This is a genomic window from Leptospira perdikensis (assembly GCF_004769575.1).
Lineage (GTDB): Bacteria > Spirochaetota > Leptospiria > Leptospirales > Leptospiraceae > Leptospira_A > Leptospira_A perdikensis.
This window is the reverse complement of sequence record NZ_RQGA01000003.1, coordinates 230687-461372: the sequence shown is the minus strand read 5'-3', so window position 1 is coordinate 461372 and position 230686 is coordinate 230687. Positions and strand designations below refer to the sequence as shown.

Sequence of the window (230686 nt, the reverse complement as noted above, 5' to 3'; positions counted from 1 at the left end):
TCTACTCACTCCCGATGGTTATAACAATGCAATTCTAACTCAGAAAATCATCAAAGAACCGAAGAAAATTACAGAAACAATTAATTTAAACAATTTCAATTTATTCAATTTTCTTCTGCAAACATCCGGTATGAATTCTGATGATAAAACTTTAAAAGTGGAAGAAATTTATTTGCTTAGTAAATATACAGGTGATCCAGCTTTGGATGATAGTTATATCAAAGCGATACTAAAAAAATATCCATTTACAAAAGACAGATTGGAATCTGGTAAATTTTCAGCGTTTAGTGCATCTGAAGAATTCATTTCGAGTATCACAGAACAAAGAAACTTTATTCTCAATTCATTCATTGCTGGATTCCCACTAAGATCGCCATCTTTCAAAGGTTTGGTTGGACAATTCAACAAACTGAAGTCATTTCCCTATATGACAGAAAAGTTATTTGAATATTTCTCAAAAGAGGGTTTATATGTTACCTCTGGATCTGAATATCAATATTTAGTAAATGCAAATTCAGGAATAGATGCATTAACTAAATTAAAGAAAGTAGAACCAACATTGGATCCATCAAAAACCATTGGATTAGTTTCTTTACAAAATCAATCAGAAACAAACTACCAAATTAAAATCGAAACTTTAGATATTTCAGGTAATGTTTTAAAAGAAGATATTCAATCAATCCTCTCCATAACCGCAGAGGAATCTGGAAACTCAATGGGTTTCAAAATCAAAACGGACAAATCAGAGTTGATTTTGTCACCTTTGGAAACAACACCTAATCTGCTGATTGCTGGTCAAGGATTCAGAGAATTTTTAAAAACAATACCAAATGACCACAAAGAAATCATTAAAAATAATGATTATAAAAAAGCGATCATGCTCATTGCATTAAAGTTTGGTGAGGGTGGTTTTGACGATCAACTGGGAAAAATGCAATATCGACTTTCTGCTCAAAATCGGTATTGGATCATGTTGGATATTTTCCGATTCAATCCTATAGTAAAACGCACAACAGATTATTCAGGAACACTTGATACTTCATTTTCCGAAAATGATCTTTGTTATAACATTACGAAATGGAGACAACCTAAGGGAGAATTGTATGTCACCGGGGTAGAAAGTAGTTGTTACTCAGATTCAGACGAATCCCCTGAGCCGACGGAATCTATGTGTTTCTCCGAAGGAAGTTCTGGATTTTTTCAAATCGAATTTTTACCATCTGATCTTCGATCAGACAAACCAAATGTAAATTTTTTATACAATGATACAGGTGTCTGCCAAGTCATACACCATATCATGCAATAGAAACAAACTGCAGGTATAATACCAACGATTCGTTGTTGGTATTATTTTTCCTTTTCTTCCTCTTCCCCACCAAACAGTGACTTAATTCCCTTCCAACTTTTTTGTACCCCACCGGCTACGTTATCCACAGCTCGATTTACATAGTCTGACATAGCCGATCCAGCAATCCCACCAACAGCGGCACCAGCAGGACTTGCAAGGAAAATCGTACCTGCATAAACGGAACCAAGCCAAATAGGATCAATGAAAGGTGCCGAAACTCCATAGGTTCCTCTGTAGATGATGGGAAGTTTTAAAGCTCTACCAGCAACTCCAGGAAAGGCAATGGTAAACCTCATATCGATATTTTTATTAAATCCGATTTTACCACCGCCAGAACCTGCAATTCCATCTGCTTTTAAAGCAAAATTCTTTACTTCAATTGTTTCTTTTGCATAAAGAAAATCAAACTTTAGCTCGTTATACGGTGTCGCGCGACTGAAATCGATTTTTTTAAGATTGATGACACTACCAATCGAACTGATTGGTTTTAAAATATTTGTATAACTTAACAACTCACCATTATTTGCACTGATGTTACCTAAAATTTGTAAATTAGAAATAAGTCCATCTTCCGTGTTCGCAGGAGAAGCCAAAATAAATTCAGAATCTAATTTTCCTGTGATCGGGGATATTTTGAAAAGATCAGAAAGGATTGGTGCTACACTTAAATTTTTTATATTCCCTTTGATTTCAAGCCCTGCATTTGGACCCCAAAGATAATGTCCCGTTCCTGTAACAATTCCTTCATACGCTTTTAATTCATACTTAGTAATATTCAGTTTTCGTTTGGCATAATGAAGACTTAACTTTAAAGAGTCTGCATGGAAATCGGTAACATTCAGGTTTCGTAAATGAAAATTTAGATAAACATTCATTCGATTCACATAACCAGTACTTGGTATATCTCTTGTAAGAATTGATTTTTCAAAGTCGGGATCTACCCAAATTTTAATGACTTTGATGATACTTGGGACATCTAAATAATCCGAAGTTCCTTCAAAAGATATAGTGGGTGATAACGGCGGTTTTAGAAAATTAACATATCCGGACCCGTTTAACTTTGATTTCCCTTTCCAATCAACAATTATATCAGCAAAGGATATTTTGTCTTCACGGATGTCATAATTGATAACAGTCGATACATAACCGTCAGCAAATGTTTTACCATCTTTTAGAGCCAAGTCCCGAATGTGCATCCGATCGACAATTGCATAAATTTTAGCTTCATCTCGTTTGTAAAATGGAACATTACCAGTGGTTCTTGCAAAACGCAAATCGCCATAGGTAAAAATGATAAGTATATCGTGAAGATCCGTCCCTTTTAAATTTTGAAATGTAAACTCACCTTCTAATCTTGAAGATTCATAGGTCATCTCATCAGTAACAAACAAAACATTGGTGCTAAGAGAAATAGGTTCGTCGTTTAACTTTCCATAAATGTAAATATCTAAATCTCGTAAGTCGCGATCTAAATGAAAAGTTGTTTCCCAAAGATATAATTTGATTTTCCGAGAATATAACTTATCTTCAAAAAGAATTGTAATATTTTTGATTTCGATTTGGTTTACAAAGTTTGCAAAAATCTTTGAAAAGTAATATTTTGTTTCCTGAGGTATGACCTCTTCTTTTTCTTTTTTAATTTCCTTTGTGGGATTTTCTGAATCAGAAAGTATCCTTTCAAAAATAGGGAAGGACTCATCTTTCTCTCGAGTGATCTCCACTGTGCCTGTGTTGAGATAAATCTTTCGAATTTCTAGAGCCTGGCCTACAAAAACCCCATAATAAACTTCAATGCGAAGTTTATGAACTTTGATGAGTTCATCTTCATTTTTTGAAACTGTTACTTCGGCAAGTTCTATACCTGGAAATGGGAAAAAAACAGGTTCCGAAGATTGATAATTCACCTGCAGTCCTGTTAGCTGGTTTGTCGTATCTAAGATTAGGTTTTTATAGTAGTCTGGATCTGCCAAAAGCGGATACAGAATAAAAAACATCGTCATAGAAACAACAAATATCAAAGTCAGTAAAATTTTACCGATCACTCCTTTGATTTTGTCTCTGATACTTAGTTTCATCGTAATTTTACTTTAAAGGGAAATGGCATTTTACTCTACGTGATTGTGTAGGAAAAGTTTCCACAGGTTCTTCCGTTTTACAAATATCTTGAACAATGGGACATCTTGTATGGAATCGGCAACCTTTAGGTTTGTTCATCAAACTAGGTATTTCTCCCGTCAAGGGTTTAGAAACCCTTGTACGATCCTTTAAATCAAAACTAGCAGAGAATAAAGCCTTTGTATAAGGATGTAGAGGTGAATTACTGATTTCATCTCGACTACCTTCTTCGACAATTTGTCCCAAATACATAACGGCAATTCGATCCGATACGTGTTTTACAATGTTCAAGTCATGAGATATAAACAAATAAGATAGACCATATTTCTCACGTAATAACAAAATATTATTAATAACTTGTGCTTGTGTTGAAATATCTAACGCAGAAACCGCTTCATCGCAAACTACAAGATTTGGCTCTAAAATCAAAGCCCGAGCGATGGCAATCCTTTGCCTTTGCCCACCACTAAACTCATGAGGATAACGATGTAGGATATCGGCAGGTAAATTCACCTCATGAAGTGCTTGAATCGCTTTTTCTTTTTTTTCAGATGAAGTTAAGTTTGGAAAATGAATTTGTAACCCTTCGGTGATGATCTCTTCTATCGTAAAACGTGGGTTAAGTGAAGAATATGGGTCTTGAAACACGACTTGGATCTTTCGTTTGAGAGCTTTTTTTTCTTCTTTTGGAATGTTTTTAATTTCCTTTTCTTCAAACTGAATAGAACCGGAATCAAATGGTAATAGAGATAATATCGCTCGTCCAATGGTGGACTTACCACATCCAGATTCACCCACAAGACCTAATATTTTTCCCTGAGGAATAGAAAAACTGACTCCCTCAACAGCAACAAGGCGTTTGGAAGTGAAAGAAAGAGTTTGCGATTGTTTATAAGAAACAACTAAGTCTTTGACATTAAGCACTTTCCTTTCCTCCGTATAAAAAACATTCTACTGATTGGTATTCAGACATGGATACCGCTTTCGGCACTGACTGATTGCAAACAGGAAGTTTTTCATTGCACCGTGTGTGGAACCGACAACCTCTTGGATAAGATTTAGGAGAAGGTACAATCCCGTCGATAGTTACTAATTTTTTACCAATATTTTCATGAGTGGGATAAGCCGAAATTAAGGCCCGCGTGTATGGATGTTTTGGGCTGTCAATGACCTCAGCCACACTCCCTTGTTCAATGATTTTTCCTGCATACATCACAGCAATCCGATCAGTAATATGACTCACAAGTCCAATATCATGGGATATAAAAAGAACTGACATGCCATTTTCTTTACGTAACTCTTTCAGAAGTTCGATCAATTGTAATTGAATGGTAACATCGATAGCACTTGTGGGTTCGTCTGCGATTAAAATTTTTGGGTCACACATCAGGGCCATAGCAATACAAACTCTTTGTAACATCCCACCAGAGAACTGATTTGGGTATTGCCCGAGTCTTAACTTTGCATCTGTGATCCCAACTCTCTCCAATAAATAAACGGCTTTCTCTTCTGCTTCTTGTTTAGAACCAAGTCCATGTAATAGAAATCCTTCAACCAATTGGGCTCCTATTCTATGGAGTGGGTTCAAAGCGGAAAATGGTTCTTGAAATACATAAGAAATTTCTTTTCCACGAACAGACCTTAGGTGTTCTGGAGAAGACTGAAGTAAGTCATTTCCTTCGAATAAAATCGATCCTGTTGGATATAAAGTGGTATTGGATGGTAATAACTTTGTGAGGGCCAAACTGGTGATCGACTTTCCACATCCGGACTCACCCACCAATGCCAATGTTTCACCCTTTACTAAATGAAAATTGAGACTGTCGACAATGGATAAAATTCCATCATCGGTCTTAATCTGTATGGATAGATCTTTGACTTGGATGGCTTTTGTATTCTGATTCATTCGTAAACCACCTTATCTTTGGGATCGAAGGCATCCCGAAGTCCTTCTCCCACAAATGCCGAAAATAAAATGGCAAGAAACAAAGCAACAGATGGAAAAGTAATCAACCACCAAGCCGTAAGCCTTTCTCTTCCTTGACCAATCAATTCCCCCCAAGAGGGATTGGGGGCCGGAATTCCATAACCAAGAAAATCAAGAGCTGACAGTACAGAGATCGCGGAGATTAGAATAAAAGGTAAAAAAGTAACAAGGGGTGTAATGGAATTCGGCAATAGATGCCTCATGATGATGGAAAAAGAAGAAGCTCCTAATGTTTTTGCAGCATCAACAAACTGTTGTTTGCGGAGTTTCAAAAACTCTCCGCGCATATAATAACTAAGGCTAATCCAACTAAGAGATCCATAGGTCACAATGAGAATCATAAACCCTCTTCCAAAAAAAGAACCCATAATCAAAATCAGATACAAAAACGGGATAGCAGAAAGGATTTCAATGATTCGCTGTAAAAACAAATCCAAACGCCCGACAAAATAACCTTGAACCCCACCAATGAAAGAGGCAAGAAGTATCTCTACCACAATAAGGATCAAACTAAAAGTCATTGCAAGTCTGTATCCATAAATGATACGAGTGAATACATCTCTGCCACGATCGTCCGTTCCCATCCAATGACGAAGTGTTGGTTTTGACGGTGGGTTTGTTCCTTCTTCTAAACTTTCTAAGTTGTCTTCATTCACACCAAATGGGATGGGTGGAAACAACATATAGTTGGATGAATCAATAAATCTGGATTCTTTACTGAGTTTTTTATAGTTGGGTTCAGTTAGATTGACCCCACCAAACTTTGTTTCTGGATAAAAACTGAAAATCGGAAAAGACACTGTCCCTTCATACAAAATAAACAATGGTTTGTTATTGATAAGAAGTGGGGAAAATAAAGATAAAATATAAGTGTAAAACAAAATTAACATCGAATAATAAGCACGTTTATTTTTTTTAAACTTTTCCCACTTACGAACGTTTGCCGGGTTTGAAATAAAATTCATTCGAAATCAATCCTCGGATCAATAAGTATATAACAGAAATCAGAGACAATTTTTCCTATGAGTCCTAAAAAACTTTGAGCAAGAAGTAAACCCATCATTAGATCGGTATCTCTTTCTCTAACTGCTTCAAAACTAAGAAGTCCCATCCCATCGATATTAAAAACCAACTCAATGAATAAGGAACCAGAAAAAATTAAAGTTAAGTTACTTCCAAAACCAGTAGCAATGGGAATGAGAGAGTTTCGAAAAGCATGACGAAAAATTGAATCAGGAAAACTAAGTCCTTTGGAAATAGCAGTGCGAACGTATTCTTTGGCAATTTGGTCTAACAAACTATTTTTCATTAGTAAAGTAAGGACTGCAAAACTACCAACAACATAACAAATCACAGGCAAAAACATATGAGTCAGACGATCGTTTACCTTTCCCCAAAAACTCAAATCTTCATAGAAGTCGGACACTTCATGTCCTAATGGAAAAAAGGAGAACACTTCCCCCGATGCAAACAAATACAAAAGTAACATAGCAAATGCAAAAACAGGAAGGGAGTACGTGAAAAAGATAATGAAACTAGAAATGAAATCAAACCGACTGCCTTCTTTTAGAGCCTTCTGAATTCCAAGAGGGATACAAATCAAATAAGTTAAAAAGAAACCAGACAAACCAAAAAAAAGAGAAACAGGAAGTTTCTCTACAATGAGTTCCGAAACTTTTCTAGAGTGTAATCTCGATTCTCCTAAATCAAACTGCACAATTTGTTTTAACCAAAGTAAATAAGCCACCGGTGCTGGTTTGTCCAAGTGGAGTCTTTGTTTGATGAGTTCAATTTCTTCCTGCGAAATTTGTTTGGTAGATGCCCCGGCTAAATTACCAGTACCTTTTAATTTTGCAATTTCACTATTGAGTGGTCCACCGGGCGCAAAATGGGAGATTAAAAAAACAAGGAAAGTGATTCCAAGTAGGGTAGGAAAGATGAGTAAAAACCGTTTTAGAAAATATTTCCACATATCTTAGAACTCCCACCACTCTTTCGGTTTTTTGTAACCTTTCAATTCTAAATATCCTTTGGATGACTTTTTTTGGATTGGATCGAAAGCTTCTACTCCACCTTCCCAATAGATTGTAGAAGTTGTTTTGGTTCCATCAAACTCTTGTTCATTGAAAAGTGGGGAAACAATCCATTCCCCTCCTGGATATTTGATTTTCCAGTGGAGTGGATATTCTATTTTTGTATTCGGACTTTTCCAAAAAGATCCTATAGTTTCCATTTTGACCTGGCCTGGCTCCTTCCAGTAAGTAGTTTTTCCTTCTGGATTTCGATAGGTTCCAAAAACCTCTGGAGTTACTATATGCGATTCTCTAAACCGAAAGAATACATAGTCACCACCTAAAGAATCCGACAAACAAATCCAATCCCAACCGGTTTCCCCTGTGGCAAGAGTAGGAAGGGACTTAGAATTTTTTTCGTTCCATTCATGATCCATCCAAGAATTTCCGGATAGAATGGTTTCTCTTTTCCCATTCATAAAAAGATTTCCTGTTGTTTTGAGTCTGGGATAACTATAATAATATGAAAATATATTTGGATTTCGATTGGATTTGATAGAAACCCCTTTATCACCATGTACCAAAATTTTTCCATTTCCTTCCAATTCCAAATCCAAACTCAAATCTTTCGATTTGGATTGAGCTTTGATATGAAATTTATCTTTGGAAATTATCTCCAAATGATAATCCCCACTATAAATTGTTTTTTCTGAATAACCCGCAAGATCACCTATCGTTCGTTTAATGGTTTGAGAATTTTTATATTTTTTAGAAGAAAAATCGGAGATAGCAAAATGAACAGGAAAAATCTCAGGATTCCAATCTTTATCATCAGAAAACTTTAGGCGAAAAAAAGACAATTCATACCCGTAATGGTTTCCTGATTTTGATTCAATATGTCCAACAAAGTAACACCATTCTAATCCAAAATCAGGATGAAAACTATGATCTACTGGAAAACTAAAATGAAAAAAACAAAGGGATAGAATTAAAAGTTTGATTCTATTCATCAGGTAAAGACTCCCACTTTTTTTCAAGTGGAAGGATGTGAATGTAAGATGGATCAATTCGTTTCATCTTTTCGATGACATCTTTCATTTTTTTCTTTTGGTTTAACTTTCTATATACTTGCGCTAAGTTATATAAGTTCGATAATTTGGAATCGTTAATCGAATGAGCTTTTTTCCATTCTATTTCCGCTTTTTCAAACATTTCCATTTGGTAATAACAATAACCAAGAACAGAATGTGACTTAAAATGATTAGTTTTGAATTTATTATAAGATTCTAACAAACGAATGGCTTTATCAAAATCCCTACTATGAGCAAGAGCTTTTCCATAAGAAAGTTGTGTGTCTAGTTCGCGAGGTAAAATCTGATGTGCCTTTTCATAAAAACTGACAGCATCTTGAAACTCTTTATTAAGATAAGCTTCCTCCCCTTTAGCTTTAATGAGATTGAATTCAGGAAGTCTTGGGGACAACTGAAGTCCAAGAAGAGTGATATCATCCATTGGATCTGTACCCATAGTAAATTCTTTATGGGTTGTTAGGATAGTTTCCACTGTATCTTGGATGGATTTTCCAGCACAAGTTTCTATGATTTGAATGAGTTTCGTTTCTCCAAACGCAAGACCTTTATCATTTTCTGCTTCAATCAAACCATCAGTGTACAAAAACAATTGGTCTCCAGGCTCTAATTGGAGTTGGAAATCTAAAAAGGTTTCACCTGCATCGGGAAACATTCCGAGAAAAGTTCCATCTCCCTCACAAATTTCTGCCCTACCAGTTTTAGCTCTAAATAAAATCGGGCGAGGATGGCCGGCAACAGAATATAAAACCTTGTAGTCATCATGGATTAAAACATAAACACAAGTTGTATATCCCTGTTGTTTAACCAAATCCAATAACTCCCGATTGATGAGTTTGAATATTTCGGAAGGTTTTGATTTTTTAAAATTGGAAAACAACAGCTTGGATAATGCGGTAATAAAAGCTGCCGGAACTCCGTGCCCAGAAACATCACAAACAGCCACTCCCAGCTTATTCATGTTATATGGAAAGTAATCATAATAATCCCCACTCACTTCTTGCATAGGAGTAAAACCAGTCCAAAACTGGATACCATTCCAATCGGGGATGATTTCTGGAATGAGCCCTTTTTGGATGTTTTTAGCAAGGCGTAGATCCTTCGCCATGGAGAGTTGTTTTTTTTCCAACTCCTGTTTGAAAGATTTTAACACTTCAACGGCCGCTTCTAAATCTCGGTTTTCAATAGCAAGTTCCCGAGACCTTCGAACCACATCCTTAACGTCTACAATGGATATTTCTTCCAATTGTGAATCCATTCGCGAAGTGACCATCACTCTATGTCTGTTAGTGATATCATCTTTTGTCAAACGAGAACGAGACAAAAACAATTTGTCTTCCAACCAATCCATCTCATATTCATTAGAATCTGTTCCAAATACAATATCCTCACCTAACTCCTTGTGAGACATGTGGATTCCAAAAAGTTTGGTTTTTGTCATTCGGATTTTAAATTCTTTAAGTTCAAAAAGTACGGCAAGACCATTGAGCATACCTTGAAAAAAAACGGCATCATACCATTTCTCTTGGTATTCAGGTAAATAATTAAATACAAAAATTACTTTTTGATCGGCAATGGGTTTTACGTTTAAATATACAGCACGCGTTAGTCGACCTATTAAAATAGGTAACCTTTGAATCATCTCCACCAAATCAATTCTTGAATCGTCCAAAGGAAGTAAATCATACGCATTGGTAATCAAACTTTCCGTTCCAAGATGGTATAAAATCCCAGAAATATCGAGTGATTGGGCTATGATTTGAATGATTTTATCTTCCAAATCTTGAGAGATCCAATAATTGGGATCTTTCAGAATTCGGGTGTAAACAGTATCTTCTAAAATTTCAGGAAATGGGTTGGTTTGTCGCGATAAACGGTTCTCTCGTTGGTAAACTTGAACCAGTCCGGAGACACGTTTTGATGATATTTCTCTTCCTGCGTGCAGTGGCAAAACCCTCACCGATGGTTTCCTTTCGGTAGGAGAAAAATAAATTTCAATCGATCCCTAGGCAATAGATTTTTCAATGGAGATATGATTTGGTATCTTCGTGTCTTCGGTGTTTTTGTTCTGGTTTTCGCGTTTGCCGTATTCCGACAAAGTAAAACTCAAGAGGAACGGACCTGGGATGTCACAATCAAACCAGAACAAGTACAAAAGATTCTTTACGATTCCTTCCAACCAAAATCCTTTCGCACACCAGCGGTAGGAGAAACCTGGGAATCTAAAGTAATGGGAGAAACGGTAAAATGTACGACAACCATTGCAAACAATCTGGGTAAATCGGAATTCCAAATTACTGCAGAAGGTTTTAAACACTACCAGAACCTAAAAGAATCCTACCGGTGGGAAACCATTCAGAACGGCGTTCGCATCTATGGAACCTGGGAACTGGAAACAAATCCAAACCTTCTTTCCAAACTTCTATTTCTATTTTTTAGCAATGCAGATTTAGACCACATTGCTTCTGGAAAACAAAAACTATTCTAAGATTTGGACTTTGTGCTTTCGAGTAGAACTGTTGCCATCACCATCACACCCTCACTACGACCAAGAGAACCCATTCCTTCGGAAGTAGTGGCTTTGATCGAAACACAATCTAACGGTAATTTGGTGATACTTGCCAAAGAAGCATTGAGTTCGGCACGAATAGGACTGATCTTCGGGTGATCTCCCACGTAAGTACAATCGACATTCACTAGTTTAAACTTTTTTTCAGCAATCAAATCTAAACATTTCTCTACAATACGAGAAGACTTCATGTTTTTATACTGCGGGTCTGTGTCAGGAAAGTGTACACCAATATCACCGAGAGCCAAAGCACCTAGAATAGCATCGGCGACTGCATGTAAAACCACATCTGCATCACTATGACCAAGAAGGGCAAATTCCGATTTTACCTCAACACCCGCAAGGACCAGTGGGCGAAAGGGTTCATGGATTAACTGATGAAAATCGATTCCGTTTCCAACTCTAAACATAAATCCTACTTTTTATAACTCAATTCTAACATACGATTCACAGACTTTTGCGCCAGTCGAATCACTTCTTCATCCAAAAAGATTTCAAACTGTTCTTTTAATAGAGCATCTCTCACTTTTTCTAAAGTGATTTTTTTCATATGAGGGCAAGTTTGACAAGTGGATACAAATTCTTTTTCAGGAAACTCAGCGCGAAGGTTATCACCCATCGAACACTCTGTCACTAACATAATTTTGTTGGTTTTACTTTGTCGAATGAAATCCACCATTTGCGAAGTAGAACCAGAAAAATCAGCTTCTTTTACTACATCTTCATGGCATTCTGGGTGAGTGATCACAGTTAGATCACCAGAAAACAGTCGTTTTGCGGATTTAATATCTTCAGGAGTATACATTTCATGTACCATACAACGGCCAGGATGAGAGATGATGGTTTTTGTGGTATGATTACGAACATTCCCAGCCAAATATTCGTCCGGCAAAAAAATTACAGTATCTCCTTCCACTGCATTGACTATTTGTAATGCATTAGCAGAAGTACAACAAACATCGGTTTCTGCTTTTACTTCCGCCGAACAGTTGACATACGTAACCACAGGTACACCAGGATATTTTGCTTTGAGTGCTTTCACATCCTCTCTAGTGATGGCTTCTGCCAAAGAACATCCAGCTTTCAAATCTGCAATGAGCACTCTTTTTTCTGGCGATAGGATTTTAGCAGTTTCTGCCATAAAATGAACCCCATTAAAAAGGATCATATCGGCTGTTGTTTCCTTTGCCATTTTGGAGAGATACAAAGAATCCCCAATAATATCGGACACACCCCAAAACACGTCAGGTGTCATATAATTATGTCCAAGGATCACCGCGTTTTTTTCTTTTTTGAGACGGTTAATTTCTTCCGTTAAAGGAATGATCCTTTCTTCAATTTCATGAGGAAGATAAACAGGATTTAATTTTTGGACCAATTGGTCTTTAGTTACCAGTGACATATAACACTCCTTAAGTGAATATTAAAACGGATCGGAACGAAGCATAGTATCTGTTTCTCTAAGTCCAGAATCCGTTGGTGGAACTTCATTTTCCAAAGATCCACATTTATTGAATGCCTCACGCCAAGATAGTTCCGCTTGAGAGGTCCCTGTTCTTTGGACTCTTCGGTAATCAGAATTAGAATTAAAAGAACTTTGGTTACAAGCCTTGGCAATATTATATGTTAGATTTGTTTTTGTAAAACAATCAAAGTATAAAATGGCAACGGCATCGGTATTCAATTCCTGTGGTAAGATTTCTCCTTTTAATTTAGAAATCAATCCAGAACAGACAGTCAAACTAGAGTCCGCAGTAGCCACACAATTTGATTCCGATAAAATAAATCTTTGACAAGCGGAATTGATAGCGTTCCCCTGCGATAGGATCGAACTGAGTAATTCTGTTTCAGAATCCTCTGCTGATTCTTGTTTACAACCATTTGCCCCAAAGACAATGCCCACAAACAAAAAGAAAATCACCACCTTCCTTCTCATCCTGATTCTACTTTCCCTCCTTTTGGGTGGTCTTGTCTATTTCCTTTTTCGGAAAAAAACGAACCCTGATCTTAAAGAATCTTCTTATGATTCCCGTTCTGAGGTCTATTGGCAGAGGTTACAAAATCGCCCCGAGGTTCTACAACGACCCGGATATCCATCTGACTTACGCGATTTTTTAGAAACCCTCCGAGGCAAAGAATCCTACCTTTGGAATGGAGAGCGAGACCAAGTTTATGCCTACCTACTAGAAACCTATCCGGATGAAAGGGGCCACGTGCTCTATGCGGTTTATGTTGCTTTTATGAATTGGAAGGAAAAAACTATAGAGTTGGAACAAAAAGAAGGACTTTCCTCCTACGAAAAACTAACAGCTGTGAATCGTATTTCAGAAGAAATTTTTCCTCTTGTCTTACGTAATCTTCTTTTTCCAAAACACCCCACCGCTCCACCCGTTTGGCTTCTTTCTTACCTAGAAGATTATGTTCAGAAAAATCCCTACAGTTATTCGAGAGAAAGGAAACGAATTTTTCTTAAGAAAAAAACAGAACTTTACCAAAAAGAAAAATGGGAAATCCAAGCCTGGGAAAGCCCTATGTTTTTTCGCCAGGTCGTCGACTTGGTTTACGCAAGAGAATTATTGGAAATGTCCGAAGAGGAAAGAACTTCTTATCGCAGTGCAAAAGTAGAGGAACTGAAAGTCGATTTTTGGAATTGACAAGTCACTTTGTATCCCCCCTTATAAATGGGGTTATGAAACAAATTCTTTTCTCGTTTCTCTTAGTAGGATTCTTATTCCAATGCAGTAGCAGTCCAAAACGACTCGACAACGCTGATGATTATATCTCCGACTCAGGTGGGCTCACAAGCCAGGAATTGGTGAAAGCGGCAGATAAACTGGCAGGCCAAATTGGGGATTACTTTAAAGAAAACCCACACGAAGAAGGAGTCTTCGTTGCCCACTTCCCTACTCGTAACGATACGTCAGAACAAATCCAAACGGAACTTTTTGACAACGCCTTTGTTTCCAAACTCATCAAAGGGAAAATTTATACAGTTCGTACAAAGACGAGAGAGCAGTCACTCAATGAAATCCAGTTCAGTTTGTCCGGGCTCACTTCCAACAGACTTTCCATTGGAAAATTGAAGTCTCCCAACTTCTTCGTCCGTTGCGAAATCAACGAAAACATGTTTACCTCTGATGGAGAAAAAATCGTAGAACAGTCCATCAACATCGAACTTGTGGAAGTGGAAACTACGATCGCTGTTTGGTCAGAAAAAGTTTCGTATCGCAAACTTGCCGTTCGCGGAAATAAAGGGGTTAGCTGGTAATCCCTGCCCATCATTCCATGAAAAAAACAATTCTCTTTCTTTCTCTTTTTATCCTCGGTTGTGCCAGTGATTACAACAAAATCATCAAAGCAACCGAGTCGGCATACTATGGGCAAGATTATGATTCTGCCATTCCTAAAATTAGAGAACTCTATGAAGGTTCTTCTAGTAAGGACAAACTTCTGTTTTTGATGGAAGCAGGTATGATCTTTCATACCAAGGGAGATTACGTAACCTCCAATAAAGTTTTCAAAGAAGCCGAAGATATGGCAGACAATATCAAAGTCAGTATGACGAGGTCAGGATTATCGTTTATTTTATCAGATAACGAATCCAATTACACTGGTGAAGACTTTGAAAGAGTAATGATTAAGTTTTACATTGCGAACAATTATCTCCTTCAAGGAGATACCAATAACGCAAAAATTTATTTCAGAAGACTCGATTTCGAATTAAAAGAAATGCGCTTTTTGGCTGCTGAGTATCGCCAAAATAACGCAGCAAGACTCATTGATGCCTATGTCTCCGAAAAACTAGGTCGTTATAATGATGCTCGTGTCCAATATAAAAACATGGAACAACTCATTGGAAAAAGCCAAAACCTAGTTGCCGACAGATATCTGTTAGCTGTTAGGGAAGGAGATTCCGGTGATCAAAATAAATATGCGGCAGGCCGTTCCAGTCTGCAGGCCTACAATAGTTCCATGCAAAGAACTTCCCCTGAAAATGAAAAACTTTCCGAGGTCATCATCATTCACGAAGCGGGCAAGTCAGCAATCAAAATGTCACGAGGAAAACTCATGGAAGATGAGTATTTTGCCGTGGCACTCCGTGGTGCAGTGGAAATTGGATTACGTTCGAAAGGTGCAGGTGCTTCTCTTGCAGGTGCTGTCGCTGCTTTGTCGGTTGCAGAAAACCCTATTCCCATTTATAAAGAAAGAGATCCCAAAGGTTCTCTTCCAAAAAAATATTACATCAACGGTGTGGATGTTGGTTATTCGGATATCATGAATAATTATTCAGAAACCGCGATGAATAACTTCAATGAAAGTTATAAAACTCTCATCACCAAGAACTTAACATCTTTATCATTAAAAATAGTCGCTGCTGTGATTGCTTCAGAAGCAATGGCTCGTGCTATTGAATCTGGTGGAAAAAACAAAAATAACGATTTGGTTTCTACCCTCATTCGGGTGGCGGCAGGTGCGGCTGCGGGACTTGCTGTTTCACAAACCATTGCCCCTGACCTCCGCTGTTGGAGGACCATTCCTGCCAATTTCCAAGTGAAACGGATTCTTCTCGCTCCAGGGGAATACGACTTTAAAGTAGAATCTCCAGGATCGGTTGTGACTGCGGCTCCGAAAAAACTCCTTGTCGAAGCCGACAAACCTTTGTTTGTTTCAGTGCGTTCTTATTCGAACTAACCTAACCAACTCATTGATTTGACTGAACAACTTTACAATGAAAGAACCAACCGACCACTGACTGGCATCTAGTTTGTCGATTGGTCGAAGCTTTTATTTAATCGTTCTTTCTTCTTAAAAAAGCAGGGATATCGTAGTCCTCTCCGTAGTTCTGAAAAGGGGAGGATTGTTTTTGCGAAGAAAATCCTCGATTCGATTGGCGGATGCTTCGAATGGAATCTTGTTCCTTGCCAAATCCAGAGTCTTTTTCCTCATTCTTTCGAATGTACACCATAGGAGAAATGGATTCTTCTGAACCCACAACCTTCTGCTCTCTTTGGTATTGTTTTCCTTTTTTAGCAAAACCTGTGGCAATCACGGTGACTCTAATTTGATCCGAAAGGGACCCGTCTTCATTCAGTCCAATGATGATATTGGCATCTGGATCTGCTTGTGCAGTGATGATTTGGGAAACTTCATTCCATTCATGAATGGTAAGATCCGTCCCACCGGTTACATTGATGAGGAGGGATTTGGCTCCTTGGATGCTAGAATCTTCAAGAAGAGTATTGTTGATGGCTTGTTCTACAGCTTCACTCACTCTGGTTTCCCCGCGGCCTTCACCAACACCTAAAATTGCATCTCCAGTGTCCTTCATAATGGTTTTTACATCAGCGAAATCTACATTGATGATTCCTGGATGGTTGATAATATCACTAATCCCACGAACACCATTTAACAAAATATCGTCGATCACTCGAAATGCCATATCCACTGGAGTGTTTTTATCCACTACCTGAAAAATAGAATCATTACGAATGGTAATGAGTGTGTCTACATTCGCACGGAGTTGATCGATTCCAAGTTTCGCAAGTTCGGCTCTTCTTTTTCCTTCAAAGGAAAAAGGAACAGTCACCACACCGACAACTAAACATTTCATTTCTTTGGCAATGGCAGCAATGATAGGAGCAGCCCCTGTTCCCGTTCCGCCACCCATACCTGCAGTAACAAAAACCATATCTGCACCTTTTAGGGCCGATACAATTCGTTCTTTGTCTTCAAGGGCTGCCTTTTCTCCAAGTTCTGGATCACCACCAGCACCCATCCCTCGAGTTACTTTGTTACCTAACTGAATTTTGACTTCTACTGGAGATTTTAATAATACTTGTTCGTCGGTATTCATCACGATAAAGTCAACACCTGTCATTTTAGCATGAACCATACGAGTGACGGCATTCATTCCACCGCCACCAACTCCAATGACTTTGATAATTGCAGGGCTTGTTTTTTCTTCTTCTAGGTACAACATCGACATATCCTTAGAGATTATTCTCCATCCAACGACGAACCTTCTTCATCCAACCGTCTGAATCAGATCCGGAATGCATGTTTCTTTGTTCTAAGTTTTGTATTTTTGAACTATATTTAATCAGACCAACAGCAGTGGCATATTCAGGTGATGAAATTTTATCCACAAGTCCACTAAGACCTGCTGGTTTTGCACGACCGACTGACAAACGTAATACTTCTTCAGCAGTGGCTTCAATTCCTTGTAAAAGAGAGGTTCCTCCCGTTAGGATGACTCCTCCCGCCAAACTAGATTTAAATCCTGATCGAACCAGTTCGTGATCAATCATTTCTAAGATTTCACGAACTCTTGGTTCTAAAATTTCTACAAGTTCCTGACGGAAAACCGAACGAGCAGGCCTACCCGAAATCGAAGGAATTTCGAATTTTTCAGTGGGATCCACCATATCAATCCGTGTATGACCATACCTTTTTTTAATGACTTCCGCTGTTTCGACTGTGGTTTTTAATCCAATGGAAATATCGCTTGTGATATGGAATCCACCAAAAGGAACTACTGATGAAAAAGCAATTCCCCCATCCACATAAATAATGATGTCACAGATTCCGGCACCGATATCAATGACAGCCGTTCCCAAATCCTTTTCACCTGATGTTAAGATCGCCTCGGAAGAGGCAAGACTAGATAACACCCGGTCCATTTGCAAAAGACCAGCTTGTTCTACACAACGATCAATATTATTGAGAGCCGTATTTCCACAAGATACAATATGTACTTCTGCTTCTAAACGAACCCCTGTCATTCCAATAGGGTCTTTGATATTCACTTGGTCATCAACTTTGAATTCTTTAGTAAGAACATGAATGACTTGTTGGTCGTTTGGAACGTGTACTGCTTGTGCGGCTTCCACTACACGCATAATATCAGTTTCAGAAACAATTCGTTCTCTGTTTGTCACAGCGATGATTCCTTTTTCATTGAATCCATACACTGACTTTCCAGAAACATTCACAACTACAGCATTCACTTCTTGACCGGCCATAAGCTCGGCATCACCAAACGCCTCTATGATGGACTTAGTTGTTGTTTCCACATTGACAATGGAACCATTTTTGATACCGGCAGAAGGGTATACTCCCGTACCGATAATTTCGATTTCGTGATCTCCCACTAGTCGTCCAATAACAACTTTAACAAGAGAGGATCCCAAATCCAAGGCCGTTATGATAGGTACGTCATCATAGCTCATACTAATGGTAAATTGCGTCCTCACCTCTTAAATCTATGGAAACTGCTTTTACAGATTCTGCTTCCATATAAGCTAAGGATGCATATAATTTGCGAAATACATTCAACTCTAACTTATCACCTAAGTATACTTTGATGGAGTTTGGTGATTTTAAATACACGGTATAATTGCCATCACGTTCAGCGACAAGTTCCGAAATTCTGGATTTAAGTGCGGGGTAAAGGGAAAGAGCATGTCGCATTTCTTTGGTGATATCAAAAATCTGTCTGCCTTCTAGTTTCTGCTCCCCTACTGTGAACTGCCCGCTAATCACAATGATATGGTTAGCCAACACCTGATCTCTGGAAAGTATCTCCAGATCTTCATCCACTTCATACAGGGAATTTCCTACATGTATGACAAATTCGGCGACTTTCTCCTGTATGTTGATAATCAAAAAACCATCGGGATCTCTAGTGATTCGCACCTTCCGAATTCTTGGATGGTTTGAAAGTCGTTTCTCCCAATCCTTCCAATCCCCGATCGTGGGTGATTCGGGATCCACTCCCAAATATCTAAGAACCAGAGGAGGAGAAAGAGCGACAAGCCCTTCCCATTCCAAACGATCCACCGGTTTCACGGGCCTGCCCCAACGAAAGATAAGTCCAAGAGCCACAAGGCCGACAAAGACCAAAAGGATAGGAACTACACGCCCAAATCGTTTTTCTTTGATTTCCTGGGGAGTGTCAACCATATATTGATTATGTCACATAGTTAGGTTGTTTGGAAAGCATTAATATCATTAGGAAATTGAGAGGGTACAAAAAAAGGCCAGGCGAACCTGACCTTTCTCACAAATCTCAAACTGGCGTTTGGGACTGATTAGTTTTGTGCTACCTGCATGGATGCTTGGCTTAGATCCATAGAGATAGTGCGGTATTTTTTAGCTTCTTTTTCAAGAGCCTCAGCACGACGAAGTAGTTCACTTCTTTCGTTCATTTGGCTAATTGCTTTACCGCCACGAGTAGATCCTGCTCTGTCACGAAGTGCCTGAGCCATCTCTACTTTTTCTTTTGCGACATTCGCTAGGTATTCCGAAACGGCAGATTTTTGCGCCGGAGTTGTTGCTTGGTCAATCATAGCAGACTCCAAAAGCTCCAATCTTTCGTTTGTATCTAAAGCTTGGAGATTTGCGGTTGCAAGTCCGAAAGCCAAGATCCCTGTTGCGATAATCTTTGTTGTTTTCATGTGATCCTCTCTAGAGTGGGAACCTCTTTTTCCGATTCCCTTTGTTTATTCTATGACTCTAGAAAACTTCTCGTTGCGATTAAATTCAATCGGAAATTATGAAGAATGTGCTCAGGATTTGCCAAAATCAGGAAAAAAAGACGAATTTAGATTAATATTAATCAATTGCCGATTAAATTTAATCAAATGGCCTCATAATCAAGGCCTAAACGAGAATCTCGGGACCCTTGGGGCATAAAAAAACCCTCGCGAAGGAGGGTCTTTTCCAAAAATCCAATACCTGGGGAGGTTTTGGATTAGTATTTTGTCTTGGTATAACTCAATTTTTTATTGAGGATGATGTCCACATTGGTCACTTCTCCCGGTTGTACGTGAATTTCCGAATTCTCCAGCTTCATTTCTTCCATGAAACTAGCTCGGATTTCGTATTTCCCTGGTTTTAGGTTGGTGAACCAAAAGTATCCATCTTTGTCAGTGGTAACTTTGAAGATTTGGTTTGTGGAAACCACTGTCGGCATATAAATCGGGTGTTTTTCGATCGGGTTGTCCAAGGTTTTGAAAAACACGCGGCCTCGAATGGCACCGAATCCATCCATAGAATTAATGGCATCTACAGTCACAGTCTGCTTCGGAAGCACTGCAGTGGCCGTTTTGTAGATTGGATACTTGTCTGCACGGATTTCAATTTGGTGTACTCCCGCAGGAAGGTTGTCTATTTTTACATTGTAGATATCTCCCTGAATGAGAGTTCCATTTTTGGTCACCGAACCCCAAATTTTTGATTTCTCTGTTGTCACTTGGGATGTGTATTCCTGATCATCCACAAGAACTTTGATGGATCTTACTTTATCCTCAGCAGGCGAAGATTTTAATTTCCCTTGTTTGTTGAGAAGGTCATAAGGCGACTTTGTAGCCGCTCCCCCGTAAGACTTGTCTTTGATGATGGAAGTTCGGATGAGGATACTCCCCGTTGTGACTGAAGGTGGGGCTGGTGGTTCCACTTCTGTAATGGGTGGGATGACCACTGTGGTTTCATTGGCCGGTGTTGGTTCTGGCTCTGGTGTTACAACCGGAGGTGTCGTTGTGTTGTTGTTTGGTGGTGTTGTGTTTTCCACCGGTGTGATCGGCACGTTAATGACTACGTTTGGTGGTTTTGGTGGAGGAGTTTGTGGTTTCGGAGAACCAGACAAAAAGATCCCGGCGGCATTCCCAGAAACTTGTGGAGTTTGTTCATGGTTGAATTGGCGGGCCATTTTCACCGTTTCTTCTTTGGCAACAAAGAAGGCTTCGAGGGCTGTGACCACACTGTCTTTGTTTAAATCCCCTTTTTCTAGAGCATTTCCAAAGTTGTAAGTAAAGATCCCATGGTTGATGGTCCCTCCTACTTCAATCGAGGTTTGGTCATCGTCGGAAGAAGAAATGACAGCTTTGTCTTGGAAAAAGTAATCTTCCGCGTTTTGGCGGACAACCCCATCATTTCCTTGGGCAATCGGGATCTCAGCTGCCCCGCGGGTATTTTTCCCTTTTTTGGCAATCCCTCCTGAATAACAGCAGTCCATCACAAGAACTGTCTTTTGGGATTTGATATCGGTTAAAAATTCGTTCAATTCCTCATCAGAAATATGAGGGCGGTCGTAACAGATAAGATAGTTACGCATTCCGTTTTTTGCTTTCGCATCTTTCATATACATTCCGTGGCCGGAGAAGTATAAAAAAACAGAATCCTCTTTTCCTACAACTTTACCCAATTGGGAGATCGCGTTTTTTACATTATCGCGAGTGACCATGGAACCTAACAAGACTTTGATATCCTTGAAGTTTCCTTTCTTTTGGATTTTTTCTTTTAAGAAAGTAGCGTCTGCTTCACAGAGATTCAACTCAGGGATTTTGGCTGTGTTCCCTTTGTAATTGGTTCCAATGAACAACGCATAACGGTTCTGCCCGAACACCGGTAAACCGATGAGATAGGCCGATAGAATACAAACTAATATGTTTCGAAACGAAAACATGATTGGGTTTCCTCTTATCCGGATGGAGTGCCTCATTCTCCAACATCGGAAATCGGAAATCAATTGGATTTTTATCTGGAATGCAAAAAACGGAACACTTGAGGAAGAACAAATTTGAGAAATTCTTCGTTTACCCGTTTTTCTCCCCGGCAATCGTAATGGATATTATCTACAAACCGATCATTTGGATAGGAGGAATCCGGAAAGAAAAAGAGTCCTGCATCTGGATTCTCTCTAAAAAAAGTTTTTAGATCCGCCAGTAAGTCTTGGGATTCCCTAGATTCTTGGCCATCCTTCATCCAAGGCATATAAATCATTCCAAATTGGATTCCTTGTGAACGAGTGTATTCAATCAGTTCTTTTAATACAATAAAGTCTGGTTTGTGATATACATAAGGTTTTGGGTTGGTTCGTTCTGCATCCAATTCCTTTTGAATCAACTCTTTTGAAAATAAAACAAGTTCTGGTTTCAAACGATTGGAGATATTGTATTTTCCAAAGTGACGATTGATTTGGTCTTCAATGGTAAAATTGTCTTCTAATTGGGAGGATGCAGGTTTACAAAGTCCTGCTTCCACATTTTCGCAGGATTCACAAAACAAAGATCGTTCTTTGTAATTTTTATCAACCTTCCAATTGGTTTGGCTGAGTGCGTTACGAATGGCACCGTGGAACCGATAGGATTCATAGAGCAGTGGTGTTGCTTTAGACAGAATAAACAAACGTTCCACACCAGAGTATTGTTCGGAGAGTTCTGAAAATGTAAATTGATGGAGGTATCTATGACCAAAAAATTCCCAAAGGATTTGGTTTGCGTCTTCTTGTTTGCCACTATAACTGATGATATTGGTAGGTGTGGGAGTACGAAAAAAGTTTTTTTGAATTCCTTCTTGCCATCTTCGGTTCAAATAAGTAGAGATGGATTCGTTTTCTTTTACTGATTTACCATCAGGATCATATAACGGTGGTCCATATCCCGTAGAATATAGTTTAGGTGAAGCAGCAAACAAAACCATTTTTGGTTTAGCATTTCCTTTCTTTAAATACTTATCCAAAAAGAAACGATAGTACTTTGGGCCCATGGCAGGCAAACTATGATTATAAACAGAATATTCAACACCAGATTCTTTCGAATAACCGGCGAGTGCCATTGATCTCGAGTCACCTAACACAATGATATCGGCTTCACCTTTGCCGGATTCTACAAAGTTTTTCTTTAGGTTGACAAAGAAAATTTCCGGTTGTTCCAAATAGTGGATTCCTGTGAATCGAACTACAAGTTCCAATACCAAAAACAATAAGAGGGTAATCCCAATTCCTAAAAATTTAGAACGCAAAGTAGATTACCTCCTTTCCAAAAACTCCACGAGTAAGAATGAGAAATCCCATAAAGAATAAAACAAAAACTTGAACCAGAGGATGGGATACAAAAACCCAATATCTTTCTTTTTTAAAGTATGTAATTCCATCAATGATGAGAAGTGGTAAAAAGATTTTAAAATACTCACCAAAAAGTCCCAACATATCTTTAACGTTATTGTTTGGATTTAAGTCCCAATTCCAAACCATTAAGAATTTTTTCATATAAAGAAACATCATATTGGCATCATAAGAACGAAATCCTACGGCACTAAAAACAACGAGAGTATAAATGAGTACTCGCGAAAAAGTTCCCGAAAGAATACTTTGGATTTTTTCCCATAAGGAAGGAGGGGCAATTTCCAAATCACTTGTTTTGTCTTCTTTCTTTTTGGCAAAGGCAACTAGGTAAATAATGGTATAAATCCCTTGTAAACAACCCCAAGTGATAAAAGTCCAATTGGCTCCGTGCCAAAGTCCGGATAAAAAGAAAATAATAAATAAGTTTCTGTACTGCGCAAACTTTCCATATTTACTCCCACCAAGGGAAATATAAATATAATCACGGAACCACCGATTCAGTGTTACATGCCAACGATTCCAAAACTCTGTAGGTGTTTTGGAAAATTCTGGAGTTTCAAAATTTACCGTGAGAGTGACACCAAGAAGCCTAGAAACTCCTAAAGCAATAAAAGAATAACCAGCAAAGTCACAATAAATTTGTGTTAAAAACAAAAATCCACCAGCAAACACTTGTGAGCCGTCCATAGCTTGAATGATGTCTGGATTTTGTGTATATAGAGATTTACCGGCAAGGAATACTTGGTCTACATATGTGGATAAGTTATCTGCCACATACACCTTCATAAAATAACCAAGTAGGATATCATACAATCCTTTCTGCACCCTGTCCCAAGTTGGAAATTTTGGTTTTTTCAATTGAGGAAGTAGGTCTTGAGCGCGTTCGATGGGACCTGCCACAAGTTGTGGGAAATAATTCACAAAAAGAGCAAAGTCAAAAAAGTCACGTTCCGCTTTGATTTGTCTGCGAAACACATCGATGGTATAAGACATGGTTTGGAAGGTATAAAAACTAATTCCCACCGGCAGAATGATATTTCTTAACAAGTATGTATTCGAATCGGTGGCAGCAGTGGAACCCATCCACAAAGCCAATTGGTTCCAAGAGTCAATGAGGTTCACTGCGAAAAAATCGTAATACTTCATTGTAAATAGTAGGCCCAAGTTGGCAACAATCGAAACCGATAGATATAGGCGACGACGGATTTGGTTTTCTGTACTTTCGATGAAGATGGCAGCACAGTAGTCGATGACTGTACTAATGAGGATGAGAGTTAGAAAAAACCACTCCCACCACCCATAAAAAAAATAGGATGCTAGAAGGAGCCAAAGATTTTGTGCGCGGTAGGCCCATTTCTGTTTTCCGGCAAACCATCCGAATCCCAAAAAGACCGAATACACGACCAGAAAGAATAACAAAAAGACAAAGGTATTAAAAAGCATCGGTCTTCGTTACAATTTCCGGATCACTCGATTCTGTAAAATTGAAAAAATGAGGGTAAAATGGGGAATCTTATCGTTGACCCTTTCGGATTTACGGAAATCTTGAGAGTTACCTTGGATCTACGTTCGGAACTCAAAACCAAATTCGGTTTTTCGGAATTTCGCCCAGGCCAAGAAGAGGCCATTCGTTCTGTACTGGATGGGCAAGATACCTTGGCCATTTTGCCAACTGGTGCGGGAAAATCTCTGATTTACCAACTCCCAGCCACCATTCAAAAAAACAAACTAACTCTAGTTATATCACCTCTCATTGCTTTAATGAAAGACCAAACAGAGAGTTTGCTTGCCAAAGGAATTCCTGCTGCCTTTTGTAATTCCACTCAAGATGAAGTGGAACAAATGACCATCCTTGCCAAGTCGGTAAAAGGAGAAATTCGAGTCCTACTCGTTTCCCCAGAGAGAGCATTGTCGAATGGTTTTTTAAGAATCTTTCGGGAACTAGATTTATTTGCCCTTGTTGTGGATGAAGCTCATTGTGTTTCGCAGTGGGGACATGACTTTCGTCCGGAATACCGCCAAATCCATATTTTGCGAGAACGCCATCCTCGTCCTAATTTTCCGATCCTCGCACTGACGGCCACAGCGACTCGGAAAGTTCAATCTGATGTCCAAGCTGCCCTTGGAATGAAATCACCGAAAGTGGTGCTTTCTACTTTTTATAGACCTAATTTAAAATTCAGCGTAGAATATCCGGCGGCCGAAAGGGACAAAGCGGATCGTTTGATTGAACTATTAGAACCTTGGAAAGATGGAAGAAAATTTCCAGGTCGTGCCATTGTTTATTGTGCCACTCGGAAAAAAACCGATGAAACATATGATCTTTTAAAAGACTTCGGATTCTCTGTGGGAAAATACCATGCGGGTCGCACTGATGGAATCCGAGAACGAACTCAAAATGCCTACTCCTCTGGAAAAGTTCCCATCCTTGTAGCCACCAATGCCTTTGGAATGGGAATGGATCAACCTGATGTTCGTTTGGTGGTGCATTATCAAGTTCCTGCCTCTCTCGAAGCTTATTACCAAGAAGCGGGTCGTGCCGGAAGGGACGGGCTTGGTTCGGAATGTGTTTTGTTTTTTAAAGCGGGTGACGTGGCCACACAAGCCTTTATGTTATCAAAGGAAACAAACTTCAAAGGTGGAGATACCCTCCTCAAATACATCAAAGAATATGCAGGCAAAGAAGAATGTCGGCAAGTCCAACTCTGTTCTTATTTTGGTGAATCCATTTCTCCTTGTGGAAGTTGTGATATTTGTACGGAAGTGGGAGCCAACCTCCACAGAACTCATTTTTTAAAATCAGAAGCCGCAAAAGTTCAAAAGAAAAACGAAAAAAGAGATTATCCTCTTTCCGAATGGGAAGAAGAAACCATACAAAATTTTTTAAAGGAACATCCAGCTGTATTTGGAAAAACCATCATCGCTAAAACTCTTGTGGGCAAACGTACTAAAGATGTACTTCGATACCGAATGGAAAGAAATCCATATCACGGAAAGTTAGATGGAATTCCCGAAGAAGCAGTGGTGGCAAAACTCGAAACTTGGGTGGAAGAAAAAAAAGTTTTGGTGGCCGGTGCCAAATACCCTAAACTGTATTTACCCAATTTTGCAAAAATAAAATCAAAATTATCATCATCTAACTCTGATGAAACGAATAGTTTAAAAACAAAACTAAAAAAACCACCCACTCTCAATTCACAAATTTTAAAAGAACTCATCAACTACCGAGATAGAAAAGCAAGACAACTCAAATGGAAAAAGTTTATGGTATTTCAAAATCCTGTTCTCAAACGAATTGCGGAAAGAAAACCAAAGAACCTTTCTGAATTAGAAGCCACAAAAGGTGTGGGCCCTGCCAAAGTAGAAAGATTTGGAAATGATATCATCGAGATCTTATCCAAATGGGACTAAGATTCTAAAGGTTTTTTTCCGTACCTTTGGAACTGGAAACAGGGTTCTAGACTCTCGAATCCAAAGTAAATTCCCTTGAAACTTTCCAAGTCTCTTAGAATCTGCAGATTCATAGGGGCAAAATGGGAAAAATTGCAGGGAAGATCGTAACTCACGAAAGGGAATTTGAAGGCACAATCGAATTTGATTCTAGTACGGGGCTCATCACGAATGTAAAAGACGGGATCGATGCCGATGCTCGCCAGTTTTCTGATGGTTCAGTGATTTTTCCTGGTTTCGGCGATATCCACATCCACGCAAGAGAAGATGTGAGTGGGAAACACACTTACAAAGAAGATTTTATCTCAGCTGGTAATGCTGCCATCAACGGTGGTGTGATCCATGTGGCAGATATGCCAAACAATCCAGTTCCGCCTATTGATGATGAAACCTATGCCGCAAAACTTGCGCTCACTAAAAAAGCACCCATCCATATCACTTTGTATGCCGGGATCGGCCCACATACAAAACCATTGGAAAAAAAAGTTCCCTATAAAGTCTTTATGGGCCCTTCCATTGGAGAATTATTTTTTCATGACAATGCTTCTTTAGAAGAAGTCATCAAACATTATGTGGGCCAAGACATTAGTTTCCACTGCGAAGATCCAGAGATTTTAATTGCCAACCAATCACAACCAACACATGAAGAAAGACGCCCCAAAGAAGCAGAAACAGTTGCTACTGATTTTGCTTTGTATTTGATCGAAAAATACAATCTCAAAGGCAAACTTTGCCATTATTCGACAAAAGATGGTCTTTCTAAAATCATCGCTGCTAAAAAACGAGGAGTGAATGTGACTTGCGAAGTGACACCCACTCATTTGATGTTTGATACGGATATGTTAACAGAAACCAATCATAAATGGTTTCAAATGAATCCACCACTTCGTGGTAAAGAAGACCGAGAAGCTATGGTAAAAGGGATTTTAGATGGACATATTGACTATTTGGCAACGGACCATGCCCCCCATTCCATAGAAGAAAAACAAAAAGGCACAAGTGGGATCTCTCAACTTGATACATATGGGTTGTTTGTTACGTATATGATACTCAAACTAAACATTCCTTTACAGACCATAGCAATAATATGTTCCAAAAACCCTGGAGAATTTGTGGCGCCCTACCTTCCTGACCAATTTGGAAGAGGGGTTGGCATTATTAACCAAGGTTATGCGGCTAATTTTTCTATCCTAAATTTAAAAAAACCAGTTGAATTTCAAAAATCAATGGTTAAAAGTAAGTCCGGATGGTCACCCTTTGAAGGGTTCAGTTTTCCTGGATCCATTGAAGCCGTCTACTTTTTAGGCAATGAAATACATGCAAAATGAGCCATTAGGCAGTAAAATTCTCTCTGGACTCACAGTTAAGTCACTCCTTGCCGAATATCCGAATAGTTTTCAAGTATTAGATTGGGAAGGAAATTTTGTTTCTGTTACCGAACGTTTTGCTCGGTTTTTAGAATTTGAACCCAAAGAAATTGTTGGTAAATCCATAGTCGACTTTGCTCATGAAGACGACAAAGAGAACACAAAATATACTTTTGATAGTCTGGGTGAAAATCCGAATATTTTAAACTTTGAAAACCGCCTGGTCACCAACTCTAAAGAAGAGGTGTGGATCATTTGGTTACTCATCCCTTTACGTGAGTCCAAAATCATTTTGGGTTTTGATCGCGATGTCACCATCCAAAAAGACATATCGTTTGAATTCCTACTCCAACAACAAAAGTACAAATCTATTTTTGATAACCTTCCGATGGGGATTGCCATCACGGATGAAAAAGGAAAAATTGTTGAGACCAATAAAACAGCAAGAACCTACTTTAACATCCAGGATGGGGAACTTCTAAATCGGACTTTAAACATTCGTAAATACACTCTCATCCAACCGAATGGAAATAAAATTTATCCAAGAAATTCCAGTCTGATGCGGGCCCTTCGTCACAAAGAAGTGATTCGTAATATGGAAATTGGTCTGATCAAAGAAGATAAAATTACTTGGTTCGATATTTTAGCTACTCCCATTCCTATGGAAAACTTTGGGCTCGCAGTTGCCTTTCTCGACATCACACAAAGAAGGCATGCTGAAGAAAAAATTGCCTACATGGCATTTTTTGACCAACTCACAAACCTTCCTAATCGTAACTCTCTTATTGATAAACTATTTCCTATCTTTGAAGAAGCAAGAAGACACGGAAACCTGGTTGGAGTTCTTGCAATTGATTTGGATAATTTCAAAATCATCAATGATTCCAGAGGCCATGACTTTGGAGATAAAATCATCAAACTAGTTGCTTATCGAATTCGAGAAAGTATACGCGTGTATGATTTGATTAGTAGACAAGGTGGAGATGAATTCACCGTTGTATTACCCGATCTTTCGAACGAACGTGATGCAGCCGTCATTTCAGAATCCATTTTGGATGCAATGACCCATCCTTTTGTCATCGATGGAGAAAGAATTTTTGTAAATATTTCCGTTGGGATCGCCTTATACCCAACAGACGGAAAAGATTCCAACACACTTCTAAAAAATGCAGACAGTGCCCTCAACTTGGCAAAATCCCAAGGCAAAAACTGTTATGTATTTTTTACAGAAGAACTCCAAACCGTAGTCGCAGAACGATTAGAAATCGAAAATCGGATGCGGATTGCCATCATTGAAAATCAATTTACTTTGATGTACCAACCCAAAATTGATCTTTATACAAAAAAACCAACAGGTGTAGAAGCTCTCATTCGTTGGCGTCATCCAGAACGTGGACTGATCTCTCCGAACGTTTTTATTCCTATCTCTGAAGAAACAGGAATGATTTTAGCAATTGGGGAATGGGTGATCAAATCAGCCATCCAAACCATGCGTTATTGGAAAGACGAAGGGGTCAGCGATGTTTCTATGGCGGTCAATATCTCCACCAAACAGTTCAAACATGAAAGACTCATCTCAACCATTGCAGAAAACTTAAAACTATTCAAAGTGGATCCACATGATTTAGAAGTAGAACTTACCGAAAGTTCTGTCATGGAAAATGCTGATGCTGCCGTTCGTACGATGCAAGAGATTCGAAAACTCGGGGCTAAAATCGCCATTGATGATTTTGGAACTGGGTATAGCAGTTTGGGGTATTTGAAAAAACTTCCGATTTCCTCTTTAAAAATTGACCGTTCCTTTGTATCGGAGATTACATCCGACAAAGATTCCAAGACCATCATCCATGCTGTTTCCAATCTAGCACATAACCTTGGTTTGAGTGTGGTTGCGGAAGGTGCGGAAACCGAGGAACAGGTGCAATTACTTGCAGAAAGTGGAGTTGACCTCATCCAAGGATTCTATTTTGCCAAACCGATGACTTCCGAGGATTGCCTTCATTTTCTGAAGACAGAACTTGGAATTTCGGATTGACCCGTTCGCTTTCCCACCGTTTTTATCAATTAAGGATTTCACTTGAAACTTTCAGTTGATTGGTTAAACGAATTTACCCCGCTCTCCCAGATTCCGTTCGAAAAGGTTCTGGAAAAAATTAATACATCCATTTGCGAAATTGATGATGTGGAAGAATTTAAAGTCCACCTATCGTCGGTTATCACTGTCAAAATCAAATCACTGGAAAAACATCCTAATGCGGAAAAACTGCAAACAACCATCGCCACAGATGGTTCCAAGGAATACCAAATTGTCACAGCCGCCACCAATGTAAAGGTAGGTGACATTGTTCCTTTGGCGCTTCCAGGAACCAAACTAGATGGAAAAGAAATTTTAGATTCGGAGCTTAGGGGTGTTCGTTCCCAAGGGATGTATTGTTCCGAAAAAGAATTGGGACTGGCATTAGAATCTTCCGGAGTTTTGATTTTTCCCGCTGACACCAGTCTTGGAATCTCCGTTCGCAAACTTTTTTTATGGGAAGATACCATTCTCACGATTGATAATAAATCCATCACACATAGGCCAGACCTTTGGAATCATTTTGGATTTGCACGTGAACTGGCATCCCAACTCCAATTGCCTTTGAATGATTTTCCTTTCCAAGCAGATACAAAATGGGAATCCGGAAATGAAGGACTAACCGTAGAAAAAACAGACAATGCACACGCATATTATGTTTGTTCCATCCAAAATGTAAACATCACTCCATCGAATACTAAAATCAAATCTAGACTCGAAAAATGTGGAATTCGTTCGATCAATAACGTTGTGGACGTTTCCAATTATCTTTTGTTAGAGCTTGGGCAACCCACACATTTTTTTGACCGCGAAAGATTAAAATCCACATCCTTTTCTGTTGTAAAATCAAAAGATGGTGACTCCTTCCCTTTGTTAGATGATACAACTCCAAAACTTCAAAAAGATCTACTTCTCATTCAAAATGGAAAAGACCCTGTTGCCCTCGCGGGTGTGATGGGAGGAAAGGATTCTGCAGTGATCGATTCTACCAAAAACATAGTGATGGAATCAGCCGTTTTCAAAAGAGAAGATGTTCGTTATACAATTCGTAAAACCAATATCCGTACAGAATCTGCAGTCCGTTATGAAAAAGGTTTAGATAGTTATACTTGTTTGCCAGTCATGAAACGTGCTGTGCAATTATTAAAAGAAAATGGAAATCCAAACATCAAAGTTTATGAACCGCAGGGTTTCAACCAAACAGAATCGAAATCGGTTACAATCCAAACCAATCTAACTTTTCTTCGCCATAAATTAGGTAAAAACATTTCGCAAACCGAAGTCACGGAAATCCTAAACAGACTTGGATTCAAAGTCACAAACAAAGAAGAAGAACTAACAGTTCTTGTTCCTAAATACAGACAAAACTACGATGTTACTATCCCTGAAGATCTTGTGGAAGAAATTGGAAGAACCATCGGTTATGCTTCGATCAAAACCGAAGCCCTTTCTATGGCAGTGGAAACACCAATTCGAAATCCATTACGAGAATTGGAAAGAAGGGTCAAAAACTTCCTCGCTTTAGAAGTGGGATTCAATGAAGTTTATAATTATTCTTTTGCCTCCCCTACTGATTCCAAATTCGAATTTAAAGAAGAAAGTTCGTCTTTAAAAATTGCGAACGAAATGCCCGAGGAATATTCGTTACTTAGAAATAGTTTGTTTCCTGGCCTTCTCAAACAAGCCAAACTCAACCAAGACCGATTCGAATCGGTTAATTTGTTTGAACTAGGTAGAACCTATCATAAAGAAGAAAAAGGACCAGAACTTGCAGAAGAAAGACGTTGGGTGTCGATCCTTTCTCTTTCCAAAAACAAACCTAATGACCTAACAGCGGTTGAATTAGAGTTCTTACAAATTAGAGAAACTATTTCCGAACTTTTCCAATATTTAAACCTACCGAAGTTCGAATGGGCAAAAACGAATCGAAACTACCTCCATCCTAACGCGGGACTTGTTCTTTCTTATGATGGAACAGAAATTGTCGAATTAGGAATCCTTCACACGCGTTATGCGGATGAATATGATTTAAAACGCAGAGCCATTCTTTCTAAAATCAATATGGAAAAGTTAGTGGAAGTTTGGGAAAAATACGGAAGAAATTCACATTTTGTTCCACCATCTAATTTTCCCCAAGGCCAATTGGATCTATCCTTACTCATGAATGCAAAAGACTCAACTGAGTCTTTTGCCAACTTAGTACAAACAATGAAGATTCCAGAGTTAGAATCAGTGTTTGTACAAACCATCTTTAAGGGTGAGACTGTTGGTGAAGGAAAAAAATCTGTTACCTATCGTTTTAAACTTATGTCCTATGACAAAACGTTTACCCAAGAAAGATTTAAAGAACTTTCGGATTCCCTCGTAGAAACAGCAAAAGCGAACGGATATAACTTAAGATAAATTTGCTTTGACAAGTCCCGATTTTTATCGGGAAATCATCCGAGTTTATGCGGGCAGTCCTAACAGTCATTTTGTCGGGTTTGGCATTGTCCTGTTCCCGATTGGAAATTCAAAAATCGATCACTGATGATAGTTTTGTTCCGCAAAAAATAGATTATGCGATCTCTTCCGCCATTGATGTTAATTTTCAAAAACTTCGTTGGACTCCGATATTTAAAAACAACTTAAGTTTGGGTTTCCAATCAGACCATGTATACCTTAGGATCAAAGCAACCAACCAAACTTCCGCAAACAAACTGATTCTCGATTTAGGAAATCCACATTTAGATTTTGTTCGAGTGTATGAAGATGGAAATCCCGAACCCGTGAAAGAAGGTGGTGATTTTATTGCCCATTCTCATTGGGATGCGTTTTCCAAATCCATTGCTTTCGAATTGGATTGGAAAGAAAATGAAACCAAAACACTTATTTTAGAAACAAAGTCTTCATCAAATGTAAGTTATTTGATTCGTTTTTATTCCAAAGATACTTTTTATTTAAAAGAAAATCTAGAAAATACAATTCTCGGATTCTTTTACGGAACCATATTCATTATGGTAATTTACAATTTATTCATTTATTTTATCTTAAAAGAAAAAGCATACATCACTTATTCCATATCCATTTTTTTTAATTTGGCCTTACAGATGTATTTGAATGGAATATTAAATCAAGTAATCACTCTTGATCATCCAGAAATTCACAATCGAATTGGTAGTATCATTGTCACCTGTTCAGCCGTATCTGGTTGGACTTTTGCTCAACAAACATTGAATCTACGAGAATTAAATCCCTGGTCTCACAGACTCATCCAATCTTTAAAAATTATTGTTTTATTTTATATTTTGATTCCTTATTCTTATTTGCCCATTGCCATCGCTGTTCGTTTAGGAAATTTCATAGCACAATTGTTTGTTGTTTCAGTTTTAATTGTTGCATTAGTAAATTATAGCACAGGAAACAAACAAGCTAGATTATTTCTTATTGGATGGGTTACATTATTATTTGGAATTTTGATGTATACCTTAATGCAAAACGGCATCCTACCTGTGAATGCATTTACAATTTATGGAAACCAAATTGGATCTACATTAGAAGCCGGAATTTTATCATTGGCTCTTGCAAATAAAATCAATGAACTCAAAGAAGAAAAAGCCAGTACACAAGCAGAGGCCCTTGTTACACTCGAAGAAAAAGTAAGAGAACGCACCAAAACTTTAGATGAGTCATTAAATCTGATCAAAAAGGATTTGAATGTTGCAAAAAAAATTCAAAAGACTCTGTTTTCAGATATCAAAACCAGTGATCCCAGAATCCATTTCCATTCCTATTACCAATCGATGTCAGAAGTGGGTGGTGATTTTTATGACCTAACACAGGTAAAACCAGACTACTACAGAATTTTTGTGGCCGATGCGACAGGACACGGAATCCAAGCAGCCCTAATCACAATGGCAATTAAAGCCGAATACGAATCACTCAAAATGATTTATGACCATCCTGATGATTTGGTATTTCATATGAACCAAATCTTTATCAATAAATATAGTAATATCCAAACCATATTTACTTGTTCAGTTTGCGATATTGACCTGAAAAACAAAATCCTGTTGTATGCTTCCGCTGGACATCCAGACCAAATTCACCAAAGAGTTTATGACATCAAACTCCTTCCAAGGACTGGAAAAATCATTGGTTTAATGGATCATACCCAATACCGAATCATTGAACACCAAATTGAAGAAGGAGATCGAATCTTTTTGTTCACTGATGGAATTTTTGAACAATTCAATGAAGAAAAAGAACTCTTTGGGGAAGACCGGTTGTATGAAATTTTAAAAGAGAACCTAAAGATGAGTTTGGATCACACAATGGCAAAAGTACTCAGTGAACTAGCTTCGTTTACGGAAGGGGATGTAAAACAAGACGACATTACATTTATCGGTTGCGAAATACAAAGTCTAGGCTGATTTTGATATCCATGTCTTATTCTGAAATTCCTATTTTTGAAAAACCATTCATCCATCCTTCCGCTACTGCTTTTGGTATGGTAGAATACGGAACTTCCGTCTCATTATGGCCGGGTGCAGTAGTGCGAGCCGATATGAACACAATCAAATTAGGAAATTACGTCAATATTCAAGACAACTCAACTCTCCACACAGATTCTTCAAGCCCTATATCAATCGGCGAATGGACATTAGTTGGTCATAACGTAATGATTCATGGATGTAAAATAGGGAAAGGTGTTCTTGTTGGGATTGGTTCCATCGTTCTTGACAATGCAGAAATTGGAGATGGTTCACAAATTGCAGCAGGATGTATGATCCGAGGTGGAAAAAAAATCCCGCCCCGATCCCTTGTGGTTCCCGACGGATCTGATATCAAAATTTTTCCAGGCAAAGCAAAACCAGAATTAACGGTAGCTGGTTGTATTGAATATGCTCATCTTTCCATTCGTTTTGAAAAAAATATTTTTGTGCCCTTTCAAAAAGAAGAAGAAGTTCATTTTGTTAACCAAGCAAAAGAAATCATCACAAAGTTAGGCATCTAAAAGATACAAATCTGCTTAGGGATTGTCTAACTGATATATTTTTTATGAAAAAAATTATAGATAAAATCAAAGTATTAGGAATTTTTTCCATTACCCAAACTGTTTTTCAAATTGGAACGGTTCTGATCATGTCCGTATCAGCCTTGGCCGGCCAAAGTATCGCACCCTCTCCGGAATCTGCATCTTTACCCATTTCCTTTGTTATTTTAGGAACCCTACTTGGACTTGTTCCTGCCTCAAGAATTATGAAATGGAAAGGAAGTAAGTTTGGGTTACTCACAGGAACTGTGATTGGAATTTTGGGTGCGACTCTTGTTGCTTACGCAATGTATGAAAGAAATTTTTTACTTTTCTCAATCGCACACTTGTTATATGGCTTTCATCAGTCTTTTGTTCAATACTTACGATTTGTTGCCATGGAATCAGTTCCCACTCATGACCGAGCCAGTGCACTGTCATGGATTTTAATTGCTGGAATTCCAGCAGCATTTCTTGGCCCATTAGCAGGACTTCACGGAATTCAATTAATCCCAAGTTCCTTATTTTTAGGATCTTATTTGATACTAATTCTGAGTTTGTCATTCCAATTTCTCTTTATTAGTTTTCTTCCAACACCTTCCAGACCAACAAACGAAGGTCATATAATAGAAACACAAACCTCACCAAGAGAATCTGTCAGGCCCCTCTCCTATCATATCAAAAACTTTGGACTTTGGGTTTCTGTTTTAGCAACTGCCTTTAGTTTTGGACTGATGGCGATGCTTATGTCAGCGTTACCTGTAGCCATGAAAACTCATGGTCATGAAATGCACGCCTCCGCTACTGTTTTGCAATGGCATGTATTAGGAATGTACATTCCTTCTTTTTTTTCCGGACAATTGGTACGAAAAATGACGGCTCCCTATTTGATTCTACTCGGTATTTTTGTAATGGGTTTAGAAAGTTTTGCAGCTCTCCAGGGAACAGATTTTATACCGTTCGCGGTGGCCCTCGTTCTATTAGGAGTCGGTTGGAATTTTATGTATGTGGGAGGGACAAACCTACTAGTGGAACAATACCATCCTCCAGAAAAAAATACCATTCAAGCCATTAACGATACAATTGTTTATTCCATGGCTATTCTCTCCACATATAGCGCAGGTTATTTGGAAAATAAAATAGGTTGGCTTCGTTTGAATCTAGTAAGTATTCCTTTTTTAGTTTTGATAACCATTTTAATTTTTGTTTATATAGAACGTAATCGACGAAAATCAAAAGTTTTTAGTTAAATAATCTTTCTTCCGGCTTTGATTTTGGCTGCAAATTCTTTCGCCATCTCAATCCGGAGTTTCCCTTCAGCAAATCTGCGTTTTTCCAAATCTGTTTCTAGTTTTAAGGGAGGAACAGGACAAGGTTTTTTATTTTGATCGAGAGCAACAAACGAAAGATAAGCGGTAGTTGCTCTCACCATTTCACCTGTATACGGATTTTCCCGATTCACTTGTACTCCTACTTCCATTGAAGTAGTCCCGACATAGTTCACCATTGCTTTCAAATTAACATGATCACCAATTTGAATCGGTGTAATAAAATTAATTCGATCAATACTGACGGTCACAGCTTCTCGACCAGAGTGCCTTTGTGCAGACATCGCACCAATCGAATCAATCCAACTCATAATGGCACCACCAAATGCTGTTCCGTAATGGTTGGCATCGTTGGGCAGTACAAGGTGTCTCGTTTCTACTGCGGAGTCCTGGGGTGACTTGGCTGGTAAATCATTAGTATTCGTCACAATGAGGATAAGTTAGTCTTGACCAATCGTCGAGGAAAGGCTTTTTTAAGGTTTCTTTGAGAAGTTCTAATCGTCAAATAAGAAGCAAATGGTAGTAGAGAAACGGCACTATGTCTATTGGACGAAGTTTAGAAAGGACACAAGTCCACTACTCCGTCGATTTTTACTGATAGCCTCTGCCTTATTTATTGTGGCTGCGATTTTACATATCCTACCATTTTTTACAAACCAAGGAGAAATCGATTATCTATTCTTTTTTGTAGATTTAGGAATCTCCGCTGTTTTATATCTAGAATATCTATTAAAAAACAAAGTCCCTCTAATCATTCGAGTTTTCAGCTTAATTAGTACTGCTGTTTTTATTTCCGTTCTGTCTTTTGTAAGAAGTGGGTTACTCGGAACAGGTGAAATATCTTTAGCATTTATTATCGTTTCTTTTTTTGTTTTTCTTCCACCTATCCTTAGTTTGGTTTCCTCTTTATTAATTTCCATTCTTCCTGCAATCGTCGGTGTAACCGTCTATTTCTCTTGGATTCAGTTTCCGGAAGTATTAGGAATCCGAAATAACAGCCCAAGAGAATGGTATTTTAAATCGATTAGCCTTATTATATTTTCCATTCTAAGTGGGTTTTTAATCCAAAGATTAAGAGCCAAATTAATTAAAAACATAGTTTATCTAAAAGAATCCCGAAGTAAAATTCTAAATACAAAAAAACATATTGATAAATTAGCATTTTACGATTCTTTAACTCACCTACCGAATCGATATCTATTCGAAAAACTTATTAAAAGTAGAATTGAATTAGCGAAACCAGAAACATTCCTTTTGTTAATCAACATTAAAGGCCTCAAAGTAATCAACGCTTTGCACGGAATCAGCTTTGGAGACCAGATACTTGCACTCATAGGAAGTGTCCTAAAACAATTTACCGAAGAAAGACCTGATACGTTGGTGGCAAGTTTAGGTGGTGATGAATTCATACTTTGGATTGAAAATTCCACAAAAACAAAAATCGAAAATGCTATTGTAAGGTTTGATTTAAATAACAATCAAATCCTAACACCTGAACGTCTGGGACATAGATTACAATACCGAGTTTCTGGTGTCCAGTTTCCGGAAGATGCAAATCATTTAGACGAAGTCATACGTAAACTTTCCATCGCCATGAATGTAGCAAGGGAAGAAACCCTAACAAAATTAGTTTGGTTTCAATCCGGAATGGAATCAAAAATTGAAAGGGAACAAAAATTAAAAATATATTTAGAAAAAGCAATCAACGAACAAAACTTTAAAATTGCTTATCAAGAAAAAGTAGATATCAGTAATAAAAAAACTATAGGACTCGAGGCACTTGCACGATGGAACGCCCCTGAATTTGGGAATGTACCCCCTGATGAATTCATTCCCATAATCACCAAATCAGAGTTAATCGTACCTTTCGGAAAATGTATTTTCGAAAAAGTAATTTCTCATATTCCGAAATTACTTGAATCTTATGGAAAACAGATCCAGGTCTCAATTAATATTTCACCTATTTTCTTTTTATATCCAAACTTTAATGAATACATCACTCATTGTTTGTCAGAAAATCTAATTGATCCCAAAAATATAATATTTGAAATCACCGAAGATGTATTTATAGATGAAATAGAAACGATACAAAGAATTGTATCCGAACTTAGATCTAAAGGAATTTCTGTTTCCTTAGACGATTTTGGAAAAGGTTATTCCTCCCTCCATTATATGCAAAAAATTCAGTTCGATGAATTAAAAATTGATAAATCTTTCTTAGATGATATTGCAAACTCCGATAGAAATTTTCTACTTCTAGAATCCATATGTCACCTGGCTGATTCCTTAGGTCTAAAAACCATAGCAGAAGGCATTGAAAATGAAGCACAACTCATTCGCCTAAAACAAACTTCTTGCCATGTTGTCCAGGGTTATCTATATTCAAGACCGGAAATTCTTTTTGATTAATAGCCTCTAAACCTAAATATCGATTCTATTTTTCATTCTTTCCGAGTTGCAGAGAAAAATCAAATCTCAAAATATATCCTCTATGGGACAAGGCCATAATCATTCCAATCACGATCATCACTCACACGATCATAGCCATCATCATACATCTTCATCTTCTAAAAATTTAGCCTGGGCCTTTGCACTTAACTTAAGTTTTTCTATCTTAGAATTGGCTGGGGGGATTTTTTCCAATAGTATTGCCATTATCTCAGATTCCTTCCATGACTTTGGTGATGCTTTGTCTTTAGCCCTTGTTTGGTATCTCCAAAAAATTTCAACAAAACCAAAAGATAATTATTTTGATTATGGATACAAAAGATTTTCAATATTAGGTGCACTCATTATATCGGTAATTCTTTCCGTTGGATCTATATTTATGATCATTGAGTCTGTTAAAAGATTCATCACACCAGAGGAAACTAAGGCAGATGTTATGTTTATCCTTGCGGTCATTGGAGTGATCGTAAATGGAGTTGCCATGCTTCGACTCAATCACGGTAAATCCTTATCTGAGAAAGCAGTATTCCTTCATTTTTTGGAAGATATCCTTGGTTGGATTGCCGTTCTAATCGGTAGTATTGTTATGATGTTTTTTACTCTACCTTGGTTTGATCCGTTACTTTCCATGGCCATTGCTCTCTGGATCCTATGGAACGCTTATGGAAATATAAAACAGGTAATGGGTGTTATGTTACAAGCAGTTCCGCATTCAATTGATCGAGATGAATTGATCCAAAATTGGGAAAAAATTACGGGAGTTCAATCCATCCATGATATCAAAATTTGGAGTTTGGATGGAAATCATCATGTAGCATCCCTACACGTCCTAATCAACAAATCAGTTAAACTAAACGAATTTTCAAAGATCAAAGAGAAAATTCGAAAGGTTGCATCAAAATTTGAAATCATACATACAACCATCGAACTAGAAACAGACGCTGAGCAATGTAAATTACATTCAGACTGAACACATAGACACAAATCTTTCCAATGATTGGATTCTTTTGATCCAGTCTAAAATTTTCGGATAAGAAGATAAATCAAAACCACCCTCATCTGCCACATGTGTATATGCAAACAAAGAGATATCTGCAGTTGTTACCTGATCTCCAGCCAAATACGATGTTTTCTTCAACTGAGTTTCCATAACTTTCAAAGCATTATGACCCCCCGCTTGTTTTGATTCGTATTCGGCACGTCTTTCTTCCGGAATTCCCAAATAATGTTTAATATACCTAGCAACCGCGATATACGGTTCATGACTATATTGTTCAAAAAACTGCCACTGGAATACCTTAGCTCTTTCAAAGGGATCTTTAGGAATCAGATCACTTCCTTCTGCTAAAAAATTTAGAATCGCATTGGACTCAGATAAAATCCTTCCATCGTCACAAATAAGAATTGGGATTTTTCCATTTGGATTCATCTGCAAAAAAGAATCTGTTTTAGTTTCTCCCTTCTTAGTATCAATTCCCTGCCATTCATAAGGTATTTGTAAGAAAGAAGTAACAAGAATAAGTTTGTAACTATTGCCTGATTGTTTATCACCGTAAATTTTCATTTTCCTTCCTATAAAGATTCGGTAAAAATCTTTCGAACTGTCCCACCTCTTCGATATTATGTTTGATCCAGTGAAAACCGTGTTGTTTGTCAAAAAACAAAAATTCAAAGATTGGTCGTATCAGTTTAAAACTAAATCCCTTCCATCCAACGATCAAACAATTTTCATAACTAGTTCCTTCGGCACTGTCCTTAAAACTATATTCCATTCTTGCTATGGGTAAAAAACCATACAGTTTTGGATTATGAATGAATCCTTCTTCATCTAATTTTTCAATGGGGCTTACCACATTCACTAAATAGTTCTTTTTCCTTCCTAAATACTCTACAATTCGAAGTTCTGCTCCGGGCCCAACACTTCCATCGATTTTTCGTTTTTCATAGCTGACATGCACATGGTCTTCTGGGTGCCAAACATGATATCGATTGTAAGTCTTTCCTTCATATTCAATATCACCTTCCAAATGTTGAAACCACCAAGCTAACATTTTCGGTCGAACTCCTTTGATCGTGTCATGTCGAATCCAATATTTGACTCGTCCATCCGCGAGCACCTCCCTTCCCGATTCAGCAGATTCCACAGATTTCCTGTTCCACTGAATTTCTAATTTTGGCAGTAATCCCAACTTAACCTTTTTCATACCGATTTCCTCAGTATAGTAAACGCTATACTTCGCAATTTCTATGTAAAGTAATTACTATACAAAAAATCAATCGAAAAATTTGACGGGTTATAAAAAATGAATCCAAACGGACAACTTTGACATAATGAAACTGACCTTAAAATTACTACAAAATGAATTGATTGCGTACAAAAATCCACAATCGGACAAAGAACGAGATATTATTCAAGCTGCAGAAGATGTTTTTGCCGAAGTAGGATTTACCGGGGCCACAACGGCGGAGTTAGCCAAAAGAGCAGGTGTTACAGAACGTACGCTCTTTAAATACTTTCCCTCCAAGTTTGATTTATACAAAAGAATTCTTGCAGGTTTACTTTTATCTACAATTATTCCCGGACATATGTCGGACCTAAAAGAAAGATTAGAATCTTTAAAACCGAACTTCAAGGATTGGTATATTTCTATTTTAAAGGCAAGATTTGAAGCAGTCTCCAAAGAACCAAAAAAATTAAAACTATTGCTTGGCGCTCTTCTTTTCTCCAAGGAGTTCTCTGAAATCTTTGGTAATCTTTGGAAGATCAATTTATTCGATACCTCAGTTGATGCCATCCGATACTTTCAAGAGATAGGAGAAATCAGAAAAGACATCGATGCCAACCAAATCGTAAGAGCATCCTTTAGTCTTGGCGCCAGTTTCTTAATTACAAAATTTGTCTTGGCGCCAAAATTACTAATGAATCCAAATGAGGAAATTGAAACACTATTTGAAATTTTTTATAATGGAATTACAAAAGACCAATCATGATCAAATGGATAACCTTGAACGAAACTAAACTTAAAGTTCTTTATTCAAAAAGTTCCATCAAATTTAATTCACTGATTGGTTTTAAATTTTAAATATGAATTACATTTTTCCATTTTGGTTCGTGTTTATTTTACTTTATTTCGCTTGTCTGTTTTTTGTTTTTTAGGTAATAACAAGGTTACTTTTCCCTTAGTTAATAAATGATTGGCTATCTCTTCAATGCCCATATCATTCCCTAAGAAATAATCCAGTCTTCCTTCTCCAGTAATTGCATTTCCTCTATCGTGAACAAATACCAAATGATTGTTTACTGATTCATGATTGGATTGAAAGGAAAGAAGGATAGGAAATCCTAATGGAATTTGTTTGTCCATTGCAACGGAACGAAAAGGAACCAACCGAATACCGCCACTCCCCAGTGGTCGAAGCCTATCTTCATTTGTCTTGAAATTTGATAGTGTTTCTTTCTCAAAGAATATATACCTTGGGTTTTTGAGTATTGCCTCAGTAACTTCTTTTGGTTTTAATAGGATACAATTTGATAAATGATAAGGTTTTAGACTAGGACAAATTCCCTGAAGAAAAATAGAAGGACTAATATAATTCTGACCGTTATCAGCAGCATAATTGATTCGGAAAGATTCGTTTGTATCTGTTTGAACAAGAGCAGATCCTTCCAGTTGTGCTAAATGTAAATCTGTCAAACGTAAGAACACAATAGGTTTAGAATATTTTTCCCAAATAGCTTTAAATTTCCATCTCTCTCTTGGAAAGTGCATTGGATTTTCTGTCGTTGTGTAATCTGACTTCAGTGTGGGAGGAGACAATGCTGGATATTGATATTCACCTTCTGGCTGATTTTTTCCATTAATTCGTACTTCATAATATCCTGTTATTGTAGGTGCACCATCATCTGGACTTAAATCAATTAGTTTAAATTTTTTTTGTATTTCATTCTGAAGTTGAAGATCCGAAGAGTCATGGACTATGTTTTGAAGCTCAACTAAAGACTTCAGTATTTCTCTGTTTGTATATTCCTCTTCTAAAAAGCGAATTTTTGTATCCTCAGACATTCGTTTAAAATACAAGATCGACTCCTGTATGGCCGCCTCAAGATTCGCAGATTGAGAAAAAAGTGGAATTTTTAGGTTTCTGGAGTGGGTTTGGTTCTCTACGGGTTGAGAAAATAAAGAGAATGTCGAAAGAAAGCCGATCACCAAAAACAATGAGTTTCTTTGGATCATCAGGTGAAAAGGAAAGTGCGTTTCTTTTTTCAACGGATCACTTTTACCCATCATAGAAGAATGTTTCGTTTACAGCTAAGATTCTGAAAACCAATAAAAAGATGGATAAGAAAAGGATGAAATCATCGAGAAAAGGGTAACTCGCTTTCGAACGAAAACGACAGGACAAAGTAATTCGCTTTCAAAAGAAAGGGAATGTAAAAGCTAACCCAGTTTCGAACGAAAACGACAGGACAAAGTAATTCGCTTTCAAAAGAAAGGGAATGTAAAAGGTAACCCAGTTTCGAACGAAAACAACGCGATAAAGTAATTCGCTTTCAAAAGAAGGATGATGTAAAAGCTAACTCAGTTTCCAATTTACGACAAAAGCAAACCCTATTCAGTTTCCCTATCCCGCTCGCCGAGCCAATCCCCAAAGAAAGGTATGCAAAAAAGTAAGTCTCTCACCCGAAAGTGAATGTTTTTGCCTTATGTCTCATAAGAAAGTCGGTGTCCAATCATTTTTCCCAATTCCCCTTGACTTCCATGGGGGTACCAAAAACCTTTCAAAAGACCTCATATTTTTGCGATCATATATAGATTAATTAGGTGTTTCATGAAACGTACATTCCAACCGAGTAAAATTAAACGCGTGAGAACTCACGGATTCCGAGCCAGAATGGCTACCCCAGGCGGAAGAAATGTGATTTCCGCAAGAAGAAGAAAAGGACGCGCTAAATTGACTGTTTCCGACGAAAAAATCGGGAGAAAGTTCTAATTTAGGAGCTTCCTTCGGAGACCCTTCACGACCAAACCAGGATCCAGGAACTCTTTCGACAGAATCGTAAAATGGGCAGGCCACCGATGCGATGGCTTGTTCGAAAAAACGGCCTTCCGTTTGCCAGTTTTTTATTTTGCCCCGATAAAACTCACAAAACAGCCGTTGAACGTAACCGTTCCAAACGAATTCTCCGAGAACTGGTTCGGAAACATCTTTCTTTGTTACCTGTGGGATACGACTGTGCACTACTGGTTCAAAAAGAATTTGCGAAGTTATCTAAGGAAGACCGCGAGGTTTTATTCCTTTCGGTTCTAAAACAATTTCCATGAATCGGCTGTTTTTAGTTCTTATTTATCTCTACAAAAAACTGCTGTCCCCCCTATTGCCTCCGGCTTGCCGGTTTACCCCCAGTTGTTCCGAATACGCCAAACAAGCGTTTGAAACCTATCCATGGTATAAAGCATTTGTTCTTAGTGTCATTCGAATTTCTAAATGCCATCCTTTTCACGAAGGTGGGCATGACCCATTACCGAAATCTTTTAACAAGAGTTAACTTATGCAAAATGATTCCACTAACAGACAAAGTCGTTTATTCCTAGCACTATTCCTTAGTTTAGCTGTATGGATGGGGATAAACTATTTCTTCTTTCCACCACAAACACCGAAACCCAAAACGGCTGATGAAGTTTCCAAGAAGGAAACCTCTGAAAAAGAAAAAGCTAACGGGACAACTACGGATCAAAAAGCAGAATTAAAAAAACCAACAACAGAAACAACGAAACTGAGTCCGGTGAAACAAGAAGATGTAAAAACTTTTTCTTTAAAAACTGATTCCTTTTTGGTTCGTTTTTCTAGTTTAGGTGGAAGAATCACTGAATATTATATTAAAGACCATAAAGAACCAGATGGTTCAGAATTTGCTGTTGCAAAAGACCCTAAGTTCGAAATCGAATTTGATGGGAAAAAAGAAAAGGCAGTAGAACTGACAAGAGGACAAGGTTTTGACTTCAATATCATCGAAGATAAAGATACAATTCCTTATTCTGCATATAACTTAGTAAACTTTAGTTCAAATTACAACCCCGAAACAAAAACTATTATCTTCGAAGCACCTTCGTTAGACGGGAAATTTACTATCCAAAAGAAATTTCAATTTTTCCCTTCAGAAAATTATTTCAAATTTCATTTAACACTAAAAAACAAAACAAACGAAACGATCAATATTTCATCTTCAAAGTCAGATGTATATTTTAGATCTTTTAGTTCTCTTGGACCAGTACTTAAGAAAAAAGAAGATTTTAATGACCGCGACAATGCTCATTACTTCCGTTATTATTATTTGGATGGAAGTTTTAAAGACCACGTAGATGGAACAACCACACAAGGATTCTTTGATAACTTCTTTGGTTCGAATGATGGGAAAGACACTCGTTACGAGATCAAAAAAGGTTCGAATGACAGAGTGGACTTTGTGGGAACAGGAAGTCGTTACTTCATTGGAGTCATCGATCCATTAAATGATAAACCCGCTGGAGTACTTCTCGATAATCGCAAAGGAAATGAAACGGGAGTTCTTTTAGTTTATGACAACTGGAAACTTGGTTCCGGGGAAGAAGTAAACTTGGATTATGCGGCCTATGTCGGTGTCAGAGAACTTGACGGAACTGCTTTCCGCGACAGTTCATTAGATCCAAAACTCAATAAAGATTCTACCTTTGTTGGACTAAGTGATTCTTTAGACAAATCTTTCAATCAAGGGATTACCACTCCTCTAAGAAACGGTATTGTCTGGATTCTAAAAAAGATCTATTTGGTTATTCCTAATTATGGTTGGGCGATCGTAATATTTGCAATTCTCTTCAAGTTAGCATTTTATCCGCTGAACAAAAAACAAGCGGAGTCGATGAAGAAGATGCAGGAGTTATCTCCGCAAATCAAACTCATTAATGAAAAATATGCAGACGATCCAAAACTCAAACAAGAAAAAACCATTGAGTTATACAAAAAGAATGGAACCAATCCAATGGCGGGTTGCCTTCCAATGCTCATCCAAATCCCGATCTTTATTGCACTTTATACTGCGTTTTCTGATACTGTAGATCTTTGGAATTCTCCATTCCTATGGATCAAAGATTTAAGTGAACCAGATACGGTTTATACAACTCCAAAACTAGCCTTTATTGGTGCCCTTGCTATCAATATCTTACCACTCATCATGGTAGCAACTCAAGTGGTTCAGTCGCGAATGACAACTGTATCTACCGACCCGAATCAAAAGATGATGATGTATATGATGCCAGTCATCATGTTATATTTCTTCTGGTCAATGCCTGCCGGTGTTACTATGTATTGGACAATGCAAAATATTCTGTCCATCGCACAACAAGTGTATACGAACAAGTTTGGAAAATCGGAAGATAAAAAACCAAAGAATAATGGACCAGAACCAGCAAACAACGCTTCAGCGGTTGCAAGACCTGGATTTAGAAACCAGAACAAAAAGAAAAAATGAAATCATTGTTTAACAAGGAAGATCACAGATGAATAATTACATTTTCGAAGCCGAAGGAAAAACTAAAAGTGAGGCGGAAGAATATTCTCTAGAAACTCTTCGCCTCCAACCAGGCGATTTACGATTCGAAGTAGTTGATTCCGGAAAATCCGGATTTTTAGGAATCACACAAAAAAAACCAGCCGTTGTACGAGCATTCGTTGCCAACAACGACATCCCATCCGAAAAAATCATTCATGGAGTGATCATTACTATTTTGAAAAAAATGGGGATCCCTGCTGAGGTTGTTGGAATGGGTGATGTAGATGGAAAAATCTATGTTGAACTCACTAGTAAAGAATCAGGACTCATTATTGGAAAAAGAGGGGGCACTTTAGATTCTCTTCAATTCCTTCTGAACCTAATGGTAGATCCAAAAATTCGCCATAACCGAAAAATTGTTTTGGATATTGAATCTTATCGCGATAAACGCGAGTTATCTCTCATTCGATTGGCAAAATCGGTTGCAGCATCGGTCATCAAATCTGGAAGATCAAAACTATTAGATCCAATGAACCCATTTGAACGAAGAATTGTTCATATGGCAATCCAAGAAGATGAAAGAGTGTTCACTAGATCCGAAGGAAATGGAACTTTCAAAAGAGTTCGTGTTATCTCTGCAAAAGAAAAACATAAATACAAAGATTTGGAAGATCCATCTAAAAAAGGCCTTCCTGTAGAAGACTTTGCAGATGGAGTAGATCAAGAAGATCTTGATTGATACCATTGCGGCATTGTCCACAGCCTCAGGGCCCGGAGCGATTGGCATCCTTCGGGTATCGGGCTCTGCCGTATTACCCATTGTCCTTGCCGTTCTCCAAAAGAACGGATCTCCTCTCACAGAAGAATTTATTTCAAACCAAAAACGCACTGCCATCTTCTGTGATTTTATAGATTCAGAAAAACCATTAGACCAAATTGTATTTTTTTACTTTCCGGCACCTAACTCATATACAGGCGAAGATTTAGCAGAGTTCCATTTACATGGAAATCCAATTCTTCTCAAACGTGCCTTACAAATTCTTTTTGAAAAAGGAGCAAGGCCTGCTCAGAAAGGTGAGTTTACCAAACGAGCCTACTTAAATGGAAAAATCAATTTATCCGGTGCAGAAGCTATTGGTAGGCTCATCGAAGCTCGCTCTCGATATGAATTAGAATTAGCACAAAAAAATGTTTTTGGTGAAATCACAAAGTTAAGTTCCAAAATCAGAAGTGATCTCATTTCGTTGAAAGCAGAATGTGAAGCGGAAATAGATTTTTCCACAGAAGACTTAACCTTTGAAAGTTTGGAAGAACGAAAAAATCGGATGGTCTCACTTAAGAGCCTTTGTTCTAAATTGATTCGAGATTCAGAGAGAGCGGAAACTTTGATTTTACAATCAACAGTTGTTTTATTTGGAGAGCCAAACACGGGCAAGTCGAGCTTAATGAACTTACTTATAGGAAAAGACCGATCCATTATATCGGATATTCCTGGTACCACCAGAGACTATATTGCTGAAGAATTGAGTTTGGATGGAATTCCTATTCGACTTGTGGATACGGCTGGGATTAGAGAAACATCAGATAATATTGAACAGATGGGAATTGAAAGAAGTAAACGAGAAGCAGACAGTGCTAATGTAAAATTACTTCTTATCGATACCTCCCTCCCATTCGACAGAAGTTCTTTTTTAGAAAAACATAAAGAAAGACTACATAGTTCCATCGTTGTTGCCAATAAAATCGATGAAAAAAATAAAGATTGGAATCCTAACGATTTCGAAAACCTACAAAAAGAATTTCAGTTAGAATTTATAGAAATCTCTTGTAAGACAAAACAAGGAATCCCTGGTTTATTGGAACTATTAAAATCTAAACTCACTTCCCAAGATAGTTCAGAAGATATTATTTTGTTAGAAGATAGACAAAGATATCATATTCAAAAAATAGAATCTAGTTTATCAGAAGCTATTCGGCTGATGGAAAACGAAGCTCCTGCCGAAATTTATATACAAGAAATCAATTCCTGCCTCAAAGAAATTGGTGAAGTTAACGGCCATGTGGAGAATGAAGAAATTCTCGGCAGAATTTTTAGTAAATTTTGTGTGGGTAAATAATTCACAAAAACCTCAAAATTTACGATTGTTTAATCATCCAAATAGTATCTAATTGGTGCACATTCCATACGAGGTAAAAAATGAAAAAATTTCTTGTGATTCTCTCTATTTTCTCTTTCAGCACTTTTGGTGTTTTTGCTCAAACAGAAGCAGACGAAGAACCTACTATGCAAGCTGATGAAGCTTCTGAAACCGTTAAACCTAAAAAAGAAAAAATCAATAATAAAGACGGCGAGAAAAAAGAGAAAAAGAATAACAAACATGGCGAGAAGAAGGCTAAAAAAGCTAAGAAAGCCAAAAAAGAGAAAAAAGCAAAAAAAGACGCAGAGTAATCTAAGTCTCATCTCAAACCAAAAACCCCTGGAAACAGGGGTTTTTTTATATCTAAAAACCCCAAATGAAACCAATCACTAAAACAACCACCTTCCTCACACTCATCCTCTTTTTATTTTTTGCCAATTCCTGCTCTAGTTCTAGTGGAAAAGAATCCGAAATTGTTAATCCAATTTCCATTCAGTTCCAATTCAAATTAAAATCCATTCCCAAAGAATTAATTGGGGAAACAATATCTTACTCACTTCAATTTTATCATTGTCCTAACTTAACAGCTAAAGACTGTTATACGCCTGTATCAATCCAATCACATAAAAACACAAAACCGATCCAATCGTCCACTGACCAAATGAACTTTCAAGGTTTGATTCCAAACCAGTGGACAAATCTTTCTATCCGCTTAGAAGGAATCCAAAAAGTTTACGGAAAATATTCACCAGGTCATAATCCATTTTGGATTCAAAATACAGATTCGTTTTCTAAAAATCCCAAGATAACACATGAGTTTACTTTTGTAAGCCAAGAGAACTTGATCCCAAATCGAAAACAAGAAGAGTTAGCATCTAAATTTGCTCCCATCCTTGTCTTTCACAAAGATAAAAAATACTTACCGACGAATATCGAAAAGTATGCAAATTATTTTCAGTCAAAAGAATACACTCTTCCAAATAAAGACATCCGCCGTAAAACAACAGGCCAAACTACTTGGAATTATGTGGAATTTCCTGACCTTAGAGAAACAGATAAACAAACACATTTGTACTATCATGTGCGTAATGCCAATGCCACCGTATCGGGAACACAAAAGGAAGCTCTGCCTGGATTTAGAGACAACGGTAACTATTGGTATGGAGTTGGGAATGGAGATATCGTCATCTCCTATTGGATTTGGTATGATTGGAACGAAGGGCCAACCAAGTTTGGTAATATCCACCAAGGTGACTTAGAATCGTATGCTCTACTGGTTTCAAAAGATGGAAAACCAAAACGAATTTTACTCACAGGTCATGATCATATCCTTCTCGATACTGATTTTCGAAATATCAACTCCTTAAAAAATCATCCGATCCTTTATGTGGCCAAAGGAAATATGGGCTCCGATGGTGGGAATCCAACATCAGCATATGGTGGTTATACGGTTAAACTTCATGCAGGGAATGCACTCTTTAATTATATTTCGGATCCTTGGGATGTATTTCCTAGTTTTGATCCAGAAAACTCGATTCTCATCATTCCCAAAGAACTTTCGGAAAAAGATTTAACCAATGTTAAAATTGGTTCAGGAATCACGGATACAACAGCCGCATTGGATGATTGTGAATGTAAGGACCTTCCCGAACCAACTCGTTATGTGGATGCACGCAAAATGATCAAAAGTAGAATCGAAAGGCTTGTGGCGTGGGAAGAACCAGGATGGATAGGCCAACCAGCAGACAAAGATCCTGACGGCCACCATAAGGTAGATCCAAAATTATCCTCCTTCTTTCGGTTTCAAGGAAGACTTGGAAAACATCCCAGATCCGATTTGAGGATTAGAGAGTTACACCAATACGGTGAATCTCCAGAAAATGCTCCTTTCAAAACCAATATAGAACAACACTATACGTTTGAAAGTCCCAAAACCGATCGGGCCTATTCCGATCGCGAAGGAAATTATGGACCTAAATTTTTGGGAGATGATTCCACTCCGCAAAAGTAAAAAACTTGATCTAATCAAAAGAGATAAAATCAGATCAGATCGACTAACTTCGCTTTGGTTAGCTCTTCTGGTTTGAATGGTTTTTCTTTTCGAAGAAATTCGATCATTTCTTCTCGGCGTAAATACCCCGCGCCGAGGATTGCTTTTTGGATCACAAAGTCTTTCCAAGTTTTAAACGAGTGACCAAATTTTTCACGATCCAGTAACCTTGTGATTGATTCCTCATTTTCTCCCCAAACAAAAGGATTGGCACCGGCATGGAGAAGGTCAGTCATACATTCAACGGCATCGGCAGAAGCAGATAAAAACAAAGCTGTATTACCCAAATTATCTTTTGTTTCCAAGGAAACATTCCCTTCTTCCAAAAGATAAGAACATAACTCATGTAAGTTTCTTTCGACAACTAAATGAAGAGCCGTTTTTCCTTCATGATCCATCTGTTGGATACAATTTGGGAACTTTGATAGAAGATTGGTGGTTATCTCCATTCGGTCTTCTATAGTTGCTTCTAAAAATATAGATCGTCCCTCTTCATTTCGTAAAAAAACAATCTCTTCTGATAATGAATTTTCCAAAACCTCCCAAAGAGGTTCTGCTGATTCAAGAACTGCCAAATGAAAGATTGTGTTCCCGTTTTTATCTCTTGTGAGAAGGTGATTTGAATTTTTCCAAACGGAAACTGTCTCCACTAAAATTTGCAGAAAGGATTCTTTGTTTTGGTTGATCACATCAAAGATGACATTGCCTGGAGTGCGATAAGGAGAAGAAGGATCGGCCCCTCTTTGGATGGCATGACGAAAGAGTTCCGCACTCTCCATCTTTAACATCCAGGAGAGAGCATTCGTTCCATAAGAATCTAATTCATTCGGATCGGCACCCGCACTGATCTCGGCATCCCATTCTTCAATACTGCCTGATTTGGCTATGTCTATCAAACTCATTTAGGTAATGATAAACGTTTCCTCACAGGAGTCGATTTTTTAACAGAAGGATTTTTCGGAATCGAACCAAGGATTTTATCAAAACCTTTTTTGGTTTCAAAAGATAAAAATTGGATCGCTGTTTTATCCTTGGTAGGAACAAAACTCATGGCTCGTTCCGAAAGAGCTGTGATGGTCAAACTAGGGTTCACACCTAAGTTCACAGTAAGCATTGATGCGTCACAAACACGTAAGTTCTCGTATCCAAACACTTTGTTTTCCATATCGATCACACCACGTTCAGTTGAGTCAGCAACAATACAACCGCCCATGATATGACCTGTCAAAGGGGCACTGAGAAGAGTGTCATTGAAAGAACTACGAGGAATCCCACCCACTATCTCTGCGAGTTTCCTTGTAAACGCATTGGCAATCGGGATATAAGTTGGTGTTGGTTCCCCCTTCGAAAGCGCGGATGTGATGGTTCTTTGGAAAGGCCAAATGATTCGCCTTTTACGAACAAGTCGTACGCTATTATCAACAGTTTGCATCACAAGTAAGATGATAGAGTTTTTTGCAAACCCAACGGGGTTATGTGCTTTTAAAAAATAAATTGGATGGCGAAACATTGTCCAAAAAAATTTAAGAGGTCTAGGAAACTTCCCTCCCCCATCGGTCATCACACTCGCAAGGAGAGCAAAAAAATCCGATCCTTTGGAATACCGAACCGGTTCAATATGAGTATTTTCATCGGGATGGACAGAAGATGTGATCGCAATCCCACGAGAATAATCAACACCCTTACTTGCAGGAACTGTAACCGGTAATACGGTTTCACTATTGGTACGAACAGTATCACCTAACTTTTCAGACAAACGAATCATTTTATTTTCAAATTGCATTTTGAGTAGAAGTCCAACCGTTCCCATCACACCGGCAGAAAGAACTACTTGTTTGGATCGAAACTTTTTTTTCGGATAACCAAACCAACCTGTTGTGCTGTTTGATTCTAATTCATATCCGAACTCACCACTGGCTTCTGGATCAGGAATTCCTTTTTCATTTAGAGGAATGAGAGAAGTGACTTTGGTTTCTGGAAGGATAACAGCTCCCAACTTTTCTGCTAAATACAAATAGTTTTTGTCGAGAGTGTTTTTCGCGTTATGACGACAACCCACCATACAACCACCACAAAAATTACAAGGATCACGATCAGGACCGTCCCCTCCAAAAAAAGGATCCTTAGAATCTTTTTTGTTACCAAAATAAATTCCCACGGGAGTTCTTCGGAAAGTATCTTCTTTACCAAAGGTTTTGGCAGTTTCTAACAAAATTTGATCCGGTTCCCAAAGTTGTGGGTTCTCTGTTACACCAAGCATATGCTTTGCAACATCATAATATGGTAATAATGATTTTTCTCCACCCATTTTGGAATACAAAGGAGAGTTTAATACTTTAGATGAAGGAACATATAACGTACAAGCATAAACTAACGAACCACCACCCACACCTGCCCCACTCACAAGTAAAAAATCATTGAGTAAGTTGATTCTTTGAATTCCATAAAAACCTAACTTTGGCATCCATAAGTACTTACGAAGACTCCAATTGGTTTTAGGGAAGTCGGTTGATTTCCATCTTTTTCCTGATTCAATCACTAAAACCTTATAACCTTTTTGTGATAACCGATAAGCGGAAACAGATCCTCCAAAACCAGACCCTACGATAATAAAGTCATAATCATAATTTTGTTCTTTTGGAATGGATTGACTCATGGTTCGTTTTTCCTTGTTTGCAGTGCGTAAGCGAAACCGAGTCTGCAATGGAATTCAATTCCTGTCAATTCGGTCTTAATGATTCTAACAAAAACTTCTCGCCGAAAGTGATTTATCCTTTTGAATCGGTTCATGCCTGAAATAAAAAAACAAATCCCTTTATTAAAAACTGATGGAACCCTTACGGAAGAAGGTTGGGCTAGGTCTCCTTTTTGGACTTATAACCGTGAAAGTATTGCTGCCTCTGCATTAAAAATCAAGGAATGGGATTATTACTCTATTTTATCACCTACAAAAGAATTTGGAATCACACTAACGGCATCTGATTTGGGTTATGCGGGATTATTTGCTATTTGTTTTTTAGATTTCAAACGAGGAACATTCAAACAAATTGACACTCTTTCTGTTTTGCCTCTTGGCAAAACAGGATTTCCACGAGTCAGTAGTAGCGGACTCGTTCAGTTTGAAGATAAAAAACTGAAACTCCGATTTGAAGTCATAAACGGAAAACGAATTTTAGAATTTGAATCCAAATCTTTTGAAGCACCTGATGGGACCAAAGGTATCAAAGGAAAAATTGAACTTACCGAACCTAAAATGGAATCGATGAATATCGCAACATCTTGGAAAGAGAACAGAAAAGCATTTTACTATAATACTAAAATCAATTGTATGCCTGCTTCCGGAAAAGTGTTCGTTGGAAATACTACGTATCAATTTGATTCCAAAAAAGACTTCGGGGCTTTGGATTGGGGTCGAGGAGTTTGGACTTATAAAAACAGATGGTATTGGAGTTCACTCTCGGCTTGGGTAGATGGGAAACCATTTGGTCTCAATTTAGGCTATGGATTTACAGACCGAAGTCCTGCTTCTGAAAACATCATTCTTTATGATGGTAAAATTCATAAACTAGAGGAAGTGGATTTTATCATTGATACCAAAAACTACATGGCTCCCTGGAAATTTATTTCGAATAACAATCGTTTGGAATTAGATTTCACACCGATAGTCGATAGAAATTCTTATATGAATTTTTTAATCATTAAAACGGTGCAACACCAAGTATTTGGAACTTTTAACGGAACTGTGGTTTTAGATAATGGAAAAAAATTGAAACTGGAGAACACCCTCGGTTTTGCCGAAGATGTTCTGAATCATTACTAACTACTTTCTTTTCTTTAATTTGTAATAAGCAGAGAAACTTGCAGGGATAAAGATAAGAGAACCAAAGGTTCCAAATCCAAGTCCCCAAGCCAAAGAAAGTGTCATAGGAATGAGAAGTGGATCTGATCCACCAATTGCATAGGCCGTAGGAATCATACCGGCCATCGTAGTGAGGGTTGTCACCAAAATGGGTCTGAATCTTTCTGAGGAAGCATGGATGAGAGAATCATATAACCCTTCCCCTCTCGCTTGGAATTCTTGAATGGTGTCCACAAGTACGATTGAGGCGTTTACAATAACTCCCGCAAGTCCAATGATACCAATCATAGCAAGAAAACTAAGAGCCTTACCCGAAATCAAAAATCCAAATACCACACCCACAAAACCTAAAGGAATCGATAACAAAATAAGGACTGGTTTTTTGATACTATTGAAGATGATCGCAAGGATGGCAAATATCCCAAAAAAAGCCAAAACACCAGCGGTAAGAAGAGAAACCATAGACTTGGCAGTTTCTTCTTGTTCCCCCCGGAATTTGATTTTATAACCAGGATACTTTTTACCAATATTTCCGAACTCTTCCACAATCTTCCCATTTACAATGGTTGAACTTGTTTTTGCCTCATCTACATCCGCAAGTACGGTAATGGCCTTTTCATAATCATTATGATACAAGGCTTCTATTCCTTGGACTCTTGTTTTTGTAGTAACAGCAGTAATCGGTGTTAGTAGACCAAATTTATTGGAAATTTGAATGGAATCCAAATCTTCCAATCCATCGCGAAACTGATCATCATTCTGAATGACTATCTTTACTTCATCTTTACCCTTACGAAAGTTAGATGCTTCTAGTCCCTCCATAGCTGTTCGAACATAATAAGCTGTAATTTCTGTGTCAATTCCCGTAATGGCTGAGGCAGTATCCTTTACTCGAATTTGTATTTCTTCTCTACCCGGTTTGTAATCATCATTGATGTTGATGACACCTTCTTGTTTTTTTAAGAAACCTTGCATCTCATTTGAAATTTGTTTCAAAGTTTTATAATCGCGACCTTCAATGGCCACAGTCACAGCCGCTCCAATTGGTGGACCGTTCACAACTAAATCTACCATTACAGATACAGCACCCGGAAGTTTTTTTAAATCCGGTTCCAATTCACCAAATATCTCTTGGGCCGTTCGTTTTCGTTCTGTTTCTGGAACCAAAATGATCTGAGCCATTCCTAATTGTTCACCAATCCGAGTGAGTGGATCTGTTGGATCTGTCTGTTGAATTCCAATTTTTAATATGATACTTTGAACTTCCGATTTAGGAATTCTATCTAAAATTGGTTGGAAGTATTGCAGTTGTTTTGTGGTTTCCTGCGAAGAAAAATCTGGAGGAAACTCAGCCCGAACCATAACATAATCAATTCCTTCCTTCGGAAACAAATTGAAATTCATGAGTCCCACAAGGCCACAAGAAGATAAAAATACTATGAGAATGGATCCAAGGGCGATGAATGGACGGTTCACTACCTTCGTAATAAAATTGGTGAAACCAGATTTTAAAGATTCAAATCCATTTTCTAAAACTGAACGAAATTTTTCGCGATGTTTCGAACGTTTTTTAACTTCGTGTGATGTGAACTGTGCATAACGAACAGGAAGTAACAAAAACGACTCAAACAATGATAAAGTCAAAGCTACAATTACCATGAACGGTATTTGCCAAATGAATTTACCCATAATACCTGACATAAATGCCATCGGTAAAAAAGCTGCTACTGTGGTTAAATAAGATCCAATGATAGGAACAAATAACTCGCTAGCACCAAGTACGGCAGCTTCCTTAGAATCCATTTTTTTAGATCTGTATTTATAGATGTTCTCTGATATGATAATACTGTTATCAACTAACATACCAAGAGAAATGATAATCCCAAGCATGGACACCAAGTTAAAGGAAACATCAAAAATAGGGAATGCAATCGTTGTCGCAAACAATGTCAATGGCAAAGAAAGACTGGTAAGTAGTGAATCCTTAAGACTGAAAAAGAGAATTAACACTAAAACAACTAAAAACAAACCTTGTAATGAGTTAGTGATCACCACATCCAATCGTTTGATCGCCCGAGCCCCTTCGTTGTTCAGTTCCGTAAACTGAATGTTTGCTGGTATTTGTTTTTTTAACTCAGCAATTCGTTCTTGAACTGCTTCTACAGTTCGAATGATGTCCGCACTGTCTTTTTTGATGATTTGTAAAACATAAGCAGGTTCTCCATTGACAACGGCTACAACCCTTGGTCTTTCATAGGTATCTTTTACATTGGCAACTTGTGATAAAAGAATCGTATTACCTGTTTCATTCGAACGAATGGGGATATTTTTAATATCGTTGATTTCACTAATTTCACCAGTGACACGAATGTCTTGGGTAATCGGTCTTAAAAAAGATCCCGCAGGAACACTAATATTTCTTTTTGAAATGGCGTTGATGATATCTGAAAAACCAAGTGTATAACGTTTCTTTAAATCAGGATCGACACGAATGCGCCATTCTTCCTTTCTTTTCCCAAAAGCATCGACACGAGATACTCCAGAAACTTTCCGCATTTCATCTTCAATGAAACGTCCCATTTCTTGAAGTTCCATCTCATTCATTGCACCATGAATCGCTATCTCTAATACAGGAAAGTTGGAGCTCTTTTGTTCAGTAACAATGGGACGATCCTTAACCTGTGTCGGTAAATTAGTCACACGATCTACAGCACGTCGGATATCGTTCACAACACCATCAGGGTTATTGTGTTCTAAATCAATTTTGATACTGATATCAGATTCGGAATTACGAGAGATGGATCGAACTGAGTCCAATCCTTCTACTTCCCGTAATTTCTCTTCAATGGGAATGGTAACTTTTTTCTCCACATCCACTGGACTAGCTCCAGGATATACGGTGAGAACACGTACTTGGCGAAAGTTTACCCGAGGGAATGCCTCTCGTTTCATAGAAAGAACAGAGATCATTCCAGCAAGGAAGAGAAAGATAAAAACCAAGTTGGCGACTAATGGTTTGTAGACGAAGAAATGTATAATTTTTTTCATAAATATAATTCGATTAGAATCAACCTAAAAATATTGAATGTTCGGTCAAGGTGAAATAGAAAGTTATTGACTTTGTTTTTCTGACTCGCGTTCTTTTAATACTGTCTCAATCACTTCCACAAAAACAGAAGGATCTTGTGCTCCACTGACAGCATACTTACCACCCACAATGAAATACGGAACACCGCTAATCCCATTTTGATGGTAATAAAGAATTTCTTGTCGGATATGTTCTTTGAGTTCTGGATCAGCAAATACGGAATCAAATTTTGTACGGTCTTTATAAACAGGCTCTGCTACTTTCCAAACAACTTCTTTATCAGTAAGATCTTTTCCTTCAGTAAAGTTAGCAGCAAAGAATAAATCGACTAACTTAGCTTGTTCTTCTAGAGTAGAAAGACCTGCAACCAGAGCGTGTAGTACAAGTGTATTGGTAGCTTTAGGAATTGCATCGAATTGAAAAGAAATCCCAATTCCTTTTCCAATTTCTGTCAGACGTTGCCATGCACCATCCAACCTGTCTAAACTTCCGAATTTTTGCGTTAGGTGTTCTTTGTAATCAATTCCAGATTCTGGAATTTCTGGGGACAATTGGAAAGGTCTCCATCGAACTTGTGGATCGATTTTGTCTCCGACTGTTTGGAGAGCCAACTCGAGTTTCTTTTTCCCTACATAACACCAAGGGCAAGCTACATCAGATACGATATCAATGGAAAAAGGTTCAGAGTTGGTTGACATTTTAGATTAGACTCCCATCCAATTGAGATCTAGAACCATAAAAGGGAAAATAATGAAGCTCACAAGAAAAAGATTTTTATGGAATAGTTTTGCCACTGGCGCCATGGTTTCCCTTTCTACATTACAAACCAAATTGTACGCCTATACCGCCAAGGATTCCCAGAACCACAGAAAAGACCCCTTGGAATACGCTGAGTCACTTGGATTTACCAAACCCTTGGACCAGATCCTCATAACAGCCCTGCTTGCTCCCAATTCCCACAATTCCCAACCTTGGAAAATCAGACGGGTTTCCGATTCAGAATTTTTACTTTTTGGTGACGCAGACAAACAACTTCCAGAAATCGATTCTCGCAATCGCCAGTTCTTTCATACCCAAGGTACTTTTTTGGAATTAGCTCATCTAACGGCCGATAAACTAATGTTTGATACCAAAATCACTTATTTCCCCAAAGGAAAACCAGGTCCAAAAACCTTTCACTTAAACCCAGTGGCAAAATTTGCAATTTTTCCTAAATCAAAATGTGTTCATGACTTTTTATTTTCCGGAATTCCAAACCGTCGTATGAATCGTTCCGTTTATTCGGGAGAGATCATTACTAACGAAGAAATTGATGACTTAAAAATGTTAATGGGTCCAAGCCGACACCAATTACTCTTTATCAATGATCCTAAACAATTAGAATCTATCCTTCCGATACTGGATGCAGCTTTTGCCATGGAAACCAATCGTACAGAATCAAATGAACTGAATCGAAAGTGGTTTCGTGTTTCCCAAGAAGACATCTATAACAAACGAGATGGACTCACTCTTGAAGGCAATGGACTTTCGGGAATCAAACTTTGGTTTGCCAAAACATTCTTTGTCGATTTATCAAAAGAAACTTGGCATTCCGAATCTTCTAAAGCTGCCGGAATCCAAATGTTCCAAAACCAAGTGTATTCTTCTAAGGCTCTCGTTTTTGTGATTACAAAAAAATCTGATGACGAAGGCACTTGGATTGAAACAGGACGAGATTTTATGCGCGTCAGTTTAGCCTGCGCAGTAAGAAATATTGCCTTCCACACAATGAACCAATCGGTAGAAGATTATCCAGAAAGTAGAGTCTTCACCGAACAATTAAAAACTCTACTCGGTTTAAAACAAAATGAACAAATCCAATTGATTGCGCGGATGGGAAGGAGTTCTTACGATTATGATTCTCCGAGACGAGAAATCAAAAGTTTTATGATTTAAGTATACTTCACTATCGTTGTATTTTTCTAACAAATTAGAATTTAGGAAGTTTTCCGATTACGTACCAAATCACTACTAAAAATTGGAAAACAGCTGTCACAAGTAAGATACTATAAGGTTTGGCATTCACTGCTTTTAGGGAGCCAATTCTCGCACCAAAGATCCCTCCGAAACTTCCAATGAGTGCAAGTTCCAAATGCAATTTACCTTGGAAAAAAAACATAATACTCGTTCCAAAGGATGTGAGAAAAATCCCTAGAAAGGAAGTGGCAACTGCTTCCACAGGGCTCATTCGAAAGTAATACACAAAAAGAGGAACAGCAAGGAATCCACCACCGATCCCAAAAAGAGAAGAAAACAAACCAAAAAAGATTCCTGTAATTAGAACAATCAAAACCGATTTGCGGGAATAAGAAAAGGTTTCTGTATGATTCTTTTGAGTTGATACTGACAGATTTGCGTTTGAACCAGGTTTGGAATTCGAATCAGATCTTTCGGATGCAACTATCGGAGTTGGATGCGAATTTTCAGACAACATTTCCAAAGATTGGTAGTATTTTTTCCTTCTCTTTAAAGCCGTAATCAAATTATAAATGGCAAGGATTCCCAAAAAAAATGTAAATACTATCAGGTAAATGAATTCTGATAATGGAATCCCATAGTACAACTGTTTGCCGAATTCTGTATCTTCAAATCTTCCGAACTTATAAGCGGTATACTGTGCGGAAGGAATCGATGTACATAACAATAAAAACCCTTGTTTCCATCTGATTTTATTGTTTTTGTGATACACAAAAAGGCCAGAAAGAGAAGAGACCGGCATCTGTGCCAAAGAAACGGCAACTGCTTGAACTGCCGTAAGGTGAAAGAAACTATGAAAGAAGGGAGTGTAGATAAACCCTCCCCCGAGTCCCAAAAAGGATGCTAAATAACCAACAAAGAACCCAACTCCAAATACAACAACCAGTCCAGGCCAAAATCCCCAGACAAAGTCATGATAAATTTGAAAGTTGAAATCCAATGGCTTTAGAAATGTTCCTTAGCATCCTCAAAAAACTTAAGTGTGGTTCTTTCGAACACTTCTCTTTCTGTTGCAGTTTCAAAATTGTACCAAGAAATCGGAACAAACAAAAGCCACTGCGCATAATTTCGAAAGATATGGTATTCGTAATTTCCGACTTTCTTCCCATCTTTATAGAGAAGGTATTGTACATCATAACCATCTTGTGTAGACCAAGCAGGGAGTAATGTAGCCGTAAGAGTAGAAATTCCTAAAAACACCGTTGCTTCCGGAGACGGCGATCGGTAATTTACTTTTACATTCACCAAATACCCAGTTTTCGGAACATCTACTCCTTCCACTGTGTTTTTAAAACGAGTTTTGTTTTGAAAGTAATTCTTGAGAGCTTCCCTGCCTCCTAAATTCACTTGGGGAAATGTAGGGAGAACATAAACAAAGTTAGCATCATTTGTTTTTTCTTCCGAAGGGAGGGGAAGAATTTTCGGATGATCCTTATAACTGATCAAACAATTTGTAAAACTAAAAGTAGCAACAATCAAAAGTCCTATCAATGAAATTTTAGTTTTGGCTATGGTCATGTAAACCTTCCTCGTCATGTCTTCTTTCTAATTCTTCGTACAATTCTTCTTGGTCTTCTGAAAAAAATAATTCGAATCCAATACGTAAACAAACAGGATCATCTTCAATCGAAACATTACTAGGTAAAATTAAATTCATTACGTAGAATGTATTAGATTCTGATTCTTCTAAAAAAACTTCAGTGGCATCCCATTCATCAAATTCTTCCACATCCGGTTTACGAAATTCTTTTAAAATTTCATCAAATGCTTCGGTGATGTAGTTAAATTCGCCAGATTCACTATCAATGATGAATTGAATGTGATGGCAACCAGGCCCTTCTTCTTCTAAAGGACTGAGTACGAGACTACCGCAGGCAGGGCAATGGATAACGGGATCGATGGCTCCGCTTGGCCAGTTGATATTGATGGTTTCGATCATAGGTTACAAACCTCAAGTCCCCATCATAACGAATCTCATTCTTAGGGAAACCGGAATTTCCCTTTCTTTTTCAAAAAACATTTCAAAACTTTATTAGAAAATTTGAGATAAAATTTGCCTTAAATCTGGGGTTCCATTTCTATCAAAAAAACAAATGGGGATCACAACCGAATACCAATCCGCTTTTACTTCCAGTTTTCAGGAATTTTTCGGAAATGCTAAGGATGTAGGTTGGGAACTTTACCACTTGAGTTCAGAACCAGAAAATGATTTTCCTTCTTGGCTCACCTTTACCATCAGAAATCCGTTAGGTGGAAGGGCTTTAGTTTTTCGTTATCATAGATTAGAAAATAAATTTTACGCCCACCTCAAAGTCCAAGTGATTCCAGGGGAAGAAAACTGGAGTCTTGACCAATTGTTTCATAAAAAAGGATACACCGACCTTGATGCCGATGATATCCTTTCTTCTGGCGGAGAATGGTTATTTCATTCCTTGGCACGCCACTATTTTGGAATCATTATCTCCTTTTGCCCAAGAATCTTAGAACCCGATTATTTTTTAGAATGAGATTTTTTATTTCGATCATCGGCAAGGACTTGGTTCCATAAAAATCCCCAAATAAAAAAAGTAGAGTTGATATAAGTATACAACATCAACACTACCATTTTAGAAATTAAATCATAAGCTAAGGAATAATTCACTCCAACGTTTTTCATTTTGAGATAACCTTGAAATCCAAAACTCATCCCAAGAACGAGTAACGACGCAAAAATCGCACCAGGTAAATTTTCTTTTAAGGTAGTTTTTGCTTTAGTAATATAAGCATAATAGAATGTAAATAGTCCTACACAATAAGGCAAAGAGATCAGTGATACCGATAAGTATGGATTGTATCTAAAAAACCCAAACCGAAATTTTTGAAACAAAAACCGTTCTGTAGCAACCAGTCCATAAGTCAGATAAAAATACAAAACCAGTAATAAGAGAGAAATCACAAGTAATCGAAAGTTGATCCACTGCGAAGCGATAAAACCAACCTTAGTTTCATCCCGAGAAATAAACCGAAGTGCTTTGGATATGGTTCCAAAGATGGTCAAACTCGAAAAAAACGAAATGGCAATACTAAGAGCGATCACATTATAACTTTTAACTTTTGTTAGATTCTCAACACTTTTGTCTATGGGTTGAAAAATAGGTGCAGGTAAAAATTTTCCGATTTGGTCCGTCATCAAATTGATGGTTTTTGGATCTTGTAAAAGCCCGAGCAAAGTCACAAAAACAACCAGGAGTGGAAACAAGGTCAAAAGGAAGGTAAACGAAAGTTCCGAAGCCAGGCCATGGACATCGTACAAGTACACTTCACTGAAAAATCGTCGGAGGCGTTTCATGCGGTCAGTTTGGAACTTGTCTGTATTTTTGTCTTATTTTTCTTGCAGTCTCATTTACCGAGGAAACCCTGGAAGAATCTCAGTGACGTACCTAAAAGGGGAAAACTTCCATGTCAGAAGAAAAAGAAAATAAGAACAAAAAAATCGCAAAGATGACTGTAGACGAAATTGACGCAGCCATCAAAAAGTCTGTTGAAACCATGAATGGTGAATCAAGCCTTTATGTAAGACACCTTCGTGAAAGAAAGGCGGAACTTCTAGCCAAGAAATAAGGTTAGTCCTTCCTAAATCCCCCGCCTCATTGGCGGGTTTTCACACCCTTGATCCAATTCATCCAAATCCACCAACATTTCGGCCCCAAAGTTCTCTTTGAGGGATTCAGCTGGCATATCAAACCAGGATGTCGTGTTGCTATTGTTGGCCCGAACGGTTCCGGAAAAACCACCCTCTTCCAAATGGCGGCCGGAAAGATGAAACCCGAATCAGGGGAAGTCATTCGTTCCAAAAACACCGTCCTTTCCCTTTTCCAACAGATCCCCGAATTTTCGCCAGACACTTCTGTTATAGACACAGTTCTCGATGAAAACAAACTTTATGCCGAGTATGATGGAAAACGAAAACTCATCGAATCTAAATTCGAAACGATCGACCACGAAGATCCAACTTTTGAAGATTTACTCCACGAACAAAGTGATTTAGAAGAATTTGCCCACTTACACGACTTACACGGCCTAGAAGCTCGTGCGAAAAAAATTCTTTCTGGCCTTGGATTTTCTACCGCTGACTTCATTCGGAAAACCAAAGAATTTTCTCCGGGTTACCACCACCGCATTGGTCTTGCCATAGCACTCCTCAACCCACATAATTTATTACTTTTAGATGAACCAACAAACCATTTGGATGATAAAACCAAATCTTGGTTAGCTGACTTTTTAGTATCTCAAAACCAAGCCTTTGTTCTTGTAACTCACGATCCAGAATTTTTAAACCAAACCGTAGATACCATTATTGAAATCAATCCTCATGGAACTTTTGAGTTCCAAGGAAGTTTGGAAGAATTTTTTGAAGCTAAAAATGAAATCCAAGAACAACTAAAAGCCCAATTTCAAAAAGAAGAAACTTATCTAAAAAGCCGAATGGAATGGGTGGAACGATTTCGCGCCCAAGCGACAAAAGCAAGACAGGTCCAATCTGTCATCAAACGATTGGAAAAAAGAGACAAACTAGACAATCCAGAAGAATCTTTCTGGAACCAAAAACCAGACTACCAATTCCAATTTGTTCCTTCGAGTAATATCATCCTTCGTTTAGAAAATGCCTCCTTTTCTTATCCCGATAAAAATACAGGTGTGAAAAAAACCATCTTTCAAAATGCAGAAATTGAAATTTCTGCTGGCGACAAAGTGGCGTTAGTTGGCCCGAATGGAGCAGGAAAATCAACACTTATGCGTTGTCTTTTGGAAAGGCATAAGTTGGACTTGGGATCTCTCTATTATGGCCCCAAAACCAAACTGGGATATTTTTCCCAAACGCATGGGGAAGACCTGGACGAAAGCCTAAACTTAGTCGAAACCGTAGTCAAAAAATACCCAGAGCTTAGCGAAGAAAAAGCAAGAACCCTACTGGGACATTTTGCCTTTCCTGGTGACGGGGTTTTTAAGTCCGTAAAACATCTATCAGGTGGAGAACAAAGTAGACTCAGACTTGCCCTTCTTGTGAACCACCCCACCAATTGCCTATTTTTAGATGAACCGACAAACCATTTGGACATTGTGATTCGAGAAGCGGTCAAACGGGCCCTGATTGATTTTCCAGGGAGTCTTCTCATCATCAGTCACGATCCCGATTTTATGAAGGGACTTTGTAACCGCACCTTCCAACTCTCTGGTGGAGTGTTACAAAACCTAAATTGCAGTTTTGACGATTACCTCAAGTTCCACAAAGAAGACGAAACAGAATCTCCTACTCAAAATTCCGCCGGCAAATCTAAATTTGAAGAAAAAAAAGCCAATCCGCAAGCCAGCAAAAACAAACGAAAAAAATTAGAGAAAGAAATTGCCGATTTGGAAGTCCAAATAGAAAGACTGGAAAAAAATAAAAAGGACAAAGAGGAACTTTTACAGGACCCAGAGTTCTTTAAAAACAGAAGTTTTCAGTTGGAAATGGACACTTATAACGATATTAAAAGAGAGATTGCACTCCTTACGAAACGTTGGGAGGATGTAACTCTAGAACTAGAGGAAATGGGCGGAGTCACATAATGGTACCGGAAATTGATGTAGTAAGTTTTAAAAAACGATTGGATGCACGTGCAGAAGGAAAGGATGATTTTTTTGTATTGGATGTAAGAAATCCTAACGAACAACAAATTGCCCTAGTTCCTGGCACAGACAAACTCATTCCCGTTAGTGAACTTGCTGCTCGTATCGAAGAAATCAAAAACCAAATCGATAAAGAAATTTTAGTGTACTGTCGTTCGGGCGGAAGGTCTGGAATGGCCTGTGGAATTTTAGCCCAAGCTGGGTTTAAATCTTACAAAAACGTAGCTGGTGGAACTCTTGCTTATTCTGACTTAGTCGATCCTTCCATGCAAAAGTATTAATTATGAAACCTACAGCCAATTTAAGAATTTTAGAACAACATAATCTGATCCCTCCTTCCGTAATTATGGAAGAAAATCCTTTGACCGATCAAGCATGTGAAGTGGTTGTTCGCACCAGAAGTGAAATTTCTGATATCATCCATGGCAAAGACAACAAGCGAATGTTAGTCGTTGTTGGACCATGTTCAGTTCACGACATTGGTGCCGTGATGGAATATGCATCCAAACTCAAACCAAAAATCGAAGAATTCAAAAACGAACTTCTGATTGTGATGAGAGTATACTTTGAAAAACCAAGAACTACTGTAGGTTGGAAAGGTCTCATCAATGATCCAGATTTGGACGGATCTTTTCATATCAACAAAGGCCTCCAACTGGCTCGTAAACTTTTGTTAGATTTGAACAATATGGGAATCCCTTGTGGAACCGAATTTTTAGATGTGATTTCCCCACAGTACATTGCAGATCTAGTTGCCTGGGGTGCTATTGGGGCAAGAACTACAGAAAGCCAAGTGCACCGTGAATTGGCATCAGGACTTTCTGCACCTATTGGTTTTAAAAATGGAACCGATGGAAATGTTCAAATTGCAGTGGATGCCATTCGTTCCGCAAGTTCTAGCCATCATTTCCTTTCTGTTACCAACCAAGGAAGTAGTGCCATCTTTCGAACAGCTGGAAACAAAGACACTCACGTGATTTTACGTGGAGGAAACAAAGGACCTAACTTTGATGAGGCGTCTGTAAAAGAGGTTGGATCACAAATTGAAAAAGCTGGTCTTCCTCCGAAAGTAATGGTGGATTGTTCTCACGGAAATAGCCAAAAAGATTTTCGAAAACAACCAGCTGTGATCGATGCTGTGGCAGAACAATTTGCCAATGGTAGTAACTACATCTTAGGTGTGATGATTGAAAGCCACTTAAAAGAAGGAAACCAGTCCATTGATGCAAAACCTCTGACTTATGGGCAGTCCATCACAGATGCTTGTGTTTCTTGGGAAACGACTGTTCCTATGCTCGAAAGATTGGCGGAATCAGCAAAAAAGAGAAAATAAACTAACGATTCCTATTTAGGTTCGTTTGAGAGAAAAGGTATCATACAAACTCTTTTCAAACGAACCAAACTAGAGAATTCTAAGTATCAGAAAATGCGTGGGCTTCCGATGGATACTCACGTTTCGATACTTCGCGATGATAAGCATTCACTGCATCCTTCACTGGCCCACTCAAATTCCCAAACTTCTTTAGAAACTTAGGATGGAAGTCTTCATTGAGGCCCAATAGGTCTTGCATCACAAGTACCTGGCCGGATGTATATTTACCGGCACCAATCCCAATCGTTGGAATCCGAATGGATTCTGTGATTTCTTTTCCTAAGGATTCAGGAACCATTTCAAGTAATAATGCAAAGGCGCCTGCATCAGTTAGTTCTCTGGCTTTTCGAACCATTTTGGAGCGAGCGGCTTCCGTTTTTCCTTGGACACGATGTCCCCCCAGAGTGTGAACCGATTGAGGTGTAAGTCCCAAATGGGCAAATACAGGGATCCCTGATTCCGTCATCCGTCGTGTGAGTTCGATGATAAATTCAGAATCCCCTTCTAGTTTGACACAAGAAGCGTTGGTTTCTTTGAGGACTCGGCCCGCAGAACGAATCCCTTCTTCAATGGATGTTTGGTAAGATAAAAATGGTAAATCGGCGACAATCGTTTTGTCAGGAGCCCCTTTACAAACCGCTTTTGTATGATAAATGATTTCATCCAAAGTTACGGGAAGTGTGGAATGGTTTCCTTGGATGACCATCCCGAGAGAATCACCTACAAGTAAACAATCGATTTCCGTTCGATTAAAGAGAGTGGCAAAGGTATAATCGTAACAAGTGATTACAGAGATGGGTTCTCCGGCATCGTATTTTTTTTTATACTGTAGAATAATGTTTTTCATGGTTTAGTTCCAAAAAGAGTGCATACACTCCAATTTCCCCCATATCGGTTAACAATTGTTTAATGAAAGGTCTAGAATAAAGTGAATGGTGTGGTAAATGCAAAAAGTCCGTTTTCATCACTACGGCTTCGTACGTAAGAATATCGATATCAATTTCGCGAGGACCCTTCCAAGACCTACGTTTGCGACCGAGTTTGTCTTCGATTTCTTGTAAGGAATCTAATAAACAAGGAAGTGTGAGTGCAGAGGATACCATAACTTTTAAGATTTGATTTAAGAAATATGGTTGGTTTGTATTTTCGAGTGGGGCTGTTTCTAATCTTTCCGATTGTTTTAAAATTTGTACCTCAGGTAAGGTAGAAATTTCCCAAATTGCCTGGTCCATAAAATGATGTCTGTCACCGATGTTAGAACCCAGAGACAAAAAGGCAATATTGGAATACTTCATGATCTTACCTCTTTACAAACTTAGTGCGATAGTCCGGACACTTGAGTTCAATTTCTTTGGTCATTTCCATAAGTCTTGAGTAAATACGCCCTTGACCCCGATCCCTCCACTCCACTAGAGAATGGTTAGAAGTGAGAAGTGTGAGTTTCTCTTGTTCATAACGGCTATCAATTAGGTCGTATAACTTTCTATTGTTGAACTCGGATTCTTTTTGTACTCCGAAGTCATCAATGATAAGAACATCCACATTGGCAAATTCCCTTTCTATGGAACGTTCCTGCCCATGAGTTTCGCTGTCGGATTGGTAAGTATCTCGAATTGCAGAGAGAAAGTCTTTGTTTACCTTTGCATACTTACAAGTGATCCCATAACGAAAGATGAGTTCATTTAATATGACGCAAGCAAGTAAGGTTTTCCCAGACCCAGTCCCACCCCAAAGGTAAAAACCTTGTGGGGAAAAATCCGGATTTTTAAATTTATGGACCAGTTCATTGGCCCAGTCGTGAGCAATGATAAAAGACATATCTGGGTCGTTTGCTGTATCTCCAATGTCGATTGTGGACAAAAATTGGAAGCGGTATCGTGCCGGAATGTTGGCTTTTTCGACTAAATTCTCCCAATTGCGAAGGGAAAACCGTGCATTATGACAAACACAAGGTAGCATTTTGTCCAGTTTCCTGTCAAAAGTCATAAAAGGGGCCTGCCCTTTCGACTCACAAGTGTTACAGTCACTACCTATACAGTGGCAAAGGACGAGGGCTCCGGAACGAGATCCCCGGACATGTTCTGCCAAGGTAATTCCGACCCCTCCACAGGTTTTACACTGCGGATTTCCGTCTCGGATGGAAGTAATTTCGGATAAATTCATCTCCAAGGAGCAATCTTCTCGAATTCACTACGCTGTCAAGGAATGAGATTTTTTAGGAGTTTAAGGACTTATGTCCCTTTAAATCAAAGCGAATCGGAAGAAAAAGTTCACAATTAGGTTTTTTTCCTCTTTAATTCGTTATTATTGACTCTTGCCATTCCGATACTTTCATTGAAGAAATAGATAAACCTATTCCTTCAAATATTGAAAGAGACAAAAGGGTCACACGACTATGAAGATTATTAAGTATCTCCTTATTCTCCAACTGGTGTCCGGCTTCAGTGTGCTTTTCGCACAAACTCAGCCTGCGAACGCTCAAGATAGCCAAGCGGCTAAAGACCAAGTCGACGAACTTCTCAAAGGCGAACTCGTTCCTGAGAATGACGATGCGGAACTTACCGAAGACCAAAAGAAGAGAAAGAAAGAAATTATGGAACAGGAATCTCTTTGGAAGAATCCTGATTTTAAAGGGTATAACAAAACTTTCCAAGAGTTACACCAACTTTCTAAAACTTTCGCAAACAACCAATTCCGTTTAGCTCTTTCAAACTACCAATCCGGTGTAAATACCGTTATGAAAAATAGAGATTGGGTTGAACAGTACCGCAAAGAAGAAGCTGAAAAGAAACGCTTAGATGAAAAATGGTACTGGCAAAAAGTTGATCGTAAAGCTAGAGAAGAACGTGTAGTTTACCGTGAAAAAATGAAAGCGAAACAAGACGCTCTCAACTACTTCTCCAAAGCGATCAATCACCTTGATGAAATTAAAAACCCTGACTTAAGAGAAAGACCTGAGTTCAAACGACTTCTTTCTGACGTTTATCGTTCTTGGATTATGGCTGAGTATGACCTACAAAATCTTCCTCAAACCATCCCAATTCTTGAACTTTACATCGAAATCGATGATAACGAGAAAGAATATCCTGCTCACAAGTATCTTGCAAGTGCATATAGCTTCGAAGAAAACATGATCAAAAAGTCTAAAGGACCAGATGATATGCTCTTCAAGTATCGTTACAAAAAGAACGTTCACTTACTACGTGCCACTGAGTTAAAATATGGAAAGGATTCTCCTGAATACAAACATATTGTTAACGTAATCAACCGAGATGAGGTTATTTCGGTAGCACAATAATCCCGAAAACATCTCTTTCAATGAGAAAGCCCGGCTTTAACCCCGGGCTTTTTTGTTTTATTTGATTTCCTTCAGAACTGTCTTCGTTGGCATTCGAAAGAAACTAAAAAGTCCTAAAACATACAAACTTACCGTTACCAAACAAATTCCAAGAAACACTAAGCTAAGTTGTCCGTAAGGATACACACTTCTTAGTTCTAAAACTGATCGATTCAAAACTTCGTTAGATCCAACAGAATAGATCAGTCCCAGTAAAAATGAAATCACAGAAACAAGTAAGGCTTCACGAAGAAAATGTTTTACCATAAAACGGCTGTTGGCACCGATCACTCGTAACAACGCAAACTCCCTTTTTCTTTCCGATTGGCTTGCATATAACGTTGTAAATACGAGGACAAAGGAAGCGGCCAAAATAAAAGCAGTCATAAGGGCCATCATCTGAGTCACCTTTTCCAAAATTCCCATAAAGGCTTGGATGGTTTTTTCCGTATCAATCACAGTGATATTGGGAAACTGGTTCACAATGACCTTTTGTAATTGGTATCTGTTTTCACTAGAATCAATGAGTAAGGAAACAATATAAAACCGGGGCGCTTTCTCCAAAATTCCCTTAGAAAAGAGCACCACAAAGTTTGGTTTCATATCTGCCCAGTTCACCGAACGTAAGTTGGATATTTTTCCAGAAACCTCACGGCCTTGGACATTGAAGGTGAGTTCGTCACCCACTCCCGCTTGTAAATAACCTGCAAAATCCCGTTCCACAGAGATTTCATTTCGCCCCGATTCGTCCCACCAAGCCCCTTTGGTCACTTCTTCCGTATCATACAAATCGTCTCGGTAGGATAAAAAGTATTCGCGGGTTCTTGCCGTGGCTCGCCAGTTTCGGTCCATTGCATTTTTGATGGTATCTTCTTTTTTAATGGGTTCTCCATTGACTTTAGATAACCTCGCACCAATCACAGGAGCCAAGTATTGTTTTTCCACAGGAAATTCTTTAATCGCCGTTAGGAGGTCATTTTTTTGCGTCTCTCGAATATCCAAAAGAAACATATTGGGTCTACGTTCGATTTCTCTCGCACCACTGAGCTCGAGTAAACTCTCTTGTAAGATGAGCGATAAGGTGAGGATAAAAAGTGCTGATCCAAGTCCGATGATAGAAAGGCGAAGGGCACCTGATTTACGGGTTACTTTTTTGGTAACAAGGCTCCACTCTTTCGATAACCATCCAAGTTTAGAAATTCTCGTAATAAAAAGTCCAAGAAGGATATACAATCCATATACAAGAACAGGCAATGTTAACAAAACTAATGTAAAAAGAATCCCTTTGAAGATACTTTCTGTTTCGAGGATGGCAAGACTTGTAAATAGAAGATAAATCAAAAGAAAGGATCCAAATTGCCATTTGGAAGTGGATAAATTACCACTGGTTTGTGATTCTACTTCCTTTAAGGCTGCTAAAGGTTTTACCGATCTTGTTTCTAAAACAAGTGGAATGGAAATGAGTAAAGGAAGTACAACTCCAAGCACTACACTCCATAGTATGGAAGAAAAAGATAAACCAAAAACAATCCCCGCTTCTACAGCCATAAGCCCACTGATATCAGGTAAGATGGATTGGATTCCATAACCAAGGGCAAGCCCAAGACTGGTGCCGAAAATAGAGAGGATTAAAATTTCAGCAAAAACCAAAAGTAAAATCACATTGGGTTTGGCACCAAGACACATAAGAATCGCAATTTCGTTTCTTTTTTCGAGTAACCGAGTCCTTACCGCAGTATAAACAGAAATGGCTCCTAAGAAAAATCCTGCTAAAGCCAATAGTGCCATATAATCAAATGTGTTTTTAATAAACTGTTGGGAGCCGGAATTGACTTCTGTATTGTGATAGATAGTTAAATCTTCTTTGATTAAAGCTTCAAACTCTTTGTCCTTCCAACCCAAACTGTCTACGGTTTCTGGAAATTTCGCATAGATCGTATAACGAATCCGACTTCCTCTCTGCACAAGCCCCGTTTGGTTGGCGGTATCTCTACGAATGATGGAACCCGGAGCTGAACCTACAAAAGAACCAACAGCACCCGGTTCTTTTACCACAATACCAGCTAACACGAGTAAGCTATCACCCAACCGCACTCGATCGCCAATTTTTAGTTTGAGATTTTCCACAAGAGACTTATCAAGTAAAACTTGATTTGGTTTTAAATTGCGATAAGCGGCTTCTGGTTCGGTTTTCATTTCCCCGTAAAAAGGATAATTGGTCTCCACCGCTTTGATAAAACTAAGAGAGTTTTCTTCCCCCGATTCATTCGAAATCATCGATAAAAATTGGATGGAAGCACTGGTTTCCGAACCCTTCGGAAGGCTAGTTTCGACCAATTTTTCTGCGGTTTTTGTGATTTCTTGGGGGGATTGGAGGGCAATATCGGCCCCCATAATCGACTTTGCCTCTCTTTTGATGGCATTTGCCGTATTGTCTTTGTAAGAATGGATTCCAATCACAGAACCCACACCCAGAGTAATGGAAACCACAATGAGCAGTGAATACCGAAACCTGGAAAATAACTCCCGTTTCAGGTAAAAACGAAACAGAGATGCCTTCATCGACGCGCCTTCTTAGAAGTAATATTCGTTTTCTTTTGTTTGGTGGTCTTTTTAACCGATAACTTTTTGGAAGAACCAGAAATTGTTTTCTTTTGATTACGAGAATCCGAAACAATTTCCCCATCTTTCATTTCTAAAACACGATCAGCAAGTTTTGCTACATCTGGATCATGTGTTACCACAACGAGAGTTGTGCCTTGTTCTTTGTTTCTATATAATAAAAGATCCAAAACTGTTTTGCTATTTTTGAAATCTAAGTTAGCAGTCGGTTCATCAGCAAAAATAATCTTTGGATCGTTCACAAAACTTCTTGCGATTGCTATTCTTTGTTCTTCACCACCTGACAATTGTTTTGGGAAGTGCGTGGCACGATGGGACATAGATACAGATTCTAATATTTTTTCCGACTTTTTTAAAATCTCTGCTTCTGTCAGTGATGATTTTAGATACAAAGGGATTCCTACATTTTCAATTGCATTGAGGCCAGGAAGTAATTGGAAATTTTGAAAGATAAAACCAATGCGATCTGCACGTAAATCAGCTAAATTTGATTCATTCTCCTTTGTGATATCGATACCATCCAAGGAAACAATACCTGTATCCGGCTTATCTAGACCGGCTGCTACACCAAGAAGTGTTGATTTACCTGAGCCTGATGGGCCTATAATCGCTACAAATTCACCTGTTTCAATGCGAAATGAAATATTTTTCAACACATCAATCGTTTCCGATTCATTGTGGAATGACTTAAACACATTTTTAAATTCCAACACTAGGTTTTTCCCCCAAAGATTTTATCACCTAACAAAAAAGACATGACTAATAACGGGCATTTATCAGAAAAAATACCACCTAACACCGATTTTTCAATTTTTTCCATAACAGTTATAATTTTTTCAATTTTCATTTTCGTTCCAACTATATTGCACAGATTGAAAAAAAATCTGACAAAATTTTACTTATCTTTTTGGGCGTACATCCTAATTTTTTTTGACCCCAAAGGGCTAGTTTCATATAAAGTAACTTCATCGTAGTGTTTCCCCTCCCCCCAATTTTGGGATTTTTGAGGAGTTATGAACAGCACTGTCGATAAGCGGACTCATACAGGTAAATATAGAATGCTCGAATGCAATACAAAGATAAAAACTGCAGACTTTATGAATGTGAAAATCAACAATCTTAAACCTTGTGCGGAATGTGGATCCGTCACAAACCTCTATCAATACAATCTCTGCAAAGTTTGTTTGTCCAAGAGTTTCAAAAAGCTTGTAAAAATCATCGACTCCGTGAGAAAGTAGAATTACTACACTTTCTCTACGTTAGTCGATGAATTATCCATTCCAAGATATTGAACAAAAATGGCAAAAACACTGGGACGATCACCAGACCTTTCGCACAAACGCACACTCAACCAAACCTAAATACTATTGTTTAGACATGTTTCCCTACCCAAGTGGCGCCGGACTTCACGTAGGCCACCCTGAGGGATACACTGCGACCGACATCATTTCACGACTGAAACGAATGGAAGGATTTGAAGTCCTTCACCCCATGGGATGGGATGCTTTTGGCTTACCAGCAGAACGATATGCGATGACTACGGGAGTCCACCCTCGCACCACCACAAAGAACAATATTGATACCTTTCGCCGCCAAATCAAAAGCCTTGGCCTTTCTTATGACTGGGAAAGAGAAATTTCGACAACTCATCCGGACTATTACCGCTGGACCCAGTGGATTTTCCTTCAAATCTACAATTCCTACTTTGACAGGAAGTTAAACAAAGCGGTTCCCATTGCAGAACTCATCAAAACTTTCGAAACAGAAGGATCTGTTTATTTTGAAGGAAAAGAACTCCCCAAAGGAATTCAGTTCTCTTCTGCCGATTGGAAATCCAAATCTCGCAAGGAAAAAGAAGATATTTTATCCCATTTTCGATTGGTTTATGAAGCAAATATCCCAGTCAACTGGTGTGAAGCTCTTGGAACCGTTCTTGCCAACGAAGAAGTAGAAGAATGGACATCAAAAGGGTATTCTGTAGAAAGAAAACCCATGCGCCAATATATGATGCGCATCACATCTTACGCCGAACGTCTATTAAACGATCTTTCTCTTTGTGAGTGGCCTGTATCGACATTAGAGATGCAAAGAAATTGGATTGGGAAATCCGAAGGATTGGAACTCAGTTTCCCTGTTCCATCTTTGTCGAAAGACATCACAGTTTATACAACAAGACCTGATACAATTTTTGGTGCCACTTACCTTGTCCTTGCCCCAGAACATCCTTTGGTCAAAGACCTGACTACGGCGGAACAAAAATCTGCTGTGGAGAAATACCAAAAAGATTGTTCTCTAAAAAGTGATTTGGAACGAACCGAACTGAATAAAGATAAAACCGGAGTTTTTACGGGATCCTATGCGAGTTTGCCTACGGATTCTTCTGTTAAAGTTCCGATTTATATTTCTGATTATGTTTTAATTTCTTATGGAACCGGAGCCATTATGGCTGTTCCTGCTCACGACCAAAGAGACTATGACTTTGCTGTAAAATTCCAACTTCCCATCAAACAAGTCATCGATGGAAAGATGGAACCAAACCTTGCTTTTGATTCAAAAGACTCTGTTTGTATCAATTCTTCCTCCGCCGAAATTAAGTTAGATGGTAAATCTTACAAAGATGCTTTCCAAACCATGACTACTTGGGCCGAAGACAAGGGAATTGGTCGTAAAAAAATCCAATTCAAACTGAGAGATTGGCTTTTTGCGAGACAACGTTATTGGGGAGAACCCATCCCTCTGGTTCATTTTGCTGATGGAACACCAAAAGCACTATCGGAAACAGAACTTCCATTAGTATTACCTGACTTAGAAGAATTCAAACCTTCAGGAACCGGTGAATCTCCTCTTGCCTTAGCAAAAGATTGGCTTGTGTATACAGATCCTGTAACGGGTGAAGTGGGAAAAAGAGAAACCAATACCATGCCGCAATGGGCTGGATCTTGTTATTATTATCTTCGTTATATCGACCCAAGAAACAACGACAAACTCATTGATCCAGAACTCGAAAAAGCTTGGATGCCTGTGGAAGTTTATGTGGGTGGGGCGGAACACGCCGTATTGCACTTGTTATATTCTAGATTTTGGCATAAAATTCTTTTTGATTTAGGCCATGTTTCTTCCCCAGAACCTTTCCAAAAGTTAGTCCACCAAGGATTGATTTTGGGTGAGGACAAAGGAAAAATGTCTAAGTCTCGTGGAAACGTTGTCAATCCAGATGATGTGGTTTCCGAATTTGGAGCCGACACTCTTCGTCTCTTTGAAATGTTTATGGGTCCGTTTGAAATGTCCAAACCTTGGAGTAAAAACGGAGTCGATGGAGTGTTTCGATTTTTAAATCGAGTTTGGAGACTTTTCCATTCTGGGGAGAACGAATCCTTCTTTGTAGAAGATATCGAACCAAACGAAGCCGAACTCAAAACACTTCATCGTACCATTAAAAAAGTAAAAGACGATATTGATAACTTTTCATTCAACACAGCTGTGTCGCAAATGATGATCTTTATCAATGAGTTCACAAGTAATCCTCGAAAACCTAAAAAAGTTTTAGAGCCTTTTGTTCTCGCACTTTCTCCTTTTGCCCCTCATTTGGCGGAAGAACTTTGGGTCAAACTCGGTTACAAAGAATCTCTGGCTTACCATCCTTATCCAAAATGGGATGAGAAGTATTTAATTGATGCGAACATCACCATAGTCATTCAAGTGAATGGAAAGATGCGGGGTGAATTTCTTGCACCAAGAGATATTGAAGAGAAGGAAGTTTTGAGTCTTGCCAAAGCTGTAGAAAAAGCAAAACCATTTTGGGAAGGCAAAGAAATCAAAAAAGAAATCTATGTGAAGGGAAAACTCGTGAACATAGTGGTTGCGGGATAGTTTTCTTTTCGTTCTGAATTAAAATAAATTAAATCCAAGAACGGAAGGTTTAATTTATTTTCAAAAGTTGAAAACCAATTGATAAAACAAAAACCCCTTACCTTCCACTCTCTGAAGGGTTAGGGATTTTTTAGTTCTAAAACTTAACCTTATAAAATCACCATCACAAAAATCAATACTCCAAAGAGGACAATCGTCACAAAGGCACCCATAAGCATAAACAAGTTGGCACCTGACGACTTAGATTCTTGGGCCTGAGTATTCCCAACTTTTTTCTTTTGCCCTTGTGCAGCAGAACTTTTGTTTGGTGCACTTGCCATAGCAGCGGGTTTGGGAATAGCAACTTTCACCGGATGTTCTTCCACAGAATGAAGTAAGTATTGGTTCGGACCTTCTGCGAAGATATGGTATTCTGTTTTGTTACCAGCAATTCCAAGAAACCTTCCAACCACTGGATCTTTTGCAATTTTTCCTTCCTCATCAATAAGACCTAGTATTTGTGCATTGGTGAGTCCTTCGGGAGTTTCTGTAGGAACTCGAAAAAGAATTTCCATACCTTCAACCAAATTATCAAACTCTACACCGTTGATCGGGGAGATAACAGTTTTCATATTCAATTCTTTTGGAAAAGACGCTCGGTACTGGGCAATCTGACGTTCCAATGAAGAAAGTTCACCTTTTGCCGGTTCGGTGGAAACTCCCGGAACCGAAGCATCTTTTGCAGATGGTGATTCGTCTTCTGGTTTTGGGATAGGAAGGATCACACCTTTCATTGGGTTTTCATACCGAAACTTTGCCGTAGACAGTTTGTCTACTTCTGCCTGGAGTTTAATATTCCTACCTTTTGTAGCAGCAAGGATAGGTGCTTCTAAAATTTCAGCAATATGAGAAGGATCTTTTTTTTGCCAAAGGGGAAGTAGTTCTTCTAACTTCTCTTTAGTGAAAGCTCTGTGCACTGCGCGACCAATGTTCTCGGAAATTGCAGGGTCATAACCACCAGTTTTCCCAATATCTCCTAAGTCGGTTGAGATCTGGACATGATCTGCAAAAGTTCGGATTCTTCTAAAGGTGGGAGATGTTCCTACTACAGCATACAATTCCATTACATGTTTTCGAATGGAAGATACAAGGATGAGAACCATTCCGTTCAAACTGTCCAAGTCGATTTTGACTTTTACTAGGTAACCGTCTGTAATTTTACCTTGTAGTACTTCCTTGGCTTGTTCATCCGTAAACACGGCTTCTCTTGTCAGACCAATGAGGTCTGCTTGTCTTTTGAGTTGGTCTGCTTTTGAGCTTAATTCGGACATTATTCTACAAACAATTGTTCGTGTGTTTCTGTGGATTTTGGAATCTCACTTAGATGTACTTCCACACGCGCTACTGTTTCCTTTTTCCTTTCTGATGAATATATAGAGAGTAAACGACGGTCAAAACCAGACTGAGACAATAATATTTCTACCATTGTAATTCCCATTCCTGCTCCCTCCGTACTATCGCCGTGTTCCATAAAGAACTCGAATAGATTATCATACTTTTTCGCATTAATAAACTTTTCTTTTACTCGTTCTGCTTCAATGGGCAATAATGGAAAATTATTTCTGATTTCTAGGTCAATTTTGTCCTTTTGGTAAATGCAAGTGATCTTTACATAGAGACCAGTCTCCCTCATTTTCTTTTTGTATGTGGGGAATTTTCTTTCATTGAGGCTGGTTTTAAAGAGTTTCATCCCTTCTTCATAATCATTTAAATTTTGAATGTTGAGTTTTAGTTCTTCAAAGATGATTCGTTTGATCGCAGCCTTCGTAGAATTGACGATGAGTTCTTTGGCTGCCGTGTAAAAGAGTTCCATTAAATCTTCACGACCGACAGAACCTAAAATTCGGAACAAAATGTATTTGAGTTTGGCCTCACCGATATCCCCCATCACGTAAGTGATCATCGAGATCTTTTTTCCTACCTCCACGGCATGATCCACAGAGGTGCGGAACTGGGAAGTTAGTTGGATCTCTTGAGACATACCGGTAAACTGAAAAAATTTGCCAACATGTAGGGGATTTGTCTAGCGATTTATGATTTCTTCAGTTGTTTGCCTAGGATTTCCATCACTCCGCTGATGTTTGGTTTGCAAGATTGGATTCTGTTCCTCAGTTTCTCATCAATGTTAGGGATTTTCCCTTCATGGAAGGCCAATTTGAATTCTGTGAACTTGAGCCCATTCGCTGTAGAGATCACAACCACAGACTCACCCTTCGCAACCACACCCGATTCTACCGATTTCAAAAGTGCCGCAAGAGCCACACCCGTATGAGGGTCGTTATAAAGTCCGTAAAGGTCCCCACGAGCGGCCGCATTGGCCAATTCTTCTTCCGAGGCTACTTCCACAATCCCTTTGAATTTCTTTAAAACACGGATGGCTTTTTTTACGGAAACTGGATCCCCAATTTGGATCGCAGAAGCTAACGTTTTTTCCGCTATCACCGGAGAGAAGTCCGCAAAACCTTTCTTAAACGATTCGTAGAGGGGGCTTGCATTTTTGGCTTGAGCTAAAATAATTCTTGGTAATTTATCAATAAGACCAAGTTCCAACATCATTTCAAATCCCATTCCGAGGGCCGAAACGTTTCCTAAATTTCCACCAGGAATCACAATCCAATCCGGTACCTTCCAACCTAACTGTTGTGTAATTTCGACAGAGATTGTTTTTTGGCCTTCAATCCGAAGTGAATTCATAGAGTTGGCAAGATAAATCGATTTTTCTTTGGTGAGTTCTTTCACCACTGCCATACAACCATCAAAGTCTGTTTCCAAAGCCAAAACTAATGCGCCATTGGCCACGGGTTGGATGAGTTGCGCCGTTGATACTTTGTTAGCAGGTAAAAGTATAATGGAAGGAATCCCTGCTTTGGCTGCATAAGAAGCAAGAGCTGCCGAGGTATCACCAGTCGACGCGCAAGCCACCGCTTTGATGGGCACTCCGTCTGCTATCATTTGATTGACCTGGCTCACAAGAACGGTCATCCCTAAATCTTTAAAAGAGCCAGTATGAGAAACCCCACACTGTTTGACATGAAGGCTAGCTAGTCCCAAATCTTTTGCAAACCGTGAAGCATCATACAAATGGCTTGTTCCTTCTCCCGAAGTGATGATATTTTCATCACTAATTCCGGGAAGGACCCACTCTTTTTTCCCCCAAACCCCAGAAGCATTCGGGAATTGGCTAGAACGGAACCTAGATTCAAATTCAGCCTTCCATTCTTTTGCCGAAACTTGTTTGAGGCTGTCTATATCATGTTCGACATTTAAAAGTTCCCCGCAAACTTCACAGGAATAAATCACTTGGTGGAGGGGATAGGTTTTGCCACAAGATTCATTGGTGCAACGAAACTGTGCTCGGAATTGATATTTTGTAAGTGACATAGACTTCTCTAGGCTTCAGATTTACGGAAAGTTCCTTTTCCATTCTGGAGAAAGGGGAAAAATGCACGAATGATTTTTATCGTTTTTTGATGGATATGGAAACAGAAACTAAAGTCTCCCGCCTCTGGGCAAAATTCAAACGATACACCCGTCGTAGCCTTCTTATTTTTCTATTTCTCTGTTTCCTGCTATTTGTTCGAATCTTTTTATTCCAAATTTATTCCATCCAAGGAAATTCCATGTATCCGACCTTGGAACATGGATCTGTGGTTTTTGTTTGGAAAGGTGGATTTGCCATTTCTGCCAAATTCTTTGGAACGGAACTTCTTTATACAGATCCAAAAATCAACAAACTAGATTTGGTACTTTTTGTAAGCCAAGAGGATGACCTTGTCGTTAAACGTGTGATAGGTTTACCTGGAGAATTTTATTCCATTGAAGCAGGGCGTGTCCTCATAGACTCTACTGAATTATTGGAAAACTATCTTCCGAAAGGAACCTATACAAGTGAGCCAAGTGCTTCCATATTTTTAAACCGTCATAATTCTCCTTTCCTCGCAATGGACAAACAAGGGAGAATTCCCCCAGGTTATTATCTTCTTCTTGGTGACAACAGGCAATATTCAACAGACTCCCGTTCGTTTGGACTTGTTCCTGTAGAAAAAATCAAAGGCAAAGTGACTTTCTATTTTTAACAATGACCGAATACAAACAACGTTTTAAGTATATTATTCTATTTATACTCTCGCTCTTTGTCATTCTGCTCTTTCGAGTGATTTATCTTACTTATTTTAACGATAATATCATTAATTTAAAATCGAGTAAGTATGTACAACGAGGAACTATATTTGATAGACGAGGGATAGAACTTGCCATCTCTCGCGAGTCGGCAACTGTTGGGATTGATCCAACGAACATATATGATCCAGAACTCACGGCACAGGAGTTAGGTCCCATCCTTGGAATCACTCCGAACAAACTAATTGAAACCATAAGAGAAAAACAAAACTACTTTTTATTAAAAAGAGAAATTGAACTTACCAAAGCAGAAAAAATAAAAGCTTTGTCTCTTCCCGGAGTTCGTGTGGAAAAAGAATACAAACGAATTTATCCACAAGGAAGTTTGGCCGCAAGTTTACTTGGGTTTACAGGTTATGATGACGACAAAGCCCTTTCAGGTCTTGAAATGTTATTTAATTTGGAATTGTTATCCACACCAGATGCCGAATCTAGCAAAGGAAACAATGTCCATCTAACCATTGATAGTATCATTCAATACCGATTGGAAAAATCATTACAAAAAGCCTTTATCCAAACCGCATCCAAACGCGGAATTGGTATGATTATGGATACGGAAACCGGGAAAATTTTGGCTATGGCTTCCTATCCCAATTTTGATCCCAACAATTTTCAAAACTTTCCATTGGAATCACATACCAATTGGTCCATCCGTCATGTTTATGAACCCGGATCGACAATGAAAATCTTCATTGCACTTATGTTACTCAATGAAGGAAAAATCCTTCCTGGTGAAAAGTTCCATTGTCCTGGTTACATTGAAATTGGAAAAACAACCATTCGTTGTACTGATAATCATGGTCATGTCAATTTAGATGAAATTTTACAATATTCTTGTAATGTTGGAATCATTAAAGCGGCCCAAAAGATTGATGATGCCACTTACTATCGTTATATGGACCAATTTAAGTTTGGAAAACGAACTAATTTTTCCATCCATGAAGCAAAGGGGTATTTACCTCCTTTAAATAAATGGAACAAAAGTACACCTTACTTTTTATCCATTGGACAAGGTGTTTCTGTGACACCAATCCAACTCATCACAGCTGCTGCAGCCGTTGTGAATGGTGGGATTTTATTTGAACCATCCGTTGTCTCTCAAATCACCAATTCTTATGGGGAGCTCGTTCATGAATTTTCGATCAAAAATGAATTACTTGGAATCAAAGAAGGGGCTGCCAAAAAAACATTAAATGCCATGGGAAAAGCGGTCTCCCAGGGAACCGGGAAAAAAGCATATTTAGAAAACTACTTCATCGCAGGAAAAACAGGGACTTCACAGAAAGCAAAAGCGGGTGCAGGATACCAAGCCGGTCTTTTTACTGCTAGTTTTCTTGGATTTTTCCCAGCAGAGAAACCTAAATATGTGGGCCTCATTGTTTTTGATGAACCCGGAGGGGATGCACATACCGGTGGAGGGATCGCAGCACCTGTCTTTCGTGAGGTGGTAGAAAGTATCATTCCTATAGTGGAAAAAAGTGAGAAAGCTCTTGTTTATCGATTGAAAGGTGAACGAAATAAAATCTACAAACTTGATCCTAAGGTGATGCCAGATCTTACTGGATTCACTGCATCTGAAACCATCCAAATTTTAAAACAACTCAAAGCAGAATACAAATTAGAAGGATCTGGATTTGTCAAATCACAAGATCCAAAAGCGGGATCTTCGCTTTCACCTAATGCTGCGATCAAAATTATTTTGGAACCGTAAGTGAACAAATCTTACCTAGAAAAAAATCTAGCAGCCTTACCTGCCAAGTTAGCAGAAGTGATTTTGAATCCAGAAAATACATTTGCCAGTACGAGTTCTCAAAGTTCAGAAACTTTCCCTTCTTACAAGCTAACCCAATCCAAAACTGGAGATCCCACTTTAGAATTAGAGGGAGTTTGGATTCATAGTCGGTTTGATCCAAAAAAAGAAGCGGAACGATTTGCCACCGAACTTCCCCATGACGGAAGTGAACGCATTTATTTGTTGTTTGGTGCTGGGATTGGATACATCATTCCTTATTTACTGGAAAGAGAAAAAGTAACTATCATTTGGATGGAACCTTATCCATTTTTTATTAGAGAATCCTTTCAAATTTTTGATTTTTCTAAAGCATTTTTAGAGGGAAAGTTAATCCTCATTACAGGTGAAGGTTTAGAAGACCAACTCTCCGAAGCAGTGAAGGGGAAAGGAACTCACCCCATTAGTTTTGTACCTCATCGGGGATCTTGGCAATGGCGAGAATCGGATTATATAAAACTCCGATATACCGCCGAACAGATGTTTCACAAAAAAGATGTAAATCTTGCCACCCTCACTCGGTTTGAAAAAATCTGGGCCAAAAATATTTGTTACAATCTCCCCGAATTATCTAAGTTTCGGCCCGTCTCGGATCTCTTTGGAATTGCGGAAGGAATCTCCATTGTTGTTTGCGGGGCCGGACCGAGTCTTTCTGAATCCGTACCCGATCTCACAAAGTACAGAAATCAGTTCCTCCTTCTCGCGGTGGACACGGCCCTTCCTATCCTTACTTCATTTGGTGTGGAACCCGATTTGATTTTTTCTGTCGACCCGCAGGCCTTAAATAGCCAATACCTAGAAGATTATTCGGGAAATGGCATTCTCATTTTTGATCCTACGTCTACCTATTTGAGTCTCAGATTGGACAAGGGACCAAACAAAGGTTTTGTGACATCTTCTCCGTTTCCTTTGATCGGATTACTAGAAAGAACAGGTAGTGAGGAGATTGGCTCTGTACCTTTTGGTGGTTCGGTGTCTACCAATGCCGCAAGCCTTGCGACTCTTATGGGTGCAAACTCTGTTTTTTTAGTGGGTCAGGATTTGAGTTTTACGAAAGGTCTTGCTCACTCCAAAGGAGCAGTGCTCGAAGAACGATTGAACTATTTAGAATCTAGAAAATTTCGCCGGGAAAAACACAACTATAAACAACTGTTTGCTTTACCCCAAAAAAAAGTCACTGGGGATTTGGAAGAAACCTATATCACCAATGAAAAGATGTTAATCTTTAAAAAATGGTTTGAAGACCATGCAAAAGAAAATCCATGGACCAACCTAACCAAGTTTGGTGCAAAACTAGAAGGAATCCGACATTCCGAGTTTGGAAAAGAGTTTGCGAGTGATGAGAATGAAGTAAATACCCAAACCAATTTGGTAAGATCTGTTCGGAATCAAATCCAATCTCAATTGAAAATAGAAATTCCATTTTTTGATCCAAAACAATTAGTCTCAGAAATTAAGTCAACAACCGAATCCTTATCAGAATTTGTCACCACGGTCAAACGTGGGTTAGTGGTTTCCCAAAGAATTTATAACCAAATCCAAAGAAACCAAATCAATCCCAAAACCTTCTCCGAAGACATCAAACAAATGGATTCTATCGATGAACAGGTATCGGGGAAAAAAGGACTCAATGAAATTTTAAGTTTGGGAATCCAAAGGGTCATTTTAACCATTACGGAAGGTTATGATGACCAGTTAACTTTGGAAGAAAAAGAAAATCCCCAACTAGGTGTGGCAAAAAAATCTTTATTGTTATACGAAGGATTGTACGAATCCGTTCGGTCAACCAAACGGATGCTCACAAAATCACTCTATCGAATGTTGTAATAAATTTTGTTATTCTGTAACAGATAAAACAGTAAAGTCAACACGTCTATTTTTAATGCGACCAGCTTCTGTGGAATTGGATTCAATTTCTGCAGTTTCACCAAATCCACGATAGTCGATTTGCGATGCACTCACTCCATTTTTTACCAATTCATCAAAAATAAACTTAGCACGTTCATCGGATAGGATTTTGTTTTCATCCATCTCACCAATAAAACAAGTATGTCCTTTCACTCGAATCCGAACTGCAGGATAAGCTTTTAAAGCTTCTGCCAAAGTAGCAATTTTATCTGCAGCCAAATCTTCTGTTTGCATACTTTGTTTGATAAAACGAATTTGAAGTTCATTGATATAACGAATGGCCGAAGCTCTGGATTCAAATCGATTCGATATCTTTCCCTCTGACAAGGCCACTCGTTCCAAAGATCTGGATCCCACTTCTGCTGATACGTTGGAACCTTGGTTTAGATTTTGTGACTGCTTAGAACTACGATTACAACTACGGATCCCAAAAATAATTAGAACAATAAAAAATAAAAAAACCAATCCAAGTAAAACCAGTCTACCAATTCGATTTTGTTTCGGTGTGATTTGAAATTTATTCAAAGCAACGAGTTCATTATATTCAGGTGTTGGAGCTACATCATCATGAGAGTCTGTACCTTCATAGGTTTCTAAATAAGAAGGAGTAAAACCTTCAAAGGAAGATTTGGCAGACCGAGCTGAACTTCGTTTTGGTGTGGATTCTTTTTTCGAGGATACCTTAGTTGCCGACTTTTTCTTTGCAGCGGGAACGGAGATTTTTGCTGCCCACTTACGAATTTCGGAACGAAGGTATTCATCTGCTTCAGGTGAAAATTTAAAATTATCTCGTATGTGTTTTACAGTGCGTTTTTCCACATCTGTATAATCCCCACCATCTTTAATGGCATCAAATAGGGTCTTGGCGATATTTTTGCCAATAGGAGCTTTGCTACGTTTGGTGGCTTTCTCAGCGATTTCTAACAATTCATTATCATATTGTTTACCATTGATTGTCCGGTAATAACTATCTGCCACTGGAAAGCTCCTTTGTAATCATATCGACAGGTAAGGCCAATCCATCCAATCTTTTCTTCAGCTTAAGTATTGAATCCGTCCAGAAATTGGTTATTTTTGATCTTATACTGCAAAGAACCGCGGCTAATTCCCAAAAGTTTGGCAGCTTCTTCCTGTGTGGAGACTCTTTGGAAGGCTTCTTTGATCCAAATGGCTTCCAACCTTTCAATCGCAATATTGAGAGAAAGATTTTCCGAAGGAGATAGAATCTCCGTTCCCACTCCAAAACTTTGAACCTTGGCATTCGATTCAGTTTCTCGTTTTCCATCTTGTAAAAAGGAGTGGGGTTCCAAAACAACTTCTGGAGGAACAAGGACTGCATATTGAATGACACTTTGGAGTTGCCTTACATTTCCACTCCAAGGCATTCCTGTCAGTGCCTTTAGTGCATCAGTCGAAAATGTTTTAGTCCTTCCATATTGTTTGTTGTATTGATATAAAAAATGGTGAGCAAGAAGAGGAACATCTCCTCTTCGTTCGCGTAACGGAGGCATACGCAAAGGAACCTCGGCTAGGCGATAATACAAATCCATTGAAAAAGTTTCTTTCTGTATATCTTCCAATAAATCCCGTTTACTTCCGGTAAAAATTCGAATGTTTAAAACTTCGTCCTTTTTTTTCGCAGAAGGATTGGGCATTGTTTTATCTCTTAATGTTTGGAAAAATCGAGTTTGTAAGTTGGATGGTAAATCCCCAATGGATTCAATGTATAAGGATCCACCATTGGCTTGTTCTATTTTTCCGGGATTGAATATCTTCCCGCTTTGAGCACCAAATAATTCTGCTTCTAATAATTCATAACTAAGACCAGAACAATCTACAGTGAGAAATGGCCCATTTTTTCTTTGTGATATATAATGTAATGCCTTAGCGATTAATTTTTTACCCGCACCTTCCTCTCCAATGATCATCACCGATGTATCCGAGGGACCAACTTGTCTGATTCTATGTTTTAAAAATAAAATACTCGGATCATAACCAAGAATTTCTTCAACAGGATCTTCTTCTCTTTTGGATTTTTCAAAAGCTTCTTTAGCAATTCGTTCTTCAAGAATAACGATTGTTAATTGAGATGCAAATAACGTGGCTTGGTTGATGATATCTGGTGAGAAAAAATTTACTTTATCAGATTCTAAGTTTAAAACCCCTACTGTTGAGTCTCTAGTCAACAGAGGGATGGCGAGTTCCGAACGAACGGTCTCGATTAATTTTACATAATCTTTATCTAAAGTTACATCTGGGACATAGATGATTTCTCTAGTGGAAGCTGCACGGCCAGTGACACCCAAATTAAAAGGAAGTTTGGCAGCAATTTTTTTCTCCCAATCCATTCCTTTGGCCGCAACAATGGTGAGGACTTTTTCTTCCTGGTCCATAATGGAAATACTACCGGTAGAGGCTCCAAACAATGTTAGAGTCATGTCCAAAATGAAATTCAAACGATCCGTAATATTCGGAAGTTGTTGAATTTCTTTTTGGATTTTCCTTAAAGTACCGGAAATATCCTGTTTTACAGACATTTGGTTATACTTTCGCGTTTGCCTTTTGGTTTGTCAGGTATTTTAAGTAAGCAATGATAAAATCTTCCAAGTCTCCATCCATCACTGCATGGACGTTTCCTGTTTCAAAATCGGTTCTATGGTCTTTTACCAAATTATAAGGATGGAACACATAACTTCGAATTTGTGATCCCCAAGAGATATCACGTTTTTCACCTGCTTTTTTTGCGTTTTCTTCTTCAGCTTTTTGTTTTTCCATTTCATACAAACGAGCACGAAGCATCTTCATTGCAGTATCACGGTTTTTGATTTGGGATCTTTCCATCTGACAAGAAACCACAATCCCAGTAGGAACGTGTGTGATTCTTACAGCAGAGTCCGTTGTGTTGACGTGCTGTCCACCAGCACCCGAGGAACGATAAACATCCACACGAAGGTCTTTTTCTTCGATGTTCACTTGAATGTCATCATCTACTTCTGGAGTAACATACACAGAGGCAAAAGAAGTATGCCTTCTTTTGTTAGAATCAAAAGGTGAGATCCGAACCAATCGATGTACACCCGATTCACATTTTAAATAACCAAAAGGATGATCCCCTTGGATGTAAAGTGTAGCGTTTTTGATTCCAGCAGTTTCACCCGGTTGGTAATCGACAAGTTCGGCACGGTATCCTTTTTGTTCACAAAACCGTGTGTACATTCGCAGTAACATATCGGCCCAGTCTTGGGATTCTGTTCCACCGGCACCAGGATGGATATTGATAAAGGCGGCTTTGCCATCATCTTTACCAGCAAGGGCATCTAACATTTGCAAGTTTTCAAATGTCTCAAACATACGATCAAAATCATCGTTTAAAGATTTTAGACCTGCCTCACCCATTTCTTCCGAAGTGAGTTCAATCAAATCAGGAAAATCACTCAGTTCCTTTTTTAATTCCAACCAAGGATCTAACTTTAGTTGTAACTCGTTTCGTTTTTGAGTGACTGTTTTTGCTTGGTCAGGTGAGTCCCATAATTTGGGATCGTTTGCTTTTTCGATGAGTGAGGATAAACGGTCGTAATCTTCCTGAAAATTTTGAGCTGTCCAATAGGATTGGAAGGTTTCAATCATTTCTGATGTTTGTTTTTTTAAGTCTTTTAGTGATCTATCCATAATGCGTAAATCCGAAGTGGAAGTTTTAAAACAAAGAATCTTTGCGAAGTCGTTCCACTTCCCATTGGAATGTTGTTTCTCTCAGTTGTGGAGTGTTTCCTTCAACAGTTCCTACAAGAGAATAACTTGATTCTTTTCCGTATGTATCTGGCAAACGTTTGAGTATGAATTTACCCGATTTAATGAGTTCGATGACATGAAGTAAAAAAGGATCTTTTTCTTTTCGACTCATCTCTTCCATAGAATAATAAAAAGTAGAAAGGCCTTTATAAAACCAATCGATGTATTCGTTTTTGCCTCTTGGCCAAATTTGTTCCAAACGAATTTCTGATTCTTGGACAAGGGACTTACCAAGAAATGGTTTTTGTAAAACACGGCACTGGGAATAAATTTCAAAGTTTAAATCCCGATCTCCACCCTTTTCAAAATCCACACCGATCCAACGGATCCATGATTTTTTTTCTTTAATCGATAAAGCAGGAATCAGTGCAAACAAATACCCTTGGTCTTTAAAGATTCGTTCATGGGCCAAATGTTCTAAAATTTCCATAGGGATCATATAATGACCTTTTGCCCATTCAATCACATAAGGAATGGATTCCAATTGAAGGTATTCCGGTGGAGTTTCTGAACGAATGATATCGCCAAATTGAGTGAGGATAAAAATAAATGATAACAACTCCTGACGACTGAGTCCTGAAAGAACACTCACCGATCCGCTTAAGTTTTGAAGAGCCCTACGAATCATTAAATGTTGTTGGAGTTGGGTTTGGTTTTCAGACAAAATGATCCCTAGATGTTTTTCAAAATTGCGAAGGTTCGTACGTTCACAATTTTTAAAATTTCCAGAGATACTAAATGGCATTAGAGAGCACGCCTTCCTATATCTTTTCTATAAAATGTATCAGGAGCTTTGATTTTTGTCAAAAACGCATAACAATCATTAATTGCATCTTTTAAAGAACTACCACAAGAAGTGATTCCAAGAATTCGTCCACCATTTGCTAAAATTTGTCCGCCTTCGCTTTTGGTTCCAGCATGATAAACGACCACATTCCCTTCGTTTGATGGAATCTCCAAAGGCATACCTTTTGCGGGCGAATCCGGATACCCTTTGGCCGCAAGGACCACAATCGCGGATGACCCCGCTTTTAGTTTTAGATTTCTCTCCGGAAGATTCCCCAACGCCGAAGCATAAAAAATTGGCAAAATATCTTCGTCTAACAAACGCAATACACACTGTGTTTCTGGATCCCCAAATCGACAATTAAATTCCACTACATTTGGGTTTCCTTCTTTGGTAATCATAAGCCCAACATATAGAAGTCCTTTGTAAGGGTGGCCGGTTGCTTTAAACTCATTTAACATTGGTTCAATGACTAGTTCTTTTACCTTAGAAAGAACGGAATCTGTTACGATTGGAGCTGGTGCATAAGCACCCATTCCACCAGTATTTGGTCCAATGTCTCCATCATAGGCACGTTTGTGATCCTGGGCCGCAGGAAGGCACATATACCTTTCTCCATCGGTTATCACAAAAAGCGAAGCTTCTTCCCCTTCCAAGAAGGATTCCAAAACTACTTTATTTCCACTTTCACCAAACTTTGATTCTAAGAAGATTTCATCTAACGCCTGTTTGACTTCTTTCATTTCAAAGGCAACAGTGACACCTTTTCCCGCAGCGAGGCCATCCGCTTTGACCACTAAAGGTAAAATTTCTTTTTGTGCATAACTCCAAGCAGACTCATGGTCTGTAAATACAGCAAAGGAAGCCGTTGGAACTTTGGCTCGTTTCATCATTTCTTTTGCAAAATGTTTACTTCCTTCTACTTGCGCACAATAAGCAGAAGGCCCAAAACAAGGGATCCCAATCTCTGCACACCAATCCGAAAGTCCATTCACTAGTGGATCTTCTGGGCCAACCACAACTAGGTTTGTTCCCGAAGATTTTAAATAATCAAAAAACTTGGATTTATCAGTGATGGATATATCTTTTGCATCCAATAATATATCTTTCGAAAAACCACCGTTACCTGGAAAAACCCGAAGTGATTCCAGCGATTTTGATTTTGAGATAGCGTCCGCTAACGCATGTTCTCTTCCGCCACTTCCAATGAGTAAAACTTTAAATTTATGTTCCAATTTTTTCTAAAGCCCTTACCGTACTATCTAGTTTCTCTTTCCAAGTATTATACTTTTCTCTTTCTTTTTCTACGACATCTGGTTTTGCTTTTTCTAAGAAAGATGGATTGTTGATTTTATTTTCCAACTTTTCCATTTCCAATTGGATTTGTTTTTTCTCTTTTTCCAATCGTTGTTTTTCTTTTTCAAAATCAAAAATACCTTCCAAAGGAAGAAAAATTTCTCCAATAGAAAATGCACCTACTGAATCCGTATTTTTTGCTTCATAAGAATCTAAAAATTCCAAACTTTCGGCTTTAGAAAGTTGGAGGATGGATTTGATTTCCCTTTCCATCATTTCTTTTAATTCTTTATGATTACACTTGATGATGACCTTACATTTTTTCTCAGGTTTCACTCCGAGTTCTGCTCGCATGTTTCGAATCTTTGTGATGATCTCTCGCACAAGTTCCATACGAACCACAGCCGGTGCCGAATCAGAAACTCCATAAGGTTTTGGAAATTCTGTTTTCGCTAGCTCTGTAGGTTCCAATAAAGAATGAATTTCTTCTGTGATGAATGGCATAAACGGATGTAATAGTCCAAGTGATTTTTTCAAAACACTTACAAGGACAAGGCGAGCTTTCTCTTGTGATTCCGATGTTACATTACCATAAACACGTGCTTTGGTTAATTCCAAGTACCAATCACAAAAAGATCCCCAAACAAAATCATAAACAGCATTTGCCATTTCGAAAAAAAGATATCCGGAATAGGCTTTTTCATACTTACTAAGCATCCGGTCAAATTCATTCAAAATCCAAAGGTCTGTATCTTCCAATGAATTGATCTCAGGTTCTTTGGCTGTGAACTCTTCCGGTAGGTTCATAAAAATAAACCGACTCGAATTCCAAACTTTATTACAAAAAGATCTATAGCCGTCTAACCTTGATTCGTCGAAAAGAATATCTTTTCCTTCTGGTAATACAGCTGCGAGGAAAAATCGAAACGAATCCGTTCCGTATTTACTCATCATATCCAAAGGATCCACTACGTTTCCAAGGGACTTACTAAACTTCTTACCATCTTTATCACGAACGAGTCCATGGATGAGAACCTTTTGAAAAGGAACATCACCCATAAATTTCAGACCATTCATAATCATCCGTGCTACCCAGAAGAAAATGATATCAAATCCGGTAACTAATACTGAAGTAGGATAGTATTGTTTAAGTTCTTCCGAATTTTCAGGCCAACCAAAAACAGTAAACGGCCAAAGTCCTGAAGAGAACCAAGTATCTAAAACGTCTTCATCTTGTTTGATGGTTTCTTTGGTTACAGGAATTCCTTTTTGGGAAAATAAAGACACTGCTTCCTCAACGGATTCAGCAACCACCATTTCACCGTTTGGTGCATAATAGGCAGGAATTCGATGACCCCACCATAATTGGCGAGAAATACACCAATCGCGGATATTTTCCATCCACTCAAAGTAAGTTTTTTCCCACATTTTGGGTTGGAATTGAACCTTACCTGACTTCACAACTTCAATCGCAGGTTTAGCGAGTGATTCAATTTTTACAAACCACTGTGTAGATAACAACGGTTCAATGACCGCTCCACCCCTTTGGTTGTGCCCCACACTATGGATATGAGTTTCTATTTTTTCAATATAACCATTTGTTTCGAGTTCTTCTACAACTCGTTTACGAGCTTCAAACCGGTCGAGTCCATTGTATTTACCAGTTTGTTCGTTGAGAGTCCCATCTAAGTTCATAATATTGACAGGAGTGAGTTTTAGTCGGAGTCCCGCTTCATAGTCATTGATGTCGTGAGCCGGAGTGATTTTCACAAGGCCGGAACCAAATTCTTTATCTACAAAGGTATCAAACAAAACCGGAATTTCTTTTCCAGCGATCGGTAAAAATACAAATTTATCTTTTAGATCCGTATAACGCGCGTCATCTGGATGAGCACAAACTGCCACGTCACCAAACATCGTTTCTGGTCTTGTTGTTGCCACAACGATGTATTCTCCTTTTGCCAGAGTTTTTGGATCTTTCGATTTAAATTCTGCTTTAGGATATTTGATATGATAGAGTTTGCCTTGTTTTTCTTTGTACTCAACTTCAATGTCTGAGATAGCAGTTTTGGTAACGGGACACCAGTTGATGATTCGTTCACCACGATAAATCAAACCTTCATCATACAAACTACGGAATACTTTGATTACCGCTTTGGAAAGCCCTTCATCAAAAGTAAAACGTTCTCGTGACCAATCTACTGACTCACCGAGTAACCGTTGTTGTTTGGCAATCATCCCACCAGAATGAGCTTTCCATGCCCAAACTTTTTCTATAAATCCTTCGCGAGTAAAATCGGTTCTAGTTTTTCCTTCTTTTCCTAATTCGCGTTCCACAACCACTTGAGTTGCGATACCTGCGTGATCCATCCCAGGAACCCAAACTACATTTTTACCTTTTTTACGTTCAATACGAATGATGATGTCTTGGATGGTATGATTGAGTGCATGTCCAATGTGTAAATTCCCTGTAACGTTTGGCGGAGGGATGACGATCGAGAATGTTTCTTTGCGAGAAGAGTCAGGAGCAAAGGTTTGTTTTTCTTCCCAGGTTTGTATCCATTTGGGCTCTACAGATTCGGGATCGTAACGGTCAGGTAGCTGTGATTTCATAGGGTCTTTGGATTTCTTGCACTTTACTATGTTTCGTAAAGAGTTTAGGGGTCAAGGATGAAACAGCAACCAAGGTTCGCATTGACAGAAAGGAGAGGCAAAAGAATCTGGTTGGCATGAACGCAAAAACAGCAAAAATCCTCGGCAAATATGCAACCTTCAAAGGTGTTTCAGAAAAACAATTGAAACGCGATTGGTTGTCTCTTTCCCATATCGATAAAGATAAAAAAAGACAAGAAATCCTAAAAGAAATCGCTAAGAAATAAGATATGCGGAAGTTTCCTTCCGCTTTTTATATGGAACACAGATTCCGAATTCTTTTCTCTCTCCTATTTTTTGGATTCACACTTACCGCTCTATCCCACTGCTCCAAACAAAGTGACATAATATTTTCAAATTACGAAGAAAGTTTGGTTTTGGCAAAAAACTCAAACAGGAAACTCATCGTAGTTTTTGGTGCCGATTGGTGTCCCGACTGTAGAGCATTAGATGGGATCTTTGAGGAACCAGAACCAAAAGCTCTACTCAAAGAAAATTTTATTCTCTTCAAAGTAGATGTGGGTCGTTTCGACAAAAACTTAAGTCTAAATGATAAACTTGGGAACCCCATTCAAAATGGAATTCCTGCTTTGGTTGTAGTAAAGCCGGACGGAAATATTCTCACTTCTACAAAGGGTGGAGAATTCTCTAACGCAAGTAAGATGACAAAAGAACAAGTTCTAGAATATTTATATCGCCTTTAGGAGAAGTTTGTTTTTAACAAACAGTTCGATTTTATGAACCAAACCAAAAACCCATTAACAAATAATATGTTTTCATATAAATTCAAAACAACTTTTCTACTCTTAAAAACCTCACTAATATCTCTTACTTTGTTTTTAACTTTTTCTCTTTCTGCCGAAGAACCGGCCGCTCCGACTCTTGTTCTTGGGAATGTACTTCCGGAAATCAATTATACCAATCAATGGGAAGAACCAAGTCCCATTCCAGCGGAAACCACCAAGATAATTTTTATTGCTGATATGGATGCGAGTAAAATCATCCATCCCATTTTGGAAAAAGAAGGAAAAGGATATTTGGAATCCAAACAAGCTGTACTTATTTCAGATATCCACAGAATGCCATCTCTCATCACTAAGTTTGTAGCTTTACCAAAAATGAAATCCTATCCGTATACTCTACGTTTGGTGAGAGAAGAAAAAATAGCAGATCCTTTTCCAAGGACCAAAGGTTCTCTTACTCTCATCCAATTAAACGCCGGAAAGATTACGAAGATCCAAACATCCAATGTAGAGACAGAGATTCGTAGTTTTCTCGAAACCCAAGAAAAACCAACCAAATCCAATCGGTAAAAGGTTAGATATGTGTCAAAATATCGTTTTTTTTCCTTAGAAATGTAAAATCTACTTGAAAACGCCGTTCTCTTTTCGCAAAGTTTCTCTCTGAACCTATCTTTTAGTAACGAGAGAAACACTATGGCACTTCCCAAAGTTTGTGTAATTGGCGCAGGATCATCCGGCATAACAATCATTAAATCATTAAAAGAACATGGAATTCCTTTTGATTGTTACGAAAAAGGAAGTGATGTGGGTGGTAACTGGCGTTACAAAAACGACAACGGCCTTAGTAATATTTATAAATCTCTTCATATCAACACCCATCGGGACCGAATGGAATACCGCGATTATCCGATGCCCACAAATTATGCGGACTACCCAAATCACGAACCCATTCAGAATTATTTTTTATCTTATGTGGATCATTTCGGACTTCGTAAACACATTCAATTCAAGAATGGAGTGAAAAAAGCGGAACGAACTGAAGATGGAATTTGGAAAATCACTCCTGAAAAAGGACCAGTTAAATACTACGATGTGTTAGTCGTAGCCAATGGCCATCACTGGAGTGAACGTTGGCCTGAACCTGCCTTTCCTGGGAAGTTTTCTGGCCAAATCATACATTCGCACTCTTATGTTGACCCAAAAACACCCGTTAACTGCGAAGGTAAAAATGTCGTGGTTCTTGGTATGGGAAATAGTGCGATGGATATCTCAGTGGAACTCTCTAGACCCGGTGTTGCCAAAAAAGTATTTTTGTCAGCAAGACGTGGAGCTTATGTCATTCCCAACTATCTTTTTGGAAAACCTTTAGATAAATTAACAGAATACACACCTCATTGGGTTCCATTTTTTATCCAACAAACACTCGCTCACCTTCTGATTCGATTTGGTGTAGGTAAAATGGAGGATTTTGGTTTACCAAAACCTGATCATAAGTTTGGTTCTGCCCACCCTACCATCTCTCAAGATTTACTAGTAAGGCTTGGCCGAGGTGATATCAAACCAAAGCCAGTAATCACAGAACTCAAAGGAAAAAAAATTCTTTTTGCTGATGGAACAGAAGAGGATGCGGATGTTCTCATTTACTGTACTGGATACAATATTAAATTTCCGTTCTTTGATGAAGATTTTTTATCAGCTCCAAATAATTACATTCCTCTTTACTACAAAATGATCAAACCTGGAATCAATGATTTATTTTTTGTAGGCCTCATGCAGCCGTTAGGTGCGATTATGCCACTGGCAGAATGCCAAGGGAAATGGATCGCTCAATATCTGACAGGGAATTACCTACTTCCATCAAAAGAAGATATGGAAAAATCCATTGAAAAGGACCAAGTGGATATGAAAAAAAGGTATGTGAATAGCACACGCCACACCATCCAAGTGGACTATGATACCTTCATCTACAATATGAAAGCAGAAATGGCAAATGGTAAAAAAAGATCTTCAAAACTAGGAAACCATTTGCCAATCGAAGCACGAGCGGAATTCCTTTCGGAAGGACGTCATGATTCTTCAAAATCTTCGAGATCTTCAAAACAAAAATTGGTTCGTAACAAATAATCAATTTTTTCTTTTTCTCTTCACAACCTGTCTTTCTCTACTCGGGACAGGTTGTGTCTCCAAAGGTTACTCCTACCAAGGAAACCCACTCTTTGGATGGATGGAATCTTCTGGCGAAGTTCGCACCACTGACCCATACCCCATTCTAAAACGATATCCATCTTTCCAAGCCACTGACTTTGAATTTCCTGTGGGTGGAAAATATGCGGAGGGTTACTACTTAGCACAAAAATTTGGTGCCGAAAACGGAAAGTTTGGTGGGCGAAAACATCTTGGGGAAGATTGGAACTCGATCACTGGTGGTGATACTGATTTTGCAGCACCTGTGTATACTTTTGGAAACGGAGTGGTTTCTGAGATTGCTGACTATGGCGGCGGTTGGGGGAAAGTAGTCCGTATTGTGCACCATCATAATGTAGGCAATGGAGATTTTTGGTTTTTAGAATCAGTCTATGCCCATCTTCATACCATCGATGTAGAACCGGGACAATTAGTTAAAAAAACAGAATGGATTGGGACTATTGGTGATGCCGGAGGAAATTACCCAGCGCATTTACATTTCGAACTTCGTTCAGCCATTGGTGCACCGTTAGGTGGAGGATATGCGTTAAAAACAGACGGTTTTTTGCCACCGACCAGGTGGCTGATGCAATATGGGCCAAAAGATAAATCTTTTTCTGAAGAAAGTTTCCAGTATCTAATGGAAAAGGGGGGAACCCTTTAATTCATTTTGTAATATTCTATTTAATAACTGCTGATAAAACTTAATACTTCGTCTTCTTTTTCAGCATTTGTGTCATAAAAATTACAATGAATTTCAAACAAAGGTTCGTTTCCTATTTTTTCGCTCTTTAAAGTTTTTACAAGAAAGTCAACAGAACCTGTCATAGAAATCATTTTTAAGGAAACTTTTAATATAGAAGGCACTTCAATGTCATAAGGATGGTAAAACATGATACCCCTAGCACTGATATGCTTTTTAGAATCATAATCCTTAAGTTGTTCCAATTGAACCTCGAAAGTGGATGGAATTTCTGTATAATGATTTGGTTTCATAGTATTAGTGTATATAGCAACAAACATAGTATCATTAATACTCGCATTCAATTACTATTTTATTACGTACGTATAAATCTTTATGCAAAAATGATATTAAACCCTGCAAGAAGGACAATGAGTCCGACTCCCCAGGCTAAAATTCTTGGATCCCAAAATGGATTGCTATGATCTCTATCAGAATAAATGAGTCCATGTAAATCTTTATTGAGGTCTTCTGTTTCCATAAAACTAACAAGGACCATTGTTAGAAAACAAACTAAACCAGAGTAAATTGCCCCATAAAAATTCGATACCATATCAGATTTGTAATATAGAATTCCAAACGAATATAAGATAAAATGAACCAATCCACTGGTTGTTCCGAATAACATTCCATAGAAGGCACTCCACCCAGAAGCACGTCTCCAAAACATCCCTAACAAAAATATGGAAATGAGCGGTGCATTAAAGAAAGAAAATAGTAGTTGGATGTAGTTCATTATATTTTCGAACTGCATTGCAATGTAAGATGCAAAAACAGCAAATAACACTGCAAACATTGTACAAAGTTTTCCAATCTTCAAATAATCCTTATCTTCTCTGTTTTGATTGATATATGTTTGGTAAATATCATAAGTAAAAATAGTGTTCATTGCTGTGATGGAACTGGACATTCCCGCCATAAAGGCTGCAAGAAGAGCCGTTGTTCCAAGACCCAACATTCCAGAAGGATAAAAATTCTTTAGAAGTATTATAAAACTTTTATTATATTCTCCATTCATTTCCTTTGAAAATTCTGTTAAGGCAATTAACCCAGGGATTACGGTTAAAAATGGCAGAAACAATTTGAACATAGCTCCGATAAGAGGAGTTCTCCTTGCTGCTCTATAATCTTTAGCAGCCATCGCGCGTTGTACTTCTGTAAATCCACAAGTCCAATAAGAAAAAGATAATACAAAACCAAGCCCAACTGTCACACTTAATAAATCCCATCCAAGTTCATTTTGTCCACTCACAAGTCCCTGCCACATATGTTTATGTGAATTTGGGATTTTTTGCATGAGACCATCCCAACCACCTAACTTTATTAGTCCGATGACTACTAAAGGGAAAAGACCAAGAACAGTAAAAAAAAACTGCATTACCTCTGTATAAATAGAAGAACTAAGTCCACCGAAGTAAGTATAAATCAAAACAATACAGGCGCTAAAAAGAATCGAAAGATGTGGATTCCAACCAAACATCGTTTCAAACACCAAGGACAAAGAATACAGATAAATACCCGACCCAAGTGCTAACGATACTAAGGTGATAGAGGCATTCAAAAGATGCGCTGGTCTATTGAAACGATAACGCAAATATTCCGGAACACTTCTGATTTTTGAAGAATAGTAAAAGGGCATCATAAAGATTCCTAGAAAAATCATACCTGGAATCGCACCCAAATAATAGAAATGAAATGTCAAAAATCCATATTCCGCACCACTCGCACTCATCCCTAACAATTCTAAGGCGGAAATATTGGCAGAGATAAAAGCAATACCAGTAATCCAACTGGGTATTTTTCGACCCGCTAGGAGGAAATCTCTCGATTGGTTCATGGCTTTCTTTAAAAGAATCCCAATCAAAACCATAAACCCAACAAAGACCAATAGGATGAGATAATCGATAGGAGCGAGAGAGGCAAACATACGCTCGTAAAAGATGAGAAATGAAGACTTTGTAAAGAGGAAATCCCAAATCCCGCCTATCGGTGATTATTTTCCTTCAAAATTTTGGAATCTGGTCGACACTCATTGTAACTCTTTAGCCGAAAAAGACTTTCCGAATTATGTCACATTAATAGATTCGGAACCACCAGGAGGATCTATGTTCTATCTTCTTTTAGCCCTTCTCCACGAAGACTATTCTTCCGGAAGAATCGATTTTTCTACCTATTTTGAAAATACCGTTCTTTTAGCCTTGGACCACGAACGTATAAAATCCAACCTCGAACAAAGTAAAGCCGCTTAATTTGAATCCTGGCGCGATTTGGAAAGCCGCTCAACTTCGATGAGGGCTTTCATTCGACACGGCCTTTATTTTGTAAGTGGTTTTCTTTAGAAAGTCGCTGGAAACGGTAAGTGACTTTCCTTTTGCCTTCAATTATCTTTTAGAATCACTAGTCGTTCTCTTATGAACAGACCAAAGTGAGCCAACGGGGTCACTCGTCTCTTCCTCATTTTCCAAATCTGATCAGTAAAAGAGTGACTTACTTTCCTTTTACACCCAGTTTCCAGTTCCAAATCGGGAAAAAATCCATCCCGTATCCCTTTTCACGCACTTCCTAAACCCGGCCAGGCGAAAAAGTAACTCGCTCACCTTTTACACCCGCTTTCCTTCGCCACTGACAACCCAAATTGACCCACTTTCCCTCGAAATTCACTCTCCAAAGACATTAAATACAAAATTCCAGTCCCTTTCTTAGGTTCCTCCCTCGAATTTTCTCCTTGTTCTAGGAAGTCCGATCTGTACGGTAACAGAAAAATCATATCTCAGGAAGATAAAATGACATCGGCCAAACTCCTTACTGGTACCCTCCAAAATTCACAAAAATTTTTCCTTCAATTTGGAGGACAGGGTTCACCTTATCTAAAAGAACTCGTAAAATTATACGCAGAACCAGAACTCAAAGAATTTTTCGAAACAAGTTTCAAAACGATTGCTGAAATTGCTGCCCGTGATGGTAAAAGTCCTCTTCTCAACGAAGGATTTGACTTCAAAGCTTGGATTGAGAACCCAGACGGCGCTCCATCAGAAGATTATTTGGCCCGTGCGCCAATTTCTGTTCCGGGAATCTTTATGACACAGATTGCAAATTACGTTTTGGTTTCAAAACGTGGATACCCGACTGCAGAACTCATCAAAGCAACTGGTGCTGTGAGTGGACATAGCCAAGGTGTTATTGCATCTGCACTAGTTGGTCTCGGAAAAGACGGAGCTGATTTTCTAAAAGCTTACTCTGACTTTTTAAAATTTGTTTTTTACCTCGGATTTAACGGTCAAAAAGTTTATCCTAACTTTGTTGTTTCGGAAGAAATCGTAAAAGAAAACGAAGCAAACGGTGATAAAAATCCAGCACCAATGGTTGCAGTGATTGGTTATACAAAAGATGAATTAGAAGAAAGAGTGAAAAAAACCAATGATTCTCTTGGACTCAAAGGCCAAGATACTGTTTTTATTTCTCTATACAATACTCCTGATTCGATGATTCTTTCTGCACTTCCTTCTTCACTCCTTGCATTCCGTAAACAATGGAAGGCTGAGATGGACGAGAAAAAATTTAAGTTTGTATATTTAAAAACAACTGCACCTTTCCATTGCCCATTTATGGAAACATCACTTGATAAATTCAATGCAGAAGATGCATCTGTAGTTCCATTCCCTTATACAGGTGCTGATTTAAAAGTTCCTGTATATAGTATCTTCGATGGTCACAATTTACAAAAAGATGGAAACCTTCGTGACATCCTTTTTAAAATGGTTTTGATTGAACCGCTTTATTGGGATTTGGCGATTGCACCAATTTTTAATGATAGTGCCATCAACACAATCATTGACTTTGGACCAAGTGTTGTGAGTCAAAGACTTACTGGTGGACACTTAAAGGCAAAAAACATCGAAAAACAATCATTATGTGCATCTAACGCAAAGGAATTGAAAGTAATTCTAGAAGCATAATGAATCCATCCACTGCTCGGGCCGCTTCCAAATTAAATTTAATCCGCCTTCTGGCTTCTCATCCAGAAGGGCTTGGGTTAGAAGAAATTCAAAGCGTTACTGGCCACAAATCAATCGCAGCTCTAAAAAAAGATTTAGGTGAGTTGTATATGATTGAGATGTATCCTTATTCACCAACTGATGCAGTGGATTTAGATTTTGATGGGGAGAAGGTAAAAATCCGACTTCCTATTGCTGTAGATTCTGCGCTCCCTCTTTCACCGAAAGAATGGTCACTCCTTAGATCACTTTTGGTCACACAAAAAACCAAAGAAGATTCCAAACTAAATGATTCTATTTTAAACAAAATTGACTCAGTGATTCCTTCTGGGGATTGGTCCCCTTATCAAAAGTCCAAAGATACGATTGTGAAAGCAATTGATGAAAAAAAAACACTAACAATTGTTTACTGGAAACGAGATACTAAGGAAAAAGAAACAAGGACACTGGCGCCCTGGTTACTCTGGGAAGAAAACGATTCTTACCTTTTGGCTTACGATCTCACCAAGAAAGGATTCCGATCTTTTCGATTGGATTATATTTTAGAGATCACGATCACTGATACAAAATACACTAATCTTCCGGATACGGCAGGGGAATTTTTAGAAGGTTTCAAACAACTGTTTGGTGCCGATTCGGAAAACAAAGACGTTGCTAAAGTATGGATTACTGACTCCGCTTCTTATCATTTAGGAATGAAACTCAACCTGAAATCTACCGGAGTCCAAAAACAAATCGGTGATTCTTTATACCGAGAATTCCAGGCTCCGATCCGAGACAAAAATTGGTTTATCCAAACCATCCTGGGATATGGAACTTCGGTTCTAGTTTCTGAGCCGAAGGAATTAAAAGACTCCATCCAATTCCACTTACAATCAATTGCCCCTTCAAAACCTAATCTTCACACGCAGTCATAAAAATGATGTCCTTAAAAACTCTTTCGCAAGGAAAGATTAACATTGGATTGTTGATCCCGTATAAAAGGGAAGACGGGTTACATGAAATCCGTAGTGTTTTCGTTCCTATCAGTTTGGGAGATCCGATGGAGGTAGAAATCAAAACCCTCTCAAGCGGAACGAACTCAGAGATCCGTCTCGTTTCCGAAAACCACCTCCAAGGTTACCGACATTCCAAGTTCGAAGAAGTTTCCGAAAGAGGTGATTTCACAAAGAACATTCTCTATAAAGCCTTTCAAAAGTTAGTCACTCACCTTTCTCACCCGGTTTCCATCTCCATCCGCTTACAAAAGTATCTTCCTCCCGAAGGGGGAATTGGTGGAGGGAGTAGCAACGCAGGGTCTTTTTTAAAAGAACTCTTCCCTTTGACAAAACTTTCTACAGAAGAGCAGATTTCTCTGGCAAAGTCCATCGGGGCGGATGTCCCCTTTTTCCTCCAATCTTCCGCTTGTTTTGTGAGCGGGATTGGTGAGGTGCTAGAACCCATCTCTGTCGCCCAAGGCAGAGGCATTTTGGCCATCCCTCCCTTTGGACTTTCTACCGCATCTATGTACGCAGGCCTTCAAAAAAGTTTACAAAAACCCTATGGTTCCCAAGTATGGAAATCTCTGGCAGAGGATTTAATTCGAAGTCTTCAAGTCGGGGATTGGGCATACCTGCAAAACAGGCTTGAGAACGAGTTTGAAAAAATCGCTTTTCAGACCCAACCCTTACTAAAGGAATTGAGATTAGGGTTTTTTGAGTCGGGAGCAGTCTATGCTTCTTTATCGGGTTCGGGTTCTTGCTTTTACGGCATTTATCCTTCAGATAGAGAAAGAGACGAAGCCCTTCGCATTGTCTCCAATCGATTTCCCGATATGGAATTTCGAACGTTCTCTTTTTAGAAACTGGCCTGTAGCCAAGCGGTAAGGCAGCGGTTTTTGGTATCGCCATTCCCTAGGTTCGAATCCTAGCAGGCCAGCCAGTTTTAAAAGATCCGATAGAACGAACGATGAACCTACATAATACTGTAACTGCTGTTATTTTGGCGGCGGGGAAAGGAACTCGAATGAAGAGTGAACTTCCCAAGGTTGCGGTTGTACTGAACGAATCTCCACTTTTACTCCACGTTCTTCGTAATATCGAATCCGCCGGCATCGAACGAAAGGTCGTCGTTGTCGGTTACCGCAAAGATATCGTTACAGATATCGCAAAATCATATCCCGGTGTAGAATTTGCTGAACAAACTGAACAGTTGGGAACAGGTCATGCTGTCCTTTCGGCAGAAACTCAATTAGCACCTTATACTGGCTATACGATAGTTGCCTGTGGAGATGCTCCACTCATTTCTGCAAAATCGTTTTCTGAACTCATTGAACTTCATAAAACCAACGGATACGCCGCGACTGTTCTTTCCGCTAAGATGGAAAACCCAACGGGTTACGGTCGTATCATTCGTTCTGCGGATGACGGCAGCCTTTTACGCATTGTAGAAGAAAAAGATGCAAATCCTGAAGAGAAAGTTGTGAACGAAGTGAATACTGGAACCTATTGTTTCAACACTGAGGATTTGTTCGGTGCCTTAAAACAAATCGGTAATAACAATGCTCAAAAAGAATATTACCTCACAGACGTGATTAAAATTTTTAGAACTTTGGGAAAAAAAGTCGGAGCAAAAACCTTGGCGAATGCGTTAGAAAGCCATGGTATCAATTCTCCTGATGATTTGGCTCTCGCAAAACAATATATAGATAAAGGGTTGGTTGGAGTATGAATCCCAGCGAAGTAGTTGTATTTTCTGGAAATGCAAATAGGCCTCTTGCCGAGGAGATTTGTAAACACCTGGGCATTCCGAACGGCCAAATCTCTGTAAAGAGATTCTCCGATGGAGAAAGTTCTGTAAAAATCGAAGAAAACGTTCGTGGCCGTGATGTGTTTGTGGTTCAATCCATAAGCTATCCAGCTAATGACAGTTTAATGGAACTTCTGCTCATCATTGATGCAGCAAGAAGAGCATCGGCACGTCGAATCACTGCAGTGATTCCTTATTATGGGTATGGACGCCAAGATAGAAAGGTAGAACCACGGGTTCCTATATCTGCTCGTATGGTTGCCGATTTGATTGAAACTGTTGGTCCTGATCGAGTTCTTACTATGGACTTACACGCTGATCAAATCCAAGGATTCTTTCGTATTCCTGTAGATCATTTATATTTTTCACCAGTCCTTGCTGAGTATATCAACTCACTTGGTATGGAAGACCTAGTCATTGTTTCTCCAGATTCAGGTGGAGCAGAAAGAGCCCGTAACTTCGGTAAAAAAGTAAACGGATCTCTTGCGATCATTGACAAACGCAGACCAAAAGCTAACGAGTCTGTGGTGATGCATGTCATTGGCGAAATCAAAGATAAAAACTGCTTATTGTTGGATGATATGATCGATACCGGTGGAACCATTGCCAAAGCAGCCACTGCTTTGTACCAAAATGGAGCAAAATCGGTATTATGTTGTGCATCTCACGGAGTTCTTTCCGGAGAAGCACCAGCCAAATTGAATGAAGGTAACTTCAAGCAAATTGTGCTCTCAAATTCCATCAGCATTCCGGAGACCAAAAAAATAAATCACTTGAAAACGCTCTCCATCGCCCCACTCTTTGCTAAAGCCATCGAGCGGATTCATAACGAAGAATCAATCTCTAGTCTGTTTTCATAACTTTAAGGAACATAATCATGGAAAAAATCAGTATCAAAGCACAAACAAGAACTTCTAAAGGAAAAGGTCCTGCAAGAAGAATGCGTGTGGAAGGTTTAGTACCGGCAAACATCATCGGAAGCGGTGAAGCAAGATCGGCAAGTGTTGTCGAAAAAGAAATCCAAAAGCTCATCGACTCAGGAATCCGCAAGGCAACTCTTATCGACCTAGAACTTGATGGTAAAACAGAAAGAGTTTTCGTAAAAGAAATCCAAAGATTTCCACACACAGGCCAAATTCGTCATATTGACTTTTTTAAAGTGACTCCTGGTAAAAAGATCCTAACAACAGTAGCTATCAAAACTTCTGGTGTTGCAAAAGGTTCTAAAGCAGGTGGACAGTTCGAACACCTCGTACACGAAATCAAAGTGAAGTCAACTCCGGAAGATTTAACTGACGTAATCACAATTGATGTAAGTGGTTTGGATATTGGAAACATGATTAAAGTTTCTGAAATTCCTCACCCAGCATCTTGGGAAATCCTTGTGAATGGTGATCCGATTGTTGCTTCTTGTAGCAAAACAAAAGCAATCCTTGCTGCGGAACGTGCTGAAAAAGCAGAAGCCGACAACAAAGGGAAACCAGCTGCGAAAAAAGCTGGAAAGAAATAAGATCTACTTTTAGGAACCAATGAAGTTAATTGTAGGGCTAGGAAATCCTGGCGATAAATATAATAACAATCGATCTAACATTGGTTTCAAGATTCTCGATGTCATTGCGAACAACATTGGCATCGAAATCAAAACAAAGAAAAAGAAATCTCTCATTGGTCGTGGTGATTTTGAAGGGGATGAAGTGGTTTTACTCAAACCACAAACCTTCAGCGACCTCTCCGGTGAGTCGGTTCTCTACATTGCCTCCTTTTTAAAAATTCAGGTAAAAGACATCGTTGTCATCCACGAAGACGTAGGCCTTGAACTCGGTCAAATCGTGGTCACCAAAGGTGGGGAAAACGATGTCAACCCTGGGGTCAACTCGGTTTCTGTCTCATTACGATCCCCCAATTTTATACGGATTCGGATCGGCGTTCTTAATTCAGCCTTCAATCCTAAAAAAAGAGAAGAATTTTTACGTGAAGATTTTGAGCCATTAGAGAACCTGAGTTTGATACAGATCATCAATGACGCCGAAGCGGCGATTCGTTCCATATCCATGGGGGATATTGACGAAGTGATTCAGAAATATCACCTTTGATTTCAGTCTAATCATCGAGAAGTCTTTACATGAATAAAAACATCAAAACCGTATTTCTATTTTTGCTCGTATTCCTTGTCATTTTGGCAACGGTTTATAAAGGTCAGGACTTCGCCGGTAAACCCGACGAAATCAGTTATTCCGATTTTTTAAATATGGTAGAACCCATCGAAGGCAAAAAGCCGATTGGGAAAATTACCTCCAAAGACGGAAAGGAAACTTCCGCAAAACAACAAATTGTCATTGATCGTGAGCTCATCGAAGGTTGGTACATTCCTGAAAATAGTAAGGACAACAAACCAAAACTCTTCAAAACCAATGTAGCACAAGTGAACGATGATTTGGTGACAAAACTTCGTAAGTCGCGCCTCAGTTTTACTGCTAAATCTACAGAAGAAAATAAGTTTTGGAGTGTTGTTTCTGGCATCATTCCTTGGTTGTTCGCTCTGGGTATCATTTGGTTCATCATGATGCGCCAACTCCAAGCATCTGGTAACAAAGCATTTACCTTTGGTAAGTCTCGTGCCAAGATGAATGTAGATCCAAAAGTCAAAGTAACCTTTAACGATGTTGCTGGATGTGAAGAAGCAAAAGTTGAATTACTCGAAATCATTGAATTCTTAAAAGATCCAAAAAAATTCCAAGCCATTGGTGCAAGAATTCCGAAAGGAGTTCTACTCGTGGGTCCTCCTGGAACCGGTAAAACCTTACTTGCAAAAGCAGTTGCTGGAGAAGCAGGAGTTCCTTTCTTTTCTATTTCTGGATCTGACTTCGTAGAGATGTTTGTGGGTGTGGGAGCATCGCGTGTTCGTGATTTATTTGACCAAGGAAAAAAGAATGCACCATGTATCATCTTCATTGATGAGATTGATGCTGTCGGTCGCCTTCGTGGTGCCGGACTTGGTGGTGGTCACGATGAAAGAGAACAAACCCTCAATCAGATGTTAGTCGAGATGGACGGATTTGAAATGAACGAAGGTGTCATTGTGATGGCGGCAACAAACCGCGCTGATGTCCTTGATCCTGCTCTCCTTCGTCCAGGTCGTTTTGACAGACAAGTGATCGTTGACCTTCCTGACCTAAAAGGCCGTGAAGAGATTTTAGCAGTTCATGCTAAAAAAGTTCCATTAGTATCTGATATTTCTCTGAACTCCATTGCTCGCGGAACACCTGGATTTACAGGAGCTGACCTTGCCAACCTTATCAATGAAGCAGCCCTTCTTGCGGCACGTCGTAACAAAAAACGTGTAACCCAAGAAGAACTGGAAGAAGCACGTGATAAGGTAATGATGGGACCGGAACGTAAGTCGATGTTTATCTCTGACAAAGAGAAAGAAATGACAGCTTACCATGAAGCAGGACATGCACTGCTCGGCACTTTACTGCCGTATACGGAACCGGTTCATAAGGTAACCATCATCCCACGTGGTAGAGCCCTTGGTCTTACCCAATCTCTTCCTGTGGAAGACAGACATTCTTATCGTAAAAACTATTGTTTGGATCGAATTGTAATGTCTATGGGTGGATACATTGCCGAAGAACTTATTTTTGGTGATCCTTCCAATGGATCTTCTAACGACATCCAACAAGCAACCAACATTGCTCGTCGTATGGTTTGTGAATGGGGGATGTCTGAAAAACTCGGAACCATCCATTACGGATCCGGTGAAACCTCTCCATTTATGGGAAGAGATTACGGACATACCAGCAAACCTTACTCTGAAGAATTTGCAGCAATGATCGACCAAGAAGTCAAACGGATCATCCAAACTTGTCTCGACAAAGGTCGTGACTTGGTGAAAAAGAACCAAAAGAAATTGGATGCAATTGCGAAAGCTTTACTTGCAAAAGAAACCATTGATGCACAGGAACTAACAGACATTGTCCAACCATCCTTTGATAAATTCTCTGATTCCAAATCAGGATTAGGAACTAAAAAAGGGAAAGGTGCTTCGGCAACAAAACCTGCATACTCTTCCTAAAAAACATCGATGAAGTATTGGCTCTTTAAAACAGAACCCGATGTGTTCTCCATTGACGACCTAATCAGAGAAAAACTCTCTTATTGGGAAGGGGTAAGAAACTACCAAGCACGTAACTATCTTCGCGACGAAGTGAAGTTAGGTGACTTGGTTTTATTTTATCACAGCAGACTCGATCCACCAGGGATTATAGGTGTTGCAGAAATTGCAAAAGAAGCAACACCAGACCCGTATCAATTTGACCCGAACCATAAATATTTTGATCCGAAACTGAAAGGAACAGAACCTAGATGGTTTGGAGTTCACTTAAAACCCCATACTAAGTTCAAAGAATTAATTTCTTTGGATACACTTCGTAACACGAAGGGACTAGAAAAAATGGTGGTGACTCAAAAAGGATCGCGGTTGTCGATCCAACCAGTGACTAAGAAAGAATTTGACATCGTTGTCAAAATGGCAAAGTAAAGATCTTTAAGAAATCTTCAATTCATCGCGTAAATAATTTCTTTTAGTTTCTCTAAGGTAATCGGTTTTACGATGTAATTATCACTGAGATTGTATTTCTCTGCTCTTCGCATATCATCCTCGTTGGAAGAACTAGTGACAATATATATGGTGATTTTTTGATCTAGCGACATCGCCGTAATTTCATCTAAAAATTGCCATCCATCCCAAACCGGCATATTCAAATCCAATAAAATCAAATCAGGCAACGTTTCCGAACTAGAAATTCGAGAAATAAGCATGTCATAAGCATCCTTACCATTTTGACAAACTACAGTTTGTTTTACCATTCCGGAAAGGGAGATGACTTGTTTTGTCAAAAAAAGATGAACAGGATCATCCTCCACAACGCAGGCTAAATTAATTTCATTCATAGGGTAAAAATACAGTAAATTTTGTACCAATTCCTACGGTACTTTCAACCTCAATTTTTCCTCCCATCGTTTCTATTTGGTTTTTTGAAATGAATAATCCAACTCCCCGGGCCTCTTTATTTTCATGAAAAGTCTTATACATGCCGAAGAGTTTATCACTATGTTTTTTTAGATCAATTCCTTGCCCGTTATCTTCAAATTGAACTTCGATGAATTTATTTTTACGAAATCCGACAATTTTTAGAATACTATCTCGATCCTTTGCTTTGTATTTGATGGCATTGGTAATTAAATTTAAAACAATACTGTCCAGGTAAGCAGGGATGACACGAACGAGAAACTGGTTTTGTAAGTTCACTTCCACTTTTAATTTTGATTCTAAAATTTGAAGAGCTAAACTTTCCAAATTTTTCTGGACTACTTGATTTATTTCAATCAACTCATAGTTTTCTTGCGCTAAATTAACTTTAATGACTGCAGTTAGATCTTCGATCGTACGTTTTAAATTTTCTGTGGCTCCAAGTAACAATGACATCATTTCATTTTGAAAGTATTCCGGGTATGTTCTTTGGAGTATATCCATCATCCCACTAATTCCAAAACTATGGGATCGTAAATTATGAGAGACAATGTTTGTGAAATTTTTTAATCGATTGTTTTGTTCACTTGTAATATCGAGTAAGGATTGAATTTCTGCTTCTGCTTTTTTGAGTTCAGAAATATCTACGGCAACACCTAAGTAACCGGATATTTTTTCATTTTGTTTCACGGCTGTAATGGACAAAAGGACAGGAAATGTGGACCCATCCTTTCTTTTATGTGTCCATTCTAGAGTATTTGGTTTTCCAATTTTTGCATTGTAGATTAATATTTCAAATCCCGAAAACTGTTGATTGTATTCAGTTGAAAGTAATTTACCTCTTTCTTCTATTTCCCCTTCAATATGAAAAATCTTAGGGGTAAACTTTCCGATTAATTCATCTGAGGTATATCCTAACATTTTTTCGGCGCCATGATTGAATTCTGTAATGGTTCCTTCGGTATCAGTACTAATAATAGCGACCAGAGTGCTGGAATCTAAAATAGCCTGGTTTTTAGCTAAAGCAATTTTTAACTTCTGTTCAACTAACTTCCATTCGGTGATATCAATGATTTGAGAAACAAAATAATGAACTCTTCCTTCTTCATTTTTTACCATCGAAACGGCCAAAATAATGTATACGATGTTTCCATTTTTGTGGAAATATCGTTTTTCCATTTGGTAAAATCTTCGTTTATCTGCGACAAGTTCTTCTAGATAACTTAAGTCTGCATTTAAATCATCGGGATGTGTGATATCCTGAAAGGTCAGCTGCATCAGCTCTGACTCAGTATATCCTACAATTTCACAAACCCTTTTGTTAACCTTAAGCCATTTCCCATTTTCATCAATGAGTGCCATTCCAACTGCAGCATTATCAAAATTCCCACGAAAAGCCGTTTCACTAGCTCGGAGATCCTTTTCCAATTTTCGAATTTGAGTTATGGCCTCTTTAGTTCCAAATAAAGATAAAGTTTTTTCGTGAGAACTCGAGCCTTGTAAAATCAATTCATTGGTTGGTAAATCTTCTGGCTTTTGAATGATTAAATGTTTAACTCTGGTTGTTATTTCTTGAAGTAACTCGAGTTGGTTTGCATTTAAAGTTTTTGGTTTGTCATCTAAAATAGAAACCACTCCCCAAACAGAACCATCCTCTGAAACCAAAGGAACACCAACAAAAAACTGAGTTCGGAAATCCTTAAGAAAAACCGCAGTATGATTCGAATTCAAATCTGTATGAAAATTCTCGATGATAAGAATGTCTTTTGTTGGACCTAAAATTTGAGAAGAAAAAGTAACCAACGACGAAAGTTGATCCGGAAGAATTCCAAATTCTGCAATTGGTTTTTGATCCTTTCCCTCTAAGTTGGTAATCAGAGAAATTTTTGAGTTACAAATCTGAGCCGCAAGTTTCGCTAAAAAATAAAATTCATTTATATCCAAAAAGACATCTTCCTTACACCAAGAGCACCAATGAAAATCTTTGGTTGTATCTTTAAGGTTTGGCTGTAAAAACTTGTACTGCTTTTACCTTATCGATATCATAAAACTTTTTATCTTTGTAAAAGGAAGTACCTGCACCCATGTAAGTAAACTCTGGATTGAGTATGTTCTTTCTATGGCCTGGTGAGTTAAACCAAATTTCTACAACTGCTTTTGCTAAACTCAAATAAGTATGATTAGGAATCGGTGATCCTGCTTTTGTGTAACTAAAAAACGGTCCACCGTTTTGTAATGGAGTGAATACGGCACGTCCACCTTGGTATTGAATTCCAAACGAATTAATTATATTTTCTGCAGAATAAGTGTCTGTAATTCCTACCAAATCCAAACGGTCACGTAAGGTTTCTTTTCCATTCACAGTGCTAGTATGGGAATAAAAATCATAGGTTACCATATCTTGCGCATGGCCGAAAGCTGCTTGTTCACATTTTTCCGAATATTTAAAAGGACGAAGGCCGAGTGTTTTTCTCTCTTTCGAAGTTACATAAAAAACTGCAGCATTTAACAAAGGATAATCGATCTTTGCAAAATCGATAGCTGTATTTGCGGGAGCATACGACGGGAAGGTATCCTCAGTGAATACATCGTATTGTTCGACTTTCCATTTATCGGATTCTGGTAATTCTCGACCATCTTCAATACTTTCTAAAAAAGCTAAATTCGGATCTTGTTGTTCCACAACCTTTTCGACAGGTTCTGGTTTTTTTACTTCTACAACAGGAGCTTTTTTGACTTCGGGAGTTTTACAAACAGAGGCAAATAAACTCAAAACAAAAACAATGGCAAAAGTTCGAGCTGGTAATGTAACAAGGTTTGATTTTGTAAGAAAATTCATAAAGTCTCCTATAAGTAACGATTGTAATCTTGAACCACATTGTGGATTAGATTTTTTTCTTTGTTAAATTGGATTGTTTTCGCTTCTTTAATTCCAGTTTCCCAGATAAATACAAATGGAACTCCAAATAGGGTAGAATGTTTTTGCCTATACTTTTCGCGACCAACGAGTTTATCGTTTAAATAAAAATCGGCATGGAGAACTCTTTCTTTAGAATAGATTGATGGCAACAATCCGGCAGTACCTAACATAAACAAGGTGGAAATAGAAGAGATCCAAAAATGTTCATATTCGTTCACTTCGCTTGTATACAAATCAATATGATGGTTTGCCCGGACTCCATCTGATAAAACACGACCAAAATATCCGGTATCCATTAAATATTTTGTATAAATAGAAGTGATTTCCCTTTTGGTTTTATCATTCTCAGGAGTGGAAACTTTTATAGACAAAATGGCGATCTGCTGTTTAAAATCAGGCCTTGCAATGACGGGTACATCTTCGCTGATATAATTATAACAAGAAAAAAGAAAAAATGGGACAATTACTAATAATAATAAAAAAGATCGAATACTTCGCATAATTCGAAAGTAGAGTAATGGAAGTTGAGGAGAGGAAAAGTCTTTTTTTTAAAACCGAGAAAAATCGACAATTCCCAATAGATGTAAAATTAGCCCCCCGACAGTCACAAAAAAGGTCCAAGCAACGATCGAAATGATGCCACCAACCTTTAACATCTCGAGGCTTCTAATGCCACCATAACTGAAAGCCAAAGCATTGGGCGGTGTAGATACAGGAAGTGGCATAGCAAGGGAAGCCCCGATGGTGGCTCCGATGGCTGCAGGCAGAATCAGATGTGCAGGTAATCCCATGGTGATGGGAAGAATCAAATTGGCCACACTGGTGTTACTTAGGAAACATGAAAGGCCGAGAGAGAGAAGGGAAAAAAATAAAAACAAACCCAATTGACCAGAATCACCTAACATAAACAAACCGACAAAATGTTTCGCAAGTCCAGTTTCTTCGAAGGCTTTACCGAGTGCAATCCCTCCTCCCATAAGAATCAATACGTCCCAAGATAGATTTCGAAATTCTTTTAAGTCTAAAAGTCGAAATCCAAAAAAAACAATCACCGGAAATAAAGCGACGGTTCCATTAGACACTCCATGCCAGTCTGAGGTGATCCACCCAAAAATGGTGATGATGATAATACTCAAGGCAATAGATCGATCCCGTTTCGAAAGAGATAAATCCGGATCAGACACTTGGATGGAAGAGACAGAATTTTCTGATTTGCCTTTTTTTAAGTACACAATGTACAAAAGTATAGCAAGGGCCAATACGGAAAGGATGAATACGGGGAAGGCAAATCCCATCCAGTTTAAAAAACCAATTTCTAATCCTCTTTCTTGTAAATATCCAATCCCAATCACGTTGGGGAGGGTTCCCACTGGTGTGCCGATCCCTCCCAGGTTTGCGGAAAAAGGAACGATGAATAAAAGAGATTTTCGTAAAGGATTGTTTTCTTCTAAAGATTTCATCATAGAAGATACTAATCCGAGCATCATAGCTGCAGTAGCCGTATTGTTCATCCAGCAGGATAAAAATGCTGTGGCAAAACCCAAAGAAAGCACAAGTAAAAAGGCTGAACCTTTCGTTTTTTGAATCACAAAACGAGCAATGGCAGAATCCAATCCATAAGATGTGATTGCCGAAGATATGACGAAGCCACCTAAGAAGAGTAAAATGGTCTCTGAAAAATAACAAGATAGAAAAGTAATCGTTTTTGGAGCTCCTGGTCCCCATGAGGGAAGCAACCAGACCAATTCCAAAAATAAAACTAAAAAACCCGTAACATAAAGCGGGAAAAGTTCTGTTACCCAAAGAAAAGATACAAGTAAGGCAATGGCCAAATTGATCTCTTGAGGCCGGTTAAGACCGAGCCAGTTTTGATACCAGCCAAAGAGGGCAGGAATCACCGCAAGACTTGAAAATACAATACCAGCTCGAATCATTGTGACTTGACGATTTACACTCTCCTGATACTTTTTCGATAGACTCGAATCGTTTCAAGCAAACAAATAAAGTGAGATTTCCCCTCGATTCGTATTGTTAATTATTTATGCAAATAGCCTATAACGACTTAAAACAAGCAGTTCTGGGAAGCGGCCCCATGGGTATCATCATCGCTTCCGTACTGGCACAAAAGTTCGACCCCATCACTCTCTGGATTCCTGACAAAGAATTGGTAGAGGTTCTAAAGAAACGCCGCCAAACAGAAATTATGGGAAAGACAATTGATCTTCCTGATCATATCGACATTGTCTCCAGTTTGGATGCTTTTGGACGAGATGATTGGGTTTTCCATGTGGCCGTTCCTTCGCGGTCTTTTTTGGACAGCGTCCATGCCCTTTTGGAAGTTTTAGAACCAACCAATAGTTATGTTTTTTCTTTTTTAACAAAAGGAATTCTGGATTCTAAAAATAGAAAAAAAACAGGATTCATTACTTATTCGCAATACTTACAAAATTTTTTAAAAGAAAGAAATTTTTCAAATACATCCGTTGCCGTTGTCAATGGCCCTTCCCTACTTGGGGAAATTTTAGATGAAAAATTCAGTTTTTTTAATATTGGATCTTATGAAAAAGAAACCTCTGATTTTCTTGCCGAGGTTCTTTCTTCTAATTTTATCAATACTTCTGTTACCGATGATGTTGTGGGAATGGAAATTGTGGGAGTTGCCAAAAACCCAATGGCCATCGCAAGTGGGATCGTATCTTTACTCCCTCGTTATGGGGCCAACTTACTTGGTGAAATTTTATCCGTAGGATTTCAAGAAGTAAGAGACCTAGCTATGCGTTATGGTGCAAGACCCGATACGGTGATGGGAAGATCAGGCCTTGCCGATTTTATCACAACAGCAACCAGTAACAAAAGTAGAAACCGGGGTTTTGGACAAAAAATTGTCGGCGAACTCTTGTCAGGTGGAGAGAAATTAAGTATCAAAGATAGAATTGAAATTTTCTTTGCACCAAGATCTTTTATCGAAAGAGAATCTACCAAATGGCATGATAACGTAGAAGGAACGTATGCACTGAGTATTCTCATTGAACTTGCCAATGAGATTCGTTTACCATTTACTTTACACAGAACTTTATTCGATGTTCTCACTAGAAAACAACCACCAGATGCACTCATTGATTTGATTTGTGGTAAAAAAACGGAATCAAAAAACATTCCTCTCGTAGTTCAAAAGAAGGTGGGACTCAACTTAACATCAGGAATTGATTTTCAAAACCTGCTTGTGGATCGAATTTTAAAACACATTAGCAATGTTCCAGGCACCGTGACTCGTGTTAAAAAACAATCTTCCGCAGTCATTGAATCCACTCAGAAAAGACTCACCAAAGCCACTCGTAAAAAACAAAAGTTGGATGAGGTTAAGTTTGAATCAGAACTTGAAATTTGGCAACGATTCCAAAATTGCCAAAAAGACGAAGAGAACACTCTTGTTAAAGAACTCGTTCGATTTTATGTAACAGAAATTGCTGATAACTATAGTCCTACGGTTCGGGAATCTGTTCTCAGGTTTGTCGCTCCCATTCGCCTCTTCTCCGGTGGTTTTTTAAAAGGGTCGATGATTCCTCATGTTGGTGGTAAAACAGAAGTGGTCAAAGCCCTTTCTTCTAAATACAATTTATTGTATGCCCCCACTCATAGATCTCACCTAGATTCCGTGGAAGTTGCTTATTCCTTATTTCACTTGGGACTACCTGTTCCTCGTTATGCGGCAGGTATCAATTTAATGTCCAACCCATTTTGGGAATGGATGTTAAAATCTCTAGGTGCTTATGCCGTGGATCGTGAAAGAACGAGAAACAGTTTGTATTTGGAATGCCTCACTCTTTATTCACAAGTCATGTTAGAACAAGGGATTCCTTCTCTTGTTTATCCAGAAGGAACTCGTTCTCGGACAGGAGGAATTGTTCCAGTCAAAACGGGACTTTTGACAACGGCAGTGAATGCATTTCGTAGTTCTGGAACAGAGATAGTGATTGTTCCCATCTCTGTATCCTATGAAACCGTTCCGGAAGATAACCAGTTTTGTAATATGCCAGAAGAGCTGGGAATGGCAGGATTTCTTGCAAAACGTTCCAATGTATATGTAGAGTTTTGTGATCCAATTCCTATCTCTGAATATGCACATACGGAAGATCCGACGCTGGAACTCAGTTACCGCATCACCAAAGGGTGGAAACAGTATCATAAAATTCTACCAAACCAAATTGTTGCTAAAATTTTAACAGAAAATGATTTTTCCATCGAAGTTTCGCAGAGTAAGATGTTAGTTGAAGATTTTATTTCCCGCCATGAGGGAAATTACCTGACGAAGGATCCAGAAGAAGTTTGGGAAAAGGGGAAAAGGATTTTGGAAAAACGAAAGATGATCGAAGAATCAAATCGAATGGTTCATTCCAAAAACGATGCTTTACTTCAGTATTACGCGAGTATGATTCCTGAAGACGAAGATAAAAAATACTAATACACTAGGATAAAAAAAAGAATCAGAAACCTATCTATATTTCTTATTTTTATTCTTACCCATTCTGAACGGGGAGTCTTCCCCGTTTACGGATATAAACTGTTTTTTCCAATATCGCAATCACCTCACCTGCTTCGTTTTTGACATCAGTGGTGAATTGATAATCCCCTTTTTTCTTAACTTCGATTTCGTCTTTGATCCTTTGGATTTCGGAATCAGATATTCGAAATTCGGCAATGACCTTTCCCATTCCCGGTTTTACAAAGATCATATTGCCGGCTTTGTCCCAAACGATATAATCGGATCCAAGTCTTTCCAAAAGGATCAACATAAAAAATGGATCACACATGGAATACAAAGAACCACCAAAATGAACACCCACATAATTCTTATTATAGAATCTTAAATTCATTTCGGATCGAAAATAAGAAAAATCAGGTGCAATTTCTTTAATGCGAATCCCAGCTCCAATATAAGGAGGATAAAAGTTATATAACCAAATTTTGAATCTTTTTTTCCATGCTGTAGTTTTTTTCAAAGGTTTGGTTCCTTTGTTTTTTGTTTCGAATTGATTAAATACACTGCGAGGATAGCTAGCGAACCTCCAATGATTACAGGGATTTGTACCACTTCATTCAAAATCAGATAACTACTTAAATAAGCAGAGAGAGGAACAATGAAGATAAAACTACTGGCAATCTCGGATCCAAGTCGAGTTGCTGCATAAAAATACACTGTAGTTCCAAAGGTTGTCGAAATTACTGTTAAGTAAAAGATAGAAGCCCAAAAGGAAAACCCTTCATCCCATACCTTCCAAAAACTAGGATCATTAAAACAAAATAAAAGTTCTATGATGGATCCGACTGCATATACATAAAAACTATAAGTCACAGGAGACATTGATTTTCCAGTTGATTGGCTGTTGAGAGAAAGAATCGCCCAAACAAAAGAACATAATAAAAAGAATAAGTTACCAGATAACAACAGATAATCGATACTAATTTTCCATACTTGTAAAATCACAAGCCCACCAATAAATCCAAAAAACAAACCAATCACTTGGCGTTTGGAAATTCGTTTTTTCTGAACCAGTACAACGATAAAAAAAGTAACGATGGGATTGAGAGTGGTGACAAGAACTCCACCGGCTCCTGGAAGTCCGTTTTTTAATCCCATAAAAAAGAACTGATTGTAAAAAGTATAAATAATTCCTCCAACAAGAACATTCCAATAGTCCTTTCCTGTTTTGAGTAAAAAAGGAATTTTCATCACAAGAAGAAGAGGTATCACAGAAAGGAAGGTAGCAAGAAATCGCCAAAACACTAATACAGAAACAGGAACCGTACCTGCGATCATTTTACCGATGGGCCAAGAAATTCCCCAAGAGACCATTGCGAGAACAAGTAAGAGTAAAAATTTTAGGTTCAAATATAGTTTCCTTTCAACAAAAAGTTGAGAACGTATGTGGTGCCAAAGGAAATAGGAATTCCAATTCCCAACATAAGGCTTGCTAAATGGGGAGAAATATTTTTTTCAATTGTGATGACTGTGGAAGTGACCATAGGAGCCATTGCCGATTCCAAAACAATGGTTTGGAAAAGTAAAGAGTCCTCTTTTAATGGAAAATAAACCCAATACACGAGTAATGGTGCGAGGATGAGTTTAAATCCTAGTCCTAATACCAAAACTCTTCCGTGACCTGCAATGGTTCGTAAATCCAACATAAATCCTACTGATACTAGAGCAAGTGGGGTAAGAGTATCACCCAAACGAAGTAAAACGAGTTTGAGAGCCTCAGGGTAAACAAATTGCCTTGTGATGATAGCAACAAACAATGCATAGATGGGTGCAAAACCCATAACCCTTTTGATGAGAGTTGAAAAATCCCACTTCCCATCCATAGCAATCGAAGCCAAAATGATTCCTGGAAAACTTAAAACCATAAAGGTACCCAGTTGGTCTGCCAAAATTCCATACCCAAGTGATTGTTTGCCTAAGTAAGTTTCGAGTAATGGAAACCCAACAAAAGATGTATTTCCAAAACCAGCGGTTAACACCAAACAAACGGCTGTATGAAATTTTAAAAACTTTAGTTTGTACAATCCAAGAAAAAATACAATGGCAATCCCAAAGACAAACCATGGCATGGAAGAAGGTAAAAAGGAAGTCGCATCCACTTTTAATTCATGGACATGATTCAAAACAAGAGAAGGCAAAGAAATAAAAAGGATAAACCCGTTTAACACCTTAGGAGTGGATTCTGGAAACTGAGGTAACCTTCGAAAAAATAACCCCAGTCCAAAACAAATTCCTAGTAGTAAAAAGTTTTCCATACTATTTAAAAAGAAAGAAAAGTCTCCATGGCTTTAGGATCAAAGAAAACTCCTTCTTTTTGTCTAGGAGCTTCCAATCCGTCTCGCACCATCTCAGCATACCCATTGGCAAAATAAAGATACTTTGTTGTGAGTTTATTTGTGATGTCGTAAACCACCTGCTCTAAAAATTCTGCGAGTAAAAACACTTGGTAAGTTACATCAGCGATATAAACACGATTCATATCCTTCCAATCTTTAGACTGATTTTTGATACAATCTTCTAATTCTTTTCGTTTGGTTTGGAATACAGTGAATGCATTTTTTAATTCAGGATGGTTGTCAGCAGTTTTCGTTAGTTCATCTAACAAAGTCTGGAAGGCTGTATACACTTTTGGTTTTTGTAAGGCATGCAAACAATGGTCTGCAATGATGAGATGAGTTCCTTCCCAAGTTTCATTGATGATGGAATCGTTATGAAGGCGTGGGAGTGGAGAAAAATCGCCAATGATTCCATTTCCACCTAGAGTTAAGATCGCTTTTTGTGTGATATAACTTGCTTGGGAAGACGATTTATATTTCATCAGAGGTACAGTGATCTCTGCGGCATCATCAGCTTTCTCAGAGAGATTGGCCGAGCGAAAGTTCACAAAACAATTTCCTGTTTGTAAAATTTGCATTTCTGCTAAGGTCTTTGTAAAAGAAGGAAATTCTAAAATCTTTTTCCCATAAGCGGTTCTAAACTTTGCATACTCAGAAGCTTCCATCACAGACCTTCTTGCGTTCCCACTAGAACCAATTCCCACATGCAAACGAGAGGTTTTGATGATATAACGGATAAGATTGACAAGCCCATGACCCGGACGCCCAAACTCTTCCGCCTCTACTTTGTCATAAATAATTTCTACAGTGAGTTTTCCACGAGATCCAATAATATCTTTTTTACGTAGGATATGATGCCCATTGAGTTCTCCATTTTCTTTGATCCTCGGAACAAGGAACATACCGACAGTATTTGTTCCTTCCATCTTTGCCGTTGTCACCCAAAGATCACCAGGGTTAGAACAAAACCATTTTTCACCGGTTAATTCCCATTTACCGTTTGGAAGTTTTTTAGCAATGGTACGATTGGCAGAAACATTACTTCCACCTACTCTTTCGGTTACATATTGCCCAGCCATAAAATGAGAAGAACTTCCCTTACCGGCAACGAGTGGTAAGTATTTTTTCTTTTGTTCGTCTGTTCCAATTTTTTTTAATGCTAGGATGATTCCGTCTGTCATTGCCAAAGGGCAAGCAACACCACCTTCCCCATTCATGTTCATCAAATAGGTAAGCGCATAACGATGAATATGTGTAAAATCATATTTCCATTCGGGATGAAAGTCTAAATTGACAACACCGTGATCATAAGAAATTTTACGTGCTAATTTTTGTTCTTCAGAATATTTTATAAAATCGATTCGTTTTCCGGTTCTGTCAAATTTAACAACTTCACCGTATTTTCCTTCTTTATGACATTCTTCTGTAAGGACATCCAAAATCCCACCAACGAGTTCCCCATACTTTCGGATATGTTCTTCCATTGCTTTTTTATGGTCAGGAGCAAAAGATTCAGAATACCGATGGACCACTCTTTGTAAGGCGGGGTCTATTTCGTAAAAGTTTTTACCTCGAACTCCCTTGTATTCGGAAATATCGAACGGTTGTAAGGAAGGATGTTCAGAAATATGGTGGCTCATTCTTCCAGTTCAAAAAAAGGAATAGGATTCACTAGCAAAAAAGTCACCCAGGTTTGAAATTGGTTCTAGAGTCGATTCCGTATGGTTCAAAGAGTAGAAACGAGAAAATCCAAACAAATTCTCCACGATGTGATCTTTGAACTCCAGAACGTTTCTGAGTCCATGTTATGGTTTTTGTCGTACGACCGACTTTCTGAACTTTTGGAAATCAGAAAGGAAGAATGCCTTCGCAAAATTTATCAATTCAAAGCATCAAAACCACAAATGACACTTTCCGGCGGATTCCATGAAGTGGATGGAGATCTCCTCATTGATTTTCTCGCCTGGAGTTTGGAATTAGACGAAGTCGCAGAAAAGTTTTTAAGAGCCGGGATTTTTTTTAGTGAACGTCCGTTATATGAACTTCGCGAATCGTATAAAACCCTGATCCAAAAAACAATCGCCAATCATAAATTAGACCGTGAACTTTTATTACTTCTGACAGCAGCCACTGTGGATTACGATGATGCAGTTGATTCCTATCTGATGGATAAATTTGAAATTGATTTTTTTGTCAGACGTTCTATCCATCAATTTTTAGAAAAATTCGAAATCCACCCTGAATACGGAGCCGAAGAATTTTTATACGAATATTTAAAAAGTCTGATCCCTACAAAAATTCTTAACTTCCGAGACATCACTCGCGAATTCAGAGACAGAACCTACTACGAGTTATACGGTCGAGTCCGAGAAACCAAAAAGAAAAAAAAGAAGATCGTAAAAACAGTTTCTGATGAAGTAAAAGACTTACTTGCGTTTTTCGATTTAGAACCAGGTGCCGGCATCACCGACGTAAAAAAGAAATTCAAAGAACTCTTAAAAAAATACCATCCCGATATCAATAAAAAAGGGGAAGAAATGACCAAACGAATCATTTTAAAATACAATCGTTTGGTTGAACTGTTAGGAAGTTAACGAAACTATTTTTGTCTTCTTTCTTTAGTTGATTCTCCCCACCTTTACTTCAATTGAATCTGAAAATGATACTTCACCCGAATTTCATCTTTAGCTTTCATAAAAAGAAGAGAAGGATTTTCTAATTCATATTCAGAAAACGTAACAACAAGGGATCCGTCCACTTGAATGGAATTGGGATTCTCTGGTTTTACTGTAGCGTCAGTTGCAAAATCTTTTGTTTTTCCATGAATGGCTAACTTGCCTTTAATTGTGTAGGCCTGATCCTTTTCCGGTTTTATCGATTCAATTTTGACAAGAATGTTTGGTGAATCTGGATATCCTAAAATTTCTTGGATATGAGAATCACGATTTGAATCCCCGGAAACAATTTTCAAAAGTGGAATTTTGATTTCAAAGGGAGATTTTAAAGTGTAATGATTTCCTGAAACCTGGATATTGGGAGTTTCCATTTGAATTTCATTACAAACACCCGTTACATTTTTTGTAGTATGTTCTACAAAAAATTCTATATACTTTTTTGTAACTTCTGCAGCAAAAACATTCGCTCCGAAGAACAAAAACACAAAACAAAAAATTATCTTATTCATCAAATCAATCCTATCCTTAAAATTAAAATGTAATGACGAGTAATGCAATGGACATAGCACCAAATCCAGTCCAACCCACTTGTTCCATTTGGTGAGCTGCCCTCGGACCCTCTTTTTCAATTCTAGCACCTAACCCAGGCAATAAAAGCATAGATGCTAAATGAATGGGTATCATTGCTTTATGCGCAAAAATCGGACTATAAATTCTTGGCCCATCATCTTCGGTTTCTGATTCTATTTTAGACGGAGAAAAAAAGGCAAGACTTGCAGTAATCGCATACATACTGAACGTCGCCATCGCTAAATTTTTATGCATTGCTGCAGAGTGTTTGGTTTCCCATTCCTCATTTGCTTTTAATGCCAAATACAAACCCGCATTATTGGTTGGATCCTTTAATAGAAAATAATCGGCGGCAATGCTATGTCGATTTAACGAACCTAATGCAACCAAATAGATTGGGTCATTCGTTGCATATTGTGGATTTGCGAGTAATAAACCCTGTGCATACTGGTCTGATTTTCTATACAAAGTTTCAGACGCCTTATCCCCTTCTAAGTTAGTCGCAAGCCAAAGTGCTAAAGTGGTTAACCCAGCAATTTGGTGCCATTCCAAAAGGTTTCTTCTTTTTTTCAGTGATTCTTTTGTGACCAGAGGTTTGTTGTTTTGTTGAAGAAGGGGAATCGATTGTGCGAAGACTGTGGAAAAAGATAAAAGACTTACAAACAAAACAATTTGTATTCTCATAAAAAAATACTAACACAAGGAATCTGAATGTAAATAAATAATCCCCTTGATTCAAAGATAAAAGTTAGAGACATAGCTTAGAATGATTACAAAAACCAAAGTTTTACAATCGGAGTTTTTCTAATACAGTTCTATTAAATATAACCTTACTTATGTGCAGAAATAGGGATGGAACCTTTCCAAGTAGAAATACCACTCCCTTCAATCGGATACGGTTTACCTAAATATTTAGGTGGAGTGTCCCATTGAATGTCCCACCAAGCAAGGACTCTTGCTGAAAACTCTCGGAAGGAATAGTAGGTTTCTTTTTTATAAGTTCTTAAATTACATTCATAACCGTATAACTCGAGTTCTAGTTCCCTTCCCAAATAAATAGCCCGAGGTAAAAAGAAAGATTGGCTCACGAAGATTGCTTTTTTTACAAGGAAAACTTCTTTGGCCCTGATGAGAGTGTCTAAAGTTCGAAAACCGGCATGATCTACAAAGATATCTTCAGGTTTTACTTTGTGGTTTAACATAAATTCCAACATGGGCCGAAGTTCGTTGTAATCAGACTTTCCATTGTCACCCGACAGTAGGATTTTTTTAACACGTTTTGCATTATACAAATCCAAACCACATGCCAATCGATCCATTAGAATGGGAGAAGGAGTTTTGCCATACACAGCAGCACCAGGAACAATTGCCACTTCCGCTTCAGGGATTTCCGTCGGTTGGTGGGAGTGGATTGAGGTTTCATATACATACCAAAATCGCAAATTCGTTGCCAATGCGACAAAACTCAAGAATCCGAAAACAAGGACAATCCCAAGAAATAGGGATTTCCACTTGACCCTTGAGAGGAATCGGAGCGTTATATTTATGTAGGTCACGCGGTTCGTCATGAAGAAAAAAATTAAAGAGATTAGGTCTGTTTTTTCACAGGACAATCCGAAAATCAAGAAACAGATTGATAAGGTGAAAGAAAAAGGTCACCAACGGATGACCATTCTTGTCATTCCTCATGGATACGATAGTTCTTTCCACTTCCAAATTTCTCATTTTACCATTCTATTTTTTTTAGGGCTGACTGTCGGTCTCCTCAGTCTTGCCATCTTTGGCATTGTTGGTTCTAGTAGTACCCAAACCCAAATCAATCAACTCTCAAAAATTTACGGAACTTACTTTGATACTTATATCACACATGCCAACCAATTAGAAGAAATGAAAGAAGAGTATTCCAAACTAAATGAAAGTATGTTGGAACTCTTTACTCTGATAGATGGACAAGATGATGAACTTTTAAAAATTCCTGCCGAGGATTATATCGAAACTGCTGCGATAGAATCACTCCAAAAAGAAGAAAAAGAAGACAAACAATTAGATGTGGGTAGAAAGTACTTAAGCGAAATTTATGATCTCCGCCAATTGAAACACCGAATGGACAATTACCAACGTTTGGTGGAAGCAAACTATCAGTTTTTATACCAACGTTCAGACATATTATCCAAGTCTCCTCTTTTTAATCCTATGTATTCCTACAATTTAACTTCACCCTTTGGAATGAGAAAGTCACCTACCACTGGTTATTGGGAGTACCATGACGGTTTGGATATGGCAAATGCAACCGGAACTCCCATTTATGCTTCGGCACCAGGGCGTGTGGTTCGTGTTACTTACTCCAATGTGGGATATGGTCACCACGTCATCATCCAACATGACTTCGGTTTTAGCACATTATACGGTCACTGTTCAAGGATTTACGTAAGGAACGGACAAGAAGTGAAAGCCGGTGAACAAATCGCTGAGGTGGGTGCTACAGGAAATGTAACAGGCCCTCACCTACATTATGAAATTTTTATTTCCGAAGAAGGAAAAACAGATCCAGAACAATACATGCAAGCAGGGGTTTACTGATTGCCTAAGAAAGAAAGTCCTGCCAAACGAATCACTGAACTTCGGAAAGAGATTCAAAAACACAACGACCTTTACTATAAAGACAATACACCTAAAATTTCAGACAAAGAGTTTGATCTTTTAGTCAAAGAATTACAGTCTCTTGAAACCTCTAATCCCGATTTAGTTGATGATTCATCTCCTACTTTAAAAGTAGGTTCCGATCTCTCTCCCCAATTTAGCAAATTTAAACATAAAGTTCCTGTTTTATCTTTAGAAAATACATATAATGAAACGGAACTCTCCGAATGGTTAGAAAAAACGGGAATCGAAGAACTTTATTCCTTGGAATGGAAAATTGATGGCGCCTCCATCTTGTTATACTATGAAAACGGAAAACTTGTCCACTGTGTGACAAGGGGCTCTGGTGGCATTGGTGACATTGTTACCGATAATGTAAAAACGATTGAATCCATCCCACAGAATCTATCGGAACCTTTAAATCTCACCGTTCGTGGTGAAATTTTTATGACATTTGCTGACTTCGAAGAATTCAACGAGGAATACGGAGGAAAGTTTGCAAACCCAAGGAATTTAGCTGCAGGATCAATCAAACAAAAAGATCCGGCAGATGTCGCCAAACGTCCGTTAAAAATTTATGTTTATGATGTGTATTTTTCCTCATCTCGCAAAGGAATCAACCTACATAAAGACATCTTAACTCTACTAAAAAAAGAAAAGTTTCCACTTGCACCCGATACATCAATCATCAAAGGAAAAAATCTCATAAAAGAAATTGAATCCTTCCGCAAGAAAAAAGACAAAATGCCATTTCCAGTAGATGGACTTGTGATCAAACTTGATGACCTAAATCTTCGCGAGAATTTGGGAGAAACAAGTCACTCTCCTCGTTGGGCCCGAGCCTTTAAATTTGATGCTTTACTCAAAGAAACGACCATCGAAGAAATTGATTTTGCCATTGGAAGAACAGGAAAAATCACACCGAGAGCCAAAGTGACACCAATCTCACTTGCAGGAACTACTGTCACTTACGCCACCTTACATAATCAAGACTATATAAACCAACTGGGTGCGGGAATTGGTGCAAAAGTATTAATCTCCAAACGAGGGGAAATCATTCCTGCGGTCGAAAAAGTAACTGTCCCTCCAAAATCTGTATTTGTATTACCCAAGGTATGCCCAGCTTGCAAAACAAAATTAACAAAAGTAGACGACTCTGTTGATTTTTTCTGCACCAATCGGAATTGTCCCGAACGAAAACTTAACCAACTGATTTTCTTTTGTTCCAAAAAACAAATGGACATCGAAGGTTTAGGGGAAAAACAAATTCAGATCTTTTTTGAAAAAAGTTGGGTCAAAGATATTCCCGACCTCTATACATTAGAAAAATACAAAGCCGAAATACTTGAGTTAGATGGTTTTGCAGAAAAATCCGTAAAAATCATTTTTGATGCTATAGAAAAATCAAAAGAAAAAGATTTCCGTTTCACCTTACCTTCCATAGGACTAAACGAAGTTGGACCCAAAGTCACAGAAATTCTTATCGAACATGGTTTTGACTCTTGGGAAAAACTAGTCACACTCTCTAAATCCAAAAATGCAAACGAGGAACTGACCTCCATTCATGGAATCGGGCCGAGAACCATCGAAGCCTTACTTGCTCATCTGGCTGATAAAGAAACTCTCAAACAAGTAAAGACCCTGATAAAACTTGGCTTAAAATTCCAAGCCGACGAAACCGAAAAAAGCGACATACAACCGTTTGTGGGTCAAAGCTGGTGTGTAACTGGAAGTTTTGAAAATTTCCAACCCCGGGACATTGCCATGGATCTCATCACCAAACATGGTGGCAAAAAAGTATCCGGTGTTTCCTCTAAAACCACCCACCTTCTCTATGGCCCAGGTGCTGGTTCCAAATTAGAGAAAGCAACCGAACTCGGTGTGAAACTTGTTTCCGAAACGGAGTTTCTGAGCCTTCTCAAAAAAGAAGGAATCCCTTTACCGTAATGAGACGGCGATCCACTCCTGTCGCTGTCGACGAGATTTTCTGTTTCGACTGACATGTTTTGCCATTCCAAGTTTTCCAACTCTGTCAATCTCTAAACACCCGTGGGCATTTACACGCAATACGTTTAACCATCGGGAAGTGGAAGATATACGTATTACGTGTAAACAACAGAGCGACGAAATAGACTTGACTCTTATAGAAATTTATTTAATAAAAAGATAATATTAAAAATAATTCCACCTAACCTTAATTAAACAAAAACAATCAATGTCTGCAATGAACATCTTTGAAACTTACCTAGAAAACTTCGTTACAATTGTGAAGGCGGATACCCGATTTATCGCCGCTTGTTTAGCAGGATCTGGAATTACTGATGAACTAGACAAATACTCAGATTTAGACATTGTTCTCATTACCGAAAATCATGTTACATTTCAACCCGCAGAAATGAAACAATTCGCGAATCAAATCGGAGATCTACTCGTTGGTTTTACGGGAGAACATGTTGGTGAAAGTCGTTTACTCATTTGTTTATACAATTCCCCCCTTTTACATGTAGATCTTAAATTCATACAGATTCAAGATTTTAACCATCGAGTCGAAAATCCAAAAATTTTATTCGATCGAAACAATCAAATTCCGGCCATCTATACAAATACCAATGCAATTTGGCCAAGTTTAAACTTTCAATGGATTGAAGACCGGTTTTGGGTTTGGATCCATTATGTTGCCACAAAACTCGGAAGAGGTGAATTTTTTGAATCTATTGATTTTCTCGCATTTTTAAGGGGCAATGTTCTCGGCCCAATGTTTCATCTAAAATATGAAAAGAATCCTAGAGGTGTTAGGAAACTAGATTTCATTTTGTCGAAATCTGATCTAGAAAGTTTTAAAGCAACATTACCTATCTATGAATTTGACTCGATATTCAATTCCGTTTTAACTTCGATCCAGCTGTATTGTGAATTAAGAGATTTATTAGTTTCAAATATTCTAAAACACGAAATTGCAAAGAAAGAGAGTATAAAATATCTTAAAAACCTAAAACTGAATTCGTAACCCCAACAAGATCCTTAATTCCGTTTTGATTCATCATTAAAACTTTTTCTATGTCTCCGGCTCTCTATTGGACTAATTTTTCAAATTCGTTATCTCCTAACCAAAGAGCTCCTTTTCATTAAAATTTCAGGAAACCCCTTCCAACATCCACAGGCAGATACAAAACCACAAACCCTATCGATTTTAAGGCTTTTTATTCTTGACATGCAGGTATTTACCTGCATAATGATCTTGTATGCCGAAGGAAACAGAAGGGGTAGATCAGGTATTTAAGGCAATGGCAGATCCGAGCCGAAGGAAAGTGCTCGATCTTCTTTATGCCAATAATGGCCAAACTCTGTCCTCACTCTGCGAAGACTTAGACATGCAAAGGCAATCGGCAACACAACACATAGAAATCCTCATCAAAGCAAATCTGGTATCCGTTGTTTGGAAGGGACGAGAGAAACTTCATTTCATCAACCCTGTACCAATTCATGAGGTCTATGAACGTTGGGTTCGAAAATTTGAACAGAATCGCTTAGGGTTTTTACATGACCTGAAAGTACAACTCGAAGGAGAAAACGATGGAAAAAAATAGTTTTGTTTATGTGACTTTTATACTCAGCACACCGGAAAAGGTTTGGAATGCAATCACCGATCCAGAAATCACACGGCAGTACTGGCTTGATCCCTTAGCAAAAAATCCAGCACACATTAATGTTTCCGATTGGAAACCAGGTTCTGTTTGGAAACACGAAAAGTTAGATGAAACCAAAACAGTCGATATCATAGGCAAGGTTATCGAAAGTTCACCTCCACGCCGTTTGGTTCTATCTTGGGCCCGGCCAAAAGAAATGGAAGAAGAATCAAAACATGCTCGTGTCACATTTGATATTGAACCTTATGCAAACGGTTTAGTTCGTTTAGTAGTGACACACGAAGATTTAGATCCACAAATGTTAGCAGGAATCTCAACAGGTTGGCCAAGTGTTCTTTCCAATCTCAAAACATTTTTAGAATCGGGTCGTCCTTTGGCGGGACACATTTCAAATACATAACTTCACCACATAACAATATTTATGCGTTATATTAAAATTACTTCTGGAGAAACTATATGAATCTACCTTATACCGGTGGCTGCGCTTGCGGCGCCATTCGATATCACATTTCTGATGAACCAATATTTATGAACGATTGCCAATGTAAAGACTGTCAAAAGATGAGTGGTACAGGGCATGGATCTTATCTCACATTTCCCTCTCGTGCTGCGATAAAACTGGAAGGGAAAGCCAATCACTTTGATATGATTGGAGACAGTGGGAATACCAAAACAAGTAGTTTTTGTTCTAAATGTGGGTCACCTGTTTATATGACCTTTGCCGCTATGCCAACTCTGTTTACCGTCCACGCCACAAGCCTTGATGATCCAAGTCGTTACAAACCTCAAGCGGTGACTTATGTTATTCGTGGTTTTTCTTGGGACCATTTGGATCCGACGCTACCAAAATTTGAAAAGATGCCAAAAACCTAACACCTTTTTGGCGAAACTAAATCCAAACATTCTTCGATAGGTTCTTGCTCTCATTCGAACGATACAGAAGATTAATTTTTTGTGCGCCTCGAATTGGTTATTCGATTAAAATTCAGAACTAAACCGACCGCGCTATCCGCTCCAATCTTTCCGATCTTTTGGTGATTCAAAATTGCCATCAATACGGAAAGGATTTCCGCTACTATCGCTGGCGTGGGGAGTTGTTTTTATAATTAATTGAAAAACTTTAAATCTAATAAGATTAGTAGCTGAATGTTTTTCAACTATGAACCTAAAATTATATTTTCCGAATCAAACAAAACAAATTTTGTCAACTCAAAATGAATCGCATGCATTTATACGCAATACAGATAAAAAACGCTATTCTGTTCTTAACCGTTATTCGTTTAACATACTGGGTATTTTATAAGTTTGACTGTTCATGGTGATTCAAATAAAAGCAATGATTTGTCTTTTTATTCGTATACATTCCAATTTACAAAAATCCGAATCTAACTCAAACTACTCTACATCCCTGAATCATCTAATCCATCGGATAATAAAAATGAACTACGTCCTCAGCTCTGGCTCCCGTGGACCTATAAAAATCAAGTGCGTAATCATCCACCAGATCCGCTTGGACAAACACTTCTTCTACTCCCATTTTTTTACAATAGGCATTGATACCTTGGATGAGTGATTTACCGATCCCTTGGCGTTGGTATTTGGTAAGAACAGCTAAATCAAAAATATATACTAAAGGTTTTTCTGAGTAGTATTGACGAAGCGTGTAAGTAGTTAAACCTCCAATCACTTGATTATCGAATATAGAAACAAAAACAAAAAAATCATCCCTATCTAACAAAGTTTGGAGATAACTGGAACTTGGTATTTGAAAGTTTTTCATTTCAAATACATCTTCAAAAACTCGCAAAAGCTCGATAAATTGGTTCAAATCATGGGAAGATAATTTTTTAATTTTCACATTTTCCATATTATCTCATTCGAAAAAAATCTTATAAACGAATGGCGTATAACCAAGCAAAAACTTTACATTTAATTAAATTTTACTTCAATCGCTCGAGAACACCCTTTCGTTTTACAATATTTTTATAGTCCCATTGGATTTTTTTCGCCTGACCGAGCCAACGTTTTAAATCTTTTTTCTTGATTTGACTAACATCCGTATATCGGACTTCTGCTGCCTTAAAACTTCCTTCAGGTTCTAGCCCATCTTCTTCAAAACTTTGACCACTCCAAAAAAGAAGTCGAATACAAGTTTTTAATTTACTATATCCAACAATAGGATTCCCGTCCAAAAACCAAACAGGATGTGCATGCCAAATTTTCTTTTCTGCTTTAGCTAAGTTCAAATTGATTTCTTGATATAAAAAATCACAAATTTCTTGATCTATAGAAGATTGGGATTTGTTGTATGTTTCGATCTCTTTACTCACTGATTGGTTCTCTCTTTAAAATGGTTATCAACAATTGCCACTATTGAAATTACATTCTTATTCGATAAGTTCCAATGTGTAAGCAGAACCTTCGACCTAAATACTCTATGAATCAAATTTTAGATTTTTATTCATAGAGATGTGATTTACTAACTATTATAATTTACTTAGAAACCTTAAGTTATTTACAAATTTTTTTGACGGTCGATACTACCTTTACATCAACTGTAGGCCAGAGTTTACTCAAACCATCAGAACCTTTATGTAAATCATTACATTCTGCATTTAATTTACTAAGTCCGGATTGTAATCCTAAGCCCACAACATCAACCGTACCAGTCACTTCAACTACATCATCTTTCCAAACAAAATTCACAGGAACTGATGTTTTTGAGTTACCAAATCGTAAATTTAATTTTGCAGTTCCTGTTTCACCTGCAGTAATATCAGAAAAGGATCCGGAAATTTTTTTATTTCCTTTCACAGAGCCAAAAAAGAACTTTTTAATTTTTCCATCTCTATCGGGAACACCAGAATTGATAGAAGAAGAATCAATTTGGAATTGTAAAGCATTTACAGCACCAAACTTTGATTTGTCTTTTTGTTTACCAACTACTTTAATGGAATCGAATTTACCTTTAACGCCTGTTTTCTCGGTAAACTTGAACGCTGTCCACTCTAAAGAGGTTTGCGCTGGGTCATATTCATATGTACAGTTTTCTTCTGCAAAAAGTCCGGTGGAAAAACAGAGTGCGATAAGTACCAAAGCGGAATTAAAAAATTTCATGGGAACCTCTACTTACAAATAGAAAATGTAGAACAAAGTTTTGTCAAGTGGAGTCTAAGGTTCGAATCGCAATTCGCATGTTAAAATTTTTACATTTGTTGGTATTTCATTTCAAAAACCAACTCTTCAAACCAAAAGAAGAAACTCACTCTCCACGACTTTCTTCCCATGAAGATTTGGCAAAGTCAGTTTTGGATTTTTTATCTGAATCCTTACACATCCATTCAATTCCCAGTCAAATTATCGAAGGGTTTCGATCACTCCGTAGTAAATATCATCAGCTAACAAAGGAAAACTTTTATGATTTTCTATTTGCTGCTTCGCATCAATACCAAATCCGCATAAACATTGTTCAAAAAACATTACAAGACATAAGATCTTATATCACTAATGATGCACCTTTTGTTTTCTTAAGTTCAAATGAGAACGAGGGATTACCTGAATTCTATGCCATTCTTAGTTACCAAACTTCTTCCTATCTAATCAAACCTCTACATAGATTTGATGCGGAAGAGGAATGGTATTCCGAAAAAGATTTATTTAAACTCATTGGAATCAAATCAAATAAAGATTCTGTTGATTGGATCATTGCCGAACCTACTTTCCCATTTTCAACAAACCAAGACACACCAAAATCTAACTCCTCCGTTACCAATGCATTAAAACAAATTTCTCATCTGATTCGGATGGAATCCAAAGATGTTTGGATTGTTTTTATTTACGGAATCGGAATTGGAATTTTGTCTTTAGTAGTTCCTGTTGCCACTTCATCACTTGTCAATATTGTTGCCTTTGGTGTTCTGATCCAACCCGTCATTATATTAACTCTATTGGTTGTGTTCTTTTTAGGGTTTGCTGGCGCAATGCAAACCATTCAAATCTACGTAGTTGAAATTTTGCAAAGACGTGTCTTTGTGAGAATCGCTACCGAATTTGCTGTTAAATTTCCAAAAATTCGCCAAAATGTCTTAGACAAACATCACAATCCAGAACTTGTGAATCGGTTTTTTGATACGATGACTATTCAAAAATCCATTCATTCCTTGTTAGTTGATGGACTTTCAGTTGTATTAACGACTGTCATTGGTTTTGTTCTGATTTCTTTTTATCATCCGATCTTTATTGTATTTTCTTTTATTATTTTGTTTGTGGGTGGGTATTGGGTTATCTATCGATTGGGAAAACCTGCTGCAGAAAACTATATCAAAATTTCAAAAGAAAAATACAAGGTAGCTGCTTGGTTAGAAGAAATTTCCAGACATTCCGCACTCTTTCATTCTACCTTCGGCTCCAATTTTGCTTTGGACAAAGCTGATTCTTTCATTCGTGACTATTTATACGCTAGAAAAAAATATTTTTTCAATTATATACGTCAAATCATAGGACTTGTGGGCATTCAAGCTTTGGCAAGTGCCATAGTACTTGGATTAGGTGGATATTTAGTCATCCATAGACAACTCACCATTGGGCAATTAGTGGCAGCAGAACTTGTCATTGCCAAAGTCCTTAGTGATATATCCAAATTTGGAAAACAGTTGGATAGTTTTTATAGTTTGATAGCAGCTGTTGACAAAATCAATTCAGTATTCCATCTGCCTACTATCCCAGTCAAAACAGTGGAATTTGAAATCCCTGACGAGCCTATCCAAGTACAATTATCTGGAATTCATTATTCTTTAACTAATGGCCATAAAGTTTTTAACCAATTCCAACTGAAAATTCCAGCAGGAAAAGCCATTGGTATATCATCCAATACTGCTTACGATGCACAAATTCTTTTAGATTTGTTATGTGGTTTACGAGAACCGTCATCAGGTATTATCGAATACAATCACCAAAACATCCACGAAGTTTCGAAAGAACAAATCCACTCTGTTACTTTTCTGGTACGAGGGAATGAAATCTTTGAAGGAACTATCTTAGAAAATATTCGAGTAGGACGAGAAGAAATACCACTTATAGAAATCCGGAAACTATTAATTGAACTTGGAATTTGGGATACAATTCAATCTTTACCAAATGGAATCCATACTCCCCTTTTAACATTTGGTCATCCTTTTGATACAATCCAAACCACTATACTTTCTCTTGCGCGAGCAATCATTGGAAAACCAAAACTTCTGTTAATCGATAGTAATTTAGATCAACTTCCGCCGCACCTTCTCTCAGCTTCTCTCAAAGTTTTATTACAAAAAAATAGGGATTGGACTCTACTTGTTGTTTCCAAATCACCAAATGTTCTTTCGCAACTAGATCAAGTGTTACGTTTAGAAAACGATTCTCATTCCCTAAAGGTAAACTCTTAAAGTTATTTATATGAAAACTGATTTGTCACAAAAATGGAAACTTTATAAAAATCTACCTTCTTATCGATTGGTGCAAACGGCATTACCCGCACAGAGTCTCGCATATATTCTCACTATAATATTTTTCTTAAGTGTACTCATCCTTTTGTATGTTCCTTGGCAACAAACAACTATGGGATTTGGAAGGGTGGTCGCTTACGCTCCTTTGGACCGTCAACAACTCATTGAATCTCCCATTGCCGGCCGTGTTGTCAAATGGCATGTACATGAAGGAACCCGAGTCAAAAAAGGAGATCCTATCATTGATATATCCGATAACGATCCTAATTTTATCAACCGGATTCGCGAAGAAAAAAATGCTCTCTTACAGAGATTAGAAGCTGCAAGGTCTAGGGAAGATAATATTCGTTCCCGCATTATCAGTTTACGTTCATCTAGAGGAAGTGCAGTGAATGCAGCTGATTCTAGAAGGATGATGGCAAAGGATAGGGTTCGTGCCAGCGAACAAGCTGTAGATGCTGCAAAAGCAGCTTTAAAAACTGCCAACCTCAACTTAGACCGTCAAAAACAATTATGGGAAAAAGGTCTGACTTCCAAACGAACTTTGGAACTTGCGGAACTAGAACATACAAACTCAGAAACTGGACTTGACCGCGCTAAATCGGCATATGATGCCGCTGTAAAAGAAGAAAGGGCTTTGTATAGTGATTCAGGCAAAGTGGCACAAGATGCGGAAGCTTCCATCAATGACGCCAAAGCTTCCTTAGCATCAGCACAATCGGAAGTGGCACGTGTTCTGGAAGACTTACCAAAACTAGAAGCCAGGTTGTCTCGACAAGAAACCCAGGAAGTATTTGCACCTAGAGATGGAACCATCATGAGAATTTTGGTCAATCCCGACACACAACAAGTGAAAGAAGGAGATGGAGTGGCAATCCTTGTTCCTGATGCAGAAGATAAAGCTGTTGAACTTTTTATTTCCGGCAACGATATTCCGTTAGTTGGTGAAGGTAGAAAAGTAAGGTTACAATTTCAAGGTTATCCTGTATTACAAATTAGTGGTTGGCCAGAAACTGCAGTAGGAACTTTTGGTGGAACTGTTAAACTTGTAGATATTACTGACAATGGTTCTGGAAATTTCCGAATTCTTGTGATTCCTGACAGAGATGATAGACAATGGCCATCAAGTCGTTACCTAAGACAAGGTGTCCGAGCGAAAGGTTGGATTTTTCTCAATCGTGTTAGTGTAGGTTATGAACTTTGGAGAAGATTCAATGACTTCCCACCAAATCTTCCAATGGACGACCCAGAAATCAAATCTTTGTTAGATGAATCTGGCAATGGAGAGAAAGTCAAATGATTACTAAGTTAAAACAATCCCTATTCGCTTTCCTTTGTCCTTTTGGAATGTTCTTCTCCTTTGTCGTAGAAGCAGATCCAACACGAGATCCTTTTGAATCTTTACATGGCCCCAATATATATTCACAGGATTATATCAACCAACAACCGGGAGTTCTTACCTTAGAAGAACTCCTTAAGTCTGTTGAAAAATCTTATCCACTTGTGCTTGCCGCTGAAAAACTTTTATCTGAAGCCGAATACAACTACTTAGCTGCCGAAGGTGCATTTGATTTACAATTCAAATCCATGGGTACAACCAAACCAATGGGTTATTATACAAACAATGCAACAGATGCTGTATTTGAAAAACCAACACCTCTCGGGGGAACATCCTTTTTTGCTGGATACAGAATTGGGCGTGGAAAGTTTCCTGTGTATGATGGCAAAAGAGAAACCAATGACTATGGAGAAGTGCGAGCTGGTGCTATCTTTCCCCTTATGCGTAATAGAGAGATTGATAAAAATAGAGCCGATATCAAAAAAGCAGATCTTGATCGAAGACTTGCAGAACTCTCCATTCAAAAATTAAAAATCGAAGTCATCAAAGAAGCGACCAAACGATATTGGAAATGGGTTGCCAGTGGCCAAGAGTATCTAGTCAACAAAGACTTGTTAGCTATTGCAAAAAATCGTCAGGAACAAATTACACAACGAATTAAGTTAGGTGATATACCGAAAATAGAAGGAACCGAAAACGATCGTGTTATTTTACAGAGAGAGTCCCAATTTGTTTCTGCTGAACGAGAGATGCAAAAATCAGCCATCGACTTATCTTTATTCCTACGTGCTACTGATGGAAATTTAATCCTTCCTTCCACTGACCGTTTGCCTATCGGATTTCCAAAACCCATTGAATACAAAAAACTCGAACTCGAAAAAAGTATCAAACTTGCTTGGAAATTTAGACCAGAACTACAAGACTTCGAATTCAAACGAGACAAAGTTCGTGTAGACCAAGATATGGGTTACAATGCACTGAAACCTCAAGTAGATTTGGTGGTTGCCGGTTCCCAAGACTTTGGCCCCGGTTCTGTCACAAGAGCCAAACCAGAACTGGAAGCATCCCTTGTTCTCAATCTCCCCATCCAAACCAAACGCCCCAGAGGAATGATCGGTGCGGCAGAAGCAAAGATTGCTCAACTCGATCAGGAATTACAATTCTCAAAAGATAAAATCAAAACAGAAGTGCAAGACTCCATCTCCGAGGTCATTGCATCGGCAAAACGTGTAACTGTTACTCAAAATGAAGTCGAATTGGCGCGAAAGTTAGAAGAGATGGAAAGAGAACGATTTGCACTTGGTGATTCAACACTACTATTTGTGAATATTCGAGAACAGACAAGTGCGGAAGCAGCCGTCCGAGAAATTAAGGCATTGTACGATCATCATGTAGCCATTGCCCATTTCCAAGCATCTACAGCTTCCATTTTGCAAATTTCTCCACTTCCTTAACCTGTTTTATTGTTCAGAAAAAAAAACGACTTTCACTACTCAATGAATCTCTAAACTTTTCCCTAAAGAAGGTTTCTATGCACGGGGAAGAGTCACTATTACAAGACATTGGTCTTAGTATTATTTTCGCAACAGTCTTAAGTCACATTGCCAGAGTCCTCAAACAGCCGTTAATTTTGGGTTATATCATTGGTGGAGCCATGCTCGGCAAGGAAATGGGATTCGAACTTGTCACAAACGAAGCAAGTATCGAACTCATATCAGAGATCGGACTCATCCTACTACTTTTCATCATTGGATTAGAAATCAATTTGGCTGAACTCGCAAAAATGGGTAAGGCTATGTTCACCCTAGGTATCCTCCAATTTACCCTATCCGTTGCTTTTGTGTATTCCGTGTTTCCTTTTTTTGGACTTTCTATTGGTTCTGAAAAATTTGACCTTCTTTACATTGCAGTAGCCCTCTCACTCAGCTCTACATTAATCGTTGTTAAGTTACTACAGGACAAAGTAGAAATCAATACCCTCTCCGGAAAATTAACCGTAGGGGTTTTGGTATTCCAAGACATATGGGCCATTTTGTTTATGGGGGTACAACCCAACTTAAACAATCCGGAGATTTTGAAAATCCTCACATCTGTTGGAATCATTGTTTTACTCATTGCATTTAGTTTTAGTGTCAGCCGTTATGTTTTAGCAAGATTATACAAAGCTTGCGCCAGTAGCCCCGAACTCATACTTTTAACATCCATTATGTGGTGTTTTCTTGTCTGCGGGATTGCAGGGGAAGCAGGCCTTTCGAAAGAAATGGGTGCCCTTGTTGCCGGTATGAGTATTGCAGCCTTTCCTTATGGAGCAGATGTTATCTCCAAACTCATCGGAATTCGAGATTTCTTCGTAACTCTTTTCTTTGTGGCTCTCGGACTGAAAGTTCCTCTGCCTAGTTTGGAAGTGATTGGATTGTCTGCAGCCATCATCTCTCTAATGTTATTTGTTAGGATGATTACCATTGCTCCAGTCATCATCAAACTCAACAAAGGGGTTCGTAATGGATTTTTGACCGCACTCAACTTAGCGCAAATATCAGAATTCTCTCTCGTCATTTTAGCATTAGGTGCTGGATTCGAACACATCACTCCTAAACTACAAGCTGTGATTTTGACTTCTACTATCATCGCTTCTGTTTTATCCACATATATCATCATGTTTAACCATGACATTGCGGCTACTTTTGAAAGACTTCTTGCTCGTGTTGGAATCTCTGATCAAACAGAAGAATCATCCAAAGAAGATAAATCCGGTCAGGGTGGGCATGGGGGACACGGAGATGGTATGGTTCGAGACATCATTGTTCTTGGATACTTCCGGATCGCTCGTGCTTTTGTGGAATATTTAGAAGATCTGTCTCCATCACTCATCAAACGGATCATCATTGCTGACTACAACCCAGCCTTCAAAGAGGAACTCACAAACAAAGGCTTCCAGTGGGCTTATGCGGACTTGGCTCATCCAGATTCATTGTCCCATATTGGGCTTCATGATGCATCGATGGTCATCTGTACTATTTCAGATTCTTTTTTGAAAGGAACAAATAACAATCGTTTGCTCTCGACTCTAAGTAAACTCGCGCCGAATGCAAAAATCATTCTCACCAGTGACGAACCAGGAGAGGCTAAAAAGTTAGTCGCTGATGGAGCTCAAAAAGTGATCATTCCTGGTGTCATTACCGGAGAATTTTTGTATGATTATATCTCTCGTGGGATGAGAAATAACGAAAGAGTCGTATAATCAGTATCAATTCCTTCAGAGGAAACTCGGATCGAATCAAATTGACTTAAACAAATTCGTAATCCAAATTAGAGAAGCTTAATTCTAAAGAGCCGGTAACAGAATACCGGCTCCCCTTCTTTATCTTCAAAGGGATCAGAAACTAGATTTTTCCCATATCAATCACAAACCGATAACGAACATCACTTTTTAAAACTCTCGCATAAGCCTCGTTCACCTGGCTTGGCTCAATGAGTTCAATCTCTGGAGTGATATTGTGTTTCCCACAAAAATCCAACATCTCTTGTGTTTCTTTGATCGAACCAATCGCAGAACCTGCAAAATTTCTCCTCATCATAAGGAGTGGGAAAGGATGAAGGGATAGTGGTTTGTCAGGGGCACCGACAGACACAAGAGTTCCATCTAACTTTAGAAGACCAAAATAATCTGCCATATTCAAATCGGCAGAAGAAACTGTATTGATAATTAAATCAAATGACAAAGCATTTTCTTTAAATACTTCCTTTAACTTAGTGTGAAGAAAACGATCGGCTCCTAGTTTAATTGCGTCTTCTTTTTTATTTGCCGTTTGGCTAAGAACTGTCACTTCGGCGCCCATTGCTTTTGCAAGTTTGACCGCCATATGCCCAAGCCCACCGAGACCCATCACTGCCACTTTTTTTCCTGGCCCCGTTTTCCAATGGTTTAACGGAGAGTATGTGGTAATCCCTGCACAAAGTAGTGGAGCCGCAGTTTCGAGTGATAAATTATCAGGAATACGAAGAACAAAATCTTCATTCACAACAATCACATCAGAATATCCACCTTGTGTGATTCCAGATCCATCTCTTTCTAAGGAACCATAAGTCAGTGTATTTCCTGGAATACAATATTGTTCCATTTCCTCTTTACAATGGGCGCATTCTCGACAAGAATCCACCATACAACCAACACCTACTCGATCACCTACTTTGTATTTGGTGACTTTGGAACCAACAGTTCTGACAACGCCGGCGATTTCATGGCCGGGAACCATTGGGAATGGAGATCCAAATCCCCATTCATCACGTGTCATGTGTATGTCTGAATGGCAAATTCCAGAGTATTTGATATCGATGACAACATCATGTTCTTTTGGATCCCTTCTTTCAAAACTGTAAGGGACAAGTGCTTCTTTTGCTTTTAATGCAGCGATTCCTTTTGTTTGGATCATATTCAATTCCTACCTATTTTTTTATTTTAATTTCTATTTCAAATTTTCTTTAAAGAAAGATACGATTGTATCAAAAGGAATTTTATCCATGCGATCATACAAGTCTACGTGATTGGCATTTGCTACGATAAGTAGTTCCTTTGGTTCACTAGCCGCTTTGTATACATCTTCACTGAAATAACGTGAATGAGCAGAGTCACCAGCGATGAGTAAAATTGGCCTTGGTGAAATTTCTTTCACGTAAGTGAGAAGAGGCATATTCATAAAAGACAGAGGTGTGGTAGCCGTCCAAGCTCCATTCGAGTTTGGTGAATTTTTATGAAACCCTCTAGGAGTGCGGTAGTATTGGAAAAATTCTTCCGTGATCGGGCTTGTATTTCCCTCTAAAGTTTCCGGAAGGATTCTTGGGCCAGGTGTGGGTTTTCCATTTTGAGCATCCACATTACGCTGTTCACTCAAAGATTCTAAGAATGATGATCGTCCTTCTTTTGTTAGACTGTCATTCAATCCTTTTGCCATCACCCGTGACATATCATACATACTAGTTGTGACTACCGCTTTGATACGTTTGTCAACGGCGGAAGCATTGAGTCCCATTCCACCAAATCCACAAATACCAATGATTCCAATTCGATTGCGATCTACAGTTGGTAACAATCCAAGATAATCAACTGCCGCACTGAAATCTTCTGTATTGATATCGGGGGAAGCTACGTTACGAGGTTCCCCACCACTTTCACCAGTATAGGATGGATCAAAGGCAATGGTAACAAATCCTCTTTCTGCCATCGTCTGAGCATAAAGACCCGATGATTGTTCTTTCACTGCACCAAAGGGACCACTGATGGCAAGAGCTGCTAATGGTTCTGAACCTCTATCTTTTGGCAGATACAGATCACCACTCAGTTTGATTCCATAACGATTCATAAACTGAACTTTTTTATGTTCTACTTTCTCACTTTGCGGAAATGTTTTATCCCAGGTTGGGAACTTTGAACAACTCATTCCCAAACCAAAAATAATCCCTAAGATACCGAACTTTCGGATGAATTTACGATTGATCACTTCTTTCTCCTCCTTTCTCGGATCATCTACCTTGCCCATAAAAACGGGGAGTGGGGTGATATCCTACCAAAAGTATACTTGCATAATACTCTTAAATTTTGATGTAAACAATACACAGAAGTCCAAAACCTTGCCTAATCCTATGTAGTTTAAAAATTTATAGTTGTTTTTAGCGGAAATTGGAGTTTCATTTCAGGAATGGGGCAAATCCACGAAAACAACCAAGAGATCGTAAAGATCCTCGCACGAATTTTGCCAAAGGAAAAAAACCTGGAAACCCTGATCCCAGGAGTCACAGTTTTTCGCATCGATAAGTCTTTTGTGCGTGTGCCACTCACATATCATCCGCGCATCATTCTGATGGCCCAAGGGAAAAAACGTGTGTTTATCGGAGAAGATACTTATACCTACGACCCATCCCAATACCTCGTTCTTTCTGTTCCCATTCCTTTGGAATGTGATGCTGTTGCGGAAGTAGGCAAACCCATATTAGGTTTTGGAATCGATGTGGATCCAGCAGAAGTTGCCGAAATTCTTTTACTCACTGAGGAAACCAAATATTCAGGAGAAAATTTACCAAAAGGAATTTATGGAGCCAGTGTCACAGAAGAAATCTCTGATGCCTCACTTCGCCTGATACAAACTCTAAATTCCAAAGCAGATAGTTTAGTTCTTGGGAAATCCATCGTACGTGAAATCATCTATCGTGTGTTAAAAGGAGAGAATGGAGAGGCTTTACAAGCATTGGCACATAGAAATCGAAAATTTTTCCAAATTTCACAAATCCTCAGTCGCATTCACAAAGAATACGATCAAAATTTAGATATTGGTGAATTAGCAATTTCTTGTGGGATGAGTGTATCCACATTTCATGTTTCTTTCAAAGCAGTCACAAACTCATCACCTTTACAGTACATCAAAACAGTAAGATTACAAAAAGCGAGAAGTCTTATGATCACAGAAGGAACCAATGCCATCACTGCTGCGGAACGAGTGGGTTACGAAAGTCCTTCGCAATTTAGTCGAGAATACAAACGGTATTTTGGATTGTCACCTGCAAAGGACCAAACACAACAATTGTTATCTGTTGAGACTTAATTGATTTCGATTTTGTTTAAATCAAACCCTTCTCTTTAAAGTCTCGAATCACCACTTCTAAATCAGCAGGTGAATCCACACCTAAATTTGCTTTATCAGAAAGATAAACTCCAATCGTCGATCCATTCTGCAAAGCACGAAGTTGTTCCAATGATTCGACCGTTTCCCAATCGGAAGCCGGCAAATGGTTGTACTCCATTAAAAATTCTCTTTCGTAAGCATAAATTCCTAAATGCCTGTGATACGTAGCATCACCTTTGAAAGAAGCGGGAATGGGAGAACGTGAAAAATAATTGGCACATCCCATTTTGTCAAAGACCACCTTTACTTTGTTAGGGTCTTTTGGATCTTCGGATGTGGTAAAGGGAACAGCGGCCGTAGTCATTTCCCAATTTCTATTTTTGGTTTTGAGACCTACCACCCCATCGATGAGGTTTGGTTCCATCCCAGGTTCATCCCCTTGGATGTTGACAATGATTCCAAAGTCTGGATACTTTTCTGCCACTTCGATGATTCTATCAGTTCCAGTAGGATGATCGGGACTTGTCAACACAGACTCTCCTCCAAAAGATAAAACAACATCATGAATTCTTTTGTCATCAGTTGCCACCACCAAACGGTGGATCGATTTAGAAAGGGAAGCGTGGTAGTAGGTCCACTGGATCATTGGTTTGGAACCAATGAGGGCCAGTGGTTTTCCAGGAAGCCTTGTGCTCGCGAAGCGCGCAGGAATCACACCGAGGATTTGGTCGGACATAAGTCCTAGTTTACCAAGAACTCGGTAAAGTAAACCTCTTTGATTTTTCCATTGGTCAAAATATGATTTAAGTGAGCTTTGAGTTCTTCACGTAAATCCAATTGGTTCGTAATGGATTTTAGATCGTCTTTTGTTTTTCTTGCAATGACTAAGTTAATGATGTTTTGCATTTGAGCCACACGTGCAGCTAGTTCCGCAGAAAGAGCAGGTTGTCCTGATTCAAATCCAAGAGACATTTTTAACTTAACAAAATGTGATTCACCAACATCAGAAGTATTCACTCTAAATTCTTCTTGAAATGTGTAAACTTCCAAAGGAGGGGGAGCTTTCACAAGAGAGATATTCTTTTGTTGTTTGAACACACTTGTTGCCGTTTTTTGAGCAACAAACATTGATATAACGGTTACAATGATAATCCCGAATATGGCAGCAGCAATGTACAATAACCATTTTACAATGGGGGACATCCCTGCAGAGGCGGAACTACCTTCGGCTAACCCACCTTCTTCTTCATCTACTTCACGGTCACCCATGTTAAAATTCTCCTTCTACATTTGTTTCAGTGTTCGGCAAACGAGTGTCAGGTAAACCATACTTACTTTCCCCTGGTGCACGTTTGGTAGACTTCTCGGTTAGGATGATGATATCCACTCTTCGGTTGAAAGCTTTGGCTTCCGGTGTACCTTCATTTTCCAATACAAGAGGTCTGTAGGATCCAAAACTTACAGCTTGGAACCAACTTGGCTCAATTTCTTCTGAATTGATCATAAAAACGGTAGCATTGACTGCTCTTGCTCCCGCCAAATCCCAGTTATTGATATATTCACGTTCTTCACGGCCAGGACGATTCACAGGATTGACCGCATCATCATCGCTATGTCCTTCTACCCGAACAAATCGTTCGAGTCCTTTGATAAGACCTGCAGCTTTTCGTAATGTCTCACGAATGGAGGGTGTCATGATCGCGGAACCCGGATAAAAATAATCAGCACCCACAAGGGAAATCACAAGTCCTCTTTCGTTTTCAGAAATTCGAACTTTTCCAGCTTCTACTTCTGGTTTAAAAACTTCATGTGCATCTTTTTTTGCTTTGGAAAGGTTACGTCCTACTACTTGAGAAGGAAGAGATTCAATCTGCATACCCATCTCTTCCAAAGAACCTTTCGAAAGTGTTTGTCCACCGGTGAAAAATCCCGTAGTGGATTTGAATGCAGATAAAATGATCTGCATCTCCTTTGCATCTGTTTTACCCGTTGTATACAAGAGAATAAAGAAACAAAGAAGAAGTGTCACCATGTCCCCGTAAGTTGCCATGAACTCGGGAACTTTTTGGATACATTCAGGACATTTTTCTTTCTTAGACGCCATGGTTTTTAGTATTAATCTCCGTCGTCTTTGAGTGCCGTTCTTTCAGCAGGAGTTAAGAAACTCGCAAGTTTCTCTTTTACAATCCTTGGGTTGTCTCCAGATTGAATAGAAAGAGTACCTTCCACCATCACTTGTTTGATCACAAGTTCATCTTCCGATCGTCTCGTTAGTTTTCTAACGATAGGTGCTGCAAATAAGTTCTGAGCGAGTGATCCGTACAATGTGGTAATAAGTGCCGTTGCCATACCTTGTCCAATCGCACTTGCATCCCCACCACCTAAGTTCTTTAACATCCCCACAAGACCCACGAGGGTCCCAAGCATTCCGAACCCCGGCGCAAAACCAGCGTAAGCATCCCACCAAGAACGACCATAAGCATGTCTTGTGGCTGTGTTCCCAATTTCGGTTTCCATAATATTTCGAACTAGTTCAGGGTCAGTTCCATCCACTACGAGTTGGATTCCCTTCTTTAAAAATTCTTCAGGAAGTTCATTGATATCATCTTCTAAGGCAAGTAAACCTTCACGACGAGCTTTTTCAGAAAAACTAACTAGTGTCGTAATCAGACCAGGTAAGTCTGAGGGTGGATTTTGGAAGGCTTTTTTAGTAACGGCTCCTACTCCAATGGTGGAAGTCCATGGGAAGGAAATGATCGTAGCGGCGGCAGCACCACCAAATGTAATCATGACCGAGGGAATATCGATAAGGTCTGTTAATGCAAGACCCCCCGAAACAACCCCAAGTAACATCAAGGCCGCTCCAAGGGCCAAACCAATGACTGTAGCTATATCCATTTCTTATGTTTCCTCAGGCATCTTCACATTCACTCGGGGGAGGTTGTGGATTCTCGTTTGGTAGGCGACTACCTTTTCCACAACTTCCGCAACAGGCTCTTGTACAATGAATTTCTTCTCATTCACAAGAGTGATGATCGTATCCGGGTTTGCTTCGATGGTCTCAATCAAATCTGCATTGAGAACAAATTCCGCACCTTTGAGTCGATGTAATATGACCAGGAGATCCCCCTTCAGAGATTTCTACTTATGTCTATCGACTACCTTTCGAATTTCGCTTACGAATTTTTCTTCTGTAAATCGATTGATGGAATTTTGGAAATCCCCTCGTTTGAAATGGATCTTTTCTGCCCTTTGGATGGCCTCATTTAAGGATTTTACGGTCTGTTCCTTAAAAAATACACCGGTTCTGTCCTCTTTAACCGACTCCAGGGCACCTCCCTTCCCGTATGCGATGACGGGAGTGGCATAGGCCTGGGACTCAACGGGAGTGATTCCAAAGTCTTCCATTCCGGGAAAAATAAACCCACGGGCCTTTTTGTAGAGTTCGACCACTTCCGTACGAGGGAGGCCCTTTTTCCAAAGGATGTTTTTGGGAAGGTTTTTCACGAGTTTCCCTTCTTCCTGACCTCCACCCACAAGGATGAGTGGTTTTCCGTTTTCGCGGAAAGCTTCAATGGCAAGATCAATTTTTTTATAGGGAGCAAAGGCCGAAACCATCAGATAATAATCATCTTTAGAAACATCATTCACTCGGAAGTCTTGAGGCAAACACGGTGGATAAACAATTTTATAATCTCGGCGATAGTATTTTTGAATCCTACGACCCACAAAATGCGAGTTACATGTAAAATAGTCCACTCGGTTGGCAGAAGCTGCATCCCAAGTACGTAGATAATTAGCAATGGATTGTAAAAGGAAAAATTTAAATCCCTTTCTACCGGGAAAATAATCATAATACATATCCCAAACATATCGCATCGGGCTATGAACATAACTCAAATGGAAAGTGTCTGGATGAGGGATGACTCCTTTGGCAACACAGTGCGAAGAACTAATCACTACATCATAACCTTTGAGATCCAAAGACTCAATGGCCGTAGGAAATACTGGTAAGTAGTAACGGTAGTACTTTTCTTTAAAGGGAAGATTGTTTGTAAAGGCAGTTGTGATTTTACGTCCTTCAATCCTATCGTTTAGTTTTCCTTTGGAATAAAAAAGAGTAAATAAATCCGCTTCTGGAAAAGCTTTTAATAAACTATCGAGTACTATCTCTCCACCGCGCATACCGGTGAGCCAATCATGTATAATTGCAACTTTCATTAATCTTGTGGTCCAATCCTTCTTCCCGTAATTGGCGTTGTACGTCCGTAATACGATGCTGTAATCAAAAATGGAATTGGCATGGTGTTCTCTAAATTCCTAGAACTTTCCATATAACGCCTTCCTTCTTTTCCAATGGTTTCTGCGTCCTTTACAGTCGCAAGAAGTTCATCATACATTTCCGTACTTCCTATTAATTTGGGAATTGTACCTTCTGTACGATTTAATTTATCGGATATAGAACGAAAATCCAATGTGATTTGCCTGAGGTCGGAACGATTTTCTTCCATTGTCACGGAAGTTGCTTTGAAAAAATCATCAAAATACCGAGCCGAGGGTAAATAGTCAGGAGTTTTTTCCCCTTCCCGAAATGTCGGTTTGAAAAAAGGACGTTTCCCATCCGAACTTCCCGGATTGATATTAATGATCCTTCCCGAAAACAAAGTCACCGTTTGAAAGTCTACTTCGTAATTATCCCAGAGAGTTAAAGGATCTTCCAAAGCAATATGAAGCTCAATCGCATGATCCATGTTATGGTCGAGAAATCGCCGGTCAGGTACATCAATGAGTGGCCTCGAATCAATATGGGCCACGTAACCTTTCGGAATCCCTAAAATCCGAACCTCGGTTCCTTCTTTGATTCCATCGATGCGAGAGTAAAAAAGCGATAACCTGTAAGGATATTTTTTGGCCGGGCGATCCGGTTCAATGACGGTTGTGAAAAAAGCGAAGACCAAAATAGAAAAAAAAACGATCCCTGTTAGGGCTTCCTTCGATAACTTTTTTGATTTCACGGCAGACTTAAAATTCTTCCTCCGAAAGAAAGAGTTGGCAAGCAGATTTTAAATGACTGAATGGGACGAGATGAAAGCAGTCACCATCCTAAAATACGACGAATCCGAACCCCAGTTGGAACTCCGTGAAAAAGAAATTCCCACACCGAAAGACAACGAAGTGCGGATCAAAATCCACCTTTCACCAATCAATCCTTCTGACCTAATGTTCATTCGTGGACTCTATGGTTTTAAGAAAAAAGCACCGGTAGCAGCCGGATTCGAAGCTAGTGGGGTTGTTGATGCTGTTGGTAGTGCCATCAAAACTCTGAAAGTAGGAATGAATGTCTCCTGTGTAGCTCCTCAAAATGATGGATCCTGGGCAGAATATATGATTACTACCGAAGACAACTGTTTACCGTTAGTAGATGGAGTGAGTCTGGATGAAGGATCTAGTTTTTTTGTAAACCCAATGACTGCTTGGGCGATGGTTTCTCGTTGTACAAAAGAAGGACACCCTGCTATGATCCAAACGGCAGCAGCCAGTGCATTGGGTAAAATGGTAGTACGACTTTGTAAAGAACGTGGAATTCCATTAATCAATATTGTACGAAAGAAAGAACAAGAAGACAACCTTACTGAAATTGGAGCAGAAAATATTTTAAACTCCACTTCACCGAATTACCAAAAAGATTTATTCAAAATTTCTAAGAAACTAAATGCAACTTACGCCATTGATGCAGTGGCAGGAGAAACAGCACAATCTCTTGTAGAATGTATGCCTTATGGATCAAAACTTGTTTGTTATGGTGCTCTATCGGAAAAACCATTTTCAGTAAATTCCGGAATCATTTTATTCCAAAACAAAAAAGTGGAAGGATTTTGGTTGTCTTCATGGATTTATGAAATTGGATTAGAGGAGTTTCAAAAACAAGCCAAAGAAGCACAGAAATTTCTAAAAACAGTTTTCCAAACAAAAATCAACAAACGGTTCAAATTCGAAGAGTATCAAGAAGGTTTGGAATTTTATAAACAACATATGACCGAAGGGAAGGTAGTATTTGGTCCGTAGATATTTATTTCTATTCATAGTTCTATTTTCAATTGTTCTCACTCATTGTCTTAGTGAAACAAAAAAGAATTTAGAAAGTCTCAAGGCTTGTAAGTTTGATTTGGTGGATGTTCGTGTAGATCTAAAACCAAATCCAAATTTTCCTTTGATCCCTTTGGTGGATTTGTATCCGCAAGTTTCTGTATCCAACCCAAATGATACCAAGGTTAGCATTTACCAATTTGATTTGGAGATAGAACTCATCACTCCGAAGGGAAAAGAATATATCGGAAAACTCCAAAACGAAACCCCTCTTGAAGTAGGCCCAAATTCAGAGTCGTTCGTGGTTCTAAAGTTAATCCCTGATCAAAAACAATCCATCCTTCCCAAACTCCTCCTTCTGGCAAAACAACTTTCGGAAGTCGCAAGACGTGGAGAAGATGCAGAATTTGAAATTTATGGAACCGTTCAGGTGGATAGTGCTTTCGGAAAACTTCCTATCCCTGTCAGGGAAGTGTCTCGGATCAAACTTAAAAAATGAAATTATTTTTTCAAAGGGTGTGGTTGTTTCCTATTCTCTGCACCAGTTTACCTTTTCATTGCATTCAAAATAGAGATGATTTGTTTTATTCCTCACGAGAAGGGAATCAAAAAATTTTTGAAGCCTATACTCTTAAAAATTCGGCCTGTGGTCGTGAAAAACTTCCAGGTGCCCTATTCCTTGGTCGAGTCAAAATTGATGATTTAAAACTATGTATTCGTGCCATTGAACTTACCAATTGTGTTACATGGAATACAGAAGGTTATCTCCCTGATTCTTGTAAGGCAATTGGAACGAGTTTTCGATAGTTATGTGGCGTTACTTATTTGATTTGTCCACCGCTGAAATTTTCCTATTCGCATCACTCGCGTTTGCTGGCATTTTCCTTCTACTTTTTGGGAAACTCAGAAAAAAAGAAACTCCAACAAATGTAAAATCAAAACAAGGTTCTGGACCAGAAGATTCATCCAACCAAAATTCAGGGAAACCTAAAAAAGATTCAAAACAATCCAAAGATAACAACCTAAAGGTGATGGAAGTTTTTGATTACAATGGAACAAAAATTCTACACCAAGACGGTGCTTATACAGTGAATGACCAAGGTGTGGTTACCAATTATATGAATTGGAATCTGCTTCCCTCCAAATACCAAAAAATGGTAAAGGAATTGGATAACAGATCTTTGGGAGAAAAAGGAGAGGATTATTTTTTAGAAATGATCAACGGCTTTTATTATGTGTCACTACCGGGTGGAAAGAAAAAAAAATATGATTCTATCCAAAGTATCCCGGCAGACATTCGTAAACGATTGGGTGTTTAAACTTTTAAGTAGATAATACCCCTACTTTATTTTTTAACTTTGATTTTTGTTTGGATTCTTGTAAGGAGAGTTTCCTTTCTTTTTGTTCCCGATCACGAAGAAGACCTTCTTCTAAAACTTTTTTGGGTGGTTTTTTTAAATCCCAAACAATTCCAAATAAACTAAGTGTCTTTAATATATAATAAGAAATATCAACTTCATACCAATAGAAACCTTGATTCACTGAAGAACAGTAGTAGTGATGGTTATTGTGCCAACCCTCTCCCATGGTGAGAAGTGCGAGCCAAAGATTGTTTTTACTTGTATCCCTTGAATCGTAACGAACCGAACCATAAACATGAGAAAGAGAGTTGATGGTCCAAGTAGCATGACCTAAAAAGAAAGTAGATACTGCATAACCATATACAAGCCAAGCCCAACCACCAATAAGATAAAGTAAGACCGCATAACTTAAAGGTGCGATCCAGTGGAAACGATCCAGAAAACGTAATTCTGGATATTTATAAAAATCAGGAATGAGTTTGGCTTCGTAATCATTATAATCATCTCGAAGAAACCAAAACATATGGGAATACCAAAACCCTTTACGAGTAGGAGAATGGATGTCCTTTTCTGTATCGGAATACTTGTGGTGGTTTCTGTGATGAGCCGCCCACCAAAGTGGACCTTTTTGCATGGCCATCGCACCGATCCAAGCTAAAACAAATTGAAACAGACGAGAGGTTTTAAAGGAGGCGTGGGAAAAATAACGATGGTAGGCAGCGGTGATTCCAAACATCCGAAGGAAGTAGGAAGCGACAGCGACCCAAACGAGGGACCAGGAAAACGGAACAGTAAAAACGGTTAGGACAGTGGCTTGCACCAAAAAGAACAAAACAAGGAAAAGGAAAGGAGCTTGTTCTTTAACAAGGGGCTCAACGGTTGCAGGAGAAGAATTCATTTAGATTAACCTACCGAGTTGGAGTCCTCTATGGTCGTTTGGTTGCAAAAAAATTCATTCTACTTGATTCCCGATTTGCTTGTAGCACCCTGTCCATATACCCATGTCATCGAAAATCGTTGTCCAAAAATACGGTGGAACCTCCGTTGGTGACACCACTAAAATCCAAAATGTGGCCAGACGTATCAAACGTTACCACGACGAAGGCCAAAAAGTAGCTGTTGTAGTTTCTGCAATGGGACATACTACAGACGAACTCGTCGACTTGGCTGACCAGATTTCTAAAAATCCTCCGAAACGTGAAATGGACATGTTGCTCTCCACGGGCGAACAAGTGTCGATTGCTCTTCTTGCCATTGCGCTGAACGAACTCGGAGTGCCTGCTCAGTCTTTTACCGGCTCTCAATTAAAAATCCTAACCGATGGAAACTTTTCCAACGGAAAGATCGAGATGATCGATCGTTCTCGTATCGATGAAGCATTTAACAAGGGAAAGGTGGTTATTGTTGCTGGGTTCCAAGGAATCGATAAAGACGAAAACATTGTCACCCTTGGTCGTGGTGGAAGTGATACTTCTGCTGTAGCACTTGCTGCTGCTCTTGGTGCCGATGAATGCGAAATTTATACTGACGTGGATGGAGTTTATACTGCCGACCCACGAAAGATCCCAACTGCAAAAATGCACAAACAAATTACATACGAAGAAATGTTGGAACTTGCAAGCCTTGGTGCTGGAGTCCTTCACTCTCGAAGTGTGGAATTAGGTATGAACTATAACGTGGTCATCCACGTACGATCCAGTTTCCACGATAAACCGGGAACTTTAGTGATGAGTGAGGACAAAATTATGGAAAAAATGAAAGTAAGTGGAGTTACCGCCAAAGGTGACCAAGCTCGAGTAACGATTGCTGACGTAAAAGACAAACCAGGAATTGCGGCAGAGTTATTCACCCAATTAGCAAACAAAGATGTGATTGTGGATGTCATCGTTCAATCTTCTCCAAGAGACGGAATCAATACCATTTCATTCACAATTGCCAAAAAAGACATTTCAGCAACAAGGCCAATCATTGATGCTTATGCTAAAGACCATGGAAATGGAAAGGCAGAAATTGATGAGAACATCTCTATCGTTTCTGCAGTAGGTGTTGGAATGAAATCCCATGTAGGTGTGGCAGCAAAAATGTTCCAATCACTTGCGGAAAAAAACATCAATATTGAAATGATTTCCACTTCCGAAATCAAAATTTCCTGCGTCATCAAACAAAACCAAGCGGAAGATGCAGTAAAGGCTTTACACACCACGTTCATCGGGTAAGTTTACGACCGTATGCAAAAAGGATCACGAATGTCTCGAGTTTTCGTTTTGTTTTTTGCAACGGTTCTTGTCTTTAGCCTTCTCTTTTCCCCTAATCAGAGTTTAAGCTCTTATGAATCCTTAAATGCGGTTCTTGCTATCGTTGGACCAAAGTCCATTTCCACCTTGGATTATGAAGAGGGTGTCGAACGTTATAAAAACCTCTCTCGATTTTTCCCGAACTATCGAAAAAAAGGATCCCTACATGCACAAGTCATCGATTTTTTAATCGATAGGGCCGTGGTGGATAATGCCGCTGATGAAGAATCCATTCAAGTGAATGAAAAGCGAATTGAAGCAGAAATCCAAAAAAGGATGGAAGCACAAGGAATCAGCGATCTCGAACAGTTTAAAAAGGCCGTTCAAAACCAATTCAATTTACCTTATGATGTTTGGTTGGAAGATTTACCGTACCAAATTAAAAAAGGACAACTCCTTCAAATCAAAGTAAGTCCACCGTTGCCTTCCGAACAAGAAATTCTCTCTTGGTATAACAAAAACAAGGCGAAGGTAGGGTCAGAGTTTAAATTTCGAGAAATCGTTTTATCACCATCCAATACTTCTATCGATGAAGAAACTCGCGTTTTTAACGAACTAACAGAAATCAGAAACAAATCTTTAAAAGATCCTTCTTTCTTTAAACTAGTGGCTTCTGGTCCAAGAAATGAATCAAGGTATCGTTTGAATGGAGGTTTGGTTAACTGGGTTCCCACATTTGAATTATTCAAATCGCAACCAACTACAGCTTCCGTATTATCACAAGTAGGTGGTCCTGGCAAAATCTCTGAGGTTTTCCGTGATGATCGTAAAAGATATTGTTTGGTTTATATTGAAGGAATGAGACCCACTCCACTGGATGCCGTCAGAAAGGGAATCCAGGGATTTTTATTCCGAGAAAAGGAACAAACTTCTTTTGAAGAGTGGGTTGCCAATACTCGTAAAAATACTGCAATCTCTATCTTTGATGCCATCTATATCAAAGAACACAATATCAGTAACCCGGAAGAAAAATACAATTTAGACTGATGATGAACCGAAAGGACTATAATCCAAGTTTTGCGGTAGTTTATTTGGACTCCCAATCGATTCTATTTTTAAATCAAAACTTTAAAGTCGAGTTGTGGGAAGAGTTTCTCAGTAGATTGTCTCAGGTATTCCCTGGGATCCAAATCCATATCAATACAGATCCCACACTTTCTGAAAAAATAAATTCCAGTTCTTTGAAAGGCAAACTCCATCTCCATGAAGCTGTTTCCAAAGAATATGAGTTCTTACTCAAACTAGGTCAACAATTACCCGAGTCTAGGTTTAAAGATCCTGATTGGGATGAAGTTTGTTTTCTTTATTTTACAGGGATTTCTCCACTACTCGACACCCACCTAACAGAAAAGTCATGGAATCGCCACAGGAATTTTTTTAGCCAATATTCTTATTCAGAAAATTTACCACCTGGTCTTACACCTACAATCATCACTCGTGAGTTTTTGACTTCCTTGCCAGATACTTTGGCAACCGACATCCATTCATTTTTTCTAAAGAATATTAACCAATATGATGTAGATATCTTTTACCAAGCTCCAGACCTTCGCCAACTGCGACTAGACTTTCGATTGGCATCAGTTCGGTCTTTAACCCTCGTCCGAGGTCTATTGTCTTTTGGAGAAGTATTATTATACGAAAACATACTTCCAAAGTTAAAAGAAAATCCAGAACTCTTTCGTAGTGCTCCATCCTATTTGGAGTGGGAAATCTATAAAGGTTGTGAACTTAAATGTACGTTTTGTCCACGAGAGTTTGTTGATACTAACAACGATGGAAGTTTTGTTTCTGTAGAGAATGTAAAAAAAACAATTTCGAAACTCAACACAGAGCTCACTTCCCCAATTACCATCAGCCTTTCCGGAAATGGAGAACCACTCCTCCATCCTGAATTTCAGTCTGTAATCATCGAAATTTTAAAACTAGAATTTCTTACAGAACTTATCATTGAAACTGCGCTGTATACAAATACGGAATCGTTACTTTCTCTGATTGGTAGTCTCAATCCTTCTGAAAAAGAAAAACTTTGTATCATTGTCAATGTGACGACTCTAAAACAGGAAGTTTATCAATCCTTATATGGTAAACCCGAACTGGAAAAAGTTTTAAATAGTATTAATCAACTTTCCGAAATTCTTCCAAGCCGATCGCTTCATGTTCAAATGATCAAAATGAAAGAAGTGGAAGAGGAAATAGATCCATATTTCACTTTCTTTGAAAAAAAAGGAATCAACATCATCTTACAAAAATACAATACCTTTGCAAAAAAACTTCCTGAACGAAGGGTGAGTGATCTCACTCCCATTCACAGAGATTATTGTTGGCATTTGGTTCGTGATTTGTCTGTCTCAGTGGATGGTTCAGTATCCATTTGTAAACAGAATCAAACAGAAATGATTGGGAATTTATATTCCGAACCATTCAATGATGTTTGGCGAAAAGGGTTGGATTTTTTTAAGTATAGTTTTAATGGTGAACACCAAAAAATCCCCGCTCCTTGTTTGAATTGTGATGAGTGGTATACTTTCAACGCTTGATTGTTTTGCCTTCATTCAGGCAAGACTAGGATCCACACGACTTCCCAATAAAATTCTAAAATCCATACCAGAAAATTCGAATACTTCTGTCCTAGACCATATCCACAACAGACTTTCTACCATTTTTCCCAAAGACCAAATTGTATTTTTAATTCCTGAAAATGATAAAAACCTGATCGATTTTCTAAATACAAGAAACTACCAATCCTTTGTTGGTTCGGAGCTGGATGTGAGAGATCGCTTCCGTAAGGCCAGCCTACATTTTAACGCAAAACATATATTTCGTTTAACGGGTGATAACCCCTTTGTGGATTTAGAATCAATTCGATATTTGTATGAAGCCCTGACCACTATCTCCAATACCCATTACAGCCTTTCCATTGTAGGCCTTCCCCTCGGGATGGGTGTAGAATGTTTTTCAGCAGAATCTCTATTTTATGAAACCGAAGGCCCAGCCCCCGAACGACACACGGAACATGTATCTCTTCATATCAAAGAACACCCAGAAATCCATGATCAATATAGGCTACAGCCACCTCATTTAGACCAGCTAACGAATGATAAATACAGCTCCCTACGTATCACAGTAGATGAACCAAAAGACTATGAACTTGTTTGCAAACTATGGCAAAAACTAGGATCTAAAGATCCTTTTTTTGGAGCCAAGGAAGTGATCCAACTCGCAAAAGATAATCCGGAAATTTTCTCCATCAATTCTTCTGTAGAACAAGTGGTTTTTCAACTTCCGAAAGTACAAAAAGAATCAAAAAAAGTAAGGATTGTATATGGCGAACCTTCGCAGTTTGGATCAGGCCACTGGGAACGATGTAAATCCCTCTCCTTATATTTAGAAATCAAAGGATACAATGTAGAACTTTCTACGAAAGCTGATCCGAATTCTAAAAACCTACCGCATATTTTAGATGTTCGAGAGAATGAATATACTTTGCCAAATCAGTTTTATATCGATAATATCCACCACCCACCAACAGAACCCAATGCTAGTTTCTTTTTACCAAATCCAGTAGCACCCAAAACAAACTTAGAATCCGTTTCCTATTTTAGTTCTCCTCTCTCTGAATTGGATTGGACAGAAATCACAATGAAGGGACACCTCCTTGTTTACGCAGGCCATTTAAACCAGGAAGAATCAAAACAAATTGATAGGTATTTAACACAATTTTTAAATCAAACCAATTCGGAAGAACAACCTAATATAGATTTTGTGACTAGGATTGGAGGGACTCCACCGATAGATGGAAATATAAAATATCTACCTCGAGTCTCTTATATCCAATTTTTAAAAGAAATTCAATCTTCGGAATTTGTACTCACTTATTTTGGACAGACTATGATGGAGTCTATGGCAAAGGGGAAAAAGGTTTGTTTGGTAGGAATTACACCCGTACACGAATCCTTAGGTAAATTTGCAGAACTAGAATTAGGAATTCCCTATTTAGGACCACTTTCTTCATTATCTACGAATCAAAACTTTCCAGATGTTTTTCCTCATTCAAAAATAAAATTAGTTCGCGATGCTCACTTAAAAATATTGAAATGGTTAGAATCAATTTATGAAAGCTAAAATTCAAATTCTAATATTAGGACTTCTTCTTTTTGTATCAATAAATCCTATTGTTTCTGAAACAGAAGATAAAGAGACTGTCGAAATCAATGCAAAGATTGAACTCGAAAAAGTTAGTCGTAATATCATCAATGCTCTTCGTTATGGAAGGTTTCTTTTAGCTGATACTGAATGGAAAAAAATCCAATCAGACGTTTACAAATCATATCCTGAGTATGATTATTTAAACGGAAGTTTATTGTATTCTAGAATGGAATGGCAAGAAGCAAAAGAAAGTCTAAACAAAGCTCTAAAAAAAGAACCCAACCATGAAGCAGCAAGTTTCCTACTTGGAATGATTTATGCGCAAGAAGATAGTTGGTCCGAAGCAAAAGATACTTGGACTGAAACCAATCAAATCTCTCCATACAATCCTTTTTATCATTATAATTTAGGACTTGCTTACTATATATTAAAAGACTATAACAATGCGATTTTATCTTTAAACAAATCATTGGAATACAAAGCAAACTATAACGAAGCAAAATTCATTTTAGCAAAAACTTATTTAGAACTGAATGAAACGGAAAAAGCTAAAGTGGAACTCACAACCATTTTAGAACAAGATCCAAAACACATCCAGGCATCTCACTTAATGGGTCGTGTAATTTATTCTAACGAAAAAGATCCTAAAAAATCCCTTACCTATTTAAAAAATCCGAAACTCCTTGGATGGAGAGAAAAAAAAGTATTCGCAAGATGTTATTTTGAAATCCGAAAGTGGAGAGATGCGGAAACTCTTTTACGTCCCATCGCATACTCACCATTTGCTGATGAATATGATCAAAGTTTTTATCTGAATTTACTTTTAAATTTAGGATATGATGAGAGAGCTAACGACTTCTTTCACTTCATCCAAAAACAATCACAAAACGAATCCAAAATAGCTGAGGCATACAGGATGTTACTCTCTTCCCGAGAGGGAAAAGATTTACTTTATCACTACTTCAAACTGCGTTATTAGTTTGTTTAAAATACTAAAAAGTTAAGAATTAGAATCTAAATGATAAATCCTAATTCTTAATACTAATTTAGATAAATTAAGAAACGACGATGTCGGTTTTGGCTTGAGTGTATTTCCATTCTACAGCCACACGAATTAGTTTTTCGTTTTCCGTAATGCTGAGTTTAGATTTGATTCGAGATCTTAAGGTTTCAATCGTAGAAGGTGCAAGGCCCATATTGGCTGCAATTTCCTTCACCGGCATACCTTCGCCGATCATCAGAAACACTTCCAATTCACGATTAGACAATCTGTCGATAGGGTCTTTTTCGTCTTTTTGAGAGGCTCTATATAAATGTCCAAGCAGTCGTGTGGCTTGCGAGGAACTTACAAAATAATCGCCTTTTAATACTGTATGAATGGCTTCTACAATTTGTGTGGTTGTGTCTTCTTTAAAAACATATCCCATAGCACCTAATTTAAAGGCGCGATCTACAAATGTATCATCCGTCAACATACTAATAATGATGACGGCGATGTTAGGAAAAGTTGTTCTTAGGCGTTTGAGTAACTGCAAACCATTTTGGTTCTGTTTGAGTTGGATATCAATTAAGACCAAACTAGGTTGCAGTTTTTCTATATCATTAAATGATTTTTCAATGTTATCCGCACTCCCGATGCACTCTAAATCTTCTGATTTAGCTATTAAGTTTTGTAGTGCATCTACTACAAGAGGGTGGTCATCAACGATATAGACTTGTTTCTTCATATTTTCCGGCTCTAAGATTCTTTTAAAGCTGCGATCATCTCTTGAGTTGCTTTTTTACCATCACCAAACAACATCAAACAGTTGTCAGCAATGAAGAGTGGGTTAGGCACTCCTGCAAATCCAGGACTCAAGGAACGTTTGATCACAACTACCGTTTTTGCATTTCCAACATCCAAAATCGGCATACCGGCAATCGGTGATTTTGGATCTGTTTTTGCAAGTGGGTTAGTCACATCATTCGCACCATTGACTATCACAACATCAACATTTTCGAAAGTACTATTGATCTCGTCCATCTCTTTCAATCGATCATAAGGAATATCTGCTTCAGCAAGTAATACGTTCATATGACCAGGCATACGACCTGCAACTGGATGAATTGCAAATGTTACATCGATACCACGAGCAGTTAAAAGTTGGTATAAATCCCGAACAGTATGTTGCGCTTGTGCTACAGCCATACCATAACCAGGGACAATCACTACACTTCTTGCTACATCTAAAAGCATAGCAACTTCTTCCGCACTCGTTGATTTGACTTTACCTGAGTAAAAATCGCCATCATCTTTCATTTCTGTAGCGACAGCCCCGAATCCTCCGAAGAGAACGTTCGTCAAACTACGATTCATCGCTTTACACATGATTTGTGTTAGAATGATTCCAGAAGCACCCACAAGGGATCCAGAAATGATAAGAACATTATTATTAAGAACAAATCCGGTAGCTGAAGCAGCAATTCCCGAATAGGAGTTAAGAAGGGAGATAACAACCGGCATGTCAGCTCCACCAATTGGAATCACAAGGAATATACCAAGCAGTAAACTCACTCCACTTAAAATCCAATAAATAGATTCATCCGTTGGTTCTAAACATCCATAAACACCAAGACCAATTGCAGTAAGACCGATTAAGATTTTTACCAGTTGATCTCCAGGATAACGAACTGCTTTTTCTGTAATAAAACCTTGTAACTTACCGAAGGCGATAAAACTTCCAGAGAAGGTGATACCACCAACAATGGCAGAGAAAACTATGGAAACAATCTCTTGGTAATTAACTGCGGTTGCATACTTAGGAATGGAAAGTTGTAATGCAGCACCTGCAACAAAAACAGAAGCAATTCCACCAAATCCATTTAAGACAGCTACAAGTTGTGGCATGGCAGTCATTTGGATTTTGATCGCTAAGATGATACCGATAAGAGATCCAATAAGAACTCCAACAAGGATCCAATCATAAGTTAAGATGGCTTGGTCGAAGAGAGTTGCAACAACGGCAATGAGCATACCCAAGGCACCGAGTAAGTTTCCTCTGGTTGCTGTTTTTGGATGAGCCAGCTGTTTGATTCCCACAATAAAAAGGATGGAAGCAACGAGATATGTTAGGTTAAGAATGCTAAGTAGTTCCATTATTTCGGCGTATCCTTTTTCTTAAACATTCCAAGCATTCTGTGAGTTACGAGAAACCCACCTACTACGTTGATCGTAGCAAAAATTACCGAGAGAAGACCCAAAATTTTGGTAATGTTACTTTCTTGGATTCCGGCAGCATAAAGAGCACCAATTAAGGTAATGCCGGAAATGGCGTTGGAACCCGACATAAGCGGGGTGTGGAGGATGGGAGGGATTTTTGTGATGATTTCAAATCCCACGAAGATCGCGAGGACGAAAATCGTGACGGCTGTAACAAATATTTCCATATACTAGTAGTAGTTATGGAAAAATTGGCCATTTTGGAAACAAAATTTTACACAGTTTCCCCACCCACTCACCCTCTATGGGTGGTTTTCCCGCATTTTCGGGCCTTCGTTCCCATTCTCTTTCTTCATGGGATGGAAAATCTTCCACAAATGGTTTTGTTCCCATTTCCATTTTACCAAATCCAAATTTCCATAAGGGCTTGGCTAAAATCAACCCGTCGTTCAATAACGTGATTCGTTTTACGATACACCAACGCCTTGTTAGTTTTAGTTTTCTCTTTGACAAAACCCAAAATCTAATCAAAGTTCGGAATGGGTGAATCATGAAATCCTATCTCGTTTTGTTTTTCTTTCTTTGCAATTGCCAAATTAGTTGGTATCACACACGTGTTTCGCCAAATCCAGGTAACGAACTGCCTCTTTCTGAAGGACCAAATGTTCTGGGAGAGGCAGGGACTTCTTGTTTTGTTTCAATTATGAAGTTCAAAGAAGCAAATTCTGCGAATGAAATCTCTCCTGAAAATTCAGGTGCCATCGATCCTCAATTCATAGAAAACATTCGTACAAACTTAAAACTCAAAAATACAAACACGAGACATATTAAACAAATTTATGGAATCCCTGAATCTTGGCCCCATAAAAAAGATCTAGAATCATTTCGTACAGAGAGATCATTCGAAAGGTTCAAACAAATTAAAAACATAACTGCGACACCTCAAGATAAAAAAACTCTAGTGAAATATGCAGAAATTACGGATGCAGATACATTTTTTTATACCTCGGAAGATATCTCACTCATGTTTAGCGATGTTGAAAACTGTGATACATACTATCACTTGTATTATTCAAAACGAGAAAAAGATAATTACAATGTGATTCTATTTTTAGTTTCACTCGGAATCATTCCCGCAGTGAATTATGAAAATCATTATTTCACAGTGCAGAAAAGAAAACCACGTGAACTAAAACCAACCTTCACCACCTATAAATTTGGATATCGAAGACTCATCAGTTGGCTTCTATTACCAACTTTTAACATTTTTAATGAAGTAGAAAACTACAATCAGGACAACCGATTTTTTGATCGCACTAAAGATAAATTTTTGGCTACACTAGAAAACAAAAATGACCAATCTATGCCGGTCAAACGATTGTATCCAGTGTATGGTGATGTATTGGGGAACACATATTCTTCAGATTCCGAATTATTCAAAACACAAATCCCTGTGGATAAACGTTATGCAGTACTTCGTGATGGAAAAAAGAATGTCAGTTTTTTCGATCCGATCCATGGGCTTTTTAAAATTCAAGCCATCAACGTGAACGAAAAAATAAATTCAGACATCATTACAGATGGTATTGAAAAAACTCTAAAAAACTTTATCACTACCAATCTCGTAGATAAAATAAAGAAAAAATATCCTCAGTCTGGAATTCTCAATGAAATCTATTCATCAGATTATCGTGACGGTACATATACCTTTACTTTGGAAGTGGCAAAACCAGAACCAGGAAAAGATCAGTTTAAAAAGGAATACTTTGTTTTCTCTTGTTTCAAATCTCAAAGCCAAATTTATATTCTATCGAGAAGTTTGCCGAACGAAACAAATCCAGAAACCTTACCTAAGTTAGCAGAGACAAGTATATTGGATTTTTACCCACAAGTTAGATTTCAATCCAAATATATAGAACCAAAACCTCTCAACTTAGATGTCGCAATGAATGAGGGAAAGAAAAAATCTAATAACGGAGATGATGACGACGACGACGACGATGATGATGATGAGGAAGATGAAGAAGGGGAAGAACTTGCCGGAGGAGGAGGTGGCGGCGGAAGTGCTGGTGCCGAAATTGACCTTGGTGGTTTATTTTCCCTCTTAAAAGAAAGAACCTATATCCCAAAAGGGAAAATGGATATCAAACCGGGGCGGTTCAAATTCAACAATGCACGTTTCAACACACCTAAGATGAATAGTTCGAAATTTCATTTTAAACCTGCACGAACTAAAAATTTCTCCAGTCCCGGAAAGTGGAGGCGGTAAAATGTTTTGTCACTCGCTAATTTCTTACCCATCCACCTTTTACTTAAATTTCATAAGAAAGGCATCATAAGTTCCTTGTATCGTTCGACCATCAAAACTTCCGTTAGTTGATCCAGAAACAAATAGAGTTCCATATTTATCGGAAGAGATTCCTCTTCCGTAGAGAGTGGAGCCACTACTTCCCGAAGGTCGAGTCCATATTAAATTTCCGTCGCTATCGTATTTGGTTAGGTAGGCATCTTGGGTCCCAATGCGAGTGACTCCATTTAAATTACCCGTAGTATTTCCCGTCGTATAAATATGAAAGGTGTTGTCCGCAAATACCTGATTCCCATTAGTTACCGAGGCACCGCCGCCGCCCAAAAGGCGAGTCCAAAGTTTATCACCTACAATATTGTATTTACTTAACACTTGTACGGTGGCTCCACTTTTTGTCTGACCATCTAAATTGGTATCAGTATCTCCCGTAACATATATTGATCCTTTTTTATCTACAGACAATGCCCTAATATTTGTAGAGGTAGTACCTCCAGGCATTCCCAAAAACCGAACCCATTGGCTAGCACCGTTTGTGTTAAAAGAAATTAAATAGGAATCCATAAGACCACCAGGTATTCCGTTTCCTAAAAAAGTTCCTGTTCCTGCAACCTGTCCAACTAACAAAATACTTCGGGAATACGAATCATACTGAACTTGATATCCATAAGAACTAGGACCACCGTTGTCTAGAAGTCTTGTCCAAATATAATCCCCATTACGATTATATTTGAGTAGATATGTATTTCTTCCGCCTGCTGCCACTTCCCCGTTGATCAGTTGTTCTTCGGTATTCCCGGTGATGTAAACATTACCTTCTCCATCTGTGGTGACACCAGATCCTAAGGTTTCACTTGGTGTCGGCAAAATTCTTGTCCACAAAACCACACCAGAAGGATTCAGTTTGACTAGTAAACTTCCAGCACCAGTGGACGTAAGTTCATTAAAAGGACCTCCAGAAGTACCAACTACATAAAGATTACCAAACATATCAATATGAGCGAGTTCTACATACGTAGATGCCACACCTGTACTTCCCATCTGTTTGAGCCAAATGGCGTTTCCCTCCTGATCATATTTTGCTATAAAAATATCAGTAGAAGAAGATACTTTTGTTTGTCCGAGTAACGCTCCTGAAGTAGTACCTACAGTATAAAGATATCCGGTTCTTTCGGTGGCAGTAGATTGTGAATAGGTTTGGACTCCACCGGTCTGGCCAAGTAATCTAGTCCATTCTTTGACACCTTGATTGTCCTGAGGAGTCTCAAGGCAATCAATTACTCCCAAAAAACAACGTAAAAGTTCTTTTTCCCAAAAGGCATCTGAGTGAACATCGGAAGGATTATTAAATGGCAAAGCCTTACATTGCCAGACAATTAGAATCACTATCAATAGTAAATTTCGCAATCGCATATAAGACTCAATCAACTTTGGAAATAAATTGACTATATACATATTTCCTTCAAAGAGAAGGATCTGTCATTCCTAATTCAGCAAATCCCTTGTTTCTTAAAGTACAAGAATCGCATTTTCCGCAAGGTTTTCCTTTGATGGGATCGTAACAAGAATGCGTTAGGTGGAGTGGAGCTCCAACTTGAATTCCTAGTTCGATGATTTCTTTTTTTCCGAGACGTAAAAGTGGAGTTTTGATTTGGATGGAATCATCCGCCTCACTCACACCTTTTTTGGTTCCGAGATCTGCCATCTTTTGAAAGGATTCGATAAACTCCGGCCGGCAATCTGGATACCCAGAATAATCAAGTGCATTGACTCCAATATAAATAGAATCATATCCATGGCCTTCGGCGAGTGACAATGCAAAAGATAAAAATAGAATATTCCTTCCAGGAACATAGGTGTTAGGAATTTCTTCTTCGATCCCACTAAACAAAGATTTTGCGTTCTTTCTCACTTTGATTTTTTTTTCGGTGAGAGAACTTCCTAAAAAAAATCCAGGATCCAATTTTTGGATCACATGTTTGATTCCGAGAAGTTTCGCGATTTTTTTACTTTTGATCAGTTCTATTTTATGTTTTTGAGAATAATCAAAAGAAAGGGCAAGTAGTGGAAGGTGTTTCGATTTGGGATATCCATAATCTTTTGCTGCTAAATACAAACATGTGGTAGAATCAAGCCCACCTGACAGAAGTACAACGGCACCTTTTTTTTCAGATTTGGATTTAGGAGAGGAATCCTTAACGGAAACCATTTATTTTTTTGGCCCTCTGTACACACAAGAACTAGTGCAAGTTTCGTACAAAGTGATTTTATCCAGTAAAGGTAATTTGGGTTTTAGTTGGTTCCAAAGCCAAACGGCAATGTTTTCGCTCGTTGGGTTTTCAAGTCCTGGAACATCATTCAAAACATAATGATCCAAATGTTCGTCTAAGATTGGTTTTACGATGGATTTTAATTCGCCGAAGTCCATGATCCAACCAGTATGTGGATCAATTTCTCCTTTGAGATACACTGCAAAACGAAAACTGTGGCCGTGCATTCTTTTACATTTATGGCCTTCGGGAACATTTGGTAAAAAATGTGCGGCTTCAAAACCAAAGGTTTTGGAAAGTTCAATCTCTTCCATTACTCTTCCGTTGCGTATTCCGTAAATAGAGACTTTTGGTTTCCTGCATGGTCTTGGAATTCCACTGGGTAATTGGATGTAAAACAAGCATCACAAAACCCACCACCCTTGTGCCCTTCCACTGCTTTGTGCATTGTATCCAATGTTAAATAAGCAAGGGAATCCACGCGAAGATACTTTTGAATTTCATCAATACTATGTGTGGATGCAATGAGCTCTTTATGAGTAGGAATATCAATTCCATAGTAACATGGAGATACCGTTGGTGGTGCGGAAACTCGGAAATGAATTTCTTTAGCACCAGCATTACGAATCATTTTGATGATTTTGCGGCTTGTAGTTCCTCGCATGACCGAGTCATCAATGATGACCACTCGTTTCCCGTTTACCACTTCTTTCACCACATTGTATTTGATTTTGGCTCCAAAGTCCCGAATTTTTTGATCCGGTTCAATGAAGGTACGACCAATATAATGAGAACGAACAAGACCACTTTGGTAAGGAATCCCTGACTCTTCACTATAACCCAAGGCCGCAATGTTTGCAGAATCTGGAACTGGAATGATTACATCAGCCTCTACGGGCATAACACGTGCCAGTTGGCGACCGAGAGATTTTCTCACTTTATAAACTGATTCTTCAAAAATATAAGAATCAGGTCTTGCAAAGTAAATGTATTCAAAAATACAAAGGCTTGGTTTTGCTTTTGGAAACGGATAGAGAGAACGCATACCGGTATGATCGATAACAACCATCTCTCCCGGTTCCACATCTCTTACGTATTCCGTTTCTGTGATGTCAAAAGCACAGGTTTCAGATGCGAACACAATGGCTCCATCCGAACGTTTCCCCATCACGAGTGGTCGGAAACCATTGGGATCCCGAACAGCAATTAGGTATCTAGGAGTTAAAACTAACAGAGAGTAGGCACCCCGAACTTGCGCTAGGGATTCACAGAGTGCTTCAAGAAGATCTGTTTTATGGCTTTTTGCCATAAGGTGGACAATGACTTCCGAATCGATGGTGGTTTGGAAAATAGATCCGTCTCTTTCGAGGCGATTTCTAATATCCCAGGAGTTCACCAGGTTTCCATTGTGGGCGAGAGCCACAGGACCTAAGTGGGATTCCACTCGGATGGGTTGAGCGTTCCGGAGAAAACTCGCTCCCGTTGTGGAATACCGGTTGTGGCCAATGGCCGCATCCCCAATGAGCTCTTTGATCTTCGGTTGAGTGAAGATATTTGCCACAAGGCCCATGTTGGCATACCGGTATAAGTGGGAACCATCCGTTGTGACGATCCCACTGGACTCCTGACCTCGGTGTTGCATCGAGTACAAACCTAGGTAGGTAAAATTAGCAGCTTCCTTGCTATTGTAGATGCCGAATATGGCACATTCTTCTTTTGGTTTGTCAGATTGGAGAATCATTGTTAGAATGACAATTGCAGTATTTCCAAAATCCCAATTAGATGCAAATCAATTCCAACTATATTCTCGTTGATACGGCAAAAGCTTTGGATTTGGCTCTGATCAATCTCAGACAGTCCAAAATCATGTCCATCGACACCGAGTCCTCCGGTTATTACACGTACTATCCCAAAGTTTGTCTCATTCAGATCAATTCCAATGGCAAAAATTACCTGATTGACCCTTTAAAAATCACAAATTTGTCAGCTTTGGGTCCTTTGTTCGAAGATGAGAACATTCTCAAAATCTTCCACTCGGCACAAGACGACATCAAGGCCTTAAAAAGAGACTTTGGGTTTAAATTTGTGAACACGGCAGATACAATGATCAGTTCTCGTTTGTTATCATTAGAACAAAGTTCGTTATCACATGTTGTCGAACATTACCATAAAGTTACACTTTCTAAAGTAGAACAGAAGTCTAACTGGGAAATTCGTCCTCTCCAAAAACAACAACTTAAATATGCAGCACTAGACACTGCTTATTTAGAATCTATTTGGTTGAAAATGGAAGAAGAACTCAAACGTAGAACTCTCTACGATGAGGCAAAATCTGAATTTGAATTCATTGCATCCGAAGAGTATGTGGCCAAAGAAGGCGAAGGATTTTCTCTTGGAAAATTTCCTGACATTCTCAATTTCACTCCACTAGAAAGAAGAAAGATTTTAGAACTGCTTCGTTACCGTGACGAAAAAGCAAAACGAATCAACAAAGCAAGTTTTCGCGTTTTTAATAATGATAGATTGTCACAAGCAGTCAAAGGTCATCCGAACGAAGAAAAATGTGTGGAATGGTTTGGGAAAAAAGACGGAACCGAAATCTTCAAACTTTTAACAGCCGAATACAGTGATCCTATCGACACATCAGAACTTTCTAAACGTCATGGCGAAGACTTAAATGAAGACGAAAATCATAAATTCGAAAACGCTAAAAAATGGCGACTCCGTATTATGCGCGCTAGACGAATGGAACATTCACTTCTTCCTTCAAACAAACAGCTGATTAGCATTTTACGAGCAGCACCAAAAGATTTGGAAGAATTAAAAGCTCTACACGTATTTTCTGATTGGAAAGTACAAAACTATGGCCCTAGTTTACTTGCAGCCATTCAAGGGTTATCTTTTGATTCAATGATCAACCGTTTGGTGGCAATAAGATCCAAAGAAGCATTTGTTGCCAAACGAAAGAGAAAACAAAATCAAAACTCAAAAGACGAGGGTTGATGTTATCCTACCAGTCCTTTGTAAAAAAACTTTCAAGGGACTTTGAAGAAATTCCAGATACTAAGGAAATTAAGTCAGGGGTAATTTTTCCGCTCTTTGGTTCCAAAGAATTTGCGGAAGGAATCATCCTTACCGAACGTTCCAAACATCTTAAATCCCACCCGGGCCAAATCTCCTTTCCTGGTGGTGTCAAAGAAGAAGAAGATCCCAATCTTCTTGTCACTGCCCTTCGGGAATGGGAAGAAGAAATGGGGGTCCATCGTTCCAGCCTCAATGTTTTAGGAAAACTAGAGGGGCTTCATACCAGAACTGGTTTCCATATTACTCCGTTTTTAGCCATTTATGAAGGTGATTTTACCTTCCAACATAACACAGATGAAGTGGATCGGGTCATCCTTCTGCCCTTTTCTGATCTTTGGACAAAACCTTTTTACGCCATTCAAATCCCTGGCCGCGATCATTTTGCCTATTACTTTGATCTTGGTGATGGCCTTCTTTGGGGTGCCACTTGTGAGATGATCTTACGTTTCCTAAGAGCCTATTCTCCTTTTGATCGAACTCCTCTTCTTGTGAAACCAAACCTAACCAAACCTCCCTTTTTAGATCCCAAATCCCTCTAAGGTCAAATTCGATTTCCGCCGATGGTGTACAGGTGTGGGAAAAAATGAAAATCCTAGGTCGGCGATTTCCCAAATTCTGCGGAATCCTATGTTGTAGTTTGTTTTTACTTTCCTATTTCCCCCTTTCCACTCAATCACAACCTAACAAAAGATATGTGTTTATACTTGATGCCAGTGGTTCCATGTCAGAAAAATGGGATGGCAAAACACGGATGGTCGTGGCCAAAGAAAAACTTTTACAATTACTTGGTGGTTTACCAAAGGATGTAAGTGTGGGTCTTGTGGCTTACGGAAACCGAATCGCTGGTTGTTCCTCTGCCCGATTGTATCATCCGATCCAACGAGGTGGCGCCTCAGTTGTGAGTCAAAAAATATCCTCCATTGTTCCTGCAGGATCCACACCCATCGCACAAACTTTGAATGTTGTGGGTGAGTATCTATTAAATGAAATCCAAGAAACAGAAATTATTTTTATCTCCGATGGAGTGGAAAGTTGCGATGGCGATCCGAAAGCTGTTCTTTATCAATTGAAACAATCGGGAAAAAAATTTAGATTACAAGTTCTTGGAATTGATATTGATCCTAAAGGAGAAGAAGATCTCAAACGACTTTCGATCCTTGGGGATGGAAATTATTTTCCTTTGAAACGTCCAGAAGACTATGATTCTTCTTTCAAACGAATCTTTTTGGCACAAGAACCAGAATCTGTGATTCTCTCCAATTCAGAATCAAAACCTTTACAAACACAAGATACAAACCTCCCCACACAAAACCAAATCAGAATTCTAAATATCCTTCCTTATGAAGATGGTTCGGAATCAGGCTACATTCTAAACTATGAATACTCGGGAAAAACCAATACTTCCTATATGATCCAATTGTATCTTTATCCAGCAGAGGAAAAGTTACGCAGTTTCCCCATTCCTCCTCTCAGGGAACGGAGGATGGGGGATCTTACCAAACACCAAATTGAACTGAAGTTGGGCCCGGAAGGGAAAGGGAGATTTGTTTTTCCACTCCCCAAAGGAAAACGAATGAAAGCTTCCGCAGAATTATGGGATCTGACAGGAATTCCCAAAATTCTTGCTCTCTCCGAAGAAAAACCCGTTCACGAGAATCTCGGTTCCGACCGAAACTGATAGTAATGAGACAGAATTCTACAGTTTGGCAATTATGGAAACGGATCCTTTTCGTCCTCGGATTCCTTATCTCTATGGGAATTCTACCCCTTGTCGCCGATCGTTCCGTAAGCCAAGTTTTTGTCAGTGAACGAAACAAACAGGGAGATCTCCTCTACCAAAAGGCGAAAGAATTTTTAGAAGACAGAAACCACTGGCAATCAGTAGAATCTTGTAAAAGTTTTTTAATCCTCTATCCAGGCCATTCTAAAACACGGGAAGTGAGAAAGACCTTGAGTTCCAACTACCGAATGACGGGAGATATTTTGGCTCTGGCCGAAAATGAACTCAAAATATATAAAGAATATCCTAATACAGAAGAAGGTCTCGAATCCTACTTAATTTCAGGCAAAGCCTATGTCCGAATGGGCCGGGAAGACAAAGCCCATCAGATTTTTCAGGACATTATCAAAAATACGTATTCTAGTAAAATTGCACAAGAAGCGGAATTAGAACTGACTCAGATGGAAATTTTAGGAGAGAGTAAAAATAAGTAATTTTTACGAAAATATTGCCCTAGGGATCTCCGATAATAAACTAGGCACGTTGAGCAAAAAGGGTTCAGAGATTTAAGAATGTCGTTTTTTCAAATGGTTACTTTCCCAGCGAACTCCTACATCATTGTAGAGGGGAAAAAGGATGCGAACAATTTCTATATCATCCGTGAGGGTAAAGTACGTGTCACTCGTGAGACTGCTGTAGTCGGAGAAGATCCCAATCAAGTTTTAGGACCTGGTGACTTTTTTGGTGTTGTTGCCGCCATGAGCCAACATCCACAGATTGAATCAGCGACCTCCCTCACCAACGTTTCCTTAATTTCCGTCAGTTATGACCAGTTTGGAACCTTAATTCAAAAGTCTACTGCCGTTGCGATGAATATCATTCGTTTCTTCTCTATGAAGTTACGCCAATTTGATACAACAATCACAAGGTTGTCCTTTAGAAATGCTGTTGAAGAAGATCCAAACGAACTCTTTAAAATTGGTGAATACTACTTCCAACAACAAAATACATCGCATGCTACCTTTGCTTATCAAAGTTATCTAAAACATCTGCCCAATGGACAGTTTGTCCCTCAGGCTAAATTGCGTTTACAAACCATAAACCAACCATTCCAATCAGCTCCGATCGATTACAATAAATTCAATCGAAACTATAAAGATAGTGAGATGATCTTTTGTGAACACGAACCAGGTAAGGAATTATTCATTCTACAAAGTGGAAAGGTAAAAATTTCCAAAATTGTAAACCAAAACGAAGTGATGCTCGCCGTTCTCCAAGCGGGAGATATCTTCGGCGAGATGGCCATCCTTGACAACAAACCTCGTTCTGCCTCGGCAGTGGCAGCGGGTGATGTGGAACTTCTCGCCATTAACAAAGCCAACTTCGAGGGGATGGTGAAAGCCCAACCTCAATTGGCAACTAGGCTGATTACGCTTTTGTCTGAAAGGATTTGGATTGCTTACAAACAGTTAGCAAACTTACTCCTAAAAGACCCACAAGGCCGTATCGTTGATACTCTTATGACTTTGGCAGAAAAAAACAGAATCAAAGTGGCTCCCAAACAAGCTTACAATTTTGAAATTGGAACCAAAGATCTTCTTAAGATGGTCGGCCTCACCGATCCAAAAGACGAACTCATCATTTCTGATATCATGAAGAACAATAAATTTATTCGTATGGACCTTGGAAAAATTGTTTGTTCGGACATGGCTGAGCTAGAAAAACTCGTCCAATTCTATCATAAAAAGGCTAACATGGAGAATAAGCTCAAGAAGCTGAAATAACTTCTTGCCAACTTTCCCCTCCTGACTTACGTTAGAGGCCAACGAAATATGAGTGATAAGATACTAGTCGAAGAAAAAGGAAACACGATCCGCGTTCGCTTTATGGATCAAATTCTGGACGGAAATGCGCCAGAACTCCGCGAAATTTTGGCAGAAATTTTAGAAAAGAACGTTCAAGAAATCTATTTGGATTTGGAAAAAGTGGTCATTGTGAGTTCCCTTGGAATTTCTCGCCTTCTTTCTTTCAAAAACAAAGCGGATGAAAAGAAAATGACAGTGAAGATTGTCAACATCCAAGAAAAACTAAAAGAAACTTTGAAGAAGTTGATGTTGGATCAGTTTTTCGGCCTTTAAACCAACCTAATTTTTCATTTTTTAAATCATTGAAACCCAATCTGAAAACCTACTCTTACTCTAGAGTTGGTTATCATTGGGTTACTTGTTAATTCCCATAAAACTACACCACAATCAAAACAATTTGAATTGATTTTCATTTGTATCAATTTTTAATTTCCCGTTATGTCCAAACGCATTCAAAAAATCCTAAACCGGTTACAACTTGTCCATCTCACTAAGGGCTTAAGTGATGAAAGTGCTCGTGCTCTGCGAGTGAATGCCACTTTCCAAACGATCATGTTATTCATTCCTTCTTTGCTCATACCTGTCATTTATTTTACAGAACCACCCGAAACCCACTTAACTTCTTTTATCTCTTATTTTGTTTTAGTAATACCGTTGGCTTATTCTCGTTACCTTTTATATAAAGGAAGTTATGTGATGAGCGCCGTATTTTCACTCGCTTCTAGCAATTTTCACATAGCCTCACTTACCGTATTCCAAGCCGATGATCCAGCTCCGCTTGGATTTTTACTTTTTTCCGTTATGCCTTTTTTGATGATTCCCAGGAAAAATATTAAACTACGCTGGTTCTTTGTAAGTGTGGCTGGGTTTTTATTTATATGTTCCCAATACTATTACCGGGTTATGGGCAGTGAAGGTCTTTATGGTCCACCAAAATGGGTTGTACCTGCTGATTATTTAATGCCACCTCTGATATTACTGGTGATCTTTTTTATTCTTTTAATCAATCAATTCGTAAAAGCAGTCAATAGGGCCGAAGACAAACTCATCGCAGAACACCAAAAGTCTGAAAGTCTATTACTAAATGTATTACCATTAGAAGTTGCAAGGGAACTAAAACAAAATGGGGTGAGTAAACCAAAACATTATTCATCCGCTACAGTTTGTTTTACTGACTTTGAAGGTTTTACAAAAATAGCAGAGACACTTTCACCTTCAGAACTTGTAGGAGAACTCGATCGTTGTTTTTCTTATTTTGATAGTTTAATAGAACGCCACAAACTCGAAAAACTAAAAACCATTGGTGATAGTTATATGTTTGTTGGTGGGATTCCCAAAACAAATTCTACACATGCTATCGACAGTGTTTTAGCAGCCCTCGAAATCCAGGCTTTTATGAACCAAATGAAGGAAATCAAAGAAACTCAAGGATTACCCTATTGGCAACTCCGGCTAGGAATTCATTCAGGGGAACTGATTGCAGGAGTGATTGGAGATAAAAAATTTGCTTATGATGTTTGGAGTGATACTGTAAATACTGCTAGTCGGTGTGAATCTTCAGGAATGACAGGAAAAATCAATATCTCCTCATCCACTTATGAACTCATTAAAGATTTTTTTCAATGTGAATATAGAGGAGAAATTCCTGCAAAACACAAAGGGAATATTAAAATGTATTTTGTAGAAGGACTCCTTCCCGAATTACAAAGGGAAGGTCATCCTCAAATTCCAAACCAAGAGTTTGTGAATAGGTACAAATCTCTTGGTTAAACTCACCTATGAAAGATCGTTGTGAGTGATTAAAAACCTTGATCCTTTAAGTCAGCTTTCATCATGATTTGAACCAATTCTTTAAACTTAACTTTTGGCTCCCAACCTAACTGACGTTTTGCTTTTTCTGGATTTCCAATGAGAAGTTCAACTTCAGTTGGTCTATAGTATTTTGGATCAATTTTAACAAGAACTTGACCGGATTTTTTGTCCTTACCTACTTCCTTGTCGTCTTTACCTTCCCAAACTACTTCGTAACCTGCAATTTTATAAGACTCTTCGATAAACTCACGCACTGTATGAGTTTCGTTTGTTGCTACAACATAGTCATCAGCTTTGTCTTGTTGTAACATCATCCACATCATTTCTACGTAGTCTGGAGCATAACCCCAATCCCGTTTAGAATCAATATTTCCCATAGTAATAAAAGGAAGTTTTCCCGCTTTGACAGCAGAAACACCAAGTGTGATTTTTCTAGTCACAAAGGTTTCTCCGCGTCTTGGAGATTCATGATTAAATAAAATACCATTTGATGCGTGCAAATCGTACGCTTCTCTATAATTCACAACCGCCCAATAAGCATAAAGTTTAGCAACTGCATAAGGGGAACGTGGGTAAAATGGTGTTTTTTCTGTTTGTGGAACTTCTTGGACAAGGCCATAAAGTTCCGACGTTGAGGCTTGGTAAAAGCGGGATTTGATCCCAGTTTGTTTGATGGCATCTAAAATACGTAAAGTTCCTACTGCGTCCACTTCTGCCGTGTATTCAGGAACCTCAAAGGAAACCTGCACATGGGACTGAGCCGCCAAGTTATAGATCTCAGAAGGTTGGATTTTTTCTAAAATTCGGTTTAGGTTAGAGGAATCTGTCATATCTCCGTAGTGAAGGTGGAGATTCGGGTTTCCGTGCAGATGTTCAATGCGATTGCGATTGAAAAGGCTGGTTCTGCGAACGATTCCGTGGACTTCGTACCCTTTTTGGAGCAGGAGTTCTGCCAGGTAGGAACCGTCTTGGCCTGTGATTCCGGTAATGAGTGCTTTTTTCATAGATCAGAGATCAGTATTTTAGGTTTCTTTGGTAAGAAAAGGAAAAATGAGTCGGAAAAGGCAAATATTGCCAAAAAGTCGAAACAATTTCTTTTTGACTTTCTCGAGTCATTCTGATACGTACAATCATTCCAAAAATTACAGATATGTTACACAAAATTCCACATCCAATCCGTGCGGTATTCCTACTTTGGTGTATCTATCTCCTTCCGCTTGCCCTGAGGGCCCAAGAAAAACCAGAAGCGAAAGTCGAATCCAATGCGAATACAGCTAGTCCAACAAACCCACCAACCGCTCCTTCCGAGCCGGTAGTGGCTACACCAGAAAATAAATCCAATTGGGAAACCGGCCTCGGAAAAGGAATCAAGGGCACTTCCACTGACGGCAAACATAATATCCAACTCCGGTTCAGATCCCAAATCCAAGGAAACCAAAGTTTTCAATTGGACCCTTCCCAGGACACAACGAATTTCTTGGTTCGCCGAACTCGATTACAACTCAAAGCAGGTTTATTCAACGATACTTGGCTTGTGAATTTGCAAATGGGATTTGCAGAACGAGATATGGAAAGCCAAAGACGAAACTCATTACGGGATGCAAATATTATCTACAATCAATATCGAGACGTGAAAATTGCCTTTGGTCAAATGAAGGTTCCGTATAGTAGACAACGTTGGAATTCTTCTGGAGCGTTACAAACAGTAGACCGCTCTTCTGTAACAGCCGAGTTTAACTTAGATCGTGACGTAGGAACTTATCTATTCTCCGAAGATCTATTCGGTAACAAAAGAATGTTTGCTTATTATTTAGGTGTTTTCGGTGGACAGGGTAGAAACCGCGTGGAAAGACAAACACCCGGAGTATTAACAGTTGCTAGGTTTATTTTTTCACCTTTTGGAGGAATGTCAAAATCAGGATCCGATAACGATTGGTTATCAGAAACAGATTTTGCTAGATACAAAGAACCCAAATTGTCCATCGGTGTTTCTGGTGCTTATAACAAAAATTCGGACAGATCCTTAAGTACACATGGAACAGAATTTACATTTGCTAAATTCAATTATAGTCATGCGGCCGGAGACATTTATTTTAAATGGAGGGGTTTTTCCTTTCAATACGAATGGTTGTGGAGAAGAGCAAATACTGCTTATATAGAACGAACTGTGGGTTCTGCACTTTCTAGAGAATATTCTAGAAGTGGACAGGGACATTTTGTTCAATTCGGATATTTATTCATCAATAATTATGAACTTAGTTTTCGATTTGGAGAGTTTCGGCCTTTAGGAGAAACCGATCCCAGTTTGAAGTATTCTAGGGAAGTAGGAGGAGCTCTCTCCTATTACTTTGCAGAACACAATTTGAAATGGCAAACGGATTATTTCTATTATACAGGAACGCCTACAGCCGCAGAAGGGGACCATGTGGTTCGAACCCAAATACAGGTATTCTATTAAAATGAAGCCAAATTTTAAACTCACAATCACTTTACTCCTGTTAGTTTGTCATTCTCTCACTCATTGTAAGGCGCAAAGAGATGATAAAAAACAAGAAACACAAAACCAGTGTTTACAAACTATGTATCTTGCAGGCATCAATGCAGGAAGGTCTGGTTTTACTGGTACTTTTCAATTGTTAGGATCTTGTTCGGCATCTTCTAATTATTCACCATCTTGTTTTGAACATTATTCGACTACAAAAGAAGAGATCAATTGTGCTCCTCCTTATACAAGATCCTCGGTAAAATGTTCCGTTCAAAATTTGGTAGGAGTTTGTCGTTACCAACCTAATGGAGACACAACAAAGGTAAATACAGTGGTGTATGTGAAACCAAATGACAGTTATGAATCTGCCATTGCCAATTGCCAAAGTTATGGGGCAGGTGCCATCTTTTCCGAAACCTATTTAAACCCCGGTGACAAGGTAACCTCTACGGATGGCATTCTCCTCAATGCTTATCTTTGTATAGAGAAAGCACAAAAAAACTAAAACAAATCTTCATATACTTTGGCTTTCTTTGTAGTTAAAAGAAAAGGACGGCCAAAGGAATTGGTGAGAGAGGCTTCGGGATCCACTCCTGCTGCTTTATAAATGGTGGCAACTAAATCCCTAACATGGAGTGCTTCTGTTGGTTTTAAAGGTTTCGATCCTGTTTCGTCCGTTTCCCCCAAAACATAACCTTTGGCAAAAGGGCCACCACCAAGTAAGGTCGACCAAACTTTGGGATGGTGGTCACGGCCATCCCTTGACCCCACATCAGGTGTCCTTCCAAATTCACTGGTAAGCACAAATAACGTTTGTTTAATGAGACCAGTGTTATTTAGATCTTCTAATAACGCAGCAATCCCCATATCTGTTTCTTTCATGATTTTTGTGATTTGTGCTTTGTTGCCCGTATGAGTGTCAAAACCACCGATGGAAATATGGATGAAGGGAACTTCCTGAGTCGCAAGTCGTTTGGCTAACAACATCGCTTTACCTTGCCAAGTCGTTCCATACCGTGCCCTAGTTTTTTCATCTTCCAAACTGATGCGAAAACTATCGATGTTTTTAGAACTTCGAAATTCTTCTGCGGCCACGAGCATATTTTTCCAATGTTTCGACTCATTCGTGGGATAAGTTTTAGAAAACTCTGCATTTAAAAAAGAAACCAAATCCTTTCTTCTAAGGATCCGATCTTCGGAAAATTTTCCATAGGATGGATTGAAATGTTGGATGGGTTCATCTACATTGCCAACATGATAACCAGAATAATCGATTCCTAAAAATCCAGAATTCCCATTTTTCCCTCCCCTACCCCCAATCGTCACATAACTTGGAAAATATGATGATTTGATTTTTGATTTTTTGGCATAAGCAATCACAGCACCAAAATGGGGAATATCAGGAAAACCCATAGCTTCTGTCATTCGGTATCCGGTTCCGAGTAACATCTGGGCAAAACCGTGATCCCCTTCTTCGCTCCAAGTGGATTTGACGATTCCAATCGTATGTAATTGTTTGGCGGTAAGAGAAAAAGGTTCCAATAGAGAAAGCCCAGAGATACTGGAATTTACTTTCGCAAACACACTATTTGGTTTGGGATCAAGGGTGTCTACATGGCTCATTCCTCCCATCATTTCGATAAAGATGACTGACTTTACCTTAGAAGGAAGAACTATCGATTCCTCTTCTTCTGCAGCTCGTAAACTACCAAAAGGATTGGAGGAAAACAAAAAGGGACTGATTCCCAAACTAATCATTGATTTTTTAAAAAATTCTTTGCGATCCATTGTAATTCCTTAGTTAGTATGTTGGAACTCTTGGCTGTTGATGAGAGCCCAGAGAATGTCTTGGAGTAAGTCTTTATCAAAAACATTATCTGGTTTGACCATAAACGTTTTTATTTTTTCCTTTTCTGCATTCGAAGGAAGACGTCCAAGAAGTCGGTAATAAAGATTACCAATTATTTGATCCATTGACTTTACTTGGTCAAATTCTTGTTTTACAAGGGACTCTTTACTACCAAAATCCCAAACGAGTTTCCCAACCACACGGCCATTCATTAGTGTTAACATTTGTTCTATGGTCAACTCATCAATATCGTCAGAGATATCCACACGAGGACCAGAACCAAATACCGATAACATCGTGTGATAAGGAGCAGGCCTTTCCACTTCGACGGCGTTTGAAAATTCTTTTAAGTTATCTTGAGGAAAACGAACTGAACCTGTACCAGTTAAATCGTAAGGTTTTTGGCTTATAAGACCTGTAAACCAAGATAGATTTCTTTCACGAATGTTACTGATCTTTTGGGAATCAGAAATTCGGATAAGAGAGTTAAGAAGTTGGTCACTATCCAATCGTTTGGGTGCAAAATACCGAATGGAATCTTGATCGTTTACACTACTTGTAAGAGAACGACTATATGCATTCGAGGTTACAATGTATAAAATCAATTCTTTTAGTTTGAAATTGTTTGTTAAAAAATAAGAATCGAGGTGGTTTAGAATCTCTTCCCCAGTCACAACAGTGTCTTCATTCCAATCATCTAAAGGAGTGAAAAAACTCCAACCCATGAGTTCCGTCCATACTCGATTGATGATCACTTTGCGAAAGCGATCATTGGATTTATCAGTCAACCAATTGGCAAAAACCTTTCTTCGATCATCGCCAGGTTTTAATTTGGCTTCTTTTCCATCTAAAAATTTGGGTCGAACTAAATCCCCACCGGGTGCATCATCTGTATGGGGGAACCGTAAACCAAGTTTTGGTTCGTAGTATAACGTTGCATATGTGACTTCATGTTTTTTTTGGTAGTCTTTTCTTTGTTCATCCGTCCATTTGTTCCAATTGTCTCTGTTCCATTCATTGTTTTTATCTTGGAGATTTTTTTGGTCTTCCATTGGAAGATGAACTTCTAATTCTCTTGGAACATAACTAAAAGATTTTCCATATCGATTGACTTCCCAAGAACCATCACGAAAGAATTGTTGGCTAAAAAATGCAGCGAGTGCATAATAATCCCTTCTTGTAAAATCAGAAATATACGGATGATCATGACACCTAGCACATGCTACTCGTTTTGCATAAAAAAGTCGACCGACATACTCCGCTGTTTGTAAAGGATCTGCCCCATCCCGAATGTAAAATAAAGTGGCCGGCGATTCATTCACCGAACCACTAGAGTTTAACATCTCTTGTACCAATTGGTCATAGGGTTTGTTTTTATGAAGAGAACTCGCAATGTATTGAAAAAAAGCACCTGTTGGAATTTTTCGCCCTTTGGATTTGTCTCGTAACATTGAAGTAAACTTAGTTCCCCAATATTCAGCAAAGTCAGGTTGTTTTAGAAAACTGACTGCAAACGATTCTAGGTTTTGATCCTCAGGTAAGGAATCTAATTCTTTCCATTCACTCACACTAGGAATCACACCACGTAAATGGAGGGAAAGCCTTCGAAAGGAAATTTTCCTATCCACCTTAGCAATATTAGGTGATAATTTCAAATACAAACTATCTAATGGATGAACTGCATTCTGTTTTGAACGGGAAAAAACATAACCCACCGAAAGAATTAAAAAGAAAATTGAGAGAATTAAATATCGGAATTTAAGAATTAGATTTAGTACCAATCTCATATCCTAAGGATTCTAGGTTGGATTTTGGGATTTGAAAATATTTTTCTTGCAAAAGTCAATTTTTTGCGGATAAACCTTGGTTGCGATGGCAGAAGAAAAAATCTATGAAATGCTTTGGGACTGTGAATTCTGCGGTTCCAAAAAACTACTCGGTAAAACGCATAGGCATTGTCCCAATTGTGGAGCCACTCAAGACCCAAACCGTAGATACTTTCCCAATGATGCAGACAAGGTGGCCGTCCAGGACCATATTTACTACGGCGCAGATAAGGTTTGTCCTTTTTGCCAAACTGCCAATGGTGCCAAAGCCACTTTCTGCGGAAACTGTGGGGGTTCGCTCGATGGGGCACAAAACGTAAAACTGCGATCCGACCAAGATGGTGTTACTGAAGACTCTGTCCAAAAAGCAAAAGAAGATTTAGCTTTTGAGAATTCTGAATTCATCAAACCCCATCCGAAAACTCCCAAATGGGTATTGTGGTTATTGGGAACCATTGTCTTCGGTGGGATAGGATTTGTTTGTCTCGGTGTTTTATGGACAGAAAAAGTAGAACTACAAATCACTCATCATGAATGGTCTCGTTCCATTGCCATCGACCAATTCAAACCTGTCTCCGAATCAGAATGGTGTGACTCCATGCCTATGGGTGCGTACAGTGTGTCCAGAAGTCGTCAGATCAGAAGTTACAACAGTATCCCTGATGGAGAGGACTGCCATACAGTTCGTTCGGATCGTGGGGACGGAACATTTTCCGAAAGTGAAAGTTGTTCCACTAAATACAGACAAGAACCAGTCTACGATGATCATTGCAGTTACCGGATTGATAAATGGGCCTTTGATCGCAATGCAGTAGCGAAAGGATTTGGAACAACGCAAGAACCATATTGGCCCACTCCCCAAATTCGCGAATGTTCCAGTACCAGTATTGGTTGTGAACGTCTCGGGCCTAAAACAGAAAAGTATATGGTTTATTTTGCGGAGTCTAGCGGAGAAACGAAAGGGGAAAAACATGACTGCGAATTTGACCAAACAAAGTGGAAATCACTTCCAGCCAAAGCTTTATACCAATCAGAAAAAAGTGTCATCTTTAATTACATCACATGCGACACCATACAAACGTTAGAAGGAAGTGCGACAGAGGAATAAAATGGACCAAACGTGGTTAAAAACAACATTAGAGCGTTTTAAGAACGAACAAGATCCGATTCGAAAGTTCTTAAAAGAAACAAAACTTTTTGAAGAAGCCCTTGCTAACCAAGAGTTTGAAAAAACAGATCTTCTCATTCGAAAAGAATTGGGAGGAATTCTCACATCCTTTAAAGAAAGTTTTCGAAAACTAGAAGAAGGTTTTGTACAAAAGGCACAAATCCAAAATATCGGAAAAACCAACTCGGCAACTACACTTCTCGATCGAATCATTATGAAAGTAAATTCTGCTGGTTACGGATTAAACGGCCTTGGCACTGGTGTCAAAGCCACACAGGAAGAATTAGAAAATTTACTGAACCATGATTTTGGAATGTTAACAAAAGTAGGAGAACTCCAAAAAGAAATTTTAGATACTCTTCCCACATCGTTCGCCTCAAACCCAGAAGCGGCAATTGAATCTATAAACAAATTGTTTTTAGATTTTGAAACACAGTTCGAAGCAAGAAACTCAATCTTTTTAAAAAAATAAGATAAGGAAAAAGTAAAATGGCACTAATAGATAGAATTAAATTCGAAGGAAGTCCCAATGAAATTGTTTGGAAATATCCCTCTGACGAAATCAGTACCGCAGGACAACTCGTCGTTGACGAAAACCAAGAAGCCATCTTTTTTAAAGAAGGAAAGGCTTTGGATACCTTTGGGCCAGGGACTCATACCTTAAAAACAGGAAACATTCCCATCCTCGAAGCTCTCGTCAATCTTCCGTTTGGTGGCAAAACTCCCTTCACAGCAGAAGTTTATTATGTAAACAAAGCCATCTTTGCAATGAAATGGGGAACAAACACACCTATCCCTTTAGAAGATCCTAAATACAAAATTGTCCTCAACATCCGTGCCTTCGGTGATTACAAATTTCGTATCAAAGATTCTAAATCCTTTTTACTCAATGTAGTCAAAGGAGGAAATAGAACGACAAACGAATCTATTGATGAATTTTTAAAACCAAATATCGTTCGTGGGATTGGTGATTTCATTTCTGAAGTGATCCTAAACAACAATACATCTGTTGTAGAAATTAATAAGTTTAGAGATGAAAGTTCCACGGCCGGAAAAGTCAAACTCGCACCTGAATTTGAAAAATATGGAATTGATTTAACAGAGTTTAACGTTTCATCGGTGAACTTTGATCAAAACGATCCCAACTACCAACGAATTCAAAAAATCATTACCGATAAATTCGAAATCGATATGCTCGGAGACAAATACCAACAAAAGAAAATGTTCGATATTGGACAAGCAGCTGCCGAAAACGAAGGCCAAGGTGGTGGTGCTATGGGTGCCGGTATGGGCATGGGAATGGGGATGAATATGGGCCAGATGATGGGCAATATGATGAACCAAGGGGGAGGCGGACAAACTGGTGGTGCAGCACCGGCCGCTAATGATCCAGCAGCACGGATTGCAAAACTAAAAGGATTACTGGATCAGGGTCTCATCAACGCAGAGGAATTTGAAGCGAAGAAAAAAGAGATCCTTTCCTCTTTATAAAAACTGATTTTACTCATTTCTAATCACAATCTAGAAAAAAATGTTTGTTAGGTTGTGATTAGAAATATTCAAATTTACAATTCTAATCCAATAAAATCATATAAATATAAAATTTACAGATTCATTTTCTATTATGAAAATAACTGTTTGATCTCTGCTAAATTGGCTTCGGCTTCTTGTTCACCCTTATCAATGATCTCTTGGTAACGAGCAAAATCAAATAACTGAAATTCCTCTAAATGGAAGTGAACAAAAAGATCCAGTTTGGGGCGCTTGAGCCTAGTGATCTCTCTACCTTCCAAAGTGATGGTCCTTGTCATAATCTGTAAAATCGGTGGGTATTTGAGAGTATCCCAAATATATCGAAAGAATCCTTTTTCTGTTGTGTTCCGATCTTCAAAAAGTTTTACCGGGACAATTTCTTGCATAGGTGAAACATTAATACCCATAACAACATCCGCACCTTTTGTACGAATAAGATTTTCAGGAACGTTATTGATCATTCCTCCATCAACTAACAACTTTTCACCAAGCTGGTAAGGAGGAAAAGCACCTGGTAAACTCATGGCACTTGTGAGCGCTTCCGTTATAGGGCCTTGGTCAAAAATATGTTCTTTCCCTGTTTGTAAATCTACAGCAGATGTTGCAAAAGGAAGTGGAAGTTCTTCAATTCTTTGGTCCCCAAATCCTTTCTTTAACATTCGCTTCATTCGTTTTCCTTTGAAAAAAGCAACGACTGGCAATGTTGGATCAAAAGCACTCTCTAATCCACCAAAGAATTTTTTGATCATTTCTTCTATTTCTTCAGGAGAGTTTTTTCTCGCATACAAAGCAGCGATCACAGCACCCATAGAAGCACCCGATACAAAATCAAAATGGATTCCTTCTCTATGTAAAACTTTCAATAGCCCCACATGTGCAAGGGCTCTGGCGCCACCACCACCTAAGGCCAGTCCTCTCGTTTTGGAGACCAAGTATCTTGCGAGTGTATCTTTTTGGTAAAAGTTTTTGAGAGATTGGTCTTGAGGAAGATAACTTTTACGAACCCCACTTTCCATCATACGAATGGCACGACCTTCGAAGTTACGAATTCGACTTTTCCAAAATTGAATGATTTCCTCTTTTTCTTTATAGAACTTTTCAGGTTCATCTTCCCAAAAAACAATGAAGTCTGATTGAACTACCAAATAATGTAAATCCATTCTGGATGTGGATTCATCAAAATAAATATGAAGTAAGGGAGTTTTGTTTCTAAGATTGGTTAGATACTCTGAAATTTGAGTAGGGTCCATTCCTTTAAAAGTAGAAATGGGAATCGCAGACGAAAGTTTTTTGGTGGCTTCACCATATTCATCTATAAACGATTTAACTTTCTCACCAAAATGGTATTCAGGTTCCAAAGGAACATGAACACATAACCTGCGTAATCCGATAAAACTGTCTTGATGATTGGATCTGTTTAAGTTTTCTCGCATCCGAGATCCCATCATTTGAATGATGTTTTGTGCAAAAACTTTTTCCTGAGATGCCAATTGTAAAAACAATTTTCCATTCAAAACATAAACAAGAGAATCAATCACAGCAATGGCGGAAGTGGAATGGTTGGAACTGGAGATGAGTGAATTCTCAGCCAACACTTGGCCCGAACCCACATATACATGACTTTGGCCAGATACGTTTTCTAGAAGAATTTCACCATATCTAACAATATAAATCGATTCCGAAGACTCTCCTTTGTAATAGAGAGCTTCGTGGCTTCGAACTAGTTTTTCTTGGACATTGTTAGAAAGTCGTAATAAAACGGCAGGGGGAAGTTTTTTGAACAAATCCACAGACTTTAAAAATTTTTGGATGGCCTGCCTTTCTAATTCTGTTCGTTTCATTTTCCCCTCGTTCTATTAAATTCGTATGTTCACCCACTCCTTCTTACGAAATTTTCTGACAAAAAGCACTGCCATCAGTAAAATCCAAATAAAAAACGCAGACCAGATTCCATAATTTCCCCATGCTAGGACTATCCCGAGTAAATAGGCCAAAGGTAACATAATCAGAAAGGAAACGATGAGATAAACAAACATCACATAGTACATCATTCCCGCGCTACGAAGTGCCGAACCAATGACCATATGATAGGCATCTCCCACTTGGATGAGGGCAACAATACAAAGAGCAGGGTAAGCTACTTTTGCAACCGCAGGAACATCGGTAAACATACCAATGAGCCAAGGGCCACCGATAATAAAAAATAGCCCCATACTTCCCATCACAATCGCAGAAAAAGTGGCCGAACGCATGGTTCCTTCATAAGCCAAACGAAGTTTTCCCTGACCCATAGATTGACCGAGAATGGTCGTGGCTGCAATTCCAAAAGAGAAACCTGGCATAAAAGACAAACTAAGGCATGTTAATACAACACTAGCCGAAGCAAGAGTGGTTGTGCTAATCATTCCTGCAATTTTATAAAATCCAGAAAACGCAAAGTTTACGAGTGTTCCTTCAACAGCTGGTGCAAACCCAACCATACAAAGTTCTTTGATTGTAGCGATACTTGGTGCAAAGATTTGATACTGAAAGAATTTGATGACATCTTTGCGGAAAAAATAAAATACCACGATAAGAAGGGAAGGTATAGAAGACAAACTCGATGCGATCGCTGCACCCTTAACTCCCCAAGCCGGAAATCCCCAATTTCCGAAAATCAATAACCAGTTAAAAAAGATATTTGTAACCGCCGCTAACATAGAAGAAATCATACCCACTTGCACAATTCCAATTCCGTCAAAGAATCCACGCAAAGCGAATCCCACAAAAAAGAGAACGGTTCCTAAAAATCGGTAGGATAGATATACACCTGCTACTTCAATCACTTGTGGATCATCTCCGATCCAACCCATAAGTTCTGGAGCGTAAATGAATCCAAAATAGGAAAGTAATGCTCCTAAAACAAAGGATAAATAAACAGAATTGATTAGTGTGATTCCTACCCCTCTATCATTTTTTTCGCCAAATCGACGTGCGACGATGATTTGAACCGCCATGGACCCACCCATAAGGAAGGCAAATATAGAGAAATAAACCATTCCTCCGAATCCAACTGCGGCGAGAGGAACCTCTCCCAATTTTCCCACCATAGCAGTGTCTGCTACCATGATGGCAGTATAACTGATCATTCCAAAAAAAACTGGGATTGCTAATCCAAGAATTTTCTGATTCAATCTAGTTGGCTGCAAGATGCGTCTAATTTTGTGAAGCATAGTTTTGTCATTCTTATATGTATTGCGATCTACACAACCACCTTTATGGATGTTTACCCCCTGAAACTTTGTTCCGAATTGGAAAAAATAACCCCGACCCTCGTTGGCATTTGTATTTAGATTCCTACGAAAAAGCGTATGGAGTAAAAATACGACCTTCAACGTTTTTCGAAGATTATGCAGACCTGAAAGATTTTTCCAAACTCTATCACTTTCGAGAAAAGGCACCATTTTTACATTTCCAAGCAAAATTCAATCTTATCATCGCCTTAGTTAAGTTTGATGAAAGAGAAATTACAGAAGTAACCCACGATGTTGTGTTATCTAATAGTTTGGAAGATATTAGTTATGCTGAATATCGTTTGATGTTTGGAAAGGAAGAACCAAAAGAAATTTTTTACACAAAACTTATGGCTTGTTTGGAAGGACTCTCAAGAGGAGAAGAATCCGCCAAAAAAGAAGGGAAATCCATCCAAGGAAAACTTGTGATGTCCTTACATAGAGATATCAATTTTGAGAAACATTATGATTGGATGAAAAATTGGATGGAAAAAGAATCTGCCATACGTAATGGTCTTGTTGGAATTGATTTCTGTCATATAGAAGAAGGACATCCACCTAAAGACAAAAAAACTTTTTTCCAATCTGTAATTAAGGACAACAAAGTAGGTCCAAGTACTGCCCTTTCGATTCTCTATCATGTTGGTGAAAGTTTTAGAGACAAAACTCCCTTTTCAGCCGTTCGTTGGGTTTTAGAATCAGCAATGAATGGAGCACATAGACTCGGTCACGCTTTGGCTCTTGGAATTGATTCGGATTATTTTTTAGGGGATGAAAGAACGGAACTTGTATCGGAAGCCAAAGACCAAATCGAATGTGAGTTGGATTCTTATGATGAAATCACAAGTTTTGGTCCGTTCTATGCAAAAGAAGAACTTGAACGCAAACGAAACGAACTAAAAAACAAATCTGATTCCGAACTTCTCACAATTCCTTTTGATGAAACACAATCCCAATACTTACATACCTTTCAAAACTATGTTATGTCTACTATAGCGAATACAGATACTGTCATTGAATGTTGTCCTTCTTCAAATTTGTATATTGGAATGTTAGAATCACATATTGATCACCCCATCTCAAGGTTCTTACAAAATGATTTGAAGTTAACGATTGGTTCCGATGATCCGGGACTATTTGGAACCACTATGTCAGAAGAATATGGACATGCACATACGGCAGGTGTTTCCGAAAAAGATTTGGAATCCATCCGGGAAAAGTCATTTTCTTACAGATCCACCAAACTTTCTGGTCGTGAATTGGATTGACCCTGATACGGATAAGGTAAACTGGAATGTATGCGGGTTTTTTCCCAAATATTTGTGCCAATGATTGTAATTCCTTTGGTGATGGGGCCACTACTTGGCCAAACCAAAGAAGGATTTTATGACACAAACAATTATGACCTAAGGAACCTTCCAAAATCGGATCCAGAATCCAATGTTTTGCAAGATGTTACACTTCCTCCGAAGTTCGAAACACCAGCGCTTGCCACCCCAAAAAACGTAAAAACACAATATAGTGGAATTGAATCCATTCCTGGGGCAGGTGCTTTAACCAATTCCAGAACCACAGCCAATTCCAGCCAAACTGCATCCAATCCATATAGTTTGACTGGTTTACAAAACTCACCGATTAACCCATTAACCGGCGAAATTAACGAACAAGCACTCCAAAACCAATTACAAAAAAGTAGAACCAAACAAGAGTTAAAGAAAAAACAAAAAGAAGAGTTCGATGAAGAAGCTGTTTACGAAGAAACTAAGTTTCGCAGAGCATATATCATTTTCTTTTTAACCTTACCATTTGCATTGATTGCCTCTGCAGGTGGAGTGGCACTACTTCCTGTAGCTATGCAAAAATCTGCTTTGGCAAGTGGAATTCTAATTACAGGTAGTACAGGCCTTTCTGGAGCAAATGCCTATGTAGATAGGCAAAGATTAGAAGAACATCGCGAAAAGAAAAAACAACTAGCTGAAGTTTTCCCTTGAAGTTCAAACGATTCTTCGTTCTTTTAGCACACCTTTTTCAATACTTAGATACCCAAAGATATGAGATTCGAAAAGTTTATATAGAAAACTTTCGTTGGATCGGAAGAACCATATATATTTTATTTGGATTTTTATCTGTTACCATTTTGATTTTAGATTTTGGATTCTATTATTCAGAATCATGGAAGATCTATGTTACTTTTTCTATTCGAACACTCGTATCATTTTTTATTTTTTATGAATCCATTCATTTAATTTTTACAAACAAACGATGGAAGGAATACATCTCTCTTCATAAAATAGAACTTATCATTTTACTTATGTTAGGATTAGAATTTATCTATGAAAAAGATATAATTTCTGTTTTAAAATCTTATCATATTTCTGGAGATGATACCACACTCATCTTTTTATCAGCCAACCAAGTTTTGTTTTTGTTTTCCAATTTAGCACATTTCTTTCGGCTTTCCAGAAAAAATAATTCTAAAAAATTAAATCCATCCATTGTATTTGTATCTTCTTTTGCCTTTATCATTCTACTGGGTATTTGTTTTTTACATTTCCCAAAATCTACAAATGGAACTGTAAATTCCATTGATATTGTGTTCACAACAATCAGTGCCACTTGTGTGACAGGTCTTTCTACTGTTACATTGGGGAGTCAATTCACTTTAACCGGTCAATTGGTAGTATTACTTCTCATCCAAGTGGGTGGACTTGGTCTTATGACCTTAACCAGTTTTTTTTCCATCTTTCTTGCCGGAAAAGTTTCCGTAAGTGATACAATGATGATCAAAGACCTTCTTTCGGAAGAAACAATGGGTCGCGCTAAAGAAATTTTAAAACAAATTACCATACAAACACTTGTCATTGAATCGATCGGGGCTTTATTATTGTTTTATAGTTTTCCTTCTAACTATCCCATAGCTTTGTCCGAAAAAATATATTATTCTATCTTTCATTCTATTTCTGCATTCTGTAATGCTGGTTTTAGTTTGTTACCGAATGGACTTGCAACAGAAGCCTTCAAACATTCGGAAGGATTTTTATCTGTAATTATGTTTCTCATTATTCTTGGGGGACTTGGATTTCCTGTTTTATTTCAAATTCGAACGAGACTTTCTAATCCTTTTGATTATAAGTTTCGATGGTCTGTCACATCCAAACTTGTATTTTGGACTACCGGTTCACTTTTGTTATTTGGTTGGGTTTCCTATTATTTTTTAGAGTTAAACTTAAGTTTAAGAGGACTCACAACTACAGAACAAATTTTTCATTCTTTGTTTTATTCGGTAACCACAAGGACGGCCGGGTTTAATACATTAGAGTTAAGTCAAATGGGTTTTCCCATTACCTTTATTTCCTTCTTTTTGATGTGGGTGGGTGCCTCTCCCGTTTCCACAGGAGGTGGAATCAAAACCACAACCTTTGCCATCTCTTTGTTAAACATTACCAACGAAATACGTGGAAAAGATAGAATGGAAATAGACCACCGAACGATTGCCAACTCATCAATTGCAAGAGCCAGTGCAACCATCGTTCTTTCTTTATTTGTGATATTTATTGCCATCTTTTGTTTGTTGTTAACAGAGAATGCAAATTTTATCGATTTATGTTATGAAGTGGTGTCTGCTTTCGGGACTGTTGGTTTGACCCGTGATCTCACTCCTCATTTAAGTGATTATGGAAAAATCATCATTTGTACCGTAATGTTTGTAGGAAGAGTCGGAATTTTGACCTTACTTGTTGCCCTCTCTAAAAAAGTAGATCGTATCTCGTATGAATATCCGAAAGAATATGTGGTTGTAGGTTAAATTTGGTATGCAAAGAAAAAAGATAGCGGTCATTGGAATTGGAAGTTTTGGAAATTTATTTGTTCGTTATCTTTTTGATGATGGGCATGAAGTCATTGCCATTGATAAAGACCCAATGATCATTGATTCCATCAAAGATTATGTAACCATTGCAGTCACCCTGGATGCCACCGATGAACATGCATTACGATCGCAAGGTATTGCTGATGTGGATTACGCTGTCATTGCTCTTGCTGATGATTTTGAAACTTCTATCATCTGCGCTGATAGTTTAAAAAAATGTGGTGTCAAAAATATTTACGCACGTTACCAAACTCCATTACAAATGAAAGTTTTGGAACTTCTTGGAATCAAAGATCTTTTTAATCCAGAAGAAAGAGCAGCAAGAAGTATGGCAGAAACATTATCCTTTTCTGGAATGCGTTCTAGTTTTTTACTTTCTGATGAATACAGTGTGGTTGAAGTGACTGTCCCCAAAGGTTACATCAATAAAACAATTGCGGAAGCTGACCTACGTCATAAATACAATATCAATGTAATCACCATCAAACGCCCCACAATCAGTAAAGAAGCCAAACGTGTTTCTGATTCCAAAAGCGAAAAAATCTTAGGAATTCCTCATGGAAACACAGTTCTCAAAGAAGACGATATCATTGTTTTGTTTGGATCTCAAACTGATTTAGCACGTTTTTTGGAAACTTAAACCATGGGTCCAGAAAGAATCATTTGTTTGACCGAAGAACCAACAGAGATGTTGTATCTGTTAGGTGAAGAAAAGCGAATTGTAGGAATTTCGGTTTATACGGAAAGACCATCAAAGGCAAAGGAAGAAAAAACAAAAGTCTCTGCCTTTATCAGTGGAAATCTGAAAAAAATAACCGCCCTCGAACCAGACCTAGTCATTGGTTTTTCTGATATCCAATCCCAACTTGCTAAAGACCTCATTGAACGAGGGTTAAATGTTCTAATCTTCAACCAAAGATCCATTTCTGAAATACTATCCAATATGCAAATGCTAGGAAATCTTGTGGGCCAAGCCGAAAAGGCAAAATCTCTCATCGAAGAATGGCAAAATCAGATCACCCTTTGGAAACAGGAAAACGAATCCAAAACAAACAAACCCAAAGTATTCTTCCAAGAATGGGACGAACCCATCATCACGGGAATCCAATGGGTGAGCGAAGCAATCGAACTTGCTGGTGGAGTAGACAGTTTTTCGCATCTAAAGGACAGAAAACTAGCCAAAGACCGGATCATCACGGCCGAAGAGGTTACAGATGCCAATCCCGATATTTACGTAGGTTCTTGGTGTGGGAAAGTTATGGACTGGGATTGGGTGCGAAACAAACCCGAATGGCAAAACATTTCAGCCATCCAAAATAACAAAATTTTTGAAATGGATCCAAGTATTATATTACAACCAGGTCCTGCTTTGTTTCTAGAAGGAATTCCTAAACTGAAAGAGATCTTTTCCTCATTCTAATTTCCCTCTTTGTCATTTCTCTGTAATCTATTTGTAACAAGGATATTCTAGATTTGAAACATATCAATTAGATATGGAGACATTCATGAAATTTTCATGTAACCAGACAAAAGCGAAAGTCACTTTGTCTTTTGTGATCGCCCTCATCACAATCTTTACTATTGCAGGAAAACTCGAAGCACAAACAGCACCTGCTGCACCAACAACTGAATCTACACAAACAGCGGAAACTCCGACTGAAACTGCTGCTCCCGTTGCAGAAGCTCCTGCCGAAGCACCACAAAAAGAATCTGAAATCGGACTCGTAAGTTTGTTTTTGACTGGTGGATGGTCTATGTGGCCACTGCTTCTTTCTTCTATCGTTGCATTTGGTGTAATTCTAGAAAGAATCTACTTTTTCTTTACAGCAAAACTTTTGAGAAAAGGTTACAACCAAGATTTACAAGATGCAATTGATACATCTGGTATGAAAGGTATTGAAGATTTCTTAAAAGCAAACGAAGGCCAACGAATTACTGATGTATTAAAAAATGGTATGGAAGTTTCTCAAAACGATCCTGAGATTTTTGCATCTGGTATTGAAAGAGAAGCTGGTGAAGTTATGACACTCCTCGAAAAAGGTCTCACAGTTCTTTCTGCTGTTTCTACCATTGCACCACTCGTTGGATTCCTCGGAACTGTATCTGGTATGATCAACGCATTTGATGCAATTGCGAATGCTGACCAAGTAAACGCGAAAGTGGTTGCTGGTGGTATCAAAGAAGCGTTAATCACAACTGCTGCTGGACTTATCGTTGCTATTCCTGCAATGACATTCTACCAATACTTACAAGGTCGAGTTGCTTTCTTTACTTCTGAAGTAGAAGAAGCTGCAAACAAAATCTACAAAGAATATTTAAAACTCAAAGCCGGTCACAAAGCGTAAACTACGGAAAGTAACTAACCATGATTAAGTTAAAGAAAAAACAAGAACTAGAGGAAATATCGGCAGCATCTATGTCGGATATTGCCTTTCTACTCTTGGTATTTTTTATGGTGACTGCTGTATTCTTTGTAAAGGAAGGACTTAACATTTCTCTTCCTCGCAAACAATCCGAACCTCAGCCTTTTTTACGTAAGAATGTATATGAAATTTTGGTAACCCAAGACAGATACAAAATGCGTAATACAGCATTCGGAACCAAAGAATATTCTAGTTTAAAAGAATTTCGTGATGACCTAAACCAAATGGAAATCCCGGATCTTAAAAACAAACTAGCGCTCATTGTTACAACCGGTGATACCAAATATGCAAAGATGTTGGATGCCTTATCAGCTGTCCAATTACGTGGATTTGAAAAAATCTCAGTGAGAAAGAAGAAATAATATGTTACGAAGAAAGAGAGTCGCACCTTCAGTTCCCGTAAGTTCGATGGCAGACATTGCCTTCTTACTTCTCGTGTTCTTTATGGTAACCTCCGTATTGGATTCGGATCCAGACCTTCCCATCAATCTACCAGATGTTCCTGGTGGAGAACAGTTAAACAAAAAGATTGCCAATCTTTATCTAACTGCTGATGAAAAGAGAACTGTCTATTTCAACTCTGTAAAAATGGAACTAAACGAAGCCATGAGTGAAATTCGCGCAAAACTTTCTACCACACCGGACTTGAAAGTTTTGATCCATGCGGATCAAGATTTAACTTACGAAGAGTTAGATAGTGTGTTCGAAACCCTCAGAGAAATTGGGGCCTTAAAGGTTTCCCTTGTCACCAAGACCACCCAAGGTGGCGGATTACAAGGGAAGTAACGTGAACGGAACAGTTGTTACACATAAAAGATCCAAACGAGAAAGGATCCATCGGTTCATCGACAGATACCGAATTGAAACCGGTCTTGCGATTTCAGCGTTTCTCCAAGCCATCATCATTCTTTTTTGGTTCACTCCTCATTTGGATACAGATAGTTTGGATGACCTTGTGGAAGAAGTAGCCTTCATCGACAACGTCCAAATCCAAGAACCATCTACTGATTCCAAACCAACTGATGGGGATTTTGATCTTACCGATAAAGAAAAAGAAGATAAAAAAGAAGACCCGCGTATCGCTGGAGCTTCGGATCCAATTGTTTCTGGTGCCACATCACCTGTTGATTTATCCCCTAATGTTCGACCTGAATATACTTCTGATGCAAAAGCTCTGGGTGTTACAGGAACTATGACTTTAGAAGTCATCATTGGAAACACAGGCGAAGTTTTACGAGTAAGATCCGTAGGAAAACAGTTAGGTGGTGGACTCGAAGAAGAAGCTATCAAAGTTTACCGAAAGAAGCGGTTTTCTCCCTCTATCTTAGAAGGGAAAGCCATCACAGTAAAAGTGCTCGTTCCGATTCGATTTACGTTGAATTAAAGAAACAACCACTGCTAACAAACTTTAGTAGTGGTTATTTAGCTTTTCCTTTAACCCAACCAGATATACTTTCACTACTATAATTTTCTAAAATAGAATGTTCAGAATCGAGTGATTCTAACTTTCCATTTTCAATGTAATAAATGTAGCTAATGGGTGCCTTGAATTTGTGAATTCCAGCTTTCATGTAGATGAAGTTATGTTTAAATTGCCATTCTCCTGACTCTGAATCTGAATTGCATCCGCCCTCATCACAACCTCCAAAAAAATAAGCAGAATACACCCCATATTCTGAAAATTCGATATAATATGTATCTTTATTTGATGGATCCCACCAGCGACCAACCAAATCCTTGTTAGTAATTCTTTGGCCTTGATTGATACCATGATCGTGGCAATCCCAAGAAAGGAACCCTTCAAAGGCCCATCCAAACCGATCGTTGAATTTAACTTTTGCCCATCTTGCTTCTACGTTACCAATCTTTGTGTATTCCCTCGAAAATTCATATATTGGGAGTATTGTTTGGTAAGGGATAAGATTTATTTTTTCAGAATCAGTTGTTGGTTGATCCCGAATCCTAAGTCCTGATTCGGCGTTTACACATAATTTATCAATTTCCTCTTCTTGTTTTGTAGGAGGTGATATAGGATTCGATTTCTCTCCACTGAACGCAGTTTCCGTTGGTTTGTTACAATCCAATAAAAACAAAAATACTAAAAATAAGGTTTTTTTCACAGCATTTTACTCGGAGTTAGGTGTGAACTATTTCAATAAACACCAAAACTCCCCTATTCCGGTAATTCCAATACCTTATCTTCTTCTTCCATTGGTTGTTTGGGAATTTCTATTTTTTCAATTCGAATTTCGTGAACAAAGTCAGGATCATCAAAACGATCTAAAATACTAATTCGTCTGGGATATTGTTTGTCGTTCCAAACTTCATAGTATCCGTATTTGATCACACCTTTGTAGAAACTAAAAAGTTCGCGGTAAGTAAACTCCATCCATTCTAAGGCACCACTTGTTTTTTCAAAGTAACCAACGTATTGGTCTGTGTCGGGAGTGGCATTTGTTTGGACGGATGTAAAATAAACCACTTCATAATCTTGGCCTAATTTTTGAACAGGGCCTGCGTACTGAATGATAGGATATTCGGTAAGTCGCCAAGGGAGTGTTAGATACAAACGAAGAGATTCTAAATAGACCCGAACCTCATCGTCGCCCGTAAAAACTTTCCCTGTATCAGCAGCAATTTGGTAGGCATCTTTTTTAACAAGACCAAGGATGAGACCTTTTTTTTCACCACCAAGAAATTCCACTTCCATAGCGTCTTTTTCAAAATCCAAATACACACGGAGTCTTTGTTCTGGTTCTTTGATGGGTGTAAAAAATCGAACAAACTTAGAATGCCAAACATCTTTCAAAACGAATTGGATTTGTTTGTAACCTTTCCAATCGCCAGGTGTGAGTTCTTTCACAGGTGGGCTTGTAATGATCGATAATCCCTTTTTCTTTAAATCAGGATTCAAACCTTCTTTTTGTAAGGTGGGAGGACGTAAGTCGGCTAAAGAACAAGAGATAGAAAATAAAGAAATAAAAATGAATGATAGATAGAAACGAAACATTGATTCCAGGATGAAGTGAAAAGAATCATCTGTCAATAGGGAAAGTGAATCTGATGAAATTGAAGTGAGTGAGATAGGAGGTTTAGATGTTTAAAGTGAGAGTTTTAAGAAATGAATGAAAGATAAAGAAAAGAGAAAAGGTCGGGATTCCGACCTCCTCTTCTTTAAAGAAACTTATGCTTTTACAGCACCTGTTTTTTTGATAGATTCCGCAACTTCATTGATTTTTGCTTTTACGGATTCGATTTTTCCTTCAGGCATTTTTGCTTTGATTTCTTCTGCAATTTTGTTGTAGTTGTCTACGATTTTAGAACGAGTTTCGTCGTAGTTTTTTCCAGCAACACTAGAGAATTCTTTAATGTCTGTTAGGATTTTGTCAACGGATTGGCGAATCTTTACAGAATCTTCCGTGTTGTCCAAAGCACCTTTGGATACTAATTCGTTATAAGTTGTTTCCAACTGAGTTTTTGCTTTTTCAAGACCTTCTTTTCCTGATTGGAAAAGTCCGATACCTGCGTTAAGAATGTCCATGATTTGTTTTTCCATAATTTAGCTCCTGGTTTTCACCTATTTGTGCAATGCACAACACAGTTATGTGCGTTGCACAAATTAAGACAAGTACTTTTTCTAGGGGAAAATCGATTTTTTTTAGATTTTTTTCGTAGTCCCATTTACGATTCAATTCCAGGGAATTCTCCCCAAAGGGAAAATACCGCTATCCGCATCTTTTACGATTCGAATCCTCTGGATTTAGGTGGATAGGTTGTGACTTGAATCCAACTTCCAAAATGAAAACTCTAAATTCTCCAGCTAAGATGCCAACTGAAATCAAAAACATTCCCATGATCCACTTAACAGATGTTCATGAGGATGATAAAAATCCTTATTATTATGCCGGTCGATTAGAAGAATTGCCAAATGAATTTCAGGACTTTGATAGTTCCCATAGACATTCCTATTATGCCTTGTTTTATTTTACAGAAGGACAAGGGATCCACTCCATCGACTTCCATTCCCATTCGATTACAGAAAACAGTCTTTTTTTCTTAAGACCGGGCCAAGTGCATTCCTGGACTTTTTCCAAACCAGTAAAAGGTTTTGCATTGAAGATTTATCCAGATTACCTCTCCGAACATGGAGGACAAGTCACCAGTTTTCAAAACTATCCATTTTTCCAATTGGGAAATGAAAATTCTAAACTTACCATCCAAGATGGAGACCAATTCAAAAAAGATTTTGAAAGATTACTCGTAGAAAAAAATACAAAATCTGATTCTTCTATGACTTTCCTTTTGATTCAATTGGTTTTGCAACAATCATTAAAAGAGTTTAATTCATCCTTTACTGACAATGTTACCGTTGCTTCTAAGTTAAGGGATTTTTTTCGGTTATTGGAAAATCATTTCAAAGACCAAAAAACAACTTCCTATTATGCAAAACAAATTGGGACATCCTCAGGAAATTTAAACCAACTTTGCCAAAAACAATATGGAAAATCAGCAAAGGCAATCATCCAAGAAAGATTGGTTTTGGAAATCAAACGGCTGTTAATTCATTCTGATTTGAATATCAATCAAATTGCTTTGACCTTGGGATTTATAGATAATTCCTACTTTAGTAAATTTTTTAAAAATCATACAGACAACTCACCAGAAAATTTTAGACGGCTGAAACGAAAACTACCATAAAAATCAAATTCTCTCCATTTACTAACTTTCTGTTTTTCCGTAAGATAAAACACATCAAGGAGAATGGAATGTTAGAAAAGTTATTCTACACAGAAACAAGTTGGTTTTTTACCTTACTGAGATTGGTTTTAGGTCTTGTGATTTTACCACATGGATTACAGAAATTATGCGGATGGTTTGGAGGGTATGGGTTTTCTGCAACTTTAGATTTTTTTAAATCGGAAGGAATCCCGTATGCCATAGGTTTTTTAGTCATTGTGTCAGAATCCTTTGGTGCCCTGGGGTTAATTTTGGGACTGTTCACAAGAATTTCTTCGTTGGGAATTGCACTTACCATGATCGGAGCTGCGATTTATGTGAGAAAAAACGGCTTTTTTATGAATTGGTTCAACCAACAAGCTGGTGAAGGATTTGAATACCATATCTTAGCCATTGGAATTGCAGTAATTCTAATGATTTCTGGCGGCGGCCACCTAGCAATTGATAGCTGGATTGCTCATAAAGTTAAGTAATACTAAACTAAATACAAAGTTTTAGATTTTTATGTTACAAAACATAGAAACCACTTTGAATCTGAAATTCTTTGTATTTAGATTTCTAAAGCGCTGATTGGCTCTTGTTGTTGGGCCATGATCGATTCCAAAAACTTTACATAAGCTTCGCGGCCTGGATACTCAACCTGGTTCACACCTGTTTTAACAGCGGCTTCTGCCACTGCGGGAGCCACATGGTAAAGAACTCTTGAGTCCAAAGGTTTTGGAATGATATAATCGGCACCAAATCGAATTTCTTTTTCGTTGTAAGCTTCTGATACTTCGATAGGAACTGGAAGTTTAGTTAGTTCACTTAAAGCATAAGCTGCAGCTAACTTCATTTCCATATTCACTACTTTTGCACGAACATCAAGAGCACCGCGAAAGATAAATGGAAATCCAAGTACATTATTAACTTGGTTAGGATAATCACTCCGACCCGTTGCCATAATCAAATCTGGCCTTGCTTGTTTGGCATCGGGATAAGGAATTTCTGGATCGGGATTGGCAAGAGCAAACATAATTGGTTTGTCAGCCATTGTTTTTACCATTGCTTCAGTCACTACATTCGCAACAGAAACACCAATAAACAAATCGGTTCCAGGAAAAATATCTTCTAATGTTTCTGCATCAGTTTTGCGAACAAAAGGTAACTTGGTTTCATGAAGATTGGCTCGTTTGTGATTGATGACACCACGTGAATCCAACATAAAAATAGATTCATGTTTGACTCCGATATGTGTTAACATCTCAGCAATGGAAATGGCAGCAGCACCTGCTCCATTGATCACAACTTTGATGTTACCAGCTTTTTTACCAGTGAGTTCTAATGAATTGAGTAGTGCAGCAGTGGAGATGATAGCAGTTCCATGTTGGTCATCATGAAAAACAGGAATCTTCATACTTTCATCTAAAGTTTTTTCTATATGAAAACATTCCGGAGCACGGATATCTTCCAAGTTGATACCACCAAACGTTGGTTCAAGGGCTTTTACAATGGTAATGAATTTTTCAGGATCTGTTTCGTTGATTTCGATATCAAAGACATCGATGCCAGCAAATTTTTTGAATAAAACTGCCTTTCCTTCCATCACTGGTTTTCCAGCGGAAGCTCCAATGTTGCCAAGACCTAAAATTGCAGTTCCATTGGTGATGATTCCGACTAAATTTCCTCGGTTTGTGTACTCATAAACGAGTTCTGGTTGTTTTTCAATTTCGAGGCAAGGGTAAGCGACTCCCGGTGAGTAGGCCAAGGACAGGTCGTAACTGTTCTCCGTTGGTTTTGTCGGAACTACTTTGGTTTTTCCTTTCGGAAACCTAGAGTGATACTCAAGTGCGCTTTGTTTCATGGTCTATTTTCCCACGATTTATGATTCAACGGAAAATCCTAGAATAAATTGGAGGAATGCTCGTCCAAAAATGGTTGCGGCTGGTTCTATGTCCCTTTAGATAAAGTCCTTACGAAAAGCCAAAGGGGGCTTAATTTGGAACTTGTTGGAGAATTTTTTGGTACTGCCGTTCTCATTCTACTTGGTGACGGTGTGGTCGCCGGCGTTTTATTAGAAAAGTCAAAGGCAAAAGACAGCGGATGGATCACCATCACAACAGCTTGGGCCTTAGCCGTTTGTTTTGGCGTACTGGTAGCAAAAGCTTTGGGAAGCCCCGGTGCCCATTTGAACCCTGCTGTCACCCTTTCGGTTTGTATTCAATCCGGTGATTTTTCGAATTTTCTCCCCTATAGCCTAGCCCAAATCGCCGGTGCTGCCCTCGGAGCCACTCTCGTATATTTGCACTACCTTCCTCATTGGAAAGAAACCAAAGATTCTGGAACCATTCTAGCCGTGTTCTCTACATCACCGGCCATCAAACATACGGTCTCCAATGTCATCAGTGAAGGACTTGGAACATTTCTCCTGATCCTAGGAATCCACGCCATCTTTTCTCCGTTAAATGGTGGAGCAGAAGGTATCGCTGGGACTGGTTTCGTAGGACTACTTGTTTGGGCCATTGGTTTTTCGCTAGGTGGCACCACTGGTTATGCGATTAACCCCGCACGTGACTTAGGCCCAAGGATCGCACATTGGTTATTGCCAATCCCCAACAAAGGAAATTCAAATTGGAAGTATGCATGGCTCCCCGTGGTCATTCCGTTAGTGGGTGGTGGACTAGCGGCAGTTGTGATCAGGTGGTGGATAGGATAAGGATAGTTTGATTGCAATCATTTGAGGGAAATGTATGGGTGTGGTTATTTTACGTTATGCGACATACGCTAACCACTATCCATAACTTCAAGGCAAATGTTTGTTTATAATGCCAATAATAGAGACATAACAACCGTTATTTTAATGTTTACATCCAACCCCTTACCCTTCACTTTAGGATCCAATGACCTCAACTAACAACCTAATTTCGGCCGCAGCATCCATGAGTGATCGATACATTGCAATGATTTATGATGCGATCTTCTTCCTACTGATTATCTTCCTTTCAGCAAAACTCATTTTATTCCTGAATATCGATGGCCGAGTCGCCCAATATGTCTTCTTTGTTTTTCTATTTTTATACGATCCCTTATGTGTTTCCCTTTTTCGGGCCACACCAGGACATTTTCTCAAAGGCTTAAGAGTTGTTTCCACGGATTCTAAAAACTTGAATTTCTTCAAAAGCTTCGTCCGTTATATTGTCAAAATCACTTTAGGAATTTTGTCATTAATCACAATTTTGGGCTCCAAAAAACAAGCAATTCATGACAAACTAACATCGTCTTATGTGGTTTATAAAAATAAATTATGAAAATGAATATGATAAAACAAATTCTAATCATCACCTCTATACTATTTGTTGGATCTTTGAGTGCGGAAGCAGTTAAACCAACTCTTGATTGCACAAACACTGTCCGACCCATTTTCCCAGCTAAGAAAATCAGAATGGTTCATATAGACACAAATCAGAAAGTTGGCGACACTGTTCAAGTTGGACAAATCGCAGGAACTTTAACCGATTATCCAAAAATAGTTTCTCAATCATACGAAACGCAATATAGAAAGGCGGAACAATTATATACCGAAAAGGAATTTAATGAAGCAATCTCCATTTTAGAACCAGCGATCAAAAACGAGAAGAAGAATCCTTTTCTATGGAATCTATATGCGAGATCTCTTTATGCTGCAAATCGAAAAACGGAAAGTTTTTCTGCATACCAAACTCTTCTTTCGATCACTGATGTTGACGAATCTTTTAATGAAGACGGCTCGCCAGACCTAGTCGTTTTAGATGCATGGTTTTTGGAAGCTTACTGGAAAATTAGTACTCTTTACCTTGATAAAGAAAGTTTTGAAAAATCCATTTTCTATAATAGAAAAATGTTAGATGTTGTAACTCTCGCAAATACATATTATAACCCCGATCGAATGGCATATAACATTTCAGCTTTGAGTTATTTAGCGGAAGCTTATTATTTTTTAAAGAATAAGGAAGCAAACCAGTATTATGTTTGTGAAACCCTAAAACTGGATCGAGAAAATAAATACGTTTTCCAGTTTTTATTACTTTAAATATTTAATCTAACGTATAACATTCGTATACTGCGATGATTTCAGATATTCAACCTTCCTAATTCGTTAGGTGGATATTGAATCAAATCTAAGGGAAATCATATAAAAAAATGAAATATAAATTAAGCTTTCTTACGCTACTTGCTTTTCCAATCCTCACGATTTTCGCTACAGAATCGGAATCTTCAGATACGTTCCGAGGCATCAATTTCTCTGCCACAGAAGTGCAACAAGTAAAGGCGATGACCATCACCGTCCCTAAAATTGCAAAACGCTCTGATTCAATCCATATGAAAGATAAGTTTCCGATCACTTTCTTCAAAGCCGATTGTACACAAGAAAAGGAATGTTTTTCACTTTTGATTTCGGTATCCATTTTACCCGCATCTTTAAAATCCTTTGAAACTTTGGTGGAAGATTCTAAAGCTAGCGACTTCGGGGACACACCTTACGAGGTCAATAAATGGGTGGAACTTCTCACCTTCAAAACTGACAAAACAAAAATTTTAATGGGGCCTGGTGAATTACTCGGCACTAAAATCAATGCGTTTTATCACATTAAAGAAACAAATGAAACTTATAAGGTTTCCATCAATCTGATCTTTCATCCAAAATTTCCAGATGAGGAATGGAAGGACATTCTTATGCATTCCTTTCTAATTCTAAACAGCATCAACATTGAATCTAAAGTAAATTAAAGATTATTATCATTAATTCATAAAGAGAATCATATATGAATTCATACGAAGTTAAATTCAATCAAGTCATCGATGAATATAAAAACCTATTTGGCAAATCTGCCTTTGTAACCATACCCTTTGAGAATAATCAAAAATCACAAAAAAACGTTCGGCTCTTTAATTGGTTTAAAACAACAAAAAACAAAAAAATAGATTTCTATGATCGATTCGGTGATATTGAAGAAGATAATGTTCTAGATAAATACATTATCGATAATGGAGATGATCAAATTTTTGCACCGGAACTACGTGAAGGAGTTGTTCCTTTTGCTTACATCATCGATGACTGGGCCACAGGTAACGACTACCAAGTAGAAGGTATTTTAATGATCGATCTTCGAGAATCAAAACATCCAGTTCTCATTGCCGAAGTTGATGGTACCATTGATGGACAAACTCCATTTCAAAATGTGAGTTTTAAATCATTAAATATCACTTCTGGTAAAATCAAAGTCGATGATTAAGATTTGGTCATTACAAAAGAAATTACATGTAAACTACATCTCATTCTTTCTAAATTTATAATATAAGGAAAAAACGTATGAAAAATCTAAAAACACTACTCATCGGTCTTTTGATTTCTTTATCACCATTATCTGCGGAAGATGATGTTCTTAAAAAAATTAACAACCTCAAATACCAAACAGGTAACGTCACCATTGGAGATAAACTCGCTACGGTCAAAGTTCCAAAAGGATTCAAATTCTTGGATGGGAAACAAAGCCAATTCGTCTTACATGAGGTGTGGGGAAATCCATTAAACGAAGGAATACTTGGAATGCTTTTTAAAGCCGACCAATCACCTATCAGTGACAATTTTACTTATGCCATTACCTATTCTTTTTCAGAGGATGGATATGTAAGTGATTCTGATGCCAATGAAATTAATTATGATGATCTTTTAAAATCGATGAAAGAAGATATTTCTGAAGGAAATGAAGATCGCAAAAAAGATGGTTATCCTGGATTAGAATTAGTTGGTTGGGCCAATAAACCTTTTTACGATGCAAATACGAAAAAACTTCATTGGGCAAAGGAAATCAAATTCGAAGGCGACGAAGTAAATACTTTAAATTATAATATTCGTATCCTTGGAAGAAAAGGGATTCTCGAATTGAATGCGATTTCAGACATTCAAAAACTTAAATTAGTTCAAAATGACATTCCAGCGATTATCAGTTCTACAGAATTTAACGATGGGGAAAAATATGCTGACTACTCTCCGGGTATCGATAAACTCGCGGCCTATGGAATTGGTGGACTAATTGCAGGAAAAGTTTTGGCCAAAGCAGGATTGTTTGCTTTGTTACTTAAATTTTGGAAAATCATTGCTATTGGAGCTGTAGCAGCTTTAGGTTTTTTGAAGAAATTTTTCTCTAAAAAATCAAACGATTCTACGGAAGGATAAATCTCATTTAACAACTGCTTACCGTTTGATTTTACGGTAGGCAATATCAAATTCTATAATTAAACCTCTTCATTTTCTATTGAAAGTTGAGTGTGAATCATTTCACCTAACTTAAAATTTTGATTTTTGTTTTTTGATTCCATAATAGCCAGTGCATTGGGAAACCATAGAGCCACCTGATTGGTTGATGGATCCACACGGATCACTTCCCCTTCGAGAGAATTTGGTTTTCCTTTTGGATTAAAAATCTCAATGGGATGTCCACTGGATACAATTTGGCCTTCAGAAATCAAAAATACTCTTTTTGATAATTTAATTACCTCCGTAATCTCATGACTAATCAGAAGGATGGTCATTGCGAATCTATTTTGCAAAGAAAGGATCATCGAATACAATTGGTTTCGAATCCTTTGGTCCAAAGAAGAAAATGGTTCATCCAAAAAAAGGAACTTTGGCTTTTGCACAAGTGTTCTTACTAAGGCGATTCTTTGTTTTTGTCCTCCAGACAACCCTTCGATTCTTTTGTCTAAAAGGTCTTCAATTTCCGCAAATGTTATGAGTTCATTTAAAAACTGTTTGTCTTCATTTCCTTTACGAAAAGCAAACTCTAAATTTTGACGAACATTCATGTTGGCAAGTAATGAAGAATCTTGAAACAAAAAACCAAGAGATCTTGCAACAATAGGTAGATTGATTTTTTTTTCCGAATCAAACCAAATCTGACCATTAACAGTAATGTTACCAACATCTGGTGTCAATAGACCTGATAACATTTTTAAAAGAGTTGTTTTTCCAGCACCTGATTCTCCAAAAAGAGAACTAGTTTGTTCTATAGGAATTTCGCATTGATAATTTAATTTGATAGATTTTGTACTACGAGTAACAAACTTTTTTTGAATATTAATTTTTATCATTCTAAACTCTAATGAACTTAAACATTCTCGGCTAACACCATGGAAACACTTCGTTTATAACGAAAGAGAACCAAAAGAACAATCATAGAAATGACAACCAACACCGAAGCATATATATGTGCAGCATGATAATTCATTGCCTCCACTTCTTCCAAAATTGCAATCGAGGCTACTTTGGTTTTACCGGGGATACTTCCACCAATCATCAATACCACCCCAAACTCACCAATGGTATGAGCAAAAGTTAAAATCATTCCAGCAAGAATTGCTGGTTTACAATTTGGAAGAATCACTCGAAATAAAATTTCGAACTTTGATTTTCCAAGTACCAACGCGGTTTCAATATGAGTTTTCGGAATAGAAGAGAAACCCACTTGTAACGCTTGTAACATAAAAGGTAAACTGAATAGAATCGACCCAACGAGAATGCCAAAAAAACTAAATGCTATTCGGAAATGAAAAACATCTTCGACCCATCCTCCGATCCAATGGTTTGGGCTAAAAACAAGAAGGAGGTAAAACCCAAGCACTGTTGGCGGCAAAACAAGTGGTAAGTTCAGCACGGCTTCCACTATGAAACGGTAACGAAACGAGGAAAAGCTAAGCCAATAACCAATGGGTATAGTGATCAGAGTCAAAACAATGGTTGTGAGAATGGCAAGCTCAAGAGTCAACCATATGGGATCGAAACTGAATATCATAGAATAAAACCCTCGAATGAAAAATTCCTAGTTATGATAATCACCAAATAATTGTTACTTTTCTGGAATCTTATATCCATACTTTAATAGAATTGATTTTGTCTCAGTTGAGAAAAGATAGTCAAATAACTTACTTATGGCTATTTTTTGTTCCTCTGACTTCGGTTCTTTGGATTGAATGACAATCGCTCCTTGGTGAATTGTTGAATACGTTTTAGGATCAACTTGTTGCGAAAAACGAAAGTTATCTTCATTCCCATATAATGCTGAAAAAGAAGTAAAACCAACGTCTGCCGATCCAGTGGAGATGAATTGATTTACCTGAGTGATACTTTCTCCAAATACAAATTTATGTTTTAGTTTTTCGTATAAACCCAATGATTGTAATGCCTCCACTGCTGCTTTTCCATAAGGAGCAGTCCGTGGGTTTGCGATTGCGATGAATTTTATATTTTCGCTTGAAAGAAGTTCTGAAATGGATTTTGTTTTTTCGATTTCTTTTTGAGAAAGGAGAACTAGAACTCCCACCGCATACACCTTTGGCCCTTGTAAACTATATCCATCTTTATAAAGTGCTAAAGGGAAATCCATATCGGCAGAAAGGAATATATCCGCTGGTGCACCATTCTGTATTTGAGTTGTTAGTTGGCCCGATGCGCCGAAAATAAGTTTTACGTTGATTTCTGGATTTTGTTTTAGAAAGGATAAACGGATCTCCTCCATTGGATTTTTAAAATTAGCAGCCACCGCAACAACAATCTCTGTCTCACCTTTTGGAGTTTTAACTGGTACAGGGTTTTCGGCAAAAATTCCAAACACAAAGAGTAAGGAGAATAAAATAGTAATTCTGATGTTTTTCATAACCAATAGATCCTTATCCAGAAATTAGAAAATGGTAGGAATCATGCCATTCTTTTTTAGATGGCAAAGAATCAGAATGGCAAATCAAAAATAGAGAATGGATTCAATGAATCAATACACAGTCTCGAACCGAATGATATTGGAAAATTCCTCTTGTTCAATTTTCTTTGATTAAATGTATTTTTAAATATCATGTTTGGGTAATCGTTTCCAGCCCTAAACATAATATTTAAAAAATTAGTATCAAGTGAAAAATCTAAAGATTCATTTCATGGAACTAAGACCAAATAAATTGCCTTCAGAATCTTCACAGATTGTTACCCAACCGAATTCTCCAATCGAGAACTTTGACCTTACAATTTTACCTCCGTAACCAACAACTCTTGATTCTTCTACGGAACAGTCTTCCACGTTGAAATAAACCATTGTGCCACCAACTCCCGGATTCGAATAGTTTGACTTTACTAAGGCACCTGCTGCACCGTATAACGTCATATCTGCGGGGAAACTCATCATATTAGTTTCTCCTGTTGGATCACCCATTTTTTCCAGTTTTTGATTGAATACACTCTCGTAAAATGCAGTAGCCCGAACTAGATCATTTACATAAATATCAAACCATCCAATTGCATTCATTGTCTTCATAAATATCTCCTTAAACCGTTATCCTAAAATCTTGGAGATACTATAACCGTTAGGATTTAGTCTGTATTGTATAAATCAGACATTAAAACTTTTGAAAAATTCTGCAGGTGTGAATCCTGTAATTTTGCGAAAGGAGTGAATGAAATGAGACTGGTCGGTATATGACTCTAAATAATGTCCTCTGAAAGATTGTTGCAAACGTAAGACTTTGAGAAAGTCATGCGGAGTAAATCCAGTGGTTGTTTTCAGGGTTCGTTGTAATTGACGAGGCGACAAGTTTGCTGAAGCAGCCATATCGGTTACAGTATCAATGACTTCAATATCAGCCAGTATCCTTGCCGTTACGAGATTATTTATCACGATGTTTTTTGTAAGGAGTCGACGAACCAATTCTGATAAAACGAGTTGGCCGGCAGAAAAATCCAATTGAGTTAGTTTTGTTCCTGTTTCCACAAGAGGTAAGGTTCCGCCATAAGGAGTATCTACAAACCCATAAACAATTTCATCACGGTTCCCTTGCCACATACCCGGTAGAAACTGAATGCCAACATAGTGAAATGATTTACCAAGATTCAGCACTACATAGGTCGTTTGTCTTGCTGTTATCGCAGCTATTTTTGGATCGCACAAATTGAATAAAAGATTAATACAAGCATCAGGTAAAACATGTAGACAAAAGTCTTCTGCCAAAACTACTTCTGTTTTTAGCTCCCAAAAACTATGCACTAATCCAACTAAATCACTCGGCGGTTTCGCCTCGCTATATATTACAGATCTTACTGTTTTTTTTATTCCATCTTTGACAGGATCATACATACAAAAAAAACAAAAACAGATTTTCCTAAGTTTTAATTTCTGTTCTGGATCTTTTGAAAGGCCAGACAAGAAGGAACCGTTTCAATTTTTCCTTCTTGTAAATCTTTACAGCTAAACTTTAATATTTGTGTATGACATTCTTTATAAGCCGTTTGTATGGCCAAAGGATCAGCTCCTATCAACTTATAAGCATTACTCTCACGAAATCGTTTTTGGCATTGTGTTTCTTCTAATCTTCCTTCGGTGAACTTTTTTAAGTTCTCAGGGATAGATTTCCATTCTTTATCAGCGCACTCTCTATACTTTGTACAAATCTCTGCTGTTAAACTCAAAGACTCATTCTGCCATTCCAAACTTAGTATGCCTTTTTCTTTTTTACAAGATACAAAAGACATCAATACAATTACAGATAGAAAAACAGGGACTCCCTCCTTCCAGTTTATAGTCGGAGATAAATGAAAAGTTCGAATGTTAACCGCAATTCGTTTAAAAACCAATTCTCCACTAGGAATCATTGCAACGCGTATATTCCCCCAAACGCGCTTAAGATAAGCATTACGTTTATCTACTCGAAAAATCAAATTTAGTATATTCTGTAAGTTCATCCTTTCTCGTAATCTTCCTTTGGTTATTTTGAATTCTCTAATGTTTCTTTTTTACGAATGAGAATTTCGATTCGTTCTTCTTTGGCTTTTTTTTCGGGAGTGTCCGATTCTTTTGCTTTTTGAAATACCGCATAACCTTGGACAGATACTTGTTCCTTAGGTATGCCATATTCATTTACTAATTTTTCAGCAAGCAATGAAGCTCTATGGGAATGATAATCCCATGAATTTTGAAATTTCGATTTATCAATTTGTGATTCATATGGAATTTGTACGCGAACCACTATGTCAATATCCATTCCTTTGGATAAAACAGCTAATTGTTCAAAGGCAAATTTGAGTTCCGGATCTGCTTTCAAAATATCATCCGAGGCCAAATCAGAACCAGCAAAGGTCAATTTGAGTTCTTCTGTTTCGGCAAGACCTAATTTTAACTTAGCTTTTTCTCGTAAGGTTTTCAGAGCAAAACCGATTCGCTCCCAAAGCCGAAACACTTGAGATTTTGGTTCCATCGTATCATCTTCTAAAATTCCAGAACCACCTTCCAAAATAGCTCCAACAGAACTGACATTCAATCCAAAACCTCGTTTGATATCTTTTGCTACTTCTGTTAGGCGGTTGGCATCAACCTTACTTATGGCATAAAGTATTATAAAAAGTCCTAGAAGCAGAGTAATCATATCTGCATAAGTCAACAACCAACGGTCATGGGCTTCTATATGTTCTTCTTCTTTAGATACAAATCTGGAACGTCTTCTCATATTTCCTCTTTGAGGGTCGGGAAGGCTTTATATAAAAATTCCCATTCCATTTTCTTTACCTTCGCATAGAACTCGTCAAATAAATCCTGATTTACTGGTAACGTAGCATAGTATCCTTGCTCCACTTTTTTAAACAAAGGATACACACCAAGTAAACGAGACATCATCGCGGCGGGTTTGATAATATATGCACTTACTGGTTTGTGTGCCAATTCATAGAATTTTTTAAGATTAAAGAGTACAACTTCTAATTGTTTTTTTCGAATCTCTCTTTCATCCAATTCGCAAAAAAGTGCAAAATATTCTTCTTGGTTCATTTCCTTTCCTGGTATCCAGTTTTTCGATAGAAGAAGTTCCGCCATCCGAATGTCCAATTTATCAGTGATGGCATTCAGTTCCATTAAACGTTCAACACTCTCCCTAGTGCCTTCCTTCATCATATTTTTTACTTTATCATAAGTAGTGAAAGCCAGTGTCTCCCATTCTTCCTTTCCATCTAAATTATAAACGGTTTCAAAGAAGAATTTTGCCATCTCGATTGTTTCTTTACGATGAAAAAAATCGTAATAATAAAGATGAAATCGATCCACTTGGATACGAACAATCTCCCTTCTGGCAAGTGTGACTTCTTTCGACAGTTGGTGTTTCATTGACGACTAGTTTGTCGGTGCTCCCAAATGATAGGAAGGAAATCCTTGTTGGTCACGTTCAAAAGGTACAACTGAAAATTGGTTAGGAATCGAAACTATCTCTTGATAGAATTTATAAGTTGAACGAAATAGAATTTTTGGTGTCGCTGATTCTTTTGGTGTATAATAAAATTTCACACCATAACGAAAGTTATTGGCCCATCCTTCCTTTGTTACTTCTAACAACGGATACTCTGCTGGAATTTTTTTGTTGGAGACAACATTATAAACAATATCACCTTTTTTATACAACCGAACACCTTGACCCTCAACTGCCAACCGCACACTACCTGCCTCGGGAAAGGACAAAGAAAGATAACTCAAACTAACATAGTTACCTCGATTCTTTAATTGTAAAGTTACCAAAGATTCTTTCCCAATCTCAAACTTTGGTGTTATTTCCAAAGATACAAAAGATGGAACAGGTTGCATTGGGAGGTTCGCGATCATTTCCCAACCATTAAATACAAATTCTTGTGAATAGTTTGGATTGGTTGGAAATATACGAAAGGATTTGTCTTTAGCGTTGTATTCAAAATCCACTCGTTTACTGCGTTTTAACTCTTCATGTTCTTTCAGTTGGAACCCGTCCCAAATTTTTTTTCCTTTTCTGTATCCCATTGGAACAGAAAATAAACCTAACGGTGGTTCTTCGGCAAGCACTTCAATGAACACGGAATTAAAATTATCACCGGGAAGTTCAGCAACTACAATCCTGCGAAGACAGTCACCAGCAAATGAAACCTTCTCTTTTCCTGGGGCAGATCCTGGAACCCAAGATTTGAGTTTCCCATCATAAAACATCTCTCCCAAATTCTTCAGAAAAAATTCCAACTTCCAAAGAAAGGTCCAACTCGATCCATCTTTACGAAAGGCCGCAAGAACCTCGCTTGTCCCCGATTGGAACAGAACCAAAGTTTCCATTTCCGGATTTTCATCTAAATTGATCTGTTTTTGGCCCAAAATACGAACAGATTGGCCAGTATCACTGCCGTAGACAGCTTGTCGAATTTCTGAATCGGAAGGGACTTCCTTTTGTGAGCAGGATACAAAAGGAACAAGTGCGAAAAGTAAAGTGACTGTAATTCGAAACAAAATGGATAAATTCATAGGAATTCTTTCATTCCATCATACCAAAACTCCAATTCAACCTTTTTTGCTTTTCCTTTCAAACTCCTGTGGTTTACTCGTCTAAGTATTAAGAATTGGGGACGACATTGGTTTCGACTGTTGTTGGCTTGGATTCAGTGGCACGTAGGGGTGAGGGACCTCTTAAAAACCTTCAAAACAATAACTGCAAATAACGAATTTGCTCTAGCAGCTTAATTTTAAGCTCTACGGTTTCACTGGCTGTTTCCTTAGGTGGCCAAGAAACCGACACCTCTCTAAGGACCTTTCGGATTTGTCGCCCGCTTCGAACCGAATTGAACTCTAAGTAGGATAGGAATTAGTCCCCCGTTTGTAGGGTAAGTCTTTCCGAAATTTATTTGCAAACTAAACGTGTAGAAGCTGCATTTGAGGATGATAGGACCCGGGTTCGACTCCCGGCGTCTCCAAAATCTATTTTTAGTATCATAGCTCCACTTTCGTATAACAAATAATTTGCGACGGGAGTCGAACGACTGCGAGAGTAAGAAACAGTAGCGACCCATAGGAAGCGTGAAGCTGTTTCTGTCGAAGGCAGGATGCCTGAGACCTCTCGAGCAGGACGGGTCGGAGGTTGCCTGACCCGGATGGGAAGGCACCGAAGACCGACTCACCGTGCGTCTCCAGATTACGGCAGCGTTCGCCTGGCCCTCCGTGGCCAGAGCTCCCGCGCACGTCCATCCTTGGACGTTGTGCACAACAAACGCCTTCATTGGGTTATCACCTAAAGTATATTAAAATTCTTATCTGTTCCTGGCTTCCTGATAACAGCTAACAAATGGTGTACGATGAGAGTTAAACACTGCAGGAGTAAGAAACCGTTGGGAATTTCTTTTTTTCTATTTGAATTTGATCATTTGATGCGATAGAATTGAGTGATCCATTTTGAAAACATCTTATCAATCGAAATTCAAATCTAGTGTTGTTATAATAGTTGTGATTGGCTTACTCTCTTTCCTTTGTAAACCAGCTTACGAAGAAATTAAAGTAGAGTATCAAGGTAACAAAGGTCAAAACATTACTGCCGTGTATCACAATCCTTCAGATGGGAAAGGTACCTTCTCTGTAACTCTAACAGTTCCCAATGGGCAATCGATTACATTAAATCAAGGTGAGTCAGCCTCAGGAGTTCGTTATACTGATGACAAAACTTTAGTTTGGTGGGCAAAAGGGGATGGCGCATTTATGATGGAACCAGATGGAAAGGGTGATTGGGAGATAATAGATACATTTAAAGAAGTATCTATACCACGAAATCGTTAAATTAAAAATCGACTTCAATTCCTGGATGGTAAACTAATTTATATTATGACAAAGTAATGAGTATCATTTTATCTTTTTTACATTCTTCTCAAATACCAATACTAATCACCTTACCGCATAACCAACTCTCGTAATTTTTTTGCGTCGCGTGCAGGAGAGTTACCAAAAAATCTTGTATATTCTCTGTTGAACTGAGAAGTACTTTCGTAACCAACGTCTAATGCTGCATCGGTGACAGAATAACCACTGTAAGTTAAAAGTTTGCGTGCTTCGAGAAGTCTTAATTGTTTTTGAAATTGAATGGGACTTAGACCAGTGATGGATTTGAACTGCCTATGAAAGGTAGTAATTCCCATACAAGCCTTGTTCGCAAGATATTCAATTTCAAACGAATGAGCAAAGTGTTGTCTAACCCATTGGATGGATTGGTGAATGCTCGATCCTTTTTGATGAGATTGAAACAATTGCCGAAGACGCCATCCCTCAGGACCAATCAACACATGATATAAAATTTCTCTTTCGTATACTGGTGCCAAAACCGCAATGTGTTCAGGAGTTTTCATCAATCGAAGCAATCGTAACCAAACCTCTAAAAATTCCTGAGTCGCAGGGCAGGCAGAAAACTCATTCGTATGATTATTAACAGCAACTGTGTACGGTGTATCCTTTAACAAATCAAGTAATACTTTCTGATCCAACTGAATCGCAACAGATACGTAGGGACGACCATTGGTTGCTTGTCTTACATAACCAGTTGCCGGCATTTCTGTTGGAATTACAAAATAAGCAGGACCTTCCAAATGAACCACTTGTGTGCCAATCGAGATGGTTTTACCACCTTGGACAACTAGACCAATAAGAGGCTCATAAACTGCTGCTAGTTGGTGTTCTGGAACTTCACCCTGAATCATCAACACACGAGGGAGAGCCGTTTTTGTGGGTTCGGTGGTTGCGCTACGACAAAGTTCAGTAATCTCATTCACTATCGTTTGCATATTTCCAATATACCACATATGACTCCTTTAGGCATTTTAAAAAGGCAAAAATTGAATTTATATTGAAATTTTTTGATCAAAAAAATATACATCGGTAGTTTTAGGCAATTATTAGGCAAAATCCGATCTTGTTCTTGGGAGACAATTGGGTTATATTTTCCTTAACTTCACTTGCCCGGGATGAGCCAACTTTGGAAGAAAACCTAACAACCGTTTTTATCCAACAATCAAATCTCATTTCCATTCAAGCAAACAACAGGAGAATTTTATGAAAGTAGCAATCATCACTGGTGGTAGCAATGGTATTGGTAAAGCAACGGCTCTGGAATTAGGTAAACGAGGAATCAGCGTGATTCTCACTTACAATTCGTACAAAGAACGTGCAGAAGAAGTTGTGATTGAAATCGAAAAAAATAAAGGAGTTCATGCTGTGGCACTGAGGTTAAATCTCACAAAAAAAGAAACCTTTGATACATTTCTCGAAGAGGTAAAAAACAAACTCTCTACAATTTGGAATCGAACCAGTTTTGACTTCTTAGTAAATAACGGTGGCATTGGTGGCCCGATGCTCTTTACCGAATTAACAGAAGAGTATTTTGAAAAAATTCTAAATACCAACTACAAAGGCCCTATCTTCTTAACACAAAAATTAGTGGCTCTTATGGAAGATAATGGCGCCATCGTTAACACTTCCAGTTCCTCAAGTTCAAAAGCTTTTGTTGGGTATTCTATTTATGGATCTCTCAAAGCAGCACTTTCCACTTGGACTCGTTATCTTGCCAATGAACTTGCGCCTCGTAAAATTCGTGTTAATGCCGTGTCACCAGGCCCAACACATAGTAATTTTGGAGATGGAGTGTTTGATAAATATCCAGAATACATCAAACCATTAGCAGATCAAACTGCCTTTGGTCGTATTGGTTTACCAGAAGACATTGGAAAAGTCATTGTGAACCTTCTTTCTGATGACTTTGGATGGGTGACTGCACAAGACATTGAAGTATCCGGAGGACATTTACTATAAGATTCTAATAGAAAATGAAACAGCCCTCTATTGCATTAGAGGGCAAGTTGGTTTTGTTAGATAACAAACTTTGATTAACAATGATTCATTTATGGATTTGGATTCGCAATATTAATGGTTCCCAATTTATTTACTGAATATTGTAAATTGGGGTAATCATCACCCATTAACAAATAATTAGATCCACTTCCATCAGTATCACAATAGGTATAATTCAATCCACCGTTGACTGAAAACCTAGCCACATAAGAAAAACCAGTCACACCTGGACGAGCATAAACTTGTGCCATATACTCTGCATCATTAACATTTAGATTGAAATCAGAGACATTGAACCTGGCGTTAGAATAAGTCCACAATGCACTTGTTCGAGGATCAGTCCCCAGCGGTCCAATTCCTATCTGTCCTGAAACAGCAGGGTTTTCTACTGATTTATTAGTAAGACCAGGATAATAAACCCTAGCGTAAATCATCTCCGTCATCCCAGGTACTGGCATAGTGATTGAATGTGGATGTTGTATTAAACAATAGGGAATTTCTCCATTAGCCTCACCGGCGCCATTTTTTGTAACAGTCATCTTTGCTGCTTTCACCAAAGTAAAGTTATGGTATGGAGCATCATTTGTGACTACTACATCCATAAAATATCCATCCAAACTACTAATTGGTGTAAACGTACAATTGAGTGTATATTGGTTAAACCGAACACAAGTTGCTTGGCTGGTTCCATTTGGAGTGGTAATATTCACTTGAGGATTACTACCGAAAAGAGCTTTTATATATATATCAGCAGTAGTTGACGACCCTAAAATATATTCATTCCGGTCAACAGTAATCGAGAAGGTATAAATTTTATAAGTAACTGTAGTTCCAGTAGGGCTTGTTAAAATTAACTCCTTAGCCAATTCATTTTCATTTTGTCCTAAATGGATTGCATCACCACTAACATAGGGAATCGGCGTATAACCTGGATGAATTATAGAAACGGTATTTTCTGTAGTGAATACTGCCGTCGAATCAGGCCCATTGGCTTTGTAGACAGCAATATGTATTGTTTTGTTTACTTCATCAATGACACCCTTTGCACCATATTCAGGAATCTCAAAGGAAGTAAACTTAGGAATCAATTGTCCAATTGTATAATTTCGAACCAATACTCCGGAAAGATTTCCTGCGCGGTCTCTCGCCAAAAATCGATACTCTAATACAGCAGTGTTCGGAGTGATGATAGAACCTGTATACAATTGACCATTCACAATCGAACCTGAAACATCGAAGGAGGGAATGGATCCATTAGAAGTATAAATGATTTCGTGACAGCTCGATTGTAAGTCTGCACATGTAATCGTCAAAGTTTGCGCAGTTGTATAGGTCCCACTATCAACAGAAGCAGAAAGAGTGGGGTTCGTTAAATCCACTGTTAAGTTTACTGTAGTCCCTCCTTTAGTGCCAACCAAATTAGAAACACAAACAGCTATTGTTTTAGAACCTTCAGAACCAAAAGATGTAACTGGAATTTCCGAACTAATCGATTCGTTCGCAGCAACAGTACCAGATACATTTGTTCCTGTAAGTGCAGTCCCCGAAGCACAAGAATTTCCTAATTTTACTTCATAACTACCAGCTTTGTTCGACTTCCAACTAATAGTAGAAGTTTGCCCTGATTTTAAATAGTTAGAAGGCAATACACTATTAATTGTTACTGTGGGAATGACTGTATCTACAGTATAAGTTTCACTATAAACAATGGATTGGTTCCCTGCATTGTCACAACTTTTGATTTTGTATGTAGTCGCTGTTTGATTTGGTGTTGATATGGAAGTAGAATACAATGTTCCATTTGTAATCGAACAATTGGAACCAAAAGAAGGAGTGGAACCATTAGAAGTATAAATTACCTTTGCACAACCTGCACCACCAACATCAGAACAATTTAATACAACTGATTGTATTGTTCCAAAACTTCCTCCAGAAGGAAGGACTGTTACACCTGGAGTTGTATCATCTCTTGTTAATGAAGCCACTCCAAAACCTTTCACTCCACCACTGGTCACACAAACTCGAAGGGCATTGGTTCCCAAATTCAAAGAGGAAGCTAAAATGGAACCCGAATTTTGATTCACATTTGCCGTTACGTTTCCTGAATCAATCGCAGTTCCTGTATTACAATCAGATGCATTTTTTCGAATCGTATAGGTTCCTGTTTTGGAGGAACGCCATGTGAAGTCAGTGGCATTAATAGAACCACTGAGTGTACTAATAAACGGAGAGGTTACAGAACTAATTGTAATGGCAGGAGCAAGAGATGGAACCATCGGATCTTCAAAGTTAGGTGCTCCATCGCCATCAAAATCTGCATTGGGATATGCAGCAGTGATCGGATCCGTTCCTAAAACAGCTACCAATTGATTTAAAAGAGGGCCAAGGACTCCGGCATTGGCCTGATAGTATTCATCGATACTGGAATAACCATAATCTGCATAGTTTGCCAATTCTTCGATCACTCGATCTGCTACATTCGAAACAGATGTGGGATTAGTCATAATTCCACTAGATACCAGCCAAATTTGTATGTTCAGTCCCGCACCAAAAGAAAAATGAACCACTTCCACTTTTAGAGTGTTAGTCGAATAATCGACCGATACCTTCTTCATTTTTTCTAAGGAGGAATCATCTTTAATATAATACATACCAATACTTCGTTCTTCAATTCCTGCTTCGACAAAATTACCTTGTTCATAAGCAACTGAAAGCAGAGCTGGTCTGGAAAAATGTAAACCTTCTGGTTCAAATTTAAATACAGGGGTGGTCGAACCGAATTCAACAGGAATCGATCCGTTAGGTGAAACTTCTCGAGAAATTGTTATGATTTTTGTGTCACTCAAAGCACCGGCAGGAATTTCAAAAGAGAAACTTCCATCTGACGCTCGCAAACTGCCACCAGATGGACCTACTTCAGCAGAGACAGTCCTTACATGATTAGGATTCCCCAAAAATATTCCAAGAATGGCCTGTAATAAAGACTGGTCTTTGTTTTCTTTTTCAGGAAGTAATAACCCAATACAATTAAAAGAGAATACACCTAGCATTAGTACGAGTAATAGTTTTCGATTCATTCAAATAACCTTTTTTCATATTCACGCTTTTTCCTCTTTTGTACACAAATTAGAAGGATTCAGAAATATTGTCAATGGATTTGTTAGGTGCAAATAGACAAACAAAACGTAGATGACCAAAAAAGGGAAAAATAATAAATCCTTCTAACCTCTCATAAATGGAAATAAATCAGAAACAATGATCTCTCCTAGTTTGAGAACATCGTTTTCGACTTTTTTCCGATCTCTGTCTTCTAAAGCTAATGAGGATAACTGATTGATCGAACGATTTAAAGGCAAACGAATGGCGTCGAAGGTGCGACCAGAAATTCCATCGGCCCTTTCATTTCTAAACAAAGAATTTCTAATAAACGAATCTTTAATTTCTTTTTCCAAATACTTTGCCACTACCTGATCTAAATCTTTCTCCTTAACTTCTTTATCATTTTTATCAAAAAAATTAATGATCATATGGGAAAAAATAGGAGATCGCAAATTCAGAAAATTTATTTTTTCTTCCTTTGTCGTTGGATTCAAATGTTTGAAGAGCTCCGGAAAGTATTGGTTTGTGAACCGAACTAAATTGATCACTGAAGATCCATTATTAAAGTTAATCGGTGGAATGATGACATCACTTAAAGAAATGGCAAGCATGGAATAATACCACCAACCCGGTGGACTATCAATGATCACTACATCAAACTTACGATGTAACGGAATCGTAGATCCGGGTTGAGGAATTGTAATTCCTTGTTTCATTAATTTCGAAATCGTTTTTGCCGAACTATTGATTTTTGTAATACTTCCGGAAAGACTCGAGTATTTATTGAGGTTTCCTTTTTTCATTGCTTCATTGGAACTTTCATTTGCTTTTGCCAAAGCCAATACAAGATTTCCATCGCGCATACTCATTGCTTTCTTTTTGTCTTTTTTATCGACCGTTCCTTCTAACCAATCGATCACATCATAAAATTCTCCAGAATCCAAATGAAAGAGCCTGGAAAAATCAGATTGTAATGGATCGAAATCAAGTGCTAAAACCGATTTCTTTTTTACTTTTGCTAAATAGTTTGCCAGTATATAACTGACTGTGGTTTTACCAACACCTCCCTTATTATTATAAGTGGTGAGAATCACTGGTTCGTTTAATTTTTTCTTTATCGTCTTTACGATCTCGTTCGACCAATAAACTACACCTTTTCCACTTTTTAAATTTTTGATATAGATGATGGGAAAAACCATCCCATAATAATTACGAACAACTAAAATCCGTTCTCCATCCGTAAAAATACCAATGGGAATATAACTTTTATTTACATTATCATAAAACGTACGTAAGTATTCTGTGAGTTGTTCAAAATCAGATACAATACCTGTTTCCGGATTGAACTCAGGAAAATCTTTGGTTCCATGGTGTTTGACTTCAACAATCAGACTGAATTTTTGATTGTCACCTAATGCCAGTATATCGGTACGTTTTCTCGTACCTTTTGGCGAATCTTGACGAGTCATGGCATCTTCATGATACCCAAAAAAAGTTTTTAACCAAGGTTTTACAAATTTATCTTCAACAAATGCTTCGTTCCTATCCGATAGAGAATCTATCACCTCATTCCAATCGATTTTTTCTTCTTTATTCTTCACAAGATACTCCGCACCATTTCAAAAACCGATTTAAGAGATATTTTCTTCAAACCTAAGGCGTGCCACTTCTGCTTCTTTTTCCCAACGAAGATTTCGATAAGCTTCCATCCAAGTTTGTTTGTGATATAACTTTCGAAAAATCCATTCCCCAAAATAGAGAATTCCAAAAACAAACGGAGAAAACAACCTTTGTTGGCGTTGGTGAACAAACTCGTGTATGGCGATTCCTTGCCAGTATTTTCTATTTTTGTAATCGATACAAGAACAACTTAAAAAACAAAAACAGAGAAAACTGGCTCCTTCCGCATATAAAATGTGAATAGAACCCAATTTTCCTTGGGGAAGATACACTCGAATCTGGGGGATAAAACAAAAAATCCAAGTCAGGCAAAATAAGATTAAAAAAACAAATACAAAGGTGATTTTACTGCTCCACACATAAGATAACGGATGCAGCATTACAACTTCCTAATGTAGAAGTGAAGACTGAAAGGCTATTTGCCGCAACACCAGCATTACCAGTTCCTGTTCCATCCGTCCAACGATTGCAATGATTATTTGTGCGAGTTGTCCAACCGCCTGTCGCAAGACCAGTTAAGGTATTCGTGAGTACGTTCACATCCACATGTACTAACTGCGAATTGAAGATTCCAAAACTATCTGTAACTGCAAACTTTGTTAAATCTGCAGCTCTAAAATAGGATGTATCTGGCTTTAGGATCCAATCCGTATGTTCAGATACCCCACCACTACAATTGGAAGTTGTACAGGCAATCCGATTCACATCATCCACAAGAAATGCTTTGTATACCGCCCTCGCTGGTTCCGTCGGCTTTTTGGAATCACTCATACAAATCGCATCGGCTCCGATGATTCCCCCACGTGCCCCGTTATAAGTTGTACTCGTGGAAAAAAAACGACAATTGGTGCAAACGGGAACTGCTAATCGGCATGCAGAAGTCTGCCCTGTCAAACAAAGGATTGTTTGGTTTTCTAAATAAGAATCAGTTCCAAAATCACTTGGATTATTGAGTTCTGGCTTTGAGCATTGGATCAAAGTGACAAGTACGAAGAGAAAACCGAAACGCATCCATACATTCTATCCTGATTGACTTTCCAATCAACTAAGAATTCCAATCATTCCGATAGAATTACCCAACTTACGTTTGGAAAGATTTTATTTATCGAAACATTTGATTAATAGAATCAATTGAAGTTTCAATCATTCAAACCAAGATCACTGTTCATAACCAAATATCCATTATGCGAAATTAAAAATAAAAACATAACCCAAAATTTGAATTCGAGTTTGTTATAAGAAGGAAACATTTACCTTCAAAAACTAATCTTGACAATAGAATGAGAATCCATTCAAAATAAACATCGGAAACTTTATGCCATTTGATACCACAATCCAATGCCCTTGGTGCAAAACTCAATATTCCAATTCAAACATAACTAACTGCACCAATTGTGGAGGAACCCTCGAATACTCTTTCAACTCCGACGATCTTGGCTCTGAACCTCCTATGGCTCCAAGAGTCCTTCCAACAAAATTCAAACGAAGGATCAAATACACAGGCAATGTGATGACCCTCATTGGTATCATTTTCACGATCCCATTTTTTTGGACGATTTTATTTCCCATCATTGGGATCTATTGTTGGCGAAGGGGAATTCGAACTGCAAATGATGAACTCATTCCCTTAGAACAAGGAAAGGCCACAGTTGGCGAAATCATAGACATTCGTAAAGACTATACTCAATCTTTAAATGGTAAATCCCCAACGATTGTTGAATTTGTATTCGAAGTAAGTGGAAAAAAATATACAGGAAATGTTGGCAATATTTATGAATCAGTTCATCTAACAAAAAAAGTCGGTGATAAACTTTGGATTGTCTTCATGCCAAAGGAACCAGAAAAAAGTAGTGTTTGGCCCCCAATGGTTTAGCTTTTGGGCGTTCCCAATTCCCTTCTATAAAACCATTTTATTTTTGAAAGGGTCAGGCTCCTCCGGGGTGCGCTAAACGCTCCCGTCCCCAGCCATCTAACGATGGCAGGTGACCAAGCCCTACGTATCCTTAACGCGGTTTTATGGGTATATAAACAAATTCTTCTGAACTAGGATCCTCATTTTTGTATTTGTCACCGAGTACTTCAAAATGTGGTCGATTGTCCAAATCGTATTCGGATTTAGGAAACCATTCTCTAAAAATCCATTGGAAAAACGGGCCGGCTTCACTCGCCAGACCTTTGTAAAGAAATACACTATAAAGTCCGGCTGGAATTTCCAAAACTTCCACTCCTTCCGGCAAATCCATTAGAGAAGAAACTTCTACTCCTGCCCATTTGATAAATTTTCGATTGGGATTAAAATTTTGAAAATAATCGGTCGGATACACTGACAAAGAAATCATTTCTTTGGAAACTCGGTTTTGAATGGAACCAATGGAAGGAACAAAAGATTTCCATAAAGTCGGTGTTAAACTTTCAACCAAAGACATTTCTATTTTTTTACCAACTAAGTATTTTTTCTCTATCGAGGTGATTTTAGAATCCATAACCAATCAATCTTTTTATGACTCCATATTTCAATCAGGATTCTTTACGCAATTTTAACCACAAAATAGAAAGAAATCCAAAGATTAAAACTTTCATGAATTCTTTAAAGAACGAAAGAAAAGAAACATCCTGAAGGTCTCGACGATGTTAACAAAATTCTTGACCAAATCGGAAACGGACCATACAACTTCCGAAATGATCACTCAACCTCAAAAACCCTCTGCTGCCTTTATTGGAGCTTCCTGGCTTTCTCTCGTTATTGGTATGTTTACATTCATCGTAGGAATTTGGAACGCCGACATGATGTTAAACGAAAAAGGTTTTTATATTACAATTTTAATGTACGGATTGTTTTCTGCCGTTTCTTTACAAAAAACGGTAAGAGACCAATTGGAAGGTTTATTTGTTACCGGTATCTATATTGGTTTGTGTTGGTTTTCCGTCGCTTTGACTCTCTCACTACTTTTCATCGGACTCTGGAATGCAACTCTCGCTTTAAGTGAAAAAGGTTTTTTTGGAATTTCATTTGTTCTCAGTTTATTTGCTGCCGTTGCTGTTCAAAAAAACGTCCGTGATTTACGAATGGCCGAAGGAAATATCAAACCAGAACTCTCACCAAAAGACAAAACATAATTGATCGAACGAAATCAAACCGTAAGGCAAACAAATGACATCAAACAAATTCGAACAGTCTCTAACAAACGGTGCCCACAAACAATTACAAAGTTTGATTGGTAATTGGAATGGAAAAACCAAAACTTGGTTTGAAAAAGATGTTTTAGCAGATGAGTCACCCGCTGAGGTCACCATCACGAGTCTGTTTGGTGGCCGATTCATTTCTTTAGATTACCAAAGTAGTTTGGAAGGGAAACCCTTTGTTGGAAAGATGGTCATTGGATTTGATATCCCTTACCAAAGGTTTACAAGTTCTTGGATCGATAGTTTTCACATGGGAACACAAATTATGTTGTCTAGTGGAGAATCAAAAGGAAATGGCTTTTTTATGAATGGTTCCTATGGCAACCCTGAGTATGGTGAAAAACTCTGGGGTTGGAGAACCGAAATTCAGTTCATCAGTAATGACGAATTTTCTCTGACAGCTTTTAATATCTCTCCGGAAGGGGAAGAAGCAAAAGCAACGGAGACATTCTACAAACGAAAGACTTAGAATGAATAAACGATGCGATTCCATATCCAACCACCATCCCGCCAGGGATACGGAGGGCTTGGTCCGAGAAGGCGAAAAGCCTTCCGAGGACGGGAGCGTTTAGCGCACCCCGTAGAAGCCCGGTCGGTTTTCGAACCAATCCAGATTTGGAATCCAATTCGAGGCGGGCAGACCTAAAAAAGTACTTTACAAATTTAAACGAACGGTCGTACTTTTATTTGTGAGTAAAGGTGAGGAAACAAAATCCATAATTCTGGAAAAAGCGGTCCAGGTAGCGAGTGTCCAAGGATTGCAAGGCCTCACTATAGGCACCTTAGCTGATGAATTGGGGATGTCCAAAAGTGGACTTTTTGCCAAGTTTGCCTCCAAAGAAAATCTTCAAATTGAAGTGTTACGAGTGGGAAGTGAACTCTTTCGAAGAAATGTAGTATACCCTTCTCTCAAAACCAAACCAGGGATAGCTAGACTTAAAACTGCATTTCAGATGTGGTTGTCGTGGGCACATACAGATAGTTTACCAGGCGGTTGTTTGTTTTTATCTTCTAGTTCTGAATTTGATGACAGGCCAGGTGTTGTCAGAGATCATTTGAAAAAAACACAACTCAGTTGGCAAAAGACTTTAAAACAATTTGTAGAAGATGCGAAAAACACTTTAGAATTATCTTCCAATACAAATGTAGATAAGATGGTCCAAGATATTTGGGGTCTCATTTTATCTTTTCATTTTTACAACAGACTTTTGGAAGATAAAAATGCCGAAAAAAAAGCCAAACAAAGTTTTAACGAACTTATCAAACGAAATCAGTATGAAGACAGTTGGGACTAACAGAAGTATAAGGATTAAGTTATGGAAACAAATAGCACGATCGTTCGTTCTTTAAATAGAACTTACCCTATTCCGATAGAAGAAAAATGGGCCTTTGCCAGAAGAAAGCCGATGTTTTTTGGTTATGTGGCCGCTCAGTATTTTTTATCAACGCAAAAACAGAAACCATCCCGAAAGGAAATGGATGTGTTGGCACTGGCTGAACAAAAAGAATTCCAAGAAAACGAACATCGCATTCAATACTTTCATTGGAAGGGAGAAGGTAAAACCATCCTTCTCATTCATGGTTGGAATGGAAATACGGGGAACTTTGCAAGGATTGTTCCTGCACTATTGGAAGAAGGTTATAATGTTTTCGGGATCGATTTGCCAGGACATGGATATTCTACTGGAAGGTATTCCAATATTGTTCTTTCGGCAAAGATGGTCCGCAGGCTTGTCCAGGAAATTGGTAATCCTGATATTATCATCACACATTCATTTGGAGGTGCGGTTGCTACCGTAGCACAAGAATTAGGTGTCAGTGCAAACAAACTAGTTTATATTGCACCGCCTTTGCGATTAGAAATATTAAGAAAAACGTTCAGTGAATACTTTCGATTAACGGAAGAAGAACAAGAATCCATGCGAATCCTTTTGGAACGAAAAGTAAAACAACCGTTGAGTAGTTTAGATTTAGGGGCAGCCGGTCCTAAGTTTAGTAACTCTCTGCTTGTTATCCATGATGAAGATGATTTAGAAATTCCATTTTCTATGGGACTTGCTGTTTCGAAAGCATGGAAAAAATCCAAGTTAGTACAAACCAAAGGGCTCGGCCACAAAATGATTTTGCGAACCGAGAGTGTTAAGGAAGAAATTCTAAACTTTTTAAAAGAGGATTAAAAAACTAAAGGAACTTTGGAAGGGAAATTCCAAAGTTCAGACTAAGTTTTGGTTTAACTCTGGCTCATTGATGCCAATTTATTGGCTTCATCTTTGATCATTTCAATATGTTCTTCTAGATCTTTGGAGGCGCGACTGATTTCGTTGACCTCCATTTCTAGTTGAACAATGCCTTTTGATGCTTCTTTTTGACCAAGTAACTGTTCTTTGGTGGACTCTGAAATTTGTTTGGATAGTTCTCGAATTTGTGCCAACTCCACTAAAATTGCAGATAATGTATTTCTTTGTTCCAAATACAATTGATTCATGTTTTGGATGGCCACCAATGTTTGGTTCAATCGATCAATTTGAGATTTTGCTAATTCACCGGTACTTTGTGAAGCATTTCTGGCATTGGTAATGATCTCTTTGGAACTTTTAACAACTACAGCAATTCGTTTTACGTTGTTTTTGGTGAACTCGGCAAGTTTACTCACTTCGTTTGCAACAACCGCGAATCCTTTTCCTACATCACCAGCCCTTGCTGCTTCAATCGATGCATTTAACGCAAGTAAGTTTGTTTTTTCCCCAATTTCGGCGACAATATTATTGATTTCGTTTACTTGATCAAAGGAAGATTGAATGGATTCTAGATGGGCAGCGGTTTGGTCAGCTACTTCTGTAACCGACATACTTTCTTTTTTATTAATCTCAGCAATTTCTACCAAACGTTCACTTTGTACAAGAATTCGATCTACAGTTTCTTTTAGAATTTCTGTATCGGATACCATTCCTTGTACTTTGTTGTTTTGTTCTTCAATCGAAGATCCATTAGATTCAAAGGAACTCGATAATTCAGAAATCACTGCAGTAATCTCTTCTAAGGAAGCCGCTTGAGATTCTAGTTTAATCGAAGTTTGTGAAACAAAATCGCTAAAATTTCTGATCGAACTTTCTAATTTTACAGCTGCGTTAGAAGAAATTTTATTTCGTTCCTTAGATTGACTAAGTAAAAGTTCTGCTTCGTGTGCTTTAATTTCTGCAAGAGAACTAATCTTTGTTAATAATTGAACGAGTAAACTAGCAATATAACCGGCAGTGAAAATAAACACTGGTTTTAATATCTCACCTGTAACACCAATATAACCAGGTTTACTGGAAAGTTCTGGATCAACAGAAAGTTGAAGTCCAGAAATAGTAACAGCACAGTAAAGAGCAACGGCAGATAAAAAAGCACCCAATAGAGAGTTAATCAATACAAATTTGCGATCACCCAAAAATCCTGAATAAATTGCGTTGAAGAAAAAGATAAAATACACAATAGCATTGGCAAGGGCTGCCTCTGCTTCCTTAGCACTTAACGTACAATCCATGATGATGGTTCCCGAAAGAACCAATGTATCGAGTAAGACTAAAAGTTTATGAAACCAAGTTGGAGGATTTGTTTTTTTTTCTAGGATATAAGCAATCGCACAATAAAATCCCATCGTGCAGGTTCCAATCATATGGATCACAAACATCTTTGGTTGGAATTCGTCTTTGGCACCTAACATCGCAAAAACGAATAAAAGAACCAGACCAAACCTGATTCTGTTAATAATGATTTTTCCTTGTTTCCAAAGATCTGCAATCGTTAACACTGAATACCCTCAATTCATTACATCACCAGAACGGCGATTAGGCCAATTTTTTATTGGTTGTATACATCTACGGATCAAAACCGAAGGAAATGATCCGCATTTTTTCCATTTTTCAATGAAATCTAGATTTTTTAAAGAAGGAACGAACTGTTTGTATTCTAAATCCTCAGTGAGTAAGGAGGATTTAGAAAAGCTCTAGAGAAAAATTAATTATGTCCGAAAACTGGGACTTTCATTACTCATTCAACGGTTCATTACAAAGAAAGGATGCTGGTTTTTCAAATTCGACTCGGGCTTCTGAAAAATCTTTGTTTAAAATGGCATGTCCAGGAAAACGAATTTTGATCATTTCACCTGCGGTCCAACATTGGTTGTCTACGGATTTATTTATGGAACAATCGCAACCACAATCCGAGTGAGTGTAATTTACAAAGACGGTATATTCTTTTTTCTCTTTGTTATACTTTTGATACCAAGCATCAAAAGTATCAGTTGAATAATCGTCACCAATACTATAACTCAAGTCTCCTGAAATTTCCGACTTATCTGCTTTGATGATTTTATTATTTTTAAAGTAATAATGGATGATTGCCGGATCATCGATTGAATATTCGTATTGGTTTTTAATAGGATCATAACCACCTTTACCAAACTTCAATGCCAAATAAACACCAGCTTCTTTTGCAGAATCAGAAGCAAATTGGTCGATGATCTCTGTTGCTTTTTTGGGAAGGGTTGCTGAAAACTCTTTCATTTTTTCTGCACCATCAAAAACTTTTGGAAGTTGTTTTGATTTTACATGAAACTCGTTTCCATTCTCTGCTATTAATTTAAAAGAAAGAAATTCTTCATTGGGAACCGATTGGATTCTTTTTATGATCCATTCCGTATTGGGAACAAATCCAAATTTCAATTGGACTTGTCTTGGTTTTTTAATTGTAAGTGTCCAATTCTTTTTAGTAAGAGTGATTGTTTCTGCATTGGGAACCACTTCTTCGGGAGGGAGGGGATCAAAAACAAACTCTCCTGATTCCATAATCTTTTGAAAAGCTAACTCTTGTAAGTAAGGAATTTCTGCAGATGTTTCGAATTGATTGGAAATTTCTTTATTACTTCTTTCGATATGAAAGAAAGTATCCAAATGTCTGTTGATAAAATTGACATAAGCCGATTGAATTTTGGGTTCGTTTAAAATTTCTGGATCGATGGGATGACTTGCGATAAAAGATTCAATTTCCGCTGGATCTGTTTGTTCACTTAAAAACTTTAAACTTTTATGAGTTCGCTTTAAAACCTTTTGCGATTCTGGATCAAAAGTTTTGTTTTTCCAAGTTTCAAATAGATAATACAAATTCACAAATGAATCTTCACCAGTAGTTTCATTTACCTTTATCCAATCTTTAAATACATCCTTATTAAATCCAGAAGTCGGAACCTCGGCATCATTTTGGGTTAAAAAATTTAAAGTCTCTGCTGCAGATTTTACACTGGATTGGGGAATGAAATACCCATTAGGGCCATAAGAAGGGTTTTCGCCGTAAGAGAATTTTGGATTCATCAAAAAGGATCCTCTGGAAAGAATCGCTTTTTCTTCTGGGCATTTCCATTCACTCAAACATTTGATTTGAAAGTAAAATAATTCCTTATCATTATCTTTTTGGGGGATGAATCTATGTACACCCTCTACTTCAATGACTCCGCGATAGTTTGTGAATCTTTTGATCGGAGTTTTTTTGTCTTCTAAGTTAATAATTTCAAAATCGGCACTGGTATACACAATCAAAGAGTGGGGTTCTGTAAGAGGGATATATTCAGTTTTTTTGGAACAGTGAATCGTAAGGATTAAAACTACAAAGAAAGGAAGATTCGATAAAACCTGGAAGAATTTCATGACAGAATTCTGGGAATACAAATACCTTCGTCAATATAATTTTTTCCTGTTTGGTGGACATTCCATTCTCAATCAAACCCTATGGTTATTGTAGATTTTAAATTAATAAACTAACAGTATTTTACCGATACCAGTGAAAGATTCCTCAACACGGGAGAGATTTATGGCGGCCGGCTATTCAGGAAAACCACTCATTGAAAAATTAGGGATCAAAGAGAGTATGATCCTACACTTTATCAACCTTCCGTCCAAAGATTTTATCAAAGATTGGGGAACACTGCCTAAACAAATTCAGATCTTAGACAAACCAAAGTCTGGATTGGATATGATTCATTTTTTCACATTATCTTCCAAAGAGTATTTTCAAAAACTACCGAAACTCATAAAATTCATCAAACCAACGGGAATGATTTGGATCTCTTGGCCAAAGAAGTCTGCCAAAATTCCTTCCGATATGAATGAGGATCTCATTCGTAATTTTGCCTTAGAACTTGGGCTCGTTGATATCAAAGTTTGTGCCGTAGATGAGATTTGGTCTGGATTGAAACTGGTCATTCGGAAAGAAAATCGATAAAAAGATTTATGATGTTCTTTTTTTGATCTCACTCGTTAGCCATTCTAATGCTTCTTCTTTGGTATCAAACAGTTTGAACTTTTCATCCCCATTGAGGACTTTATAAACCTCTAATATTGCGACTTTGGCAAAATTAAGGCCGATAACAGCCGTTTTGATGATCTTCTGTTTGCGTAATGCGGTAATTTCTCCATTCATCATTTCCGAAATGTACTCTTCTGATAAAAAACTATTGGTAAAGTCGATCAGACTATAGAATTTTTCCGGTTCAAGCCGGTAGATTTGAATGATTTCATCCAATCGCTCGATCATTTGTTCTCCGTCCAAACCCCGATAATTCGCATAAAATACTTTTTGTCCTTCGATTTTAAACCAACTCAAATAGATCCTCCTGAACGTTACAAAATTCCGTTTTGGAAAACCCAAAACCGATTCAAATTCCTCTTTCGTTTTTAGACTATTTAGGTGAATGTCCGAAGGTCTTAAAAACGGCAGTACAGAATGCCCAAAAAAAACGAAAATTCCAACACGATCCAAGATTTCATAAGAATCACTCAAATATGTGGTTTGACAAACCCCGTCTACGAATCATGACATATGATTCTATTTGTTTTTGTTAGGATACCGCAAAATGAAATTCAATAGCCTTAAGACTGTCATTGTCGCTCTGAGTGTAACCGTAATTATTGTAATGGCTCTTGGAATTTCCTCCTTCGCCTATATCATCGGTAAATCCTACATTGTAGATGCTTATATTGGAGAGATGAAAAACGTAGCCAAACTCTCCGGCAGACAGATTCGCAATTTTTTTGACCAACAATTTCTATTAGCAGAGTTCACAGCGAGTAACCCAGAATTTGCAGAAAGATGCATCAAAAAAGATCGCAAATACTTAGACCCACTCCTCGCCAATTTAAGCCAAAAGTTCGGTGTTTATGAAAATGTATTTTTATCCACTGCAGAAGAGAACCCAATGGTTTTTTCCGATGCCACAGGAAAAGCAATTGGTTTTCGTTGGGGAAATACAGGTTTCGATGCAAATATCAAAGCCGTTCTCGAAGGAAAACCTCTCCTCAGTAAGGTGGCCCGCTCCCCTGTCACACAAGAACCAGTTGCAGTTCTAACTATGCCAGTATTCCAAGGCAAACAAGTTGTGGCCATCTTTGCTTTCGCCGTTTCTTTGAACCACCTTACCGATGAAGTAGTAAAAGATGTTCAGATTGGAAAGGAAGGTTTTGTTGCCATAACAGACAGAGAAGGCCAAGTCATTGGACATCCTGACAAAAAGTTAATCCTAAACCTCGACATCAAAAAACTAGATTGGGGGAAAAAACTACTCGAACTCAAATCAGAAGAACATATGGAATATTTCTTTGGGAAAGAAAAAATCGCCACAGTATTTGATTTAGAAAAGTATGACATTCGTTTGGCGACTATTGCTTCGAAGGGAGATATTTTAACAGTCGTTCACGATATGTTATTCAAAATTGGAATCTTTGTTTTTATTATTTTGAGTATTTCGATTTTTGCTCTTTCCCGTTTGATTACGAAACGACTCAAACCAATATCTGGTCTTCGTGATTTATTTAAAAAAATGTCTGCTGGTGATTTGTCCCAATCGTTAAATATCACACACAATGATGAAATTGGAGAGCTTAGTGGAGATACAAACTCCTTTTTAGTTAGTCTTCGAAAGATCATATCCGAAATTCAGTTTATTTCTCAAGAACTTGCTTCGAGTGCGGGCCAACTTTCTTCTAGTTCTGATAGTTTTTCTGGTGGTGCACAGGCAACGGCAGCTTCCACAGAAGAAATGTCAGCTACTGTAGAAGAGATGTCAGCGAGTATGGAAAACATCACTGGTTCTATCGATATCCAACACAGAAACATTTCTCAATTTCAAGTTAAAATCCAAGAGTTAGCAAACAGTGTGAAACGAGTCGGTGATGAAATCGACCATACCCTCACGAGAATGAAATCCATTTCCAACCAAGCTAAAGAAGGCGAACAGTCTCTTACGGGAATGAATGATATGATCAGTAATATCTTAAAATCTTCTGATGAAATGAAGGCTATTATTGCGATCATCAATGAAATTTCGGATCAAACACAATTATTGGCTCTCAATGCTGCGATTGAAGCGGCTCGTGCTGGGGATGCAGGAAGAGGATTTGCCGTAGTTGCAGAAGAGATTTCGAAACTTTCCATTCGAACTGCTTCCTCTATCAAATCGATTTCCGAAATGATCAACAAAAACTCCCAAGAATTGGACGGTGGGGCAAAAAGTATCCAATCCTCTACTTCTCTCATTCAGGAGATTATTAAAAGTATCAATGATGTTTCCCATGCAATGGATTCTCTTTATAGCATTATGGATTCTCAGGCAGAGATCAATCGTTCTGTATTAGAAAACTCAGGGGTAGTGAAAGGAGAGTCTGACCAAATCAAAGTTGCTGCCGATGAACAAAGAGGAGCCGTAAGAGAAATTACCGATGTGATCACCCAAATCAATGAACATACCATCAACACGGCCGCTGGTGCCGAAGAGATGTCTTCATCGGCAAAGAACCTTTCCAATACCGCAGACAAATTAAAAGGAATCTGCGACCAGTTCCAATTATAAACAATTAGATCTAAGCGGGAGGGATCGCAGCGGAAATCCTTTCGTTTACGAAAGATTGCAGCGTAGAGCCCGGTCCACCACCGCTTAGGTGGTGGACCCGCCCCACCTAACACTAAAATTCATTCAATCAAAACGAACTCATTCATTTGGAAGGGTCGTTATGTTTTTGTCATAAAACTCTTCTAGTTATATGACAAAGTTAGTTTTTGTTAAAAAAATGCTTAAAAAATAAGCCTTTATGGTCTCTGTAATCAATTTGTAACAATACCGTCATCCAAACCCAACAATACTTCAATACGTTTGTAACTAGACTGAAACATTGAATCAGGTGAAACCCACCGTTTGTAATAAATCCAAATCAGTCACAAAGAATTGAATGAAGACTATTTTAAAAGCCATTTTGGCCGTCCTCTTCCTGGTGAGGGCAATTTCTGCAGAATCAGAAACTTCCAAAACCAATGAACTGACCCCCGCCGGAACTCAACCTTCGGAAGCCAAAGAACATAAAAAAGAAATCAAAGAACCACAAGCGAAAGTATACCGAGAACTCTATGAAGATACGGAATCGGGCCAAATTTTTACAAAACCAGGCCCTAACCGAGTGAAGGTGGAATACAACCGTCCGCTCCCTAATGGAAATTCAAGTACCCTTCCTGATGCTTTTGCACATAGACCAGATGATACCTCCAAAGAAAAACTAACGATTGCAGGTCGAATGCAATTTCGTGGTGTTTCTGGATCTGAAGATTCCCTCTACAATAATGGACATCGTGATTTTAACTCTGTTGATTGGAACTTTCGTAGACTTCGACTCGGTGCCCAATACGAAAACGAATGGTGGGGTGCCAACATCCAACTTCGTTTGGAAAATATGCTCAACCGAACCGATGTGGTACAAACAACAAATACTTTGAATTATTTGGATGCAAATGGAAGGCCAGCCACTACAACATATGTAAGCAATACAAGACTGAAAGACAACCGTGGTTATGTTCATGAGGCTTTTGCTTATGCAAAAATTCCGTATGGTGGACTAAGGTTTGTCTTCGGCCAATTGCCAACTCAGTTCAGTAGAGAGTACATTCAGTCGTCTGCTAATTTTGTAACGTTAGAACGCAGTATGATTGTGAATGCCGTCCCACAATTTGATAACGGGGTGATGCTCCAAGCCACTCCACTCAAAGAAATTGATCATAAATGGGAACGTTACTTACAAGTTTCCTTGATGGTGGGTAACGGTAAAGGTGGCGGTGGAGATTACGGAACTGGAAGACGACAAGACCTAACTACTGCAAATCGGTACGGTGCTGTGAATACTTCCCCAATTTACTATGCACGGGCACAAGTGAATGTGTTTGGTGGGCTCAAACGAGAATCTGATGGTAAGATGGTGAACTGGCAAGAAGGAGAAGAAATTTTCCAACGTGAGCTGAAATGGTCTATCGGTGCAGGTTATGTACAAACTCAGAATTTAATTACACCATCACTTTATGTTCCGGAATACACTCCTGGCACAACAAGTGGAATCCAATTACTTACATCTCAAGGGGCAAATCCAGATCGCGGTAGTTTGGACTCCAATGGCAATCCTAATTTCCTTGTCCAAAACTCAGTTCCTACTCTGGGCAGACCGAAGATGGGTCTTATAGGACATACTTATGATAGTACCTTTACTTACAAAGGTTTCTATTTAAGTGGCGCCTATACCACATTTGGCGGGGCCGCTTCAAATGATTTGTTTGGATACCATGGAACGATTGGTTACAATATTCCCTTTTTGGATAAATACTACATCATGCCAGTGCTTAAGTATGAGTACATTCAAGGTGACTTTAATCGGAATGGGAAAGTAGATCCGACGGATTCTTTACGAGTGTATTGGGCTGGTCTGAACCTATTCGGAGACAAACACCATTTCAAAGCACAACTCTATTACCAAGTCCTTGGAAACCAGTTTGATGTGAACCCAAGTACTGGAAACGCAATGCCAATCGATGACAGAAGAGTTTACCTACAATTGCAGGCGAACTTTTGGACCGGGGTTGTTTCTCCGGAAGCTTATAGTTATAGACCCAACTAAGAAGGAAACAATGAACTTAAAAAATAATCATATGAAACGATTCTTTATGATCCTAGTGATTTCTAACTTTCTTTTGAATTGCCAATCCAAAGAACAACATCGAGAAGATATCTCCTCTCTCGTGGTCAACAACCTACTAAATGGTGTCGCAGATAGAAATAAATCTTTAGTGGTAATGGAAGTGGCAGATCTCGGTGGATCGTTCACTGGAACTTGTTATGATACCTTTCAATTGAATGGAGGAACAATTGGGTCCACTGCCTATTTTAACACTCCTCCCGGTGGTGCCGGTGGACTTCTTAATACCAATATTAAAAAATATGCGGTGTCCACTTCTTCTTGTTCGGATCTAGGATTTGCCAGTGGAACTAACTTTGGTTCTACATCTCAAAGACCCAATCCAAATGATACATTTACCTTTAAGATGTTCACTTGTGATCCGAATAACAACCCATGTGCGAAGTCGGCAATCGCTGCAGCAGGCTTTTAAATGTGATGATGGAATAACGATTAAGATCAAAAGGTGACCATAATCATTCCACTGTTGAGAATTAACTAATTATATTTACTGGCTTGTGATGAAAATACAAGCCAGTAAATGTATCAAAGATTACAAATGACCACTTACCACTGTTGGTACATTTGTTCGGCAAAACCAGCCAGGTTTTTGACTTCTAATTTTGTACCATTATCAAGCACCACATAACCGTTGTAATGACCAAAGGCTTTGTTTAAATAAGCTTCTGTTTTGAGTAAATCTAAAATCTCTGAAAAACTAAAGTTTTGGTATAATTGTTTCAGAAAACCAAACATTCCCATAAGATCTATGTCTGAATGGAGAACATAAATCGGTGTGAACTCCAATTCCAATCTACCTT

Annotated in this window: 217 protein-coding genes, 1 tRNA gene, 1 other RNA gene and 1 pseudogene (2 of these 220 cut by a window edge); 115 read left to right on the top strand and 105 right to left on the bottom strand. The window is 38.4% G+C overall.

Annotated features, from left to right (window positions below; genetic code table 11):
* On the top strand, positions 1-1306 hold the 3' portion of the coding sequence (locus tag EHQ49_RS03485; RefSeq protein WP_135576379.1) for a hypothetical protein. It extends 386 nt beyond the left edge of the window; the window shows 1306 of its 1692 coding nt (coding positions 387-1692); the start codon falls outside the window, past its left edge; it ends in the stop codon at positions 1304-1306.
* A 41-nt stretch (positions 1307-1347) separates the two neighbouring features.
* Here the strand turns inward: EHQ49_RS03485 and EHQ49_RS03480 are convergent, their stop codons facing one another.
* From EHQ49_RS03480 to EHQ49_RS03450, 7 genes are read right to left on the bottom strand one after another with little or no spacing between them, the layout of a single operon-like run.
* On the bottom strand, positions 1348-3423 hold the full coding sequence (locus EHQ49_RS03480) for an AsmA family protein (protein WP_135576377.1): 2076 nt from the start codon (positions 3421-3423) through the stop codon (positions 1348-1350).
* A gap of 7 nt (positions 3424-3430) precedes the next feature.
* The gene (locus EHQ49_RS03475) at positions 3431-4387 is read right to left on the bottom strand and encodes an ABC transporter ATP-binding protein (protein WP_135576375.1); all 957 of its coding nucleotides are present in this window, start codon (positions 4385-4387) and stop codon (positions 3431-3433) included.
* Entirely contained in the window at positions 4380-5369 is a 990-nt protein-coding gene (locus EHQ49_RS03470; protein WP_135576373.1) for an ABC transporter ATP-binding protein, read from the bottom strand. The genes EHQ49_RS03475 and EHQ49_RS03470 overlap by 8 nt, the downstream gene beginning before the upstream one ends.
* Positions 5366-6415, bottom strand: a complete 1050-nt coding sequence (locus EHQ49_RS03465) for an ABC transporter permease subunit (protein ID WP_135576371.1) — start codon at positions 6413-6415, stop codon at positions 5366-5368. The genes EHQ49_RS03470 and EHQ49_RS03465 overlap by 4 nt, the downstream gene beginning before the upstream one ends.
* Positions 6412-7422: an ABC transporter permease subunit gene (locus EHQ49_RS03460; protein ID WP_135576369.1), complete on the bottom strand. Its 1011-nt coding sequence runs from the start codon at positions 7420-7422 to the stop codon at positions 6412-6414. Before EHQ49_RS03460 ends, EHQ49_RS03465 begins: the two co-directional genes overlap by 4 nt.
* Positions 7423-7425: 3 nt before the next feature.
* Positions 7426-8472, bottom strand: a complete 1047-nt coding sequence (locus tag EHQ49_RS03455) for a carotenoid 1,2-hydratase (protein ID WP_135576367.1) — start codon at positions 8470-8472, stop codon at positions 7426-7428.
* Positions 8465-10501 carry a SpoIIE family protein phosphatase gene (locus tag EHQ49_RS03450; protein WP_244241322.1) on the bottom strand — a complete coding sequence of 679 codons (2037 nt, stop codon included), beginning with the start codon at positions 10499-10501 and terminating at the stop codon, positions 8465-8467. Before EHQ49_RS03450 ends, EHQ49_RS03455 begins: the two co-directional genes overlap by 8 nt.
* An 81-nt stretch (positions 10502-10582) precedes the next feature.
* Between EHQ49_RS03450 and EHQ49_RS03445 the strand changes: the two genes are divergently transcribed.
* The gene (locus EHQ49_RS03445) at positions 10583-11038 is read left to right on the top strand and encodes a hypothetical protein (RefSeq protein WP_135576365.1); all 456 of its coding nucleotides are present in this window, start codon (positions 10583-10585) and stop codon (positions 11036-11038) included.
* Here the strand turns inward: EHQ49_RS03445 and ispF are convergent.
* The 3 genes from ispF to EHQ49_RS03430 are packed head-to-tail and all read right to left on the bottom strand — an operon-like array spanning position 11035 to position 13055.
* A complete protein-coding gene (gene ispF, locus EHQ49_RS03440; RefSeq protein ID WP_135576363.1) occupies positions 11035-11529 on the bottom strand; it encodes a 2-C-methyl-D-erythritol 2,4-cyclodiphosphate synthase in 495 nt (164 codons plus the stop codon). The genes EHQ49_RS03445 and ispF overlap by 4 nt on opposite strands.
* Before the next feature lie 5 nt (positions 11530-11534).
* Complete coding sequence (gene nadA, locus EHQ49_RS03435; protein WP_135576361.1) at positions 11535-12521, bottom strand: quinolinate synthase NadA; 987 nt, start codon at positions 12519-12521, stop codon at positions 11535-11537.
* Positions 12522-12542: 21 nt separating this feature from the next.
* Positions 12543-13055: a hypothetical protein gene (locus tag EHQ49_RS03430; RefSeq protein WP_135576359.1), complete on the bottom strand. Its 513-nt coding sequence runs from the start codon at positions 13053-13055 to the stop codon at positions 12543-12545.
* Here EHQ49_RS03430 and EHQ49_RS03425 point away from each other — a divergent pair.
* The 3 genes from EHQ49_RS03425 to EHQ49_RS03415 are packed head-to-tail and all read left to right on the top strand — an operon-like array spanning position 13015 to position 15811.
* A complete protein-coding gene (locus tag EHQ49_RS03425; protein ID WP_135576356.1) occupies positions 13015-13773 on the top strand; it encodes a hypothetical protein in 759 nt (252 codons plus the stop codon). The genes EHQ49_RS03430 and EHQ49_RS03425 overlap by 41 nt on opposite strands.
* A 35-nt stretch (positions 13774-13808) precedes the next feature.
* Positions 13809-14387: a penicillin-binding protein activator LpoB gene (locus EHQ49_RS03420; RefSeq protein WP_135576354.1), complete on the top strand. Its 579-nt coding sequence runs from the start codon at positions 13809-13811 to the stop codon at positions 14385-14387.
* Positions 14388-14404: 17 nt separating this feature from the next.
* Positions 14405-15811: a COG3014 family protein gene (locus tag EHQ49_RS03415; protein WP_135576352.1), complete on the top strand. Its 1407-nt coding sequence runs from the start codon at positions 14405-14407 to the stop codon at positions 15809-15811.
* Between the two features lie 97 nt (positions 15812-15908).
* Here the strand turns inward: EHQ49_RS03415 and ftsZ are convergent, their stop codons facing one another.
* From ftsZ to EHQ49_RS03380, 7 genes are all read right to left on the bottom strand, one after another.
* Positions 15909-17099, bottom strand: a complete 1191-nt coding sequence (ftsZ, locus tag EHQ49_RS03410) for a cell division protein FtsZ (protein WP_135576351.1) — start codon at positions 17097-17099, stop codon at positions 15909-15911.
* 10 nt (positions 17100-17109) lie between these two features.
* Entirely contained in the window at positions 17110-18348 is a 1239-nt protein-coding gene (gene ftsA, locus EHQ49_RS03405) for a cell division protein FtsA (RefSeq protein ID WP_135576349.1), read from the bottom strand.
* Between the two features lies 1 nt (position 18349).
* The gene (locus EHQ49_RS03400) at positions 18350-19081 is read right to left on the bottom strand and encodes a cell division protein FtsQ/DivIB (RefSeq protein ID WP_135576346.1); all 732 of its coding nucleotides are present in this window, start codon (positions 19079-19081) and stop codon (positions 18350-18352) included.
* Between the two features lie 128 nt (positions 19082-19209).
* Entirely contained in the window at positions 19210-19575 is a 366-nt protein-coding gene (locus EHQ49_RS03395) for an LIC_10421 family protein (RefSeq protein ID WP_135576344.1), read from the bottom strand.
* Positions 19576-19871: 296 nt separating this feature from the next.
* On the bottom strand, positions 19872-21584 hold the full coding sequence (locus EHQ49_RS03390) for a caspase family protein (RefSeq protein ID WP_135576342.1): 1713 nt from the start codon (positions 21582-21584) through the stop codon (positions 19872-19874).
* Positions 21585-21655: 71 nt separating this feature from the next.
* A complete protein-coding gene (locus tag EHQ49_RS03385) occupies positions 21656-22921 on the bottom strand; it encodes a DUF1574 family protein (RefSeq protein WP_135576340.1) in 1266 nt (421 codons plus the stop codon).
* Positions 22911-24467, bottom strand: a complete 1557-nt coding sequence (locus EHQ49_RS03380) for an MBOAT family O-acyltransferase (RefSeq protein ID WP_135576338.1) — start codon at positions 24465-24467, stop codon at positions 22911-22913. Before EHQ49_RS03380 ends, EHQ49_RS03385 begins: the two co-directional genes overlap by 11 nt.
* A 60-nt stretch (positions 24468-24527) precedes the next feature.
* On the opposite strand from EHQ49_RS03380, the gene EHQ49_RS03375 reads away from it, so the two are divergent.
* The 7 genes from EHQ49_RS03375 (at position 24528) to EHQ49_RS03345 (ending at position 36179) form a co-directional block, all read left to right on the top strand.
* Entirely contained in the window at positions 24528-26435 is a 1908-nt protein-coding gene (locus EHQ49_RS03375; RefSeq protein ID WP_135576336.1) for a RecQ family ATP-dependent DNA helicase, read from the top strand.
* Positions 26436-26557: 122 nt separating this feature from the next.
* Complete coding sequence (locus tag EHQ49_RS03370; RefSeq protein WP_135576334.1) at positions 26558-27802, top strand: amidohydrolase family protein; 1245 nt, start codon at positions 26558-26560, stop codon at positions 27800-27802.
* A complete protein-coding gene (locus tag EHQ49_RS03365) occupies positions 27783-29876 on the top strand; it encodes a sensor domain-containing protein (protein WP_244241321.1) in 2094 nt (697 codons plus the stop codon). The genes EHQ49_RS03370 and EHQ49_RS03365 overlap by 20 nt, the downstream gene beginning before the upstream one ends.
* Before the next feature lie 42 nt (positions 29877-29918).
* A complete protein-coding gene (gene pheT, locus EHQ49_RS03360; protein ID WP_135576332.1) occupies positions 29919-32318 on the top strand; it encodes a phenylalanine--tRNA ligase subunit beta in 2400 nt (799 codons plus the stop codon).
* Between the two features lie 47 nt (positions 32319-32365).
* Positions 32366-34327 carry a 7TM diverse intracellular signaling domain-containing protein gene (locus EHQ49_RS03355; protein WP_135576330.1) on the top strand — a complete coding sequence of 654 codons (1962 nt, stop codon included), beginning with the start codon at positions 32366-32368 and terminating at the stop codon, positions 34325-34327.
* 26 nt (positions 34328-34353) lie between these two features.
* Positions 34354-34911, top strand: coding sequence for a gamma carbonic anhydrase family protein (locus EHQ49_RS03350; protein WP_425269829.1), 558 nt, complete (start codon positions 34354-34356; stop codon positions 34909-34911).
* A 44-nt stretch (positions 34912-34955) separates the two neighbouring features.
* Positions 34956-36179 carry an MFS transporter gene (locus EHQ49_RS03345; RefSeq protein ID WP_135576325.1) on the top strand — a complete coding sequence of 408 codons (1224 nt, stop codon included), beginning with the start codon at positions 34956-34958 and terminating at the stop codon, positions 36177-36179.
* On the opposite strand, the gene EHQ49_RS03340 is transcribed toward EHQ49_RS03345, so the two are convergent.
* Positions 36176-36685, bottom strand: a complete 510-nt coding sequence (locus EHQ49_RS03340) for an acyl-CoA thioesterase (RefSeq protein ID WP_135576323.1) — start codon at positions 36683-36685, stop codon at positions 36176-36178. The two genes, EHQ49_RS03345 and EHQ49_RS03340, sit on opposite strands and share 4 nt — an antisense overlap.
* An 88-nt stretch (positions 36686-36773) precedes the next feature.
* Here EHQ49_RS03340 and EHQ49_RS03335 point away from each other — a divergent pair, with 88 nt between their 5' ends.
* Positions 36774-38666: a putative bifunctional diguanylate cyclase/phosphodiesterase gene (locus EHQ49_RS03335; RefSeq protein WP_135576320.1), complete on the top strand. Its 1893-nt coding sequence runs from the start codon at positions 36774-36776 to the stop codon at positions 38664-38666.
* Positions 38667-38748: 82 nt separating this feature from the next.
* Positions 38749-39675: a cation diffusion facilitator family transporter gene (locus EHQ49_RS03330; protein WP_135576318.1), complete on the top strand. Its 927-nt coding sequence runs from the start codon at positions 38749-38751 to the stop codon at positions 39673-39675.
* Here the strand turns inward: EHQ49_RS03330 and EHQ49_RS03325 are convergent.
* A complete protein-coding gene (locus tag EHQ49_RS03325) occupies positions 39667-40269 on the bottom strand; it encodes a glutathione S-transferase family protein (RefSeq protein ID WP_135576317.1) in 603 nt (200 codons plus the stop codon). The genes EHQ49_RS03330 and EHQ49_RS03325 overlap by 9 nt on opposite strands.
* Entirely contained in the window at positions 40253-40909 is a 657-nt protein-coding gene (locus EHQ49_RS03320; protein WP_135576315.1) for a DAPG hydrolase family protein, read from the bottom strand. Before EHQ49_RS03320 ends, EHQ49_RS03325 begins: the two co-directional genes overlap by 17 nt.
* A 127-nt stretch (positions 40910-41036) precedes the next feature.
* Between EHQ49_RS03320 and EHQ49_RS03315 the strand changes: the two genes are divergently transcribed.
* Entirely contained in the window at positions 41037-41696 is a 660-nt protein-coding gene (locus tag EHQ49_RS03315) for a TetR/AcrR family transcriptional regulator (RefSeq protein WP_135576313.1), read from the top strand.
* A gap of 125 nt (positions 41697-41821) precedes the next feature.
* Here the strand turns inward: EHQ49_RS03315 and EHQ49_RS03310 are convergent, their stop codons facing one another.
* Complete coding sequence (locus EHQ49_RS03310) at positions 41822-42784, bottom strand: MltA domain-containing protein (RefSeq protein ID WP_244241320.1); 963 nt, start codon at positions 42782-42784, stop codon at positions 41822-41824.
* 751 nt (positions 42785-43535) lie between these two features.
* Here EHQ49_RS03310 and rpmH point away from each other — a divergent pair.
* The 8 genes and pseudogenes from rpmH to EHQ49_RS03270 all read left to right on the top strand — a co-directional run bounded on the left by rpmH (position 43536) and on the right by EHQ49_RS03270 (position 50382).
* Complete coding sequence (rpmH, locus tag EHQ49_RS03305; RefSeq protein ID WP_135576311.1) at positions 43536-43697, top strand: 50S ribosomal protein L34; 162 nt, start codon at positions 43536-43538, stop codon at positions 43695-43697.
* Between the two features lie 26 nt (positions 43698-43723).
* A pseudogene (gene rnpA, locus EHQ49_RS03300) lies at positions 43724-44029 on the top strand (ribonuclease P protein component); the annotation flags it as partial.
* Positions 44026-44253, top strand: coding sequence for a membrane protein insertion efficiency factor YidD (gene yidD, locus EHQ49_RS03295; RefSeq protein ID WP_135576307.1), 228 nt, complete (start codon positions 44026-44028; stop codon positions 44251-44253). The pseudogene rnpA and the gene yidD, both read left to right, overlap by 4 nt.
* 3 nt (positions 44254-44256) lie before the next feature.
* Positions 44257-46212: a membrane protein insertase YidC gene (gene yidC / locus EHQ49_RS03290; protein WP_208732153.1), complete on the top strand. Its 1956-nt coding sequence runs from the start codon at positions 44257-44259 to the stop codon at positions 46210-46212.
* 28 nt (positions 46213-46240) lie between these two features.
* Positions 46241-46972: an RNA-binding cell elongation regulator Jag/EloR gene (gene jag, locus EHQ49_RS03285; protein ID WP_004784914.1), complete on the top strand. Its 732-nt coding sequence runs from the start codon at positions 46241-46243 to the stop codon at positions 46970-46972.
* A complete protein-coding gene (gene mnmE / locus EHQ49_RS03280) occupies positions 46965-48350 on the top strand; it encodes a tRNA uridine-5-carboxymethylaminomethyl(34) synthesis GTPase MnmE (RefSeq protein ID WP_135576305.1) in 1386 nt (461 codons plus the stop codon). The genes jag and mnmE overlap by 8 nt, the downstream gene beginning before the upstream one ends.
* Positions 48351-48430: 80 nt before the next feature.
* On the top strand, positions 48431-48682 hold the full coding sequence (locus tag EHQ49_RS03275) for a hypothetical protein (RefSeq protein WP_135576303.1): 252 nt from the start codon (positions 48431-48433) through the stop codon (positions 48680-48682).
* Positions 48683-48747: 65 nt separating this feature from the next.
* A complete protein-coding gene (locus tag EHQ49_RS03270; RefSeq protein WP_135576301.1) occupies positions 48748-50382 on the top strand; it encodes a hypothetical protein in 1635 nt (544 codons plus the stop codon).
* Between the two features lie 29 nt (positions 50383-50411).
* Here the strand turns inward: EHQ49_RS03270 and EHQ49_RS03265 are convergent, their stop codons facing one another.
* On the bottom strand, positions 50412-51323 hold the full coding sequence (locus EHQ49_RS03265; protein WP_135576299.1) for an ankyrin repeat domain-containing protein: 912 nt from the start codon (positions 51321-51323) through the stop codon (positions 50412-50414).
* On the bottom strand, positions 51320-53077 hold the full coding sequence (locus EHQ49_RS03260; RefSeq protein ID WP_135576297.1) for a GMC oxidoreductase: 1758 nt from the start codon (positions 53075-53077) through the stop codon (positions 51320-51322). The genes EHQ49_RS03265 and EHQ49_RS03260 overlap by 4 nt, the downstream gene beginning before the upstream one ends.
* A 132-nt stretch (positions 53078-53209) precedes the next feature.
* Here EHQ49_RS03260 and EHQ49_RS03255 point away from each other — a divergent pair, with 132 nt between their 5' ends.
* Entirely contained in the window at positions 53210-54241 is a 1032-nt protein-coding gene (locus EHQ49_RS03255) for a DUF2804 domain-containing protein (RefSeq protein WP_135576295.1), read from the top strand.
* On the opposite strand, the gene EHQ49_RS03250 is transcribed toward EHQ49_RS03255, so the two are convergent.
* Both EHQ49_RS03250 and EHQ49_RS03245 read right to left on the bottom strand, forming a co-directional pair.
* The gene (locus EHQ49_RS03250; RefSeq protein WP_135576293.1) at positions 54242-57328 is read right to left on the bottom strand and encodes an efflux RND transporter permease subunit; all 3087 of its coding nucleotides are present in this window, start codon (positions 57326-57328) and stop codon (positions 54242-54244) included. It lies immediately after the preceding gene.
* Between the two features lie 63 nt (positions 57329-57391).
* Positions 57392-58066 (bottom strand): DsbA family oxidoreductase, encoded by a 675-nt coding sequence (locus EHQ49_RS03245; RefSeq protein ID WP_135576291.1) that lies wholly within the window; start codon positions 58064-58066, stop codon positions 57392-57394.
* Positions 58067-58118: 52 nt separating this feature from the next.
* On the opposite strand from EHQ49_RS03245, the gene EHQ49_RS03240 reads away from it, so the two are divergent.
* Positions 58119-59303, top strand: coding sequence for an Acg family FMN-binding oxidoreductase (locus tag EHQ49_RS03240; protein ID WP_135576289.1), 1185 nt, complete (start codon positions 58119-58121; stop codon positions 59301-59303).
* Positions 59304-59337: 34 nt separating this feature from the next.
* On the opposite strand, the gene EHQ49_RS03235 is transcribed toward EHQ49_RS03240, so the two are convergent.
* The 3 genes from EHQ49_RS03235 to EHQ49_RS03225 are packed head-to-tail and all read right to left on the bottom strand — an operon-like array spanning position 59338 to position 61323.
* Complete coding sequence (locus EHQ49_RS03235) at positions 59338-60324, bottom strand: sulfite exporter TauE/SafE family protein (protein ID WP_135576288.1); 987 nt, start codon at positions 60322-60324, stop codon at positions 59338-59340.
* 5 nt (positions 60325-60329) lie between these two features.
* Positions 60330-60902 carry an LIC12231 family lipoprotein gene (locus tag EHQ49_RS03230; protein WP_135576286.1) on the bottom strand — a complete coding sequence of 191 codons (573 nt, stop codon included), beginning with the start codon at positions 60900-60902 and terminating at the stop codon, positions 60330-60332.
* Positions 60883-61323 (bottom strand): hypothetical protein, encoded by a 441-nt coding sequence (locus tag EHQ49_RS03225; protein WP_135576284.1) that lies wholly within the window; start codon positions 61321-61323, stop codon positions 60883-60885. The genes EHQ49_RS03230 and EHQ49_RS03225 overlap by 20 nt, the downstream gene beginning before the upstream one ends.
* 154 nt (positions 61324-61477) lie before the next feature.
* Here EHQ49_RS03225 and EHQ49_RS03220 point away from each other — a divergent pair, with 154 nt between their 5' ends.
* The gene (locus tag EHQ49_RS03220) at positions 61478-61891 is read left to right on the top strand and encodes a hypothetical protein (RefSeq protein ID WP_135576282.1); all 414 of its coding nucleotides are present in this window, start codon (positions 61478-61480) and stop codon (positions 61889-61891) included.
* Here the strand turns inward: EHQ49_RS03220 and EHQ49_RS03215 are convergent.
* Complete coding sequence (locus tag EHQ49_RS03215; protein WP_135576280.1) at positions 61876-62712, bottom strand: YihY/virulence factor BrkB family protein; 837 nt, start codon at positions 62710-62712, stop codon at positions 61876-61878. The genes EHQ49_RS03220 and EHQ49_RS03215 overlap by 16 nt on opposite strands.
* Positions 62713-62822: 110 nt before the next feature.
* Between EHQ49_RS03215 and EHQ49_RS18725 the strand changes: the two genes are divergently transcribed.
* Genes EHQ49_RS18725 through EHQ49_RS03200 form a run of 4 tightly spaced genes read left to right on the top strand, consistent with a single transcriptional unit; the run spans position 62823 to position 66366 of the window.
* Entirely contained in the window at positions 62823-62984 is a 162-nt protein-coding gene (locus tag EHQ49_RS18725; protein ID WP_002977273.1) for a hypothetical protein, read from the top strand.
* A gap of 48 nt (positions 62985-63032) precedes the next feature.
* Entirely contained in the window at positions 63033-64973 is a 1941-nt protein-coding gene (locus EHQ49_RS03210) for an ABC-F family ATP-binding cassette domain-containing protein (RefSeq protein WP_135576278.1), read from the top strand.
* The gene (locus EHQ49_RS03205) at positions 64973-65314 is read left to right on the top strand and encodes a rhodanese-like domain-containing protein (RefSeq protein WP_020776119.1); all 342 of its coding nucleotides are present in this window, start codon (positions 64973-64975) and stop codon (positions 65312-65314) included. The genes EHQ49_RS03210 and EHQ49_RS03205 overlap by 1 nt, the downstream gene beginning before the upstream one ends.
* A 2-nt stretch (positions 65315-65316) precedes the next feature.
* On the top strand, positions 65317-66366 hold the full coding sequence (locus EHQ49_RS03200; RefSeq protein WP_135576275.1) for a 3-deoxy-7-phosphoheptulonate synthase: 1050 nt from the start codon (positions 65317-65319) through the stop codon (positions 66364-66366).
* A gap of 79 nt (positions 66367-66445) precedes the next feature.
* On the opposite strand, the gene panB is transcribed toward EHQ49_RS03200, so the two are convergent.
* The 3 genes from panB to EHQ49_RS03185 are packed head-to-tail and all read right to left on the bottom strand — an operon-like array spanning position 66446 to position 68568.
* Positions 66446-67252 (bottom strand): 3-methyl-2-oxobutanoate hydroxymethyltransferase, encoded by an 807-nt coding sequence (gene panB, locus EHQ49_RS03195; protein ID WP_135576273.1) that lies wholly within the window; start codon positions 67250-67252, stop codon positions 66446-66448.
* Positions 67227-67700, bottom strand: a complete 474-nt coding sequence (gene folK, locus EHQ49_RS03190) for a 2-amino-4-hydroxy-6-hydroxymethyldihydropteridine diphosphokinase (RefSeq protein ID WP_135576272.1) — start codon at positions 67698-67700, stop codon at positions 67227-67229. Before folK ends, panB begins: the two co-directional genes overlap by 26 nt.
* A gap of 4 nt (positions 67701-67704) precedes the next feature.
* On the bottom strand, positions 67705-68568 hold the full coding sequence (locus EHQ49_RS03185) for an ATP-binding protein (protein ID WP_167482981.1): 864 nt from the start codon (positions 68566-68568) through the stop codon (positions 67705-67707).
* Positions 68569-68800: 232 nt separating this feature from the next.
* Here EHQ49_RS03185 and fcpA point away from each other — a divergent pair, with 232 nt between their 5' ends.
* On the top strand, positions 68801-69703 hold the full coding sequence (fcpA, locus tag EHQ49_RS03180) for a flagellar coiling protein FcpA (RefSeq protein WP_135576268.1): 903 nt from the start codon (positions 68801-68803) through the stop codon (positions 69701-69703).
* 57 nt (positions 69704-69760) lie between these two features.
* Here the strand turns inward: fcpA and EHQ49_RS03175 are convergent, their stop codons facing one another.
* Entirely contained in the window at positions 69761-72304 is a 2544-nt protein-coding gene (locus EHQ49_RS03175) for an ABC transporter permease (protein WP_135576266.1), read from the bottom strand.
* On the bottom strand, positions 72301-73077 hold the full coding sequence (locus EHQ49_RS03170; protein ID WP_135576264.1) for an ABC transporter ATP-binding protein: 777 nt from the start codon (positions 73075-73077) through the stop codon (positions 72301-72303). The genes EHQ49_RS03175 and EHQ49_RS03170 overlap by 4 nt, the downstream gene beginning before the upstream one ends.
* Before the next feature lie 553 nt (positions 73078-73630).
* On the opposite strand from EHQ49_RS03170, the gene leuS reads away from it, so the two are divergent.
* Positions 73631-76234 carry a leucine--tRNA ligase gene (leuS, locus tag EHQ49_RS03160; protein ID WP_135576260.1) on the top strand — a complete coding sequence of 868 codons (2604 nt, stop codon included), beginning with the start codon at positions 73631-73633 and terminating at the stop codon, positions 76232-76234.
* Between the two features lie 149 nt (positions 76235-76383).
* Here leuS and EHQ49_RS03155 read toward each other — a convergent pair whose 3' ends face one another.
* From EHQ49_RS03155 to thrC, 3 genes are read right to left on the bottom strand one after another with little or no spacing between them, the layout of a single operon-like run.
* Complete coding sequence (locus EHQ49_RS03155; protein WP_135576258.1) at positions 76384-77544, bottom strand: LIC10486 family protein; 1161 nt, start codon at positions 77542-77544, stop codon at positions 76384-76386.
* Complete coding sequence (locus EHQ49_RS03150) at positions 77544-78254, bottom strand: hypothetical protein (protein ID WP_135576256.1); 711 nt, start codon at positions 78252-78254, stop codon at positions 77544-77546. Before EHQ49_RS03150 ends, EHQ49_RS03155 begins: the two co-directional genes overlap by 1 nt.
* A gap of 50 nt (positions 78255-78304) precedes the next feature.
* Positions 78305-79654 carry a threonine synthase gene (gene thrC, locus EHQ49_RS03145; RefSeq protein ID WP_135576254.1) on the bottom strand — a complete coding sequence of 450 codons (1350 nt, stop codon included), beginning with the start codon at positions 79652-79654 and terminating at the stop codon, positions 78305-78307.
* Positions 79655-79749: 95 nt separating this feature from the next.
* On the opposite strand from thrC, the gene lepB reads away from it, so the two are divergent.
* From lepB to EHQ49_RS03130, 3 genes are read left to right on the top strand one after another with little or no spacing between them, the layout of a single operon-like run.
* Positions 79750-80349, top strand: coding sequence for a signal peptidase I (gene lepB / locus EHQ49_RS03140; protein ID WP_244241318.1), 600 nt, complete (start codon positions 79750-79752; stop codon positions 80347-80349).
* Positions 80350-80351: 2 nt separating this feature from the next.
* Positions 80352-82163: a penicillin-binding protein gene (locus tag EHQ49_RS03135; protein ID WP_135576252.1), complete on the top strand. Its 1812-nt coding sequence runs from the start codon at positions 80352-80354 to the stop codon at positions 82161-82163.
* Entirely contained in the window at positions 82164-84068 is a 1905-nt protein-coding gene (locus EHQ49_RS03130; RefSeq protein ID WP_135576250.1) for a motility associated factor glycosyltransferase family protein, read from the top strand. It begins immediately after the preceding gene.
* A 9-nt stretch (positions 84069-84077) separates the two neighbouring features.
* On the opposite strand, the gene EHQ49_RS03125 is transcribed toward EHQ49_RS03130, so the two are convergent.
* The 6 genes from EHQ49_RS03125 to EHQ49_RS03100 all read right to left on the bottom strand — a co-directional run bounded on the left by EHQ49_RS03125 (position 84078) and on the right by EHQ49_RS03100 (position 92634).
* Positions 84078-85127, bottom strand: coding sequence for an OmpA family protein (locus EHQ49_RS03125; RefSeq protein WP_135576248.1), 1050 nt, complete (start codon positions 85125-85127; stop codon positions 84078-84080).
* Positions 85128-85189: 62 nt separating this feature from the next.
* Positions 85190-86686: a sigma 54-interacting transcriptional regulator gene (locus EHQ49_RS03120; RefSeq protein WP_135576246.1), complete on the bottom strand. Its 1497-nt coding sequence runs from the start codon at positions 86684-86686 to the stop codon at positions 85190-85192.
* A gap of 4 nt (positions 86687-86690) precedes the next feature.
* Positions 86691-87818 (bottom strand): peptide chain release factor 2, encoded by a 1128-nt coding sequence (gene prfB / locus EHQ49_RS03115; RefSeq protein WP_135576244.1) that lies wholly within the window; start codon positions 87816-87818, stop codon positions 86691-86693.
* Between the two features lie 25 nt (positions 87819-87843).
* A complete protein-coding gene (locus tag EHQ49_RS03110; protein ID WP_135576242.1) occupies positions 87844-88683 on the bottom strand; it encodes a hypothetical protein in 840 nt (279 codons plus the stop codon).
* Positions 88683-89960, bottom strand: a complete 1278-nt coding sequence (gene purD / locus EHQ49_RS03105) for a phosphoribosylamine--glycine ligase (protein ID WP_135576240.1) — start codon at positions 89958-89960, stop codon at positions 88683-88685. The genes EHQ49_RS03110 and purD overlap by 1 nt, the downstream gene beginning before the upstream one ends.
* On the bottom strand, positions 89950-92634 hold the full coding sequence (locus EHQ49_RS03100; RefSeq protein ID WP_135576238.1) for a valine--tRNA ligase: 2685 nt from the start codon (positions 92632-92634) through the stop codon (positions 89950-89952). The genes purD and EHQ49_RS03100 overlap by 11 nt, the downstream gene beginning before the upstream one ends.
* Before the next feature lie 116 nt (positions 92635-92750).
* On the opposite strand from EHQ49_RS03100, the gene EHQ49_RS18720 reads away from it, so the two are divergent.
* The 5 genes from EHQ49_RS18720 to EHQ49_RS03080 all read left to right on the top strand — a co-directional run bounded on the left by EHQ49_RS18720 (position 92751) and on the right by EHQ49_RS03080 (position 96264).
* Positions 92751-92900: a hypothetical protein gene (locus tag EHQ49_RS18720; protein ID WP_002972862.1), complete on the top strand. Its 150-nt coding sequence runs from the start codon at positions 92751-92753 to the stop codon at positions 92898-92900.
* A gap of 3 nt (positions 92901-92903) precedes the next feature.
* Positions 92904-93377 (top strand): thioredoxin family protein, encoded by a 474-nt coding sequence (locus EHQ49_RS03095; RefSeq protein ID WP_135576236.1) that lies wholly within the window; start codon positions 92904-92906, stop codon positions 93375-93377.
* Between the two features lie 33 nt (positions 93378-93410).
* Entirely contained in the window at positions 93411-93986 is a 576-nt protein-coding gene (locus EHQ49_RS03090; RefSeq protein WP_135576234.1) for a hypothetical protein, read from the top strand.
* A 123-nt stretch (positions 93987-94109) separates the two neighbouring features.
* Positions 94110-95540, top strand: coding sequence for a flavin-containing monooxygenase (locus EHQ49_RS03085; protein WP_135576232.1), 1431 nt, complete (start codon positions 94110-94112; stop codon positions 95538-95540).
* Positions 95485-96264 (top strand): M23 family metallopeptidase, encoded by a 780-nt coding sequence (locus EHQ49_RS03080; RefSeq protein WP_135576230.1) that lies wholly within the window; start codon positions 95485-95487, stop codon positions 96262-96264. Before EHQ49_RS03085 ends, EHQ49_RS03080 begins: the two co-directional genes overlap by 56 nt.
* Positions 96265-96284: 20 nt before the next feature.
* Here EHQ49_RS03080 and EHQ49_RS03075 read toward each other — a convergent pair whose 3' ends face one another.
* On the bottom strand, positions 96285-96596 hold the full coding sequence (locus tag EHQ49_RS03075; RefSeq protein WP_135576228.1) for a hypothetical protein: 312 nt from the start codon (positions 96594-96596) through the stop codon (positions 96285-96287).
* Positions 96597-96676: 80 nt separating this feature from the next.
* A complete protein-coding gene (locus tag EHQ49_RS03070; protein ID WP_135576226.1) occupies positions 96677-98269 on the bottom strand; it encodes a sodium:solute symporter family protein in 1593 nt (530 codons plus the stop codon).
* 178 nt (positions 98270-98447) lie between these two features.
* Here EHQ49_RS03070 and EHQ49_RS18715 point away from each other — a divergent pair, with 178 nt between their 5' ends.
* The 11 genes from EHQ49_RS18715 (at position 98448) to EHQ49_RS03020 (ending at position 107664) form a co-directional block, all read left to right on the top strand.
* The gene (locus EHQ49_RS18715) at positions 98448-98591 is read left to right on the top strand and encodes a hypothetical protein (RefSeq protein ID WP_002972181.1); all 144 of its coding nucleotides are present in this window, start codon (positions 98448-98450) and stop codon (positions 98589-98591) included.
* A 534-nt stretch (positions 98592-99125) separates the two neighbouring features.
* Positions 99126-100298, top strand: a complete 1173-nt coding sequence (locus tag EHQ49_RS03065) for an ACP S-malonyltransferase (RefSeq protein ID WP_135576224.1) — start codon at positions 99126-99128, stop codon at positions 100296-100298.
* On the top strand, positions 100298-101254 hold the full coding sequence (locus EHQ49_RS03060; RefSeq protein WP_135576222.1) for a WYL domain-containing protein: 957 nt from the start codon (positions 100298-100300) through the stop codon (positions 101252-101254). The genes EHQ49_RS03065 and EHQ49_RS03060 overlap by 1 nt, the downstream gene beginning before the upstream one ends.
* Before the next feature lie 2 nt (positions 101255-101256).
* On the top strand, positions 101257-102177 hold the full coding sequence (locus tag EHQ49_RS03055) for a 4-(cytidine 5'-diphospho)-2-C-methyl-D-erythritol kinase (RefSeq protein WP_135576220.1): 921 nt from the start codon (positions 101257-101259) through the stop codon (positions 102175-102177).
* 4 nt (positions 102178-102181) lie between these two features.
* Positions 102182-102257 (top strand) — tRNA-Gln (locus tag EHQ49_RS03050).
* Between the two features lie 27 nt (positions 102258-102284).
* Complete coding sequence (locus tag EHQ49_RS03045) at positions 102285-103046, top strand: sugar phosphate nucleotidyltransferase (protein WP_135576218.1); 762 nt, start codon at positions 102285-102287, stop codon at positions 103044-103046.
* Entirely contained in the window at positions 103043-103984 is a 942-nt protein-coding gene (locus EHQ49_RS03040) for a ribose-phosphate pyrophosphokinase (protein WP_135576216.1), read from the top strand. The genes EHQ49_RS03045 and EHQ49_RS03040 overlap by 4 nt, the downstream gene beginning before the upstream one ends.
* A gap of 17 nt (positions 103985-104001) precedes the next feature.
* On the top strand, positions 104002-104634 hold the full coding sequence (locus EHQ49_RS03035; protein WP_135576214.1) for a 50S ribosomal protein L25/general stress protein Ctc: 633 nt from the start codon (positions 104002-104004) through the stop codon (positions 104632-104634).
* Between the two features lie 19 nt (positions 104635-104653).
* Positions 104654-105217: an aminoacyl-tRNA hydrolase gene (gene pth, locus EHQ49_RS03030; RefSeq protein ID WP_135576212.1), complete on the top strand. Its 564-nt coding sequence runs from the start codon at positions 104654-104656 to the stop codon at positions 105215-105217.
* 29 nt (positions 105218-105246) lie between these two features.
* Positions 105247-107199 (top strand): ATP-dependent zinc metalloprotease FtsH, encoded by a 1953-nt coding sequence (gene ftsH / locus EHQ49_RS03025; RefSeq protein WP_135576210.1) that lies wholly within the window; start codon positions 105247-105249, stop codon positions 107197-107199.
* Between the two features lie 9 nt (positions 107200-107208).
* A complete protein-coding gene (locus EHQ49_RS03020; protein ID WP_135576207.1) occupies positions 107209-107664 on the top strand; it encodes an EVE domain-containing protein in 456 nt (151 codons plus the stop codon).
* Positions 107665-107681: 17 nt separating this feature from the next.
* Here the strand turns inward: EHQ49_RS03020 and EHQ49_RS03015 are convergent, their stop codons facing one another.
* From EHQ49_RS03015 to EHQ49_RS02995, 5 genes are all read right to left on the bottom strand, one after another.
* The gene (locus EHQ49_RS03015) at positions 107682-108077 is read right to left on the bottom strand and encodes a response regulator (RefSeq protein ID WP_135576205.1); all 396 of its coding nucleotides are present in this window, start codon (positions 108075-108077) and stop codon (positions 107682-107684) included.
* The gene (locus EHQ49_RS03010; protein ID WP_135576203.1) at positions 108070-110100 is read right to left on the bottom strand and encodes a PAS domain S-box protein; all 2031 of its coding nucleotides are present in this window, start codon (positions 110098-110100) and stop codon (positions 108070-108072) included. The genes EHQ49_RS03015 and EHQ49_RS03010 overlap by 8 nt, the downstream gene beginning before the upstream one ends.
* A gap of 52 nt (positions 110101-110152) precedes the next feature.
* A complete protein-coding gene (locus EHQ49_RS03005; protein ID WP_135576201.1) occupies positions 110153-110995 on the bottom strand; it encodes a CAP domain-containing protein in 843 nt (280 codons plus the stop codon).
* Between the two features lie 8 nt (positions 110996-111003).
* Positions 111004-111504, bottom strand: a complete 501-nt coding sequence (locus EHQ49_RS03000) for a hypothetical protein (RefSeq protein WP_135577707.1) — start codon at positions 111502-111504, stop codon at positions 111004-111006.
* A gap of 120 nt (positions 111505-111624) precedes the next feature.
* Positions 111625-113010: an SLC13 family permease gene (locus EHQ49_RS02995; RefSeq protein WP_135576199.1), complete on the bottom strand. Its 1386-nt coding sequence runs from the start codon at positions 113008-113010 to the stop codon at positions 111625-111627.
* Between the two features lie 107 nt (positions 113011-113117).
* On the opposite strand from EHQ49_RS02995, the gene EHQ49_RS02990 reads away from it, so the two are divergent.
* The gene (locus EHQ49_RS02990) at positions 113118-115538 is read left to right on the top strand and encodes a 1-acyl-sn-glycerol-3-phosphate acyltransferase (protein ID WP_135576197.1); all 2421 of its coding nucleotides are present in this window, start codon (positions 113118-113120) and stop codon (positions 115536-115538) included.
* 55 nt (positions 115539-115593) lie between these two features.
* Here the strand turns inward: EHQ49_RS02990 and EHQ49_RS02985 are convergent, their stop codons facing one another.
* The 4 genes from EHQ49_RS02985 to EHQ49_RS02970 are packed head-to-tail and all read right to left on the bottom strand — an operon-like array spanning position 115594 to position 119592.
* The gene (locus tag EHQ49_RS02985) at positions 115594-116076 is read right to left on the bottom strand and encodes a DUF4442 domain-containing protein (RefSeq protein WP_135576195.1); all 483 of its coding nucleotides are present in this window, start codon (positions 116074-116076) and stop codon (positions 115594-115596) included.
* The gene (locus EHQ49_RS02980; RefSeq protein ID WP_135576192.1) at positions 116073-116966 is read right to left on the bottom strand and encodes a DMT family transporter; all 894 of its coding nucleotides are present in this window, start codon (positions 116964-116966) and stop codon (positions 116073-116075) included. The genes EHQ49_RS02985 and EHQ49_RS02980 overlap by 4 nt, the downstream gene beginning before the upstream one ends.
* Positions 116963-117871: an AEC family transporter gene (locus EHQ49_RS02975; RefSeq protein ID WP_135576190.1), complete on the bottom strand. Its 909-nt coding sequence runs from the start codon at positions 117869-117871 to the stop codon at positions 116963-116965. Before EHQ49_RS02975 ends, EHQ49_RS02980 begins: the two co-directional genes overlap by 4 nt.
* Before the next feature lie 5 nt (positions 117872-117876).
* Positions 117877-119592 (bottom strand): acyl-CoA dehydrogenase family protein, encoded by a 1716-nt coding sequence (locus tag EHQ49_RS02970; RefSeq protein WP_135576188.1) that lies wholly within the window; start codon positions 119590-119592, stop codon positions 117877-117879.
* A gap of 81 nt (positions 119593-119673) precedes the next feature.
* Here EHQ49_RS02970 and EHQ49_RS02965 point away from each other — a divergent pair, with 81 nt between their 5' ends.
* The gene (locus tag EHQ49_RS02965) at positions 119674-120546 is read left to right on the top strand and encodes a molecular chaperone DnaJ (protein ID WP_135576186.1); all 873 of its coding nucleotides are present in this window, start codon (positions 119674-119676) and stop codon (positions 120544-120546) included.
* Between the two features lie 44 nt (positions 120547-120590).
* Here the strand turns inward: EHQ49_RS02965 and EHQ49_RS02960 are convergent, their stop codons facing one another.
* The 3 genes from EHQ49_RS02960 to EHQ49_RS02950 form a co-directional block, all read right to left on the bottom strand.
* Positions 120591-121136 carry a YceI family protein gene (locus EHQ49_RS02960; protein WP_135576184.1) on the bottom strand — a complete coding sequence of 182 codons (546 nt, stop codon included), beginning with the start codon at positions 121134-121136 and terminating at the stop codon, positions 120591-120593.
* Between the two features lie 22 nt (positions 121137-121158).
* The gene (locus EHQ49_RS02955) at positions 121159-121881 is read right to left on the bottom strand and encodes a hypothetical protein (protein WP_425269823.1); all 723 of its coding nucleotides are present in this window, start codon (positions 121879-121881) and stop codon (positions 121159-121161) included.
* 146 nt (positions 121882-122027) lie between these two features.
* The gene (locus tag EHQ49_RS02950) at positions 122028-122765 is read right to left on the bottom strand and encodes a SanA/YdcF family protein (protein WP_135576182.1); all 738 of its coding nucleotides are present in this window, start codon (positions 122763-122765) and stop codon (positions 122028-122030) included.
* Here EHQ49_RS02950 and EHQ49_RS02945 point away from each other — a divergent pair.
* From EHQ49_RS02945 to EHQ49_RS02920, 6 genes are all read left to right on the top strand, one after another.
* Positions 122764-123777 (top strand): M23 family metallopeptidase, encoded by a 1014-nt coding sequence (locus EHQ49_RS02945; protein WP_135576180.1) that lies wholly within the window; start codon positions 122764-122766, stop codon positions 123775-123777. The genes EHQ49_RS02950 and EHQ49_RS02945 overlap by 2 nt on opposite strands.
* Entirely contained in the window at positions 123778-125784 is a 2007-nt protein-coding gene (gene ligA / locus EHQ49_RS02940; RefSeq protein ID WP_135576178.1) for an NAD-dependent DNA ligase LigA, read from the top strand. It abuts the gene before it with no gap.
* A gap of 268 nt (positions 125785-126052) precedes the next feature.
* On the top strand, positions 126053-126844 hold the full coding sequence (locus EHQ49_RS02935; RefSeq protein WP_244241314.1) for an aminoglycoside 6-adenylyltransferase: 792 nt from the start codon (positions 126053-126055) through the stop codon (positions 126842-126844).
* A 235-nt stretch (positions 126845-127079) separates the two neighbouring features.
* The gene (locus EHQ49_RS02930; protein ID WP_135576176.1) at positions 127080-127424 is read left to right on the top strand and encodes an ArsR/SmtB family transcription factor; all 345 of its coding nucleotides are present in this window, start codon (positions 127080-127082) and stop codon (positions 127422-127424) included.
* The gene (locus EHQ49_RS02925) at positions 127411-127884 is read left to right on the top strand and encodes an SRPBCC family protein (RefSeq protein WP_135576174.1); all 474 of its coding nucleotides are present in this window, start codon (positions 127411-127413) and stop codon (positions 127882-127884) included. Before EHQ49_RS02930 ends, EHQ49_RS02925 begins: the two co-directional genes overlap by 14 nt.
* A 56-nt stretch (positions 127885-127940) precedes the next feature.
* Positions 127941-128357 (top strand): GFA family protein, encoded by a 417-nt coding sequence (locus tag EHQ49_RS02920; RefSeq protein ID WP_135576172.1) that lies wholly within the window; start codon positions 127941-127943, stop codon positions 128355-128357.
* A gap of 544 nt (positions 128358-128901) precedes the next feature.
* Here EHQ49_RS02920 and EHQ49_RS02915 read toward each other — a convergent pair.
* From EHQ49_RS02915 to EHQ49_RS02905, 3 genes are all read right to left on the bottom strand, one after another.
* Positions 128902-129351: a GNAT family N-acetyltransferase gene (locus EHQ49_RS02915; RefSeq protein WP_135576170.1), complete on the bottom strand. Its 450-nt coding sequence runs from the start codon at positions 129349-129351 to the stop codon at positions 128902-128904.
* A gap of 73 nt (positions 129352-129424) precedes the next feature.
* Positions 129425-129814 (bottom strand): DUF1801 domain-containing protein, encoded by a 390-nt coding sequence (locus tag EHQ49_RS02910; protein ID WP_135576168.1) that lies wholly within the window; start codon positions 129812-129814, stop codon positions 129425-129427.
* A gap of 181 nt (positions 129815-129995) precedes the next feature.
* Complete coding sequence (locus EHQ49_RS02905; RefSeq protein WP_135576166.1) at positions 129996-130601, bottom strand: YceI family protein; 606 nt, start codon at positions 130599-130601, stop codon at positions 129996-129998.
* 77 nt (positions 130602-130678) lie between these two features.
* On the opposite strand from EHQ49_RS02905, the gene EHQ49_RS02900 reads away from it, so the two are divergent.
* The 4 genes from EHQ49_RS02900 (at position 130679) to EHQ49_RS02885 (ending at position 137547) form a co-directional block, all read left to right on the top strand.
* The gene (locus tag EHQ49_RS02900) at positions 130679-132907 is read left to right on the top strand and encodes an ABC transporter transmembrane domain-containing protein (RefSeq protein ID WP_135576164.1); all 2229 of its coding nucleotides are present in this window, start codon (positions 130679-130681) and stop codon (positions 132905-132907) included.
* 10 nt (positions 132908-132917) lie between these two features.
* Positions 132918-134267: an HlyD family secretion protein gene (locus tag EHQ49_RS02895; RefSeq protein ID WP_135576162.1), complete on the top strand. Its 1350-nt coding sequence runs from the start codon at positions 132918-132920 to the stop codon at positions 134265-134267.
* Entirely contained in the window at positions 134264-135760 is a 1497-nt protein-coding gene (locus EHQ49_RS02890; RefSeq protein WP_135576160.1) for a TolC family protein, read from the top strand. Before EHQ49_RS02895 ends, EHQ49_RS02890 begins: the two co-directional genes overlap by 4 nt.
* A 77-nt stretch (positions 135761-135837) precedes the next feature.
* Positions 135838-137547 carry a cation:proton antiporter gene (locus tag EHQ49_RS02885; RefSeq protein ID WP_135576158.1) on the top strand — a complete coding sequence of 570 codons (1710 nt, stop codon included), beginning with the start codon at positions 135838-135840 and terminating at the stop codon, positions 137545-137547.
* 142 nt (positions 137548-137689) lie between these two features.
* Here EHQ49_RS02885 and EHQ49_RS02880 read toward each other — a convergent pair whose 3' ends face one another.
* Positions 137690-138739 (bottom strand): NAD(P)-dependent alcohol dehydrogenase, encoded by a 1050-nt coding sequence (locus EHQ49_RS02880; RefSeq protein ID WP_135576157.1) that lies wholly within the window; start codon positions 138737-138739, stop codon positions 137690-137692.
* 33 nt (positions 138740-138772) lie between these two features.
* Positions 138773-139804, bottom strand: coding sequence for an alpha/beta hydrolase (locus EHQ49_RS02875; protein ID WP_244241313.1), 1032 nt, complete (start codon positions 139802-139804; stop codon positions 138773-138775).
* Between the two features lie 198 nt (positions 139805-140002).
* Here EHQ49_RS02875 and EHQ49_RS02870 point away from each other — a divergent pair, with 198 nt between their 5' ends.
* The gene (locus tag EHQ49_RS02870; RefSeq protein ID WP_135576155.1) at positions 140003-140902 is read left to right on the top strand and encodes an AraC family transcriptional regulator; all 900 of its coding nucleotides are present in this window, start codon (positions 140003-140005) and stop codon (positions 140900-140902) included.
* 16 nt (positions 140903-140918) lie between these two features.
* On the opposite strand, the gene kdsB is transcribed toward EHQ49_RS02870, so the two are convergent.
* The 7 genes from kdsB to EHQ49_RS02835 are packed head-to-tail and all read right to left on the bottom strand — an operon-like array spanning position 140919 to position 145938.
* Positions 140919-141659 carry a 3-deoxy-manno-octulosonate cytidylyltransferase gene (gene kdsB, locus EHQ49_RS02865; protein WP_135576153.1) on the bottom strand — a complete coding sequence of 247 codons (741 nt, stop codon included), beginning with the start codon at positions 141657-141659 and terminating at the stop codon, positions 140919-140921.
* A 5-nt stretch (positions 141660-141664) separates the two neighbouring features.
* A complete protein-coding gene (locus EHQ49_RS02860) occupies positions 141665-142192 on the bottom strand; it encodes a flagellar basal body-associated FliL family protein (protein ID WP_135576151.1) in 528 nt (175 codons plus the stop codon).
* A 1-nt stretch (position 142193) separates the two neighbouring features.
* Positions 142194-143027 (bottom strand): flagellar motor protein MotB, encoded by an 834-nt coding sequence (gene motB / locus EHQ49_RS02855; protein WP_135576149.1) that lies wholly within the window; start codon positions 143025-143027, stop codon positions 142194-142196.
* A gap of 11 nt (positions 143028-143038) precedes the next feature.
* Positions 143039-143821 (bottom strand): motility protein A, encoded by a 783-nt coding sequence (locus EHQ49_RS02850; RefSeq protein WP_004784282.1) that lies wholly within the window; start codon positions 143819-143821, stop codon positions 143039-143041.
* Positions 143822-143824: 3 nt separating this feature from the next.
* The gene (locus tag EHQ49_RS02845) at positions 143825-144043 is read right to left on the bottom strand and encodes a flagellar FlbD family protein (RefSeq protein ID WP_135576147.1); all 219 of its coding nucleotides are present in this window, start codon (positions 144041-144043) and stop codon (positions 143825-143827) included.
* Between the two features lie 21 nt (positions 144044-144064).
* A complete protein-coding gene (locus EHQ49_RS02840) occupies positions 144065-145144 on the bottom strand; it encodes a glycosyltransferase (RefSeq protein ID WP_135576145.1) in 1080 nt (359 codons plus the stop codon).
* Positions 145144-145938: an MlaD family protein gene (locus EHQ49_RS02835; protein WP_135576143.1), complete on the bottom strand. Its 795-nt coding sequence runs from the start codon at positions 145936-145938 to the stop codon at positions 145144-145146. Before EHQ49_RS02835 ends, EHQ49_RS02840 begins: the two co-directional genes overlap by 1 nt.
* 52 nt (positions 145939-145990) lie before the next feature.
* Between EHQ49_RS02835 and EHQ49_RS02830 the strand changes: the two genes are divergently transcribed.
* From EHQ49_RS02830 to EHQ49_RS02815, 4 genes are read left to right on the top strand one after another with little or no spacing between them, the layout of a single operon-like run.
* The gene (locus EHQ49_RS02830) at positions 145991-146989 is read left to right on the top strand and encodes a zinc-binding dehydrogenase (RefSeq protein ID WP_135576141.1); all 999 of its coding nucleotides are present in this window, start codon (positions 145991-145993) and stop codon (positions 146987-146989) included.
* On the top strand, positions 146979-147509 hold the full coding sequence (locus EHQ49_RS02825) for an LEA type 2 family protein (RefSeq protein WP_135576139.1): 531 nt from the start codon (positions 146979-146981) through the stop codon (positions 147507-147509). Before EHQ49_RS02830 ends, EHQ49_RS02825 begins: the two co-directional genes overlap by 11 nt.
* Positions 147506-147817 carry an LIC13255 family lipoprotein gene (locus EHQ49_RS02820; RefSeq protein WP_135576137.1) on the top strand — a complete coding sequence of 104 codons (312 nt, stop codon included), beginning with the start codon at positions 147506-147508 and terminating at the stop codon, positions 147815-147817. The genes EHQ49_RS02825 and EHQ49_RS02820 overlap by 4 nt, the downstream gene beginning before the upstream one ends.
* Before the next feature lie 2 nt (positions 147818-147819).
* Positions 147820-148329: a hypothetical protein gene (locus tag EHQ49_RS02815; protein ID WP_135576135.1), complete on the top strand. Its 510-nt coding sequence runs from the start codon at positions 147820-147822 to the stop codon at positions 148327-148329.
* Between the two features lie 4 nt (positions 148330-148333).
* On the opposite strand, the gene EHQ49_RS02810 is transcribed toward EHQ49_RS02815, so the two are convergent.
* On the bottom strand, positions 148334-149269 hold the full coding sequence (locus EHQ49_RS02810) for an acyl-CoA desaturase (RefSeq protein WP_135576133.1): 936 nt from the start codon (positions 149267-149269) through the stop codon (positions 148334-148336).
* Between the two features lie 103 nt (positions 149270-149372).
* Between EHQ49_RS02810 and EHQ49_RS02805 the strand changes: the two genes are divergently transcribed.
* The 5 genes from EHQ49_RS02805 to EHQ49_RS02785 are packed head-to-tail and all read left to right on the top strand — an operon-like array spanning position 149373 to position 155790.
* The gene (locus tag EHQ49_RS02805; protein ID WP_135576131.1) at positions 149373-150587 is read left to right on the top strand and encodes an aspartate kinase; all 1215 of its coding nucleotides are present in this window, start codon (positions 149373-149375) and stop codon (positions 150585-150587) included.
* A gap of 12 nt (positions 150588-150599) precedes the next feature.
* Positions 150600-151652 (top strand): putative peptidyl-prolyl cis-trans isomerase, encoded by a 1053-nt coding sequence (locus EHQ49_RS02800; protein ID WP_135576129.1) that lies wholly within the window; start codon positions 150600-150602, stop codon positions 151650-151652.
* On the top strand, positions 151652-153202 hold the full coding sequence (locus EHQ49_RS02795) for a spiro-SPASM protein (protein ID WP_135576127.1): 1551 nt from the start codon (positions 151652-151654) through the stop codon (positions 153200-153202). The genes EHQ49_RS02800 and EHQ49_RS02795 overlap by 1 nt, the downstream gene beginning before the upstream one ends.
* Positions 153177-154787 (top strand): cytidylyltransferase domain-containing protein, encoded by a 1611-nt coding sequence (locus tag EHQ49_RS02790; RefSeq protein ID WP_135576125.1) that lies wholly within the window; start codon positions 153177-153179, stop codon positions 154785-154787. The genes EHQ49_RS02795 and EHQ49_RS02790 overlap by 26 nt, the downstream gene beginning before the upstream one ends.
* A complete protein-coding gene (locus tag EHQ49_RS02785) occupies positions 154777-155790 on the top strand; it encodes a tetratricopeptide repeat protein (RefSeq protein ID WP_135576123.1) in 1014 nt (337 codons plus the stop codon). Before EHQ49_RS02790 ends, EHQ49_RS02785 begins: the two co-directional genes overlap by 11 nt.
* Positions 155791-155866: 76 nt before the next feature.
* Here EHQ49_RS02785 and EHQ49_RS02780 read toward each other — a convergent pair whose 3' ends face one another.
* Genes EHQ49_RS02780 through EHQ49_RS02770 form a run of 3 tightly spaced genes read right to left on the bottom strand, consistent with a single transcriptional unit; the run spans position 155867 to position 158237 of the window.
* Positions 155867-156538: a response regulator transcription factor gene (locus EHQ49_RS02780; RefSeq protein WP_002977218.1), complete on the bottom strand. Its 672-nt coding sequence runs from the start codon at positions 156536-156538 to the stop codon at positions 155867-155869.
* Between the two features lie 11 nt (positions 156539-156549).
* The gene (locus EHQ49_RS02775) at positions 156550-157947 is read right to left on the bottom strand and encodes an NAD(P)(+) transhydrogenase (Re/Si-specific) subunit beta (protein ID WP_135576121.1); all 1398 of its coding nucleotides are present in this window, start codon (positions 157945-157947) and stop codon (positions 156550-156552) included.
* A complete protein-coding gene (locus EHQ49_RS02770; protein ID WP_039937055.1) occupies positions 157947-158237 on the bottom strand; it encodes an NAD(P) transhydrogenase subunit alpha part 2 in 291 nt (96 codons plus the stop codon). The genes EHQ49_RS02775 and EHQ49_RS02770 overlap by 1 nt, the downstream gene beginning before the upstream one ends.
* 323 nt (positions 158238-158560) lie before the next feature.
* Here EHQ49_RS02770 and EHQ49_RS02760 point away from each other — a divergent pair, with 323 nt between their 5' ends.
* Complete coding sequence (locus EHQ49_RS02760; protein ID WP_135576116.1) at positions 158561-160279, top strand: hypothetical protein; 1719 nt, start codon at positions 158561-158563, stop codon at positions 160277-160279.
* A 39-nt stretch (positions 160280-160318) separates the two neighbouring features.
* On the opposite strand, the gene EHQ49_RS02755 is transcribed toward EHQ49_RS02760, so the two are convergent.
* The 4 genes from EHQ49_RS02755 to purF are packed head-to-tail and all read right to left on the bottom strand — an operon-like array spanning position 160319 to position 164326.
* Complete coding sequence (locus EHQ49_RS02755) at positions 160319-161770, bottom strand: SBBP repeat-containing protein (RefSeq protein ID WP_244241311.1); 1452 nt, start codon at positions 161768-161770, stop codon at positions 160319-160321.
* A gap of 7 nt (positions 161771-161777) precedes the next feature.
* Positions 161778-162524, bottom strand: coding sequence for a 7-cyano-7-deazaguanine synthase QueC (queC, locus tag EHQ49_RS02750; RefSeq protein WP_135576115.1), 747 nt, complete (start codon positions 162522-162524; stop codon positions 161778-161780).
* A complete protein-coding gene (queD, locus tag EHQ49_RS02745) occupies positions 162525-162899 on the bottom strand; it encodes a 6-carboxytetrahydropterin synthase QueD (protein WP_012387208.1) in 375 nt (124 codons plus the stop codon).
* Positions 162899-164326, bottom strand: coding sequence for an amidophosphoribosyltransferase (gene purF, locus EHQ49_RS02740; protein WP_035983037.1), 1428 nt, complete (start codon positions 164324-164326; stop codon positions 162899-162901). The genes queD and purF overlap by 1 nt, the downstream gene beginning before the upstream one ends.
* A 41-nt stretch (positions 164327-164367) precedes the next feature.
* Between purF and EHQ49_RS02735 the strand changes: the two genes are divergently transcribed.
* The 7 genes from EHQ49_RS02735 (at position 164368) to EHQ49_RS02705 (ending at position 171024) form a co-directional block, all read left to right on the top strand.
* Positions 164368-165588 carry a ribonuclease D gene (locus EHQ49_RS02735; protein ID WP_135576113.1) on the top strand — a complete coding sequence of 407 codons (1221 nt, stop codon included), beginning with the start codon at positions 164368-164370 and terminating at the stop codon, positions 165586-165588.
* Positions 165585-166208, top strand: coding sequence for an NUDIX hydrolase (locus tag EHQ49_RS02730; RefSeq protein WP_425269822.1), 624 nt, complete (start codon positions 165585-165587; stop codon positions 166206-166208). The genes EHQ49_RS02735 and EHQ49_RS02730 overlap by 4 nt, the downstream gene beginning before the upstream one ends.
* A 44-nt stretch (positions 166209-166252) precedes the next feature.
* The gene (locus EHQ49_RS02725; protein ID WP_135576109.1) at positions 166253-167347 is read left to right on the top strand and encodes a vWA domain-containing protein; all 1095 of its coding nucleotides are present in this window, start codon (positions 166253-166255) and stop codon (positions 167345-167347) included.
* 5 nt (positions 167348-167352) lie between these two features.
* Positions 167353-167883 (top strand): tetratricopeptide repeat protein, encoded by a 531-nt coding sequence (locus EHQ49_RS02720; protein WP_208732152.1) that lies wholly within the window; start codon positions 167353-167355, stop codon positions 167881-167883.
* A 78-nt stretch (positions 167884-167961) separates the two neighbouring features.
* Positions 167962-169173 carry a Crp/Fnr family transcriptional regulator gene (locus EHQ49_RS02715; protein WP_135576107.1) on the top strand — a complete coding sequence of 404 codons (1212 nt, stop codon included), beginning with the start codon at positions 167962-167964 and terminating at the stop codon, positions 169171-169173.
* Positions 169174-169221: 48 nt separating this feature from the next.
* Positions 169222-169527, top strand: a complete 306-nt coding sequence (locus EHQ49_RS02710) for an STAS domain-containing protein (RefSeq protein ID WP_002972217.1) — start codon at positions 169222-169224, stop codon at positions 169525-169527.
* Positions 169528-169692: 165 nt separating this feature from the next.
* Positions 169693-171024, top strand: a complete 1332-nt coding sequence (locus EHQ49_RS02705; RefSeq protein ID WP_135576105.1) for an adenylate/guanylate cyclase domain-containing protein — start codon at positions 169693-169695, stop codon at positions 171022-171024.
* Between the two features lie 29 nt (positions 171025-171053).
* Here the strand turns inward: EHQ49_RS02705 and gmd are convergent, their stop codons facing one another.
* Complete coding sequence (gene gmd, locus EHQ49_RS02700) at positions 171054-172070, bottom strand: GDP-mannose 4,6-dehydratase (RefSeq protein ID WP_135576103.1); 1017 nt, start codon at positions 172068-172070, stop codon at positions 171054-171056.
* 146 nt (positions 172071-172216) lie between these two features.
* Between gmd and EHQ49_RS02695 the strand changes: the two genes are divergently transcribed.
* Both EHQ49_RS02695 and EHQ49_RS02690 read left to right on the top strand, forming a co-directional pair.
* On the top strand, positions 172217-173524 hold the full coding sequence (locus tag EHQ49_RS02695; protein ID WP_135576100.1) for a porin: 1308 nt from the start codon (positions 172217-172219) through the stop codon (positions 173522-173524).
* A gap of 1 nt (position 173525) precedes the next feature.
* A complete protein-coding gene (locus tag EHQ49_RS02690; RefSeq protein ID WP_135576098.1) occupies positions 173526-174056 on the top strand; it encodes a hypothetical protein in 531 nt (176 codons plus the stop codon).
* Here the strand turns inward: EHQ49_RS02690 and EHQ49_RS02685 are convergent.
* On the bottom strand, positions 174053-175339 hold the full coding sequence (locus EHQ49_RS02685) for a DUF1501 domain-containing protein (RefSeq protein WP_135576097.1): 1287 nt from the start codon (positions 175337-175339) through the stop codon (positions 174053-174055). The two genes, EHQ49_RS02690 and EHQ49_RS02685, sit on opposite strands and share 4 nt — an antisense overlap.
* A 9-nt stretch (positions 175340-175348) precedes the next feature.
* A complete protein-coding gene (locus EHQ49_RS02680) occupies positions 175349-177187 on the bottom strand; it encodes a DUF1553 domain-containing protein (protein WP_135576095.1) in 1839 nt (612 codons plus the stop codon).
* Positions 177188-177263: 76 nt separating this feature from the next.
* On the opposite strand from EHQ49_RS02680, the gene EHQ49_RS02675 reads away from it, so the two are divergent.
* From EHQ49_RS02675 to EHQ49_RS02665, 3 genes are read left to right on the top strand one after another with little or no spacing between them, the layout of a single operon-like run.
* Positions 177264-178334, top strand: a complete 1071-nt coding sequence (locus EHQ49_RS02675; RefSeq protein WP_135576093.1) for a zinc ribbon domain-containing protein — start codon at positions 177264-177266, stop codon at positions 178332-178334.
* A gap of 1 nt (position 178335) precedes the next feature.
* Positions 178336-178866, top strand: a complete 531-nt coding sequence (locus EHQ49_RS02670; RefSeq protein WP_135576091.1) for an LIMLP_15305 family protein — start codon at positions 178336-178338, stop codon at positions 178864-178866.
* Between the two features lie 17 nt (positions 178867-178883).
* Positions 178884-179885 (top strand): SPFH domain-containing protein, encoded by a 1002-nt coding sequence (locus EHQ49_RS02665; protein ID WP_135576089.1) that lies wholly within the window; start codon positions 178884-178886, stop codon positions 179883-179885.
* 131 nt (positions 179886-180016) lie between these two features.
* Here the strand turns inward: EHQ49_RS02665 and EHQ49_RS02660 are convergent, their stop codons facing one another.
* Both EHQ49_RS02660 and EHQ49_RS02655 read right to left on the bottom strand, forming a co-directional pair.
* Positions 180017-181768 (bottom strand): patatin-like phospholipase family protein, encoded by a 1752-nt coding sequence (locus tag EHQ49_RS02660; protein ID WP_135576087.1) that lies wholly within the window; start codon positions 181766-181768, stop codon positions 180017-180019.
* A gap of 15 nt (positions 181769-181783) precedes the next feature.
* Complete coding sequence (locus EHQ49_RS02655; protein ID WP_135576085.1) at positions 181784-183139, bottom strand: MATE family efflux transporter; 1356 nt, start codon at positions 183137-183139, stop codon at positions 181784-181786.
* A gap of 17 nt (positions 183140-183156) precedes the next feature.
* Here EHQ49_RS02655 and EHQ49_RS02650 point away from each other — a divergent pair, with 17 nt between their 5' ends.
* The 9 genes from EHQ49_RS02650 to EHQ49_RS02610 all read left to right on the top strand — a co-directional run bounded on the left by EHQ49_RS02650 (position 183157) and on the right by EHQ49_RS02610 (position 190874).
* The gene (locus EHQ49_RS02650; protein ID WP_135576083.1) at positions 183157-184467 is read left to right on the top strand and encodes an amidohydrolase family protein; all 1311 of its coding nucleotides are present in this window, start codon (positions 183157-183159) and stop codon (positions 184465-184467) included.
* A gap of 30 nt (positions 184468-184497) precedes the next feature.
* Entirely contained in the window at positions 184498-185190 is a 693-nt protein-coding gene (locus tag EHQ49_RS02645; RefSeq protein WP_135576081.1) for a hypothetical protein, read from the top strand.
* A complete protein-coding gene (locus EHQ49_RS02640) occupies positions 185187-187004 on the top strand; it encodes a TrkH family potassium uptake protein (RefSeq protein ID WP_135576079.1) in 1818 nt (605 codons plus the stop codon). Before EHQ49_RS02645 ends, EHQ49_RS02640 begins: the two co-directional genes overlap by 4 nt.
* Positions 187005-187011: 7 nt before the next feature.
* Complete coding sequence (locus tag EHQ49_RS02635) at positions 187012-187707, top strand: potassium channel family protein (protein ID WP_135576078.1); 696 nt, start codon at positions 187012-187014, stop codon at positions 187705-187707.
* Between the two features lie 3 nt (positions 187708-187710).
* Positions 187711-188487: a cobalamin-binding protein gene (locus EHQ49_RS02630; protein ID WP_135576076.1), complete on the top strand. Its 777-nt coding sequence runs from the start codon at positions 187711-187713 to the stop codon at positions 188485-188487.
* 85 nt (positions 188488-188572) lie between these two features.
* A complete protein-coding gene (locus EHQ49_RS02625; protein ID WP_135576074.1) occupies positions 188573-189412 on the top strand; it encodes a MotA/TolQ/ExbB proton channel family protein in 840 nt (279 codons plus the stop codon).
* A 20-nt stretch (positions 189413-189432) separates the two neighbouring features.
* On the top strand, positions 189433-189852 hold the full coding sequence (locus EHQ49_RS02620; RefSeq protein WP_100743556.1) for an ExbD/TolR family protein: 420 nt from the start codon (positions 189433-189435) through the stop codon (positions 189850-189852).
* Position 189853: 1 nt separating this feature from the next.
* A complete protein-coding gene (locus tag EHQ49_RS02615) occupies positions 189854-190276 on the top strand; it encodes an ExbD/TolR family protein (RefSeq protein ID WP_135576072.1) in 423 nt (140 codons plus the stop codon).
* Between the two features lies 1 nt (position 190277).
* On the top strand, positions 190278-190874 hold the full coding sequence (locus EHQ49_RS02610) for an energy transducer TonB (protein ID WP_135576070.1): 597 nt from the start codon (positions 190278-190280) through the stop codon (positions 190872-190874).
* A gap of 34 nt (positions 190875-190908) precedes the next feature.
* On the opposite strand, the gene EHQ49_RS02605 is transcribed toward EHQ49_RS02610, so the two are convergent.
* The 3 genes from EHQ49_RS02605 to EHQ49_RS02595 all read right to left on the bottom strand — a co-directional run bounded on the left by EHQ49_RS02605 (position 190909) and on the right by EHQ49_RS02595 (position 193046).
* On the bottom strand, positions 190909-191610 hold the full coding sequence (locus tag EHQ49_RS02605; protein WP_135576068.1) for an SH3 domain-containing protein: 702 nt from the start codon (positions 191608-191610) through the stop codon (positions 190909-190911).
* Between the two features lie 53 nt (positions 191611-191663).
* Positions 191664-192500 carry an LBF_0142 family lipoprotein gene (locus EHQ49_RS02600; protein ID WP_135576066.1) on the bottom strand — a complete coding sequence of 279 codons (837 nt, stop codon included), beginning with the start codon at positions 192498-192500 and terminating at the stop codon, positions 191664-191666.
* Positions 192501-192674: 174 nt separating this feature from the next.
* Positions 192675-193046, bottom strand: a complete 372-nt coding sequence (locus EHQ49_RS02595; protein ID WP_135576064.1) for a phasin-related domain-containing protein — start codon at positions 193044-193046, stop codon at positions 192675-192677.
* Between the two features lie 242 nt (positions 193047-193288).
* Between EHQ49_RS02595 and EHQ49_RS02590 the strand changes: the two genes are divergently transcribed.
* On the top strand, positions 193289-194188 hold the full coding sequence (locus EHQ49_RS02590) for an AraC family transcriptional regulator (protein WP_135576062.1): 900 nt from the start codon (positions 193289-193291) through the stop codon (positions 194186-194188).
* A 68-nt stretch (positions 194189-194256) separates the two neighbouring features.
* A complete protein-coding gene (locus tag EHQ49_RS02585; RefSeq protein ID WP_135576060.1) occupies positions 194257-194700 on the top strand; it encodes a DoxX family protein in 444 nt (147 codons plus the stop codon).
* A 77-nt stretch (positions 194701-194777) separates the two neighbouring features.
* On the opposite strand, the gene EHQ49_RS02580 is transcribed toward EHQ49_RS02585, so the two are convergent.
* Positions 194778-196070 (bottom strand): malic enzyme-like NAD(P)-binding protein, encoded by a 1293-nt coding sequence (locus tag EHQ49_RS02580; protein WP_135576058.1) that lies wholly within the window; start codon positions 196068-196070, stop codon positions 194778-194780.
* A 135-nt stretch (positions 196071-196205) separates the two neighbouring features.
* On the opposite strand from EHQ49_RS02580, the gene EHQ49_RS02575 reads away from it, so the two are divergent.
* The 6 genes from EHQ49_RS02575 (at position 196206) to EHQ49_RS02550 (ending at position 200423) form a co-directional block, all read left to right on the top strand.
* Positions 196206-196922, top strand: coding sequence for an MIP/aquaporin family protein (locus EHQ49_RS02575; RefSeq protein WP_135576056.1), 717 nt, complete (start codon positions 196206-196208; stop codon positions 196920-196922).
* 184 nt (positions 196923-197106) lie between these two features.
* Positions 197107-197514, top strand: a complete 408-nt coding sequence (locus tag EHQ49_RS02570) for an RDD family protein (RefSeq protein WP_135576054.1) — start codon at positions 197107-197109, stop codon at positions 197512-197514.
* 8 nt (positions 197515-197522) lie between these two features.
* Positions 197523-198275 (top strand): tetratricopeptide repeat protein, encoded by a 753-nt coding sequence (locus EHQ49_RS02565; RefSeq protein ID WP_135576052.1) that lies wholly within the window; start codon positions 197523-197525, stop codon positions 198273-198275.
* A 110-nt stretch (positions 198276-198385) separates the two neighbouring features.
* The gene (locus EHQ49_RS02560; RefSeq protein ID WP_135576050.1) at positions 198386-198973 is read left to right on the top strand and encodes a hypothetical protein; all 588 of its coding nucleotides are present in this window, start codon (positions 198386-198388) and stop codon (positions 198971-198973) included.
* A gap of 35 nt (positions 198974-199008) precedes the next feature.
* Entirely contained in the window at positions 199009-199479 is a 471-nt protein-coding gene (locus EHQ49_RS02555; protein WP_135576047.1) for a hypothetical protein, read from the top strand.
* Positions 199480-199556: 77 nt separating this feature from the next.
* Complete coding sequence (locus tag EHQ49_RS02550; RefSeq protein ID WP_135576045.1) at positions 199557-200423, top strand: DUF2167 domain-containing protein; 867 nt, start codon at positions 199557-199559, stop codon at positions 200421-200423.
* A gap of 59 nt (positions 200424-200482) precedes the next feature.
* On the opposite strand, the gene EHQ49_RS02545 is transcribed toward EHQ49_RS02550, so the two are convergent.
* The 9 genes from EHQ49_RS02545 to EHQ49_RS02505 all read right to left on the bottom strand — a co-directional run bounded on the left by EHQ49_RS02545 (position 200483) and on the right by EHQ49_RS02505 (position 207525).
* On the bottom strand, positions 200483-201337 hold the full coding sequence (locus EHQ49_RS02545) for an ATP-binding cassette domain-containing protein (protein WP_135576043.1): 855 nt from the start codon (positions 201335-201337) through the stop codon (positions 200483-200485).
* Between the two features lie 17 nt (positions 201338-201354).
* Positions 201355-202038, bottom strand: a complete 684-nt coding sequence (gene modB / locus EHQ49_RS02540) for a molybdate ABC transporter permease subunit (protein ID WP_135576041.1) — start codon at positions 202036-202038, stop codon at positions 201355-201357.
* 54 nt (positions 202039-202092) lie between these two features.
* Positions 202093-202899, bottom strand: a complete 807-nt coding sequence (gene modA / locus EHQ49_RS02535; RefSeq protein ID WP_135576039.1) for a molybdate ABC transporter substrate-binding protein — start codon at positions 202897-202899, stop codon at positions 202093-202095.
* Positions 202900-203163: 264 nt separating this feature from the next.
* Positions 203164-203544, bottom strand: coding sequence for a VOC family protein (locus tag EHQ49_RS02530; protein ID WP_135576037.1), 381 nt, complete (start codon positions 203542-203544; stop codon positions 203164-203166).
* A gap of 75 nt (positions 203545-203619) precedes the next feature.
* Complete coding sequence (locus tag EHQ49_RS02525) at positions 203620-204360, bottom strand: helix-turn-helix domain-containing protein (RefSeq protein WP_135576035.1); 741 nt, start codon at positions 204358-204360, stop codon at positions 203620-203622.
* 32 nt (positions 204361-204392) lie between these two features.
* Positions 204393-204875: an LA_2478/LA_2722/LA_4182 family protein gene (locus EHQ49_RS02520; RefSeq protein ID WP_244241309.1), complete on the bottom strand. Its 483-nt coding sequence runs from the start codon at positions 204873-204875 to the stop codon at positions 204393-204395.
* A gap of 113 nt (positions 204876-204988) precedes the next feature.
* The gene (locus tag EHQ49_RS02515; RefSeq protein WP_135576033.1) at positions 204989-205726 is read right to left on the bottom strand and encodes a flagellar motor protein MotB; all 738 of its coding nucleotides are present in this window, start codon (positions 205724-205726) and stop codon (positions 204989-204991) included.
* Positions 205723-206376: an FFLEELY motif protein gene (locus EHQ49_RS02510; protein ID WP_135576031.1), complete on the bottom strand. Its 654-nt coding sequence runs from the start codon at positions 206374-206376 to the stop codon at positions 205723-205725. The genes EHQ49_RS02515 and EHQ49_RS02510 overlap by 4 nt, the downstream gene beginning before the upstream one ends.
* Positions 206377-206382: 6 nt before the next feature.
* A complete protein-coding gene (locus tag EHQ49_RS02505) occupies positions 206383-207525 on the bottom strand; it encodes an LIC13341 family surface-exposed protein (RefSeq protein ID WP_135576029.1) in 1143 nt (380 codons plus the stop codon).
* A gap of 97 nt (positions 207526-207622) precedes the next feature.
* Here EHQ49_RS02505 and ssrA point away from each other — a divergent pair.
* Both ssrA and EHQ49_RS02495 read left to right on the top strand, forming a co-directional pair.
* Positions 207623-207974: a transfer-messenger RNA gene (gene ssrA, locus EHQ49_RS02500) on the top strand.
* A gap of 472 nt (positions 207975-208446) precedes the next feature.
* Entirely contained in the window at positions 208447-208824 is a 378-nt protein-coding gene (locus EHQ49_RS02495; RefSeq protein WP_135576027.1) for an MliC family protein, read from the top strand.
* A 110-nt stretch (positions 208825-208934) separates the two neighbouring features.
* Here EHQ49_RS02495 and EHQ49_RS02490 read toward each other — a convergent pair whose 3' ends face one another.
* Entirely contained in the window at positions 208935-209819 is an 885-nt protein-coding gene (locus tag EHQ49_RS02490; RefSeq protein ID WP_135577693.1) for an AraC family transcriptional regulator, read from the bottom strand.
* A gap of 268 nt (positions 209820-210087) precedes the next feature.
* On the opposite strand from EHQ49_RS02490, the gene EHQ49_RS02485 reads away from it, so the two are divergent.
* Positions 210088-210843 carry an SDR family NAD(P)-dependent oxidoreductase gene (locus EHQ49_RS02485; protein ID WP_135576025.1) on the top strand — a complete coding sequence of 252 codons (756 nt, stop codon included), beginning with the start codon at positions 210088-210090 and terminating at the stop codon, positions 210841-210843.
* Positions 210844-210932: 89 nt separating this feature from the next.
* Here EHQ49_RS02485 and EHQ49_RS02480 read toward each other — a convergent pair whose 3' ends face one another.
* The 4 genes from EHQ49_RS02480 to EHQ49_RS02465 form a co-directional block, all read right to left on the bottom strand.
* On the bottom strand, positions 210933-213959 hold the full coding sequence (locus EHQ49_RS02480; RefSeq protein ID WP_135576023.1) for a chitobiase/beta-hexosaminidase C-terminal domain-containing protein: 3027 nt from the start codon (positions 213957-213959) through the stop codon (positions 210933-210935).
* A 144-nt stretch (positions 213960-214103) separates the two neighbouring features.
* On the bottom strand, positions 214104-215582 hold the full coding sequence (locus EHQ49_RS02475) for a ParA family protein (protein WP_135576021.1): 1479 nt from the start codon (positions 215580-215582) through the stop codon (positions 214104-214106).
* Positions 215583-215612: 30 nt separating this feature from the next.
* Positions 215613-215912: a hypothetical protein gene (locus EHQ49_RS02470; RefSeq protein ID WP_244241308.1), complete on the bottom strand. Its 300-nt coding sequence runs from the start codon at positions 215910-215912 to the stop codon at positions 215613-215615.
* Positions 215913-216006: 94 nt separating this feature from the next.
* Positions 216007-216672, bottom strand: coding sequence for a DUF1554 domain-containing protein (locus EHQ49_RS02465; protein WP_135576019.1), 666 nt, complete (start codon positions 216670-216672; stop codon positions 216007-216009).
* A gap of 304 nt (positions 216673-216976) precedes the next feature.
* On the opposite strand from EHQ49_RS02465, the gene EHQ49_RS02460 reads away from it, so the two are divergent.
* Complete coding sequence (locus tag EHQ49_RS02460; RefSeq protein WP_135576017.1) at positions 216977-217534, top strand: hypothetical protein; 558 nt, start codon at positions 216977-216979, stop codon at positions 217532-217534.
* A 130-nt stretch (positions 217535-217664) separates the two neighbouring features.
* Here EHQ49_RS02460 and EHQ49_RS02455 read toward each other — a convergent pair whose 3' ends face one another.
* Positions 217665-218144, bottom strand: coding sequence for a GyrI-like domain-containing protein (locus tag EHQ49_RS02455; protein ID WP_135576015.1), 480 nt, complete (start codon positions 218142-218144; stop codon positions 217665-217667).
* A 145-nt stretch (positions 218145-218289) separates the two neighbouring features.
* Between EHQ49_RS02455 and yiaA the strand changes: the two genes are divergently transcribed.
* From yiaA to EHQ49_RS02435, 4 genes are all read left to right on the top strand, one after another.
* Positions 218290-218778, top strand: coding sequence for an inner membrane protein YiaA (gene yiaA / locus EHQ49_RS02450; protein WP_244241307.1), 489 nt, complete (start codon positions 218290-218292; stop codon positions 218776-218778).
* A 34-nt stretch (positions 218779-218812) separates the two neighbouring features.
* Entirely contained in the window at positions 218813-219313 is a 501-nt protein-coding gene (locus tag EHQ49_RS02445) for a DUF1579 domain-containing protein (RefSeq protein ID WP_135576013.1), read from the top strand.
* Positions 219314-219533: 220 nt separating this feature from the next.
* On the top strand, positions 219534-220139 hold the full coding sequence (locus EHQ49_RS02440) for a TetR/AcrR family transcriptional regulator (protein WP_135576011.1): 606 nt from the start codon (positions 219534-219536) through the stop codon (positions 220137-220139).
* Positions 220140-220160: 21 nt separating this feature from the next.
* The gene (locus EHQ49_RS02435) at positions 220161-221021 is read left to right on the top strand and encodes an alpha/beta hydrolase (protein WP_135576009.1); all 861 of its coding nucleotides are present in this window, start codon (positions 220161-220163) and stop codon (positions 221019-221021) included.
* A gap of 53 nt (positions 221022-221074) precedes the next feature.
* On the opposite strand, the gene EHQ49_RS02430 is transcribed toward EHQ49_RS02435, so the two are convergent.
* Both EHQ49_RS02430 and EHQ49_RS02425 read right to left on the bottom strand, forming a co-directional pair.
* The gene (locus tag EHQ49_RS02430) at positions 221075-222640 is read right to left on the bottom strand and encodes a methyl-accepting chemotaxis protein (RefSeq protein WP_135576007.1); all 1566 of its coding nucleotides are present in this window, start codon (positions 222638-222640) and stop codon (positions 221075-221077) included.
* A gap of 235 nt (positions 222641-222875) precedes the next feature.
* Entirely contained in the window at positions 222876-224531 is a 1656-nt protein-coding gene (locus tag EHQ49_RS02425; RefSeq protein ID WP_135576006.1) for a hypothetical protein, read from the bottom strand.
* A 163-nt stretch (positions 224532-224694) separates the two neighbouring features.
* Between EHQ49_RS02425 and EHQ49_RS02420 the strand changes: the two genes are divergently transcribed.
* Positions 224695-225105 (top strand): DUF3052 domain-containing protein, encoded by a 411-nt coding sequence (locus EHQ49_RS02420; RefSeq protein WP_135576003.1) that lies wholly within the window; start codon positions 224695-224697, stop codon positions 225103-225105.
* A 6-nt stretch (positions 225106-225111) separates the two neighbouring features.
* On the opposite strand, the gene EHQ49_RS02415 is transcribed toward EHQ49_RS02420, so the two are convergent.
* On the bottom strand, positions 225112-225486 hold the full coding sequence (locus tag EHQ49_RS02415; RefSeq protein WP_135576001.1) for a hypothetical protein: 375 nt from the start codon (positions 225484-225486) through the stop codon (positions 225112-225114).
* Between the two features lie 250 nt (positions 225487-225736).
* Here EHQ49_RS02415 and EHQ49_RS02410 point away from each other — a divergent pair, with 250 nt between their 5' ends.
* From EHQ49_RS02410 to EHQ49_RS02400, 3 genes are all read left to right on the top strand, one after another.
* Positions 225737-227728: a methyl-accepting chemotaxis protein gene (locus EHQ49_RS02410; protein ID WP_135575999.1), complete on the top strand. Its 1992-nt coding sequence runs from the start codon at positions 225737-225739 to the stop codon at positions 227726-227728.
* A gap of 376 nt (positions 227729-228104) precedes the next feature.
* Positions 228105-229808, top strand: coding sequence for a hypothetical protein (locus EHQ49_RS02405; protein ID WP_135575997.1), 1704 nt, complete (start codon positions 228105-228107; stop codon positions 229806-229808).
* Between the two features lie 10 nt (positions 229809-229818).
* Positions 229819-230298: an LA_3150 family lipoprotein gene (locus tag EHQ49_RS02400; RefSeq protein ID WP_135575995.1), complete on the top strand. Its 480-nt coding sequence runs from the start codon at positions 229819-229821 to the stop codon at positions 230296-230298.
* A gap of 134 nt (positions 230299-230432) precedes the next feature.
* Here EHQ49_RS02400 and EHQ49_RS02395 read toward each other — a convergent pair whose 3' ends face one another.
* Positions 230433-230686 carry the 3' end of a DUF2804 domain-containing protein gene (locus EHQ49_RS02395; RefSeq protein ID WP_135575993.1) on the bottom strand. 979 nt of this gene lie beyond the right edge of the window, so 254 of the gene's 1233 nt are visible here — the last part of the coding sequence; the start codon falls outside the window, past its right edge; the stop codon is at positions 230433-230435.

Bases quoted from the DNA above. Each gene is read 5' to 3' on its own strand.
- EHQ49_RS03480 (WP_135576377.1), bottom strand. From the start codon at position 3,423: ATGAAACTAAGTATCAGAGACAAAATCAAAGGAGTGATCGGTAAAATT.
- EHQ49_RS03470 (WP_135576373.1), bottom strand. From the start codon at position 5,369: ATGAATCAGAATACAAAAGCCATCCAAGTCAAAGATCTATCCATACAG.
- EHQ49_RS03465 (WP_135576371.1), bottom strand. From the start codon at position 6,415: ATGAATTTTATTTCAAACCCGGCAAACGTTCGTAAGTGGGAAAAGTTT.
- EHQ49_RS03460 (WP_135576369.1), bottom strand. From the start codon at position 7,422: ATGTGGAAATATTTTCTAAAACGGTTTTTACTCATCTTTCCTACCCTA.
- EHQ49_RS03455 (WP_135576367.1), bottom strand. From the start codon at position 8,472: ATGAATAGAATCAAACTTTTAATTCTATCCCTTTGTTTTTTTCATTTT.
- EHQ49_RS03445 (WP_135576365.1), top strand. From the start codon at position 10,583: ATGATTTGGTATCTTCGTGTCTTCGGTGTTTTTGTTCTGGTTTTCGCG.
- ispF (WP_135576363.1), bottom strand. From the start codon at position 11,529: ATGTTTAGAGTTGGAAACGGAATCGATTTTCATCAGTTAATCCATGAA.
- nadA (WP_135576361.1), bottom strand. From the start codon at position 12,521: ATGTCACTGGTAACTAAAGACCAATTGGTCCAAAAATTAAATCCTGTT.
- EHQ49_RS03425 (WP_135576356.1), top strand. From the start codon at position 13,015: ATGCCCACAAACAAAAAGAAAATCACCACCTTCCTTCTCATCCTGATT.
- EHQ49_RS03430 (WP_135576359.1), bottom strand. From the start codon at position 13,055: ATGAGAAGGAAGGTGGTGATTTTCTTTTTGTTTGTGGGCATTGTCTTT.
- EHQ49_RS03420 (WP_135576354.1), top strand. From the start codon at position 13,809: ATGAAACAAATTCTTTTCTCGTTTCTCTTAGTAGGATTCTTATTCCAA.
- EHQ49_RS03415 (WP_135576352.1), top strand. From the start codon at position 14,405: ATGAAAAAAACAATTCTCTTTCTTTCTCTTTTTATCCTCGGTTGTGCC.
- ftsZ (WP_135576351.1), bottom strand. From the start codon at position 17,099: ATGTTGTACCTAGAAGAAGAAAAAACAAGCCCTGCAATTATCAAAGTC.
- ftsA (WP_135576349.1), bottom strand. From the start codon at position 18,348: ATGAGCTATGATGACGTACCTATCATAACGGCCTTGGATTTGGGATCC.
- EHQ49_RS03400 (WP_135576346.1), bottom strand. From the start codon at position 19,081: ATGGTTGACACTCCCCAGGAAATCAAAGAAAAACGATTTGGGCGTGTA.
- EHQ49_RS03395 (WP_135576344.1), bottom strand. From the start codon at position 19,575: ATGAAAACAACAAAGATTATCGCAACAGGGATCTTGGCTTTCGGACTT.
- EHQ49_RS03390 (WP_135576342.1), bottom strand. From the start codon at position 21,584: ATGTTTTCGTTTCGAAACATATTAGTTTGTATTCTATCGGCCTATCTC.
- EHQ49_RS03380 (WP_135576338.1), bottom strand. From the start codon at position 24,467: ATGCTTTTTAATACCTTTGTCTTTTTGTTATTCTTTCTGGTCGTGTAT.
- EHQ49_RS03375 (WP_135576336.1), top strand. From the start codon at position 24,528: ATGGGGAATCTTATCGTTGACCCTTTCGGATTTACGGAAATCTTGAGA.
- EHQ49_RS03370 (WP_135576334.1), top strand. From the start codon at position 26,558: ATGGGAAAAATTGCAGGGAAGATCGTAACTCACGAAAGGGAATTTGAA.
- EHQ49_RS03365 (WP_244241321.1), top strand. From the start codon at position 27,783: ATGAAATACATGCAAAATGAGCCATTAGGCAGTAAAATTCTCTCTGGA.
- EHQ49_RS03355 (WP_135576330.1), top strand. From the start codon at position 32,366: ATGCGGGCAGTCCTAACAGTCATTTTGTCGGGTTTGGCATTGTCCTGT.
- EHQ49_RS03345 (WP_135576325.1), top strand. From the start codon at position 34,956: ATGAAAAAAATTATAGATAAAATCAAAGTATTAGGAATTTTTTCCATT.
- EHQ49_RS03335 (WP_135576320.1), top strand. From the start codon at position 36,774: ATGGTAGTAGAGAAACGGCACTATGTCTATTGGACGAAGTTTAGAAAG.
- EHQ49_RS03330 (WP_135576318.1), top strand. From the start codon at position 38,749: ATGGGACAAGGCCATAATCATTCCAATCACGATCATCACTCACACGAT.
- EHQ49_RS03325 (WP_135576317.1), bottom strand. From the start codon at position 40,269: ATGAAAATTTACGGTGATAAACAATCAGGCAATAGTTACAAACTTATT.
- EHQ49_RS03320 (WP_135576315.1), bottom strand. From the start codon at position 40,909: ATGAAAAAGGTTAAGTTGGGATTACTGCCAAAATTAGAAATTCAGTGG.
- EHQ49_RS03315 (WP_135576313.1), top strand. From the start codon at position 41,037: ATGAAACTGACCTTAAAATTACTACAAAATGAATTGATTGCGTACAAA.
- rpmH (WP_135576311.1), top strand. From the start codon at position 43,536: ATGAAACGTACATTCCAACCGAGTAAAATTAAACGCGTGAGAACTCAC.
- yidD (WP_135576307.1), top strand. From the start codon at position 44,026: ATGAATCGGCTGTTTTTAGTTCTTATTTATCTCTACAAAAAACTGCTG.
- yidC (WP_208732153.1), top strand. From the start codon at position 44,257: ATGCAAAATGATTCCACTAACAGACAAAGTCGTTTATTCCTAGCACTA.
- jag (WP_004784914.1), top strand. From the start codon at position 46,241: ATGAATAATTACATTTTCGAAGCCGAAGGAAAAACTAAAAGTGAGGCG.
- EHQ49_RS03275 (WP_135576303.1), top strand. From the start codon at position 48,431: ATGAAAAAATTTCTTGTGATTCTCTCTATTTTCTCTTTCAGCACTTTT.
- EHQ49_RS03270 (WP_135576301.1), top strand. From the start codon at position 48,748: ATGAAACCAATCACTAAAACAACCACCTTCCTCACACTCATCCTCTTT.
- EHQ49_RS03265 (WP_135576299.1), bottom strand. From the start codon at position 51,323: ATGAGTTTGATAGACATAGCCAAATCAGGCAGTATTGAAGAATGGGAT.
- EHQ49_RS03260 (WP_135576297.1), bottom strand. From the start codon at position 53,077: ATGAGTCAATCCATTCCAAAAGAACAAAATTATGATTATGACTTTATT.
- EHQ49_RS03255 (WP_135576295.1), top strand. From the start codon at position 53,210: ATGCCTGAAATAAAAAAACAAATCCCTTTATTAAAAACTGATGGAACC.
- EHQ49_RS03250 (WP_135576293.1), bottom strand. From the start codon at position 57,328: ATGAAAAAAATTATACATTTCTTCGTCTACAAACCATTAGTCGCCAAC.
- EHQ49_RS03245 (WP_135576291.1), bottom strand. From the start codon at position 58,066: ATGTCAACCAACTCTGAACCTTTTTCCATTGATATCGTATCTGATGTA.
- EHQ49_RS03240 (WP_135576289.1), top strand. From the start codon at position 58,119: ATGAAGCTCACAAGAAAAAGATTTTTATGGAATAGTTTTGCCACTGGC.
- EHQ49_RS03230 (WP_135576286.1), bottom strand. From the start codon at position 60,902: ATGACCATAGCCAAAACTAAAATTTCATTGATAGGACTTTTGATTGTT.
- EHQ49_RS03225 (WP_135576284.1), bottom strand. From the start codon at position 61,323: ATGATCGAAACCATCAATATCAACTGGCCAAGCGGAGCCATCGATCCC.
- EHQ49_RS03220 (WP_135576282.1), top strand. From the start codon at position 61,478: ATGGGGATCACAACCGAATACCAATCCGCTTTTACTTCCAGTTTTCAG.
- EHQ49_RS03215 (WP_135576280.1), bottom strand. From the start codon at position 62,712: ATGAAACGCCTCCGACGATTTTTCAGTGAAGTGTACTTGTACGATGTC.
- EHQ49_RS18725 (WP_002977273.1), top strand. From the start codon at position 62,823: ATGTCAGAAGAAAAAGAAAATAAGAACAAAAAAATCGCAAAGATGACT.
- EHQ49_RS03205 (WP_020776119.1), top strand. From the start codon at position 64,973: ATGGTACCGGAAATTGATGTAGTAAGTTTTAAAAAACGATTGGATGCA.
- EHQ49_RS03200 (WP_135576275.1), top strand. From the start codon at position 65,317: ATGAAACCTACAGCCAATTTAAGAATTTTAGAACAACATAATCTGATC.
- panB (WP_135576273.1), bottom strand. From the start codon at position 67,252: ATGAAAAACATTATTCTACAGTATAAAAAAAAATACGATGCCGGAGAA.
- folK (WP_135576272.1), bottom strand. From the start codon at position 67,700: ATGAAGTATTCCAATATTGCCTTTTTGTCTCTGGGTTCTAACATCGGT.
- EHQ49_RS03185 (WP_167482981.1), bottom strand. From the start codon at position 68,568: ATGAATTTATCCGAAATTACTTCCATCCGAGACGGAAATCCGCAGTGT.
- fcpA (WP_135576268.1), top strand. From the start codon at position 68,801: ATGAAGATTATTAAGTATCTCCTTATTCTCCAACTGGTGTCCGGCTTC.
- EHQ49_RS03175 (WP_135576266.1), bottom strand. From the start codon at position 72,304: ATGAAGGCATCTCTGTTTCGTTTTTACCTGAAACGGGAGTTATTTTCC.
- leuS (WP_135576260.1), top strand. From the start codon at position 73,631: ATGAATTATCCATTCCAAGATATTGAACAAAAATGGCAAAAACACTGG.
- EHQ49_RS03155 (WP_135576258.1), bottom strand. From the start codon at position 77,544: ATGTCCGAATTAAGCTCAAAAGCAGACCAACTCAAAAGACAAGCAGAC.
- EHQ49_RS03150 (WP_135576256.1), bottom strand. From the start codon at position 78,254: ATGTCTCAAGAGATCCAACTAACTTCCCAGTTCCGCACCTCTGTGGAT.
- thrC (WP_135576254.1), bottom strand. From the start codon at position 79,654: ATGTCACTTACAAAATATCAATTCCGAGCACAGTTTCGTTGCACCAAT.
- lepB (WP_244241318.1), top strand. From the start codon at position 79,750: ATGGAAACAGAAACTAAAGTCTCCCGCCTCTGGGCAAAATTCAAACGA.
- EHQ49_RS03135 (WP_135576252.1), top strand. From the start codon at position 80,352: ATGACCGAATACAAACAACGTTTTAAGTATATTATTCTATTTATACTC.
- EHQ49_RS03120 (WP_135576246.1), bottom strand. From the start codon at position 86,686: ATGTCTGTAAAACAGGATATTTCCGGTACTTTAAGGAAAATCCAAAAA.
- prfB (WP_135576244.1), bottom strand. From the start codon at position 87,818: ATGGATAGATCACTAAAAGACTTAAAAAAACAAACATCAGAAATGATT.
- EHQ49_RS03110 (WP_135576242.1), bottom strand. From the start codon at position 88,683: ATGCCATTTAGTATCTCTGGAAATTTTAAAAATTGTGAACGTACGAAC.
- EHQ49_RS03100 (WP_135576238.1), bottom strand. From the start codon at position 92,634: ATGAAATCACAGCTACCTGACCGTTACGATCCCGAATCTGTAGAGCCC.
- EHQ49_RS18720 (WP_002972862.1), top strand. From the start codon at position 92,751: ATGAACGCAAAAACAGCAAAAATCCTCGGCAAATATGCAACCTTCAAA.
- EHQ49_RS03095 (WP_135576236.1), top strand. From the start codon at position 92,904: ATGCGGAAGTTTCCTTCCGCTTTTTATATGGAACACAGATTCCGAATT.
- EHQ49_RS03090 (WP_135576234.1), top strand. From the start codon at position 93,411: ATGAACCAAACCAAAAACCCATTAACAAATAATATGTTTTCATATAAA.
- EHQ49_RS03085 (WP_135576232.1), top strand. From the start codon at position 94,110: ATGGCACTTCCCAAAGTTTGTGTAATTGGCGCAGGATCATCCGGCATA.
- EHQ49_RS03080 (WP_135576230.1), top strand. From the start codon at position 95,485: ATGATTCTTCAAAATCTTCGAGATCTTCAAAACAAAAATTGGTTCGTA.
- EHQ49_RS03075 (WP_135576228.1), bottom strand. From the start codon at position 96,596: ATGAAACCAAATCATTATACAGAAATTCCATCCACTTTCGAGGTTCAA.
- EHQ49_RS03070 (WP_135576226.1), bottom strand. From the start codon at position 98,269: ATGTTTGCCTCTCTCGCTCCTATCGATTATCTCATCCTATTGGTCTTT.
- EHQ49_RS18715 (WP_002972181.1), top strand. From the start codon at position 98,448: ATGTTCTATCTTCTTTTAGCCCTTCTCCACGAAGACTATTCTTCCGGA.
- EHQ49_RS03065 (WP_135576224.1), top strand. From the start codon at position 99,126: ATGACATCGGCCAAACTCCTTACTGGTACCCTCCAAAATTCACAAAAA.
- EHQ49_RS03060 (WP_135576222.1), top strand. From the start codon at position 100,298: ATGAATCCATCCACTGCTCGGGCCGCTTCCAAATTAAATTTAATCCGC.
- EHQ49_RS03055 (WP_135576220.1), top strand. From the start codon at position 101,257: ATGATGTCCTTAAAAACTCTTTCGCAAGGAAAGATTAACATTGGATTG.
- EHQ49_RS03045 (WP_135576218.1), top strand. From the start codon at position 102,285: ATGAACCTACATAATACTGTAACTGCTGTTATTTTGGCGGCGGGGAAA.
- EHQ49_RS03040 (WP_135576216.1), top strand. From the start codon at position 103,043: ATGAATCCCAGCGAAGTAGTTGTATTTTCTGGAAATGCAAATAGGCCT.
- EHQ49_RS03035 (WP_135576214.1), top strand. From the start codon at position 104,002: ATGGAAAAAATCAGTATCAAAGCACAAACAAGAACTTCTAAAGGAAAA.
- pth (WP_135576212.1), top strand. From the start codon at position 104,654: ATGAAGTTAATTGTAGGGCTAGGAAATCCTGGCGATAAATATAATAAC.
- ftsH (WP_135576210.1), top strand. From the start codon at position 105,247: ATGAATAAAAACATCAAAACCGTATTTCTATTTTTGCTCGTATTCCTT.
- EHQ49_RS03020 (WP_135576207.1), top strand. From the start codon at position 107,209: ATGAAGTATTGGCTCTTTAAAACAGAACCCGATGTGTTCTCCATTGAC.
- EHQ49_RS03015 (WP_135576205.1), bottom strand. From the start codon at position 108,077: ATGAATGAAATTAATTTAGCCTGCGTTGTGGAGGATGATCCTGTTCAT.
- EHQ49_RS03005 (WP_135576201.1), bottom strand. From the start codon at position 110,995: ATGAATTTTCTTACAAAATCAAACCTTGTTACATTACCAGCTCGAACT.
- EHQ49_RS02995 (WP_135576199.1), bottom strand. From the start codon at position 113,010: ATGATTCGAGCTGGTATTGTATTTTCAAGTCTTGCGGTGATTCCTGCC.
- EHQ49_RS02990 (WP_135576197.1), top strand. From the start codon at position 113,118: ATGCAAATAGCCTATAACGACTTAAAACAAGCAGTTCTGGGAAGCGGC.
- EHQ49_RS02975 (WP_135576190.1), bottom strand. From the start codon at position 117,871: ATGGAAAACTTTTTACTACTAGGAATTTGTTTTGGACTGGGGTTATTT.
- EHQ49_RS02970 (WP_135576188.1), bottom strand. From the start codon at position 119,592: ATGAGCCACCATATTTCTGAACATCCTTCCTTACAACCGTTCGATATT.
- EHQ49_RS02965 (WP_135576186.1), top strand. From the start codon at position 119,674: ATGGTTCAAAGAGTAGAAACGAGAAAATCCAAACAAATTCTCCACGAT.
- EHQ49_RS02960 (WP_135576184.1), bottom strand. From the start codon at position 121,136: ATGAATAAGATAATTTTTTGTTTTGTGTTTTTGTTCTTCGGAGCGAAT.
- EHQ49_RS02955 (WP_425269823.1), bottom strand. From the start codon at position 121,881: ATGAGAATACAAATTGTTTTGTTTGTAAGTCTTTTATCTTTTTCCACA.
- EHQ49_RS02945 (WP_135576180.1), top strand. From the start codon at position 122,764: ATGAAGAAAAAAATTAAAGAGATTAGGTCTGTTTTTTCACAGGACAAT.
- EHQ49_RS02950 (WP_135576182.1), bottom strand. From the start codon at position 122,765: ATGACGAACCGCGTGACCTACATAAATATAACGCTCCGATTCCTCTCA.
- EHQ49_RS02935 (WP_244241314.1), top strand. From the start codon at position 126,053: ATGTCTGCAATGAACATCTTTGAAACTTACCTAGAAAACTTCGTTACA.
- EHQ49_RS02930 (WP_135576176.1), top strand. From the start codon at position 127,080: ATGCCGAAGGAAACAGAAGGGGTAGATCAGGTATTTAAGGCAATGGCA.
- EHQ49_RS02925 (WP_135576174.1), top strand. From the start codon at position 127,411: ATGGAAAAAAATAGTTTTGTTTATGTGACTTTTATACTCAGCACACCG.
- EHQ49_RS02920 (WP_135576172.1), top strand. From the start codon at position 127,941: ATGAATCTACCTTATACCGGTGGCTGCGCTTGCGGCGCCATTCGATAT.
- EHQ49_RS02915 (WP_135576170.1), bottom strand. From the start codon at position 129,351: ATGGAAAATGTGAAAATTAAAAAATTATCTTCCCATGATTTGAACCAA.
- EHQ49_RS02905 (WP_135576166.1), bottom strand. From the start codon at position 130,601: ATGAAATTTTTTAATTCCGCTTTGGTACTTATCGCACTCTGTTTTTCC.
- EHQ49_RS02900 (WP_135576164.1), top strand. From the start codon at position 130,679: ATGTTAAAATTTTTACATTTGTTGGTATTTCATTTCAAAAACCAACTC.
- EHQ49_RS02895 (WP_135576162.1), top strand. From the start codon at position 132,918: ATGAAAACTGATTTGTCACAAAAATGGAAACTTTATAAAAATCTACCT.
- EHQ49_RS02890 (WP_135576160.1), top strand. From the start codon at position 134,264: ATGATTACTAAGTTAAAACAATCCCTATTCGCTTTCCTTTGTCCTTTT.
- EHQ49_RS02885 (WP_135576158.1), top strand. From the start codon at position 135,838: ATGCACGGGGAAGAGTCACTATTACAAGACATTGGTCTTAGTATTATT.
- EHQ49_RS02880 (WP_135576157.1), bottom strand. From the start codon at position 138,739: ATGATCCAAACAAAAGGAATCGCTGCATTAAAAGCAAAAGAAGCACTT.
- EHQ49_RS02870 (WP_135576155.1), top strand. From the start codon at position 140,003: ATGGGGCAAATCCACGAAAACAACCAAGAGATCGTAAAGATCCTCGCA.
- kdsB (WP_135576153.1), bottom strand. From the start codon at position 141,659: ATGTCCGACCAAATCCTCGGTGTGATTCCTGCGCGCTTCGCGAGCACA.
- EHQ49_RS02860 (WP_135576151.1), bottom strand. From the start codon at position 142,192: ATGGGTGACCGTGAAGTAGATGAAGAAGAAGGTGGGTTAGCCGAAGGT.
- motB (WP_135576149.1), bottom strand. From the start codon at position 143,027: ATGGCGTCTAAGAAAGAAAAATGTCCTGAATGTATCCAAAAAGTTCCC.
- EHQ49_RS02850 (WP_004784282.1), bottom strand. From the start codon at position 143,821: ATGGATATAGCTACAGTCATTGGTTTGGCCCTTGGAGCGGCCTTGATG.
- EHQ49_RS02840 (WP_135576145.1), bottom strand. From the start codon at position 145,144: ATGAAAGTTGCAATTATACATGATTGGCTCACCGGTATGCGCGGTGGA.
- EHQ49_RS02830 (WP_135576141.1), top strand. From the start codon at position 145,991: ATGACTGAATGGGACGAGATGAAAGCAGTCACCATCCTAAAATACGAC.
- EHQ49_RS02820 (WP_135576137.1), top strand. From the start codon at position 147,506: ATGAAATTATTTTTTCAAAGGGTGTGGTTGTTTCCTATTCTCTGCACC.
- EHQ49_RS02815 (WP_135576135.1), top strand. From the start codon at position 147,820: ATGTGGCGTTACTTATTTGATTTGTCCACCGCTGAAATTTTCCTATTC.
- EHQ49_RS02810 (WP_135576133.1), bottom strand. From the start codon at position 149,269: ATGAATTCTTCTCCTGCAACCGTTGAGCCCCTTGTTAAAGAACAAGCT.
- EHQ49_RS02805 (WP_135576131.1), top strand. From the start codon at position 149,373: ATGTCATCGAAAATCGTTGTCCAAAAATACGGTGGAACCTCCGTTGGT.
- EHQ49_RS02800 (WP_135576129.1), top strand. From the start codon at position 150,600: ATGCAAAAAGGATCACGAATGTCTCGAGTTTTCGTTTTGTTTTTTGCA.
- EHQ49_RS02795 (WP_135576127.1), top strand. From the start codon at position 151,652: ATGATGAACCGAAAGGACTATAATCCAAGTTTTGCGGTAGTTTATTTG.
- EHQ49_RS02790 (WP_135576125.1), top strand. From the start codon at position 153,177: ATGAGTGGTATACTTTCAACGCTTGATTGTTTTGCCTTCATTCAGGCA.
- EHQ49_RS02785 (WP_135576123.1), top strand. From the start codon at position 154,777: ATGAAAGCTAAAATTCAAATTCTAATATTAGGACTTCTTCTTTTTGTA.
- EHQ49_RS02780 (WP_002977218.1), bottom strand. From the start codon at position 156,538: ATGAAGAAACAAGTCTATATCGTTGATGACCACCCTCTTGTAGTAGAT.
- EHQ49_RS02775 (WP_135576121.1), bottom strand. From the start codon at position 157,947: ATGGAACTACTTAGCATTCTTAACCTAACATATCTCGTTGCTTCCATC.
- EHQ49_RS02770 (WP_039937055.1), bottom strand. From the start codon at position 158,237: ATGGAAATATTTGTTACAGCCGTCACGATTTTCGTCCTCGCGATCTTC.
- EHQ49_RS02760 (WP_135576116.1), top strand. From the start codon at position 158,561: ATGAAATCCTATCTCGTTTTGTTTTTCTTTCTTTGCAATTGCCAAATT.
- EHQ49_RS02755 (WP_244241311.1), bottom strand. From the start codon at position 161,770: ATGTATATAGTCAATTTATTTCCAAAGTTGATTGAGTCTTATATGCGA.
- queC (WP_135576115.1), bottom strand. From the start codon at position 162,524: ATGGTTTCCGTTAAGGATTCCTCTCCTAAATCCAAATCTGAAAAAAAA.
- queD (WP_012387208.1), bottom strand. From the start codon at position 162,899: ATGGAAGAGATTGAACTTTCCAAAACCTTTGGTTTTGAAGCCGCACAT.
- purF (WP_035983037.1), bottom strand. From the start codon at position 164,326: ATGATTCTCCAATCTGACAAACCAAAAGAAGAATGTGCCATATTCGGC.
- EHQ49_RS02735 (WP_135576113.1), top strand. From the start codon at position 164,368: ATGCAAATCAATTCCAACTATATTCTCGTTGATACGGCAAAAGCTTTG.
- EHQ49_RS02725 (WP_135576109.1), top strand. From the start codon at position 166,253: ATGAAAATCCTAGGTCGGCGATTTCCCAAATTCTGCGGAATCCTATGT.
- EHQ49_RS02720 (WP_208732152.1), top strand. From the start codon at position 167,353: ATGAGACAGAATTCTACAGTTTGGCAATTATGGAAACGGATCCTTTTC.
- EHQ49_RS02715 (WP_135576107.1), top strand. From the start codon at position 167,962: ATGTCGTTTTTTCAAATGGTTACTTTCCCAGCGAACTCCTACATCATT.
- EHQ49_RS02710 (WP_002972217.1), top strand. From the start codon at position 169,222: ATGAGTGATAAGATACTAGTCGAAGAAAAAGGAAACACGATCCGCGTT.
- EHQ49_RS02705 (WP_135576105.1), top strand. From the start codon at position 169,693: ATGTCCAAACGCATTCAAAAAATCCTAAACCGGTTACAACTTGTCCAT.
- gmd (WP_135576103.1), bottom strand. From the start codon at position 172,070: ATGAAAAAAGCACTCATTACCGGAATCACAGGCCAAGACGGTTCCTAC.
- EHQ49_RS02695 (WP_135576100.1), top strand. From the start codon at position 172,217: ATGTTACACAAAATTCCACATCCAATCCGTGCGGTATTCCTACTTTGG.
- EHQ49_RS02690 (WP_135576098.1), top strand. From the start codon at position 173,526: ATGAAGCCAAATTTTAAACTCACAATCACTTTACTCCTGTTAGTTTGT.
- EHQ49_RS02685 (WP_135576097.1), bottom strand. From the start codon at position 175,339: ATGGATCGCAAAGAATTTTTTAAAAAATCAATGATTAGTTTGGGAATC.
- EHQ49_RS02680 (WP_135576095.1), bottom strand. From the start codon at position 177,187: ATGAGATTGGTACTAAATCTAATTCTTAAATTCCGATATTTAATTCTC.
- EHQ49_RS02670 (WP_135576091.1), top strand. From the start codon at position 178,336: ATGGACCAAACGTGGTTAAAAACAACATTAGAGCGTTTTAAGAACGAA.
- EHQ49_RS02665 (WP_135576089.1), top strand. From the start codon at position 178,884: ATGGCACTAATAGATAGAATTAAATTCGAAGGAAGTCCCAATGAAATT.
- EHQ49_RS02660 (WP_135576087.1), bottom strand. From the start codon at position 181,768: ATGAAACGAACAGAATTAGAAAGGCAGGCCATCCAAAAATTTTTAAAG.
- EHQ49_RS02655 (WP_135576085.1), bottom strand. From the start codon at position 183,139: ATGCTTCACAAAATTAGACGCATCTTGCAGCCAACTAGATTGAATCAG.
- EHQ49_RS02650 (WP_135576083.1), top strand. From the start codon at position 183,157: ATGTATTGCGATCTACACAACCACCTTTATGGATGTTTACCCCCTGAA.
- EHQ49_RS02645 (WP_135576081.1), top strand. From the start codon at position 184,498: ATGCGGGTTTTTTCCCAAATATTTGTGCCAATGATTGTAATTCCTTTG.
- EHQ49_RS02635 (WP_135576078.1), top strand. From the start codon at position 187,012: ATGCAAAGAAAAAAGATAGCGGTCATTGGAATTGGAAGTTTTGGAAAT.
- EHQ49_RS02630 (WP_135576076.1), top strand. From the start codon at position 187,711: ATGGGTCCAGAAAGAATCATTTGTTTGACCGAAGAACCAACAGAGATG.
- EHQ49_RS02625 (WP_135576074.1), top strand. From the start codon at position 188,573: ATGAAATTTTCATGTAACCAGACAAAAGCGAAAGTCACTTTGTCTTTT.
- EHQ49_RS02620 (WP_100743556.1), top strand. From the start codon at position 189,433: ATGATTAAGTTAAAGAAAAAACAAGAACTAGAGGAAATATCGGCAGCA.
- EHQ49_RS02615 (WP_135576072.1), top strand. From the start codon at position 189,854: ATGTTACGAAGAAAGAGAGTCGCACCTTCAGTTCCCGTAAGTTCGATG.
- EHQ49_RS02600 (WP_135576066.1), bottom strand. From the start codon at position 192,500: ATGTTTCGTTTCTATCTATCATTCATTTTTATTTCTTTATTTTCTATC.
- EHQ49_RS02595 (WP_135576064.1), bottom strand. From the start codon at position 193,046: ATGGAAAAACAAATCATGGACATTCTTAACGCAGGTATCGGACTTTTC.
- EHQ49_RS02590 (WP_135576062.1), top strand. From the start codon at position 193,289: ATGAAAACTCTAAATTCTCCAGCTAAGATGCCAACTGAAATCAAAAAC.
- EHQ49_RS02585 (WP_135576060.1), top strand. From the start codon at position 194,257: ATGTTAGAAAAGTTATTCTACACAGAAACAAGTTGGTTTTTTACCTTA.
- EHQ49_RS02580 (WP_135576058.1), bottom strand. From the start codon at position 196,070: ATGAAACAAAGCGCACTTGAGTATCACTCTAGGTTTCCGAAAGGAAAA.
- EHQ49_RS02570 (WP_135576054.1), top strand. From the start codon at position 197,107: ATGACCTCAACTAACAACCTAATTTCGGCCGCAGCATCCATGAGTGAT.
- EHQ49_RS02565 (WP_135576052.1), top strand. From the start codon at position 197,523: ATGATAAAACAAATTCTAATCATCACCTCTATACTATTTGTTGGATCT.
- EHQ49_RS02560 (WP_135576050.1), top strand. From the start codon at position 198,386: ATGAAATATAAATTAAGCTTTCTTACGCTACTTGCTTTTCCAATCCTC.
- EHQ49_RS02555 (WP_135576047.1), top strand. From the start codon at position 199,009: ATGAATTCATACGAAGTTAAATTCAATCAAGTCATCGATGAATATAAA.
- EHQ49_RS02550 (WP_135576045.1), top strand. From the start codon at position 199,557: ATGAAAAATCTAAAAACACTACTCATCGGTCTTTTGATTTCTTTATCA.
- EHQ49_RS02545 (WP_135576043.1), bottom strand. From the start codon at position 201,337: ATGATAAAAATTAATATTCAAAAAAAGTTTGTTACTCGTAGTACAAAA.
- modB (WP_135576041.1), bottom strand. From the start codon at position 202,038: ATGATATTCAGTTTCGATCCCATATGGTTGACTCTTGAGCTTGCCATT.
- modA (WP_135576039.1), bottom strand. From the start codon at position 202,899: ATGAAAAACATCAGAATTACTATTTTATTCTCCTTACTCTTTGTGTTT.
- EHQ49_RS02530 (WP_135576037.1), bottom strand. From the start codon at position 203,544: ATGAAGACAATGAATGCAATTGGATGGTTTGATATTTATGTAAATGAT.
- EHQ49_RS02525 (WP_135576035.1), bottom strand. From the start codon at position 204,360: ATGTATGATCCTGTCAAAGATGGAATAAAAAAAACAGTAAGATCTGTA.
- EHQ49_RS02520 (WP_244241309.1), bottom strand. From the start codon at position 204,875: ATGATTCCTAGTGGAGAATTGGTTTTTAAACGAATTGCGGTTAACATT.
- EHQ49_RS02515 (WP_135576033.1), bottom strand. From the start codon at position 205,726: ATGAGAAGACGTTCCAGATTTGTATCTAAAGAAGAAGAACATATAGAA.
- EHQ49_RS02510 (WP_135576031.1), bottom strand. From the start codon at position 206,376: ATGAAACACCAACTGTCGAAAGAAGTCACACTTGCCAGAAGGGAGATT.
- EHQ49_RS02505 (WP_135576029.1), bottom strand. From the start codon at position 207,525: ATGAATTTATCCATTTTGTTTCGAATTACAGTCACTTTACTTTTCGCA.
- EHQ49_RS02490 (WP_135577693.1), bottom strand. From the start codon at position 209,819: ATGCAAACGATAGTGAATGAGATTACTGAACTTTGTCGTAGCGCAACC.
- EHQ49_RS02485 (WP_135576025.1), top strand. From the start codon at position 210,088: ATGAAAGTAGCAATCATCACTGGTGGTAGCAATGGTATTGGTAAAGCA.
- EHQ49_RS02480 (WP_135576023.1), bottom strand. From the start codon at position 213,959: ATGAATCGAAAACTATTACTCGTACTAATGCTAGGTGTATTCTCTTTT.
- EHQ49_RS02465 (WP_135576019.1), bottom strand. From the start codon at position 216,672: ATGCGTTTCGGTTTTCTCTTCGTACTTGTCACTTTGATCCAATGCTCA.
- EHQ49_RS02460 (WP_135576017.1), top strand. From the start codon at position 216,977: ATGCCATTTGATACCACAATCCAATGCCCTTGGTGCAAAACTCAATAT.
- EHQ49_RS02455 (WP_135576015.1), bottom strand. From the start codon at position 218,144: ATGGATTCTAAAATCACCTCGATAGAGAAAAAATACTTAGTTGGTAAA.
- yiaA (WP_244241307.1), top strand. From the start codon at position 218,290: ATGTTAACAAAATTCTTGACCAAATCGGAAACGGACCATACAACTTCC.
- EHQ49_RS02445 (WP_135576013.1), top strand. From the start codon at position 218,813: ATGACATCAAACAAATTCGAACAGTCTCTAACAAACGGTGCCCACAAA.
- EHQ49_RS02435 (WP_135576009.1), top strand. From the start codon at position 220,161: ATGGAAACAAATAGCACGATCGTTCGTTCTTTAAATAGAACTTACCCT.
- EHQ49_RS02425 (WP_135576006.1), bottom strand. From the start codon at position 224,531: ATGAAATTCTTCCAGGTTTTATCGAATCTTCCTTTCTTTGTAGTTTTA.
- EHQ49_RS02420 (WP_135576003.1), top strand. From the start codon at position 224,695: ATGGCGGCCGGCTATTCAGGAAAACCACTCATTGAAAAATTAGGGATC.
- EHQ49_RS02410 (WP_135575999.1), top strand. From the start codon at position 225,737: ATGAAATTCAATAGCCTTAAGACTGTCATTGTCGCTCTGAGTGTAACC.
- EHQ49_RS02405 (WP_135575997.1), top strand. From the start codon at position 228,105: ATGAAGACTATTTTAAAAGCCATTTTGGCCGTCCTCTTCCTGGTGAGG.
- EHQ49_RS02400 (WP_135575995.1), top strand. From the start codon at position 229,819: ATGAACTTAAAAAATAATCATATGAAACGATTCTTTATGATCCTAGTG.